The sequence below is a fragment of the Candidatus Ichthyocystis hellenicum genome (genome assembly GCF_001460935.1).
GTDB classification, from domain to species: domain Bacteria; phylum Pseudomonadota; class Gammaproteobacteria; order Burkholderiales; family 2013Ark19i; genus Ichthyocystis; species Ichthyocystis hellenicum.
Window position 1 is genome coordinate 1,371,168 of sequence record NZ_LN906597.1, and the last position, 172,575, is coordinate 1,543,742.

Sequence of the window (172,575 nt, forward strand, 5' to 3'; positions counted from 1 at the left end):
ATTCTTTAACTGAACTCGAGCACGCCTTTCGTTTTAATGATGCAATCTTGCGTTACCTTATTGTGCGTCGTTATGAAGCTGTATCGTCTCCTTCTCCCATGATGAAAGAGGATAAGTCTCGCTCTTTGCTTAAGGAGGAGAAAGCATCCGTTGATACTAACACCCAGTCTGAAGACAGTGGGAGCGCGATCGATAATAATACAGAAGTTACTGATGAGGTTATTGTTACAGAGTAGCTTTATTCTTGAAGGGCCTTGTCTGTGTTAGCACCTAACCTTTCCCACGTCAATAGTGTTCACTTGTCTGGCGTTTTGCGGGAGTTGTCCTCTCCTCGTTATACTCCGTCAGGTTTGCCGGTGGTTGAAGGTGTTGTGTGTCATTTTTCTCATAGAGCGGGTGGTAATGTTCCTATGAGAGTTGATGTAGAAGTAAGATTTGTTTCTGTGGGTAGTGATTCTACTAGACTTGTGTCCTCGTTTATTGGCAGGACGATTTTTCTTGAGGGATTTTGGGGACCACACGGTATTTATCGTTTACCTGTGCTTCATGTAAATTCATTTTGTTTTTTTTGTGATAGGGAAAGTGGTGATTTATGAGTACTCAACAGGTATCTTCTTCTTCCAAGTGGGGAGCAAAAAAATCTTCTTCTTCTAAGTCCAAGCGTCGTGACGTTTCAAGGGGTGTTACATTCAGGAGACATAAGTTTTGCCGATTTACTTCTGAAGGTATAAAGGAGATTGACTACAAGGATATTGATCTATTATCTGCTTTTGTAACTGAGACAGGAAAGATCATTCCCGCTCGTCTGACTGGTACCAGTGCTTTTTATCAGCGCCAACTAACAACGGCCATAAAAAGGGCAAGATTTTTGGCTCTTCTGCCGTACACGGATGCTCACAAATAGATACTGCTATAATGCGGTTGCTGAATTTAAGGAGAATGATGTGACTAAGTCGGTCATGGAAGTAATATTGATTGAAAATATTCCACCTCTTGGGAAATTAGGAGATATAGTTTCTGTAAAGATGGGATATGCGAGGAATTTCTTGTTGCCCAGTGGTAAAGTAAAGCGTGCTACAGAACAAAACAAGAAAGAATTCGATGTTCGGCGTGAGGAGCTGGAGAAGGCACAGAAAGCTAAATTGTCATCGGCACAAGAGTTGTCAGAAAAGATGAGTGGCCTGACTGTACAGATTGTTCAAAAAGCAGGAGTAGATGGAAGGTTGTTTGGTTCTGTTAGCGTTGCTGATATTCTTTTCCATGTGAACCAAAATGGATTTTCTATAGACAAGCGGTCTATTGTTCTTTCTCAACCAATAAAAACTGTTGGTGATTACGAGGTCGTTGTTTCTTTGCACCCAGAGGTTTCTGTTTCTATAACTGTCTCCGTTTTGGGTGAGAATTAATCTTGATGTAGCTTGTGTTTTTGCTAGTGGCGTGTATATGGCGGTTTGTCGCAGTTCTTTCTTTGGTCACTTAGGTCGTTACCAATCTCAGGTTTCGTCGTTGCTGTGTGTCGGTATTGATCCTGATCCTGATGTAATTGGTAACCCAGCTGAAGTTTATGCCTTTTGCGAAAATTTGGTTAAACAAACGGCTCCTTTTGTTTGCGCCTTCAAGATTCAAGTTGCTTGCTTCGCTGCTAATGCCCTTGAGAATGATCTTAGGCGCATTATTGATTTTATCCATCTTAATTATCCCAATGTAAGTGTTATTTTAGACTCCAAACGCGGTGATATTCCTTCTACCGCTTGCTGGTATGCACGGGAATGCTTTGGGCGCTATTGTGCTGATGCTACAACGGTTCAACCATATTTGGGAGCAGATGCTATATTGCCTTTTTCTTCATATGATCAAAATGGACAGAGGGGTGTTTTTGTGCTTTGCAAAACATCTAATTTGGGTTCGTCCGATTTGCAGGAACTCAGGCTAGAGGATGATTTGCCTGTGTATATGAGTGTTGCCAGGATGGTATCTAAGTTTTGTTCCTCATATGATAATTGTGGCTTGGTTGTTGGTGCTACATATCCAGATGCTATTGCTCATATCCGTCTTCATTTCCCTGATGTTTGGTTATTGATCCCAGGTGTTGGTGCTCAGGGGGGATCATTGGAAAGGGTTATGGATATTACCGGTGGTTATCGTGTTTTGATTACTGTTTCTCGTTCTGTTATCTATCCTTCTCGTTTTTTTACCGATAAAAATATGACTTCTGCTGATGCGGCATTGGCTATACGTGATCAAATAAATCTCGGGAAGTTAATGGCTTCTGATGAAAAATGAAACTATTGAACTAAAAATCCCCCCTCACTCTGTTGATGCTGAGCAAGCTGTACTCGGTGGTCTTATGCTTGACAGTTCTGTTTGGGACAAAGTGGTGGATGTTCTTTCTGAGTCTGATTTTTATAGAGACGACCATCGTTTGATTTTTTCTCACATCATGAAAATGATTGACCTTTCACGTCCCATAGATTTAGTTACAGTTTCTGAATCACTGGAGCGCAGCGATCATTTAGAACACGTAGGAGGTGTGGCTTACTTAGCTGCTGTTACAAAAAATACACCATCTGCAGCTAATATTCGACATTATGCTGAGATTGTCCGTGATCGCGCAATTTTAAGGCGCCTCATTACATTATCTAGTGAGATTGCAGAGTTGGCTTTTCACCCTAGAGGACGTGTTGCTAGTGATATCCTCGATGAATCTGAACGCAAAATTTTTGAAATTGCCGAGCGAGGAGGGAAGGGTTTTACTGGATTTACTGACATCCAAGTTGTTCTTGATGAAGTTATGGAGAGACTTCAGGAGATTCAGGAATCAGGTCCATCTAATATTACTGGTGTCCCTGCTGGTTATGCTGATCTGGATGAAATGACTTCCGGATTTCAGCCTGGTGATCTCATAATAATTGCAGGCAGACCTTCTATGGGAAAGACGGCTTTTTCCCTGAATATTGCAGAATATGTTGCCGTGCAACAGATGCTCCCTGTTGGAATTTTCAGTATGGAGATGTCTAATACACAATTGGCCATGAGGATGATTTCCTCCATGAGTAGATTGAATCAGCGTAAAGTGCGTAATGCACAACTAACTAACGATGAGTGGGAGCGTTTAGTTACATCTTTTGGTCTTCTGAAAGATGCCCCAATTTACATAGATGAATCTGCTGCTCTTAACTCTTATGAAGTCAGAGCTCGTGTTAGGAGATTGCATAGACATTACGGTGGGAAATTAGGCTTAGTCATAGTAGATTATTTGCAGTTGATGTCTTCCACAGGTAGCCAATCAGATACTCGCGCTACTGCTGTTTCCGAGATTTCTCGTTCTTTAAAAGCTTTGGCTAAAGAGGTAAATTGTCCTGTTATTGCTTTGTCTCAGCTTTCTAGACGTGTTGAGGAACGAGGTGATAAAAGACCCCAAATGAATGACCTTAGGGAGTCTGGTGCAATTGAACAAGATGCTGATCTCATACTAATGTTATATCGTGACGAATACTATAATCGTGATTCAAGAGAAAAAGGGGTTTGTGAGGTTATAATAGGTAAGCAAAGAAATGGACCAGTTGGAACGGTGAGGCTTCATTTTTCTGGAGATATTACTCGCTTTGAAAATTTGGCTCCTGTGCATGCATATTGATTTATACTCCTGTGTGTTATGTTGTTTCTGTGTTGTACTGTGCGTTTTGATATAATTTTCGTGTTCTTGTAGAGAGACTTTATAGAGAAAGTTTGTATGAAATTCTTACTGGATGTTCGCAGATTGCTAAGTGTGATTTTTAATCAGCAAACTCCTCCTGATTTGGAGCAGGTCTGGCGGGATTTTACAGATAGAGTTAAATCTTTATTTGGTATGAAGTCTTCACAGAAGAAGCCATCTAGTATGGGATCTTCGTCGAAGCCTTCTCCAGATGGAAAAGGATTTATTTTTAGTTTTGCCCTTTTTTTAACTATTGCTCTTACTATATGGTTTTTAAGTGGTTTTTATGTAGTTGGTGCTAATCAGCAGGCTGTTGAGCTTCTTTTTGGTAGGTACGTTAGAACTCTTGATCCGGGTTTGCATTGGCACTGGCCATTTCCTATTGAGAGTAGGGAAATTTATGGCATTACCAATGTTCGTACTGTCCAGCTGGGTTACCGAGATAATCCTGAGGACATTGACAAAGACGAAGCTACCATGCTCACTGACGATGAGAATATTATAAATATCCAATTCTCTGTTCAGTATTCGGTTAGAGATGTTAAAAAGTTTGCTTTTAACAATAGTTCTACTCCTGATGATTGGGTTAGGAAAGCTTCAGAGTCAGCCATGCGTGAAGTAGTTGGTAGGCATGTAATGGATTATGTTCTCTACGGTGGGCGGGCAGATATTTCAGAGCGTTGTCGGACCCTGATACAGGATATTTTGGATAGGTATGAAACCGGTATCCAGGTTATAAAGGTGAATTTGCAAAATGCTCAACCACCAGAGCAAGTTCAGGATGCCTTTAGTGATGCAGTCAAGGCTGTTCAGGATCGCGAAAGGCAGAAAAATGAAGGCCAAACTTATGCTAATTCTATTATTCCTAGAGCTAAAGGTGATGCCTCTCGTATTCTTTTAACCGCTGAAGGATATAAACAACGGGTGGTTGATGTTGCTAAAGGTGACTCCCGTAGGTTTGAGGAAGTTTTAGAGGCTTATAAAAGGAATCCTAAGATAACCGAGGATAGACTCTACTTAGATGCTATGTCTAACGTTCTCAAGCGATCGTCTAAGGTTTATGTTAGTTCTCATGCCAGTCAAAATTTGCTTTACTTACCTCTTGATAAAATTATACCTGTTGGTGATAAAAAGTCTGTTTCTTCCAGTGCTAGTGATAATTATTCTCCTCCTGCTACAGATCACACTGATAACTTTGAGGCAAAATCTAGTAATGTTTCTCGGGAACCACAATCTTCTCATAGGGATGATGTGGCTATAATTTTGAAAAGTCGTGAGCGAGGAGAACGTTTATGAATTATAGATTGGTAGGCTTCTTTCTTGCTCTGTTTATTTTTCTTTTTGGTCTTTCTGTTTTTAAAGTTGATGAAAGGGAGACTGCGGTTGTTTTGCAGTTTGGTAAGATAAAGAGGGTTGTTCTTGATTCAGGTCTTCACTTTAAGGCTCCATTCGTGGAGAATGCTAGGTTTTTTGATAACCGTATTCAGGTTTTGGATTCACAAAATCCAGAGCGTTTTATTACCTCAGAGAAAAAGAACATCAACATAGATTCTTTTTTAAAATGGCGTATTGTTGATCCAAAATTATTTTTGACCACTATGTCAGGAAATTTATCTTTTGCCGAGCTTCGTTTAACTCAAACAACTAATTCAGCTCTTCGCGAAGAGGTTGGTAAGTTCCCTGTTCATGACGTTATATCTGGACAGCGGGATGATATAATGAAACGAGTAAGCAAGCGTGCTGATGCTGATGCTCGTCAGTTTGGAGTTAAAATCGTTGATGTTCGTTTGCGTAGGGTTGGGTTTCCACCCGAGGTTAGTGATTCTGTTTTTAGGCGTATGCGTGCAGAGAGGGAACGTGTTGCTGCTCAGTTGCGGTCACAGGGATTCGGTGAAGCCGAGAGTATTCGTGCAGATGCTGACAAAAGGCGTGTTATAATTCTAGCAGATGCTTATAGAAAGGCAGCTGAAATGGAGGGGCAGGGTGATGCTGCGGCGTCTGATATTTATGCTAAGTCGTTTACTAAAGATCCTTCTTTTTTCCGTTTCTACAAGAGCATGGGAATTTATCAGGACTCTTTCCGCGATAAATCCAATATTTTGGTGTTGGACCCAACCGTTAGTTTGTTGAAGTACTTTTCTTCTCAGAAGTTTTCCAATCCAGAGAAATAGGTTTTTATATGTCTTGGAGTAATTTGATTCATGCTTTGGCGATTTTTTTTGTTCTTGAGGGGGTGTTTCCTTTTGCCTTTCCAAAGATGTGGGTTGAGAATTTTTCTAAACTTTTGTCAATGCCTATACAAAAAATAAGGATTTTGGGTTTTTCAATGATGTTGATTGGTGTCTTTTTATCGCTAGTCGCTCATAATACATAGTGTTCCAATAGAAGTGTTCCAATAGAATTTTTTCTGGGAGGTGTCCGTTTGTGCGTCAGCCATACGATCGTAAGCGACATGTTGTTGTTATAGGAGCACAATGGGGAGACGAGGGGAAGGGTAAGATAGTTGATTATCTTGCCTCGTCTGTTTCCAGTGTGGTTCGTTTTCAAGGTGGGCATAATGCTGGTCATACGTTGTGTTTGAATAATAAGAAATTTGTTTTACATCTTATACCCTCTGGTATTTTGAATCCGAACGTATTGTGTTACATAGGAAATGGTGTTGTTGTTTCTCCATCAGCACTTTTGGAGGAGATTGCAGCCCTTGAGTATTTAAATCTTGATGTTCGTTCCCGCATCAAAATTTCTATGAATTGTCCACTTATTTTTCCTTTTCATGCGCAGTTAGATATAGCTAGAGAGAGTGCCAGAGGACCTAATCGTATAGGTACTACAGGACGTGGTATTGGGCCTGCGTACGAAGATAAGGTTGCTCGACGTAGTGTTCGTATGCAGGACTTGTTATCTCTTGATCGGTTAAGTAAATCTTTGAAGGAATTAGTTGATTTTTACAATCAGTACTTTTCTTTTTTGAAAGTTTCTCCAATAGATTACAAGCAAAATTTGGACTCGTTGTGGGCTGCTTCACAGCAATTAAAGCCAATGATATGCGATGTTTCGACTGCTCTTTACAAGGAGGATCAGGATGGAAAAACTATTTTATTTGAAGGAGCTCAAGGGGCTCTTCTTGATGTTGATCACGGAACATATCCATTTGTAACCTCATCTAATTGTGTTTCTGCTCAGGCAGCTATTGGATCCGGAGTTAGCCCTTTTCTTTTGCACCATGTTCTCGGTGTTGCTAAAAGTTATTGCACTCGGGTGGGTTCTGGTCCTTTTCCAACTGAGCTTGATGGTAAATTTGCGGATTATTTTTTGGAAAAAGGACGTGAATTCGGTTCAACTACAGGTCGAGTTAGGCGTTGTGGTTGGTTTGATATTCCTATGTTGCGTCGTTCTAACCAGCTAAATGGGTTTTCCTCTCTCTGCATAACAAAGATGGATGTCCTGGATGATTTGGATGAAATTAAGGTATGTGTAGGTTATTCTTATCAAGGTTCTACCTATGATGTTGGATTTACAGACAGTTTGTCTTTGTCCAAGTGTGAGCCTATATATGAGACTCTACCTGGATGGAAATCATCTACTATTGGTGTTTCAGAATTTTCTGATCTGCCTGACAATGCACAGAAGTACGTAAATTACATAGAAGATCGTGTTGGTGTGCCGGTTAGTATTATTAGCACCGGTCCAGATAGAGAAGAAATAATTTCTATACAAAAGGGTTAGTATGCGTTCTATGCTTAATCTATTTCCCTTGTTGGTATTTGTGATTATGTACATTTGGAAGGGAATATACTGGGCTACTTCCTCTCTCGTTGTTTCTCAACTAATTCATATTGTAGCTTGTAGGCTTCTATCATATAAAATTGATATTTACTCCAAGGTAGCGTTTTTCTTGGCCGTTACATTGGGTGGTATGACACTTATACTTCATGATGCGCGTTTTATACAAACTAAACCTACTATCATATACTGGTTAGCCTCATTGGCTTTTTGTGTTGCTCACTATAAGAATAAAAATGTCCCGGAATTACTATTGAAAGATAAGATTGATTTCAGGGTTCATCCTACTGTTTGGAATAAAATCAGCATAGCATGGATTACGTCGTTTTTTGTATTAGGACTTATTAATATATATGTAGCTTTTTCTTTCAGCGTGAACGTATGGTTTTATTTCAAGTTTTATTTTGTTTCTGCATTTTTACTATTGTTTTCCATAATTCAAGTTACTTACCTTTGGAAAAGCAGGATAACAAAGGAAAAAAGTGATGACGCAAGATGAAAGTGGCAGTAAACTGTCCGAGGTGGTGCATAAGGTTGAAAATCGTTTGCAGGTGTTTTTTTCTCCTTCTTCCTTGTCAGTGAAGAAACGGTTGCACTCCCGCCACAATGATTATCGTGATTCCGATGCTGTGCATCTTGTTATTTCTATTGAATCTTCTGCCTTTAATGGCCTGACTTCTCTCCAGTCTCATCGTTTGGTATACAGTCTACTTGATGATATGATCCCGAGTGAGATACACTCTGTCATTATTAAGACAGTATCCGTTTCTGTTTGAGTCAAAAGAAGGATTTTCGAATGAAGAACAAATTTCTGGTTGCTGCTGTTTTAGGCAGTATGGTGTTTGGTGCGGTAGCTGCCTTACCTCCTGGTGCTGTTGCGGTGGTTAATGGTGAGCCGATTTCTAAGTCTGTCCTCGACTTTTTGATGTCTCAGGCTCCTTCGGGTTACTTGAAAAATAGTAAGAATGCCGAGGAAGTTCGATCTCATGTTAAGGAACAGCTTATTCGTGCTTCTGTTATTGTCCAGGAGGCAAGGAAGCATGGATTTCAAAATCGCTCTGATGTCAAAATTGCCCAAAACTTAGCCGAGCAGGATGTTATTGTTCGTGCATTTGTTAAGGATTACATGGACAGCCACAAGCCAACTGAATCTCAGTTGCGTGAGTCTTACGGAAAGATGAAGGCAAATATGAATGGTAAGGAGATTCACTTGCATCATATTTTGCTTTCCACAGAAAAAGAAGCTAAGATGGTTTCCGCTAAATTGGCTAAGGGTGCTAAGTTCGAGGATTTAGCCAAACGCTATAGTAAGGACACAGTCTCCAAACCTAAGGGTGGTGATTTGGGTTGGTCTTCCCCCGCAGTTTATGTTAAGCCATTTGCTGATTCAGCTGAATCTCTTAAGGATGGTATGACTTCTGTTCCTGTTAAAACCCAGTTTGGTTGGCATATCATTAGGCGTGACTCTTCTCGCGATGCTAAAGTTCCAGAATTTGATGCGGTTAAATCTCAACTTGAGCAAATGTTTATTCAGGAAGAACTCCAAAAGTATGTTGAATCTCTGCGTAAGTCAGCTAAAGTTGATGAATAATTGAGTTGTTTGTTATATCTTGTGGGGTGCCTTTTTGGTGCCCCTTTTTTGTTTGCGATAGTTTTATTTTCCACCAATTACCATATTGTTTAGTGGTTTGCTGTGGCTGTTACTGTTTGTCTTGCTTTGTTTGTGTTTTTAAGAGTATTTTTTCGATGCTGCTTTTATGTTAATGGATTGATTTCTATGTTTTTATTTACCAAAGCGAGCCAGTGTGAATGTAATGGTATTAGTGCGCTCCTTGTTGCTGTTTTGGCAAGCAGTGCTGATTCCGTGATTTCGATCATATAATTTGTGTTTATTGCAAATATTATTGATTGTGTTAAGTTTATCTAGTTGGTAACAAAAAGTTTTTATCTACTGCTGGTATGTATTTTACTGCACGTAATCGTGAACAACGTGTTGGTTTGAGATTATGTTTACTTGTAATAGTGGTGGATGTACATATTTATTAAGTATTTATATATCTAATGTTTGTCAATGATTTGTATCATGATTTGGTGCGTAAAATTATGGACTGAGAGCTAGTCTTGCCTTAGGGGTGGAGCTTCCAATTTAACAATTGAAATATTATAAATATCTTTATTTGTCTATTATGAATAATTTTTTTGTTTATTGAATTTTGATGATAGGATAACCTTATTTTGCTGTAGGACAGTGCTAGTGTTTCATAGGTATGAAGCTAGCACAGTAATCTTGATCAGATATTTACCAATGAGTAAGAGGTGTATGATTTGTTTCTTAGAAAACAAATGCTTTGGCTTTTTACGATGCTGTCCATCCCCCATCTATGCTGAATGATGATCCCCTTATTTCTTGTGCTTCATGGCTGGCTATGAAGAGGCACATTTCGCTTACTTGTTCTATAGATACGAACTTCCCAGATGGTTGTTTCTCCAAAAGCAGCTTTTGTTCGGCACTGTTCGTGTCTATACCTTCATTTTTAGCTATAAGATCTACCTGTTTTTTTACCAAGTCAGTTAGTACCCACCCAGGGGAAACGGCATTGCATGTAACTCCAGTCTTTGCGGTTTCAAGGGCCACTGCTTTTGTTAATCCCAGAAGCCCATGTTTGGCAGCAACATATGCACTTTTATTTACTGATCCGACTAGAGCATGTGCAGAACAAATGTTAATTATCCTTCCGTAATTTAATGATTTCATTCCAGGTAGTGCTAATCTTATAGTGTGAAAACAAGCAGTCAAGTTTACCGCTATGATTTGGTTCCATTTATCTACAGGGAAACTTTCTATTGGTGAAATGTGTTGAATACCGGCGTTGTTAACAAGTATGTCAATGTTTCCCACTGATGACCTAATATTACTAAACAAGGACTCGATTTCATCGATATTAGAAAGATCGGCCTGAAAGTAAAATGTATTTTTTTGAGTGGATTTGTCAATATTGGACATAAGTTCTTCTTCTGAACTATTTATTCCATTAATGACAACTTTTGCTCCATTAATGAGAAATTTTTTTGCTATACCCAGTCCTAATCCAGATGTTGATCCAGTTACTAGTACGACTTTGTCTGTAAAGTACGAGTTATCCAATTAATTTCCTTTCTTATTTTTGTGCTATATACTTGCGCAAGTTTTGGAAGCGTATTTAGCTGGAATAGATGTGCTGCATGAAAATGAAATTCCTACTTTAGATGAGAATCCTAACCTAATAATTAGTATTTTTTTTCTGAACTCGCCTGGAAGTTTAGAGTCGTTTCTGTACGTCAGGGTGGATGTGCAAGTGTCTCCGGTTTTTGCGAAAACTACTTGGCTGAAATAGCTTGATTCATCGGTTGTGAACGATTTTGTACCTGTCTTACATTTTGATGATAAAAGTAGTTTACTTTTGGTTTTGGATGTAGATATAGCCCGTGCTTCTTGTAAGGAGTCAATGAATTTTGCCTTTTTGGATGAATTCATAAAATTAGGTAAAGCGATAAAGATTACTACGGCAAATACCAAAGTTGCTGTAATAATTTCAATGACCGAGAATCCTATTTGATGATTGTTGATCATCAAATCCCCCTTGATACGTACACTATAGGGGTCTATTATAAGGCTTATGAGGTTATTTTATCTATATTGACGATATTTTGTAGGGTTTTTTTAATTATAGGTTGCTAAAGCTATCTGCCGAGTCCTATGTGGGGAACTTATGTTTTCTGTTGAAACTTTTTTTGATGAAGTAACAAATTCTTTTACCTATGTTTTGTCCGATCCCGATACCTCCGAGGCTGTTGTTATAGATCCAGTATTGCTTTACGACAATAATCGTAGCCAGATTAGTGCGGGAGTCTTAGAGAAGGTCATAGATTATATTACTACTAATAAGTTGGTTATTAATTGGATACTGGAAACTCACATTCATGCCGATCATCTTACCGGTTCTTTTTTCTTAAGAAAGATGTTAGGGGGGAAGGTTGCGATTTCTAATCAAATATATAAAGTGGTTACTTCTTGGGCTCCTAAGTTTGGTTGGAATGTTGACAGCAAGTTTTTAGATGGAGGATTTGATATTTTTTTGAAAGATGGAGATGAACTAAGTTTTGGAAAGCACAAAATAAAGGTTTTGTCCACGTCAGGTCATACCCCTGCGTCCTCTAGCTACTTGATAGATGATGCTATTTTTGTAGGTGACGTTTTGATGATGCCGGACTTGGGGACTGCTAGAGCAGATTTTATAGGTGGTAGTGCTTCTGATCTGTATCATTCGGTACAGAAGATATTTTCACTTCCAAAGAATTGTAGAGTTTTTGTTGGTCATGATTATCCTTTAGGGCGTGACGTAGCTTGTTTTGCTACAGTTGAGGAGCATCTAAGATCTAATGCAATGATTCGTAAAGAAACTTTAGAGAATGATTTTGTTAATTTGCGTAATAAAAGTGATTCTGGAAAAAGTTATCCCAGGCTGATTTTTCAAGCGGTCCAATTCAACCTTAAGTTAGGTTTTTCTGAGCCATTGCTACGAGGAGATAGCATATTTTTTCTAACTATACCTGTCGATAATCATCTAGTTGCCATAAAATGATTGAATTCTGGTGATGATATTTGTTGTTCAACTCCATGGTTCTTGATTGTAATGTCGTGATTATTTTCTTCAGCAATTATTCCGATTATTTTGAGGGTATATCCGAATCTTTTTTTAAATTCTGTGCAAATTTCTTCAACTGCACGGTTTTCTGTGCAGAACATGAGGCTGTAGTCTTCTCCTCCTATTAACTGTGTTGTTTCTGGATTGCACTCAACCATCTTACAAGCTTCGATAAAAGATAACGGTGGCTGAAACCAGGATTGTTCTATGCATGCACTTTTTTGTGATTTTTTAAGCATTCGGCGTAAATTTACCAGTATCCCATCTGATGTATCAGTCATGGAGTGTACAGATTTTTGTTGTGCTATCCATTTTCCTTCATCTGTCCTTATTTTGGGGTTTTTTAGAGCTTCCCTATAAATTCCTAGCGAGCTGTCAGAAATCCCATTTTCGTACGATAGAAGACCTATATGAGCGTGTCCAGGATTACCACACAGTAGTATTAAATCTCCACATTGTGCTCCTGCCATTCTTTTTATGTATTTTTCATCGATTACCCCAATCAACGTAATGCTGATGTAGATATCATTTGGTGATTCGGTGATATCGCCCCCCATAATGGATATATTTTCTCTGAGGCAAAATTCGCAAAATTCTCGGCTCCATTCGTTCATATAAGATATTCTGTGTTTAGGGAAGGATATGCTGTTCCACAAATAAAGTGGTGATCCTCCCATAGCAGATATATCGCTTATATTTACAGCAATGGCTTTGTGTGCAAGATCTATAGGAGCATAATAACTTGTTCTAAAGTGGATATTTTCCACCAGGGAGTCTTGGGTTGTGATGTAGTGCCTATTATTTTGGTATGGAATAACTGCGGAGTCGTCTCCTATTCCGTTGAATAAAGGAAATTTTCCTCTAAAAATATCTATTATTTCTTCCTCAGTAGTCATGGTATTTTATTGTCGTAATGTGCGGTCAGATTAAGATATCGTTAGCTCGGTATTATACTATCCTACTTTCGAGATAGGTTTAAATATTAAGCAATGATAGTATGAAACTACTGCCATTGTGTATTATGCTTTTAAGGGGGAGATTATGGTGAGAGAGAGAAATGTCCTTGGCGGTCCTTTGGAATCTTGTTGTTTTTGCCCTGTAGATGGATGCCACAAAAATTGTTTCTGTAGATCTTACGATCGTCTTAGCGGTGATTTATCATTTGTGTGTGCCATGATTAGTGATGATTTTTTATCTTTTGCCAGTTCTTTGGAAAAAGATTTATTCGTTCCAGATTTTGAAGGATTAAATATTGGTGATTGGTGCTGCATTCCAGCCTCGCTTTGGAAGAGAGCATTTGATGCTGAAGTTGCTCCCCTAGTTAATTTGGGAGCTACAAGTGAGCGTGTACTCCAATCTTTATCTTTTAGTGAATTATCCAGTAAGCGTTATGCTATATGGAATGATAAGTTTGCTGATAAAAATAATAAACCTAAAGACGAATCAGTCGCTGAAAGTAGTACAAAATCTTCCTAGTCCTAGATAAAACTAATCCGATGCTCTCATTATTAATAACATCTATTCTACGATAATTTTAAGTGCGGAGGTGAGTTTCCGTAATGGTCATTACTAATAATTAGTAATTGCGTGCTCGATAGTTATCCTAATTGATAGCCAGGTTTTTTTGATACAAAATCCTTCATGCTGTTTTTAGAACTTCTTGTTTTTAAAAGCATTAATAAAGATTAAAAGATTAATTTAAATGGTGAGGAAGAAAAAAAATCGTCGTTATTCGGATAATAATAATAATACATAATAATAATAATAAGTTCTTATAGCGTATGGATTTTTTTCTTCTTACCCCCATATTTCCCCTATGTTGTGGAGTGTTGTACATGGAAATTAGAGAAGGCTATGGGCATGGTCAAGAGTGTTTAAGTACTACTGCTGTTTCAGCTCCTATAAATATTCCTGGTCGTAGGAATGTTCATGATTTTGGTAGTCCTGGTGGATATCTAGGTAATGGTCATGCCGATGTCCAGCCTACTCCTACCCTTCCTAGTGTTTTTATGTATAATTTCGGATGTGATGGTTGCGATTGTCTTAGATGTCGTAATCCTCTTCCTCCTCCTCCTTCTTCTTCTTCTTCTGATGCTTCTGATGCTTCTGATGTTTCTGCTTCTATTAGTTCTTTTGATCGTTTTCCTATCAATTCTTCTCCTTCCCTTTGTCTTTCTTCTTATCTCTCGGGATCCTCTTGTTTCTCTGGAGATGAAGCTGACGATGAAGATTTTATTTTTCCAGGTGATTGCTCGGCTGAAATTTTTGACCACAGCAATGCCATGTCTTATACCAGATTTCCGGACTTATTTGACGAATGTCCTACTTCTGTATTTCCAGAAGCAGTAGACGGAGGAAATGTTACAAACCAACCTATTAATCACTCTCATGATTATGGTTCAGGGATTTGTTCTAGATTTTTTAGTTTGTTGCCTTGCTGTGGTGCCAATAGCAGGGCGGATACATTGAGTAGTATTAGTAGCAGTATGAGTGGTTATAGTAATGCGGTACATTTTTTATTAGATAGTGATTATACATGCTTACGTGAACATCGAGATCATGTTTTTACTGTCAATAGGAGGCCGGGTGGCAATGTTGATGCGGTACGTTTTTTGTTAGGTGATAGTGGTATGCAAAATTGTGGAGGTAATGATTTAACTCATGGTCATTGTGATCCGACAGATCATACGGTTGTTCAAGTAGCTCAATCCTCTAATCAGGCTCAAGCCTCTAATCATGTAGCTCAACCTCCTGTTAAAGTAACTAGACCTCATGTTGTTCGAAGTTACAATGGCATTGCTGCTTCTAGTAATTGTAATGAAAGTTTACTTTTAGAATTGCTGTTTTCAAAAGAGCTTTTATTATTAGGGATATTGGCTATAATAATGGTTATTCTTATGTTGTTGGGTCACTTCATTGGTGATCAATAGTTTTTGTGGCGTGTTTTTCCCGACTTGAGGATTTTCGGTGATAATGACTACGTGGTAATTTTTGCATAAAATGATATTATTACTCGTGATTTTTATCATTTTTTGAGGCAAAAATGGCTCGTTATGGCGTAACCTACGATGAGGTACATCGTGCTATTGAAATAATTCAGGAAGCAGGTATGTGCCCTACCATTGATCGGGTACGGGAAATGCTGGGCACTGGTAGCAAAACCACTATTTCGGCATTAGTTAATAAGTGGAAAAAAAATAATAATTCTCGACTTAATAGCTCGTGTATTTCATTGCCAGATGAGCTTAGTGTTTCTGTCAAAAAAATTTACGAGTCTATACAAGCATCCGCAGATGCTAAAATATCCCAATATAGTGATGAATGCAAAATAAAAATAGATGAGATTTGTTCTTCTTTGGATGCTATGAAAGTTGCTAATGATGATTTAGCTGCGGAATTGTCTGCATTGAGAGAAAAGGAAAAAATTTTTACTTCTGAAAATAAAATGCTTATTGACAAACTCTACGATAACGAAAAAATTATTTTACAAATTAAAACAAAATTAGATGAATCACATAAAATAATTGATGACTATAGAATTAGATTTGATGAGAAAACACAAGAAAATAGAATGATTAGGGATAATTTTGAACACTATTGTCAAAAAATGTCCGAGTATAGACAAAGAGATATAGAAGAAAGTCATGCTATGAAGGAGCAGCTTCGCAATGAAGCTGCTATCTTTAAGAACAGATCCTTAGAGCTGAAGAATGACGTAGAAAAAAAGGTCTTGGAGTTAATTGAAATAAGGAATAGCTTAGAATGCGTTCTTAAAGAAAATAACGAATTATTGTTAGGTAAGGAGAGAATTTTGTCAGAAAATAATATCCTTAATAATCAAATAAATTTTCTTAATATTAAGATAGACGAAAAAGACTCAATAATAAGAAATTTAGAAAAAGAGGTTGTTGAATTAATGTGTTGTGTTGATAAACATAGTAACGAATTAAAAGATAATGTTGGCACCATTAATAAAGCAAAAGATAAAGTTGCTTCTATAGAAATAGAGCATGAGAAATTATCTAATGAGTACCATTACTTGCAAGGTAGACTAAATCAGCTGGAAAGCATATTGTCGATAATCATTCATAAGGATTGATTTTAGGTGCTTGCAAAATTAATATTTTCGAATACTGACCTTACTAGCTGTGTTTTTACAAGATATTAAAAAATAACATTAGGTCCAGAGGATGTAAGCCGAATGAATTAAGTATTGTCCATGTGATATGTTATATGATGTTTTTTAACTACATTAACTAAGGCGATTTTCTGCCCCTAATAGTTCCATTTTTATCAAGCCCATTCGCATCAAATCCTTCATCATCATATTTAGATCCATTCATATGTACTTTCATTCTATTAAATCCATGCTTATCATACCCATTCTTATCATATCTATGCCTATATTCAGGGCCGTATCTACCATATTTATATCCGGCATGACTATATCCTTCTTTATCATATCTTGATCCATCAATATAAAGTCTATTGCTATCAAACCCATTTATATCAAATCCATTTTTGTTAAATCCACGACTGTTATATCCATTTTCATCATATAAGCTGCCATTTCTATGTAACCCACTTCTATTAAATCCATCTTTATCAAACCCATTTTCATCAAAGTAGGATCCGCTTTTATGAAACCCATTTATATTAAATCCATTTTTGTCATATCCGGACGTATCATATTTATTTCTGATATTATTTCCATGTCTATCGTTACCATGTTTATCATATCCATATTTATTGTATAGGAATCCATTTCGATAGAATCCTCTCTTATCGAATCCATTTACATCATGTCCACTTTTATCGTATCCCTCCTCATCATATTCTGTGGGTGTTAAGGAGATCTTTTCTATAGAGATAATATCAATACTATTAGGCAAAGGTTCACTTTCTTCACAAGATATTTTTTTAGTCTTTTTACTGGGAGTAGAAAAAATATTGGAATTTTCTTCATAGCTGTGGGAACATTCACCTTCATACGTTCTTTTTTGAGCTTTACTCTTAGGGTTAAAATCTCCTAGATAAACATCTAGATTATCTTTAGAGTTGTAGGAACATTCACTTTTACAAGTTCTTTTTTTAGATTTAGCGGTCGAATCATCATCAGAATCGGACGATGATTCATCGTCGTAATTCCTTTTTTTAGTCCTATATGTGAAAAATGTATTACTACATTCCCCAGAGTTAATAGGTGTAAATTTAAGTTGATTTGTAGCTTGTTGCGATAATACTCCTAATTCATTTGTTATACAGTGATCATCCGTGACAGTCATATTGTTTTTAGATTCAGGTGATTCTGGAATACATTTAGGAAAAGAAGGCAAGCTATTATCCATTTTAACACCTAATATTTTACATCTGACGAACATGAACTTTCGACTATTGATTCCAATGTAGAGCATCTAATTTTTATAAAGTATTGTAAGGTATTGTTTAATAGTAATTAATAATCAACTGCGGCTTATTATTACATCTAAAAAAAAATAGTCATGCCAATTATTTGCTATTTGCTTTTTAATTTGGAGTTAGATAAAAATACCATTTTTATAAAAAATAATTCACTAACTGCTATTGTTATAGTAGCTTGAAGATTAATAGAAAATGGCAATAAAAGATCAGAATTGATAAAACTACAATTTATTGTAAGTCATTGTTAGTGTAACATAAGTTTAGTTTTTGTTCTCCCTATATTAGTTTTGAATAGTATGTCTTTGAGGCGTCAGTGAAATTTGGTGTTTATTTTATATAATGACTTGAGTGATATTTTTTATATTGCAATGTTGTGAAGCAGCACAGAGTATTCAGATAGCCAACTATCTGAATATAAAATTAAAATTTTTGTATGCAGTGTTTTAGCTGTAGTAATAGGTTTTATATGATTTTTTATATCAAATATCAGGATATTATAAAAAATTTTAATTCTATGATGAGTGCAAAATAAAATTGATTAATTTTATTAATCTTTAATATTATGAAAGTTACTAATGAATGTTTGCTATATAATTTATTGCCTGGATGGGTGGAATAAATTGAAAAATTGAAGGAATCACGTAAAATAATTGATGACTATAGGACTATTTTTGATGATCAAAAATAATAATTAGGTATAAAGGTTAATTTTTAACACTGTTGTCAAAAAATTTTGAGTCATAAAAAAGACGTAGGATAAAATAATGTTATTAAGTAGCAGTTTAGTAGTTATTATTTCAGATATTATGAATGTGGTATTGCATCTAAGTAATGAGGCAGAAAAAAATCTTAGAGTTTTGTTTGAGTTGATAGATAGTTTGGGATTATTTTTTAAGTAAAATAACTAATCATAGTTAGATAAGGAGCTGATTTTGTCAGGAAATAATGTTCTTGGCAATCAAATAAATTTTCCTAATGTTAATATGGATAAAAAATACTCGATTTAGCAAGTTTGTAAAAGTATGTCTCCTAGTCAATGTACTGTACTAATAACACCTGACTTCATTTTATTGAAAGATATTAAAAAAGTTTTTTCTATTAAATTTAGATCACTTCACGACATCATTAATTATAATTTATTCCATTATTTTATATACTCTATTAAGATAAATAATTTAACTATTTCATTACTTTGGGATTACTAAATCCATCTTTATCAACTCCGTGAGCATCAAATCCTTCATCGTCGTATTTAGTTCCATTCATATGAACTTTCATTCTATTAAATCCATATTTATCATACCCTTGTTCATTATAGCTATACCTATAGCTATAACCATATTTATAGCCAGCATAATTATATCCTTCATCATCATATATTGATCCATCCTTATAAAGTCTATTCCTATCAAATCCATTTATATTAAGTCCATCTTTATCAAATCCACTTTTATCAAATCCATTGCCATCATATATTGATCCATTTCTATGTAATCCTTTTACATTAAATCCATCTCTATCAAATCCACTTTCATCAAAGTAGATGCCTCTTCTATGAATTCCATCTATATTAAATCCATTTTTATCATATCCGTCTTCATCGTACTTGTTTTTAACGTTATTGCCATATTTATCATTTCCATGGACATCATAACCGTACCTATTATATATTGATCCATCTTTACAAAATCCTCTTCTATCAAATCCGTTTTTATTATGTCCACTTTTATCGTATCCATCTTTATCGCATTCTATAGAAAGATCACTAATGATTTTAGATAAAAGAAGATTTTCCCTACAAGATCTTTTTTTATCTTTATTAGTAGAAGAAGAAGCGTTGTAATAATCTTCTGAATCAGAAGATGATCCACCTTCATAAATTCTTTTTTTGGTCCTACTATTGACTTTAGGAGCAGAAGAACAAGCTTCACCTATGCAAGATCTTTTTTTAGATTTGGACTTGTAATCATCCTCAGATTCTGATGACGATTCATCTTTGTAATTCCTTTTTTTGGTCCTATATGTTCCATATTTATTACTAGATTCCACACTATCAATAGGTGAAAAATCAAGTTGATCCGTGGATTGTTGAGATAATGCTGCTATGGGACTAATTTCTGAAGCCACTTTATCCTCTTCGGATTCAGATGGCTCAGGCATACACACAGAAACCGAAGGCAATCGATCAGTCATTTTTATTTCCTAATATTTGACATCCGACAAATATGCACTTCTGAGTATCAATTCTGACAAGGAGTTAATTATCATTATAAGTTATTGCTTAATATTAATAAGTCAATAATAGTCCATTCTTACATCGAATAACAAATAATTATGCCAATTATTTGTTATTTGCTTTTAATTTTGGTTAAAAATGCCACTATTATCAACAAATAATTCATTAATTTCGATTGTAATTATTCTAGTAGGATAAATGGTAATTTATAGAAAATAGCAATGAAAACCGAAATAGTAATTGTTAAAACTGTAATTTATCATGAGTTATTGTTCCAATAATGTGATTTTAATTTTTGTTACGCCCCGTATTAGTATTTGTATGCAGTGTTTTGTCTGGAGGGGTATGTTATATTTTTACGAATTGTCGTATGCTTTTTTGATGAACTTATTTTATCAGTAAATGTGAAAGTTGCTGGTTAATATTTAGCCATATAATTTATTTCATTGAGAAAAAATTTTTACTTCATGATGCTCATTAACAAGCTGTATGTTAGTGTAAATACTACTTTAAAAATAAATCTAGATAGGGGTAATGTCTACCAAATTTATACCATTATTTTGTATACTAGAATTGTTCTAGTTCCTTACCTGCAATGGTTGTCACGTAATCTTCGGAAGCCAATTAGCCAACATTTAAACTTGAATCAGAGCATTTCTTAGATCTGACTAAGAATCATGTTATATCCATTTTTATCGATTCCGTCTGCATCAAATCCTTTATCATCGTATTTAGATCCATTAATATGGACTTTAGCTAGATTAAATCCATATTTATCGTAACCGTTCTTGTCATATTTATACCTATACTCAAAACCAAATCCATTTTTGTCATATCCAAGTTTACTAAATCCATAGTCATTATACATGGATCCGTTTCTATGTAATCCTTCTCTATTAAATCCATCTTTATCAAATCCACTTTCATCATGTGGAGAGCCACTTCTATGTAACCCATTTATAGCAAATCCATTTTTGTCATATCCAGATTCATCGTACTTATTTTTTATATTATTTCCATCTATATCATTGCCATATTTATCAAATCCATACTTACTATATATGAGCCCGTTTCTACAGAATCCTCTGCTATCAAATCCTTTTCTATCATGTCCAGTTTTATCGTAGCCATCTACATTAAATCCATCTATATCAAATCCATTTTTATCATATCCGTAGTCATCAAATATAGATCCATTTCTATGTAATCCATTTTCATTAAAGCCATCTTTATTAAATCCGCTTTTATCAAAGTATAATCCGCTTCTATGAATTCCACTCAGATTAAATCCATTTTTGTCATATCCAGATTCATCGTACTTATCTTTAATATTATTTCCATATTTATCATGTCCAAATACATCGTTCCCAGATTTATCATATGATGATCCATTTATATATAATCCTTTTCTATCAAATCCACTTATATCATATCCATTTTTATCGTAGCCATCATCATCATATCCATTCTTATTGTATCCTTTATCTATAAGGAGATTATCAATGGCATCATACAAAGGTTCTTCTTCCCCAGGTGATTTTTTTGGCGCTCTCTCTCTATACTTATGGTAAAAATTGAGATCGATATCAGAATCGTAACAATCATACGTACATTTATCTTCATAAGTTGTTTTTTTATCTATACTACTAACGTTAGAATCAGAATAATGAATACCAGAATTATTATATTCATATTTATACGAGCATCCGGCTTTACAGGTTCTTTTTTTATACTTGGACGTGTAATCATCATCAGAATCGGATGATGATTCATTGTTGTAATTCCTTTTTTTAGTCCTACTATCAACGCCAGAGGAGGAAGAATAAATATCATATTTATACAAACATTCACTTTTACGAGATCTTTTTCTAGGTTTGGCCGTATAGTCACCTTCAGATTCAGAAGATGATTCAGATTTGTAATTCCTTTTTTTAGTACTATGTGTTACACATGAATTAATAGATGACACATAATCAATAGGTGGGAACTTAAGTTCATTCGCTGGTTGTTGAGACAACTCTGCGAAGCTAGTTGCTCCATAACAACTGGCTGAGACAGCTATATTGACTTCATATCCATGGTGGGGATGGATACATCCAGAGACGGAAATCAAGCGATCAGTCATCTTTATACCTAATAACAGACAAATACACACTTCCTATTATACATTACAACGCAGAGTTGGTTGCATTAAGAACTTATTGTACGATAATCAGATACTGCTCATTGTTACATCGGGAAAAAAATAATTATGTCAATTAGTTGTTATTTACTTTTTAATTTTAGTTGAATGCCATTGTTATAAATTAACAAATTACTCTATTGGAATGAATGGTAAGAAATAATAGTTTTTGTAGAATCTGATAATAGAAATGATTATAGATAAAGAGCTAGAAAAATTTGGTGTTTATTGTCTGATTATTTGAGTGATTTTTTGTGTGTGGGAATTTTTTGAAATAGCACGGGAAGATCTGTTAATTGTGGAATCGTTTTCAGATAGTTAAATGCCTAATAATTTGGATCTAAAGTACGTGGTGTTTTAAATTTTTGGAGGTGTTATCTTTATATGAATGTTCATATTTTTTTGATGAATATGAACTTTATGAGTTTGGTGTCTGTGTAAAAAATAATTTATAAATCCACACAAGTATTTGCAAAGTCTAAATGGGAAATTTAAATAATAATAATCACACAAAACAATTTATTACTATGAATATATATTTAATTAGAAAAAATAGTGATTAGATATAATTTTTAACGCTACTATAGAAGAGTGTATGATTCTGGACAAAATAAATATAAGAAAGTCATGTTATGAAGAAGTGTAGCGTCGTAATTAGCAGGTTTATATCTAAGAATATAGCTAAATAATAGTGAAAGACAAGGGGTAGATAATGAGATAATTTTGTTGGTAAAATAATATTACTAGTAATAAAATAAGTTTTCTTCTTAATGTTAGTATAGATGAAAAATACTCAATCATAAGAATAGTAATGAATAAAAAGATAATATCGCTGCTATTAATAAAGCAAAAGATGGAGTTACACTGATAGAAAGTGATTATGAAAAACTGTCATTATCTAATAAGTACCTGTCAAGATGCAATTAAAACTAATTGAAAAGTATATTGTCGATAGCTATTTACATAAATTTATTTTGTCTGTTAATGAAGCTGCTATCTGTATTTACCTCAGTTCTATTGAGGTATTTTAATAAAATTTCTTCTATTAACTAGATCATGATATTTTTTAATAACTCATTTTATTATTTTATCAATTTTTTCAAACTCTTAAGATTATACTTGCTGAGAGGATTTCATGTAAGACTCAGAAATAATCATATTTTGATTCACGTCTATAAAGTCTATTTACATCCTGTCTGTTTTTATGGCACCCAGCTATATCATTCCTATCTTCATTGTCTCCTATATGGATCCTAGCCATGCTATCAAACAAAAGTTTATTTTCCCTACAAACTCTTTTTTTAGCTTTATTAGTTGGAGAGGAAGAAACATTGTATTCATCTTCAGAATTAGAAGAATATTCGTCTTCATAAGTTCTCTTTTTAGTCTTGCTGTTAAGTCTACAAGCATCTAAATTGCTTTCAGATTCACGTGAATACTTACCTTTGCAAATTCTTTTTTTAGATCTGGTAGAATTATCATCATCAGAATCAGATGATGATTCAGTTTTGTAATTTCTTCTTTTAGTCCTATATGTTCCATCCATATAGCTATGTTCACCAGAGTTAATAAGTTGTAAATCAAGTTTATTCGTTGATTGTTGAGAAAACTCTTCTAATTTATTTGTTCCATAATCATTATCTGATTCTATTCCATGACCTTCAGATTCTGATGATTCAGGAATACACATAGAAACGGAAAGCAAGCGATTGTCCATTTTACACCTAATATTTTATTCCTGACAAAAGGAACTTTTGAGAATTAATTCCAATGTATAGCAGAGTTTCTGATAGTTATAAGCTATTGTTTAATAATCATTTTTTCTTATTATTGCATCTAAGAAAAAATAGCTATGCCAATTATTTGTTATTTGCTTTTTATATTGTAGAATGGTGCAGTTGTAAGTAGAGGCATGAAAGATGCTGAAATTATTCTTTTATTATCTTATGAGTTGAGTCCTATTTTTTATAGGGTAGGGGGGTGAAGCAGTACAGAAGATCGTGTGATTATAGAATTGTTTTTGCTGCATGATTTGGATCTAAGGTATGTAGTGTTTTAAATTTTGGGGGCTTATATTTATATGAATGCTTGTGTTTTTTTGATGAAGACTAACTAATAATGCTTACATTAGCAAACTCTAAACATTACTATTATTGTAATAGCTCGAAAGCATCTACTATTAACTGTACCTTAGTAATTCCAATAGTTTTCTTTGTGTAAGATTAAGAAAGTTGAGTAAATCATGTTCAATTTTTAAACTACCTGAACCAACGCATTTCTTGAACCTTACTAAATCCATCTTTGTTGAGATTGTCTTTATTAAATCCATAAGCATCAAATCCGTTATCATCGTATTTAGACCCGTTCATATGGATTTTCATTCTATTAAATCCATGTTTATCATATCCCTTTTTATCATATCTATACCTATACTCAGGATCATAGTCATCATATCTATATCCAGCACAATTATATCCGTTTTCATCTTCTATCGATCCATCTTTATGACGACCAAGTATATCAAATCCATCTATATCAAATCCATCTATATCAAATCCACGTTTATCATACCCATTGTCATCATATGTTGACCCGTTTCTATGTAATCCGTTTAGATTAAATCCATCTTTATCAAATCCACTTTCATCAAAGTAGAAGCCGCTTATATGAATCCCGTCCATACTAAATCCATTTGTATCATATCCATAATCGTCATAATTCTTTTTGATTCTATTACCATGCATGTCATTCCCATATTGATCATATAGTAAGCCATTTCTATGAAATCCTCTCCTATCAAACCCTTTTTTATTGTGTCCACTTCTATCGTATCCCTCTATATCATAACCATGTTTATCATATTCTATGAATAGCCTACTAAGTCCATCAGATAAAATTCCATCATCCTCAGATGATATTTTTTTAGGTTTTTTGCTAGAGCCAGAACAAATATCGGGATCAATTTTAGAGTCAGACGTGCATTCAACTTCATAAACTCTTTTTTTAGGCCTACTGTTAACGTCAGTATAACCAATATCGTAATCATCCTTATAATCTAACGAACATTCGTCTTTGCAAGAATATTTTTTTTTAGATTTGGAGGTATAATCCTCCTCAGAATCGGATGATAATTCAGTTTCATGATACCTTTTTTTACTTCTGTATGTCCCATATGTATGACTAGATTCTACCGAGTTAATAGGTGGAAAATTAAGTTTATTTGTGGATTGACGTGACAATATTGAGAATTCATTTTCTTCCGGATAATTATCTGAAACGACCTCATCAGCTTCGGACGGTTCGGTAATTAATTTAGGAACATAAAGCAAGAGATTATCCATTTTCACACCTAATTTATTTGACGCTCTACAAATATACACTTTTGATTATTAATTCAAACGGATGGTTATAAGTAGTTGTTGGGTATGAATCAATAACTATCTTCTATTGTCACATCAAATAAAAAATAGGCACACCAATTATTTGTTATTTGATTTTTAATTTTAAATTAGATAAAAATACCATTATTATTAATTAGCTAATATTATTAATTAATAACTAGCTAATTGTTTTAGTATGGTAAAGCGTAAAAAATAATAACGTTTATATCTGGTGGGGATAAATTATGAAACAGGAATTGTTAAAAATTGTACAATCTATTAGAAGAAAGAAGAAAAATTTTTACCTCTGAAAAATAAACTTCTTATTATTGATAGGATACACTATAACGTAATAATTATATTTGATGAGAGCTATTAATGATTAAGCATAACTTCAAAAATTATCTACATACAAAGATACGTAGAAAAATGTAAATCATACTGCCTATTATTATTCATAAAGTAAGGGTCACACACAAATATAATACAACTCACTTTCTTGTTATAATGTGTTATTCAGACGTTAGTATTTATCATGGACGTCAATTCAACTTCTTTAATCAAGATCTTCCATACACTTGACTAAAAATCCATTCTTATCATGACCATTTTTATCAAGTCCTTCCGCATCAAATCCTTCATTATCGTATCTAGATCCATTCATATGTACTTTAATTCTATTAAATCCATATTTATTATACCCTTCTGCATCATATGTATACCTATATTCACCGCAGCCAAATTCATCATATTTATATCCAGTGTCATCGTATCCATCATTGTCATATCTTGATCCATCTCTATATAATCCATTTATATTAAATCCATTTATATTAAATCCATCTACATCAAATCCACGTTTATCATATCCATTATCATCATATATAGATCCATTTTTATGTAATCCATTTCTATCAAATTCGTCTACATCAAATCCATTTTCATCAAAGTAGAAGCCACTACTATGAAATCCATCTATACTGAATCCATTTTTATCATATCCAGATTCATCGTATTTATCTCTGACATTGTTTCCATGTTTGTCATTACCATATTTATCATATCCATATTTATTATATATTGATCCGTTTCTACAGAATCCCCGTTTATCAAATCCGTTTCTGTCATGTCCACTTCTATCATATCCTTCTATATCATAACCATGTTTATCATACTCTATAAATAGGTTACTAATGGCATTAGACAAAGGATCATCACCTCCTGATACTACTTTTTTAGCTTTCTTGCTGGAACTAGAAGGGACATCGGAATCATATGCAAGCTCTGATGAACATTCATCTTCATAAGTTCTTTTTTTAGACATACTACTGACGTTAGAAGCAGAAGAATAAACCCCAGCAGGAGAACATTTACCGGTATAAGATCTTTTTTTAGGTCTGGAAGTACAATCATCCTCAGAATCGGATGATAATTCAGGTCTGTGATTTCTTTTTTTACTCCTATATGTTCCATAATTGTGACTGTATCTGTCAGAGTTAAATTTCGGAAAATTAAGTTTGTTTTCGGATTGTTGCGATAACACCGTGAATCCATTTGTTATAGAAGATTCATCTGAAGCAATTATATTGTTTTCAGATTCAGTATCACATGCAGAAACAGAAAGCAATCGATCGACCATTATCTACCCAATTTATAACCGACAAAGATACACTTTTTAGTATTAATTAAATAAAATACACTTGTACTATCGTAGATAGAACTGTTAAATAATCAATTAATAATATTTACTTATTGTTACATTGAAAAAAAAATAGTTATACCAATTATTTGTTATTTGATTATTAACCTGAATATAGATAAGAATAAGATGATATTATTACCAATAGATACACTAATTGATCTCATGTCGTGCATTCTAAAAATAACAACCTAAATGCCAATAACACCAAAATAGTAATTATTAAAAACTCTATTAATATATCCACTAAAAATATTAGTAAATAGCAAGTAAATTTTATAACTTTGAATAGTTTTTGCATATGCATAAGTAATTATTTAAATAAAGCTATTTTTTACGTGAGGTTATATAAATAACTATTTTTATAGGTAATCTTTCCCTTCCAATTGTAGTCAGTTGTAAGTTTGTCATCAAACATGATAAGTTTAATGACATTTATAGATTATTATTAATCAATGTTAAACTAGAAAATATAACTAATTACATTGACAATATTTTTATTAAATTGCAGATATTTTTGTATACTAATCATTGCTAGCATAACTAACCTTAATTTGACTGCAAAATAATTTGCATGATACTCAATATATAGATACACATTGGTTGTTTTGTAAAACAATAGTTGCTTATCATTGCGTCTGTTACTTGCATGTATTAATGGATCTATTTCTGTCTAATTACAAATTTTTTTTGAATTTGGTGCTGAAATTGTACTTTTTCTTTAGACATATCTTGTATTGAGTTATTATTTCAGTAATCTGATTTTAAATTTTTTATAAATCTTCATGTTTAATAGTATCTGCTATTAATAATTATAAGGAATGATTCATAAAAAATATTATAGTTGGTTGAGGTAAGCGTAAATTTAGAATGTTTTCTTAAGCAAATAAAATAATTATTAGATAAGGGGATAATTTTATCGGAAAATTTCATTCATCATTCATAAGAAATAAATGTTGATAGCGTGAGAAGCTACCTAGTAAGTATTTTTAAGGATCTAGTTCAAACCAATTGGAAAAAAGCATATTGTCGATAATTATTCATAAAGATACTTATTTTGTCCGCTCGTGAAGTTACTAAACTAATACTAGTTGTAGTTATTTTATTACAAAACATTAAAAAAGTTTCTTACTAAAAATACTAGAATGTTTCTCCCTTAATACTTATAAGATAAGTAACTCACTTGCAGTTTTTAAACTATCTGAAGCAATGCCTTTTTATCTGGCTAAAAATCCATGTTTGTTATATCCTTGTTTATTAATTCTATCCGCATCAAATCCTTCATCATCGTATTTAGACCCGTTAATATGGACTTTCATTCTATTGAATCCATGTTTATCATACCCATCTTTATTATATTTGTATCTATAATCAAAACCAAGTCCATTTTCATCAAGTCCATATTTATTAAATCCATATTCATCATATAGAGAACCATTTTTATGTAATCCTTTTTTATCAAATCCGCCTTTATCAAATCCTTTTCCATCATATATAGAGCCGTTTATATGGATTCCATCTATACTGAATCCATTTTTGTCATATCCAGATTTATCGTGCGCATGTTTAATATTATTGTTTTTTCTGTCGTGCCCATATTTATCATATCCATATTTATTATATATTGATCCGTTTCTACAGAATCCCCTCTTATCAAATCCTTTTCTATCATGATCACTTACATCGTATCCATCTACATTAAATCCATCTTTATCAAATCCATTTTTATCATATCCATAATCATCATATATTGACCCGTTTCTATGTAATCCTTTAATATTAAATCCATTTTTATCATATCCACCTTCATCAAAGTAGAAGCCGCTTCTATGAAGTCCATCCACAGTAAATCCATTTTTGTCATATTCTATAGAGAGGCTATTAAATGCATCAGACAAAATTTCATTCCACCCGCAACGGGATCTTTTTTTATCTTTCCTACTGGAGCCAGAAGAAAGATTTGAATTATCTTCAGAGTCTGACGATGATTTGACTTCATAAGTTCTTTTTTTCCTCCCAGGATTAATGTTATAACTATAGGTATTATAATCTTTAGGTTGGTACGAGCCTTCATATTTACATATTCTTTTTTTAGATCTGGGTGTATTATCATCTTCAGAGTCGGACGATAGTTCGGTTTGGCAATTCCTTTTCTTGGTCCTGTAGGTTCCAGATGTATGACTATAGATACAAGTGGTAATAGCTGTTGAATTAGGTTTATTCGTGGATTGTTGTGACAATACTGAAAGTTTATTTGTTGCATAATAATTGGCTGAAGCTAATCCATCCTCTTCAGATGGGGGTGATTCAGGAATACATACAGAAACAGAAAGCAAGCGATCAGTCATTTTTATACCTAATATTTGATAACCGACAAATATACTTCTGAGTATTAATTTATTTATGCAGAGCTGCCTAATGATATAAATCGTTGATATATAATAAATAATTATTGATTATATATCGAAAAGAAATAGTTACGCCAATTATTTGTTATTTAATTTTTAATTTTTAGTTGATAATTCACAAATTGCTCTGGGAGATTAAATAGAAAAAAACAATAACTTTTATAGAAAATAACAATAAATACCAAAATCGTATTAAAAACTGTATTCCCATATGTATACTAAAAATGCAATAAAATTTATTTCAATAAAATGTTTTTACTTATGACCGGAAAAACGTTGTTCTTTATAGAAGGTATTTTTTATCTATGATCTATTTGAAATATAAAATGAGAATATGGTTTGGATAAGTACTATTTTATTCCTGTCTCAACTACATTTTTGTGCCTGATTGAGGTTGCGCAATTGCATACTACGACTACGAAAATTATTAAGGTATTTTTGCTTTTTTGAATTGTATTGTTAGTATTTATTTAATAATAGATTTATTTTTTTATTTAATTATTATTTCAATAATAACAAATAATTATCATAAATGTTTTATTTTTTAATGCGACAATCAGCGTCAGATTGATTGTTTATTATAGTTTGCTAATTATTATATGTCGAGGGTGCTGCTATAGCCGATCGTTTGTATTTCGTGAATGGTTCTGGATCTACTGGTGGATTAGAAGGTTAAGTTGTTGCCTCTTCCTAAGGATTAGGTCGATCTAATTCTGTTCTTTAATTGTCTCAAGATCAGTATAAACATGGATTTGATAGGAATGGGTTTACTAAAGATAGTAAATGATCCTGGTATCTTTGTTATTATGGGGATGTGGATTCTATAGTAGGGTGATTGTTTGTTTTGCGTAAGTTTTTGAAAGTCCTAGTTCCTTTGGTTTTTGTTTTGACTCTGTCATCAGGGGTAGTTATGGCTGTTGGTAGAAGGTTAATTGAAGTAAATTTATCCTATCTTTCTATCGATGAAAGTAATAAGAATAAAGTTAATTTCTTCCGTGATTTTGCTTATAAATCTAGGAAATTATGTAGTTGAAAGCGTTTTTATGAGTTCTATATGAATGGATTGTATGTGAGTGGCTCTAGCAAAAACGCCACATTTGATGACAAATATGGTTATGGTAAGAACGTTTGTTGGTGTTAGAGCATTAAATACACGTGGACTTCGAGTTATAAAGATAAATGTATGGGGGTTATAATATGGCTGATGGTAATTTTCCCTTGAGGGTTTCTGAGGGGCGTGAAGTAGATATGGATTTTGTTTCTGAGGGTCCTGTTGATGTATTGCACCAAGACCTTGGTTCTGATCTTTCCTCTTTGTGTTTGTGTGATAGCTCTGAAGAAAAAACTGGTGGAGCTGAGGGTTCATCATTAAGTTCGGGGGAATTTCGCGAACAATATGATGATATTAAGTTTGGTTCCGCGAGTGTTGGTGCAGAAGGTAATTCTTCTAAAGAAGAATTATGTCTTGGACTATCTGGTGAAGATTATTCGAGCGATTTTTCTGTTATAACGTCGTCGGTAGGATTTGGAGAAGATGACTATTGTTGGATGTCTTTAGGTGATGACTCTAGATGTGATAATAGGGGATTTGATAAAAATGGAGTTCATGCTGAGACTGGACTCCTATATGACGGAAATGGTCTTGATAAAGATGGTCTGGATGTAGAAGGGTTTGATTCACGCGGGTTTGATAAGAATGGATTTAATAGAAATGGATTTGATAGTAGTGGTTATGACAGAAGGGGATTTGATATAAATGGTATTCATAAAAATGGATCTCCATACAATGAACATAATCGTGATAGAGATGGTTATGTTAAATGTGATTATTTACTTATGTTTAAAGATCGCTCTTATAATAATTAAACTGATCAAAATGAAAGTTAGAAATTGTTGCTTTACATGATTATGTGTGTTAGTTAATTTATAAGTAGCATGTTGAAAATAATATCTTATTTATTGATTTATGTTTTTTGTCATGCTACTGTGCACATTTTGAATTTAATGCAATCTTTAATAATAAATATTAACTAAATTTTCTTCCTATACAAAATGCCTTTAGGGCTATGGAAATTTTTTTTCTAGATGTCAGATTTGTTCAATAATTAATAATACTTGTTACATGTAATTAATATTGAAATTGCCTAATGATAAATTATTTTTCTTTTAATTGATCAGTTATTATTGATAGTGATGACTGGTTTTTGTTACACGTGCTTGTATAGCAACGTTACTTATATATTATTATATTTCTAGTATATATTATTATATTTCTGGTAATTATGTAATCATGGATATGATAATGGATATTAATTATTTAAATAATAATAATATGCTTTACGAGCCTAACGAGCCTAACGAGCCTAACGAGCCTAACGAGCCTAACGAGCCTAACGAGCCTAACGAGCCTAACGAGCCTAACGAGCCTAACGAGCCTAACGAGCTTGACGAGCCTGAACTTCAAGGATTGTTTGGTGAAGATGTATTTGATGGTGATGGGTTTGATGCACATGGATTTAATAGATATGGATTTGATAGAGCTGGATTTAATAGATATGGATTTAATAGATATGGATTTGATAGAGCTGGATTTGATGTAGATAGATTTAATGTAGATGGTATCAATATTAATGGGTTTGATAGAAGTGGTAATTATTGGTTTGATTTTAATAAGTATAAAGGTGGGTAAACTGTATATTTTTTCTACAATAAAGCGTTTGGGCTTGGGTTAGGAGATTTGTGTTTGTAAGTATGGTAGATCTACTAGTGTTTAGCGATTGTTGTATGAATTTGTTATTTTGCTGTTGATTAATAATATTTGGCTAGGAAAATTAAATTTAATAATCTCTTTTTCATAATATTGAGTTAAATTGAATCTGTCATTTGACAATTTTCACATAGTGTTGATTGGAAATGGATGTTTGATTTTGATAGTTTTATTGGTTTATTATATTCCCCAAGTTGTTTAGATCTGAAGGTGGAGTAATATGGCAGTTGGTTCGGTATGCTTACAATCTGATGATGAAGCTGAAGTGGTAACTAATTCGGACGTTTTTTCTTCTGGTACTGAGAAACCGCAGCAAGCTGAATATAGCCAGGGTAGTAATATATATTATTATGATGGTTACGATTGCTGTGGATATGACCAAAATGGGTATGATTGTGATGGTTACGATATGAATGGATTTAATAAACGGGGATTTGACAGAGATGGATTTTATATAGATGGTTGTTGTTTTGATGGAGAAGGTTATGATAAAAATGGGTTCAATGAGGATGGCTTTAACAGGGAAGGTGAGAGCTTATCTGACATCTTGCTTAAGTTTTTTGATCTTAATGTAGTAGATTAATTTGCGTGTAGCAAATTGGTTGTCTCTGCCGGTTATTTTATTTTTTAATTTCTTATTATTTTTGCCCCAATGACCTTTTTGTCAATAAAAACAAGTATCTTGCACTTACGAATTAAGCACTAACAACAAAGCCATAGCGATCTTGGTAATTTGTTACGAAATGAAGAGATTATTATACCCATACCCACAAGGTCTAGAGCTAAAAAACGTCCCAGCATAGTTAGTGTTTTTACTGATTATTGCTGTGATAATTTATCTTATGACTTGGATAAACTGTTTATAGAATAATATTGTGAAAAAATATGAGGCAGCAATAGTATCTTAGTTAATGTTATGTCTTTCTGAAACCAGCAGTCCTAGTTATGGGGAGCGATCAATATTATAAAAAATGCATATAAATGCATATGGTAAGTACTGGTATTATTTAATATATGTTTGTTTCATAGAATAAAGGTGATTATCCCAATTGTAATTTATTGTAATCATATTTTTTGTGTTGCGATTGCTTATTTATCTACGCGTATTTGCGATATGCAATTCTAAATTTGATTTAATAACAAATTATTATTACTGAAATAATGATTTTATTTTAGTGTTACAATGCTGCATTATATTTAAAATAATTATGTGTAAATATGGCCTATTATCTTCCAGTACATTTGTCTGAATTTGAATCAGCAGCAGAACCAGATAGTGATAAAGCAACTTCAGGTGCTTCTTCTGATTGCGCTGCGTCATCGTCGTTATTGAGCCAATCTGAACTTAAACCAGAAAGCTTTTTGGGTTATAGATCTAAAAAAAGGACTTACGATGGTGGATGCTCATCCGATTCTGACGGTGATGATTGTTATGATTATAAGTCTAGAGCTAAAAAAATGGCTCATGAAGGTAATTGTTTGTCTGGATTAAAATGTGATTTGAGAGATTCTTGTAAATCTAGAGCTAAAAAAAGATTTTATGACAGAGAAGATTTATCTGATTTGGATTCTGATTGTGACTCTAAGTCCTCGAAAAGAGTTTGTGGAGAAGTAAATTTATTATCCAATTTTGATTCGGAATCTAAATCTGAAAAACCATCCAATGAAGATAGTGAAAGTTTATCCGACATTTTATCCAAGCTTTTTGTAGAAGGTGATGATTGTTATCCTATATCTTATTCTGCACTTATGGCGCTATCTCCTGAAGAAGAATATGATGAAAGAGGATTCAATAGTGAGGGAGTACATAGAAATAGATCTATGTATGATGATGCTGGTTATAGCATATATGGATATAACAGAAATGGATATAATAGAGATGGATTTGATAGAGATGGATATGATGAAAAAGGATACAATAAAGATGGATTTGATAGGGCTGGATTTTATACAACTGGTTCTATATATGATGCTGAAGGTTATGATAGCCATGGGTTCCATAAAAGTGGATTGCACAGAAACGGGTCTAGGTATGATGATGATGGATATAATATATATGGTTTTAATGAATACGGGTCAAACCAATTTGGTGATTATTCATAATTATTGTTTTTCAGGTATTTGTATCACCGTATTATAGCCAATAACAAAACCGCGAATTTAAGTCTACAGCTTTTATTTGTATAGCTCCAAATAAACAGTTCATTGCTCACTAATATCCGTTTATTTTATATTAATTTTTAATCATGTTGCTCATACTTATTTACGATTTTTTCATTAACTAACTAATTACAGTTAGGGCTACATATCCGGTTCTGGGTTTTGTAGTTAATCGGATAGTAGATTATATAATTGCCATTTATATACAGTTAAATTAAGCATATAAAATTTTCTTGTCTTTATTTTATTAAATCAATATAGTCCACGTTCATTATATAATTTGACTCCATGTTTTTACAGAATACAGCATAATAACCTTTATAATTAATAGACATTTGTCCAAAATAGAAAGAAGATCACAGACATCAACTTCACTATCTTGTACGTTGGACTACCTATGTCACTGCGAAACAGTACTATTAGGGGGAAAAAACATCAAAATTGAGATTGTATTAAGGAAGAAGAACTTTAATATTATAGTCATACAGAGTTATATTAATACATAATATAAATTAAGATAAATAATTTTGCATTACAAAAAAGCAAAGCACCGCGCAGTGCCTTGCTTAGATATCAATAAGAATAAAGATACTAATATCCTTATAAACCTATACCTCCGTTAACTCTAAATTTGAACCTGAACCTGGTGGTCTCTTGAAGTAAATAAAACTACGCGCCACAGCTGTACCATCACCTCTTCGTTTTCTACCACAAAGTCTACGTATTCCCTTTCTAGTTACGGCAACCAGCACAGCAATAATACCAATTAAAAACAAAAAACTCATAATAATTACAATCATATTATTATCGGATCGATCTATATCATAAAAACTTGTAGTCAAATGCATATTATCAGTAGTAGATACTAATGATGATGATGTTGTTGTATCCGCCGTTGTTACATCATCAGTAAATGGCATCGACGTTGCATCACCCGTTGTTACATCATCAGTAAATGGCATCGACGTTGCATCACCCGTTGTTACATCATCAGTAAATGAAAACGACGTTGTTGCACCACCCGTTGTTACATCATCAGCAAATGGCAGCGACGTTGCATCAGCCGTTGTTACATTATCAGTAAATGGCAGCGACGTTGCATCACCCGTTGTTACATCATCAGTAAATGGCAGCAACGTTGCATCACCCGTTGTTACATCATCAGTAAATGGCATCGACGTTGCATCAGCCGTTGTTACATTATCAGTAAATGGCAGCGACGTTTCATCACCCGCTGTTACATCATCAGTAAATGGCAGCAATGTTGTGCCACTTGTTGTTACATCAGTGGTAGTAGTTGTTGTTGTTGTTTGATGTTTTTGGTGATTATAGCTGACATAATTCTTAATTCTTTTGCAAAATTTTTCTCCACTATTGCACATATCGATCTTATCTCCTGAAGGAGTTTTCAATGCAGCTGCAGATAAGACTTCATACATATCAGAGTATGATTTTCTATAACCATTTTTACTTGCCTCATTGGCCAAAAGTGAAGTCTCTGTACTTAAAGAGTTAACTAACTCTTTAACCTTATCTTTATTATCACTATCGCAAATGAGTTGCCCTAGATCAACACCAGATGACGTTTCATTTAAGTACATACCTACTAAATCACCTCCCTCAGCTATTCCCCTTTCGCTCATACCATCAACAATTCTGATTAGTGCACATAATCTACTACACAACTGCCTACATAAATTGCTATAAAGACGGGCACAATCACCATAACCAACCATATGCATAAAGATTGAAGATCTTAACATAAAACGTGCACTAAGTAGAGACATTCGTTTAAGCAAACTGTTACCAGTTATACTATGATTTACTTCATGATCACTCCTACAAACGGTACTTTGTCTAACTGTACCAATAGGTGAAGAGCAACTAGGACCATCAGCATTATTTGTAGATTCTCCGTCACTACAGCAATTTACTTCTGGAAAAATTACACTGTCTGTGTTCATTATTCTGCCTTCTACGTGATTTTAAAATTACACTACTAATAACCATAAACATAAACATAAACATAAACATAAATATAATATAAAATAAAAATATTGAATATAATGATAATTTTTGCAGTTATAAAAAATTAATATTACCTGCCAATTAATTTTTATGCAGATTCATGAATAGAATTTATTATCATTAATACTATTCACTGTTTTATCTTTTGGAAAAAAATTTTTCAAAATTAAATTTTGATTTAGCAAGAATTATATAATCATACTATGTACCATAATTTCTCATATATATACAAAATTAGTATCACTTCCATGATTAACTACAGCAAGCTTCATATACAACTCGGTCTATTTATAGTCCTTACTACTACACTAAAATACTAAACACGACTGCAGTCCGATAAAATTTATTTTTCATCAACCCTGTGAACTTGGGCTTCCACAATTATACCTCTATCGGAAGATTCAATTACCACCTCATCCCCATCAACAAATACCTCAGCAACATCAATATTTCTCGATAAAAGTGAACACTCACTCTGTGAAATATCTCTATCATCTATCACCTCCATAAATTTTACATCTACATCATCACTATTACGAGACCTCACAGGCAATTCATCATCCATAAATAATCTTCTAACCTTATAAAATAATGATGATATTGAATTTAAACTTCTCCCCTTACTTAGATATAAGATAGGAATTAAAAGTAAAAAAAATGCAAAAAATAGAGGTATTAAATAAAATTTGTTCATGGAGTCCATGGATGAACCAATTTTGGTTGTTTTAAATATGTTCCCATAAATAACTTTTGTTTCTTCAGGAATAGAGGCAGGATTAGCAATTGTTCCCAGTGCATCTAAGCATTCATGCATCTGAGGACAAAGATCTATATCAACACTGGAATTTATTAACATTGAGTTAATTTGATTAAAGTACGGTAGTGATATATTTTTTAGATCATCCATTTTTTTATTTAAAAAATCTTTTAAAATCTCAGTTCTATTTACACTTTCATTATCACCGATAAAAATATCTAATATAGAATAACAAATTTTACTATCGTAACCTATACAGCTAGCGAACACTCGATCAATAGCAAGAAGAGCGCAGATATCAGTTCCATGGCTCTCTATGTAACCACTTATATCACTACGAGCCAGCGCCAGTAGATAAAAAAACATCAAAATTGAAACAATCTTCCTACGAGGAAGACGAATATTAAGAAAATTTTCCAAAAATGATAATACTGACACTTCTCTAGCACTTAGCCTTACACCAATTTCCATTGAATCACTGACATCTAGTCCATCTGAAACGATATCTGACTCATTATCATTATCTAAACGCAAATTTGAGCACGAACATGACCTAATATTATTCATTAATTACCCTAAAATTCATTCTAATTGGGGGGAAAAATAAAATAACCAGTCCAAATTGATTTTAACTAACACTACAACTATATATATAAACTAGGCTAATAACTTTTTTAAAAAAAGCAAAGCGCACACTGTACCTTGCTTGCATACCAAAGATTATAGCAAGAAACCACAATAATAATATACTTCCTACAACTCCGTTACAGGCAACTCGGCACACAAAGGTAAGTCTGAACTTGCAGGTAACTCTGAACTTGCAGGTACGTCTGAACTTGCAGACACCTCTGGAACTACAGATAACTCTGGACCCATTGGATACGCTATATAAACAATATCATCAGCAATATCACTAGCCCCCACTGTAGCTGAACTATAACCTCTTTGTCTTCTACGAACCCTTTTAATTACAGTAACAACCGCAAAAGCAATACCCATCATTAAAAACAAAGCACTTAGCAGAATAACCATAAGTATAGAACTATCCTCTCCAGATTGATCTATATCATAAAACGAAGTAGAAAATACTTCACGAGGTGTAGATGTAACTGTAGATGTGTCATTATAATCATAATCGGTAGTAAATGGCAGCAACGTCGTAGCACTTGTTGTCAAATTAGTAGTAGAATTGGTAGTAGAATTGGTAGTAGAATTATGCATTGAGAGATCAAGTCTAACATAATTTCCAATACTTTTGCAATATTCTTCTCCATTATTGCACATATCTTCCCTTTCTACTGTAGAATCACTTCTCGATACGGCAAAAAATACTTTTTTCATATCACTTAATGATTCGTTATAACCAGAACCCCTGGCTTCAGCCGCTAAACTTTTAGCCTTTCTTTTAAAAGATTTAGCTAATTTCTTGATCTCTTCTTTATTATTATCACTGCATATGAGTTGCTCTAGATCAAAACCAGATGCAGTTTCATTTAAGTATTTACCTACTACAAAATCACTTCTATTACCAATCCCCCTTTCATGCATGCCATCAGCAACTTCGATTAATGCACATAAATTACCACACAACTTCATACATAAATTTCTATAAAAACGCACACCATCGCCAGAACCAAGCAGGGTCATCAAAATCGAAGACCTTAATAGAAAACGTACACCTAATCTAGAGATGACTTTAAGCAAACTATTTCCCGAGATGCCAAGATTTAATCCAGCACGATACCCAGCAACAGTACTTTGTGTAACTGAAGCAATAACTGAAGAGCATCTATGATCACCATCACTAGCTGAATATTCTTCATCACTACAATCAGTTACCTCTGAAAAAATTATACCATCTGTGTTCATTGTTTCGCCTTCTGCGTGATCTCAAAATTACATTACGTATGCCCCTAATTCCCAAAGTAATATAAAACTAAAATACTTAAAGTAGTGATAATTTTTTGCCGTTATCGTTATAAAAAATAAAAATCAATAATTAAAATTAATATTACCTATACATTAATTTTTAATGAAACTTAATATCCAATCGGTTATATTTAACCAAATTATTCTAATTTTTTACAAATATAATGTATATTTATTTCAAAATTTTTTCTTATTTATTTTTAAAAAAAACTTAAATTTTATTATAAACTTTGGGCTTATTTGCTATAAATCTCTCAATTTTAAATCAACATCAAATATGCCCAATCCAGATTAAGCAGATCAATAACCATTACTAAACTTTGACCACATAAATCATTACAAAAATTACATTTTGCATATACTTTTTATGTTTCTGATTAATAATACGCAAAATTATTCTTCATAGTTAATTCTTAGAAAATGATGATTTAATTCACACCTTAAATGTAGGTTATATTGGAAATTATTGGACATATTAAGAAAAAAATACTATATTGACACTTGAATTATTATCTAAATTTTAGATTGATTAATTACATATTTAATGAGCCACATAAACAGCATGTCACGTTAACAAATTAGCACTTCCATTAATAAATGATAGCCTTTAATTAAATAATAATTTACAGTTAAAATTGTTAATAATCATCAAAAGAATTGTATGTTTTTAAACATTTTAAAAAAAATAAAAATTTTATTCATCTCTAGCATGAATTTGGACCTTCACAAAAATCTTGCCATCACAATTTCTAACAAAATACTCTTCATCTTGGTCATCATCTCTATGCGAACATTCAACACCTGCAGATTCAGTAATAACCGACATTTCCATGGACTCATTATTGCCATCACAGTCACTAGAGTGATTACTCAATATTTTTGTAATACTACATAATCTATCAAATTTGTTGTTTATTAACCTTCTGACTTTGACAATCTTTGTATTATTACTTATCAAAAAAACATTTAGTAGAACCAAAAAAGATATCAACGAACAGAACAGAGATGCTAAAAGTACATAATTTGGAGAAAAACGAAGACTACGACCTAAACTACTAAAAACACCACGGGAAACATCATATACTTCAACCAATGATTCAACAGTAGTTGTTGCCGTAGTCGTTACAGGAGATACCGGCTTAGCGGTAATCCAAACTATGTTATTACCAACACCTGGGTAAACAAAATCTAAATAGTTATGCAAATTTGGGCAAATATGTAGCTGCACAGCACCGACATCAAACTCTTTTTTAGCTATCATAAAAGGCGCAAGCAGCTCTTTCTTTAAAGTATCAAACCAATAATAAAATAACATGTCAAAATCTTTATACCAACTTAAGAAAACATCTTTTTCAATCATATTGTTACTTATACTTTTATTACCAGTAATATGAATTATTTCATTTTCTAAAGAAAGCATATCTTTGGTCAAAGTTACAGGAAGAGGAGTACCTATAAGCATAGCATGCCTAAATTGTCTTTCTATATATATTAGAAGACATACCCTAAGAGAAAATGCCTCTAAAAGCTCATTGTCATCATTAAAACTACAAGTTACACCTATTAAATGAAAAAAGATCAAGAAGAGCATAAACTTTTTAGCATATTTAGCTAATCCCTGGTAATTTGAGAAAAATGTAACGCTGTGACCTTCATATAATAACGCACCATGCTCATCGCAATTATTGTTATCAATCTCATCATTAAATGATCTATCTTCCACGCATAAATCCGAGTATAAACCACCAACAACGCTACACATGAAATCACCCTTTAAACGATCACAACCTATATAATACTTCAATAAAACAAGCAATTATTGCTATAACACAAATAATTGATATAAGAAAAATTTAAGATAATCATTGTACGCAAATCACGTTAAATACAGCAGCAAAAACTATACTCCACAAGTAGAAATTTTTTTATATGGATACATTCACAGTTTTATATAGACAGATACATTCACAGATATATCAATTTGATATTTATGGAGCACAACACAAAACATAAGTAAACGAATAACAAGTATATAAATTTCATCAATTTTTTAGTGACTATTAAAATAAGAAAACAAAACATACATAACCTACGTAATTTACAATATCATCCAATATGGTAGCAACATACTGTATATTGTGTAGGCAGTTAATTTATTAAAATTTGTTTTAAATATTATTTGTCACAACAATATTCATAGGCAACATATAAATTAAGTGTTTAATTTTATTATTAAACTAACACTATAGAAAAATACACCTGTAATAATACATTAAAGATTTAGTAGTAAGTTACAAATAAAATAAAAATACCTGATACCCCATATTTGCTACCATAAAATAACAGTGAAAGTAAAAAACAGTTCATCTCAAAATATTTATCTTGGTAGTATTATAGTACGCACAAATTATTATTTTCATAGGATTGAAATGATTAGGACAAAATTCGGAAGTCCAAACCGTTGTCTAGATAGTACATTGGATCACCAATGCAGAGAAAAAAATTTAGATCGTTTGTCTCATTGCCAATGCGAAACTATACTGCTAGAAAAACGAGAAAAAAATTATCCTTTATACAAAAACAGTAAAATGTTTTTAGGATTAAACACAACCTCGATCCTTAAATTAGCATCCATATTTAGTTTACTAGGGTATGCAAATGGAATATTAGATTATGATGAAGACATTTATATATCATCAAGCTGGCTTACTATGAAAACAAGCCTCTGTATGCTAATATACATTAAAGAACATTTTGATAGGGCTATCTTAAATGGCGAGTCCGTCCCCAGCGTAGACATTAACACGATATTAAGCAATATTTTGGAAAAAATAAACTCCACATTACCTATAAAAATTACAGATCAAGACATTAACCACAAGCTTTATTATGTAGGAGATTACTTATACTCCGTATCTCGTAAATTTATTCTTAATAAAACTGACTACTTATTAGATTTTTTAGATCACGGATCTTTTGAACAATATGATAAGTTACATCTTGCTAATTTAACCCCTCCAGCTATAGGAAACATTGAAAATGATGAGTATAGCAACGCAGCTATTGTATCAAATATAAGCAGAAAAATAGTCAAAAAGATTCACTATAGAGGTGATCAGGAGGTAGTCAAGGAAAATACCATTTATTGTAAAAGCATTGTTGAATATATCTCCACATTAACTAATTCAGACAATGATCCAGAACCAGAAACTATAGGAAAAAACATAAAAGTTATAGTATTAACTCTTGCAGCGTTTTCATTTTTGCTTGTTGCTTACTTTATAGTTGCTTTCGTTAAAAATAAGTTCTCTAATAATTGTATTCTTCGCAGATCAGAAAATGATGATAACGTTGAAATAATAATGCTAAGCGATATTGAAGAAGAAGAGGAAGTAGCATAAAGTATTAATAGGATAAAATGAAAACATCAACCAACCAATCTAAAACTAACCATACCAATTCGATAAAAAAATAATAGGCATCATTCATCAAAGAAAAAACAATGCCTATAACACTGAACTTTAAATGCAATAACGCACAACTTGTGTACCTTAAAAGCACATAACCTAGGAAATCTATTAAAAATAATACAATTTACAAAATAATAACAAAAACAATAGCCGTCTCCAGCTACCAAAACACAGCAACTTGCCCCCCCTTACTTACTTCTATTTTTCATGCTGCTTTTCATGCCGCATTAATTAATTCAATAAATAATTGAACTTCTAGTGAATGAAATACATAATACTTACATACCACTAAAAGGAATACTGTTTATATGCAATCAATTACCACAACTCACTACCATAAAAATCCATACGTTTCGCTTACCTACAACTCTGTTACAGGAATATTTGAATATTTCCTCCTTGAATGATTATCTCTAGTTGATAAAGCGTAATCTAGATCTTGCCTAGACATATCAGAATTTTTATGTCTTACTACTTTAATAATAGCAATGATAGAAACAAGAAAAATACCAATTGAAAATACTACCCCTAAAGCAATACCAAAATTTCTAACATCAAACGCACTACCTACTTCTAATTGATCATCAATTGTGGTAGCTACTGATGGTAATGTAGTACTTTCGTTGATGCTCTGGGGTAATGACGATGAAACATCTGCACTATCACTTGTAATAAAAGACAATGTTGTCGATGTTACGTTTTTTGCCACATCTCTAATAATAGACAACAACGATGTTTTATTACCAGTTACGTTTCCAGAAAAAGGTACTAATTGAGTATTAACCGTGGTAACTACTGATGATAGTGTAGTACTTTCATCGACGACCAGGGGTGATGCCGCCGAGACAGTTACGCTATCACTTTTAATAAAAGACACCGTAGATGTTATCCTACTTGCTACATCTTCAATAAGTGACAACAACGATGTCGTACTACCCTCATCATCACTAAAAAAAGGTACTAACTGAGTAGTACCCGCTTCATAACCAGCAACTAAATTATTCGTATCCACTATTACATCTCCTACATTATTCCAAAGACAAATTCCATAACTGCTGTAAGTGTATATAAATCAAAACATTTAATGTAATGATTTTTTTACATTTATTACGGAATAATAAAACATAGGCATTGACATTATGTTATTCATTAATACAGCATTTAATACCTACAGTATTACCTTGAACACCATTATCTTTTGTATAGCAAGCAATATAATATTCGCTCTTAAGCTTTACTTGTTTTTAAAAAATTTAACTTATATATTGCCATATATCATTTTGCAATATATCATTTAATAAATAAAATTATTCGATACAGATACTATAAACATGTAAATCAGATTGCGGTGCTGCTTGTATACAATAAACAAATCATATGTTTTTATAATTAATTTATTGCTCTTATGTACACATAATTTAGTTAAAAACTGATCCTAATAAATTGATATTAAATTATTACTTGAATAATTAGTGCAAATAGACATTGATAGTGCTTAAAAATACATTTTAAAACATATCTTATATATAAAATATAAATTTACATTTTACTAATAAAATAATTCAACAGCATTAAAAATATAGGACCCCTTATAAATACCTACATATTGGCACAATATAAATTTTATAAAGCACCACTTTTCTTAAAAACAAAAAATCTTAAAAAATCTTTATCACAGAATAAATAATTATAAATAGTATAAATGCAGACTCATTATTAAGGAGAAGTAAAAAATTAAGAGCTATGTCCTTTAAAAACTCATCATAATCTTTGTTTACTTGTAACTTAAATATAAATTCAAATACAAACGTTGATATGAGTTTAAAATTTCTACCCACCCCCTACCGGGATAATTTTAAGTACAGAAATAAAGATCGCCACTACCACAAAAAACAACACCTAACAAATGCTTCAATACAAATAGTGATAAGGGCAAAATCACCTAATATAAAAACATTAGTACTATAAAATAATCCCTGAATCACTACTCTACAACATCTCATATAAGCTCAATATACATACCACCTGTAATACTATCCCTAAAAAAACATAAATTAGTGAATAATAAATTATTGAATGCATTATTTTACTATTACTAATAGAAAGGAGACATACATGATTATAGACAGGCAATTAATGTCTTCAGAGTAAATAAAGGGTATATTCTTACTACAACAATACTTACCAGTCTAAATCAAACTTATGCAATTATACTATTTACATAAATGTTATGCTTACAGAACGCGTTCGACTATTTTAAATATTATATATATATTGAAAATTAGCTTATAAACCTTACTTCATCACATAAAAAACAAATGCTTAGGAATATCAATCATATTGCTGCTTGCCATTAATAATATTGGAATAGAACATGAGATACTGGTAGGAATTAAATACCAATTAAATCAATAGAACAAGTAAGTAATGTAAAAAGTTTACATATTAGTTTTTTATATTCCATACGAAATATCTTTTAACTTACCTAAAAACTAATCAACTTGAATGTCGTATTAAGATGGCTTTATATATGGCAAATCACAACATAAAACAACTTACTTATATTTCTATTTTCATGGAGCCACTATGACAGTGTTATATCAAAAAAATTTTTACCTTCTTTGTAATCAAAACATGAATAAACATAAGCCATTTTTAACGCGATACAACCGCACCCACAGTAGAACCCCTTCCTCAACAAAATATCATCTACATCTGAAGCTAGAGGTTTATACCCAAACCTCACACATAAAGCATCCCGTTTTTTCATGGAAGCAAAAATTACAATTCCAATTGATGTTTCTTCGTGTACTGCCTATGAAAATCCTATGCTATGGGTAACGGAAGTATAATTTTTTTCAGATAAAACACATCTCCTATCTTTAAATTATATATAAATAAGCTACAAATTAAACAAGCTACAAATTTAAATTAACCTGTAACAACAACTAAACTAAATATTTAATCAACACACCTCTAGCCGAAAAAACCATGCGGGCCATTTCACTAGCTTTACAGAAAACACATTTTTAATTAATTATTTTTATCAATTTTAATATTATGTCTAAATATGTTAGCCTGATACATAAAAACAAAGCATTAATATCTATTATCCGGTAATACTTTCAAGCGACTCATCATCATAACCTACATCATAATCATCTTCATCTTCATAATCCTCATCTCCATCATCTTCATCATCTCCATCGTCATCTTCATCTTCATCTTCATCATCTTCATCATCGTAATCATCATCCTCATAATCACCATAATCCTCATCATCCTCACCATCCTCACCATCCTCACCATACTCATTATTAGGTATTTGCATTTTTATTTCTTTTATTGGAAATTGAAGTCCTTCCAAACTAAATTTAAATACACCTTCTTCAGCATTGATACCATCTAGCAGAGAAAAATCCATCTCATTATCTACCAGTTCATGTTTAACACTCGTACTCCAGCCATTAGCGTATTTAGAGTGTCCTTGCATGTACTGCTGAGATTCGTATTTTCCACTCCACATACACATAGTTAAACACGTGTCTTTTCCCAATCCTAGATAATTAAACGTATGATCACAATATGATAGAGGTTCAAACAAGTGCACATATTGCAAAAACCTAGATAGAAATACAGCCGCTAAATCATCTAGGGCAGATATACACTTGGCTACACCATTCCTACAAATACCACAAACCACATCTGCAATAGAAACACGATCCAACGCCCCCGAATACAACGATGGCCTATTACACAAACTATGATCTGTATTGGAAAAACAAAAACTGGAAAATGTCCTCACGAAACCGGAACTACATACCTCTGCCTCAAATCTTTCCATTAAGCGACCAAATATACTAAGATTCATGTTTTACATCCCCTAAATTAACGTATCTATACACAAAGTTATAATAAAATACAAACACAGTGATACAGATGGTACTACAAGTACTACAAATTTGTGTAGCATGTGAAAAACATATGATATCTAACTTTTGATAATATTAAAATGCATTATATGAAAATAGCTATGCATTAGTAGATACACAGATATATACGAAATAAATATAACTTAATAATGTAAATATTTAATAAATAATGATTAGTGGTTATTTGTATCTTTTTACTAAAAACAAGATAACAGACTACTTCGTCATAATAAAAATAACAGTAGGCGCTATGATCACGGTATAAATCACTAGAGAAAAATTTGGAAAGTCTTAGGTGCCTTATAACTATGATATTATCCTAGGAGTTAGTTATCTTTCTGCCTATAAAATTTATGAATCCCATTACTCGATGTCACTCACCCATCAAGTACCATAACTTTTCTATATTTAAGCTTTCGATACTAATTATTTATAATGCAAATATTATCTATGCTGCAACTATAATAAACCCATATTATTTAAATCAACATTATATTAGATCGGTGATAATTTTAGCAGCAGAAATTAAAACCGCTCACCTGTAATGAAAAGTTGTATCTACATTCAATAATAAAATTACTACGAATTAAAATTTATCATGAAGTAACCTATCATGAAGTAACAAGAAATATCAGATTCAAATACAGAACTAGAACTAACAAATACAAAACCAATGATACAGCACTAACATCGTGCTCATTTTTATACTCATTAATTGGTATAGTACAATATATTTGATTAACTTAAAATAAATCAAAAGTCATAATTTTTTGTCAAAGAAAAATTAGTACTTCCTTTATCAAAAAGCAACGATCACAGAAATGATATTGAGCAACATTACATAAAAGGGAAAAAGGGCAAAGAATGAAATTTATCTATTGTAAACATAATTAATTATTTAGTCATGATAAATGCATAGTAAAATCCCCATTACTCACAACATCCTGTCAGTAATAATAAACCTATACCTATTCCAAATTAATTCTAGTTAACTACTATAAACATTTAAGTTCTATCCTATAAATAATACTGTCTTCTAGCTAACAACAGCCAAAAATATTTTCATTATCAAAATGTAATTACTAGTTCTCCTGAGTAATAAATAGCATAGAAAAAACCACCGCTTCACAACCATATAATCAATAAATAAATACTATCACATTGATTTTATTTATATGCTTACAGTTATAAACTGATAATGTTATATTGGGTGTCTTCATAAGTGTCACTTTCCTATCGGTGTTTACAAAGTGAAAAATACTGGCACTAGCTCTTTAAATAAAGAGGGTAAATTAGCTGATGGGGACATGACCTCCATACCATGTCAACCTTCTTGCTCTGGTGCTGGTGCTGGTGCTGGTGCTGGTGGTTCACAAAATTCACCTGAGTATGCATCTATCCATTCATTATCCACTCTTATGCAAATAGATTGTAGCTTCATCGATGTAACTTCTGACGATGTTTATAATCTTATATCTAGCATACGTAGTAGAAATTTATCTCAGTATAGATCTTCCATGCATGTATTCCTAGAATCATGTATGTCTAAATCTCTTCAACACCTTCGTCTGTTTAAAGTTGAACCACTTATCTCTTATGAAAAAATAAATTCTGATCCAAATCCTAATGAAGACGAATATATCGTTCACAATAAAGAAGAATACAATTCCCTGCAATATATGTGTGACTATCTTAAATATTATATGTTGGAAGAAAATTACGTAGAAGTTTTACCTCCAATGGATGAATTTATCGCTAATTATATCGAAGAAAATGAATGCAATAGAATAATTAATGCAGTAAAAAGGGAAACAAATGTAGAAAAATGTTCACGGTTTAGAGCAAGATATGGACCAACAGTTGACATTCCACCCACGGGAGTCGATAAAAGAGTATTATATACCAGAAGTGGACACTCATTTAAATCATCAATTGAAAAATTGGAACATGATGAATCCGATTCTTGTGGTAAAAGTACTATTAATCGAGATCTTATATCAAAATTTATATCTCCAGGATCAGGAAAAAAAATAATCAGTAAGGATAGCACGATTAGAGCAATGAAATTATCTAGTAATAATTACACTTCCTCTTACAACTGGTATGCTCAAAGTTTCGTAAAATTCCACATATTACTTAGCGATAAATTTGAAAAGGCAGCTAATGATAAAAAATCGCTTATTGGTAGAAGCACGTACTTACGAAACATTGCTAAAGATAGGGAGAGACTTAGGAATGCCGAGCTCAAAACTAGAGATATTATCATCAAAATTTTTATGCAGTATTACTTATCGCTCAAAAATCAATTTAAATTTATCTTCAAACATATATTTAAAGATAAATTAGACCTTCTAAATGGAGAATTTGAACTGCCGCCAGCACCGGAAAAATGTTCACTATTGAAGCAAACAACAATGTCAGATAATCATCGCTGTAAAATAATTTCTGATATGGAAATTGTTAGACATCGCATGGGTAATTATTTATCAAAAATTGAACATAAACATGAAGAAAGTGAAAAACTTTACACAGAAAACGCAATACTTATTAGAAATAAATGTGAAGGCTATATTATAAGTCTTGAAAGTAAAGAAGACTACGACAGCACACACACACCACTTTTCCCTAGTACTAGTCTAGGTACAAATCATGAAATAAGAGAAGATAAAAGTGATACTGGTACTAATGCTCAATCATCTCATCTTGGAGCTATGAGCAAACCATCTTCGAAATCATTTAATACCATATCTGGGCTCAACGCATCATCCGGAATCAAATGGGTAGACCCTGGATTAGTGGATCCTGGATCTATTGCAGATATTGTTTGCAGCCTTGATAACAAAGATGTACGTAAGTACTTATCTGCAATGAGCATTTTCACAGCAAAATTCATGCATAAATCTTTGAAATATACTCGAGCACTTAAAATAGCCCTACCTAATTATACAGATACTTACCTAAATGATACAAGAGCAGATGGATATATTGCTAATAACAATGGCAATTATGGTCGCCTGCAATACATGTGTGATCACTTTAAATATTATGTATTAAGGAGTCAATTAGACCCCCTAGCATATGAGGAAATGACTGTTAAAGCATCAATTTCTCCACTACTAAAAACAATTAATGATGAAGAGAAAAATTTTGAATTGAATGTTGGCACTAAACTTAGGGCAGAAAAAGTTGTATCGCTGGTTAATTATGAACATGACGAATACAATCTACTAATTAAATCTATAGAAAAAGAGTACTTGAATTTATCTAAAACTAGAAAAATAATAATTGACGACATTAATCATAATAAAACTAAAATTTGGTCATTAATTAGGCCACTAGACCTCTCATGCAGAGACCACTTAATTGAATGTTTAATGAAGTATTACTTATCAATCACAGATAGATTAGAATCTATTGCCAATTTGGAGTTTAAAAACATAGGCAGACAAGATCTAAATGACAGATTTGTACTGCCAGTATCAGCAGAAATTGGAGAATTAGTACATGAAGAAATAATTACTGAATTACCAACTTTTTATTATATAAAAAGAAAAAATTTATTTTGTAGCGAAAATGTTTGTATGTGTAACTATTACGAAGGCACTTGCATGCCAGCAATACGAGTCCGTACTATGGAAAAAATTGTAGATCGCATGAAAGAATACATATTGTCCTTACACATCAAAGATAATGGAGAAGTTACACATAACAGCATACGGCTCTTCCGGCAATAGATGCAGATAAAAATTAGAAATATAAAAATTATCACATTACTTTAGCATTAAACAAAAAAATTACACCTGATATATCACCTAATATGTTGAGGCCGTATTGATCAACAAAAAACAAGAGATATAAGTAAAGAGATATAAGTAAATAATTTAAGATAGTAATCAAGATTAAGCAAAGAAGATGGTTATTCACCTGAATATATTACCCCTAGTATGGTTATATATAAATGTTAAAAGAGATGAAGAAGGAAAATGTGAATTACACATATTGGAATTAAATTTACCGCAAAATAAATTGTCTTCTGAATTTATTATATTGATATTGATCAATATGGGCATCAATAAATATCCCTAAAAATATGATTATTATTAGTAGAAAATAAGCAGGAGAAACTAGCCGATAACACTATCTGGTGCTTAAATAATAAGGCTTATATCATTAGATCTATAAATTAGATAAATTTTAACTAGTTAACTAGGTGTTTATGTAATATTAATTAAATATATATTTCGATCTATGATCTATGAATAATTTATAAAATCATCGATGATTATGGATTACAAGCCACCAGCAATAAGAGAAATTTCTAAAGCTTTACTCAATCAAACTAGCAATAAAAAATCTATTTTTTTTATACCAGCAATAGCCTATGTACTGATTACAGTTAACCTGATATCATTGTTGTGCTTACACTTCGGATAACAGATAAAAAAGTGGGAGATGTTCTAAAAAAATTGCTCCCACGATGGGCTATAAATAAATATTATTATCGTTATTTTGATTATATACTCGATGATACAAAGCAGAATATGCATTATTACTACTGACCCGCGGCTTACACTAGTTTCGTTTATACATTTATCAATAAAAGGAAAAATATTAATTTGGATCTGAAATTGATATTAACTGACTGTGATGAGGATCATCTATCGGATCGTTCTTATGATTTTAGAAATGACAGCTCAATAAACTCACCCGAATCTTCACCTTCCAGTAAAGTATCAGAGCTTGTGCAAATAGATTGTAGTTTTGTAGATGTAAATCCTATCGTTATTTCCGAAATTATATCCAGCATCCACAGTAAAAATTCATCCCAGTATAAATCTGCCATGAATTTTTTATTAGAATCATGTATGTCTAAATCTTTGGAATACCTGAGTTTGCTTAAAGTAGAACCCCTCACCTCTAGCGAAAAAATAAATTTTGATCCTAATCCAGATAGAGATGAATATATTATCAAAAATAAAAATGAATATGGAAGATTACAATATATGTGTGATTATTTTAAATATTACATGACGGGAAATTGCTTAGAAGTTGTATCGCCAACAGACGAATTTATTGTTAACTGTATTGAGGAAAAAAGATGCGCTGAGAGAATTAATGTAATCAAAAGAAAAACCAATGCTGATAAATGTCATAGATATGAAGCAAAATATGGGCCCACAGTAAATGTTCCACCTATAGGTACTGATTACAGAATACTGTACACCAGAACTGGGTATTCACTTAAATTATTGCTTGAAAAATTTATGCAAAGTGAAATTTATGCTGATCGTAAAAAATTTACAAATCCAGGATTAATATCCAAGTTCATAGTTCCAGGATCAGGATCAGCAAAAAAATTAATTATCAATAATGGGATGATTAAAAAAATAAGGGCATCTAGTAACAATTGCATTTCAGCTAGCGATTGGTATGCAAGCAGTTTTATGAAATATCACTTATTTCTTGGTGAAAAATTTCAGCAAATATCATGCGCTAAAAAATCAATTGTTAATGAAAGTTCAAACTTGAATAACATTATTAATGCCAAAAAATCACTAAGAGATGCCGACCTTAAAACTAGAGACATGATCATTAATAGTCTCATGAAATATTATCTGTCACTCAAAGATAAATTCGAATACATTTATAGGTGTAGGTTTAATAGTGAATCAGAATTTACTAAAGAATTTGACCTTCCAGTACCAAAAGAATTATCATTATTGGAACAAAAATTATCGTCTGAAGAATATCATCACAAAATAGATTCCGATATGAAAATTGTCAGAAGTCGTATGAATAACTATCTATCAAAAATTGATTACAAGGATAGAGAAAGCAGAGAATTTTATAAAGAAAAAAATATGATACTTATCAAGAATAAGTACAAAACCTATACTATAAAGTATGAGGACACAGAAAACACTTCTACTGTTAGATTACATAAAAAATACGAATCTGAAACAGTTAAAGATGAAGGGATAAATATTTTTACGAGAAAAATATCCCGTAGCATTGTAATTACTGGTTCCTGCTTAATACCTCTAAAATCATCTAATTTCATATCTGGAATTAATATATCGTCTATCACAAAACAAATAGACCCAGGATTAGTAGATCATAGATCTATTGCAGATATTATTTGTAGCATCGATAATAATGATATACATAGGTATAAATCAGCCATTAATATTTTTACGGCAAGATTCATGTCCAGATCTCTGCAGTATGTTCGAGCACTTAACGTAGATTTACCATATTGCAATGACAGTTACTACAATGATTACCACAGCGATCCAGACCTGGATGAATATATTGTTCAGAGTGAGGGCGAATACAAACGCTTACAGTACATGTGTGATTATTTTAAGTATTACATATTGGAAAGTCAATTAGAATCTCTAGCATATGAAGAGACAAGTATTAGAGAAGATTTACCTCTACTAAGCACCATTAATACTGAGGAGGAAAAACATGGACCACATACCGGAATTGAATTTTCCGCAGAAGAATATGACCTATTAATAAAATCTATAAAAATAGAATGCTTACAACTTATGGAAAATAGAAAAAAATTAATTTTTGATATTGATAAACATAAAACCAAAATTAAATTACTACTTAGACCATTAGATTGCCCAGTTAGGGATGAATTAATTAAATGTTTAATGGAGTATTACCTATTAATTATAGATAAATTTGAATCTATAGCTGATTTAGAGTTTAAAAACATAAATAGACCTTTAACTGAAAAATTTATACTACCGGTACCAAAAGTAGCTGCAGAAATAGTACATAGAGAAATACACACCAGACAAACAGTTTATGGGTATAATGTTGCATTCAGAGAAAACTTTTTTTGTGATGAAAACAATTGTCTATGTACTGATAATCATGGATACAGTCCCTTTACAGCAATACGTAGACTAATTATGGAAACTGTTGCAGATCGGATGAAGAACTACCTATTATCACTAAACAATGAATAATCCGTACACAATAAGGAACTTCCTCTATCTCTATTATAGAGATACCATAAAAATTGCTAAATTTTCAACAACACTTTACTTTATATAATGAAACGTAATTACAAAATTGTTTTACCTACACATTAAAAATTATCTTATAAAATGAGAGCATGATCTTACGTTAAATCAATCTAAGGTTGAGTATATCAATAAAAAATTATCTCTTTCATTTATCTATAAAAATCACACCTTGTTATAAAAAACTTACAATGATTATTGCACAAACATATAGTATCATGGGAAATATATTGCGTATATTCTCTACTTGATATTCAAAATTATCTACTGAGACTATTAATTTATCCCAACCATGTATATTTTAGTGTAACTTATTGATCGGTTCTTAATATAAAATGAAACATATTAGCAATAACACTTTGAGTGAGGAATCGATATTAGATTATGACAACTCAAACTATCCAACAGAACTTACTACCGATGTTTCCCAAGATTATTCTGAATGCCAGCTACTTCATAGCATGTCTGATCTTATGCAAATAAATTACAAATTTCTGGATATAGGACATGAAACTATTTCTGATCTTGTTTCTAGCATCCATAGCAATAATTTACCCCAATATAGATATTCCATGCATATCTTCCTAAAATCATGCATGTCTAAATCCCTGCAATACCTACGTTTGTTTAAAGTTGAGCCTCTTACATCTAGCGAAAAAATAAAATTTGACCCAACTCCAGATAAAGATGAATATATTGTACGCAATAAAGGAGAATATGGTTCTCTGCAATATATGTGTGACTATTTTAAATATTATATGCTGGAAAATTTCACGGAAATTGTATCACCAATTAACGAATTTATTGTTAATTGTATTGAAGAAAATGATTGTGTTGAAAAAATAAATATAATAAAAAAGAAAACAAACTTAGATAAATGCCTACGATTCGAAGCAGAATACGGACCTACAGTCTATGTCCCGCCAATAAGAAATGACTGCAGAATAATGTATACCAAAAATGGATATTCACTTAAGTTATTACTTGATAAATTGATGCAAAACACTATTACCAGTGGGAATAAAGAACTTACGAATCCTGATCTTATATCCAAATTTATATTTCCAATATCATTAAAAAAACTAATTAGTAGTAATAACATGATCAAAAGAATGAAATTCTCTAATAACAATGCTACTAATAATTGGTATGCTGAAAGTTTTATGAAATATCACCTATTACTTACTGATAAATTTAAACAAACATCCAATAATAAAAAATCAATGATCAGAAACAACACAAACATGGACAGTATTATTAAAGATAAGGAGAAAATGAGGAACGCTGACCTCAAAGCTAGAGACATGATCATTAGAAGCTTTATGATCTATTACTTATCACTTAAAAACAAATTTAAGCACATGTATGAGAATAGGTTTAAATATGAATCGGCATTTATAACTGAAGATTTTAAACTTCCTATACCTAAAGAGTGGAACTTATTGGCTCCAAAATTGTTACCGGATGATCAGCGTTATAAGATAAATTTCGATACAGAAATTGTTAGGCATCGTATGAACAACTATCTATCAAAACTTAAAATTTATAAGGAAAAAATTACCCTGCCCATCATTATAAATAAAAAAGTCATTGCTACTTTTAGTCCTGTTTTTCTTAGCACTAGCTTAGATAAAATCGATAACATAGTTAAAGATATTTCCATACAGAAATCTAGCAACGATATTGGAACCAATAGTACTAACAAAAAACCTCAGAGGTCATTTGATTTAATATCTGGCATCAATATATCATCAAGTATCACACGAATAGACCCTGAATTAGTAGATCCTGGAGCAATTGCTGATATTATTTTCAGCCTTGAAAATAAAAACGTGTCCGGATATCTAGCAGCCCTAAGTAATTTTACCGCAAGATTTATGTGTAAATCTTTGAAATATGTTCGTGCATTTAAAGTAGATATCATTGATTACAATACTATTTATCTAATTAGTAGAAATATAGATGATGACCCAGACATGGACGAATACATTGTTCAGAGCAACGGCAGGTATACACGACTGCAATACATGTGTGACTATTTTAAGTACCATGTCCTAAAGAGTCAGTTGGAAACCTTAGCATATGAGGAAATAAATAATAAAGAAGAAACTTTACCTCTATTAAGTACCATAGATTCTGAACTCACAAAATATGAACCACAGGTTGAAACTACCGCAGAAAAAATTTCATCGGTATCAGTAGTTGATGATGAATATGATCTTCTTATAAGATCTGTCAAAAGAGAATGCCTATATCTAACAGAAACTAGGAAGAAATTAATTTCCGATATTAATGCAAATAAAAACAAAATCATATCATTACTTAGACCTCTAGACTGTTCAACTAGGGATGAGTTAATTAAGTGTTTAATGGAATATTACCTATTAGTTATAGATAAATTTGAATTTATGGCTAATTTAGAATTTAAAAATATAAGCAGACCATTAAATAAAAGATTAGTGCTCCCGGTACCAAAATTAATTGCAGAGATAATTCATAGAGAGATATACACTGATAGGACATTGCATGATTATTATGTAATATTCAGGGAAAATTTTTTTTGCGACGACAGCAATTGCCTATGCACTAACAGTCTTGAGTATAACTCTCTCACGATAATACGTAGGATAATCATGGAAAAAGCTACTAGTCGCATGAAGGAATACCTATTGTCCTTAGACATAGAAGATAATGGATAAGTTACACTAAACAGCGTGTGATTATTCTAGTAATAAAAAATATGAGTAATAATCATAATTGCCTTATTTCAACTTTTTTATTGATGCTATAATTTATAATTATTAGCTAGATATTAATTTATTAAATGTTTAATAGATAATTGCTTATTAATTAAGGATATTTAAATCCGTTGCTGATACAAATTCTATAAAAATATAACTAGAAACCTAACTGAAAAATTGTCAATTCCGACACCAAAATTAATACATAGGTAGCACGTAGTAAATAATCTAAAAATTTCACATTAATAAATATCATATTCAATTACGCATAACATAAAAAATTAGCACTTTACTTTAAAAAGCAACTATTTTATAGTTTAACATTGTATTAATTAACAGTTAACTAGTTATATAATAAAAAACAATCACTTTTAATGATAATAATAAATATTATTATCATTAAATTATCTGTAAATTAACACCGCCTATACATCTATAAAAAAGTATAATATACATCCACAAATAATTTATAACTGTACTGTTACTAAATATGAGTTTTAGAAAATGAGAAATATTTGCGATAAAAATTTATATGAAGAATTAGATGAGGAGGAGAAAAATGCATATTTTCAATCGGAACAACCTTCTTGCTCTAGCACTGACATTTCAAAATTAATGTGTCCAGGCAGCACGTTAGAATTTATGCAAATAGATTGTAGTTTTGTCGATGTAGACGGCCGTACTATTCATAATCTTCTTTCTGGTATTCGCAGTAGAAATTTATCTCAATACGGATCAGCCATGCATGTATTCCTGGAATCGTGCATGGAAAAATCTTTACAATACCTACGCTTATTTAAAGTTGAACCTCTCACCTCTATCGAAAAAATAGATTTTGACCCAAGACCAGATAGAGACGACTACATTATTCACAAAAATGGAGAATACGGCCCTCTGGAGTATATGTGTGACTATTTTAAATATTATATGTTGGGAAATTGTACAGAAGTTGTATGTCCAATTAATGAACTCATTAATAACTGCATTGAAGAAAGAGATTACGCCAAAAAGGCTAATATAATTAAAGAAAAAACTAATGATAACAAATGCTTCAAATTCGTAGCAGAATACGGACCCACAACTAACGTTCCTGCTATAGGAACAGATCGCAGAATATTGTATTCTAGAAATGGATATTCACTAAGATTATTACTTGAAGAATTAACGCAAAGTAACAGTAATAATGATACACAAAAATTCACAGACCGATATCTTGTATCTAAATTTATGGTTGCTAAATCAGAAAAAAAACCAACTGACGGTAGCATACTTAAAAAGATAAAAAAATCTGGCAATACTTACGTTGCTGCCAATAATTGGTATGCTAGAAGTTTCACGAAGTACCAATTATTTCTTCATGATAAATTTAAAAAAACAAATAGTGACAAAGAGTCAATCATCAATAGCACTACAGAAATTGATGTTATTATTAAAAGCAAGGAAGAACTAAGAAAGAATGATCTTAAAACTAGAGATGTGCTCATTAGAAGATTTGCGAAATATTACTTGTCACTTAAGAATAAATTGGAATTCATATGTAAATCTATATTTAAAGATGAATCAGATCTTCTAACTAAAGAATTCGAACTTCCAGTACCAGAAGAATGTTCGTTATTAGCAGCAAAAATAGCATCATATAATCATCGTTATAAGATAGATGCTGATATGGAAGTCGTCAAAAACCGCATGAGTAGCCATTTATCAAATCATAAATATAAAGAAATTGGTGGATTTAGTACAGAAGAAAAAACAATTATTATTAGAAATTTCCGCAAAGGTTACATTATAAAAATTGAAGACATGGACTATGTCCCTATTACTGAAACCATTTCTATAAGTGACAACATAGATGAAGATATTTTAGTTGAAGATATTAGTACAAGTAGGACATCTCTGAGACCAGTTAATTTAATATCCGGCATTAAAATATCATCTGGTACAACACTGGTAGACCCTGAATTAGTAGATCCTGGATCCATTGCCGATATTATCATCAGCCTTGATAGAAAAGATATATCTGGCTACCTATCTGCCGTAAATGCTTTCACAGCAAAATTTATGTATAAATCTTTGCAATATGTTCGGGCACTTAACTTAGCAAGTCCTGATTATAATGCTATCTACCAAACCAACCCAGACACAGATGAACATATTATTTGTGGCAATGGTATGTACGGACATTTGCAATACATATCCGACTATTTTAAATATTATGTCTTAGGAAGTCATTTAGAATCTTTAGCACATGGAGAAGTAGATCTTGAGGAAGAAATTTTACCCCTACTAAATGCCGTTAATACTTACGAAAATAAAGAAAAACCTGAGATGATTAGTAGTATTATTGAATCTTGTACAAAAAAAACGGAATTACCGATTGGAGAATCTGAGTTACTAATAGGATCTGTCAGAATAGAATGTATGAATTTGATGGAAAATAGAAAAGAATTAATTGCCGACATTAACGAAAATAGAAACAAAATTAAATCATTATTTATGCCATTAGACTGCTCAGTTAGAAATGAGTTAATTAGATGTTTAATGGAATATTACATATCAATTATGGATGAATTCGAATCTATGGCTAATTTAAAATTTAAAAATACAAATAGATCTCTAACTGAAAGATTAGTATTACCTGTACCTAGAGCAGTTGCAGAGATAGTACATGAAGAAATAGAAACCCAACAACAGCCAGGAACTCAAAGATCTCCTAGTTATTATTATGTTAGAAAGAGAGAAAATTTCTTTTGTGACATCAATGCTTGTCTGTGTACAAATTCTATGGTGTATGATACCTCCTTGGCGATACGCATACGTATCATGGAAAAAGTTATAGAGCGAATGAAAGAATACCTATTATCCTTAAATATAGGAGATAATGGAGAAGTTGAACTTAACAGCGTACGGTTATTCGAGTAATGCCGTAATAGAAAAAATAGGTGAAAATTATAATTTTCTTGCTTTAACTTTATGGCACCGAAACAATTAGACTATTTGGTAATACTGATTATTAGTTATAGACAATTTAGGGTTTATAAAAATTTATACCTAATATTATATTAGCACAAAGAAAATTTCTTATGTGATGCCATATCTCGTCTATGCACTAAAATTGTGATCTAACGACAGTACGCACGTGCATAATAAAAAAGTTATAGATCGTATGAAAGGATATCTATTGTATCCTTGGAATCAGGAACAATGTAGAAGTTACTCATAATATATGATTAGTAGATATTAAATGAATATAGGAATTGAACTTGTAGCAATATCAATATGTGACATATTTCAGTATGGCAGAAAATATTATAAATTAGTTAATTGTCGCACAATTATATAAAAAATTACTTCCCTGATATGATAAAAACAACTACAATCGCGACGATTTGATTTTCATTTATAAAGTACTGGTAAATGATACATGTAATTTTTACTGTCACATAAAATGCACTTGCTATTTGTAGTTTAGTTGGAGCATGAAAAATGAGAAATGTAAGCAACAGCAATTTTAGTGATGAACCAGTCTTAGCTGAAGAAGATATAAATTACCAACCAGAACAACCTTGTTGCTCCGGTGAGCATAGCTTGCAAAATTTACATAAATCTGAATCTACTGATAGCATATCCAGCATATCCGATCTTATGCAATCTTCATCTCTGGATAGTGGAATATCTGGTTTTATGCAAATAGACTGTAGCTTTGTTGATGTAGATTCCAACATTATTTCTAATCTTATTTATAGTATCCATAGTAGAAATTTACCTCTGTATATGTCTTCGGTACATCTCTTCCTAGAATCATGTATGAATAAATCTTTAAGATACCTGCGTTTGTTTAAGGTCGAGCCTCTAACTTCTAGTGAAAAAATAGATTTTGATCCCGGCCCGGATAGAGATGAGTATATTGTTCGAAATGCAGAAGAATACGGATCTCTGCAATACATGTGCGACTACTTTAAATATTATATATTGGGAAATTGCACAGAAGTTGTTTCGCCAATGGATGAATTTGATGTTAATTGTATAAAGGAAAATGATTGCGTTAAAATAATTAATACAATCAAAAATAAAACGGATGTTAGAAAATGTTGTCAACTCACAGCAAAATACGGCCCCTCTGTCGAGGTTCCAAGTATAGGAACTGATTACAGAATATTGTATACAAGAAATGGACATTCACTTAAGTTATCTATTGAAAAATTAATACAGAATGAAGTTACAGATTCCAATAAAAAAATTGTAAATAAAAATTTTGTATTAAAATATATATCTCCAGAATCAGGAAAAATATTAACTAATAATCGTATAGCTAGAAAAATTAAATCATCTACTAATAATTATGTTTCCACTAATGATTGGTACGCTAGTAGTTTTATTAAATATCACTTATTTATTAATAATAAATTTGAAGAAATCTCCAATGCTAAAAACCCAATTATTAATGACAGCACAAACATGAAGAGCATTATCGAAAACAAGGAAGAACTCAGGAATTACGATCTTAAAATTAGGGATATACTCATTAGAAGTTTTATGAGGTATTACCTATCAATTAAAGGTAAATTCAAATATATCTGTAAATCTAGATTTAAAGGTGAATCTGAGATTATAACTAAAGAGTTTGAACTTCCTGTGCCTGAAGAATATTCATTAGCAGCACAAAAAACATTATCTGATAATCATCGCTGTAAAATAAATGCTAATATGGAAGTTGTTAGAAAACGTATGAGCAACTATTTATCAGAATATAGACATAAAGAAAGCGTAGAATTTTATAGAGAAGGAAGTGGAATAATTATTAGGGATAGATATAAAAGCTATGCGATAAAATTTAGAAACATGGGAAATATGACCGCTTCAGACTTTATTTTTCGTAATATTAGCTCAGATAAAAAAGCAGAAATAGGCAAGGATATTCTTACACATAAATCGGAGGACATTAGAATTAACAGTACTTATAAAACACCTCCGAAATCATTTAATTTCATATCTGGTATCAATATATCATCAGGTATAACACTCGTAGACCCTGAATTAGTAAATCATGGAGACGTTGCTGACATTATTTGTAGCCTTGACAACAAAGATGTACCTAGGTACCTGGATGCAATGAGTAATTTCACAGCAAAATTTATGTATAAATCTTTGCAATATATTAGAGCACTTAAAGTAGAACTACCAAACTACGATACCACTTATTTAATTAATCCAAATATGGATGAATATATTTCTCAAAATAACGGCACATATACAAGATTGCAATACATGTGCGACTACTTTAAATATTATATTTTGAGAAGCCATTTGGAATCTCTAGCATATAAAAGAATAAATATTGAGGAAGAAATTTTACCCCTGCTAACTACAACTAATGATGAAGAAGGAAAATTTAAGCTACAAATTGGAATTGATGCAGAAGAAATTACAACAGCAGTTGATGATGAATATGAACTACTAATGGAATCTATAAAAGTAGAATGTTTAGATTTAATAGAAAACAGAAAAAAATTAATTGATGAAATTAATGAAAATAAAAACAAAATTAGATCATCACTTAGGTCACTAGAATGCTCAATCAGAGACGAATTAATTAAATGTTTAATGGAATATTACTTATTAATTGTAGATAAATTTGAATCAATAGCTACTTTAGAATTTAAAAAAATTAACAGACCTCTAAATGAAAGACTAGTGTTGCCTGTTCCCCAAGCAGTTGCAGAGGCAGCACATAAAGAAATACATACCGGAGAAGTATTACATAACTATTATGTTAGACGTAGAAATAATTTCTTTTGTGATGAAAATACTTGTCTATGTACCAAATCTAGAGTGTGTAACACTCATATGGTAATAAAAATTCACATCCTAGAAAAAGTCATAGATCGCATGAAAGAGTACATGCTATCCATAACAATCAAAGACAATGGTGACATTGTGCATAACAGCGTACAACTTTTTGAGTAAAATGACAAGGAAGGGAAAAATTTTAATTATCTTGCTTTAATTTCATAAAACATGCTACCGATAGTTAATTTTACAATTATCACAATGATTTTTATCAAAAATTATCAATATAACAAAGTAGGATAAAACAGCAAATATATGGAAATATGTAATCGATACATGTAGACTAAAAATTGAAGTTTTAGAGATAGTCACAAATATTATAAAACTGCAGCTATAACAATGGCCAGCAGATTAAAAATTTAAGAATTATTAATAGCACTTTGCATATAAAAATTGATGTAGGTCATATTTTTTATTTATTAAATTCATTACTATAAATTAAATATTAATAATTAGTTAATTGTCGCACAATTATATAAAAAATTACTTCCCTGATATGATAAAAACAACTACAATCGCGACGATTTGATTTTCATTTATAAAGTACTGGTAAATGATACATGTAATTTTTACTGTCACATAAAATGCACTTGCTATTTGTAGTTTAGTTGGAGCATGAAAAATGAGAAATGTAAGCAACAGCAATTTTAGTGATGAACCAGTCTTAGCTGAAGAAGATATAAATTACCAACCAGAACAACCTTGTTGCTCCGGTGAGCATAGCTTGCAAAATTTACATAAATCTGAATCTACTGATAGCATATCCAGCATATCCGATCTTATGCAATCTTCATCTCTGGATAGTGGAATATCTAGTTTTATGCAAATAGACTGTAGCTTTGTTGACGTAGATTCCAACATTATTTCTAATCTTATTCATAGTATCCATAGTAGAAATTTACCTCTGTATATGTCTTCGGTACATCTTTTCCTAGAATCATGTATCCATAAATCTTTACGATACCTACGTTTGTTTAAAGTTGAGCCTCTAACTTCTAGTGAAAAAATAGACCTTGATCCAAGCCCTAATAGAGATAAATATATTGTTAGCAACGAAGAAGAATATGGTCAGCTGCAATATATGTGTGACTATCTCAAATATTATATGTTAGAAAATTGTACAGAAGTTTTTCCTCCGATGAACGAATTTACCATTAATTGTATAGAGGAAAATAATTTAGTTGAAATAATTAATTCAATCAAAGATAAAACAAATGCTAATAAATGCCATGGGCACGCAGCAAAATACGGGCCTACAGTTGAAGTTCCAACTCTAGGAACAGATTATAGGATATTATATACCAGGAATGGACATTCACTTAGATTATCAATTGAAGAATTAATTCAGAGCAACATTAACGATCCGAATAAAAAACTTACGGATAAAAATCTTATATCTAAATTTATATTTCCAAGATCAAATCCAGAATCAGAAAAAAAATCAACCAGAGCCAATAATAGCATCACGCCTAAAAAAATGAAAGCATCTGCTAACAGCTATATTGCCACTAATGACTGGTATGTTAACAGTTTTATTGAATATCACTTAGTTCTTAATGAAAGATTTGAACAAATATCAAACTGTAAAAAATTAATTGCTAATTCCACTGCAGACATGGAAAGTATTATTAAAAATAAGGAAGAACTGAGAAAACATGATCTTAAAGCCAGGGATAACCTCATTAGAAATTTTATGCAGTATTACCTATCGGTTAGAAACAAATTTAAGTACATCTGTCAATCTAGGTTTAAAACAGAACCAGAACTTATAACTAAAGAATTTGAACTTCCTCTTCCAAAAGAATATTCGTTGTTAGAAATAAAATCAATATCAAACAATCATCGTCGTAAGATAACCGCCGATATGGAAGTTATTAGAAACCGTATGAGCAAATATCTATCTAAACGTAGGCACAAAGAAAGCGTAGGGTTTTATAGAGAAGAAACTGGAATACTTATTAGGGACAGCTATAAAATCTATACAGTAAGATTTAGAAACATGGAAAATGTGTCCGTTTCAGACTTTATTTTTAGTAAAATTAAATCAGATAAAAAAGCAAAAATAGGGAAAGGCTTTCTTACACGAAAATATGATGGTATTACTAATAGTACTGATAAAACACCGCATAGATCATTTAATTTCATATCTGGCATAAATATATCACCAGGAATCACAAACGTAGACCCTGAATTAATAAGTCATGAAGATGTTATTAATATCATTTTAAGCCTAGAAAATAAAAATGTATCTAAATATCTAAATGCGATGAATAATTTCACAGCAAAATTTATGTGTAAATCGTTGCAATATGTTCGTGCACTTAAAGTAGATTTATATGACTACGATGACACTTACTTAATTGATACAAGCAGGGATGAATATATTGTTCAAAGCGAAGGCATATATACAAAATTGCAATACATGTGTGACTATTTTAAATATTATGTCTTGAAAAGTCAGTTGGAATCTTTTGCATATAAAAGAATGAATATTGAAGAAGAAACTTTTCCTTTGCTAACAACAACTAATGATGAGGAAGAAAAGCCTAAATTACGGATTGGAATTAAGGTAGAAGAAGTTACATCACCGATTGATGATGAATATGAAATACTAGTGAAATCTATAAAAGAAGAATATTTAGATTTAAAAGAAAATAGGAAAAAATTAATTGCTGAAATTAATGAACATAAAACCAAAATTAGATTAGTGCTTAGGTCACTAGACCACTCAATTAGAGATGAATTAATTATGTGCCTAATGGGATACTACCTATCAATTGCAGATAAATTTGAATCTATGGCTAACTCAGAATTTAAAAACATAAGTAGACCTCTAAATGAAAGAGTAGTATTGCCAATTCCCAAATCAATTGCAGAGGTTGTACATGAAGAAATACACACTGGGCAAGAATTACGTAATTATTACATGACTCATAGAAGTAATTTATTTTGTGAGGGAGATACTTGTTTATGTACTAAATTCAGGATACACGACATCTCTACGACAATAAGGATGCACATCCTAGAAAAAGTCATAGATAGAATGAAAGAATACCTATTATCCCTAACCATCAAAGACAATGGAGAAATTATACATAACAGCATACAATTATTGTTTTAGTAAAAAGGAAACGAAGGGGGAAATTTTGATTGTATTACTTTACTCTAATAATTTCAGAGTAGAATGAAAAATAAAACACATGATAAAATATACGTAATCGATAAATAGGGACTCACAGTTGAAATTTTAGCAATAGTGACAAGTATTACAGCACTGCTCGGCAGATAAAAAATTCAAACATTGTTATTATAATAACCGATCAATTGTATAAAAAATTACTTCCCTGGTATCATAAAAACAACTACCATCGTGGCGATTTGATTTTCATTTATAAACCGCCGATAAATGATGAATATAATTTTTACTTTCACACAAATTTCACTTGCTATTTGTAGTTTAGTTGGATCATGAAAAATGAGAAATGTCAGCAACAGCAATTTTAGTGATGAAATAGTATCAGATGAAGAAGATATAAATTACCAACCAGAACAACCTTATTGCTCTAGTAATTATAGCTTGCAAAGTTTACATAAATCTGAATCTATTGATAGCATGTCAAGCATGTCCGATTTCATGCAATCTTCATCTATGGATAGTAGCATATCTGATCTTACGCAACCAGAACAACCTTGTTGCTCCGGTGATTACAGCTCGCAAAATTTACATAAATCTGAATTTATTGATAGCAATAGCACGTCCAGCATGTCCGATTTTGTGCAATCTTCATCTCTAAGTAGTAGAATATCTTATCTTAAGCAAATAGACTGTAGCTTTGTTGATGTAGATCCCAACATTATTTATAATCTTATTTATAGTATCCATAGTAAAAATTTACCTCTGTATATGTCTTCGGTACATCTCTTCCTAGAATCATGTATCCATAAATCTTTACGATACCTACGTTTGTTTAAAGTTGAGCCTCTAACTTCTAGTGAAAAAATAGACCTTGATCCAAGCCCTAATAGAGATAAATATATTGTTAGCAACGAAGGAGAATATGGTCTGCTACAATATATGTGTGACTATTTTAAATATTATATGTTAGAAAATTGTATAGAAGTTGTGTCACCAACGAACGAATTTACTTTTAGTTGTATAGAGGAAAATGATTACGTTAAAATAATTAATTCAATCAAAGATAAAACAAATGTTAACAAATGTTATGGACATGCAGCAAAATACGGACCTACAGTTGAAGTTCCAACTTTAGGAACAGATTATAGGATATTATATACTAGGAATGGACATTCACTTAAATTATCAATTGTTATTAGAAACCGTATGAGCAACTATCTATCGAAACGTAGGCACAAAAAAAGCGTAGGGATTTATAGAGAAGAAACTGGAATACTTATTAGGGACAGCTACAAAATATACACAGTAAGATTTAAAAACATGGGAAACGTATCCGCCTCAGACTCTATTTTACGCAATATTAGCTCAGATGAAAAAGAAAAAATAGGCAAGGATATTATTACACATAAATCTGACGGTAATAGTACTTATAAAATACCGCATAGATCGTTTAATTTCATATCTGGCATCAATATATCCCCAGGAATCACAAACGTAGACCCTGAATTAGTAAGTCATGGAGATGTTGCTGATATTATTTTAAGCCTAGAAAACAAAGATGTATCTAAGTATTTGGCTGCAATGAATAGTTTCACAGCAAAATTTATGTGTAAATCATTGCAATACATTCGTGCACTTAAAGTAGATTTACATAACTACGATGACAGTTACCTAATTAACCCAAACACAGATGAATATATTGCTCAAAGCAGAGGTATATATACGAAATTGCATTATATATGTGACTATTTTAAATATTATGTCTTAGGAAGTCATTTAGAGTTTTTCGCATATGATGATGTAAATGTTGAAGAAAAAATCTCACCTCTACTAACTTCCATTGATACTAAAAAAGTAAAACTTGAGCTACAAACTGGAATTAAGGCCGAAGAAGTTTCAGTAGCAATTGATGATGAATATGAGATACTAATTGAGTCTGTAAGAAAAGAATGTTTAGATTTAAAAGAAAATAGGAAAAAATTAATTACTGAAATTAATGACCATAAAACCAAAATTAGATCATTAATTAGGCCACTAGATTTATCAATCAGAGACGAATTAATTAAATGCTTAATGGAATACTACCTATCAATTGTAGATAAATTTGAATCTATGGCTGAAGAAGAATTTAAAAATATAAGTAGACCTATAAATGAAAGACTAGTATTACCAGTCCCCCAAGCCATTGCAGAAGTCGCACATAGAGAAATACACACCGGGCAAACGTTGTATAATTATTATGTTAGGTGTAGGAGTAATTTCTTTTGTGAGGGAAACACTTGCTTATGTACTAGATCTCGGCTTTGCGATACCTCTACAGTAATAAGGATACACATACTGGAAAAAGTCATATATCGAATGAAAGAGTATCTATTATCCCTAACCATCAAAGAAAATGGGGAAATTATACATAACAGCACGCAACTATTTTGGTAAAACAGAAGGAAGATAAAACTTTTAATTATCTTGCTTTAATTTCATAAAATATGTTACTGATAGTTAATTTTACAATTATCAAAAATCATCACGACGACAAAGTATTATAAAACGGAAAATATATAATGAAACATATGAGATCGATACATGGAAACTAAAAGTTGAAGTTTTATCGGTAGTCACAAATATTATAAAATAAATCTGTCCCAGTAAATACATAGTAGTGTAAACAAGCTTAACTATGATTTAATTATGTTATCAGAATTGAGGAAGTTAGCTCTCTACATGCAATTACTTGCCGGAAAGTAAAAATGAAAAATATAAGTAATAGAATTTTAAATGACTCACTTGAACCATCTGGATCTAGTGCCGGTGGTTCACAAAATTCACCTAAATTTACATCGCCCCATCACATATCAAATCTTATGCAAATAGACTGTAGTTTTGCAGACATAGATGCTTCTCTTGCTTTTACCATCATTTCTAGCATTAGTAATAGAAATGAATCTCAGTACAAACATGCTATGCATATATTTCTAGAAAATTGCATGCATAAATCTTTGCAATATCTACGTTTGTTTAAAGTAGACCCCCTAACATCTAGTGAAAAAATAGATCTTGACCCTAGTCCAAATGAAGATGCGTACATTATTAATAATAAAGGTGAGTACGATCGTTTGCAATATATGTGCGATTATTGTAAATATTTCATGCTAGGAAATTGTGAAAAAGTTGTATCACCAATGGATGAATTCACTGTTGCTTATGTAGATGAAAATAATTTCGCCGAAAAATTTAACATAATAAAAAAAAGGACTGATGCCACTAAGTGTAATAAGACCTCAGCAGAATACGTACCAATCAATGTTTCCTCTGGAATAACTGATCATAGGATATTGTATTCCAGAAAGGGATATCACCTTAAATTATTGATTGAAGAAATGATGAGCAACTGCATAAATTATGATAAAAAGCAACTTACAAATGCAACTCTTGTTGCTAAATTTACAACATCAGAATCAGAAAAAAAATTGATTAATAGCAATAAAATAATTAAAAAGATAAAAATGTCCAGTAATACTTATATTTTCAATAATGATTTTTATACAAATAGTTTTATGAAATACCATCTATTACTCAATGATAAATTTGAGCAAACGGCTGATGCCAAAAAATCAATTATCACCAATAACGCAAGCATGAATCGTATTATTAAAAATAAGGAAGAACTCAGGAATAATGCACTTAAAATTAGAGATACACTCATTATGAATTTTATGAGATATTACCTTTCGCTTAAAGACAAATTTGATCACATATATAAGTCTAGATTTAAATCTGAATCAGAAATTATATCTGAAGAATTGGAACTTCCAGTACCCAAGGAGTTTCCATCACTAGCACAAAAAGTACTATCTGATAATCATCGCCGTAAGATAAATGCCGATATAGAAATTGTTAAAAACCGTATGAGTAATTATCTATCAAAACCCAAACACATAAACAATGTACCACTCTACAAAGAAAACAGATTATTCATCAAGAACGGCGGCAAAGGATATGTTGTAGACCTAGGAAACAAAAAAAACATCACTACTTCAGATGTAACTATACGTAGCACTACGTTAAATAAAATATATAACACAGGCGGAGATGCAAGTAGTAGTTCTTTACAAGAACCCTATGCTAGCACTTCAGTTACCAGTAACATACTGCCAAGGTCATTTCACTTTATATCTGGTCTAAGTATATCCTCCGGTATAACACAAATAAACCCTGAATTGGTGGATAGCGAATCCATTGCCAACATTATCTGCAGTCTCAATAACAAGAATGTATCTAAGTACCTGGATGCTATTAGTGCTTTTACAGCAAAATTTATGCATAAATCTTTGCAATACGTCCGTGCACTTAAAGTAGCTCTACCCAGTTACGGTACAGTTTACCGTATTACTCCAACCACAGATGAGTATATTATTCAAAACAATAGCATATATACACGCTTGCAGTACATGTGCGACTATTTTAAGTATTATATCTTGGAAAGTCAGTTGGAATACTTGGCATATAAATACAAGGAAGATGATATTGAAAAAGAATTTTTACCACTCCTAAACGCCATTAATGCCGAAAAAGGAAAAGCTGAACTACAAATTAGTGCCGATTTTACTGAAGAAGAATTTTCATCATTACCTATTGGTGAATATGAAGAATTAATAAGCTCTATTAAAAAAGAGTGCTTAAATTTAATAGAAAATCGGAAAGCACTAATTGCGGAAATTGAAAAAAACAAGACCGAAATAAGATTATTGATTAGGCCACTAGATTATTCAAATAGAGATATGTTAATTAAACACTTAATGGAATATTATTTATTAATAATAGATGAGTTTGAGTCATTAGCCGATCTGGAGTTCAAAAATCAAACCAGATCTCTAACGGATAGGTTTGTACTGCCAGTACCAAGAGCAGTTGCAGAGTCAGTACGTAAAGAAATTAATATGGATGAAAGAATTATTGATTATTTTACCAGGCATAGATCTGACTTTTTTTGCGATAGGAATACCTGCATATGTAGGAATGAATGTATACGCAATAGTGGTCATGTCTATAATATCCATATGATAATACGCGTGAAAATTATGGAGACAGTTATAGATCGCATGAAAGATTACATATTGTCACTAGACATTAAAAACGACGGTACACATAACAACGTAACGAGAAGACAACACCATTTTGAGGAAATGGCTACTTCTAGTAGATGAAAATGACTATAGTAGTAGTCATTTATTGACATATATGAATGCTTAAAGCGCAATCACACTTACTAACAATAGGGACACCATCTAAACCTCGCAGCAACTAATTGTATCTTAAAGATCCAGAGACCACCAAGATATTAAAAAATTTTCTAGTAAAGCTATATTACGATAAGTTTCTCCACAATCACCTACGCATCCCTTTAACCTGACTAAATTAGTGTTTGTTATAACCATCTTTATCAATTCCATGTGCGTTAAATCCGTTATCATCATATTTGGTCCCATTCATATGAACTTTACTTTTATTAAATCCATTTTTGTTATATCCCTCCTCATCATATGCATACCTAGGTTCAAGGCGGCCAAATTCGTCTGATCTATATCCGTTATGGTCATATCCATCTTCATCATATCTTGATCCATCTCTATAATATCCAAATGCATTAAATCCATATTCATTAAATCCATCTCTACCAAATCCATGGTGATCAAATCCATGATAATCGTACATGGACCCGTTTCTATGTAATCCGTTTCTATCAAATCCACCTTTATCAAATCCATTTTCATCAAGATGAAAGCCGGTTCTATGAATTCCATCTATATTGAATCCACTTTCATCATATCCAGATTCATCATACTTATCTTTTATATTATTTCCATATTTATCATTTCCGTATTTATCATATCCATATTTATTATAAATCAACCCATTTTTATGGAATCCCCTACCATCAAATCCGTTTTTATCGTGACCACTTCTATCGTATCCATCTATATCATACCCATCCTCATCGTATTCTATGAAGATCCTACTAAAGGCCGCTGATAAAATTCCTCCCCCGCTGCAAGCCCTTTTCCCGCCCTTATTAGCAGTAGTAGAAAAAACATCGGAATCATCTTCAGAATTAGACGAACACTCACCTTCATAGGTTCTTTTTTTAGCCCGAGTTGTAACATCAATAGTAGCAGCAGAAAAAACTTCAGCGTCAGGGATACAAACACCTTTACAAGCTCTTTTTTTAAGACTTAACGTGCAATCATCATCAGAATCAGAAGATGATAATAATTCATTTTTTTGGTAGACCCTTTTTTTACTCCTTTTACTCCTATGTGTCCCATAAAAAGGAATAGATTCCCCAGATGGAGGAAAAACAAATTTATTTGCAGATTGATTAGACAAAGACATAAACGAGGTCATTCCAGGAGATGCATCCAAAATTGCTCCAGATTCACTAGATCTAGGAACAATCGCAGAGTCAGAAGATTCATCCAAAATCACCCCAGCGAGTACCCCGGCGTCTTCAGATTCGCTAGATCCAGGAGCACTCGCGGAAACAAAAATCGATCTCTCATTTACAGACATATATCAATTAGAATGAATGCAAAGATTAAAAAGATGGAATTGGCAAACCTTAAGGTTAGAGATCCTCCAATTAGGCATGGCATGAAGAATTATTTGCCGCTGAAATATAATTTTCAACATTTGATTATTAGAATTTAGAGAAAAATCTAAGATTATGGCCAAAGAATTAGAACTTCCAATACCTGAATCAACAAAAAGACACATTCAGAGTAATTACAATTGCAAAAACCATACCACCATTAATATGTTATGTATATACCATCTGGAATGAAGGAAGTAAATACTGAATTAGTATATAGCACTTTCTTTTTCCATGTTATTCGTAGTATTGAAAATAACAATTTATCTAAGCATTTGTCTTCTATCGATACATTAAAAGAAAAATCAATGTCTAAGTATCTGCAGTAGCACGAATAATTTTCAAATCAGTACTAACACTTAGATTTGATAATCATATCATTATATTCATTGAACTGATATGTCCCCTTCTCCAAATAAAAGTAGGTAGATTAATCATGAACAACATATGAGATCAAGATATGCACATAAACCTGTGTGTGGACCATATAATTATATACCGATCGTTATCGTTACTGGATACAAATCATGTTGTACCCTATGAACCGAAAGGTGGTATTTCATATCAACGCTTTTAGTATACAGTTGTAATTACTTTAAATACTATATGCATTACGAAAAATATTCACCACTTCTGGACACCGTTTAGATATGCTATCGGGAATTAAAATTTTTCTACATCCACACAACCACACAAAATTTAGGGTTCATTGGATGCACTAACAAATGAACTTGCATGACTCTTTCTAAACCGTATTTAATGACAAAATATAAATCTTCATACGATTTACAACATCATTCATAACGTGCATGCGTATCATACGTACTCGTCTAAAGATAAAAAAATCCATATCACTGCCAATTACAGGAAAGTTATTGCTTCTGCTTCTAATACTAGAAGGACACAGACAACGATTGCCATCACAAAAAAAATGGTCCACCTTACTATAATGATAGTTAGAAGTCCTTATTCCTGTTTCTATTTCTTCATGCACCACTTCAGCAACTTCTCTAGGAACTGGGAGTACAATTTTTTCAGCTAGAATATCATCTCTGTATTTAAACTTTAATTCAGCCATAGATTCAAATTTATCCACAATTGATAAGTAATATTCCATCAAAGATTTAATTAATGCATCCCTAGTTGAATTATCCAAATATTCTATTTTTAATGACTTTATATTGGCAACACGAAGTGATCCCCTCTTTTCTTTTATTAAGTTCAAACATTCCTCTTTAATCGAGATGACTAGTTCATTATAGTCACTATTACCTTGTGCCGACAATACAACTTCTTTTGCTGTAAATTCACTAACAACTGGTAGCTCATTTTTCTTTTCTTTGTCTATAGCATTAAGCAGAAGAAGAGATGGACATTTTTCCTCATATCTCGTACTACTTATACTACACAACAAGCATTCTAATTGCCCCTCCAATACATAGTATTTAAAGTAATCACACATGTATTGCAATCTTCCATATGTTAGCTCATAAACTTCATCAGTTGGTCCAGAAAGCACCTGATCACCATCAATATGCAAATCAGCATTGTAATCAGAAGGTCCAACTACAAATTCACGAACATACCGTGAACGCAGATGATGGCCGTAATCAATATACGAATCTTCATTCGGAGAAGTAGGAACACCACTGGGGTGATGATCAAATCTAAGTGCGCGCACATACTGCAAAGATCTAGACATAAAACTTGCCGTAAACCTATCCATAGAAGATAGATACTCGGATAAACTATTATATTCAATACTATGAATGATATCAGCAACGGAAGAACTATCTACTAAGTCGGGATCTATCTGCGTCAAACCAGACGATATATTGATACCACATACGCAGTGAAATGACCTGCAAGGTATAACTGGATTACTAATAACACTATCTTCAGAACATAGTTGACCAATACTGCCTATAGATTCATCTGTCACTTCATGTTCATTGCTTAACGGGACACTATTAACTAATACCATAGTTCTAAATTCCATAGAGTTTTCATCTAGCCGATACTGCATTATTTTAGAATGAGCGCTAACACCTTCTTCTCTCATTTTAAGCTAAGGTAATTTTCCGCATCGGCATTCAATAAAGGAAAAGGAAATATAAAAAATACATTATATGTATAAATTCCGAGACAACTATGATCAAATACGCAAAAAATTATTACAGCTGGTATTACTCATAGTCATACACAAAGCCACACCTAATGAACATCACGATCACCCAGATACATCCAGCACTATTCAATAAAAAAATAAAAATAAGTTATACAAAACACATAAATTATACAAAACACATCTCATAGAATGATAAACCATAGCATAATAAATAGTTTAGTAATTTGCAGTACACTACAATGTGTGGCGTAAAATATTATTTAACAACTACTAATAATTTATTTACTTGTCAAATAAAAAAAGAAGCCACATATTGTCATATATTTTTATCAAATTTAGGATATAAGGTGTATTGCCAAAAGTTAATATAATATTATCATTAGGTAGGGATTGTATTGTTAGCCGTAAATTGAATTGTATGAATGTTTGTAAAATGGGGCAATGAAGATGATTAGCAATATTCGCGGTAGTAATAACTATACATCAGGCAGAGATGCTGTCGATTCTGAACCTGGACCTTCTTGCTCCAGAACTTCGGATTCGTGCAAATCGCCTAGGAGTGTGTCTTTAAATAGTGTATCCAATCTAATGCAGATAGATTGTAGCTTTGTGGATGTAGATTCTTCTGTGATTTCTAATATTCTCTCCAGTATCCATGCTAAGGATGCAATCCTGTATAAGTCTACTGTACATATTTTCCTAGAAGAGTGCATGTCTAAATCTCTGAAGTATTTACGTATGCTTAAGGTTGAACCTCTAACTTCTAAAGAAAAAATAGATCTCGATCCAACTCCAGAAAAAGACGGATATATTGTTAGCTCTACAGGAAAGTATGAGAGATTGCAATATATGTGCGACTATTTTAAATATTACGTATTGGGAAATGATGCGGAAGTAGCAGATTCATTGGAGGAGAATGTCAGCAGTTGTATTGAAGAAAAAGATTGCGCCGAAAGAATAGAGCTAATTAATAAACTGTTGTACAGGGATGAAAGGGTGTGTCCTAATAGGGACCATGTGTCTTTGTATGGTCCTGAGGTAGACGTTCCAATTATGGGTACTGACAAGAGAATATTGTATGCTAGAAATGGGTATTCGCGTAGATTGACGCTTAAAAGATTAATGGAAAGTAATGATTCTGGGAGCCCCAGACCCCTTACAGATGCTAGCCTCATATCTAAGTTTACTCCTGTTGTATTACCTAAAAAACCAATAAAGAATGATAGTAATATTAAGAAGATGAAAGCGTCTAATAATATTTTAATTGCAAATAGTACTAGCTACGCTGCAGATTTTATGGATCATCACTTCTCTCTTATGGATAAATTTAAAGAAACAGATGAAGCCAAAAAGATAATTAGGATGAATGCAAAAATTAAAGAGATGGAATTAGCAAGAAGTGCTGATCTTAAGGCTAGGGATTCGTTAATTAACCATTTTATGGAATATTATTTGTCGCTAAGAGATAAGTTTGAACGCATAGCCAGAGTTGCATTTAGAGAAAAAGCTACGATTATAGCCGATGAATTCGAGCTTCCGATACCTATAGCACAAAGAGAAGTTCAGGCTAGCTCTAGTTGCAAAACTGATAAAGATATGGAAGTTGTGAGAACTCGCATGGTAAGCTACTTATCAAAAATTAAATATATTAAAAACAACATTATTATCAGTTGCCGCGGAAAATCATTCCTTGTACCCTTGAAGGATGCAGGGAAAGACAAGGATTCTGCTGAATAAGAACATATATGTAACTAAATGTAAAAAACATATGCGGGATCACAAGACATGGCATCGGTTGATAGTAGCCCCTTAAATGAAACACATGAAGTAGCAGATAGACTCACAGGGTGCATTGAGCAGGTGTATACAGGAAATAGCACTGTTGGTGATACATATAAACCTTGCAGGTCATTTAACTGTGCATCTGGCATCAATATATCATCAGACATAACACAAATAGATCCTGAATTGGTAGATAGTGATTCCATTGCAGATATTGTTCTCAGCCTTGAGAATAATAATTTATCTAAGTATTTGTCTTCTATAGATTCTTTCACGGCAAGATTTATGTCTAAATCTTTACGGTATGTACGCGCACTTAGATTTGAGCCTCATTACCCTGTTATGCATTGGCCTGCTATGTATACCACTCCTAATGAAGATGGATATATTGACTATGGGAGAAATATTCGCTCAAGATATGTGGATGAGCTTGTAACTGGACCATCAGATTATAATGCCGATTACGGTCATGATATTACGGGATCAAATCGTTTGATCTATGAACCAACCGATGATATCCGTAAACTATATGGACGGTTGCAATATATGTGCGATTACTTTAAATATTATATATTAGAAGGCCAATTTGACTGCCTATTATGTAATATAGATTATGATGAAAAACATTCACCTCTACTGGATAAAGTTAATGAAAAAATAAATAATGATTCACCAATTGGTGTTGAATTTGAAGTAGAAGAAGTTGCGCTACCAGCACAAGCTAATACTGGCTATGAAAAATTGGTCGTGTCCATTAGAAATGAGTGTTTGGAACTAATGAAAGAAAAGAGAAAATTAATCCATGACCAAGTCACAAACTTAAAGTTATTAAAAATAAGATATTTGGATAATTCAACCAGGGATATGTTAATTATGTATTTAATGGAGTATTACTTATTAATTACGGATAAATTTGAGTCAATGGCTGAATCAAACTTTAAGTACAGAGATGAAATTCTATCTGAAAAAATTATACTGCCAATTCCAAGGGAAATTGCAGAGCTAATACATGAAGAAATAGAAACAGGGAGACCGACTTCCGATTATAGTGATAAGGAAGATGACTTTTTTTGTGATGGACATAGGTGTCTATGTATTTCTAGTTTTAAAAACAAACACACCCCAGGAATTAACCGGGAAGCTAGTATTTTTAGCCTTAAAATATTAAGACACAGCGTTATAGAAAGGGTTGCAGATCGCATGAAGTGTTACCTTTTATCCTTAAATGAAGAAAATATAATCTAAGCCTACATATACTGGGTTACAAAGAAAAATAAAAAGAAAACTAATAATTATATCCTACAGAAATATCAAATAAGCAGATACACCCGTTGGAGTAAAATAGTAAGCACGCATACAAAAACAAAAGTTGTAAATTATTCAGCTGTAGATGCAACTTTATCATTAAGTTAAAATTAATGTTCCATAAAAAATATATAACAATAATACCTAGTTGCAATATAAACTCAATTTAATGCTTTAATAATCTAATCATTATAATTACAATCCCCCCATAGAAAAATTCCTTGTAACCACCAATGATGAAGAAGAAAATACAAGAGATGGAAAGTTTTATGAAATACAACTGCAACTGAATGAAAAATATCTATCTACAGGATCAATGCACATGGATTCAGCTAGGAGTATCACCTTAAACGAAAAGTACCAAGTAAAAGATAAAACTTACGAAGACATTGTACAAGTAAGTTCTGAAGGCAGTAACATAATTGGAAGTGATATAACTTGCAGATCGACCCACTACGTATCTGGCATCAGCATATCTTCAGGTATAACACAAATAGACCCAGAATTAGTGGATAGTGATTCTGTTGCTGATATCGTTCATAGCATTGAAAACAGTAGATTATCTAAGTACTTGTGCTCAATGGACAAGTTCACAGCAAACTTTATGACGAAATCTTTGCAATATGTACGTTCATTTAGATTAGATCCTTATTATAGCTTTAGCACAAACCCAACTGGCGATGCATATCTGGACTATGGACAACATCAACGCTCGAGTTATGTACGTGAATTCGTGGTTAATCCATCTGACTACAATGCTGATATAAATGTAGTAAGAAATCATGTGCTTTCTGAACCAATTGATGAAATTTATGAAAAGTATGGAAGACTGCAGTACATTTGTGATTACTTTAAGTACTACATATTAGAGAATCAATTCGAATGCCTACCTCATTCTAAAAAATATGAGGCAAAATCACTGCCGATATTAAGTGCCATAAAGGCAGAAACAAAAAAAGATATACGGGTCAATTTTGAATTCGCAACAGAAGAGGTTGTAATCGATAATGTATATGAAAGTAACTATGACAGCTTTATCGCATCCATAGAAAGTGAATCTCAGGATTTCATGAGAAAAAACATATCATCTGCTCACGTAAATAATATAAAATTATTAAAAATAAGGTATTTGGATAGTTTAAATAGAGACACATTGATTAAATGTTTAATGGAATATTACTTACTAATTATGGATAAATTTGAATCGATGGCTGACTTGAAGTTTAAATACAGAGATGATATTACTGGAGAAAAAGTTGTACTTCCAGTACCAAGGGAAGTTGCAGAACTAGTAAATGAAGAAATAGGAACAGGAAGAACAACTTACAATTATAATATTAACAAGCCAGAAAACTTTTTTTGTGATGGTAATCGCTGCCTGTGTCCTTCTAATTTTAGAAATAAGCATGCTCCAGAAATTGACCCTAATGTAGCTATTTCTAGCTTGAAAAGTATACGTAGTCACGTTATGGATGAAGTTGTAAATCGCATGAAGCTTTACATCCTGTCCCTGAACAGATAAAAATTGAAATAATTACAGGTGTACCACAAATGTGCAGATGTCTAAAAACTAGATATCACATATTTATCTGGTTTATGATGATATTTTGCCGTTGAAAATAATAAATACTTGATTTAGAAATTTTTGTATTTTATTTGTATAAATTTTAATAAACACAAATTTTTTCATAAAATTATTAACTAGTTACATATCTACATGCCTATTACAATTTGGTCCTTTGGTTAAGAACATCTGGGGCAATAATACTTAATTGCAATATAGCCTCTATTCATGATATTTATACAATTAATTTCCTATGAATAAAATTCCTTGTAACAGATGAAGAAGGAGGAGGAAGTAAAAATAATAAAAATTTTTATGAAATACAAACGCAAATAAGTGACTAATATTTATCTATAGGATTACTAAACATGAAACCAACTTGTAGTATAACCTCAAATGAAAAATATCTAGTAGAAGCTAATAATTGTGCAGATATCACACAAATAGTCAACAATGATAGTAGCGTTATTGACCGTGGAATGGCTTGTAGGTCATTTCACTGCATATCTGGTATTAATATATCGTCAAGCATGACTCAGATAGACCCTGAATTAGTAGATAGCGCCTCTGTTGCTGATATTGCTCATAGCATAGAGAACAGTGATTTATCCAAATATTTATCTTCTATAGATAAATTTACGGCTAAGTTTATGTCTAAATCCTTGCAGTATGTACGCGCATTTAGATTTGATCCTCATTCTAGTGGCATTGGATCCTCTCCTGCTGAAGATTCATATATTAACTATGGTCAACATTTGCGCTCAAGATATGTGCGTGAATTTGTAGTTAACTCAGACGATTACAATGCCGACATACATGTTGTAAGAAATAATATGCTTTCTGAAGCAAACGATGGTGTTTATGAACAATATGGGAGATTACAGTACATGTGTGATTACTTTAAATACTATATATTAGAGAGTCAATTCGAGTGCTTACCATATAGTAAGGATAGATATGAGGAAAAATTTCCACCTCTACTCAGTGCCATTGACAAAAAAATGAAAAACACAATACAGGTTAATACTGAATTTTCAGCAAAAAAAGTTGCAATATCAGTACAAAGTAATAGTGACTATGAAAACCTAGTCATGTCGATTAAAAATGAATGTTTGGGCTTAGTAAAAGAAAAGGGGACATTACTTCAAATTGCCAACATAAAGTCATTAAAAATAAGATATTTAGATAATTCAACTAGAGATAAGATAATCAAATCTTTGATGGAGTATTACTTACTAATTACAGATAGATTTGAATCGATGGCTGACCTAAAATTTAAATACAGAGAAGCACTAGCTGAAAAAATTGTACTCCCAGTTCCCAGAGAAGTTGCAGAGGTAGTGCATGAAGAAATAGAAACAGAAAGACCAACTTCCAGTTATCACGATAGCAAGGAAGAACATTTTTTTTGTGATGGTAATCGATGCCTATGTGTTTCTAATTTTGGCAGCAAATACTCTCCATGGATTACTAAGAATATAGAATTTTTTAGACTAGAACTAATACGCAAACACGTTATGGAGGATGTTGTAAATCGTATGAAAAGATACATCCTATCATTAAACCAATAAAATAGGATATAAACTGAACCTACCATAATAGAAAAATAACCGCTATCATATTTAAAGTTGATATACGTTTGTCAGACGAAGAATACTAAATATAAATACTTGACTTGTATTGTCATAATATAAATATAACACTTTTCTCGGTATAAACGCCCAATGAACTAACCTATATATTAGATTCCACAAGATAAAATTACTTGCAAGTAATGAGGAAGAGACAATAAGTATTAAGCTATAATGACACTATGATTAAATGCAAAGTGTGTATCTCTATATAGGATTGAAAAGATATGGAATCAGTTCACGGTATCACCTCAAATAAAAAACATGAAGCAGCGGATGAACATTCCTACGGTATTACACAAATCATCACTGACAGTAAAGTCATTGGTGAAAGTGATATGCCTTGTAGAACATTTCACTGTATATCTGGCATTAATATATCATCTGGCATTACGCAGATAGACCCTATGTTAGTAGACAGTGCTTCTGTTGCTGACATAGTTCATAGCATTGAAAACAATAGTTTATCTGGATATATTGCTTCGATGGATAATTTTACAGCAAAATTTATGTCTAAATCGTTACAGTATGTGCGCGCATTTAGGTTTGAGCCTAATCCCATTGGAGTTGGTCCTCTTCCTTCTGCTGATGCGTATATTGGCCACGGTAGGAATTGGCGTTCAAGACATGCACATGAGTTTGTGCTGGGTCCGTCTAATCACAATGCTAATATAAGAATGGATCTTCCTAATACACCTTCCGAATCAACTGATGACATTGATATCAATATACTATACGGAAGATTACAATACATGTGTGATTACTTTAAATACTATGTATTGGAGGACCAATTCGAATGTCTACCCTATGTCACAAAGCGTGAAAAAAAATCTCCATCTCTACTTAGTAACATTGATAAAGAAATAGAAAATAAACAACCGATTAGTGTTAAATTTCCTTCAGAAGAAGTCTCACTGGCAATACAAGATGGAAGTGACTATGAAAAATTTATCACATCCATTAGAAAGGAATGTTGTGATCTAATTATAAGAAAAGAACCTGCCATTGAAGCAAAAAACATAAAATCGTTAAAAATTAGCTATTTGGATAATTCAACTAAGGACACACTAATTAAATCTTTAATGGAATATTACTTGTTAATCACGGAAAAATTTGAATCTATGGCTGACCTAAAGTTTAAATACGGAGATAAACATTTAGATGGTAGAATCGTACTTCCAGTTCCTAGAGAAGTTGCTGAGGTAGTACATGAAGAAATAGAAACAAGAAGAACAACTTCTAATTATCATGATAGCAAGGTAGAACATTTTTTCTGTGATGGCAACAGGTGCTTGTGTATTTCTAGTTCTGGCACTAATAATAATCCAAAAACTGATAGGCGCACTGGTTTCGCGTTGAGACTAATACGTAGGTTCATCCTGGAGGATATTGTAAATCGCATGAAACGCTACATCTCGTCCTTAAACACATAAAAATATCATGTAAACTGAGCATGCATTATCTAGTTAATAGAAGAAAGAGAAGTAGCAATTTCCATACAAATAAACTGTATGTCATAAAAAAGTCATTCACCATGAATAACTATATTGTTTTAATGAAGACATCTCATTCATTACGTTGTAAGCGTTCTGATATCATTCTTTTATACTTAGGTACCGAGAGGGAAAATTACTTGTAAGTAATGGATAAATGATAAAGATGACGATATCATTAAATATATGGTGTTTGTATCTATAGGATTGAGGAAACATGAACTCACTTAGTACGATAAAATCAAATGAAAAACATGAAGTAGTGCATAACCAGCACAAAAGCATTGCACAAATAATCACTGATGACATTATAATTAACGATAGTAGTATGCCTTGCAGGTCATTTCATTGCGTGTCTGGCATCAATATATCATCCGGTATTATGCAGATAGACCCTGAATTAGTAGACAGTGCTTCCATTGCCGATATCGTTCATAGCATTGAGAGCAATAATTTGTCTAAGTATTTATCTTCGATGGATAATTTCACAGCAAAATTTATGTCTAAATCTTTACAGTATGTGCGCGCGTTTAGATTTGAGCCTCATTATAATTGTATGGGCCCTTCTCCAGCAGAGGATTCATATATTGACTATGGTGAACATATGCGCTCAAGGTATGTGCATGAGTTTGTAGAGGGGCCGTCTGATTACAACGCTGATGAACAAATATTGTCTTATGACATACTTTCCGAGACAACCGACGATATCAATAAATTATATGGAAGATTACAGTACATGTGTGATTACTTTAAATACTATGTACTGGAGAGTCAATTCGAGTGCTTACCTCATATTACAAAGTATCAGGAAAAATCATCACTGCTACTGAAAACCATAGAAAAAGAAAAAAAAAGCAAACAACATATTAGTATTGAATTTCCCCTGGAAGTGGTTTGTTTACCTGTACAAAAAGATAGAGATGAATATAAAAACTTGATCACATCCATTAAAAATGAATGTTTGGATTTAATGAGGACAAGAGGGACATCTACTCATGTAAAAAACATAAAGTTATTAAAAGTAAGATACTTAGATAATTCAACTAGGGACGCATTAATTAAATCTTTAATGGAATATTACTTGTTGATCATAGATAAATTTGAATCAATGGCTGACTTGAATTTTAAGTACAGAGATGAGCATCTAGCGGAAAAAGTTATACTTCCAGTTCCTAGAGAAGTTGCGGAAGTGGTACATGAAGAAATAGAAACAGGAATAACAACTTCAAATTATAATGATGTCAAAACAAAACATTTTTTTTGTGATTTAAATCGATGCCTATGTCTTTCTAGTTTTGGAGGCAGCTATGACCCCAAAACTGATCATAACATGGGTATTTTTACGTTGGGTCTAATACGCAAGTATGTTATGGAGAGTGTTGTGAGTCGTATGAAACGGCACATCTTATCATTAAACATGTAATACACAATCACAGATGCTTTGCCATAAAAAAATCTGTGCCATCCATGTATAGAAAGAGAACGCAGCAAAAAATTACGCAGTAGCAAATTATTTTAATTGACTGTTATCTATTAATTTAAGCTACTGTAGTTTTATCTGCGTTATTCAAGCGCTGGAAATTAAAATTTTTTCTAAATCTATCATAAAATGTAAATATTGTTTTTGCTCATACTAGTAAATAGTTTACGATTAATTATCTGCATCTAAGGACAAGATATAACGTTTCATACGATTTACAACCTCTTCCATGACGTACTTGCGTATTAAACTCAAAGTAAAAATACTCATATTATGGTCGATTCCAATAACGGATCGGCTTTCTGAATTAGAAAGACATACGCATCGATTTAAATCACAAAAAAAATGATCTACCTTGCTATCATGATAACTAGAGGTTGGCCTTCCTGTTTCTATTTCTTCATGTACCACTTCCGCAACTTCCCTGGGAACTGGGAGCACATTTTTCTCAGACAGGAATTCATCTCTGTATTTAAAATTCAAGTCAGCCATTGATTCAAATTTATCAGTAATTAATAAGTAATACTCCATTAAAGATTTAATTAAAACATCTCTAGCTGAGCTATCTAAATAGCTAATTTTCAATGATTTTATTTTTTTTACTCTAACCAAGGGCCACTTTTTTTTCATTAAAACCCGACACTCATTTCTAATTGATGTGATCAACTCGTCGTAGTTACTTCTACATCGTGCTTCTGGCACAACTTCTTCTGAGACAAATCCAATATCGATTGGCAGCTCACCTTTCATCCCTTCATTAATGGTACTAAACACCGGCATGTAAGTTTCTTCACACTTTGTAGTCCCCGAAGGTAGGAATCCAAATTGACTTTCTAATATGTAGTACTTAAAGTAATCACACATATATTGCAATCTTCCGTATAACCCATAAACTTCATCAGTTGACTCATAAAGTATACCCTGAGGGTCAATATGCTCATCAGCATTGTAATCAGACGGTCCCACCACAAACTCATCCACATATCTTCGCAAATGTTGACCGTAATCAATATACGCATCTCCAGGTGGAAGAGGTCCAATACCATTAGGATAAGGATCAAATCTAAATGCGCGCACATATTGTAAAGATTTAGACATAAATTTTGCTGTAAAATTATCCATTGAAGACAAATAGTTAGACAAATTGTTCTCCTCAATGCTACAAATAATATCAGCAATAGAAACACTATCTACTAATTCAGGGTCTATTTGCACTGCACTGGATAATATACTGATACCGCGCACGCAGTAAAATGATCTACAGGAGGCAGTACTATCACTAATTGTGCTGCTATCAGTAACTACTTGCGAAATACCGTTAGGACGTTCATCCTCTAATTCATGTTTTTCATTTGGGGTACTATTATTAACCGAATCCATTTTTCCCACATCCTATAGATATAAACACTTGGCATATAATCGCAACTACTCACTAGGATAGCCATTATGCCCTTCTTTATTTATGGCAACAAGAAATTTTTCCTCGCAACACCTAGGCTAATTACGTAGACAATTAAGCAAACATCATAACTGAAATGATAAAATCATTGAAAATTTAATAATTTTAAATTACAAATACTAAAAAGGCACTACCACCAAGAAATACCAAGTTAATGCTAATAAAAAAACATTTCATGATAGACGCATCACCTTATCAGCGCATAATCATCTAAGCAAATAGTTTTTATCATGGCATTCATGACATGATAATTGAATTCTTAAGCTGCAACTACAACCTTATATTTTTAAACAAAAAGTGATGTTACATAAATATCTGGAACAATAACATCTACATTCAATACAAGCACTATTCAATGCTTTTATCGTCCTAATCATAATGTTTGTGCATATCATTAGATATCACGCCGAAAAATTCCTTGTAACCTTAAATGATGAAGAAGATGATTATAGTATTCTGCGGCGCAGATGTGAATAAATACATGGCACCTATCTCTACAGGATTGAGAAAAATGGATTCGATTCGTAATAGCACATCAAATGAAAAACGCGAAGTAGATGATAATAATCAAGACGTTGTCATACAAATTAATACTGATGTAGGAATTATTGGTGGAAGTAAAGACCCTTGTAGAGCATTTCACTGCGTGCGCGGTATCAATGTATCATTGGGTACAACACAAGTAGATCCCGAACTAGCAGATAGTGCTTCTATTGCCGATATTGTTCATAGCATTGAAGATAATAATTTGTCCAAATATTTGTCTTCAATGAATGATTTTACAGCGAAATTTATGTATAAATCTTTACAGTACGTTCGTGCACTTAGATTTTATCCTCACCATGATGGTATTGGCCCTCTTCCAGCCGGAGATGCGTATATTGATTACGGTCAATATTTGCGATCGAGATATGTTAATGAGTTTGTTGCGGGACCATCCGATCACAATGCTTATGAACATATTGCTCATCACTCACTTTCTGAGCCAACAGATGATATTCGTAAGTTATATGGAAGATTGCAGTACATGTGCGACTACTTTAAATACTACGTATTAGAGAGTCAATTCGAATGCCTGCCCTTTATTACTAAAAAGCATGAAGAAGAATACACACCTCTACTGAATGCCATTAGTGAAGAAAGAAAAAATGAACAACCAATTAATGTTGGGTTTGATGTAGAAGAAGTTTCCTTAACAGCAAAAAATATAAGTAACTATGAAAAATTGATTATATACGTTGGCAATGAGTGTTTAGATATTGTGAAAAGAAAGATACCTTCGCTTCGCGTAAAAGATGTAAAGTCATTAAAAATAGAGTATTTAGAGAGCTCAAATAGGGATACATTAATTAAATCATTAATGGAATATTACTTATTAATTACAGATAAATTTGAATCAATTGCTGACTTGAATTTTGAATACAGAGATAAATTCCTATCTGAGAAAAATGTGCTCCCAGTTCCTAGGGAAGTTGCGGAAGTGGTACATGAAGAAATAGAAACAGGAAGGCCAACCTCTAATTATCACGCTAGCAAGGTAGATCATTTTTTCTGTGATGACAAGCGATGCATGTGTCTTTCTACTAATTCAGAAAGCCGATATGTTACCGGAATTGACCATAATATGAGTACTTTTACCTTAAGTTTAATACGCAAACACGTCATGGAAGAGGTTGTAAATCGTATGAAACGTTACATCATGTCCTTAAACACGGAAAGCATAACGTAGTAAAGCAGGTTATTTAAATTAATTATGCATTCGTTAATTTAATCTACTAGAAAGCAAACACTGCCTATCATCACAAAAAACACCCCGACTTTATGTCATGAATACTAATTTATAAAAATATATCATTCAGAATGCTCTGCCTCCTTTTTATTTCTTATGTTTACTATGTAAGACTTAGACTGCACTTGAACAAGAACATTATCTTCAACGTATTTAGAATTTAGCAAATAATCCTTCATTCTGTTTGCAACAATAGGCATAACATTTTCCCGCACATGATCAATTCTACTTTTTATTGGGTCTGACATACTTAAACTGGAGGAGCTAAGTTTTCCATTGCAAAAAAACTTATCACCTTTTTCAGAAGCATACCTACGTACACCAAATTCATCTGATATTTTTTCTCGCACTAACTCTGAAATATCACCAGGCACTGGTAGATCAAACTCCTCATTTATAAGATCAGTTTTTCCTACAAATCTAGAATCAGATATAAATCTAAGTTGATCTTTAACCAATAAATAATACTCCATAAAATTTTTAATCAACATATCCCGGGTAAAAATTTCAGTATTTCTTATCCCCACTTCCCTCTCAAGTAATGAATTTTTCATAATTGATTCTTTAGTAGATACAAGATTTAAACTTTCTCTCGCTATAGAAGAGATCAGATCCAACTCATCGCTGCTACTAGCAAGATTTTCCTTATCAAGGCATGATAAATTATCACCTGTATGAAATCGATCCCCTCTTTCTTCTTCTACTACCAATGCAACACCTTCTGAAGTAACTCTGATAATTTTAGTGCTATTGTCTGTATTATCTAGAAGGGCTGGCAATGGCTCAATTACTTCTACTTCCATGTCATCTGTTGCTTCTTCACTTTCTTCAAATCCTTCTAATTGAGACTCTAAAAAATAATATTTAAAATAATCACACATATACTGCAAACATTCATATGCTGCCTCTGGTTCAGCACCCTCTCTATAATCACAAAACCCCACATCAATAAACAGGTATCTATCTTTATTTGGTAATGGATCATAGTTAATACCATCATTAAGACGACAAGGAGGGATAGTAATTGAACGCACATAACGCAGAGATTCAGCCATACACCTTCCCAGGAACACACCTACAGAAGATCTATACTTAGGCGCATCATTATTATCAATGCTATGCTTAATATCAGAAACGAGATCCCAATCCAACCCTACCAGACTGAAATCAATTTTCATAAAATCAAATTCAGATTCCGGTGCATCTTCAAGTAGGCAAGCATTGCCACCCAAAAGATCACCACTAGTTCCTGCCTCTTCATCATTTGATGCACTTCCTGAAGCACTGCAATGAATACCAGAACAATCCATGTTTTATTCCCCTACCCCTATGAAATGAAGACAACAACTCCCCATCCTATTTTGCACTGAACAGTACTTAGTACTTACTATAAATTATCTAACAAACCGTATACCAATATTCTTAAATATTTTCAAGACAACACAAATGTGCACAGTTGCCTGTCTAGGGCACCCGTAGCGTCAATCCACCCAAGATGACAAGTATATTTAGCATAACACCGATTAATAAAGCAACTGCAAACATATAGCAGCAGGTAATTTTTTGCTTTGACAAACATTTTATTTGTCATGTGTGTTCAAATTTATTCAATAAAATAGTTAGTACATCCTTAAATTAAAGTTAACATGTTAACAAACAATAATATTTGTAGTTTTTGCTATACAACGATCCCTGCCAATTAAATTACCAGGTTTAGCACGACTATATACAGGTATTTACATTTATCATGTATGCTTTGTAACTTATATGTGTAACTAAATCCTTCAAATATCGCACTGAACCCTAGACTTATATAATTTGTTGCTGTTAAAGTGATATCTGTATATTTGGAAACATACTGACTGCTGCCACAAAATAATAGTAATAGGTAAAATAGTAATAGGTAAGATACTAAGAAACACAAAGATATATCATTGTAAATTAACACAAAATTAATCATGATTTTAATCAAGTATGCCAAAAGAAATTTCCTATAATTCTATAATTACTTAGTATTACTGATAACATCTTAAAATCAATATCCACACTGGAGCTCAATGCAAATAATATAGACAGAAGTAGTGATAGAAAAATAAAAATGAATGGTAATAAACATTATTATTCTAGTTAAGTTTTGCAGCACATGCACTAAGGTTCGTGGTTTATAATCTTAGGTTATAGACAAACAAACCTCCTTATGCTGAGTAATTAAACATGGAATCATCTTACATTGACGGATGCAATATTAGTTGCCCAAATGTATCACTAACAAACAATGACAGCACTGATTACACAACTACTGATTCACCAATATCAAATTTATTACAAATAGATTGCAGATTTATTAACCCACCTACTGCCATTATTTCCGATCTTGTTTCTAGCATTAATAACGATGATATATCAGGGTATATAAATGCCGCTCGTGCCTTATTGGAATTGTGTATGCACAGATGTTTGTCGTATGTGCGATCGATTAAAATTCATTCTCCTATCTGTACTAACCTTAACTATATGGATCCAGAATGTAGTTTGGATGCAGTAACACCTGATAAGGATAGTTGCATTAAATCCAGTGATGATAACTATGATTCATTACAATATATGTATGACTATTTTAAATACTGTATGCTAGGAAATGACGAAACAATTGAAGAAAAACATGAGGAAGAAAAATTACTGAAATCAGAAGTAAGAACTTTATTAAAACAAAGGAATCAACTTTTATTGGAACATCAAAATAAGGTGATATCCTCACAGGACAAAATACCATCATCAGTATTTGAACTTGCTGCAGACGTAGAAGTACTTGGAACTAATACAGGATGTCATGGTAATTACACCGCTCTAGTAACAAGAATAAGAAAAGCAATTGAAAGAAGATTAGTTGATAAATCAAAATTTTCTACTATTCCCAAATACGATAGATCACTTGACGGTGACAATATTGATATAGACACGGGAATAAGAATTGAATGGAGATTAATTGATAGATCAAAATTTACTAACCTTATTAAGGAAAGGAGATTACTTAGAAACGCCGATATTAATGCCAGGGATAATTGCATCGCTTATTTTATGAAGTATTACCTATCTCTTAGAAGTAAGTTAGAATTAGTAGCTAGAGCTAAATTTAAGGGTGGAGATAAACTTATAATCGATGGATTTAGGCTTCCTATACCGAAAAAAGAAGAATTGAAATCATATGAAGTATACTTATCACCTCCTTACTCAAGGTCTTGTCCGTACTATGCAAGGCCGTACTATGCCAACTCTGGTTTTCAGATATGTGGAGATATGAAACAAGTTAGGGAACGCATGGAAAATTACTTAGCCAGCACTACCATGCCTAAATCAATTTACACAGAATCGAAACCAGGTTCTAATACATCATGAAATGGGCAATCATTACCCCAAAATACCGTCAATCCATACAAAATAAGAAGCGCATTCATCACAGCACCGGTTAATAAAGCAAATGCAAAAATATAACAGTGGATAACTTTTTGCTTTGACAAACATTTCAACAGTTAGTACCCCTTTAATATGTTGCGGTTGAAGTGATATCGTTATATCCGTAAACATAATGATTGCTGCCAAAATAATAGTAAAGATACCGAACAATATAACGATGTACCATGATGCATTAATACAAAAATAATCATGATTCTAATTTAACAAAAACTTCCTATAATTCATTAATATTTCAGATAACAGTGCTAAAACAACATACACACCAGAAGCATTATTAGTTAAGTTTGCACTATATGTAGTAAGGTTCGTGGGTTATACTCATAGGCAACAGGGAAGCGAACCGTTATCATTATTTTATGACGAGTAATCAAATATGGAATCATCTTCTTGTATTGACCGATGTGATATTGGTTGCTTAAGTATATCAGCAACAAATGACGGTGACACTAGTTTATCAAGTACTGATTTACCAATGTCGGATTTATTACAGATAGATTGCAGATTTATTAACCCATCTACTACAACTATTTCCAATCTTGTTTCTAGCATTAATAGCAACGATGCGTCTGGGTATCTAAGCACTGCTCATGTGTTATTAGAAGAATGTATGTCAAAATCTTTTATGTACATACGTTCGATTAAAATTCACCCCCCACTTTGTTGTAGCAATTTTAGCCATAGAGACCCAGAATACGGTTATGGGGATCCGGTACCTCAGAGAGATACTTACATTAAAAATGATGGCAAATATGGTCTACTACAGTATATGTGTGACTATTTTAAGTATTGCATGCTAGGGAATGATGAAACAAATGAAGAAAGAGAGGAGGAAGAACAGACACTAAACTCAGAAAGAAGAAAGTTGTATGAGCACAGAGACCTACTACTATTGGAACACCAAAGTAAGTCAATTAAATCACGAAATAAATTACCATCGTCAATGTCAATATATGAACTTGCCGTAGACTCAGAAATTGAACCTGAGATGGAATGCGCTGATAAATATGCTGCCCTGGTATCTGGAGTAAGAAACGCACTTGAATGGAGATTAGTTAATAAATCAGATTTTACTGGTATTTATACAGAGAAGAAACCAACTGGAAATACTGAAATTGTTGTTAATAATTGCGACGTAAGTATGGAGATTCCATGGAAATTAATTGATAAATTGAAATTTACTAATGTTTCTAAAAAGAAGAGATCACTTAGAAATGCCGATATTGAAGCTAGGGACAATTGTATTTTTTATTGTATGAAATATTACTTATCTCTTAGGAATAAGTTAGAACTAGTTGCTAGGACTAAATTTAAGGATAAGGATGAACTTATAAAAGAATGCTTTAATAAAATCCCTATGCCTGAAAAAGCGGATCTGAAGGCATATTCAGTATATTCTGCTCCTCCCTTCTCAAGGTCTTGCCCTTACTATGCAAGGCCTTACTACGCAAACTCTGGTAGCAAAATATCTGCAGACATGGATATAGTTGAGGAGCGTATGAATAATTACTGCTCCCGTTCTAAAATAGCTTTGATTCCAATATAAATAATTAATGCCAGGGATAATTGCATCGCTCATTTTATGAAGTATTACCTATCTCTTATAAGCAAGTTAGAATTAGTAGATAGAACTAAGTTTAAGGATACAGATGAACTTATAACCAAGGAATTTAACCTTCCTGCACCGAGGAAAGAAGACTTGAAATCATACGAAGTATGTAAATCTCATCCTTTCTCAAGATCTCCAGTTCTAACAAAATAACTTGACGATGACATAAATATAAACATGAGATGTGGGTTACAATACATGGGGTCCATGGTTTATACAAAATATGGTACTGTGATTAGTAAAAGCTGACCATCGTCATTAGACGTTGTTAATGAAATAGGTGTTATGGTACGTAAATAATATCATACTAAAGGTCGGCACAACAAATGTCGGAAAAAATGGTGATAGTAACAGAAAAATAAATGGTAATAAGATCTCATTATCTTTATAGTAAAAATCATGTCTATAGTATATAAAATAAGGTTTGGGACGCCCTCACTAACTATCGACGGTTAAAAATGGAATCATGTTGTATTGACTTATGTAATAATAGTTGCTCAGATAGTATTTCTTTAGTAACTAACAATGATTGTTGCACTCCCTCAAACAGTGGCTCGTCCGTGTCAGACTTATTACAGATAAACTGCAGTTTTATTAACCCATCTTCTGCAATTATTTACGATATTGTTTCTAGCATTAATAACGGTAATAAATCTGAGTATCTAATTGCTGCTAGTGCATTATTGGAATCATGTATGTCAACATCTTTGATGTATTTACGCTCTATTAAAATTCATCCTCCTGTATCTACTAACCTTAGTTATAGGAGCCCAGAATGTATTTATGGGGATCCGAGGCCTAGGAGTGATAGCTACATTAAAAATGACGACCAATACGGTACTCTACAATATATGTGTGACTATGTTAAATACTGTATGCTAGGAAATGACGAAACAATTGAAGAAAAACATGAAGAAGAAAAATTTCTGGAATCAGAAGCAAGATTTTTATTAGGAGAAAGGGATCAAATGATATCAGAAGTAAGATTTTTATTAGGAAAAAGGAATACAATAATACCTAATCACCAAAATAAGGATATAGCATCAATATCTGAACTCACCGCAAGCATAGAACCTGAACTTACCTCAGACATAAAATTTGAAACGGCTGCGGGATGTAATAGTAGTTATAGAACTCTAGCAATTGGCATAAGAAAAGCAATTGAAAGAAGGGCAATTAGTAGATCAGCATTTATTACTATCCCTAAAGATAAAAGCTCAATTGAACATACTGATACGGGAATTATATGGAGATTAGCTGATAGATTTAACCATTCTAATCTTATTAAAGAGAGGAAATTACTTAGAAATGCCGGTATTAATGCCAGGGATAATTGCATCGCTCATTTTATGAAGTATTACCTATCTCTTAGAAGAAAGTTAGAATTAGTAGCTAGAACTAAGTTTAAGGATACAGATGAACTTATAACCAAGGAATTTAAACTTCCTGTACCAGGGAAAGAAGACTTGAAATCATCAGAAGTACTTAGATCTCATCCTTTCTCAAGATCTTGCCCTTACTATGCAAGACCTTACTACGCAAACTTTGAAGACAAGATATGTGACGACATGAATATAGTTAAGAAGCGCATGAATAATTACTGCTCCAGTTCTAAACTGCTCCAGTTCTAACAAAATAACTTGACGACAACATAAATATAAACATTAAATGTAGGCTAAACACCTAGTATCCATGATTTATACAAAAAAATAGACGTTATGGTACGTAAACAATCTACAACAACAAATGTCGGAAAAAATAGTGATAACAACAGAAAAATAAATGGCAATAAGCTCCCACTATTCTATAGCAAAAATCATGGCAATGGTGTAAAAACTAAGTTCATTACGTCCTTAATATCGGCGGTTAAGCATGGAATCATATTGTATCAACGCATGTAATAATGATTGCTCAGATAATATTTCTTATTGTCACAATCCCACAAGTAGTGACTCATCCATATCAAATTTATTACAGATAGATTGCAGTTTTATTAGCCCACCCTCTGAAATTATTTCCAATATTGTTTCTAGCATTAATAACGGCAATAAATCTGAGTATCTAACTGCTGCTAGTACATTATTGGAATTATGTATGTCAAGATCTTTGATGTACTTACGATCTATTAAAATTAAGTATCCTGTATGTACTAACCTTGATTATAGAAGCCCCGAATGCAGTTTTGGAGATCCGAATCCTAGGAGTGATAGCTACATTAAAAATAACGAACAATACGGTACTTTACAATATATGTGTGACTATATTAAATACTGCATGCTAGGAAATGACGAAACAATTGAAGAAAAACATGAAGAAGATAAATTCCTAGAATCAGAAGTAAGATTTTTATTAGAAAAAAGGGATCAAATGATTTCAGAAGTAAAAATTTTATCAAAAAGCAATAAACCGGTACCTAATCACCAAAATAAAGAGATGGCATCAATATCTGAACTCACCGCAAGCATAGAACATGAACTTACTGCAGACATAGAAGTTGAAACGGCTGCGGGATGTAATGGTAATTACAAAACTCTAGCAACTGGCATAATAAAAGCAATTGAAAGAAGGTTAGTTAGTAAATCAGCATTTGTTACTATTCCTAAAGATAATAGCTTGCTTGAACATACTGATACAGAAATTATATGGAGATTAGCTGATAGATTTAAATTTTCTAATCTTATTAAAGAGAGGAAATTACTTAGAAATGCCGATATTAATGCCAGGGACAATTGTATCGCCCATTTTATGAAGTATTACCTATCCCTTAGAAGTAAGTTAGAATTAGTAGCTAGAACTAAATTTAAGGACGCAGATGAACTTATAATCAAGGAATTTAACCTTCCTCTACCGGGTAAAAAAGACTTGAAATCGTACGAGGTATATAGATATCATCCTTTCTCAAGGTATTGTCCTTACTACGCGAGGCCTTACTACGCAAACCTTGGTAACAAGATATGTGCAGATATGGATGTAGTTAAGGCACGTATGAAAAATTACTGCTCTAGTTCTAATAAAATAACTTGACGACAACATAAAAATAAACGCTAATAAGCTCTCATTATTTTAGTAAAAGTTGCAGTGCGTATAGTAAAAATCATGGCCATGGTGTATAAAATGAAGTTTGGGGAAATTTTATATTCTGTTGGCGGTTAATCATGGAATTACATTGTATAAACTCATGTGGTGATAGTAGCTCGGATAATATTTCTTTAGTAACTAACAACTATTACACTCCCACAAATAGTGACTCATCAGTATCTGGTTTATTACAAATAGATTGCAGTTTTATTAAACCACCTTCCGTAATTATTTCCAGTATTGTTTCTAGCATCAATAACGGTAGTAAATCTGAGTATCTAAATGCTGCCGGTGTATTGTTGGAATCATGTATTTCAAGATCTTTGATGTACTTACGCTCGATTAAAATTCAGTCTCCTATATGTACTAACCTTAATTACATGAACCCAGAGTGTAGTTTTGAAGATCCAACACCTGAAGATGATACTTACATTAAAAATAATGGCAAGTATGATAATCTGCAATATATGTGTGACTATATTAAATACTGTATGCTAGGAAATGATGAGACAATTGAAGAAAAAAATGAAGAAGAAAAATTGATGGAATCAGAAGTAAAATTTTTGTTAAAAAAAAGAAATAAAATGATGTCAGAAATAAAAATTTTATTAAAAAGCAATCGGATGATACCTAATAACAAAAACAAGGAGACAGCGTCAATATCTGAACTTACAACAAACATGGAGGTTGGACAAAATACACAGTGTCATGGCAATTACACTGCTTTAGTAACAGGCATAAGAAAAGCAATTGAAAGAAGGTTAGTTAGTAAATCAACATTTGTTACTATGACTAAAGATAAGAGCTCACCTGATGAGGTTAATGTTGATCTTTTTATTGGAACAGAAGTTAGGTGGGGGTTAATTGATAGATTTAAATTTTCTAATCTTATTAAAGAAAGGAAATTACTCAGAAATACCGATATTAATGCCAGGGATAATTGCATCGTTTATTTTATGAAGTATTACCTATCTCTTAGAAGTAAGTTAGAATTAGTAGCTAGAACTAAATTTAAGGATACAAATGAACTTATAATCAATGAACTTAACCTTCCTGTACCGGATAGAAAGGCCTTGAAGTCATACGATTTATATGAAGCTCATCCTTTCTCGGGTTGTTGTCCTTACTATGCAAGGCCTTACTATGCTAACTCTAACTTTAAGATATCTGATGATATGGAACTAGTTAAGGAGCGTATGGATAGCTACTTAGCCAATAGTAAATGTTTCTCCGCGTTCCCAAACAGGTGAAAAATCGTGATACCGCAACAATATTGCTAATTTAAGAGGTAAGTTATTACGCAGTAAAAGATGGTAATACTTGAAAAATAACAATAAAGGCCTCTCTATTCTAAAAATGCAGAGAGATAAATATCAGAGTATGTGTTACGGTTTAGCGATTTGCTGCCACGAAGACAAAAAATGTAATGGCTTGTTGTTAATGAATAGATTCCAAAAAGCACGTGCATGAACCCCCTTGTAACAGGCACATTATCAACTTAACAAATTTTTATTAAAAATTATCTTAAAAATTAAAATTATCATTTCTTTCAGTAATTCTTTTAAAAAAATTTAATATTAAATTCAATGCGTTACATTCCAGTATCTCCGTAAATTCGTACTATTACGTAATATGTATTATTATGTAATAGTACGATTGTTACATACAAAAAATAGTAAACATTATAGGTCTCGATAAGTTCAGTTATAGAGAGTTATAAGCCCCCAAAAAAATCACCACTAATAAAAATAAGAATAAATAGAGATAGATCTATACAAGCAAAAAATTAGATAAGGAAAAAAATAAAATTAGCCATCAAACAGTAAATTTCATGTCAAAAATATTTATAGTTACTTTGAAAAATTACTTAGGTGAAATTAAAAAATTGACCATAGAGACAAAAAATGAACATGAGAACATAAATACAAACAGGAAAAATTACACACAGAAAACACACACAAAAACATAAAAAAATAATAAAATTTGTCTTAAAAATATTTATATCAATAATAGATAATAACTTGGAATACACTTAAAAAAACAAAACTAACTGCGGAATAAATTCACCTTCATGGTAAAAACAAACTTGAATAATTAAATTCTAGAGAGAAAAGACGGATTCACAGAAACCCATATAGCAAATATCAGCAATGCCATCAAATATAAAAACATAATAGCAATACCAATCAAACAAAAATACCTAGAATACCTCGCACCTCTAGCTGATTCATCATCAACAGGAACAAGTTCATAATTTGATTCCATTCCACTAACAAGATCAGAAGAGGAAAAATCATCAGCAACATCAATAGTAACTGGAAATAAGCTATCAGCATCAACAGAAGATCTATCAATTCCTAATTTAAGAGACATATCCAAGACACAATCCTTACAAGATATAAATTTGGACCCACTACTTCGCTCACAACATAATAAAACATCACCTTTGTTAAGGGAATCGCACTTAGTCATCCCCTCACTAAAAAAACTAGCACTAAAAGATGGAATAAAAACAGATTTACCAGAGGAACAAGAAATCATAAAAATACTACCACTTCCTATATCCACGAAACTTCCAATAAATTTATATCTATCAAAAGAATCTAAACAACACGTAGAACAAGAAGCATTAATTTTAATATTTTCTGTAGATATAGAATAAGGGATTGTAGGGCAGATAAAACTTTTATACATTTTTGAGTTACAATCCCAGCAATGTATAAAAGACTCCTCCAACTTGATAGCGCTACAGTGAGACCATTCCGGTGGTTTAATATACAAAGACACGACACCGTTATCAGGATTACAATGGCGAGAGCCCATGGTTCTGTTATCAGAAATAACTTTTTCTGCATTTCCCAAAATAATGCTTTGCAAAACTCTACGGCTCAGTGTACTGTCACCTGTATCAAAAAAGTTGCCCTTAAACTTTTTGAAAGAAAAACCACGATCAGAGATTGAAATAATTTTATAATCGTAAATACAAGAAACTTCTCCTAAAACCTTATCAAGCTTACATCTAGGAGATGGTATACAGCAAAGTCTACAAAAAAAATTCCCATTAATCATTTAACTAAGTACCATATGAAAAATAAAAATCATTATTTTTTCCTCGTTATTGATACGAAAAAACAAAGTCAAAATTTTATTTTTATTTTTATGCAACTGATACTAAATACTATCCTTCCTTATTTACTAGGATTAGCAAAATAATTATTGGTAACAAGAAACCACAATACGAGAGACCGTAAAAACTCACAGAAAAACAGATTGGAAAATTTCAATAATGCAAAACACAACGAAGACCAGAGGAGTCATACCCACACGCTCCTCCCCCAAAATTCGTAAATCACTAACCTCAACTAACAAATCTATATCTATTTATATTTATACACAAATAGCAATATCCCCCACAAGTAATTCTAAATCAAGCACAAAAATAAAAAATAATTAACACAATAATGAGAAAAAATGCACAATAACATCATCTGTTTAATTTAATTAAACAATTTGCCTATAATTTGCGCTTGAAAACAAGCTAGGTCCACAAAGCAACAAAAGACATTATTAAAAAACCAGCTATTACAAACAGAAAATTTCTCAAGTTGCAGCAGCTTTTTACCAGTATACCCTGCTCCAACCCATGCAGAGTACCCATATATAGAAACGTTCCAGCAGCTAAAGATGAAAAAGCAGGGGTCACAAGTGGATAAGGAGAGGTAAATCGTTGCATAGTGCTACCAAATATTATCCCCAGAGGAGCCATTATAGAGAATATGCCGAATAACAAAATTCTCGATTTTAAGGACAAAGAGGTTTTATTAATTTGTACCGACAAAGCAAAACTAGCAGCCCATTTATGCGCTGTAATAGCCAGAAACACCAGCCACATAACAGAAGATGACCTACTAAGCCCCAGAGCTGATCCTGCCAAAAGACTGTGAAAAGAAAGCATAGAAACGGCCAAAACTGCCAATGATCGGCTAGAACTGCCTTCTTGCTCATAAATCTCTCTACCAACATGCTCCAACAATAGTAACAATAAAAAAACTGAAGATGCCATAAAAAAAGGTATGGGATAGCTATAATTTAGCTCATAAAAACTTCTAGAGGCATCAGAAAGCATATGCATTAAACTTGATCCTAAAAAAACACCAACAGCTAACGATTCAGCTCTAGAGAAATCAAAAGATCTGGGACATCCGCAAATGTCACGCCTTCTAACAATAAATGGATAGGCTCCTGATAAAATGGTAACTACAAATATAATTATGAGAAAAATCAATCTGATACTCATGAAACACTTCTCCACACTTTTAATTGGGAACAGGCGATACCAGATCATACTAATATGCACCATTATGCATCATATCAACCAATTAATTCAAGTAATTAATTAATTAACTTTACAAACATAATTATGATATTGACATCACAGATCCTATAAATCTAAGCAGATTAATTACCGAATATTAAAGAAATGAAAATAATTAATAATTAACTCATTAGAATAACTACCATCCAATTCCGATTACAAAAATGTGATCAACAAGAAACACTCAATCAGAGAAAACAAAATATAAAGGAATGATCAGATTCAGGAAAAGAAACTCAATACAAATTATGTTTATTACAAATATGATTAGATAATTAGTAAATTTTATCAATTAAATAAAATCTAAAAACAAAATGTGGCACCACTAGCAAATTACAAAAAAGATTAACCTCTGTTGAGATATTTATGCAATACGCACAAATATTATCCGCATTAATTTATAAATAACATCATCTTATTTAAAATATTAGTGCAGTACCAACCGACAACATTTATTATGAATTAGAATCATCAGCGCTATTTAAATTTTAAAATACAACATGATAATAATGCCAAAAGCAAATTATGTGTATTTAATCGCAAAGCTATGAAAAAATAATATCATACACGAAGCATAATTTTTCCAACAAACCTCAGTAACGAATAATGTTATCAGAAGTAAATGCAAAGATTTTACATACTTTCCTCGTAATGAGGAATTTTATATATTCATATAGTATGGATATTACTTACAGTGAATATAAGGACCTATCATTACCTAGTAATAATGAAGACATTTGAATCAATGTTATGAGACAATGTGATTTTAAATTACAGTACCCATGATAACTATGATAGAGAAAAATAAGTTACTTACCTCATTGGGAAACATTGTTGAGTGGTTTGATTTTTCCCTGTATGGGTTCTTTGGTATAATTTTTTCCGAGGTTTTCTTCCCAAAAGATAACTCTCATATTAGATCATTACTGATGACTTATGGTATTTTTGCTGCAGGATTTGCCTCACGCCCTCTGGGAGGGCTTATGTTGGGAGTTTGCGGTGACAAATATGGACGACTATTTGCCTTACGTATGACTCCAATCATGATGACAATTTCAACAGCCGCCATAGCTTTTCTTCCTACATATGAGCAAGCTGGATACCTTTCTACACTATTATTAATTATCCTAAGAATTGCACAAGGAATATTAGTAAGTGGTGAATTTTCCGGTAACATTGCTTACCTATACGAAATTTCAAAAAAATGGAAATACTTTTGGGCCAGCGCTGCTAGCTTAACTGCAACTTTAGGCACTTTTTTGGCATCAATAGTTGCTTGGGTTTCTTATGAGTTCTTACCAGAAAAATTTTTGCATACTTATGGCTGGAGAATTGCTTTTTTATTGACGATACCTTTTGGAATAGCGGCTCATATTGCTCGAATACATATGGAAGAATCGCCAGAGTTTAAATTTTGCGGAGGAACAAGTAATCCTATAAAGTTGCTAATTAGCAAACACCGACATAATTTTTTCAGGTGTCTTTTTATTTCATGCTTAACCGCCACTATATTCTATTTCACATTTTTATTTTTACCTGTTTTTCTAATAAGATATAGAAATTTTGCTGAGGAAAATTCTCTGCTTAGAAATTCCATTTTTCTGTTACTTCATATAATTACAATCCCCATCTTTGCCATTTTAGTTAATAAGATTGGTATATACAAAGCAAACATCATAGCCATTTTGTCAGCTATGATCCTTTCAATTCCTTGTTTTTATTGGATATGTTATGGAAATCAATGGAAGATTTTTACCAGTTTTACTTGTCTGGCACTGTTAAATTCATTTTTGGCATCAGTAACTCCAGGATTAATTACCAAAATGACCCCAGTGGAAGTAAGATGCATTACCCTGTCCATGGTTATTAATTTCGTATACGGTATATTTGCAGGATTAATGCCAGTATGGGGACTATTCTTAGTTAAGTCTACTAATAACCTCATGGCACCAGGCATTTACTTATTTTTTATTTCTGCTATTTCTCTAACAGCAAGTGTTTTCAGCACAAAAAATTTAGGCAGTATATGATTAAAGATAACAAAGAATCGATGCTACATTATGATTCCTATCAAAGTGATAGTTTATCAGAAACGGAGCGCTCAAAACAAATAAGGGAATATATATGTGCATCTACAGCAGAAAATACCAGAAAAACATATCGCTCAGCTATAATTCAATTTGAACGTTGGGGAGGACGATTACCTGCAACTAAAGATATGTTAATTAAGTATATTTTAGGCAAAGCAAATCATCTTTGTCCATCAACGCTAAGCCTACACATGACTGCCATTTCTCAGTGGCATTGCTATCAAAATATACCTGACCCCTGCTCTGACCCCACAATCAAGAAGATAATGATAGGAATTCGCAGAAAACATGGTCGACCATCCATTAAAGCAAAACCCTTGACCGTAACCAATATGATGTCATTTATTAATAACCTCTTATCCAAAGAAAAAAACATTAAAACAATACGTGATATGGCTTTACTTCAGGTGGCTTTTTTCGGTGCTTTTCGTAGATCAGAATTGGTAAATATACAATTTGAAGACATTAGTTGGACAGAAAAAGGAGTAACAATAAACATAACACGATCCAAAACAGATCAAGAAGGTCATGGCAGTGCACGTGCAATTCCGTTTGGCAATCCTCCCATTTGCCCTGTAACTGCCCTACGTGAATGGATTATGGCTAGTAATTTAAATGAAGGTCCTGTCTTCAGGGCTATAAACCGCTGGAATCACTTAGAATCAGCCCCACTTCACCCATCATCCATCAATATCTTTATTAAAAATATTGCCAAAGAATGTGGAATTAACCCCAAGCAAATAAGTAGCCACAGCTTTAGAAGGGGATTCTCTACTGCAGCTGCTAGCGAGAATATTAAATTTAGCTTAATAAAGAAACAAGGAGGATGGAAAAATGACTCAACGGTTCATGGGTACATAGAAGAGGGATGTCAGTTTTCGGAAAATGCTGCCGGAGAATTGATGAAAATAATAAATACCAATTACTAATTAGTATATTTTTGTATTAGTAAACTCCTGGATTATTAATGCATCACCTCATATAAATAAATTCCACTCATAGATAATTGTCATCAACATACCACATTATTTGTTGGTGCAATTGCTATTTTTATTTAAAAATTATTTTATGTACAATATCCGTCAGTACTAACTTAGTTAGTGCGTTTATAGGAAAGCACACAGTGTACTTTATTTTTTAACTATTTATGCATTTCAGCCACATCAGAAATTAGTAATAAATATACCTACTGTACATAATAACCAAGGTTATTTATGGAAAATTATTCCACCATTAATGGAGTTCAAAATACAGAAGAACATAGTTCAGATCAAGAATCTGAACCCTCTTGCAAAAAATCAGAATCAATTTGTGATAATTCACTATCATCACTAGACATTGATAATAGTATTTTCCCTAGAGATAGACCCCCATTGAGAAAAATGAGATCTTTCCTATGGAGCCAAAATCGGTCAGAAAGCATAGTAAGTAACTATATATCTCTCCCTATTGGAAGGTCATCATTAAATATTGAATCAGAATCATCGTTTTACGAAGATTGTAGCAATGAAGATACGGTTTTTGGAACATCAAAAATAAAACGAGGGTTTATGTCAATTAGTATGGAATCCCTCAATACTAAAGATATTACTGAATCAGCAAAAAAAACTACATTTAAAGATAATTTTGAAAAAAGAAGAAGATCATCATCTTTATCACATATTGATAAATCGATATTATTTGAAGAAAAAAAACCTAATCTCTATAAATACAGCATTTCAGAAGTTGATTTAAAAGACATTACGAAAAGGACAAAGAAATATCTGGCTGTTGCACTTGCTGAGGCAGAATTTCTATCCACACCCAAAACTATTTACAACAAAGAAGTCGCAAAAAAAGATAACACAATAGAAAATGGTATGGATGAAGTTGATTTTCGATTAACTGGTATGGATGAAGTTGATTTTATAGCTCCAGATCATAAAAAAATAAATTTAATTTACACTAAAACAAAATTGGGAGATTACGATAAAATCGATGTAAGGGATTGGAGAGAAGAAAGCAAAGAATGCAACCAAAGAAGAGGAACTAGATATACTGATGATTACTTAAGAAATGAATTACTGGAGAAAACATTACTAAGAAACCCAGATGCAGAAACAGGAAAAGGAATAAATAAAATTTCTCCGTTAGCATTAGGTGGAGCTCACAGCAAATTTTCTGGAAAAACCATTTTTATTCACAAAAGCAATAAAGGTAATTCTGTTTCTACGAATCTAGGAAATATCATAATTCCTGGTAACACCGATCTAAAAGAATCATTAAAATCACAATACTTAGGTCTAATATATCTAATATTCAATGATTTAAAAGAACTAGAAAAATCAATTCCTGAAATTTTAGAAACTACTAAATCTAAAGATCAAACTTGTTTTGTTTTAGATAACTTTGTGATTAAATCAAAAAAAGTACTGCTAATGTTTTTTAATTTAATATGTGACTTACCGGAAACAATATTATCTAACCCTAGAATCATTACATCAAAAGAAGAATATGAGAGTGCATTTACGAGTGCTTTAAATACAAAGCTTGCTGAAAAAATAAAAGAATACGAAAAAACCCCAGAGTATTCCAGCATATTGAAAGGAATGAAAATTGGCGGTAACACTGATATATATAGTTATTTATTCAAAAATATTCAAAGCAAAGAAATTATATTTTCTATTCTACATGAGTCTAGGTTATTTCTTGAAAGAAACTCCAATTACAAGCCAAAATCAGTTCCAGAAGATGCACTAAATATTAGGCATTATCTTTATGAATCGTTATTTAGCAGTATATTTAATGACCTTGTATCAATTTTAGAAAAAAGAATAAATAAAATAAAGATCGATAATAACCTGCAAAACCATATAAATAACAATATAGTAAGCAAAGAAGAATTAAGTGATTATTTGTATATTGGAAAATTTTATATATCACAAAAACTAGTACTAGGAATGGAATCATGTGTTGATAGACTTTTGGAATTAAATAAAGACAAATTATCAAAATTTGAAATAAAACTTACCAAAGGAATTGCCCTTGGATATTTATCTAAAAAAGATATAGAAATTCATGTTGATAATTTTTTCGAAAAAGAAATATTTAAAAAAGATGAAGAAAACTACAATCAATTATTTTGTTTTATGAGAGAATTTATATCTAGGGTGACAATAGTAACTTTAGAAGGGAAAAAAATCCCCGCCTCAATTGAAAAAAAGGAAGAAATTATATCATACTTTAAATTCTTTTTAAGCAAAAAATTAAATTCCAAGATTTTACTAGGAAATATGGTAGAAAGAATATCAGAAACAACTCCAATTATTTTTAATGGACCAAGAAGTCTTTCATTAGAACTAGCAAATAGCATTAATAAAGTTTGCAAAACAGTTTCTGTAGAAATGGATAAATTAGTATCATTATCCATAGATTCTGTTACTGACCTTTACCTAAATGGTAGTACAGTTAGTATTGATGAAGTTATAGAAGCAGAGACTTCTAATTTACATGAGCAATTTTATTATATTTCCAAATCAGTATGCCATGGAGAAGATAATTTAAAATCCCAAAAAATTATTGGAGAAATATACAAGATTGTGGATTATAAAATGAGTGATCTATTAAAATGCTATGGAAACATATTGGAAAAAAGGCTGGAAAATATTTATACAAACAAAATAGCTTACTTAAATAAGGAAGCCAGAACAAAAATACCGGATCAATGGAAGCCAATTATTTTTCATGTATCACAGGAAACATCAGAATCGGTTATTAAATGCATTGATGATGTTTGTAAAGAAATTTTATTAAAATTTAAAATTGTTACAAAAACTTTAGAGGAACGTGTGTGTAATTTATACATACATTCTGAAGAAGAAAATATAGCCAACATTCTAGAAAAAGAAGCGAGTAACTGCAAACAATTATTTATTGATATTTCTAAACAGAGCTGTAGAGGTGAATCTAATTTACGTGCAAAAAAAATACTCTGTGAAATATCAAAAGCAAAAAGATCGAGTGAAAAAGAAATACTCAGGTGTTACGGCAATCTACTGGAGAGAAGATTAAATAATGTCTACAAGTTTGAATTAATTAATCTAGAACATAAAATTAAACACAGAGCACCCATACTGTATCATCGCAAATACTCATCCACCAATAAGTGAGAAACACTCCATTTTTCCTATGAACATTATGAACTTTACAAGAACTGTTAATAACATTTGTAATCAGTAAATACCCCTATTAACATTTACTAGTAATTTCTATATTGAAGGAATCTCCAATTACACTCAAATATCTAAAATATTATAATCGCATCAACGTATTAGTTCATAAGATACTTCAAGCATTTTACACTAGATAATATGTAATCTACAGCTTAATTATGTAATTGAAACTTCCTATTGTGTTGTTACTGTAAAAATGAACTAATAAAGTAAAACATTAACAAAACTACAAGCAACTGGGATAAATCATGGACAGAAGCAGATTGAATTCTAATAATAGCACCTTTCAACTTGGATCTGTTGACGAAACAGAACCTGAAGGCACAGGAAATTCTAGTGCTGCAACAACTCATCCTCTTGCCGGGGAGGAAAGCACAATAACTGAAACAGAATCATTAACAAGCACAGACGATACAAGTTATTCATTATCTATCTGCAGTACTAGTACTGATACTAGCACTAGTGCCAGTACCAGTACCAGTAATAGTATTTATTCTACTACTAGCTGCCCAGACCTTAGTGCCCTCAACTACCAAGATATCAGCCATATCGGTCATAAAAATGTTACTTTTAGTTGTCCTAATCTTGGATCCATTTATGAACAGAGAACAAGAAGTAGAGCAGAAACTATTGACATTGGCGCTCCTTTCTTTATGGGAAAAATTGTTGATATTCCACTTTCTCAGCATAGTAAAGTACCATACGATAAACACATGGTATTGCCGGTTCCAGAAGGACTTGTAGAAAAACCATCCTATAAATTTAATCAGAGGTTTACAGCTGGCAGTAGAATTGTACCTCACACTGTAACTAGTAGAAGAAAAGAAGTTATTTACGAACATGTAAATGTAAGAATCGCTCCTACTCTCAGAGAGGCATCGCTTCTTAACAGTAAAAAAAATAAGAAAAAATCTATAAGGGAAAGGGTATTAAAATTCTTTAATAAGCAATCTGTTAATAAAGATAAAAACCAATGCAGCAGCAGTAAAGAAATTGCACCAAAACCTGACAGGCATAAAAATTTCACTCCTCCTCCTAGAGTACACTATTATGAGAAAATAGATGATTATGCAATTGCACCAAAACCTGATAGGCATAGTAAAATAAATCCTACATCAGGAAGTGCTAATTACGAGGAAATGGTAAACACAAAATCACAGGAAAGTTATTCAACTCAAGAAAGTGCTAATTACGAGGCAATGGTAGACACAAAATCACAGGAAAGTTATTCAACTCAAGAAAGTGCTAATTACGAGGCAATGGTAGACACAAAATCACAGGAAAGTTCTTCACCCCAAGGAAGAAGTGCTTATGAACCTGTTGCTTATAAACCTGTTAGCGATACAACTGACTCGGTAAAACTTCGCAGTACTGGAGCAAGACCTAAAGAGTATAAACAAGGACATTCGCAAAATCCCGCTAGTAAAAAAGATAGATACTTATCATTAACTCCCCTGGGAGATATTGGACCGGACGAAGTAGATAGTTACAGATCTTTACGTACTCCTAAGAAAAGTAGTAGCCCAGAGGAGCAGTCTGCTGGTGCAGAAAAAAGAAATAGTGTATTTTATGGATCTTTACGTGCTCCTAAGAAAAGTAGTAGCCCAGAGGGACAGTCTGCTGGTGCAGAAAAAAGAAATAGTGCATTTTATGGATCTTTAAGAACTTCTAAGACAAGTGGTAGCTCACACAAACACTCTGAAGATACTACTAGTACTAGAAGAAAAAAAGATAATAAATATTACGTAGATCAAAGAACTTCATCACCAGAACAAGAATATGAACAAAGCAGAAACAGAACTGATTCTGCCGGTTCAAGAAGAAGTGGAAATGAAACCTATTATTATAGTGGCTCAGATAAACCATACCTGTTACCCGAAAATACTTTAAGAAGAAAGGATTCTAAACACTCGGATCGCGCAAGAACCTCCCCAGAACAATATTATGAACCACTTAAAGTCGTAGGTAAGATAGATAATTGGATGATTGTAGGAGAGTCTATACGAATCAGAGGCCATAATGAGTTTATTATTAATACTAGAAGATCTAGTAATGATAATAAGTATTCTGCCCTTTCAAATCAAGTATCATCACATGCATCACCATTTTTGACAAAAATAGAAGCAGTTATGAGAAAGAGTTCGGGATTATCTACTTTAGGAAAATATTCGGATGACTTGTTAATTCCAGCTGTTCTTTTCATTGTTAGATCAGCTTTAGAAGAAATGAAATCCGATGTTAATAATTTTGTAAAATCCATTTACTCGAAGTTGCTTACATTAGATCCTGATGCAATTAAGAAATTAATTGAAGAAAACAAACTTGTTTCTCACATAGAAGGTAAATTTTTGTCTGAGTTAAGATCAAAGTTTAAAACCGAAAGAGATAGGTTACTTAAATTACATTATGAAAAAAATAAAATCAGTCTTACTGATATTATTAAACAGGCCGTTGAACGTACTAGTTACGGTATGGAGCCAGAAGAGCTTAGGGAAAGAATAGAAGTTATGACTGGACTAGTAGCTAATGTGGTATCAGCATCCATTGGCACATCAGACCTTGCTAAACTGGTAATTCGCAATGCTGCAGAAAAATTAAAGGATTTCTTAGAAAGTAATTAGCCTTGGAATAAATTTAAAATGTTCCAATTTTAGTAATAAACATGTGGGCCATATAAAGATAAGAAAGTTTACATGGCCCCTAGGAAAGTTGATATGTCAAATTCTAAGTTACATAAATCGGTGAGATTTCCTAGTGATGAATCTCTATTAGTAAAAGTAAAAGAATTTAGGAAAACAGACCCCATTACCCTAGAAGAAATAAATGTAGCTGATATGACCGCTACTTCCATTCTTGAAAAACCTACTAGTAATACCCTAGAAGAAATAAATGTATCTGATACGCCCACTATTTCCATTCTTAAAAAACCTACTAGTAATCCTACTAGTAGTATTAGGAGATGCTACAACTACAAACACCACGTATCGGATAAAATACATCCAATGAGTAGAGAACACAAAAACAATACTAAGACTCTTTCATCTTTTTTCGTTAATTTTAATGAAAACTATACCCAGCCTAGATATATGCGTACTAAACATGTACGCCCTAGATGCCAAAATCTTAAATACTATTTACCCCAAAATCTGGTTGCATCGCAGTCTAGCGACGCAGAGAATAGTTGCAAAAAATTGTCACAAACAACATCTCAATTTAGTGACGAAGAGACTAATTGCAAATTATTTTTACAAACAGCATCGCAGATTAACTACAAAGAGATTAATTGCAAATCATTTTTACAAGGATGTGACAATGATCTCAGGAATAAAGAATTTTTACAAGCTTGTAATAAAGAATTTTTACAATCTTGTAATAAAATTGATACATGGATGATGGAAGCAGAATCTCTAAGTATCGGGGGAAATAATGAATTCATGATTAATACTAGAGCAACTGGAGGCAATATTAAACAACCACTTACTTTTTCAAAATCAATATCACCACACTTTCGTCCTATTCTGGAAAAATTAGAAAAAAACATGATGAAAAATGATGAATTATCATCACTAGGTAGTTATCGATCATTAGTAATTCCGACTATTCTATTTATTACTCGGTTAACATTAGAAAAAGTGGAACTAGAAATGGATGTACTAGCAAAATATATCTACTCTAAATTACTTGCACTAGATATAGACACTATTAAATCATTAATCAGTGAAAAAAAACTTGGGATTTATATAGAGGAAAACTTTTTATCAGATTTAAAGGCAGATATTAAATCTAAGTTAAAGGAAGCATTTGAGGATAATATTGAAAAACACAGAACTAGCATAAATGACATTGTTAAACAAGCAATTGAACGCACTGATAATATCAGCGATCTAGAAGCTAAAGACAGAGAAAAAATGGAAAAAGCAGAAAAAATAGAAGAAAAAAAAGAAAGAGAAGAAAGAGAAGAAAGAGAATTTATGGAAAAATTTCATTGTATCATTAGTGCCGTATTTTATCTAATGTCATCTTCTGTCAGAACATCAGAACTTTCTAGAATTGTAATTAGTATGGCAGAAAAAAAATCAACAGATTTTTTAAGGGATCATTAAATTTATAATTAGGTTATCAATTTAACGTTGTAATTACCAAGGCATAAATATCTCTTGTTCATTGTACATCTATAGGTACTACAATTTATTGGTCATAATTTTCTGGGATTAACTGTTATCGTATACAAATAAATAAGAGTCACATCCATCGTTGTCTCAGGAGTAATAAACAAAACACAAAAGTAACAGTGGGTAATTTAGCTTTTTAAAAAATCACACATGATAATATGTCCATCTTTATGTAGATATTATTTATTAAATAGTCCGCGTAGAGCTGTATCCAAATCAGTAAGTGACCTAGCAATTGGAGAAGATGATCCTAAGTACCTATCTAAATTAGTTTCAGCAAATATTGAAAATCTTGATTCAAATATCGAAAATGCATCCTGGGACACCTTAGAAGTAACAGCTTCCATAATATCGGAATTACTTAGTAATTCATCACTGAGCATCTCTCTAGCGGAAGAATATTCAGAAATAACAGAACAAATAAACATATCGTAGAGTCTGGATTTATTTTCAGGTGATAAAATATCTTCCTTGGTAGCAGATCCTGACTCAACAGCATGTCTCGCCCTAATTCCTTCTGCATGTAAAATATCTCCAACGGCCGACCTGCAATAATTAACAATTCTTCTCTCAAGGGTACGTATTGGATCAGATGTGCCCTCTAATTCACTGTCAGAAGAACTGGATGAAACGACATCAGCAGAACTAGATTGGGATAAAGATAAAAGAGTACTAGAAGAGTTAGAATCAGAATCATCACCAACAGCACCAACATCACCAACAGCACCTGATACGCTCGCTGCACCACCTACGGCACCTTTGCCTCCATTGATAGCCATAAACTTATCCTTATTATTTATATAATCATTTTTTGTTTTCCACTATCTCAATATCATTCAATCACTATCAAATAGACGATAAATGAAAACGGAGTAAGAAATATTAACATAAACTACTGCATAAAAAGCATACACAATTACACCTACGGTGCGTATTGTTATTTTGCAATAACAATAAAGTACAATTTATCAATCATGGATGGACTTAAAGCTAACATAATTAGAAGCTTGAGTTTGAATATCCACTACATCTATATGAAATATTAAAAATGAAGCATCTATAAAATTGCAGGTAACCATTCATAGTTTTTATGCAAATTAAATAATTAATATCTATTAGCATTGGCTGTGATATCATCTGACCTGTAGAATGTACGGCATGAGACGACGTTGATGAAAGTTGTACCTATACCTGTCATTGATAAACTGGAGTTCATGACTGATCCGAATCCTCTTTCAGATATTTACTTATTAGAGGATTATGTATCGGTTATTAATTTCCTAAGGCAATATGGGGGCAATATATCAACTTTCGAGTCATATCGGAGGGAAGTTGAAAAAATTATTCAGTGGGCTTGGAGAGTAAAAAAGATCTCCTTGCTAAAGATTTCTAGAAGTGACATAGAGGAGTACATAAAGTTCTGCATCAATCCCCCCATATCATGGATAGCAACCAAGCGTCACCCGAGATTTATTGATAAAAGTGGCACCCGATGCCCCAATAAAGATTGGCGTCCATTTGTATCTTGTATCAGCAAACTAGACTACAAAGAAGGCAAAATACCGGATAGAAATGACTATTCAATTTCTCAGAAGACTATACGGGAAATTTTTTCTGTATTGAGCAGTATGTTTAACTTTTTTTGTATAGAAGGAAAAGTTGAGCGCAATCCTGTTGCCCTAATAAAGCAAAAAAACAAGTACCTACAAAAGGTCCAAAAAAAATCTTGTTCATTGCGCCTTACAGAAAAACAATGGGATGCATGCGTCAAAGTAGCATCCTCCATGGCAACCAAGGACTCCCGTCATGAAAGAACGCTCTTTATTATATCTTCCCTATATTTGCTCTATCTAAGGATTTCTGAGCTTACAGCAACAGAACGGTGGGTCCCAGAGATGAATAATTTTTATCAGGATGCTAATGGGTGTTGGTGGTTCAAAGTTGTAGGAAAGGGCAATAAAATGCGTGAAATTGCCGTTAGTGATGCCATGTTAAATGCTCTAAAGAGATATCGTAAAAGTCTAGGACTGACGGATATACCTTCCCCAGATGATGACTTCCCGTTGATTCCCAAAGAAAGAGGAAAAGGACCAACAACAAGCACTAGGCGCATACGTCAAATCGTTCAGTTATGTTTTGATGAAGCAATTCACATACTAAAAAAACAAGGACAAACTCAAGAATCACAAATGCTAGAATCAGCAACCGTCCATTGGCTGCGCCACACAGGAATATCTGATGACATAAACAAACGCGGCCGCCCAATAGCTCACGTCAGAGATGATGCTGGACACAGTAGCAGCGCAATTACAGATCAATATAATGACATAGATCTTATGGAAAGATATAAATCTGCAAAAAGCAAGTCCGTTTAATTATTAAACAAATTTTTTGATTTACAGAACCATAAAAATAAATCATATATCACATATTAAGACGAGTACTACGTGATAACATCGCCCTGATGTGCTTATTTTTCATTTTTTTGCGTGCATAATGTATTTTATGCCTCCCAAAGTATAGAAAGATCAAACTAATACTTTCTAAACAACTACTATAATTAAATGCTACGCGAGTTGAGATATGGCATATAACGATTCATTTAAGATTACCGGAAATTTATCTTTAGGCTCACTGTACGATTCCGAGGCTACAACGTCCTCTGCTGCAAATAATAGCGGAGATAACATTTATGAAGACATAGTTCATTTTCACCATTATGAAGGGGCATCACAAACTTCTTTTACTTATAAAAAACTACCTTCCGTAGGTGAGAATACGTTTTCAGAAACAGAAAATTCCTGTATTCTGTCGTCATCTATGACAAGTACAAGTAGTGAAGCAAGCGTAAGCAGTGAAGACAATGTATACCAATGCATGAGGGGTCATGAAGTCCGGACCACCTTGGGTGCTGCTTCAAAGATTTTTTGCGATGATGGGTATTTCTGTGACACGAAAAATCACCCTCTCAATGATCTGAGGTATTGTATTTCAGAAGGTGGAGGCCGGCATCCTGCTTTAGAAGAATCTGATCACCAAGATACCGATAGTGAAGATGATGTGTACCAGCTAATGGCCGACTTGGATATCGGTGCTACCTCGGTTGCTGATACTTACAAAGATTTTTACGATAGCGATTGCATTAGTAAAAACTATCATTTCAACGATCTAACGCAATATATTTCAGAAATAGAAAGCATCTACCCTGACTCACTTGAGTTAGATCAACCAGACACAAATTTTTCTTCAAAAAGTAGCGAAAAATCTAATAATCAAGAATCTAGCAGTTACACGTTGGACATTAATTGTCACCTGTTGCTCAAAAGCAGCTCTCCTATTGAAATACCTAACAAAAATAGATCTTCGAAAATAATTATAGAGGGCGATCAAAATTATTGTGAATCAGATTTTATAAAAATAATTCAGGAAAACGAAAAAAATACCACATCCAATACACATACAATTGATTTTGATACAAAACTTACTCAAATTATAAAACCTATGAAATTTATAAAGTCGATGTCTTCTCCATTTAAGAAGACATCTAGAGACAAAGAATCTTCTCCTCTTTCTCCTAAATCAAATATAGACATGCCATTGGCATCATCGTTTTCATCGTTGTACACTTCTGTATCTTGTGAAAATGCATCTGAAAGTATGCTATCAAGTTATAATTTGTCAGAAACAGATTTTTACAGCAGAACAAAGAGAAAGAATAAACTTCTATCAAGAGGAATAACTGAATTCATAATAGATAGCAATATTAAAAGATTTACTTGCTTTTCAAAAGCTACCCCTTGTCCTATTATTTCTAAAAATTTGTCTATTGTAGAATCACGTGTGAGAAAGTTGTTTCCTGACTGCGATAAAAATGTTTTGGATGAGATTGTCGCACTTACTAGATTTATACTTAGAAAAGGATTTGAGGAATCAGAAAAATTTCTAAAAAAATGCCGAAAAAAGTATGTGGATAAATTTGATAAAAATAAATTTTTACTGCATAGTACAGATAAAGAAAACGAATTAGAAATGAGTCAAAGAATTCTCGATACTTTATTCACTGAAGATGACATGAATTATATTTCGTGCTACGCCAAGGCCTTCGTTTCCCTTAGTTATAATAAATACAAGAATGATATATTCATACTACTAAACATGATAACTTCAAGTAACTACCATATGGAAGCAAACATTATTGATGTAGAAATAGATAAAAGCAATAATGAAAACACTATAGGAACTCTAGAGAGGAAGTTAAATCACAACTTGCTTTTAAAGATGGATGTAGTATTTAACATAGTACTTGGTTACAAATACAGAAAAGACGAATCGTTCAAGAAGGCAATTATTAATATATTCGAAATGAACTTAGAGTACGTATAGCGATTCAAAAATTATATATTACCAAAAAAATATCTGGGATCTTAGGTAAAACCGTTATTACCATATTGAAATATAACACCTATCTTATATGATAGAATTGGGTCGGTTAAGTTACATTTTTAGAGCTCACACATGGATAACATTCGTTCAGTTATTGTCAGTTCTGAAGATCATGGGTGTCGTATTGACAAATTTTTGGCAATACACATCGACTCTTTTTCAAGATCACAATGGAAAGCGTGTATTAATACAGGAGATGTCTACGTTAACTCTAAGTGTGCAAATCCAGACTACAGGGTAAACGCTAACGATGTTATTTATATTTACTCCCTTCCACCTTCTCCATCATCGGTCATTATTCCCCAAAACATAGACCTCAATATTGTACATGAATCTGATAGCTACCTTGTAGTAGACAAACAGAGTGGCATTACTGTTCATCCTGGATCTGGATGTGTGGACGGAACACTTATTAACGGCTTACTATTCCGTTATCCTGAGTTGAGAGAATTACCACGGGCGGGGTTACTGCACAGATTAGACAAGAACACTAGTGGACTTCTAATTGTTGCCAAAAACCAGCATGCTTACCAGCACTTGTTTAAACAAATGATGGAAAGAAAGATTGAAAAGAGATATTGGGCATTAGTTTGGGGGGAAACAGTAAGCCACTTCACAATTGAAAAAAACGTAGGTCGAGACTGCTTCAACAGAACTAAGATGGCTATTTGCAACAAAGACAGCGGTCGCTACGCCAAAACAATATGCATACCCCACAAAATAAGCCCTTGTCGTAAAGTAAGCTTAGTCGAGTGTATCTTGGAGACTGGAAGAACACACCAAATAAGGGTCCACCTAAGCAGCTGCAATTTACCCATCATCGGTGACGAAAAATATTCTCCCGGCAATCTTTTTCTTATCAGTCCAGTAAAACGCCAGTGCCTCCATGCAAAATCAATAAAATTTATCTGTCCTGAGAGAAAATGCCAAGTTTCTTATTACTCAAAGATACCAACAGACATCGAAAGTGCCATAAAACACTTCAGCATCGACCAGTAAAAAAACAACGCCCGTAATCATTCATGGTCGGGATGAGAGGATTTGAACCTCCGACCCCCTGCACCCCATGCAGGTGCGCTACCAGGCTGCGCCACACCCCGACCCTAAACTCAACCATATCAGCCACAGTGACTAATAAGACCCTTCAATTTATTACTAGGATGAAACGTTACAACACGCCTAGCAGATATAGGAACTTCTTTTCCTGTTTTTGGGTTCCTACCAGGACGCTGCGGCTTATCTCGGAGTTGGAAGTTACCGAATCCAAATAGACGAACTTCCTCACCTCTAACTAGGCTAAGACGAATCTCATCAAAGAATATGTTAACAAACTCTAGAGCATCATGCCTGCTGATATTAAATCGCTGCAACATCAAAGAAACTAGATAGGCTTTCGTTACTGTCATAAATCTCTCTCTTCTCTCAAAACAACAGAAGGCAAACTTTCCGCCAGACAAATCATAGATGCAACAATTTCGCTGACGTCCCTATCAAGAAGTGTCCTTGTCTTTGATCGCATTTCCAATCTAAAAGCCAAACTACGACGTTTATTACACTTTTGGTCAAAATAAACATCAAATAACCTAATCGACAAAACTATATCATCGGGCACTGGCGTCATAGACAATTGATCAAAAATATCCTGGAAAGGCAAATCAGCAGGAACCCAAAAGCAAATATCCCTTACAACTTTTGGGTTAACAGAAAATTCTTGGTAGGTCAAACGATCTGCCATACAGAAATTGTCATGATAAAACTCAAACAACACAGGTAAGTATAACAAATTGAGAGTTTTTTTAAAGCGAGGATGTAAAACACCAACTATTCCAATTGCTTTTCCATTCTGTACTAAAGAACTAACAGCAGCGGGATGAAAAAAATCATTGTCTTCTTTATAATAAGCAAAAGAAGCAGAAACAGCTCTTTCTATATCACCTTTAACATCAAATAAATCCACCTCTCGATAAGAATCATGACCCCACTGCTCTGGCAAGAAAGATCCATAACAAAGACCAGCAACCTTGTTTATCTCCCGCACGTCATCTTCACGATAGAAACAAACTGCCGATTCAAATATTTTTAAATGTGTAACTCCATGACGAGCATTGTGCTCCAAAACATCTATAAGACCAGGTAAAAGCTCGGAGCGCATAACACTCATACTCTTACTCATTGGGTTGGATATGCTAACAAAATTCTTTTTTAAATCCCAACGTTGTTTTTTAGGGTCAGAAAAAGCATATGTAAAAACCTCCTGGTATCCAGATGAAACTAGGGAAGATTTAATTTTATCCAATGACTGCCTATCGGTAAAAAAATTATCATGCACAAATGATGGGTATTGATTAGGTATATTCTCATAGCCGTAGATACGAGCAACTTCCTCAACCAAATCCTCTTGTGACGAAATATCAAAACGCCAGCTAGGAACGGAAACTACCAACTGTCCTGTTCGTTGTTTATGATTGGGCAACCCAGCACGAAACAACAAATCCGAGATAGTTTCTTTATCCAAAGAAACTCCAATAAGAGAATTAATTTTATCATCATCTACAACTAAAAGTGATTCACTTGATGCATCTAAAATATGATGACATACTTTTTCTTTCAATGTTCCACCGCATATCTTTTTTACAAGATGAAGAACATGCTTAAGTATTGTTAAGGTAGATCGTGGATCTACCCCACGTTCAAAACGAAATCCAGAGTCAGTTATAACATTAGACAAACGAGCCTGTACTGCACATACACTGGGATTAAAACATGCTGCCTCTATAAACACAGATTTAGTTTGAGCAGAAATAGCAGACTCTGCGCCACCAATTAACCCAGCAATTGCTTGAGGTTTGTTGCTGTCGGCAACAACAACAAAACGATCATCTAATTTTTGTTCATTAAGAGCAATTGTGGTAATGGTCTCAAGTGAAGATGCTCTGCGAATAAATATTTTATTGCCAAATAATTTATCTGCATCAAAAGCATGAAAAGGCTGTCCCCACGTCAAAAGTGCATAATTAAGAATATCCACTAAAGAATTTACCGATTTCAACCCACTTGCCAAAATTCTATGAGTAATAAAGAATGGGAGTGGATTATCTAGATTTATACCTTCTATAGCTGCGCCGTAATAAACCGGACAATCATCTGCTGAATCAATACTTAACCTACAACGAGACACATCAGGAGCCTGATCCCAATCCCTGTAATCAGATGGAACCCAAACATCGAAATTTCTCGACCACGCACCTATCTCTCTAGAAATTCCCCAAACACTCAAACAATCGGGACGATTAGATAAAACTGAAACATCAAACCAAACATCTGGTGGGCAAATAACATCAAAATTATTTCCAATAAAACTATGATCTAATGACAAGTCCAAAATACCAGATGATGAATATGGCAACCCAATTTCATCAGCCGAACACAACATACCACTTGATACAACCCCCCTTATTTCTCGCTTCTCTATCATCATTCCATTAGGAAGCACGGCTCCTACAAGCGCACAAACCACCATCATCCCAGATTGAACATTAGCAGCACCACAAATAATGGAAACTGGTAATTTAGCACCCACATCAACCTGACAAAGCTTAAGACGATCAGAATTTGGATGGGGTAAGCATTCTAAAACGTAACCGACTACGACTTTATCTCCAAGTGAAGAACAAACACAGACTGATTCGTCCTCAAAACCAGCCATCGTAAGACGATCAGATAATTCTTCAGGGACAATATCTAGCTTTGGCAAGAACTCTTTTAACCAAGAATAAGAAAACTTCATTCGAACCCACGACAATTAAACTGAGAAAGAAAACGAAGATCATTTTGATAGAAGACACGCAAATCAGCAATACCATAAAAAAGCATAGCAAGACGCTCTATCCCCAAACCAAAAGCAAATCCACGGTATTTGTCACAATCGATATTACACATTGAAAGAACATTGGTATTAATAAGCCCACAACCACCAATCTCCAACCACTTGGGTTCTGTCATCTGTGGAGTCTGGAAAAAAACATCTATCTCTGCTGACGGTTCTGTAAAAGGAAAAAAAGACGGTCTAAAACGTACTTTTATGGACTTATCATCAAAAAATTGGCAAACAAAAAGCTTCAGTAAACACTTGAGTTGAGAAAAATTAGTGCTTTCATCAACACAAATACCTTCTATTTGATGGAACATAGGAGAGTGGGTAGTATCATGATCAACACGGTACACGCGACCCATACCAATAACCCTAACTGGAGGAGTATTAACGGAAAGATGCCTAATTTGAATAGGAGAAGTATGGGTTCTCAGCAAAAGCCCGTCATGTAGATAGAAAGTATCTTGCATAGAACGGGCGGGATGGGTATCAGGAGTATTAAGAGCCGTGAAATTGTGCCAATCGTCCTCCACCTCTGGCCCATAAACCTGGGAAAACCCAGCGGAGTGCCAAAAAGAACGAAGGCGGCGCATAACCAGAGAAAGAGGATGGTATCCACCCTCGCAGTGACCTCGAGCTGGGAGAGTACAATCAACGGAATCAGATAAGAGCTGCTTTTTAACTAACTCATCATCGATAAAACTACGACGCTGGCGAACCGCATCCTCAAGCTTGGTACGGAGAACATTCAAGGAACGAGCCACATCCCTACGCTCTGAGGGAGGTAGATCCTTTATCGAACCAAGAGGACCAGTAACCAACCCACCTTTGCCGATATAAACTGCCTTTACTCTGTCAAGAGCAGCCACTGTATCAGCTGCTTCAATTTCAGAAAGAGCTCTCTCCTCCAGCAATGAGAGATCTTCGTGCATAAATAACCTACTTGTACATAAGAGTGGAGAAGGAGAAAACTATAACCTAAGCAGCAGCCAAAGTCCTTACTCGCTCGACAAGAGCAGCAAAAGAAGATTTATCGTTGAAAGCCATATCTGCCAAAACTTTACGATCAATCTCCACTCCAGACTTCTTCAGATCATTCATGAACACACTGTACCCAAGGCCGAGCTCGCGAACAGCAGCATTGATACGAATAATCCATAACGACCTGAACTGACGCTTACGCTGTCTTCTATCACGATAGGCATACTGAGCTGCCTTCATAACTGCTTCTTTAGCTACTCGATATACACTTTTGCGCCGACCACGGAAGCCCTTAGCCAGCTTCAGAACTTTTTTGTGACGACAACGAGAAACAACACCTCTCTTGACTCTAGGCATAACAATTCCCTAAGTTTTTGTTACGAATAAGGCAACATCGCACGTACAGCACCCACATCTGATCTACAGACGTAACTTATTGAACGAAGCGACCGCTTAATCTTAGTTGTCTTTTTGGTCAATATATGCCTCTTAAAGGCTTGAGACCGCTTTATCTTACCACTCGGGAGGACAGAAAACCTCTTTGCCGCCCCACGATTAGTCTTCATCTTAGGCATATTACCTACTCCAGTAACAACATTACTTCTTACGAACAGGGGCCAAAACCATGACCATCTGCCTACCATCAACCTTAGGTGTCTGCTCCACAATCACCAAATCACCCAAATCCTGCTTAATGCGACCAACTAAGTGCAATCCTCTGTCTTGTCTTGCCATCTCACGCCCCCTAAATCTCACGGTAACCTTAACCTTATCTCCATCAGCAAGGAATCGGGATATGCTTCTAAGCTTGACCTGATAATCAGCTTCGTCAGTTACCGGACGAAACTTAACTTCCTTTATCTGAACAACCTTCTGCTTAACTTTAGCCTCATGTGCCTTCTTTGCTTCCTGGTACTTAAGCTTACCATAATCAACCAACCTACAAACTGGAGGAGTTGCTTGAGGAACAATTTCTACCAAATCAACACCCTCATCCTCAGCAGCACCCAAAGCCTCAGACAAGGTCATCACACCTAACTGACCATTATCGACACCGATAACACGCACCGGATCCGAAGTTATTTCACGATTAATACGCACCCGTTTACCCTGTATGATGGAACACCCCCCCTCCAAAATTTTAACTTTATTAATCAGCGGCGACTAACAACATCGCTCTTAATGCGCTCAAGCAGACCATTCACGCTCATGCGGCCTAAATCTTCACCCAAACGCGACCTAACGGACACCAAACCTTCCAACTGCTCTCTATCACCTACGATCACCAGGTACGGTACCTTCAGCATAGCATGTTCGCGAATTTTATAACCAATAGTTTCATTGCGCAAATCCTTTTCAACCCTAAAGCCGTCTTTATCTATCAACGTAGCAACTTCATTGGCATAGTCATCACATTTATGTGTAACAGTTAATACACAAACCTGAACAGGAGAAAGCCAAAGCGGAAGCGCCCCTGAGTAATGCTCAATTATGATACCAATAAACCTCTCTATTGATCCCAATATAGCCCGGTGTATCATAACAGGACAAACTCTTTGATTTCCTTCTGAAACATACTCAGCACCTAATCTACCAGGCAAAGAAAAATCGAGCTGAAGAGTTCCACACTGCCACGACCTGCCGATAGCATCCTTGATGTGAAACTCTATTTTAGGACCATAAAACGCACCTTCACCAGGCAATTCTTCCCAAGAAAGAGAACCAAGCCTAAGAGCATCTCTTAAAGAATTCTCTGCATGATCCCAAATAGAGTCACTACCGATCCTTTTTTCTGGCCTCAAAGATAATTTGACAACAACATCATTAAATCCAAAATCTAGGTAAACACCCAAAAGCAAACGATTAAAAGCAACAACTTCGCCAATAATTTGATCTTCTGTGCAAAAAATATGTGCATCATCCTGCACAAATGCGCGAACTCTCATCAGGCCATGCAAAGCACCTGATGGTTCATTACGGTGACACGAACCAAATTCAGATAGCCGCAATGGTAAGTCACGGTAAGAACGCAGAACAGTATTAAAAATCTGAACGTGACCGGGACAATTCATAGGCTTTATAGCGTAATCATGTTTTTCTGATTCGGTAACAAACATGTGCTCCGAGTAATTGTCCCAATGACCGGAACGTACCCACAATGACCTACTCATTAACTGCGGAGTTTTAACTTCCTGGTAACCATTATTAGACAAAACATTGCGCAAGTAACTCTCAATTATTTGCCAAACGATCCAGCCACGGGGATGCCAAAAAACCATACCTGGAGCTTCGTCTTGCCAATGAAAAAAATTAAGCCTCTTACCGATGCGCCTATGATCTCTCTTCTCTGCTTCCTCAATTAAGCTCAAGTGACGATCGAGCTCCTGAGACTTAAAAAACGCAGTACCATATACACGCTGCAACATCTCATTTTTAGGGTCCCCTCGCCAATAAGCACCAGCAACCCTCATTAATCGAAAAACTTTAAGAAAACTGGTATTAGGAACATGTGGACCTCGGCAGAGATCAACAAATTCACCTTGCCTATAGAGAGACAAGTCTTCCCCCTCTGGGATGGAAGAAATTAGCTCCACCTTATACTTTTCACCTAAATGAACAAAAAAATCTATGGCTTCCTGCCGGGACAAGACAAAACGCTCTATGTCTAATTTCCTAGCAGCAATTTCTCGCATTCTATTCTCAATTACCGGTAAATCATCGTCACTCAAAGGACGCGGCAATGAAAAATCATAGTAAAACCCATTTTCAACAATAGGACCTATAGCAACCTGAGCTTCAGGAAAAATCTCCTTGACTGCATGCGCTAACAAATGAGCACAAGAGTGCCTAATTACATCTAGAGCTTCTGGATCACAATCCCTAACAATACGTAATTGAGCATCTTCTCGTATAAGATGGTTAATATCTACCAGCAGACCATTAACAAAGGCAGCAACAGAGCACTTAGCCAATCTAGGACTGATATCAGAAGCTACAGAAAAGGCAGTCACCGCTTCTTCATATCCACGGACACTGCCATCAGGAAAAGTAATATGAACCATGCTTTGGTGTAATACCCAGTAAACAGAAACGCGTGGTAGGCACGATTGGACTCGAACCAACGACCCCCACCATGTCAAGGTGGTACTCTAACCAGCTGAGCTACGTGCCTATCCAAAAGAGACTGCATTGTAGATAAACCTTGGTTCTATGTCAAAGCAAGAAACTTATTTTTCTAAAAAAATGAAACTATTTTCATCAACATCAAAGAATGTAAATCCCATATTTCAACAGGATAGATTGCCGTTACTAAAGTGATGAAATAACTTTTTTAGCAAAAATCATATCCTCCCATACTTTGCGCTTTTCAAGCGGGCTACGAAGCAAATAAGCTGGGTGATACGTTACAATCAATGGGATCCCTTGATAAAAATAAGTATTTCCCCTCATACTACCTAGCTTGGTATCAACATGACCAAGAAGGGCTTGTGTTGCTGGTCTACCTAAAGCAACAATTATTTTAGGATTTATAAGAGAAATTTGCTTTTGTAAATAAGGCAAACAAGTATTGATCTCTGCTAAAACAGGGGTTCTATTTTCAGGTGGGCGACACTTTATAGCATTGGCTATGTACACACCTTCGTCACGTGACAACCCTAGAGAAAAAAGAATACAATCCAAAAGTTGTCCCGCCTGACCTACAAATGGTTCGCCTATATTGTCTTCATGCTCTCCCGGGGCTTCCCCAACGAACATCCAGGTAGCCTTCACATCACCTACCCCCAATACAGCTTGTTTACGCTTCTCACATAGTCGGCATTTTTTGCACCGGGAAACATCTTTAGACAAATCAGACCATTGCTTACGTTCATCTACTTCAAAATCAAAATTTTTAATGTCATATGGAGGTGAATCAAAATCAACAATACTATCAACATCCTCAGTTACATCGGGTTCAAAATGCCTTTTTCGAGATTTCCATATGTAATTTATCCCCATATAGTACAAACGTTCCCTTCTATTCATGATTTCCTTTGCATAAAATTAATCTGCTCCTCTAATGTCAGTGCTGACGGCAAAGTGGCATAATCTACACAAATTTCTCTTGCACGATAGCAATTTTCTGAAGCAGAATTATAAAACCTAATCTTAGCCACTGAGTAAATATCTAATGCTGTATGATTTTCTGTATGAAAGCAAATATCATCGTAATCATCACAAATTAATAAAAACCCAGATCCATAAAGCAGGCTCCCTGGAGAATAATTTTCTTCGAACCAAAGGCGGAACCCATCCTTACTCATTATTCTCTTGGACAAAATTTCTTTTATGCTAGAAAAATCGACCTCATACGATGAAACTAAAACCAAATCAGGCTTGAGAAGAAGAGAAATAAGAACAGACGAGGATTTTTTCTCATCAAGCGCTTTAACTGCTAAGGCTTCCATAGAAAGAACCGGAATAACTGGAACATTAAACGAAGAGGCAACACCAACAGCCAGAGAAAACGCCAAGCGCGTCGAAGTAAATCCTCCTGGTCCAACATCTATAGCTACACAATCCAAAGTGCAGTGGCACATAAACTTACGCGACTCTTCCATAATTCTAAGTAATCCAGATGATGGATGATCGGTAGTCGATCTATAGAAACGTTTACCGTTACCACATGAAAGATACAAAGAGGAAGGAGAAAAAGAAGAAGATAAAGAAAGAACTCTAAACTCATCCATAACAATCAATCTACTGGTACATCCTCATTTTTACTAAAATTTTCTGAATAATTCCTATCGAGCAAATCAGCAATATCTTGAGAAACTATTTGAAAAACCTCTACCACATTTTTAACACCAGGAATACCACGAACACGTGAATAAACCATTTTCGCCTCTTCCTTAGTCACAATACCAATAAGATAAACGACTCCATTTTCAGTAACAACACTAATTATTGAAGAAAATCGTTTTTGTAGTTGGCAAATATCAGCCTTAACCACGGAAGTAAGAGCAGAGTCGTCAGCACGCTGCATTATCGTAGTTTCAGGAGCAACAATCAATCCAGAAACCATCCTGCGTACGTTTTTACCACGCGACAAAGCACGCTCAACCCGAATTTTATCTTCATGAGACGGAATTTGCCCCGTCAATAGTACCAGGCCATTGTAAACTGTAACCTCTACGTGCCCACGAGAATGCAAAATACTATTAGCAATTGACTTAGAATTTAGTTGAATCAAACGATCCAACACAACAGCACTAGCAACGCGACGATCTGCTGTAGTAGCAGAGTGAACCCCCCTAACTGCAGCTAGACCACAGCCCTCCATAAGGGGAGCAAGAGAAATAGCAAATACCAGCGACAAAATACAAGCCCACAAACGGAAGAAATTATTTTTCACACATCCTCCAATCCGAGCAACAGGCAATCCAATGCGTCACAAATGCAATTCAAAATTATCAGGTGAACTTCTTCAGCACGAATACTAGACTCGGAAGGTATATCAATACAAACATCAGATGCCTGCAAAAAAGGAGACAAAATATTATTCGCCGTTATTGCTACGACAGACACCTCTCGTTCTCTAGCCATCGCCAGCAGATCGGGGAATGATTCAACAGAACCACCTGGATTAACCACCAATAATACATCATCTGGCTGCCCAAATACACCCAGCTGCCTGGATAGCAATGAAGCATACCCGTGGTCTCGTGCTATAGGAAAAACAGATGAAAAATTAGGAATCAATTCCATAGCTGTAAATCCAGGGCGACTAACTTCCAACCCCACCAACATCTTAGAAACAAAGTATCCCGAGAACGCAGCACAAGAGGGATCAGAAAAAACAATAACCTTATGGTTATTGATGATAGCGCAACTCATCAATTCTGCTGCTCTAGCAATATCTGGGGCAATCGAGTCGATAACTTGCAATGTTATACGAGAACTTTCACTAAAATTTTTACCTATTCGCCGTATTATATCCACTGATAGCCTGCACAGAAAGGAGAACCACAGGATCTTACAGAAAGAACCTCTAGGTTTCAATCAAGAGACTACTAGACTCAAAAACAATGCTTCCAGATGCAGATGGCAATAAACACATAAATAAATCCAAAAATAGCGGCAACCAAATAATAAGGAAAATCTATCTGCAAATACCGCATCTACACAAGGTAAGTACCAGCCCAACTAGCGTACATACAGTCACTTGAATAATTAAAAACTGACGAATCCACATCGGTAATACACTGCAAAGACGCATGAGAAGATCCCGGCGCATAAAGGGCGTGAATACGAACAACCTTGCCATCAAACTTCGCAAAACCACCATCAGCTGCAGATCTGAAGAACCCAACAAGAATACAACCTGAAGAATAATCTCCCCCATCCCCCCTAGATCTAACAATTTTGTACCGACTTAAAATCTTATCATTAGGCAATGCAACATCACCATTTGTCCCGGGAGTAAAGCAACTACCGTTTTCAGAAAGATTTGCAAGCGCTGCTCGGGTTAGGTTATTCAGGGTAGCATAACCGCCGACAAAAATTGACTTCGCTGTATATTTTTGATACGCCGGTATAGCTACAGCTGCAAGAATACCAATAATAGCAACAACGATTAGTAACTCTATTAAGGTAAATCCATTATTAACATATTTATAGTTGTAACTCACATTTACTCCTAAAAAATATGAAACAAAAGCTACTAAAAATATAAATATTCAGTAACAGCCAAGTCCTAAACATGCCTGTAAATGTCAAATCTACAGCAAGTAACCAACATCCCAATCCGCATAACCACAAACTTGATCTCGCAAATCAAAATCAACTCCTACCTTAGGTAAGAGATTTAGCAAAAACACCATCCACATCAAAATTTTTCAAAACTACCATCAGAATAAAACTTGAAGCACCCAACAAAATTACACCCGCGCAGTCATCCCTAGGGATATTCATCCTAACGGCGCTATGAATTTTAGCATTAATTAACAGGGTATTAATACTAAACCATACGAGTAAAATAACCAGGACACTGAAGTGGGTTACAACAAAAAAACTGACATAGCAAAAATCACCACAGTGATTAATAATCATCGGCAAATACTGATAACATTATTTGCATAAAAATTTAAATCTCTGCCGTCCGTAAATTATTAAGGAATGAATGTACCATCCCAACTATACTCAACCACACGGTCAAGAAAGGTTATAAGTACCAGCCCAGCTATAGTATTGGCAACCTAAATCCTCAAGATCAAGAAATGACGGATCTATATCCGTAACGCATGATTTAGTTATAGGATCATCCGTGTACACATCACGAAGAGCCTGGATACGAACAGCTTTTCCATCAAACTTTGCAAAACCACCATCGGCTGATGGTTTGAAGAAACCAACAAGAATGCAGCCCTCGATCTTCAAAGCATAATCCGAACTAGCAGACAAAGTAGGAGTTATTATATATTTACCTAAAACAGAACTTCCACCCAACGTAACATATCCTGTGGTGACAGAAGTACGGCAACTACCCTTTGCAACAAGATTTAAAAGTGCCTCATCAGCAAATCTACTAAGCTCAGCGTATCCACGAACAAAAATTGACTTAGCAGTGTACTTTTGATACGCAGGAACAGCAATAGCAGCCAAAATTCCTATAATGGCAACAGCAACAATCAACTCAACAAGGGTAAAGGCCTTAAAATTATTATTTTTCACATCAACACCACTCTGATTGTTATAACTGCGGCTAATTCCGTTTATCTACAATATCAACGACAGTGGCAAGCTGATCACAATCAACGCTCACGAAAACAGACATAACGAACATAAGAGACTATAATACGTGAACATCATGAAAGTAAATAAGTACCAGCCCAACTGTAATATGGACAACCCAAATCATCGGCATCAAAAACCGATGAATCTATGTCCGTAACACACGACTTAAGTATGGGATCCTTTGTTCCTGCATTTTTAAGAGCATGGATACGAATAGCCTTACCATCAAACTTTGCAAAACCACCATCAGCTGCAGATTTGAAAAAACCAACAACAATGCACCCCTCAAGGGAATGAGGATCAGTAGATAAAGTAGGTGTAATTATATATTTACTTAGAACACTACTACTATCCAGCACAATATACCCAGTAGTGGAAGGGGTCCTGCAGCTTCCATCCACAGCAAGACTAAGGAGTGCCTTATCAGTAAAATGACTAACGAGAGTGTAACCGCTTACAAAAATCGCCTTCGCAGTGTACCTTTGATAGGCAGGTATCGCAATAGCTGCTAAAATTCCTATGATAGCAACAACCACTATCAATTCTATAAGTGTAAAGGCTAGCATTTTTTTATTATTCATATAACCACCATCTGCGAAAACTGCCACCCATAATTATTATTATTATAACCACCGTCCACTAAAATAATATCACTCAAATCAATCTTCTCAGAGGCAAAAACAAACAAAACTAGCAAACCAGGCAAATTTACACCAAAATACCGGCACTGTGAACATAAACCATTTTCGGTGTGCGACATTTTAACTTCACAGCACACAAATTAACAAAAATGGAAAACAAGATCAAAAATGATGCCTCATAAAGACATATTGTCGCTTTTACTGGTCTTATTCGAGTAACGGCCATCCAAGAGATCAGCCGTCTCCTGAGATACTATCTGAAAAACCTCTACAACTTTCTCAACTCCTGGTATCACACGAACACGAGAGGAAACTGCCTTGGCTTCCTCACGTGTAACAATACCCATGAGGTAGACTACACTATTTTCGGTTACAACCCTGACAAGAGAGGAAGACGGATTCTTAATCTGAGAAATATCGGCCTTAATCCTTGCTGTAAGAGCAGAATCTTTAGCACGCTGCATAACCCCTACATCAGGACCAACCGTCAATTCAGAAACTAATTTGTTGACATTCTTAACGTGAGATACAACTCGTTCAACTCTCAATTTATTAGCATACGACGGAACTTGCCCGGTCAAGAGAACTATACCATTGTAAACGGTAACCTCAACATGCCCCTTGGTAGTACGATTAGCGATAGACTTGGAGTTCAGCTGGGTTGATCTGTCCAACAGAATAACCTCAGCTTGACGACGATCAGAAACAACCAAAGCAGCTGCAATCCCGGTAACAGCAACCACCCCACAACCCTCCAAAACAGGGAGAGCAAAAAGCAAAGACGACACCCCCAAAACCAACCAAAGGGAAAATTTCCTTTTCATGTAAACTCCGACAACACCCAGTAAAACATCAACATACGCACAAAATCGGAGCAATACTCCGGGCTACAAGGAGAAATTGCTCCGCCATCCAACACAACTAAGACTGAGACGAGGAAGAACGATGAGAAGAATCGTCAACTACGGCTCTCAGCTCCTTTCCTGGTTTAAAATGCGGAATACAGCGCGCCGGAATAGATACTGATTCACCATTCCTAGGATTGCGACCAATTCTAGGAGCACGATAATTCAAACCGAACGAACCAAATCCACGAATCTCAACACGACCACCATCAGCAAGCGACTCAGAAAGTGCATTCAATATAACGCGCACAATAGAATCACACTCCTTGAGTGAGAGTCCACCCCCACAGCGCTCAGCCACACGCGCTATAATATCAGAACGATTTACCCCATATTTACTCATGATCACCACTACCATTTAGATTGCTATCTAGTTTCGCCTTTAACAAAGCACCCAAGTTTGTTGTACCAGAAGATACATTACTATCAACAGAAGGCTGACGATCCGAATCCGCCGACTGTTTAGCAGATTTCACGGTCAATTGAACAAAACGGTCCTTACGATCAATATTAAGTATGGTAAGACTAACTTTCTCCCCAACACTAAACAATGCAGTAAGGTCATCAACCGCAGCATCAGATGCACTCAGCCTACCTTCAACGTCATCCGCTAAAGTTACAACGACAAGCTGTTTATCTACACTTGCCACTATACCAGAAACAACCGAACCTTTATCGTTTATTGATGCATAAATACCCAAAGAACCATCATCAACCTGCTTAATTCCGAGAGAAATACGCTCCCTCTCAACATCAATTGAAAGCACTAAAGCAGTAACCTCTTGCCCTTTTTTATAATTACGAACAGCAACTTCAGGAGGAAGAGTCCAAGACAAATCTGATAGATGAACCAGACCATCGATTCCATAACTCAACCCAACAAAAACACCAAAGTCAGTTATAGATTTTATCTGTCCAGTTACACAGTCACCTTTGCTAAAGTTTTTTGCAAAATCCTCCCAAGGATTAGCACTGCACTGCTTCATACCCAACGATATTCTACGGCGTTGCTCATCGATCTCTAGGATCATAACTTCGATTTCATCACCTAGATGAACAACTTTGCTAGGATGAATATTACGATTAGTCCAGTCCATTTCTGAGACGTGAACCAGACCCTCTATTCCAGGTTCTATCTCTACGAATGCACCATAATCAGTAATATTAGCAACCTTACCTTTACGCTTAGTTCTAGGTGGATAGCGAGAGGCTAGACCTACCCAAGGATCTTTACCTAGCTGCTTTACACCCAAAGAAACACGGTTACGCTCTCGATCAAACTTGAGAACTTTAGCAGTAATTTCATCCCCAACTGAAAGAATTTCACTAGGATGTCTAACCCTACGCCAAGCAAGATCCGTTATATGTAAGAGACCATCTATGCCACCAAGATCAACAAAAGCACCGTAGTCAGTTATGTTTTTAACTAATCCTTTTACTACCGAACCTTCGGTAAGGGACGATATGAGAGCTTCTCTTTCTTCTCCCATAACTTCCTCTAAAACAGCACGGCGCGAAAGTACGACATTATTTCTTTTTCTATCAAGTTTAATAACTTTAAACTCAAATGTTTTGTTCTCGTAAGGAGTAGTATCTTTCGTAGGTCTTATATCCAACAATGAACCCGGCAAAAAAGCTCGGATTCCGTTGACCATAACGGTCAAACCACCTTTAACTTTACCTGACACGCACCCAGTTACAACTGCGCCTTCCGCCATCGCTTTTTCTAGTTCATTCCAAGCGGATATACGCCTTGCCTTATCTCGTGATAGACGAGTTTCTCCGTAACCATCCTCAATGGCCTCAATGGCTACACTAACAAAATCACCCACTGAAACTTCAAGCTCACCCTGATCATTGCGAAACTCATCAGCATTGATATATGACTCTGATTTTAAACCTGAGCTAACAACAACCAAATTGTTAGTGATTCGTATAACCTCGGCAGTAACAACCTCACCGACGCGCATCTCTTGCTTACTTAGGCTTTCTTCAAAAAGCTCCTCAAAGCTTTCTTCAACATCATCAACTTCATGATAATTAGACATTAAACAAAATCCTTAGCCAAAGCTAATTAGAAAGGGAAGAAAAAAATTTCCCTGCAAAAAAGTTATAAAATACGCTGAGATACATACCGCAAAACCTCATCCACCACCCTATTAACCGACATATTCGTAGAATCGATAACAATAGCATCCTCAGCAACCCTTAAAGAGGAGACCTTTCGTGTCGAATCGTAAGAATCACGAAGCAAAATCTCCTCCAAAACCTCGCTCATTTTTACACAGCCCCCCCTCTCTTTCAACTGAAGAAATCTTCTTTTTGCCCTAACTTCAGGTATTGCCGTTAAAAAAATCTTCAACCTTGCATCAGGAAAGACTACAGTCCCCATATCCCTGCCTTCAGCTACCAATCCTGGATTCTGTCTGCAATCTTGCTGCAATTTAAGAAGTATGTCCCTTATTAATCCTATTTTAGCTACACGAGACGCCGCTAGCGAAACCTCAGGATCATACAAGCCAGAAAATAAACACCCATTGACAAGGGGATAACCATTGTTATCCCAGGAGATTTTTTGATCGGAAATAAACCCATGAATAAGCTTATCTTCCCATTTCAATTTATTTTTTAGAACAATTGCTCCTACTACTCGGTACAACAGCCCACTTTCAAGATAGTTAAATCCGAGACTTCTAGAGACTAGAACAGAAACCGCACCTTTACCAGACGCAGACGGTCCATCAATAGCAACAACAGGAGGAATACCACTATAGTCATTCATTACACTAATAATTCTGGTATATAATCTTCACAATTCTCAAGGCAACAGGAGAAAAATCCTCCTTACCAGTTGAATAATTAGCAATCAACAACCTCGTTCCTTTATATTTAGAATCTGATACCAACTTCACCACATATGTATGTGGGCTCACATCGACTTGACGCGAGGTGGTAGATCCAGCCCCAAGAAAACGAGAAATCTTTGAAAATACACTCCCCACCTCTGGAACTAACGAGGGATCGAGATACTTGATCAAAAAACTAGCACCTTTAAAATCTTCTCGATACAACTCAATACCGCTACTAACTATAGCTTTCCTTGTCATCTCCCACGATTTACGCACCGGGTGATTTATAATCATTGTAAATGGTCGCATTAATTCCGGAAAAGAAGCGTTTATTTTTGTTGTAGAGCTACGAGAAAGCAACATAAGGAGATTAATTCCTGAAGAATTAGCTCCCCAGAAAGAAAGATAACGCGGAACAACGTAGCTGAGTGGGTACCTACCACAGCCAACACAAGAGTGCCACAAAGGCAATGCTTTAAACCCTCTGCTAAACCTTGAACCTAGGACAATTGATATAGTAGACGATTCCTCTTGATGAGAAAACGACACGGAAGTACCTGCCTCAGGCAAAGCAGAATGAAAAGTAATACGATACCTATCACGAGAACACCAACGGTAACCATCAAATGATCTGTAAAGATATTCATTGTAATAGCATGAAGTATTCCACCCAGTTTCAATAACCGCACGACCGTGACCAAATGAATAATCAAAACCATTGTCTGACATAAAATGAGACGTCTTATCCGCTACTTGACCCATTCCCTGAGGAACAAAAACCGTCAAACCTGAAACATCCTCAGACAACCTAATTCCAGAAGTTACTATAAGACTTACAGATGAGTCTCTCAGTTTTTCTTCTGATGGTACTTTGTCAATGGCCAAGCCCTTATTCTGTACAACTTCATCTAAATTATAGGTAGAGTTATAATTTGGCTGAGTCAACGTAGGAGGAACCACCAACCTTGACGTTTCGTTTTTATATGGAGCCGTAGAGTAACGCAAGGAAGAAAACAAGGAGCCACATCCAGTTAGAAAAACCAACAAGGGCAAGAAAAAAACTCTTTTTAATGGATACATAAAACTTCCAGTTGACAGTAAGAGCGATAGCGACAAAATTTGCAAAACACTAAAAAGATTGTCGTTTGAAAATACCCGCCTGCTTCATAGCTGACCTAAGGTTATCATGATGTTCAGTTCTGAGCCAAGTTAGCGGAAGTCTAATACCCGGCTCAATAAGCCCCATTTCGCTCAAAACCCACTTGACGGGAATTGGACTTGATTCGGAAAACAAAAAACGATGTAGTCCCCACATAAGACTATTGATTTCCCTAGCCTCATTGAGTTGACCAGAAAAAGCATATCTACACATGTCGTGCATAAGACGGGGAACAACATTGCCTGTGACAGAGACACACCCATAAGCACCCATTAGCAAGCTTGGAAGGGAGACTGCATCATCGCCGGCATAAAATAAAAAATTTTCGGGCAAATGCTGCATCCAATCAATTGCCCTCTCCACATTGCTAGTTCCCTCCTTCATCCCTACTATATTAGGCAATTCTGAGAGTTTTATTAGTGTCTGCAAGGAAATATCTGTACCCACCCTTCCAGGAACATTATAAATAAAAATAGGCACCGAAACTGCATCTGCAAGCGAGGCAAAGTGCTCAAAAATACCTTGAGGAGTAGGCTTAACGTAGTAAGGAACAACGCACAAACAAGCATTAATTCCCCATCTTTCCATATCCTTTATCTTGATAATACTTTCCCTTGTAGAACTAGTTCCTACCCCACCCCATATAGGGATCTTTCCGTCGACACGACCAACAACTCGCGTAACTATCTCTTTTTTTTCATCATAAGTAAGAAGAGCTGGTTCCCCGGTACTACCCATGAGCAAAAGCCCATCACTCTCTTCTGCAAGATGGTAATCGACTAGACGATCCAGGCTATTGAAATCAATTTGCCCGCCGTGCTTCATAGGGGTAACTAACGCGGACACACAACCCTTAATCATTCAGCAAATCCTTCCGGGAATAAATCAGATTAGGAAGCAGGTAATTATAAACTAAAGAGTTTATGGTGTGAGAAATAAAAATTATTTCATTATTTTTTACTATAAATTTTAGTTTTTTCATGTTTAGGGTGATTACTGGTAGATGGTTTATGTTTAATCTTAACAGAAAATTCTTTAAATCTTTTTTTACCATGCCGCCCATTAACATTAGTGTTAGTTGTTTTCAGTAACTTTTTTGATGAAGAACTCTTATGTGACAAATAACTATGATCATCTTTTTTAAGAATAGTCTGTGACTCTTTATCTTTTCGTGACTTAGTATCATTATGTACCCCTCTTAAAGCCAAACGAAGAGGCAAAATATGCCCATGGAAGCGCACACTAAAATCAAAAGAGCAGTCAACAACATCTTTTTTAATACACAACGGTGTCCCTATAGGTTGTCCCACTTGTACTAAATCCCCATTTTTGACAAGAGTACTACCCAAGTGGCTATAGACAGACGCATAATCGTATCCGTGACGAATAACTATCAAATTACCGTATTTTTTCAACGAAGAGGACGACACAACAACCTGTCCAGCTGCAGAAGCTAAAACTTTATCCTTGCTATCGGTATCAACAACAACACCACCGTACGCACACTTTCTCAATGAAAGGGGCTTGTATAAAGTTGGACAAACTAAGGCCATAGCCTTTCTGGAGTAACGGTTAGGGCTAATCCAAACACTACAATAATTGTTACGGAGTATTATCGGAGAAGTAGAACTCGATTCTGAAGCCTCATCGGTAATCGCTGCTGTCACAGGACTAATAGCCAAACCAGGGGACTGCCTGACTCTGCACGCATCGGGCAAATGAATAACCTCCCCATTGTGTATGACGGTATACAATGAGTAATTGGGATTTGCATAAATCATTTCTGCATCTGGACAGTTAAGATGTTTACTGAAAGTTTTTAGGTCACTAATATCACTAAATGTAACATAGCAATTTTGGCAGTAGTAAACAGTGGAGACAAACTTTTGTCGTTGGGGAATGATAGCAGTCGATCCGGATTGATACATGGTCGTCATAGCACACCCTGAAAGCAGCAATGAAAAGGCGGCAATTACAATCATCTGTGAGCGGAACATGGTTAACTTTTCATTTTCAAAACAAAATAAACTACAGCTTTATCATCCAACTAGGATCATAGAATGATCTGGGATCATTATAAAAAAATTTCAATGGGGTAACTGACGCATAGTTGTTACCTATTGCCCAAAAATCATGTTCATTAGAAACGTTAATTGGCCCACTTAAACCACCTAAAGAGCAAGAATAGATACCATCAGCTACCTCTGAACAAGATACAGGATGAGAAATACCACGTTGTCCCAAATTAGTATAAGCAAACCCCTTCCAACTAGGTACCGGTACGGATGGTATATTAATACTCATAGCAAATGGAGAAGATTTTGAAAAAGTATTAAAATAATTTTTTAAAAAAGTGGTAACTACGTGATCTGCAGTAGCAAAATTAGCTGTAGTCTGGCTGCAAAATGAGAAGGCTATCCCCGTTATACCATGCCAAAATGCCTGCATTGCAACTGATACAGTACCAGAGTAAATGACGTCTGAACCCAAATTAGCTCCCAAATTAATACCCGACAAAACCAAATCAGGACGCCAATCAAAAAACCCCTCCAGTGCTATAATCATACAGTCTGATGGGGTACCAGAAACCTTGTAAACAGCTGGCTCTACCTCTTCTACCGCTATACTTCCTTTGGTGAGACCAAAACTAGAAGCACTTCTATTCGAGTCTGGGGCAAATACAACAACATCGGAAGAATACTTACGAACAACCTTAGATAGGACAATTATACCTTCCGCATCGTACCCATCATCATTACTGATCAAAATTTTCATAAATCTCCTAGAAAAGGTTGCGACACGAAACATCATCCAATCTTTTGGTTATCCAGGAAAGAGCTGCATCAAAGAACGAAGAAACCCCCCCTGGGAAAGACGCACTAGATTGGACAAAATTAGCTCTACCGCCCCCCTTACCAGATACAAGGCTAGACAAATCTTTAAGCAAAGAACGAGCATCAATATTAAGTAAAACGGAATCAAAGATTGAACAAATGAGGTTAAAAGATGGTGCCTTCCCAGTGACAAAAATTATAATGCTATTGTTGCAATCATTAAAAAGACTATCTACACAAAAACGGGCATCTGACTTATCAACATCCTCATCATGAATCATAAATAAAGAAACTCCGTTGTATACACGACAATCATTCTTATAGCCTCTAATACGTTGAAGCAGCATTTCTCTATTAAGTTTAGTTACAACTTTCTGTGCAGCTAACAATTGCTCGGAAACACGCAACACACCCTCGCAAACACTTACTGGATTGCAATTTACAATCTTTGATATTTTCTTTAGTTGTTGTGTAGCATCCTGAAAAATCTTGATACTAGAAAAACCAGCCACAGCCTCTATCCGTCTCACACCAGATGCAATTGCAGATTCAGAGGTAATAGCAAACAGCCCTATACTACCGGTATTATGCACATGTATACCACCACACAGCTCTCTAGAGCTCCCAATTTGGAGAACTCGCACTGTATCATTGTATTTATCAGAAAATAACCCTATTGCTCCCGAGTCTATTGCCTCTTGATACTTCATGAATGAAATTTTAGTTTCGGTACTTGACAAAACTTCACTATTAACAAAATCACTAATTTTAACAAGTTGAAAATCAGATATCGAATCATGGTGAGAGAAATCGAAACGCAATCTATATTCATCAACATGAGATCCTCTTTGTTGTATATGTGTTCCCAAAATTTGACGAAGTGCAAAATGCAGTAGATGCGTCGCAGAATGATGCCTGGCTATTTGTAATCTACGCTTATTATCTACTTCACCCTTCAACGTATCACCTACCCTACAAGTTCCCCTAGAAACAATTCCATAGTGAGCAATTGCAAGAGAAGATACTTTACGCGTATCACTAACTGTAAAAACTACGGACATATCTTCAGAAACCCACTGACCACAATCTCCAACCTGCCCTCCCCCTTCAGGATAAAATGGGGTTCTATCAAAAATTACAAAACCTTCCTGATTTTCAGAAATAGCTGAACTCAATTTATTATCAATATAGATAGCAACAATATTTGCTGATACTTCTATATGTTCATAACCGCAAAAATCAGAACTTATCTCATCACCAATCGACATCGATAAGTTTCCATGAAAGGAGGAATGTGCCCTAGAAGTTTCCCGTTGAACAGACATGGCTCTATCAAATCCCTCCGTATCAACGGAAACATTCCTGGATCGACAAATATCTTCAGTCAAATCTAGTGGAAATCCGAACGTATCGTACAGCTTAAAAGCCAATTCCCCCGATATAACTTGTATATTTTGTGATAGCTCATGCTCAAGAACATTCATGCCATGTTCAAGCGTTTCAAAAAACTTCTCTTCCTCTGCCTTAATTGCAAAGGATATATTACTTTCCTGCTGCTTCAAATTAATATAAGCATCACCCATTACCATTACTAAACAAGAAACAAGCTTGTAAAAAAAAGGAACATATTGACCTAGTTGATACCCATGCCTGACCGCACGGCGAATTATTCTCCTCAAAACATAAGATCTACCTTCATTCCCAGGAAGAACTCCATCAGCTATTAAAAAAGAAGCAGATCGTATATGATCTGCAATAACCCTTACTGAAACATTGTCATAAAGATTATCTTTGCCTATAATTAACTGAACTGCCGAGGATAGTTCACGGAATATGTCAGTATCGTAGTTACTTGTTACACCTTGCATAACGGCAGATATTCTCTCCAACCCCATCCCTGTATCTACACAAAAACGAGGAAGAGGCTCTAGAATACCATCGATGGTACGATTAAATTCCATAAAAACTAAGTTCCAAATTTCTACAAACCTATCTCCATCTGCCTCAGGAGAACCAGGCGGACCACCGGCCACACACGATCCATGATCGTAAAAAATCTCCGTACATGGACCACAAGGACCAGTAGATCCCATTTGCCAAAAATTATCAGAACAGTAAGGATCACCATCTTTACCTCCTATACGAACTAGCCGCTCCTCAGGTACACCAATTTTATGCAGCCAAACATCATAAGCAACATCATCAGTATAGTAGACCGTTATCCATAGCCGGGAAGTATCTAGATTGAGAACTGAAGTTAGAAAATTCCAAGCATAAAAAATAGCATCTTCTTTGAAATAGGAACCAAAACTGAAATTTCCTAGCATTTCAAAAAAAGTATGGTGACGAAAAGTATAGCCAACATTTTCAAGATCATTATGCTTTCCTCCTGCACGCAAACAGCGCTGTACAGAAACTGCAGCATCATAGGAAAGACGTTCCTTACCAATAAAAACATTCTTAAACGGAACCATCCCCGCATTAGTAAAAAGCAAGGTGGCATCACCATCGGGAACGAGAGAGCTTGAAGGAACTACAGTGTGCCCATTCCTCTTAAAAAAGTCGATAAATGCGGAGCGAATATCACACGACTTCATTGAGAACATCTCCAGAGCAATAAGCAAGCCCTTTCAAAAGAAGGGCTTGCACAAACACAGAACTAAGCAGATGCCTTATTTTTTCTCAACCGCAACAAACGCCCTATCATAGGCGCGCTGAATTAAAAAGGATGCAGACTTCGAAGGGGAATTGATCATATCATCAAATTGTTTAAGTTGAGTAAGCGGCTTACCATTCATAGCAATCAGAACATCACCAGACCTTATACCAACCTGATAAGCAGTTCCTGTTTGCAGAATATGCCCCACAAACAAACCATTCTTGGTACGAGCAAGTTTAAGCTCATCTGGAGACATTTCACGCAACGAAATGCCCATAGGGGCGTAAAAACGAAAAGACTTATCATCATTAGCAATAGAATTGGATGCAGAATTTGACCACTTTACCGTAAACTTTTGCAAATCACTACCGCGCCATAGTGAAACAGAAGCTGGATTAAGAGCATCATGAGAAGCAACAAGAGAATAAAATTCATCTACATTTGTTACTGCATGATTTTCAAACTGAGAAATACAATCACCAGACTTGATACCCGCCAACAAAGCAGGAGATCCAGCCATAACCTGAGAAACCAGTACACATGAATTTAATTTTAACTTGAATGAATTAGCCAAATCAGGGGTTAAATTTTGCGCCACAACACCTAAATATGTAGGTCTAACAAACCCGTTACGCTTAAGCTCTGTAGAAACTCTAAGGGCATAATCGGAAGGAATAACAAAAGAAAAATTATTGGAAAAGTCTACATGAGGAGTATTAATACCTACTAAGTCACCGTCCATATTAACCAAAACACCACCAACACCCTTAGCTGTAAGCAAAGCATCAGTCAATATAAAATGATGGGGCATGTAGGAACGAATAACACCATGAGAAACGGTATCATCATATCCAATAGAAATAACCCACTGATTGACGGAAATATTTTTCATATTTGCTAACTTCACCGGAGTTAGTGGTTTATCATTAGCGATCTTAATCAATGCCAAACCACTATTACGGTCAAGACCAATAACCTGAGCATCAAACAATTTATTGGTAGAAGCTACAACCTGAACTCTCTCTGCCCCATAAAGCAAATAGGCTGATGTCAAAATATAGCCATCAGATGAAATCACTACCCCTGATACGTCATAGAATGAGTGAATTCCCTGCGTTTGGCGTTTATGCACGCGCAGAGACTCGTCTAACTGCCCAAACCAAGAGTCTAGGTCCCTCAGTATATTATCTATTCCCCATTCAAAAAAATCCGGACGGTGAGTAACACGAACATGAACAACGGAAGGACGAGCAACACTCAAAATACTGGAAAAAGAATGCAACGTATCAGCAGCGTGATTTGAAGGTACTACACTAGCAGATTTTATTGGCAAAACTTCATTAGCATTGAAAATAAGCGCCTTTTTTGTCAAGTACATCTGGTAGGCACCGGAACCCACAACTGCTCCCAAAACCCCAACAAGCAGATAGGAAAAGAAACGCTTAACAATCTTTGCCATAGACATAGCCAAAACCCCCCTTAGCAAAATTACAATGAATCAAAAACCTACCAAATTACTATACAGTACAACCAGAGTCAGAATCATCTTCAGGTGAAGACAAATTCTTTTTCCGCAGGAGTCTATTAAAAACAGCGCGGAAACACCCCCAAAAAAGATAAGATAGGGAGAGAAAAAACAGCATGTCGAAAAGGTCAATCAAAGACTGTGACAAAGCAACTATTGCCAATACTACCCAAACAACACGAGAAAACGGAATACTTTTCCTGAAATTAATATTTTTACCACTATAAAAAGGAATACTAGAAATCATCATTAGACCGGCAAAAACTGTAAGTATCCAAGAAGTTATATCTAGTAAAAAAGGAGAAACATGGGGGGTATGACTCCTAACAACAGTCACATAACTAACCAGCAATATGGCAGCTACTGGACTAGGAAGTCCTAAAAAATGAGGTTTTGTGCCTTCCTCTTCATCCAAAGAAACGTTAAAACGGGCCAAACGCAATGCGGCAGTTACACAATATATGAAGGCAGCTGCCCATCCAGACCTTCCCATTGCCTTAAGTGACCACTCATACATAATGAGTGCTGGTGCTGCACCAAAACAAATCATATCAGAGAGACTATCATACTCAGCACCAAATGCACTTTGAGTATGCGTTAAACGTGCAACACGACCGTCAAGATTATCAAAAATGGTAGAAAAAAAAATGGCGAAGGCAGCACTTCGAAAATCGCCGTTCATAGACCTGACAATAGCAAAAAATCCACAAAACAATGCAGATGTTGTAAGCAAATTCGGCAACAGGTAAATCGTTTTCTTTTTTAAATCACGACGAGCAGAGCGCAACCCAAAAGTCTTTTTATGCATAAAGATAGTCTCGAACCTAAAAAATAATCAAGGAAAGCGCTTATTATGGCAGCTCGCATAAAGCCGTCAGGGAGGCCTTTACCCGATCACCAATGGAAACCAACAGGCGAGACTCTATGGGTAAATACATATCAAGCCTAGACCCAAAACGAATAAAACCGTAACTTTGCCCAACCTGCACCACTTGAGATGTACTAACATAGCAAAGTATCCTGCGGGCGACGAGCCCAGCAACCTGGACACAGACCACATCAAACCCCTCATCTGTCTTAAGCCACAAAGCACATCTTTCATTACTATCCGAGGATTTATCGAGGGAAGCATTAATAAATTTACCAGGAGTATACCACTTATTGCACACACGACCAGAAACCGGGGCACGATTTCTATGAACATTAAAAATATTCATAAAAACACTTACTTTGATAGATGGTCTCCTAAGATAGGGATCCTCGGTCTGCGTAATACAAACAACCCTGCCATCAGCAGCAGACATAACCAAACCAGGATCTGAACAAACAACAGTACGCACTGGATCACGGAAAAATTGAGCAACAAACAGTGCCAAAACTATAAAAAACCACGAAAAGCAAAATCCTAAAACAACATGGACAGCAACCGCCACAAAAATTGATCCCAAAACGAACGGCAAACCTTCGGGCGCAATCCAAGGAACGAATCCAAATCTGCGCATAAACCCACCCAAAAATATAATGTCAAAATAAACAGCCAGCTAATAATGATCCTTTATCGCCTTATAACCGATATCTGAACGATACTGCATTCCAGAGAAGTAAACACCGGAAATCATATCATAAGCATTCTTCTGTGCCATACGCACTGTCTCCCCAAGAGCCGTAACACAAAAAACTCGCCCCCCTGAAGTCAATATCTCATCTTTTTCATATCTTGTTCCTGAATGAAAAATCTTAAACGATGGCATATCTTTAGGTATAGATAAAACCGGACGCCCTATAATAGGATTTGATGGGTATCCCTCCGATGCCAAAATAACAACAACAGCATGTCTTGTATCCCACTCAATGCGGGAAATAGATCCCATTTTTTGATGCACAGCAGAAAAAAATATTTCATTAAGATCTGATACCAATCTCATAAGCAAAACCTGAGTTTCGGGATCACCAAGCCTACAGTTGTACTCTAATAAAAAAGGATCACCATTGTCGCTAACCATAATACCAAAGTACAGAAAACCACTGTAGGACATTCCATAGTCATGTACAATGCCACTCATAGTAGGATCAACAATTTCTCGCATAATCCTTGCATAAAGCTCAGGAGTCATCAGTGAAGAGGGAGAATTTGCCCCCATGCCTCCAGTATTTGGACCCAAATCTCCTGTTTGGAGGCGTTTGTAGTCCTGGCTAGTCGCCAAAGTTTCTATATTCTCACCATCAGTCAAAATTATGAAGCTAATCTCATCCCCGCTGATACGCTCCTCAATGACAACGGAAGATCCTGAGTCACCAAGAACAAGTTCAGTAATCAGATCATCTACGATCTTATGAGACTCTTCTTTAGAGTCTGGCAAAAAAACACCCTTACCTGCTGCTAAACCATCAGACTTTATAACAAAATCAAATGTTAATTGATCTATGTAAGCATGAGCATCAACTGCATTGTCAAAACACTTATAAGGTGCGGTCGGAATTGAATGACGAGACATAAAATCTTTAGCAAAAACCTTTGAAGTTTCCAGCCGAGCCAAACTCTTAACTGGACCCAAGATAAAAAGGCCTTCTTCTAAAAATAAATCCACAATCCCTTTCTCTAGAGGTGATTCAGAACCAACTACCGTGTAATCTATCCCATTAGACTTTGCAAAATCTGCCAAAGACCTGATGTCATCCGATTGTATGTGTACGTTTTCAATGGATTTCTCCGCAAAAGTACCAGCATTACCAGGGGCAACATAAACTTTACTTACTCTATCTCCCAAAGAAATACGCCATGCTAATGCATGCTCCCTACCCCCGGATCCAACAACCAAAACCTTCATGATAAATATTCCCTTACATGCCTTGCCGAAAATAAAAAACAATCAATGGCGAAAATGACGAACACCCGTAAAAACCATCACCAAGTTGTGTCTATTGGCCTCATCAATTACCTTCTGGTCTCTAACCGAACCCCCAGGTTGAATAATAGAAACGGCCCCGGTTTTAGCAATACGCTCAATACTGTCCGGAAATGGGAAAAACGCATCAGAAGCAACAACAGAATTACTCAAATTCAAATTGCGATCAGATGCCTTAAAAATGGCAAGATCTACTGCATCAACTCGGCTCATTTGACCGGCACCAATCCCCAAAGACATACCATCTGAACAAAAAATAACGGCATTAGATTTAACATACTTAACAGCTTTCCAAGCAAACATGAGATCTCTTTGCTGTAACTTAGTTGGTTGCCTATCACTGACTACACGACAATCGTCAAACGAAATTTTGCGGCAATCAATATCTTGAATCAAAACACCACCACCACTAATGTGCTTAAATTCACACTCATTCTGACCATAAGAATTCGAGGGGACCAGAACACGAACATTTGGTTTACGAGAAAACACCTGCTTTGCTCCATCAGTAAAGCTAGGGGCAATAACAACCTCTACAAAAATTTTTAAAATATCAAGTGCAGTTTCTTCATCAACCTCAACATTAAACGCTACAATGCCCCCAAAAGAAGAAAGTTCATCACAACGAAGCGCTTTTCTATATGCATCAATAGATGTTTCAGCAACAGCCAAACCACATGGGTTAGCATGTTTCACTATTACACAAGCAAGTTCCCCAAATGAAGAAGCACATGCCCAAGCAGTATCAGCATCAACCAAATTGTTGTATGACAAGGATTTTCCCTGCAACAAAGTGGCATGGGAAACACCACCCTCCCTAGAGGAAGAAGATACATAAAGAACTGCCCTTTGGTGCGCATTTTCACCATAACGCAAATCTTGCTTCTTCTTCAAACAAAGAAGTAAGTGAGGCTCAAAGCTAAAAGGAAGAGAAGTTTTACTATCAGAAAAGTTTTTCCGAATATAACCTGAAAAATATGCAGAAATAGCGTGATCATAATTCGCTATTACCTCAAAAGCTTTTGCTGCCATTTCAAGTCTAAAAGAGCAATCAACACCGCCATCTTTACTGAGTTGATCTAAAACACGCTCATAATCACTAGGATCAACTACTACCAAAACGTTCTTATAGTTCTTAGCTGCAGAACGGAGCAAAGTAGCACCACCTATATCAATATTCTCAATAAGAGCTTCATGACTTGATGACAACTCTAGCAACACCTTTTCAAACGGGTAAAGATTAACCACCACCACACTGATAGGCAATATGTTACGGTCAGCCAAGTCTTGTAAATGAGACTTTTTGCTGGAATCAGCCAAAATTCCAGCATGAATCACCGGATGTAGAGTTTTAACCCTACCATCCAAAATCTCCGGAAAGCCAGTCCAATCTTCCACGGTATCTGTTTCTATGCCATTCTGATTAAAAACAACTGCTGTACCCGCGGATGACACCAACTTAGCACCTATCCTATCATTCAGAGATTTTGCAAAAGAAACAATTCCGGACTTATCCGAAACGCTTATCAGCACAACAGGAGAAACACTATTTTCCATAAAACACACTAGAAATTAATAAACCCAGGAACAAAACAGCAAAAAGACACCACAGTAACAAAACATTAGCAACTCAGCTATTTGCCGTTATTTTGTAGAGATTTATTTTTTTCCGTAGTGTATTACGGTCTATACCCAAAATAGACGCAGCTTGCGTTTGATTGCCTTGTGTTTTATCGAGAATAATTTCAATCAACGGACGTTCGACAGCGTGAATTACCATACTGTAAACCTGATGTGGTTTAGCTCCATCAAGATCATCAAAATATCTATAAATCCTCTTGCGTAGGCATTCTACCAAATCATCGCTATCCTGAGTCATACCCCCCCCTCCGAAAAATAAAAACACAATCACAACACCACATTTAAATTATTTATCATATAAAAACATACTAAAAACATTCACACAATTCAGAAAAAATCAATAACATGAATAAACGACGCCCCGCAAAAGAGACTTGAGAAACTTGCTTCCATTAAAAACGAACAACCCACAATCACCAAAATCCGAAGACAACACCCTACGGTGCACTAAGTAGTATGAAAGTGAGTTAGTGGCTCGCCACAAAAAACGACGCTTGGAAAAACAACTCTTCTCATAAGAAGAAAATGCCAACGAAACACACTCAGAGCCACAACGGACAAATTGCATCATGTAATTAGCTAGGGAACGAACATTGGACAACGAAAAGTTAATGCCACGGGCACCAACAGGATGCAAAACTTGCGCTGCACTGCCCATCAACAAAACACGCTCACTAGGCCTAATCTCTGGGCGAAAAAAAATCGGTATTTCCATAGAAGCCACATAATCAAGGTCCCTAGGATAACCTAAACGGTCGGTAACTGACAAACGCAACCTATCAAAAAAGGAAGGAGCAGACAAAAACGACTCATCTAGCCCAAAAGGGTCGGTAAACATTTCAATGAAGCTCCAACGGGACCCTTGCTGTGGGAATAAGGTTATAACAGAAGAATCACAAAACACCTCGTAGGCACACTGAGGTAGACCACGAGAAAAAGAGACCGACCCGAGTATAGCATAATGGCGAATGCTAGATAATTCTCTAAACCCAGATGGTAAGGAACAGGCCATAATCAAATGTGAAGCTCGGCAGTTATAAACTGACCCATCGCTAGTTTCAAACGAAATGCTAACACAGTCACCACATACAGTATGTTCTACATATCGCATTCCAGAAAACATCGATGAAGCATATTTCGAAGAGTATGCATTTTTACGCATACTAGACAAAAGATCAGTATAGTTTATGCAGTAGGCAAGATGATCACAACCATAGTCTGAAGCATGCAAAGTAAGCTTAGTAAAGCTTTTAGCACGAAATACCTCCGTTCTATCTATGGTAAGAAGATCCGAAAGAGACAACAAACCCTGAGAAACCAAGTAATCCACGTTGTCAGGCAACAAAACGATGCTTCTTCCATCCTTACGTGAAGAATCGGCGCATTCATGATGCTCAAACAACACTGCCTCACAACCAATCCGGTGCAATGCACTCATAAGCGCTAAGCCAACAGGACCACCACCCACTATAACCGTAGAGTAAAAATCAGTCATGATCTCATTACTGCCTCAACATCCCTACAAGATTTGGGAATACCAGAACTCATAACCAAACAACCGGAATCAGTCACAAGCAAATCATCCTCTATTCTAATGCCAATCCCCCAAAAGGAGCTAGGTATATCATCTGAGGCACCAAAATATAGACCTGGCTCCACGGTTATAACAACTCCAGGCTGCATAAGATTAGAACGTCTCCCCATATCATAAAACCCTGTGTCATGAACATCTGCACCCATTGTATGGCTCGTTCGGTGCATATAGTACTTCTTGTACAACTTTTTAGAAATAACTTCATCAAAACTTTGAGATAGAATACCCAAATCAATTAATCCTTGTGAGAGCACCATAACAGCTGCCAGGTGCACATCGTCAACATCTTTGCCAGGAGAAACATTCTTTATAGCCTCTTCCTGTGCTGACAACACCAATTCATATATCTCTTTCTTAACCCCCTCGTACTTTCCAGAGGAAGGATAGGTACGTGTTATATCCGAAGCATATCCATTGTATTCGCAACCAGCATCGATGAGAACAAAATCATCGTGCTGTATTTTTTTGTTATTATCGGTGTAATGGAGAATACATGCTCTGTCCCCACTGGCAACAATACTATCATAGGCAGTACGTCGAGAACCCTCACGGTAGAATACACCCATGAGCTCAGCCTCTACTTCATACTCCCAGCGACCAGGAGCGATAGTTCTGGCTGCCTGACAATGAGCCTTTCCTGTTATGTCAATAGCCCTCTGTATGGTCTCAATTTCATAATTGTCCTTGATTAAGCGCAAATCACCTATGTAGTGAAGCACACTCTCTAAGGTTACATGTCCGTCATCATGCGGCCTCATGAAACTTTGTTTTTTGTATTCAAAAAGCAACTGATCCATCTCTTGGTTCTGTCCAAAATTAGCGTATATTTGTGTAAAATCGGGTATGGTTTTGTTCAAATACTCAAGAAAGTAATCATATTGAAAAACTTTATCGAATCTAAATATCCGCTTTACCTCATCAACACCCAATCTTTCCCCTGTCCAAAGCTCTTCATCCCTGTTTTTAGGTAAACAAAAAAATATGGACTCAACAATCACCCCCTGGAGAATTTTTAAGCAAAGAGCCGAGGAAGGCTCAGAAAATCCAGTTAAATAGTAGAAATTACTGTCATGTCTATACGGGTAAGTTATGTGAGAATTTCTGTACTTTTCCGAAGCGTTTGGAATTACAACTAAACCATCATTCAACAAGCGAGAAAGATTAATTAAGCGCTTCTCACAAACATCATTGTCAACCATTGAGAGTGATCCTCAGCAAAATAAAAACAAACCTCAACAAAGATAAAATCAAGCATAGTAGAATTACATATCCAACAATTGTTTGTTAGTAGATACTATGTTTCTTTAATATACATGCATGCTTGCAGTAGGCTCAAAAAGCAAATAACAGAAGTACCCAATCATTTTATTCTTGAAATTTGAAAATTTCTACTAATACTTTTTTGTGTTTCGGGGTCTATTAAATTAAAAATAATAACATTACTTAAATCTATATTAGTTTAAAGCAATTAAATTTGTAATCATAATTGATAGTGTTTATGGATACCAGTACAACATCATTTAATTTAATAATAATTGTAATTACAATCATTATATATGCTTATAGGATCTTAATATCATTATTATTTTCTCTTGCACATCATACCTGTATCATGCTCGAAATAGCGCGCCAATTAATGTGAGTAACATAATATTAACCTTCCCATAATTTTACTTAATGAAGGCGATAATTAAGATTAATTACATAAGTGCCAAAATTTCAAGGAGCTTTTTTGTCTATGAGATTACTATGTCATCATGTAGTACTTATTTGGGGCATACAACATTGAATATTGCGTTTGTCCGTTTAAAGGAAAACCACTCATCATAGTTGCGTGTTCAAGTTGCATTTATTCCAACTGAGTTTAGTTTTGAATAAATGTTGTGTATTCAAAACTTAAAAATTAAGGAAAAAGTTATGAGAAACAATACAAGCAAAAAGAGAGTCAATCCTAGAGAAATTAGAAAAAAATTGGGCATGAACCAACAACAATTTTGGGAAAGAGTAGGAGTAACTCAAAGTGGCGGTTCTCGTTATGAGAGTGGTCGATCTATGCCAAAACCAGTATTAATGCTACTGCAACTTGTCCATATGGAAAACATAGACATCAAGAAACTGTGCAAAGAAGATGTTGATGTCATAAAATATCTGAAAGATAGCGATTCCAGTAGCTATAAAGAACTAAAAAAATTGGCCAGGTATTATATGAAAGAAAATACCGACAGGATTTAGGCTATATAGACAAAGCGGCTACAAAAAAGAAGATCTCAAAAAATTGACCGGAAGTGTATTACATGAAATTAAATGTTGGCATATTTCAGTCAATTTTGGTTTCATGCGTTTGAGGTTTTTATATAAATTGGATTATTATATCCTCTTGTTGGAGTTTAATTAGGTCAATAAAGTGAGAGTATTTCCTGATAGCATTTGCGTTTCGCAGTCTGCGTGGGTTGCTCCTAACGCATGTTTGATTGGTAATGTCTGCCTGTCTGACGATGTTGGCATTTGGTTTGGTAGTATTTTACGAGCCGATAATGAACCTATAGTAATAGCCGATTCGTCAAACATCCAAGACGGGTGTATCATCCATAATGATAGCGGCTACCCAGTTAATATAGGCAGACTTGTTACTGTGGGCCATGGAACTATACTGCACGGATGTAGTGTTAAGGACAAATCTCTCATTGGGATGGGATGCGTCCTCTTAAACGGATGCCAAGTATCTTCCTTTTGCTTAATAGGAGCAGGATCTTTGCTTCTGGAAAACACTTTTATTCCTGAAGGAAGCTTGGTAGTTGGACGTCCGGCTAAGGTAGTACGCTCACTTACCAAGAGTGAAATTTGCCAGATAGAGGAAAACGCATTGGCGTATGTAAAGAAAAAGGATAACTACAGGCAACAAGAGTGAAACTAACACCTCACATAGTAAAAAGATATACTTTGTGTATTTGCTATCACATCTCCTAGTTTGATAGTATAATCCTTCATGTGCATGCTGTCACGGGGGGATGATGTCTTTATTGGCAAGTAAAAAAATTCTGATAACGGGAATACTATCAAGGAAGTCCATCGCGTATGGGATTGCCAAAAAATGCCGGGATATGGGAGCTGATTTAATTCTGACCTACCAAAGCGATAGATTTGAGGAGCGATTGCGGGAGATTGCCCACGATCTTGGCGGAGCCCAAACATTCCCTTGCGATGTAACAGACGAGGAACAAGTTTCCGCTTTATCAAATAGAATATCTAGAGACAACCCACATGTTGATGGGTTGGTACATTCCATTGCTTACGCACCACGTGAATCTATTTCTGGATCATTTTTAGAAGGATGTACTAGAGAGTCTTTCCGAGTCGCTCATGATGTTTCTTCATATAGCTTGATTGCCTTAACTAATGCCCTACTACCCCTTATGAACAAATGTGACGGAAGTTCGGTTGTCGCACTAACATACTTAGGATCTAATCGAGCAGTTCCAAACTACAATACCATGGGACTAGCAAAAGCATCATTGGAGGCTGCCATCCGTTATATTGCTTCGGAGGTAGGCCGTATAAACATTCGCGTTAACGGAATATCTGCTGGACCAATTAAGACCGTAGCTGCTTCTGGAATAGAGGGATTTTCTAACATATTGAAATCGTTTTCAGAGCAATCCCCGCTGAGACGCAATGTTACCTTAGAAGATGTAGGAGGAGCAGCAGGGTTCCTTCTTTCTCAGCTGTCATCTGGAATAACTGGGGAAATGATATACGTAGACTGCGGATATAGAAATATTGTATCAATATAACTGCAAAAGCATTGCTCGTCTTTCCTCAAGAGAGGATAGTTCTAGCTCTTTTAAGTGGGTAGCATGTAGGATGCGGTGTCTGCCTACCATTGTCCTGGTTAGCTGACCTAAATAGGCGCAGCATCCAAGACTACTTCCTATGTCTTCGGCAAGAGTCCTTATGTAGGTACCTTTTCCGCAGTAGACTATGATATCAATCACTGGGTAGCTATACCTGGACAATATTATGCCGTTTATATCCACTTGACGCCGTGGCCTCTCTACTGGTATGCCTCTGCGCACCCAACCATAAAGGGGCAAGCCATTGCGCTTAACAGCAGAGTAAGAAGGAACGACCTGCTCTACTGGACCCAAAAAGGAATACACCGCACGCCTAACATCAACCAAATCAGGCTGATGATACGAGACTTGGCTAACCTCACCTTCTCTGTCACCAGTGTCTCTCTTCTCCCCCAATATTATCTGCGCTACATATGACTTTTGTTTAGAAACCAACTCATTAAAAAACTTTGTAGCTCTACCAAAACAAATAATCATCAAACCTGAGGCGAGGGGATCTAATGTCCCAGTATGTCCTACTTTTTTAGCACAAAACAAATGCTTAATCTTTTGGACAGCATCATTTGAGGTAAAGCCTACAGGCTTATTAAACAAAAGCACACCATCAACAGAATCTCTATTATTTTTCAATGAAGATAAAGCATTCACGTTCATGAGGAAGCAATAGCTTTATCTATAAGAGATGATATATGGGAAGCACGATCAAACAAATCGTCATAAAAAAAAGTCAAAGCTGGGACGTTCTTTATCCGCAACACTTGATACAAATGAGACCTTATGAAACCAGAAGCAGAATTAAGAGCAGCAGAAATCTCACTGCGGCGCTCAACATCGATAGAGCAGGCAAACGGAACAAAAAACACCTTAGCTGACAAAAAATCTGGAACTAGACGCACATCGGTTATCGTCAAAGGCGGAACCCTCGGATCATTCAAATGAAGCCGTACAACCCTAGAAATTTCCTCCCTAATCTGATCACCAACCTGCAAGCATCTACGCCCCTTATCAACAAGTTTGCCTTTCTTTCTCATAACTCAGTCCTGATAACTTCCTCAAAGTCGTACACCTCAACAAAATCCTTTTCTTGAAGATCATTAAAATCCTTTATGGATAGACCACATTCGAATCCAGAACGAACTTCTTTAACATCTTCTTTAAATCTCTTCAGTGAAACCAATTCCCCGTCATGAATAATTTCATCTTGACGAAAAACACGTACACGAGAGTGACGCTTCACTAGTCCATCAACAACAAAGACACCAGCAATAACATGCTTACCGATAGAAAATATCTGACGAACTTCAAAATGACCCAAAATTTTCTCTTTTTTCTCTGGGGAAAGAAGACCCGTCATGATAGAACGAACATCATCAATAACAGAGTAAATAACACTGTGAGATCTTACTAAAACACCCTGACTTTCTGCCAATCTCCTGGATAAAACATCAAAACGAGTATTAAACGCTACAAGAACAGCCTTAGAAGCCGCAGCCAAATTAACATCAGACTCCGTAACGATACCAGCTGCAGCATGAATTATACTTACCCGAACTTCATCGGTAGAAAGCTTCTGCAAGGATTGAGACAAAACCTCCTGAGAACCCTGAACATCAGCTTTTATAACCACACGCAAAGTCTTTATAGAAGAAGCAGAATCACTCTGAGAGAACACAAACTCAGAATCCGTTTTAACAGCATCAGCTTTACGTGCTAGCTTGACTTCACGGAATCTTCCTTTCCTGAAAAGAGCAATCTCCCTAGCCTTTTTCTCACTCTCAAGTACAACCGCTTCAACTCCGACCGCTGGCAGATCAGATAAACCTTGAACTTCAACCGGAACTGACGGACCAGCTGACTTAACAACAGCTCCTCTATGATCAATCATGCTTCTAACACGACCAAAAGATTCACCTGCAAGAATAATATCGCCTTGAGACAAAAATCCTGATTGAACCAATATAGTTGCTACAACACCCTTACCTTTGTCAAGACGAGCCTCAATAACCACACCACTGGCAAAACCACCATGAGGAGCACGCAAGTTCAAGACCTCAGCTTGTAGAAGAATAGACTCCAACAACTGATCCACACCCTCTCCAGTCTTAGCTGAGACATTAACAAACATAACATCACCACCAAATTCTTCCGCAACAAGCTCATATTGCAAAAGATCCTGTCTAATCTTATCTGGTTGAGCATCAGGCTTATCAATTTTATTAACTGCGACTATGATAGGAACACCAGCTGCGCGAGCATGATTTATAGCTTCAATAGTCTGGGGCATAGGACCATCATCAGCGGCAACCACAATAATCACAATATCAGTAGCCTTTACTCCACGAGCACGCATTGCAGTAAATGCTTCATGCCCTGGAGTATCTAGAAACGTCACCAAACCTAGGTTTGTCTCTACGTAGTAGGCGCCTATATGCTGAGTAATACCGCCAGATTCACCAAAAACAACCTTGGAGGAGCGTATGTAATCCAAAAGAGAGGTTTTTCCGTGATCAACGTGCCCCATAACTGTTACCACAGGAGGACGAGGTAATTTTTCCAAAGATGAAGAGGAAGTGATATCAGCAAGATAAGCACCAGGGTCATCCAATTTTGCAGCAATTGCGCGATGACCTAGTTCCTCAACAACTATCATGGCGGTCTCTTGATCAAGAATCTGATTGATCGTCACCATCATCCCACTCTTCATCAATGATTTAATGACATCTATAGCTTTCACAGCCATTTTCTTTGCCAAATCAGAAACCGAAATCGTCTCGGGAACACTAACGTCACGAACAACAGGCTCAGTTGGAACTTGAAAAGCTCCATGTCCCTTATGCGCCAATTTCTTACGCAAATGTGAGCGCTTTACATGCCAACTCTCACCATCAGGATCAGAATCCAAAATACCACGCACTTTTATACTAGAACGACGAGAAGGAGAGGAATCATCTCGATCACGGGAAGACTTTTTACCCTTCTTGGAAGTTTGAGGCGAATCACGGGAAGGAGAACGTGCATCCTGCTGTGCTTTCGCAGTACGTTGCTTCTCTTTTTTGGGAGGAACAACATTGGCAACAACCTTAGCAGTTTCTTCTCGCACCGCCGGCCCTGAAACCACAGCCGCCAAATCAACAGGAACAGCATCAACAACACTAGCAGAATCAGAAACAACTTCCTTAACATCAGCTTCGCTATCAACATCAGAAGTAGGAAGAGCAGAATTTTCAGAAAAGGGCAAGGCTGACTTATCTCCTTCCATCTCAACTACGGAACTTACACTCTCAACTTTGTCGCCACGACAATCAGAACTAGAATGATTATCTTCAGAAACAGGACCATCATCAGATGACAAACCCACTTCAGAAGACGCATCACAAATAGCATCGCGCTTAACAAAAACCCTTCGTCTCCTGACCTCCACCGGGATAGTTCGTTCCCTACCCATGGAGTAAGATTTTTGGATGCTCTTAGTCTCACGTCTGGTCAACGTAATCCTAGACAAAGATCCACCATGTGATTTTTGCAAGTAAGAAAGCAAAACGCCCTTATCTTCAGCACTAACAATATCATCTGGAGAGTTCTTAACTACGCCAGCTGCCTTGAACTGATCCAGCAAAACACTAACCGGAACATTCAACTCAGTAGCAAAGTCACCGACACTCAAACTCGACATGCTCAAAACCTTAACCTTAGACTATAACTCTAATTAAACCAATGCGCACGCGCCTTCATAATGAGGTCACTTGCGCGTTTCTCATCCATGTCTATCATCCCTACTAATTCATCAACTGACAATTCGGCAAGGGCTTCCCTGTCAACAATGTCATTTGATGCTAAAAGAGACAACAACTCGCCATCAACACCCTCGAGCGATAATAGATCCTCAGAAACGCTACCCACCTTTTGTTCAACAGCAATGGCACGTGTAAGAAGATAATTTCGCGCTCTCGACCTAATATCCTCAATAATTTGCTCATCAAATTCTGGTATTTCCAATAGTTCCTGCACAGGAACATAGGCAATTTCTTCCACGGTAATAAAACCGTTACGAATAAAAACATCTGCAACCTCATCATCAATCCCCAAACTTTTGACGAACAGTTCACGAAGACGGACAACCTCCTCCTCACCTTTCTTTTCCTTCTCTTCAAGGGTCATAAGATTAATATCCCATCCAGTTAACTCTGAGGCAAGACGAACATTCTGACCTCTGGCTCCAATAGCAACAGCCAAATTATCTTCATCAACAACAACATCCATAGAACAACGTTCTTCATCAACAACAATACTAGTAACCTCAGCTGGAGCTAAAGCATTAATCACGAACTGAGCTGGTTCTGGTGACCAAACAATAATATCAATCCTCTCCCCAACTAGTTCCTGAGTAACAGACTGAACACGGGAACCACGTATTCCGACACAAGTACCTATGGGATCAATGCGCTGATCATAGCTTTTAACCGCAATTTTTGCGCGCAACCCAGGATCACGAACAGAAGCCTTAATCTCAATCGCACCTTCCTCGATTTCAGGAACACACAAAGAAAAAAGCTTAACAACCAACTCCGGAGCAGTACGAGACAACTCTATTTGTGGGCCTCTTGACGAATAATCAACACGATAAAGATAGGCACGAACTCTATCACCAACACGAAGATTATCTTTTGGAATCATGTGATCACGCTTAAGCACAGCTTCTATTCGCCCACAATCAACAATAGCCTGCACCCTATCAATACGCTTTATCACTCCCGAAACCAGTTTATCAGTTCTCTGAAGAAAGTCATTCAGAATTTGCTCTCTCTCTGCATCACGTATCCTCTGAACAATAACCTGACGAGCAGCCTGGGCACCAACACGACCCAAGTCTACTGAATCAATTTCTTCTTCAACATAACTACCCAAGGTAGAATCAGGATTCCTAAGCAATGCTTGTGATAATTGAATCTGATAAGAGGGATCATCAAAATTATCATCTGGAACTATTTCCCAACGACGAAAAGTAGTGTACTCGCCGGTTTCGCGATCAACAGAAACTCTAATATTAACCTCGCTGCGAAAATTCCTCTTCGTCGCCGAAGCCAAGGCTGACTCTACAGCAACAAACACGACATCCTTTTCAACATTCTTTTCACGAGCAAGAACATCAACAATCAGCAATAAATCTCGACTCATCTAGCCCCCTACTATAGGCCAGTGCTAAATTTCTAAAAATTAGGCACCAAGCGAACCCTCTTCGTTTTCTCCAAAGAGAAAGCAACCACACAATCATCCACCAAAAGCGTTATCTCATTTTGACCCGAGTCAAAACCCAACAGCCTGCCAACAACAGTTTTTGGAAGAACATGATCGCCAACAACAATCGGCTGAGAAGCCGTAACTTTAACGTCATAATTTATAAATCGATTAAAATCAGCTGCTTTCTTCAGTATGCGATCAGCACCAGGAGATGAAACTTCTAGGTGCTCATAGTCAATTCCTTTTACGGTAAAAGCTCTACAAAAGTGGCGACTAACACGCGCACAATCGTCAACAGTAACACCATTTGGATGGTCAATGAAAACACGGATAAGGCCTTTAGAAAGAACCTCAAAATCTACCAAATCATACCCCAAACCGGCCAGAGTCTTTTCCAGCCAAGGCAAAAAATCATCCATAATCAACACAGAAAAAAGGAAAAAACCAGCCAAAGCCCGCTGACGATTGTAACACAAGAGAACTCAATACTAAAGACAGATAACGATATGAAAACAAACATGGTTTTTACCATGTACATAAAATAAATGGCAGCTTCAGACCAATCACCTCTGAAAAATCATGCTTTCAACGAAAGCCGAGGCCTACCGCGATCATCCAATCCTATGACCTTAACTGAAATAATCTGCCCCTCAGAATAAGTCTCACTAACCCTATGTCCCTTATCTTTACCCATTTGACTTACATGAAGTAATCCATCTCTGCCTGGAAGAATATCTACAATTACTCCAAAATCAAGAACTCGCGACACCTTGCCTTCATAAACTTGACCAACGATAATCTCAGCCGTTAGCATTTGAATACGCCTAACTGCCTCCTCAACACAAGCAAGATCCGGAGATGCAACACTAACGGTCCCATCATCTTTTATATCAATAGAAGTTTTAGTTTCCTCAGTTAAGGTCTTAATAGTCGATCCACCCTTTCCGATCAACAAGTGTATCTTCTCAGGATTAATACTTATGCAGGAAATACGAGGAGCAAAAGAAGACAAACTACCCCGAGCTGACGACAACGCAGACTTCATAGCATCCAGAATATGCATCCTACCCTCTTTTGCCTGTAAAAGCGCTATACGCATTATTTCCTCTGTAATTCCTTCTATTTTTATGTCCATTTGAAGAGCAGTAATACCAAACTCAGTACCAGCTACCTTGAAATCCATATCACCCAAATGATCCTCATCTGCCAAAATATCAGTAAGCACGGCAAAACGCTGACCATCTTTTATTAATCCCATAGCAACACCAGCAACGTGGGCAGCTAACGGAACACCTGCATCCATGAGTGACAAACAACCCGCACACACAGAAGCCATGGAAGAAGAACCATTAGATTCAGTTATTTCAGACACCAAACGTATCGTGTAAGGAAAATCTTGCTTATTAGGAAGAACTGCAACCAAAGCACGCTTCGCCAATCTACCATGGCCAATCTCACGACGTTTAGGAGCCCCTAAACGTCCAACCTCACCAGTAGCATAACCAGGCATGTTGTAATGAAGCATAAAACTTTCTCTGCTATCACCAACAAGTCCATCAACTACCTGAGCATCGCTCTCAGTACCGAGAGTAGTTACAGCCAAAGCCTGTGTTTCACCCCGAGTAAAGAGTGAAGAACCATGAGCACGAGGCAAAAGACCAGTTTGTATATCCAATGGACGAATAGTACGAGTATCCCGGCCATCAATACGTGGTTCACCTGAAAGAATACTATCCCTTACAATAGATGACTCTAATTGAAAAAAAACAGACTTCAAAGTTGACTCATGATGCCCTTCTGGGAGTAACTTATCCAAAACACGAGAATAGACTTGGGATATGGAAGCAGCTCGCTCCTTTTTTTCACGAACTTTGTAGGCAGAAACAAGATCAGCTGCTGCAATTTCCCTCACAGTATTACTAAGAGATAGGTCGTCTCCTGCTGGAGCAAAATCCCAAACAGGCTTACCAACTTCATTGGCCAATTCACAAATTGCATTAATTACAACTTGCTGCTGATGATGACCAAACATCACAGCCTCTAACATAAGATCTTCACTAAGCTGATCCGATTCAGACTCCACCATAAGTACAGCGGCAGCAGTTCCAGATACAACTAGATCCAGCCTTGAATCTTTCCTACGAGAAATCGAAGGATTAAGAACAAATTTACCATCAACATAACCAACCCTAGCTGCTGAAACAGGACCGGCAAAGGGAATACCAGACAAAGTAACGGCAGCGGAAGCCGCAATTATAGACGGTATGTCAGGATCGACCTCGGGATTAACTGATAAAACAGTAACTACAACCTGAACTTCATTGAGAAAAGATTTTGGGAACAAAGGCCTCAAAGGACGATCAATCAAACGCGCCACCAAAGTCTCACGCTCAGCAGAACGACCCTCTCGTTTAAAAAACCCTCCGGGAATTTTACCAGCTGCATAAGACTTCTCTATGTAATCCACTGTCAGCGGAAAAAAATCCTGACCAGGAGAAACTTCTTTTTTGGCCACCACTGTCGCTAGAACAACAGTATCATCCATATCAACAATGAGGGCCCCATCTGCTTGTCGAGCAATCGTGCCTGTATCCAAGCAAACCCTAGAATCACCGTACTGAAAATCTTTTTTAACTTTTTTGAACACGAACATCTCCACACGAACCAGCATGATAATCAAGAAACAACACAAAATTTACAGGGAAAACTGACCCCACAAAAGAAGCCGCACAGAACGCCACGGAGACAGGAGTAGAATTACACGCCATCATTAAAACTACTTACGCAGCCCGAGTCGTCCGATGAGAGATCTATAGCAATCAAAATTAGTTCTCTTCAGGTAATCTAGCAATCTTCTTCGCTGCGAGACCAATTTCAACAACCCGCGTCGAGAATGCAAATCTTTCCCATGAACCTTAAAATGAGACATAAGATTAACTATGCGAGTCGTCAAAATCGCGACCTGCACCTCAGCAGAACCAGTATCCCCATCTCTACGGGAAAAATTCTTAATAACCTCCAATTTTTCATCAGCCGATATAGACATATCACTCCACTCTCGTACTCACATAACTGGTATAAAAAACACGCCCATGAACCACTGCATTGTAGCACAAAATGGAAAGTAGTTATCACCTACTTCTGCGTTCTTGGGGCTGATAGTGGAAAGAGTCTAAAAAAATTAGCAGTTGTAGCATCATGAACATCCTCTACAGGAATGTCTTTCAATTTCGCTATTTTATCTGCAACATGCAAAACATAGGCAGGTTGATTAGTAGATCCACGAAAAGGAACTGGAGACAAGTAAGGAGAGTCAGTCTCTACCAACAACCTAGACATGGGAACCATTTTAGCAACTGATTGAACATCTTGGGCATTCTTAAAGGTCACAATCCCAGAATAAGAAATATAAAAGGAGATATCCATAGCCTTCTCAACGAAGGATAGGGACTCAGTACAACAATGCATAACTCCTCCTACCCTATCTGCGCCCTCTTCTACTAATATACGAATAACATCATCACCAGCCTGACGACAGTGAATTATAAGGGGTTTACCTAATTGCTTTGCAACTCTAATATGTCTTCTGAACAATTCTTGCTGAAACTTGACCTGCTCATCATTTTGTACGCGACAGTAATCTAATCCTGTTTCTCCTATGGCAACTACACGATCTGACATCTGCGCACGCAGGAACAACTCCTCCTCTGATAGCATCTCGCCATCAAAATTTCCATCATGATTGGGATGAATACCAAAAGACGCAGAAAGAGAAGGAAAAGGATCTATGGTCTCTAGTAAAACTGAGTAATCTTCCAAATCTACAGAAACACACAAGGCATGGATAACGCCACTGGAGAGCATGTTACCAACTATTTCGGAAACTTTTCCAAAAAATTGAGAAAAATGAATGTGGCAATGAGAGTCAACCAACATATTCTAATACACATTTCACAGATGGTGCCGAAGGAGAGAATCGAACTCTCACGCCCTCACGGGCACTGGATTTTGAGTCCAGCGCGTCTACCTATTCCACCACTTCGGCAATAAGGAAGAACATTATCATAAAAACAACACGATAATTCAAGTGCTTTATAACAAATTATTCAACACATTAATCCTAGCACCCACAAAACTATATCTGTCAAGACTGACAACAAAACTAAATTTAGACTCAGATTAATAAAAAAATAAAATCGTACTTTTTACCATTTCCGATACAAATCAACTTCAGAGAATAAGAAAAATATATATTTAAGCAAATTATACAGACCCAAACAATTTTTTTGTTTTTTATATTACAATTAGGGCAGTGGGCATCTTTTCGGTACATGAATCATTTAGCTTTTTATCATTGAATAATATAAATCCCCTAGCAGGACACTACTAGGGGGGTTGCTATTTTTAGTTTAGTAATTATTTTTTCCAAGTCTGTCTATAAATAAACGAACACGAATTCATTTAAACTAAGGCGCAAAGTATGGATCTCACCACATCTGACTTTGATTTTGAAATGGACCATAGCTACATTGCTCAACATCCTGAAGAAAATAGGGAATTTGCCAAATTGATGAATGTTTCCGATGGAGAAAGAATAAGACATCAATTCATTTATGACCTAGAAGAAATTATAACTGACGAGTACATAATAGTAAGAAATAATACAAAAGTGGTCTGTGCCCGCCTAAGGTGCACAAAAGCAACTGGCGGCAAAATAGAAGTTTTCCTTGAAAGATTGGTTGACAATAATACTGCTATTGTTCAGATAAGATCACACAAAAAAGTAAAGCTCCCACTGTCTGTTTTCATCAACACAGATAATAAGATTACAATAAGAGAAAGATTTGATGATTCATTTTTCATAGCAGAATCTAGCAACATAATGGAACTTTTTAACCAATATGGCGAAGTTCCAATTCCTCATTACCTAAGAAGAGACCCTTCAAATCGTGATAAACATGACTATCAAACTGTTTTCGCTAGTATTCCTGGGGCTGTAGCAGCGCCAACTGCTGGACTGCATTTCAGTGAAAATTTGATTGAAAAACTCATAAACAAAGGAGTTGAATTTTACGATATTACGCTCCACGTTGGAGCCGGAACTTTCAACCCAATTAGAACCGATAATATAATGGAACACGAAATGCACGAGGAATACTACAGAGTTCCAAACGAAACGAGAGAAGCAATAGAGTCAGGAAAAAGAAATGGAAAAAAGACACTAGCAATAGGAACGACCGTAGTACGTGCCCTAGAGAGTTTCTTCATACAAGAACAAAAAGACGATCAATGGAAACCAACCCGTCTGTTCATAACACCAGGGTTCAAATTCAACGCCGTAGACATGCTGCTCACAAACTTTCATTTACCAAAATCATCACTCATAATACTCGTATCCAGCTTTGCAGGAAAAGATCTAATAAAAAAATGCTACCTAGATGCAATGAAGAACAACTACCGCTTTTTTAGCTACGGAGATGCAATGTTGCTCAAAAGAGAATAGTACCCTGTATGATCAACAAAACCGCGAAAACAACAACTATGCCTTGATATACTCTATGAATAATCTTATAAGGACGTGCATCATCATCTGAGTTTCCTTCAGCCGCAGGAAGCAAATTAGGTAAATCACTACTAAATAAAGACAGAGAAGAAAGCAAGAATTTTTTACTGTCATTAGAAACAGAAGGAGAAAGCCCCCAGGTCACGCGAGTAAAAAAATAAGAAAAGTTAGTCAACAAACACATCATGAATATCAAAAATCTAGATGGTATCCAATCAAGCCACTCAAAATAAACATCAAATAACGACGAACCTAGCCCCTGGGAATCAGCAAAAATCTTAGTCCTGTAAGAAAAGAAATACAAAATACCTCCCAATGGACCGAGAATTATAGACCACACCAATGGAGCTACTACCAATCGCTCAAAAATAATACCAACAGCTAGCATAGAATTAGAACCGCCTTCACCAGCATCCACCAAAGATGAACCACAAAGCTCTACCCAAGGGGAAAACTTATCTAGAACTTTACTGGACAAAGAATATAGGCAACAATCGCAGTCTGAAATAAAGGCGTGAAATGGAATTAGTAGAAGATAAAGCAATACCAACAGAGCCAAGCACAAAACTATGTTGGCGTAGTAAGCGACAAAAAAGACTACCCACACTGAAATAGAGGACAAAAAAGAGACCGACAAGAGGCGCAACCCTAGGGGGAGAGGCGCCTCCAACAGTCTGTACAGAGAGGCTACCACAAAAGATGAAGCACTAGATGAGTAAAAAATCCAGCGCAAACACAAAAATCGGTCACAAAAAAACGAAATTAGCGCAGCCAAAACCAGCATAGAATGCATATATATTCCTCCGGCAACAACTAAACTATAGCACCAGCATTAGCATCATTACGATCCACTACCTTCTTTACTACAAACTGATCCTTTGATACACCAAACCACATTAACAAAGGTGACGAAACTAAAACAGATGAATAAATACCAAAGCAAATTCCTATCGTAAGAGCTAAAGCAAAATTATGTATGGCCCCACCTCCAAAAAAAAGCATAGAGGTAACCATCATCTGAGTACAGAGATGAGTAATAACCGTTCTAGAGAGAGTACTAGTAATCGCATGATCTATAACCCTGGAAGTAGTAAGATGTCTATAATTTATGAAAGTCTCACGAACACGATCAAAAATAACAACGGACTCATTTACAGAGTACCCTAAAACAGCCAATACAGCAGCTAACACAGATAAAGAGAACTCCCACTGAAAAAATGAGAAAAATCCAAGTATGATGACCACATCATGAAGATTTGCAATAATTGCGGACAAAGCAAAACGCCACTCAAATCTAAACGCAAGGTAAGAAACTATGCCCACACACACCAGAACAATAGCCATCATGCCATCACGTGCAAGATCAGAACCAACCTGAGGACCAACAAACTCAGCCCGTTTTATAACTGGATTACTCCCAGCAGAAGAAAGAATGTTATTGCTAAATTTATCAACATCCAATCGAGCACCACTAAAAATTCCTAAAGTACTAACATCCTTACCAGAAAGACGAATTAACACATCACGGCTAGATCCATAATTTTGCACGAACGTCTCTTTAAGTCCTTCTTTTATCAATGAATTTCTTATAGAAGAAATATCTACCGAAGAAGAATATCTAACTTCTATGATAGTACCACCAGTAAATTCAGTAGATAAATTTAGGCCTTTAGTCCAAAGAAAATATACAGAAATAGCGAATACAAAAACTGAAAACACGTTAAAAAAAACAGAGAATCGCATAAATGGAATTGTCATCCTTAAGCGAAAAAACTCCATTTACACTCTCCCAAAATTAAAATACATCAATCATTAGCAGAAAAATTAGATTTCCAAATTTGCCCTATAGAGACTGATTGTGGTGAACGACGCAGATAAACCAAGTCAACTATAGTTCTAGAAATAACTACAGAAGAAAATAAAGAAGTACCTATTCCTATACAGTGAACAACAGCAAAACCACGTATAGGACCAGAACCAAATATAAGCAATGCAACACCAGCAATAAGAGTTGTAACGTTAGAGTCTATAATGGTAGAAAAAGCACGAGAATACCCTTCCCTAATAGCAAAAACGGGCAAAGCACCGGAGCGCAACTCCTCGCGTATCCGTTCATTTATGAGAACATTCGCATCAATAGCCATACCTAAGGTTAAAGCAATAGCAGCGATACCGGGTAAAGTTAAAGTTGCCTGAAGAATAGACAAAATAGCAACCAAAAACAACAAATTAATCACCAATGAAATAACTGAGATAAACCCAAAAAATCTGTAATAAAGCACCATAAACAAAGCGATAGCAAACAGACCAGATAAAGTAGCACGAACTCCCTTCTTAATATTCTCTGCCCCTAACCTAGGACCAATCGTTCTCTCTTCCACAATATCCATAGGAGCAGCTAAAGATCCAGCACGCAAGAGGAGCGCGGTCTCACCTGCTTCTTCAAAGGTAAAACTACCAGTTATCTGAACGCGACCATTTGGAATCTCTTCATTAATTCGTGGGGCAGTTACAACATTTGCCAACCCATCCTCCAAAAGCACTATAGCAAGACGTTTTCCAACATTTTCACGAGTTAATTCACGAAAAATCTCCGCACCTGATGAATCCAACTGCAAGGAAACAGCTGGTTGATTATTACGATCAAAATCAGCATCAGCACGAATAATATGATCTCCAGTAAGAAGAATAGCCTTATTAACCACCACCCTTACCTTGCTATCTCCATCTGAAGATTTAAGAGGAAACGATTCCTCGTAAGAAGGAAGAGAGTCAACAGGTAACAGTTGATCACCCTCCGAAGACAGCATATGCATTTCCAAAGTAGCAGTCTTACCAAGAATCTTTTTAGCTTGAGCAACATCCTGAACCCCAGGTAACTCCACAACTATCCTGTCCTTACCCTGCTGCTGAATTAATGGCTCAGAAACTCCAAGTTCATTCACTCTTCTATGTAGCGTTGTAACATTATGCTGTATAGCATCAGAAATTATCTTTTCCCTTTCTTTGGGCTTAATACGAGCAGTAACCAAAAACTTCCCAGAGCCAACACGTTCTTGGAAGTATAAATCTGGATAATACCTTCTAAGAAAATCTATCCCCAACCTCATATCAGACGGCGACCAAAAAAGTATCTCAATAGAATCATCACGTGAAAGTACAGCAGCATGGGAAATATGCTTACGTCGCAATAAATTGCGTAACGAAAAAGCCGAGCTTTCCCGGTACTTCTTTATGGCACCAGAAACATCAACCTGAAACAAAAAATGAACCCCACCACGTAGATCAAGACCCAGGTACATAGGAACAGCATGGATTTTAGATAACCATCCAGGCGATGACGACAAAAGATCCACTGCAATAGTATAATCCTTCCTGAGGACAGAATCTCCGTTTATTTCCTTATCCAACAAGTCACGAGCCTTAAGCTGATCATCGGTAGAAAAAAGACGGAGCCTCAAGGACGACTTAATCAGGCTCAAATCGTCGTAAGGAATTTTTGCCAAATTAAGGGCAGAGGCAACCCTATCTTTGACCGATTCGTCAATCTTAACCCCAGAATGAGCTGGTATCATCTGAACGGCAGGGCTGTCACCAAAAAAATTAGGAAGTGCGTACAACAACATCAACACAACAGCAATAAAAACAAAGCCGCCCCTAAGGAAAAGAAAGCGCCCAACCTTCATAGGTAACTCCCGATCAAAATTCCAAAGTACCCTTAGGCAGGAGAGAACTTACAGCAGCTTTTTGAATACAAACCTGAACGTTATCAGCTATTTTGACATCCAAAAATGTCTCTGACTTTTTAACAATTATGCCAGAAATACCACCAACAGTAACAATCTCGTCACCAACATCTAAACTTTCTATCATCTCCTTCAGTGCTTTTTGCTTCTTAGATTGAGGCCTAATAACAAAAAAGTACATAACAGCAAAGATAGCAGCAATAAAGGCAACATTTAACCACGGATCTGGTTGTTGTGGAGCAGCAGCAGAAGAAGAAACAGTTGTTGCAGCAAAAACATCATTAAAAAAACCCACAAAAACCTCCTTGCAAGTAAACCATAACTCAGATAGATAGTTGTTGAAAACCAAATCCGAGGGATTATACCACACTGGGAAAATTTTTCTCTCTCAAGCAATAAACCCCATGATCAAGCTTAGTGGGACTAGGATAATCGGGCCAGAACCAGTAGGAAAAATACTATTGCTACAGTAGCAGGCGCATTTGCAAAGCACCGTTAGCAAATCATTTTCAAAAAATGCGAAACAAAATACCATTAACCCAAAAAATTACTCATTGCGGAAATTTAATTTTTTCGTGTATCCACTCCCTCAAATCATCAATCTCCTCTTTAGCCAAATTATGCCCAATATCATACTTATTATAAGTCAAACGATCAGGAAAAAGACTAGCCAAAACATTTTCCGTAACTCTACGAACATCTTCAGGAATAATTTCGTCCCTAAGTCCTTCTGCAAAAAAAATAGGAGTGTCAATATTTTTCTGTACAATATCATCCGAAGGCAAGTCAATATCTCTCAGCATTGAAGATAGAGAGAATATCCCTCCTATTTGCCTCTTCATCATAATACTTAACATAAGACAAACAATTCCACCTTGAGAAAAGCCGCCAAGGAATATATTACGCTCAGAAAAGTTGTCTTTTTTTATGGCATCTTCGATTACATCAAGTACCCGCTGACAAGAAGCTGCTAACCCATCAGCATCACCTATACCAATATCCCAAGACAAACTAAGATTAAACCACGAACGCATTACTTCTCCTGAAAAGTAAGGAATTGATTTATATGGAGCATTCAAGGCAATAACCTTACTTCCATATCGAGCAGAATAAAGCGCTTCCCCTAAAAACATCAAATTCTCTGCATTGTCACCCAAGCCATGCAGCAAAATAATAAGAATTAAAGGATTATCCCCCCAAGACCTGATAACACAATCTCCCAAAACACGTTCATCAGTCATAAAAAACACCAAACAAAAAATAAAAGATTACCGACATTCTAAGCTATGTAAATCGATATTAACCTAGAACATAATCACTCCATGGAAATGATTCAGATAAGACACATCTAGTTTCTGATACAATCTAAATTTTACAGAAACACCCAAAACAAAACGCAACCGGATCGTGGAACATGACCATGATTATAATAGACCGTTTCAGAAAAATTTTCGCTAGCTTTGTCACCAGTAGGGGCATAACCCGCCACTTCAGGCGTTTTTTACTCTTGGATAACATAAAAAAATCAAATGTCATACACGACACAGCCCTACATAATTTCTTTTTGTCCATGTCTAAGCAAACTGTTTCTGAGTTAGTTGACGAACTTGACAGTCACCCTGAAGGATTAACAACTGATCAAGTACACGCAAAGCAAGAACAGTTTGGATTGAATCAAATTGACTCAGAACGCCAGACAAGCCCCATACTTCATATTTGGCAGTGTTACCGTAATCCGTTCAACTTGTTACTTTCCATCCTAGCTGTAATTTCTTACATAACAAGAGATTACAACTCTTCCTCTATAATTACCGTAATGGTTTTTCTCTCTACAATGTTACGTTTTTTTCAGGAAAGCAGGTCTAACCGTGCGGCAGATCGCCTCCAAGAAATGGTTAGCAACACGGCCACTGTTTTGCGAAGAGATACCCCATCTAATTCATCATCAACATCCTCTTCACCCCAAACAGCTCTTCACAGAAGTAGTGACCTCCCCATTCATGAGCTAGTTCCAGGAGACATAATTCGACTAACTGCTGGGGACATGATCCCTGCTGATGTTAGAGTTTTGCAAGCAAAAGATCTATTTATCAATCAATCAGCAATGACCGGCGAATCAATGCCAATAGAAAAATTTGCTATCTCCAGATCGAACAACCCGGAAACTTTCCTAGACCTGGACAATATTTGCTTCATGGGTACTAATGTTGTAAGCGGATCAGCGATTGCAATTATCCTTACAACGGGAAAAAATACATACTTTGGAACTCTAGCACAGCGCGCAAGTGTTCCCTACACAGATGTAGGAAGCGTTTTTCAAAAAAACATAAACAAAATAAGTTGGTTATTAATATTATTCATGCTAGTTATGGTTCCATGTATTTTTGCCATTAATTTTTTTACAAAAGGCAGCTTAGTAGAGTCAATATTCTTTGCTTTGTCTATAGCGGTTGGATTAACTCCTGAAATGCTTCCAATGATATCAACAGCAACGCTAGCAAAAGGAGCGGTTGCCCTTTCGAAAAAAAAAGTCATTGTAAAACGCCTGGACGCTATACAAAATTTTGGATCAATGACAATATTGTGCACAGATAAAACTGGCACTTTAACTCAAGATAAGATAGTGCTGGAGTGCTACACCGACGTTTTTGGCCATCCATCAGATCGAGTTTTAGAACATGCATACCTAAACAGCTACTACCAAACTGGGCTCAAGAATTTGCTCGACATTGCCGTACTAGAACATGCAGAGCTGCAGCGAGAACTAAATCTAGCAGCAAACTTTCGCAAAGTTGACGAAATTCCATTTGATTTCCACCGAAGAAGAATGTCTGTTGTAGTTAACGAACAGGAAGACCATCATCTACTGATTTGCAAAGGTGCAGTAGAAGAAATTGTGACTATATGTACTAGCATTTACTACAACGACCAAAAGGTAGAATTAACTAATGAAGCACTTGACACTATATACAATGTAACATCGGGGTTAAATGAACAAGGACTTCGTGTGGTTGGAGTTGCTGTAAAAGAACTACCTCCTGATCGTGAAACTTATTCTGTTGGAGATGAGAGTGAAATGACCCTCGTTGGATACGTCGCTTTTTTGGACCCTCCAAAAGAATCAACAGCACCAGCGATTAAGGCACTCTTGGAGCACGGAGTGTCTATAAAGATCCTTACTGGTGACAATGAGCTCGTAACTAGAAAAATTTGTCACGAAGTTGACTTACCTATCACAGGAATAGCCTTAGGACAAGATATTGATAAAGCATCTAACGATGAACTAAAAGAAATAGTTGAAAAATGCAATATTTTTGCGAAACTATCACCAACTCACAAGGAAAAAATTATTTGTCAACTAAGGGAATTAGGACATGTTATTGGTTATGTTGGTGATGGAATAAATGACGCAGCAGCTTTACGGGCAGCAGACGTAGGAATATCGGTTGATTCAGCTGTAGATATCTCTAAAGAGGCTGCAGATGTTATTTTGCTGGAAAAAAGCCTTATGGTCCTAGAAGAGGGAGTAATACAGGGCAGAAAAACTTTTGCCAACATGACTAAATACATAAGAATGACAATAAGCGGAAATTTCGGCAATGTCCTGTCGATAGTGATAGCAAGCATTTTTTTACCATTCTTACCCCTTCTACCACTGCAGATCTTGACCCAAAATTTAATATACGACCTATCTCAAACGGTTATTCCTTTAGACAACGTTGACAGGGAAACAATAGAATCTCCATGCCTTTGGAATTTTAACAATCTGACATCGTTTATGCTGTTCTTTGGTCCTCTGAGCTCGGTTTTTGACGTTATCACATTCTTAATAATGTGGTACGTATTTGGAGCTCGCACCACCGGAGATCAATCCCTATTTCAAGCCGGATGGTTTGTTGAGAGTCTTATTTCTCAGACGCTAGTAGTCCACATAATCAGAACAGGAAAAATACCATTTCTAGAATCCGTTGCCTCCTGGCCAGTGATTGTTACCTCTTTGGTAACTACTGTCATAGGAATAGTTATCCCACAAATCAGTATTGGTTCCTACTTTAAATTTTCACCTCTTCCTTGGCTTTATTACCCATTTCTTGTAATAATTATATTTGGGTATGTGTTATTTACACATATCGTTAAATATTTGTATTTAAAGCGTTATAAAATTTGGCACTGATCATATTTTTTCGGAGAAACAAACCTGATGATCGAGATTTGTTCTGAAGAGTTTCCTTTGGGAACGGTAATTGCTTTAGAGGAATTGTCAGTTCCGTACAAAATTGTCAAGCGTGTGACCAATGAGAAGTCGCTACCCCCCATTAATTACAAGCAGTGCTACATAGTTGACACTGCACCATCTGGAAGCACTGATCATATATACGTACACGGCTCTTGCGCGATACTGGAATACTTATCGGATAAATATCGCATGCTTATTCCTGATAATTATCTTGACTTATTGGACACGAAGCAATGGCTATACTGGTATTGCTCTTACCTAGAGCCTTTTATGCCCGGGATAATGGGGCTATCTCCACTTTCAATAGATAAAAGCTCCCTGCTAGATAGATTTTCAAAAATCAACCGACAGCTTGAAAGGAAGAAATTTTTAGCTCGCCTGTACTCCATAGCAGACATAGTGTTCTACACTGCATACAAGCGCTTCCGCCAAGCCTATTCTGACCACTCACATTACTACAGCAACCTGGAAGAATGGATGAGCACCATTGAAAAGAGGCCTGCTGCAGTAAGAGCCATCGAAAAAGCGGCGGCATCATCCCACTGATGCTCTAGTTATAGATTAATAACATCAATCTATAGTTGATGCCATAAGTTGGTTAATAGTTTTTACAAACGTTGCTGGATCATCCAGCTTACCACCTTCTGCCAAAAGGGCTTGGTCGAAAAGAACATTAGCCCAATCACCAAACAATGGATCATCTGGATCCAGACGCTTTAACAGCTGGTGCTGTAAATTAATCTCTAGAATAGGCTTAGAAGCAGTAACACTCTGCCCCATCGATTTAAGAAACCTCTCCATATGACCACCCATATCATGTTGATCAGCAACAAGACACGATGGAGACAATGTCAAACGCTTCGACTGACGAACATCCTTAACCTTATCGGCTAATATCATCTTCATTTTCTCTAGGATGGGAGAAGAAACATTATCTTCCTCAGAAGAATCTTCTTTCACCACATCCTCCAAATCCTCATCATCTTTAGCAATAGACTGCAGCTGAAATTCTTTAAATTCCGGAAGAAAATGAACAACGTACTCATCTACACGATCATGCAATAAAAGAACCTCTATTCCCTTATCACGGAAAATTTCAAGATGAGGACTATGTTTAGCAGAAAGGTACGAATCTGCTGTCAAGTAGTAAATCTTCTTCTGATCCTCCTTCATTCGACTTATGTAATCCCCTAGACTAGTATTATTGAGGCAATTTTCATCATAGGTACTAGAAAATCTTAGAAGCTCAGCCACTCTGTCGCGGTTAACAATATCTTCTGCAATACCTTCCTTAAATGTTGGTCCAAATTGCTCCCAGAAATATTTGTAATCACTTGGCGAATTACGAGACAAATCAGCAAGAAGGGCCAATATTTTCTTAGTGCAACCTTCCCGAATAGAGCGAACATCTCTCGATTCTTGCAAAATTTCACGAGATACATTTAGCGGCAAACCAGAAGCATCTATAACCCCCCTAACAAAACGCAGGTAACTAGGAAGCAATTTACTGGCCTTATCCATTATAAATACGTGCTGCACATAAAGCTTTATACCTGAAACCTGATTGTAATCATAAAGATCAAACGGAGCCTGCTTAGGAATATAAAGTAACTGTGTATACTCAACTTTTCCCTCAACTCGGTTATGTGTATAGGATAAAAAATCACCCATTCCACCTATAGATTGATAAAATTCCTTATATTCTTCCGGCGTAATATTAGATTTATTACGAGTCCAAAACGTTTCCGCGCGATTCACGACCTCCCAGCCATCTTTTCTTTCCATTGATTTCTTTTTGTCGTCCCACTCAAACACGGGAAATTCTATAGGCCAAGCAATATGATCAGCATATTTTTTTATTAGTTGCTTTAACTCCCAGTCACTCAACCACCTAGTCTCATCATCTCTGAGCAATAGTTTAACAGTAGTACCGTGATTTTTCTTTTCAATTTTCTTAATTTCATACTCTCCAGTACCATCAGACGACCAATAAACTCCATCCGCTTCCGGCAAGCCTGCCCGCCTAGTCTCTAAAAAAACCTCTTTCGCAACAACAAAGGCAGAATAAAATCCAACCCCAAACTGTCCTATTAATTCGCTATCACGAGATTTATCTCCTGTCATATGAGACATAAATTCCTTTGTCCCTGAACGAGCAATTGTCCCAATATGATCAACAACTTCGTCGAAAGACATACCAATGCCGTTATCTTCTATGGTGATAGTTTTTTCATCTGAATTATAGTCGACACGAATAACAAACCTGTTATCAGTAGGTAACAAGGATGGATCTTGAATAGAAATATAGCGTAATTTATCACAAGCATCAGCAGCATTAGAAAGAAGCTCTCTGAGAAAAATTTCCTTATTTGAATACAAAGAATTAATAACTAAGTGCAATAACTGCTTAACCTCTGCTTGAAATTCTTTTCTTCCCATAGATGACGATTGACCACTCATTGAAAATCTCCCGAGAAACAGTAACCAGAAAAAAATCCCTATTCAACCTGCACACAACACAGTAAAGGATATGGGATCAATATGGAAAATGACAATAGTAAAAAATATATATCATTGTTTTTAAATAAAATTTCATAAAATTATGGTGATACTTTTACCGGACGAATTAACGAAACGTAAAACATCCGCTTACCCATGGGTAAAAAGGGCCATTGTAAAATTTTTCGTGATCATTTACAAATATAAGCAGCATTAATACTTATTTTCCACAAATTAACAGTAAAAAGCATCACAGATCACATAAAGAATTTTGTTAACAAGACTGACGAGACCATCAATCCTAAACTGGCTCCATCACGCAAGATCATTGCACATAACCAGCACAGCATGCATGTTAAGCAGCGTAATAAAAATTTAATGACACAATCAACGCGTAATAGCATCACCCCGATATAACACTATTGATTTTCATATAATTGATTATTATCACGATTATCATCAAAAAAAGCCCCTTACAACTAACAACCCTCAGAGGATCACACTAAAATCATCTCATATCGGTACAAAATATTGTATATATTGGGCACAAAATAAACACAACATGCTCAAAATGCAAAACACTAACACTAAAATATTTTATCAATAAACACAGCCAATAATAGCTATAAAATTTATACCATAATATTATTATTAGTAGCGACGTTTTTAGGTATGAATTTTACTAACTGCTTCTTTATGATACGGAAAAAAAATGAGCATCAACAACAATCGAATTTTTGATCAAAGTCAAGATGTAAATTGCACTAACACATGTTCAGAACCTGGTAATTCGTTACATGTGAACAGCAATAGCACTGACGATGACAAAAGAGAACCAGATAGTGACATCGTATCATTGATGAGTAGATTGACGATCCATGATAATGAAGAAGGTGCTTGCGCATCCCGAACTAGTAGCAATGACAACGAATCGAACAAAGGACTCGCGTCATTGATGAGTAGTTTGATGCTCCGGGATAATGAAAAAAGTAGCTACGCACCTAAAACTAGTACCGCTAACAACGAATAGGATAATGGCATCAAATCGTCAATGAGCAGATTAATGTTACGAAATAAAATGGTGGAGCCAACACAAAATCTGTACAAATATATGATAGCAATATGGCAAACCGCAATAAACCAAAAAATGTTCAGAACATTTAACTGCCGTTGCTGTAGTTACTGCTGCTGTAATCGTAATATATTTAATAAACGTATCGTTGATATTACTAAATGAATCACAATAAAATTTATATAAAAATATATTATTGGTAAAAACATTTATCATGATGCGTTTTGCTGATAATCTTTTTTGTTCGTTTTATTTGACCAAAGCTGCCCCAAATTTACACGAATTATCATCAAGAGAAGATATTTTAGATGGCAACCCCCCCCATAAGATCTATTACTAAACATTCTACTAGCTGTCAGCAATCTTATTGCACCTAAACTCATGTAGCAACGTGGAAAAATAATCAGGGAAAATCACAGACAGTACCTACCAGGAAGGCAACAAAATTTACTGAAAACAAAATCAAGAAATACATATCCCCGGTATAGACACCTGAGTACTGTGACCTGAGTATTGTGCAGACAGGAAAATAATGCAAATTATAGTCGTAATTAAATTATATTACTACCGTCAATCATTTACGTACATAAAATACGCAGTCAAAACTAAGAACTAAGCGATGGTGGCAATATCAGCCATCAAACGAGTAAATATGATGCGGAATCAAATTTATAAAGCATCCAATATCGTTGTTACTACATATTAAGTTAAGTGTTGATGTTGTCTTATTTTTAACAAAGGTATTGTGAATATCACTAAATAAATAACAATAAAATTACGTGATGACACACAAAAAGATCTCAACAGAAAATTTTATCAGTAAACATAAAACATAATAGCTATAATTTTTTTATAAAAATATTATATTAGTAAAGATGTTTTTTGAAATGACCTTTTTATTAATAACCTTTCTGATATGGAAAAACATGAGTATTAACAATAACCGGACGGTTGCTCAAAACCAATGTGGTAGCAGCGATATAGATTCAGATGATGATTTA

General features: G+C 34.8%; 133 protein-coding genes, 3 tRNA genes and 2 pseudogenes (1 of these 138 cut by a window edge). 61 read left to right on the forward strand and 77 right to left on the reverse strand.

From position 1 onward, the window contains the following. From rpsF to Arg41_RS05315, 13 genes are all read left to right on the forward strand, one after another. Positions 1–236, forward strand: partial view of a 30S ribosomal protein S6 gene (rpsF, locus tag Arg41_RS05255; RefSeq protein WP_092343860.1) — the 3' portion only. 205 nt of this gene lie to the left of the window's left edge; 236 of the gene's 441 nt are visible here — the last part of the coding sequence; the start codon falls outside the window, past its left edge; its stop codon occupies positions 234–236. 24 nt (positions 237–260) lie between these two features. Further along, positions 261–596: a single stranded DNA-binding domain-containing protein gene (locus Arg41_RS05260; protein ID WP_092343859.1), complete on the forward strand. Its 336-nt coding sequence runs from the start codon at positions 261–263 to the stop codon at positions 594–596. After that, positions 593–904, forward strand: a complete 312-nt coding sequence (gene rpsR, locus Arg41_RS05265) for a 30S ribosomal protein S18 (protein ID WP_092343858.1) — start codon at positions 593–595, stop codon at positions 902–904. The genes Arg41_RS05260 and rpsR overlap by 4 nt, the downstream gene beginning before the upstream one ends. Positions 905–959: 55 nt before the next feature. Beyond that, positions 960–1,406, forward strand: a complete 447-nt coding sequence (gene rplI, locus Arg41_RS05270; RefSeq protein ID WP_092343882.1) for a 50S ribosomal protein L9 — start codon at positions 960–962, stop codon at positions 1,404–1,406. Next, entirely contained in the window at positions 1,396–2,283 is an 888-nt protein-coding gene (pyrF, locus tag Arg41_RS05275; RefSeq protein WP_242641408.1) for an orotidine-5'-phosphate decarboxylase, read from the forward strand. Before rplI ends, pyrF begins: the two co-directional genes overlap by 11 nt. Next, positions 2,273–3,637 carry a replicative DNA helicase gene (gene dnaB / locus Arg41_RS05280; RefSeq protein ID WP_092343857.1) on the forward strand — a complete coding sequence of 455 codons (1,365 nt, stop codon included), beginning with the start codon at positions 2,273–2,275 and terminating at the stop codon, positions 3,635–3,637. Before pyrF ends, dnaB begins: the two co-directional genes overlap by 11 nt. A gap of 96 nt (positions 3,638–3,733) precedes the next feature. After that, a complete protein-coding gene (gene hflK / locus Arg41_RS05285; RefSeq protein WP_092343856.1) occupies positions 3,734–4,993 on the forward strand; it encodes an FtsH protease activity modulator HflK in 1,260 nt (419 codons plus the stop codon). Continuing rightward, the gene (gene hflC / locus Arg41_RS05290) at positions 4,990–5,868 is read left to right on the forward strand and encodes a protease modulator HflC (RefSeq protein ID WP_092343855.1); all 879 of its coding nucleotides are present in this window, start codon (positions 4,990–4,992) and stop codon (positions 5,866–5,868) included. The genes hflK and hflC overlap by 4 nt, the downstream gene beginning before the upstream one ends. A gap of 8 nt (positions 5,869–5,876) precedes the next feature. Beyond that, positions 5,877–6,071: a DUF2065 domain-containing protein gene (locus Arg41_RS05295; protein WP_092343854.1), complete on the forward strand. Its 195-nt coding sequence runs from the start codon at positions 5,877–5,879 to the stop codon at positions 6,069–6,071. Positions 6,072–6,121: 50 nt separating this feature from the next. Beyond that, the gene (locus Arg41_RS05300; protein ID WP_092343853.1) at positions 6,122–7,423 is read left to right on the forward strand and encodes an adenylosuccinate synthase; all 1,302 of its coding nucleotides are present in this window, start codon (positions 6,122–6,124) and stop codon (positions 7,421–7,423) included. A 1-nt stretch (position 7,424) separates the two neighbouring features. Further along, positions 7,425–7,979, forward strand: a complete 555-nt coding sequence (locus Arg41_RS05305) for an inner membrane-spanning protein YciB (RefSeq protein ID WP_092343852.1) — start codon at positions 7,425–7,427, stop codon at positions 7,977–7,979. Further along, positions 7,966–8,256 (forward strand): BolA/IbaG family iron-sulfur metabolism protein, encoded by a 291-nt coding sequence (locus tag Arg41_RS05310; RefSeq protein WP_092343851.1) that lies wholly within the window; start codon positions 7,966–7,968, stop codon positions 8,254–8,256. Before Arg41_RS05305 ends, Arg41_RS05310 begins: the two co-directional genes overlap by 14 nt. 20 nt (positions 8,257–8,276) lie before the next feature. Then, positions 8,277–9,071 carry a peptidylprolyl isomerase gene (locus Arg41_RS05315; RefSeq protein ID WP_092343850.1) on the forward strand — a complete coding sequence of 265 codons (795 nt, stop codon included), beginning with the start codon at positions 8,277–8,279 and terminating at the stop codon, positions 9,069–9,071. Between the two features lie 765 nt (positions 9,072–9,836). On the opposite strand, the gene Arg41_RS05325 is transcribed toward Arg41_RS05315, so the two are convergent. Together Arg41_RS05325 and Arg41_RS05330 are read right to left on the reverse strand one after the other, a co-directional pair. Further along, positions 9,837–10,625 carry a 3-hydroxybutyrate dehydrogenase gene (locus Arg41_RS05325; RefSeq protein ID WP_092343848.1) on the reverse strand — a complete coding sequence of 263 codons (789 nt, stop codon included), beginning with the start codon at positions 10,623–10,625 and terminating at the stop codon, positions 9,837–9,839. Between the two features lie 24 nt (positions 10,626–10,649). Then, positions 10,650–11,090, reverse strand: coding sequence for a type II secretion system protein (locus Arg41_RS05330; RefSeq protein ID WP_092343847.1), 441 nt, complete (start codon positions 11,088–11,090; stop codon positions 10,650–10,652). 139 nt (positions 11,091–11,229) lie between these two features. On the opposite strand from Arg41_RS05330, the gene Arg41_RS05335 reads away from it, so the two are divergent. Next, positions 11,230–12,102 carry an MBL fold metallo-hydrolase gene (locus Arg41_RS05335; protein ID WP_092343846.1) on the forward strand — a complete coding sequence of 291 codons (873 nt, stop codon included), beginning with the start codon at positions 11,230–11,232 and terminating at the stop codon, positions 12,100–12,102. Here Arg41_RS05335 and thiL read toward each other — a convergent pair. After that, complete coding sequence (thiL, locus tag Arg41_RS05340) at positions 12,081–13,061, reverse strand: thiamine-phosphate kinase (protein WP_092343845.1); 981 nt, start codon at positions 13,059–13,061, stop codon at positions 12,081–12,083. The two genes, Arg41_RS05335 and thiL, sit on opposite strands and share 22 nt — an antisense overlap. Positions 13,062–13,206: 145 nt before the next feature. Here thiL and Arg41_RS05345 point away from each other — a divergent pair, with 145 nt between their 5' ends. The 3 genes from Arg41_RS05345 (at position 13,207) to Arg41_RS05360 (ending at position 16,264) form a co-directional block, all read left to right on the forward strand. Further along, positions 13,207–13,641: a DUF2237 family protein gene (locus Arg41_RS05345; protein WP_092343844.1), complete on the forward strand. Its 435-nt coding sequence runs from the start codon at positions 13,207–13,209 to the stop codon at positions 13,639–13,641. A gap of 359 nt (positions 13,642–14,000) precedes the next feature. Then, a complete protein-coding gene (locus Arg41_RS07935; RefSeq protein ID WP_157722287.1) occupies positions 14,001–15,095 on the forward strand; it encodes a hypothetical protein in 1,095 nt (364 codons plus the stop codon). A 113-nt stretch (positions 15,096–15,208) separates the two neighbouring features. Further along, positions 15,209–16,264 carry a DNA-binding protein gene (locus Arg41_RS05360; RefSeq protein ID WP_092343841.1) on the forward strand — a complete coding sequence of 352 codons (1,056 nt, stop codon included), beginning with the start codon at positions 15,209–15,211 and terminating at the stop codon, positions 16,262–16,264. Between the two features lie 157 nt (positions 16,265–16,421). Here the strand turns inward: Arg41_RS05360 and Arg41_RS08350 are convergent, their stop codons facing one another. After that, the gene (locus Arg41_RS08350) at positions 16,422–17,513 is read right to left on the reverse strand and encodes a hypothetical protein (protein ID WP_176695838.1); all 1,092 of its coding nucleotides are present in this window, start codon (positions 17,511–17,513) and stop codon (positions 16,422–16,424) included. 837 nt (positions 17,514–18,350) lie between these two features. Between Arg41_RS08350 and Arg41_RS08440 the strand changes: the two genes are divergently transcribed. Then, positions 18,351–18,485, forward strand: coding sequence for a hypothetical protein (locus tag Arg41_RS08440; protein WP_278183672.1), 135 nt, complete (start codon positions 18,351–18,353; stop codon positions 18,483–18,485). Positions 18,486–18,765: 280 nt separating this feature from the next. On the opposite strand, the gene Arg41_RS07940 is transcribed toward Arg41_RS08440, so the two are convergent. The 6 genes from Arg41_RS07940 to Arg41_RS05395 form a co-directional block, all read right to left on the reverse strand. Next, positions 18,766–19,779 carry a hypothetical protein gene (locus tag Arg41_RS07940; protein WP_157722288.1) on the reverse strand — a complete coding sequence of 338 codons (1,014 nt, stop codon included), beginning with the start codon at positions 19,777–19,779 and terminating at the stop codon, positions 18,766–18,768. A 701-nt stretch (positions 19,780–20,480) separates the two neighbouring features. Beyond that, positions 20,481–21,947, reverse strand: a complete 1,467-nt coding sequence (locus tag Arg41_RS08355; RefSeq protein WP_242641409.1) for a hypothetical protein — start codon at positions 21,945–21,947, stop codon at positions 20,481–20,483. Between the two features lie 1,201 nt (positions 21,948–23,148). Continuing rightward, on the reverse strand, positions 23,149–23,721 hold the full coding sequence (locus Arg41_RS05380; RefSeq protein WP_092343759.1) for a hypothetical protein: 573 nt from the start codon (positions 23,719–23,721) through the stop codon (positions 23,149–23,151). A gap of 541 nt (positions 23,722–24,262) precedes the next feature. Beyond that, positions 24,263–25,345: a hypothetical protein gene (locus Arg41_RS05385; protein ID WP_092490554.1), complete on the reverse strand. Its 1,083-nt coding sequence runs from the start codon at positions 25,343–25,345 to the stop codon at positions 24,263–24,265. A 595-nt stretch (positions 25,346–25,940) separates the two neighbouring features. Beyond that, positions 25,941–27,023 carry a hypothetical protein gene (locus Arg41_RS05390; RefSeq protein WP_092343757.1) on the reverse strand — a complete coding sequence of 361 codons (1,083 nt, stop codon included), beginning with the start codon at positions 27,021–27,023 and terminating at the stop codon, positions 25,941–25,943. Between the two features lie 1,277 nt (positions 27,024–28,300). After that, positions 28,301–29,431, reverse strand: a complete 1,131-nt coding sequence (locus Arg41_RS05395; protein ID WP_092490555.1) for a hypothetical protein — start codon at positions 29,429–29,431, stop codon at positions 28,301–28,303. A gap of 904 nt (positions 29,432–30,335) precedes the next feature. On the opposite strand from Arg41_RS05395, the gene Arg41_RS05400 reads away from it, so the two are divergent. From Arg41_RS05400 to Arg41_RS08360, 5 genes are all read left to right on the forward strand, one after another. After that, complete coding sequence (locus Arg41_RS05400) at positions 30,336–30,524, forward strand: hypothetical protein (RefSeq protein WP_141663263.1); 189 nt, start codon at positions 30,336–30,338, stop codon at positions 30,522–30,524. A 164-nt stretch (positions 30,525–30,688) separates the two neighbouring features. Beyond that, on the forward strand, positions 30,689–31,357 hold the full coding sequence (locus tag Arg41_RS05405) for a hypothetical protein (RefSeq protein ID WP_092343831.1): 669 nt from the start codon (positions 30,689–30,691) through the stop codon (positions 31,355–31,357). A gap of 436 nt (positions 31,358–31,793) precedes the next feature. Next, entirely contained in the window at positions 31,794–32,180 is a 387-nt protein-coding gene (locus Arg41_RS05410) for a hypothetical protein (protein ID WP_092490556.1), read from the forward strand. A gap of 298 nt (positions 32,181–32,478) precedes the next feature. Then, positions 32,479–32,841, forward strand: a complete 363-nt coding sequence (locus Arg41_RS05415) for a hypothetical protein (protein ID WP_092490557.1) — start codon at positions 32,479–32,481, stop codon at positions 32,839–32,841. 635 nt (positions 32,842–33,476) lie between these two features. Next, positions 33,477–34,361 (forward strand): hypothetical protein, encoded by an 885-nt coding sequence (locus Arg41_RS08360; RefSeq protein WP_176695813.1) that lies wholly within the window; start codon positions 33,477–33,479, stop codon positions 34,359–34,361. A gap of 665 nt (positions 34,362–35,026) precedes the next feature. Here the strand turns inward: Arg41_RS08360 and Arg41_RS05425 are convergent. From Arg41_RS05425 to Arg41_RS05440, 4 genes are all read right to left on the reverse strand, one after another. Continuing rightward, entirely contained in the window at positions 35,027–36,382 is a 1,356-nt protein-coding gene (locus Arg41_RS05425; RefSeq protein ID WP_092490558.1) for a hypothetical protein, read from the reverse strand. Positions 36,383–36,789: 407 nt separating this feature from the next. Beyond that, entirely contained in the window at positions 36,790–37,770 is a 981-nt protein-coding gene (locus tag Arg41_RS05430) for a hypothetical protein (protein ID WP_092490559.1), read from the reverse strand. Positions 37,771–37,956: 186 nt separating this feature from the next. Continuing rightward, positions 37,957–39,072 (reverse strand): hypothetical protein, encoded by a 1,116-nt coding sequence (locus Arg41_RS05435; protein ID WP_092490560.1) that lies wholly within the window; start codon positions 39,070–39,072, stop codon positions 37,957–37,959. Positions 39,073–39,826: 754 nt separating this feature from the next. Beyond that, positions 39,827–40,894, reverse strand: a complete 1,068-nt coding sequence (locus Arg41_RS05440) for a hypothetical protein (RefSeq protein ID WP_092490561.1) — start codon at positions 40,892–40,894, stop codon at positions 39,827–39,829. Positions 40,895–41,561: 667 nt separating this feature from the next. Here Arg41_RS05440 and Arg41_RS05445 point away from each other — a divergent pair. Continuing rightward, a complete protein-coding gene (locus tag Arg41_RS05445; protein WP_092343496.1) occupies positions 41,562–42,533 on the forward strand; it encodes a hypothetical protein in 972 nt (323 codons plus the stop codon). Between the two features lie 430 nt (positions 42,534–42,963). Here the strand turns inward: Arg41_RS05445 and Arg41_RS05450 are convergent, their stop codons facing one another. The 3 genes from Arg41_RS05450 to Arg41_RS05465 all read right to left on the reverse strand — a co-directional run bounded on the left by Arg41_RS05450 (position 42,964) and on the right by Arg41_RS05465 (position 46,473). Next, positions 42,964–43,614, reverse strand: a complete 651-nt coding sequence (locus Arg41_RS05450) for a hypothetical protein (RefSeq protein ID WP_092490562.1) — start codon at positions 43,612–43,614, stop codon at positions 42,964–42,966. A 1,572-nt stretch (positions 43,615–45,186) separates the two neighbouring features. Continuing rightward, the gene (locus Arg41_RS05460; protein ID WP_157722289.1) at positions 45,187–45,348 is read right to left on the reverse strand and encodes a hypothetical protein; all 162 of its coding nucleotides are present in this window, start codon (positions 45,346–45,348) and stop codon (positions 45,187–45,189) included. Between the two features lie 363 nt (positions 45,349–45,711). Next, a complete protein-coding gene (locus tag Arg41_RS05465) occupies positions 45,712–46,473 on the reverse strand; it encodes a hypothetical protein (RefSeq protein ID WP_092490565.1) in 762 nt (253 codons plus the stop codon). Positions 46,474–47,784: 1,311 nt separating this feature from the next. Here Arg41_RS05465 and Arg41_RS05470 point away from each other — a divergent pair. The 8 genes from Arg41_RS05470 to Arg41_RS05505 all read left to right on the forward strand — a co-directional run bounded on the left by Arg41_RS05470 (position 47,785) and on the right by Arg41_RS05505 (position 70,505). Then, on the forward strand, positions 47,785–50,268 hold the full coding sequence (locus Arg41_RS05470) for a hypothetical protein (RefSeq protein ID WP_092490566.1): 2,484 nt from the start codon (positions 47,785–47,787) through the stop codon (positions 50,266–50,268). A gap of 882 nt (positions 50,269–51,150) precedes the next feature. Then, positions 51,151–53,520: a hypothetical protein gene (locus Arg41_RS05475; RefSeq protein WP_092490567.1), complete on the forward strand. Its 2,370-nt coding sequence runs from the start codon at positions 51,151–51,153 to the stop codon at positions 53,518–53,520. 392 nt (positions 53,521–53,912) lie between these two features. Then, on the forward strand, positions 53,913–56,276 hold the full coding sequence (locus Arg41_RS05480; protein ID WP_092490568.1) for a hypothetical protein: 2,364 nt from the start codon (positions 53,913–53,915) through the stop codon (positions 56,274–56,276). Between the two features lie 546 nt (positions 56,277–56,822). After that, positions 56,823–59,237 carry a hypothetical protein gene (locus tag Arg41_RS05485; RefSeq protein ID WP_092490569.1) on the forward strand — a complete coding sequence of 805 codons (2,415 nt, stop codon included), beginning with the start codon at positions 56,823–56,825 and terminating at the stop codon, positions 59,235–59,237. 564 nt (positions 59,238–59,801) lie between these two features. Continuing rightward, a complete protein-coding gene (locus tag Arg41_RS05490) occupies positions 59,802–62,282 on the forward strand; it encodes a hypothetical protein (protein WP_092490570.1) in 2,481 nt (826 codons plus the stop codon). 505 nt (positions 62,283–62,787) lie between these two features. Next, entirely contained in the window at positions 62,788–65,286 is a 2,499-nt protein-coding gene (locus Arg41_RS05495; RefSeq protein ID WP_092343488.1) for a hypothetical protein, read from the forward strand. Positions 65,287–65,640: 354 nt separating this feature from the next. Then, positions 65,641–67,737: a hypothetical protein gene (locus Arg41_RS05500; RefSeq protein WP_092490571.1), complete on the forward strand. Its 2,097-nt coding sequence runs from the start codon at positions 65,641–65,643 to the stop codon at positions 67,735–67,737. A 311-nt stretch (positions 67,738–68,048) separates the two neighbouring features. After that, positions 68,049–70,505, forward strand: coding sequence for a hypothetical protein (locus Arg41_RS05505; RefSeq protein ID WP_092343486.1), 2,457 nt, complete (start codon positions 68,049–68,051; stop codon positions 70,503–70,505). Positions 70,506–70,716: 211 nt separating this feature from the next. Here the strand turns inward: Arg41_RS05505 and Arg41_RS05510 are convergent, their stop codons facing one another. Continuing rightward, positions 70,717–71,868 (reverse strand): hypothetical protein, encoded by a 1,152-nt coding sequence (locus Arg41_RS05510; RefSeq protein ID WP_092490572.1) that lies wholly within the window; start codon positions 71,866–71,868, stop codon positions 70,717–70,719. Positions 71,869–72,117: 249 nt separating this feature from the next. On the opposite strand from Arg41_RS05510, the gene Arg41_RS07945 reads away from it, so the two are divergent. After that, positions 72,118–72,276 (forward strand): hypothetical protein, encoded by a 159-nt coding sequence (locus tag Arg41_RS07945; protein WP_157722290.1) that lies wholly within the window; start codon positions 72,118–72,120, stop codon positions 72,274–72,276. Positions 72,277–72,692: 416 nt separating this feature from the next. Here the strand turns inward: Arg41_RS07945 and Arg41_RS05520 are convergent, their stop codons facing one another. Continuing rightward, on the reverse strand, positions 72,693–74,009 hold the full coding sequence (locus Arg41_RS05520; protein ID WP_092343483.1) for a hypothetical protein: 1,317 nt from the start codon (positions 74,007–74,009) through the stop codon (positions 72,693–72,695). A gap of 513 nt (positions 74,010–74,522) precedes the next feature. Between Arg41_RS05520 and Arg41_RS05525 the strand changes: the two genes are divergently transcribed. From Arg41_RS05525 to Arg41_RS05550, 6 genes are all read left to right on the forward strand, one after another. Beyond that, on the forward strand, positions 74,523–75,812 hold the full coding sequence (locus tag Arg41_RS05525) for a hypothetical protein (protein WP_092343482.1): 1,290 nt from the start codon (positions 74,523–74,525) through the stop codon (positions 75,810–75,812). A 48-nt stretch (positions 75,813–75,860) separates the two neighbouring features. Beyond that, a complete protein-coding gene (locus tag Arg41_RS05530) occupies positions 75,861–77,102 on the forward strand; it encodes a hypothetical protein (protein ID WP_092343481.1) in 1,242 nt (413 codons plus the stop codon). Between the two features lie 382 nt (positions 77,103–77,484). Beyond that, the gene (locus Arg41_RS05535; protein WP_092343480.1) at positions 77,485–78,684 is read left to right on the forward strand and encodes a hypothetical protein; all 1,200 of its coding nucleotides are present in this window, start codon (positions 77,485–77,487) and stop codon (positions 78,682–78,684) included. 410 nt (positions 78,685–79,094) lie between these two features. Beyond that, on the forward strand, positions 79,095–80,297 hold the full coding sequence (locus Arg41_RS05540) for a hypothetical protein (RefSeq protein ID WP_092343479.1): 1,203 nt from the start codon (positions 79,095–79,097) through the stop codon (positions 80,295–80,297). 287 nt (positions 80,298–80,584) lie between these two features. Next, entirely contained in the window at positions 80,585–81,790 is a 1,206-nt protein-coding gene (locus Arg41_RS05545) for a hypothetical protein (RefSeq protein ID WP_092343478.1), read from the forward strand. Between the two features lie 277 nt (positions 81,791–82,067). Beyond that, the gene (locus Arg41_RS05550; protein ID WP_092490574.1) at positions 82,068–83,273 is read left to right on the forward strand and encodes a hypothetical protein; all 1,206 of its coding nucleotides are present in this window, start codon (positions 82,068–82,070) and stop codon (positions 83,271–83,273) included. Positions 83,274–83,501: 228 nt separating this feature from the next. Here Arg41_RS05550 and Arg41_RS05555 read toward each other — a convergent pair whose 3' ends face one another. Further along, positions 83,502–84,710 (reverse strand): hypothetical protein, encoded by a 1,209-nt coding sequence (locus tag Arg41_RS05555; RefSeq protein ID WP_092343476.1) that lies wholly within the window; start codon positions 84,708–84,710, stop codon positions 83,502–83,504. A gap of 590 nt (positions 84,711–85,300) precedes the next feature. Here Arg41_RS05555 and Arg41_RS05560 point away from each other — a divergent pair. Continuing rightward, on the forward strand, positions 85,301–86,518 hold the full coding sequence (locus tag Arg41_RS05560; RefSeq protein ID WP_092343475.1) for a hypothetical protein: 1,218 nt from the start codon (positions 85,301–85,303) through the stop codon (positions 86,516–86,518). Between the two features lie 122 nt (positions 86,519–86,640). Here the strand turns inward: Arg41_RS05560 and Arg41_RS05565 are convergent, their stop codons facing one another. Continuing rightward, complete coding sequence (locus Arg41_RS05565) at positions 86,641–87,888, reverse strand: hypothetical protein (protein ID WP_092343474.1); 1,248 nt, start codon at positions 87,886–87,888, stop codon at positions 86,641–86,643. A 904-nt stretch (positions 87,889–88,792) separates the two neighbouring features. Here Arg41_RS05565 and Arg41_RS05570 point away from each other — a divergent pair. The 6 genes from Arg41_RS05570 (at position 88,793) to Arg41_RS05595 (ending at position 95,986) form a co-directional block, all read left to right on the forward strand. Continuing rightward, positions 88,793–89,974 carry a hypothetical protein gene (locus Arg41_RS05570; RefSeq protein ID WP_092343473.1) on the forward strand — a complete coding sequence of 394 codons (1,182 nt, stop codon included), beginning with the start codon at positions 88,793–88,795 and terminating at the stop codon, positions 89,972–89,974. A gap of 451 nt (positions 89,975–90,425) precedes the next feature. Next, on the forward strand, positions 90,426–91,595 hold the full coding sequence (locus tag Arg41_RS05575) for a hypothetical protein (RefSeq protein WP_092343472.1): 1,170 nt from the start codon (positions 90,426–90,428) through the stop codon (positions 91,593–91,595). Between the two features lie 36 nt (positions 91,596–91,631). After that, positions 91,632–91,811: a hypothetical protein gene (locus tag Arg41_RS05580; protein ID WP_092343471.1), complete on the forward strand. Its 180-nt coding sequence runs from the start codon at positions 91,632–91,634 to the stop codon at positions 91,809–91,811. A 305-nt stretch (positions 91,812–92,116) separates the two neighbouring features. Beyond that, a complete protein-coding gene (locus tag Arg41_RS05585; protein ID WP_092343470.1) occupies positions 92,117–93,289 on the forward strand; it encodes a hypothetical protein in 1,173 nt (390 codons plus the stop codon). A gap of 241 nt (positions 93,290–93,530) precedes the next feature. Continuing rightward, a complete protein-coding gene (locus Arg41_RS05590) occupies positions 93,531–94,682 on the forward strand; it encodes a hypothetical protein (RefSeq protein ID WP_092343469.1) in 1,152 nt (383 codons plus the stop codon). Positions 94,683–94,813: 131 nt separating this feature from the next. After that, a complete protein-coding gene (locus Arg41_RS05595; RefSeq protein WP_092343468.1) occupies positions 94,814–95,986 on the forward strand; it encodes a hypothetical protein in 1,173 nt (390 codons plus the stop codon). Positions 95,987–96,830: 844 nt separating this feature from the next. Here the strand turns inward: Arg41_RS05595 and Arg41_RS05600 are convergent. Both Arg41_RS05600 and Arg41_RS05605 read right to left on the reverse strand, forming a co-directional pair. Continuing rightward, complete coding sequence (locus tag Arg41_RS05600) at positions 96,831–97,805, reverse strand: hypothetical protein (RefSeq protein ID WP_092343467.1); 975 nt, start codon at positions 97,803–97,805, stop codon at positions 96,831–96,833. A 469-nt stretch (positions 97,806–98,274) separates the two neighbouring features. Next, positions 98,275–99,033 carry a ZIP family metal transporter gene (locus Arg41_RS05605; RefSeq protein ID WP_092343466.1) on the reverse strand — a complete coding sequence of 253 codons (759 nt, stop codon included), beginning with the start codon at positions 99,031–99,033 and terminating at the stop codon, positions 98,275–98,277. 869 nt (positions 99,034–99,902) lie between these two features. Here Arg41_RS05605 and Arg41_RS05610 point away from each other — a divergent pair. From Arg41_RS05610 to Arg41_RS05630, 5 genes are all read left to right on the forward strand, one after another. After that, a complete protein-coding gene (locus Arg41_RS05610; protein ID WP_157722291.1) occupies positions 99,903–101,141 on the forward strand; it encodes an MFS transporter in 1,239 nt (412 codons plus the stop codon). Beyond that, a complete protein-coding gene (locus tag Arg41_RS05615; protein WP_092343464.1) occupies positions 101,138–102,130 on the forward strand; it encodes a site-specific integrase in 993 nt (330 codons plus the stop codon). The genes Arg41_RS05610 and Arg41_RS05615 overlap by 4 nt, the downstream gene beginning before the upstream one ends. 285 nt (positions 102,131–102,415) lie before the next feature. Then, entirely contained in the window at positions 102,416–105,349 is a 2,934-nt protein-coding gene (locus tag Arg41_RS05620; RefSeq protein WP_092343463.1) for a hypothetical protein, read from the forward strand. 311 nt (positions 105,350–105,660) lie between these two features. Next, a complete protein-coding gene (locus tag Arg41_RS05625; protein ID WP_092490575.1) occupies positions 105,661–108,033 on the forward strand; it encodes a hypothetical protein in 2,373 nt (790 codons plus the stop codon). Between the two features lie 93 nt (positions 108,034–108,126). Next, positions 108,127–109,515: a hypothetical protein gene (locus Arg41_RS05630; RefSeq protein ID WP_157722292.1), complete on the forward strand. Its 1,389-nt coding sequence runs from the start codon at positions 108,127–108,129 to the stop codon at positions 109,513–109,515. Positions 109,516–109,763: 248 nt separating this feature from the next. On the opposite strand, the gene Arg41_RS05635 is transcribed toward Arg41_RS05630, so the two are convergent. Next, on the reverse strand, positions 109,764–110,363 hold the full coding sequence (locus Arg41_RS05635; protein WP_092490576.1) for a hypothetical protein: 600 nt from the start codon (positions 110,361–110,363) through the stop codon (positions 109,764–109,766). Positions 110,364–110,756: 393 nt separating this feature from the next. Here Arg41_RS05635 and Arg41_RS05640 point away from each other — a divergent pair, with 393 nt between their 5' ends. The 3 genes from Arg41_RS05640 (at position 110,757) to Arg41_RS05650 (ending at position 115,026) form a co-directional block, all read left to right on the forward strand. Beyond that, the gene (locus Arg41_RS05640) at positions 110,757–111,959 is read left to right on the forward strand and encodes a tyrosine-type recombinase/integrase (RefSeq protein ID WP_092343459.1); all 1,203 of its coding nucleotides are present in this window, start codon (positions 110,757–110,759) and stop codon (positions 111,957–111,959) included. A 208-nt stretch (positions 111,960–112,167) separates the two neighbouring features. After that, positions 112,168–113,967 carry a hypothetical protein gene (locus tag Arg41_RS05645; RefSeq protein WP_092490577.1) on the forward strand — a complete coding sequence of 600 codons (1,800 nt, stop codon included), beginning with the start codon at positions 112,168–112,170 and terminating at the stop codon, positions 113,965–113,967. Positions 113,968–114,099: 132 nt separating this feature from the next. Continuing rightward, positions 114,100–115,026 (forward strand): RluA family pseudouridine synthase, encoded by a 927-nt coding sequence (locus Arg41_RS05650; protein WP_092343457.1) that lies wholly within the window; start codon positions 114,100–114,102, stop codon positions 115,024–115,026. Positions 115,027–115,050: 24 nt separating this feature from the next. Here Arg41_RS05650 and Arg41_RS05655 read toward each other — a convergent pair. The 35 genes from Arg41_RS05655 to Arg41_RS05820 form a co-directional block, all read right to left on the reverse strand. Beyond that, a tRNA-Pro gene (locus Arg41_RS05655) sits at positions 115,051–115,127 on the reverse strand. An 18-nt stretch (positions 115,128–115,145) separates the two neighbouring features. Beyond that, complete coding sequence (locus tag Arg41_RS05660) at positions 115,146–115,433, reverse strand: integration host factor subunit alpha (RefSeq protein WP_092343456.1); 288 nt, start codon at positions 115,431–115,433, stop codon at positions 115,146–115,148. After that, positions 115,430–117,814, reverse strand: a complete 2,385-nt coding sequence (gene pheT / locus Arg41_RS05665; RefSeq protein WP_092343455.1) for a phenylalanine--tRNA ligase subunit beta — start codon at positions 117,812–117,814, stop codon at positions 115,430–115,432. Before pheT ends, Arg41_RS05660 begins: the two co-directional genes overlap by 4 nt. Then, on the reverse strand, positions 117,811–118,830 hold the full coding sequence (gene pheS, locus Arg41_RS05670) for a phenylalanine--tRNA ligase subunit alpha (RefSeq protein ID WP_092343454.1): 1,020 nt from the start codon (positions 118,828–118,830) through the stop codon (positions 117,811–117,813). The genes pheT and pheS overlap by 4 nt, the downstream gene beginning before the upstream one ends. A gap of 46 nt (positions 118,831–118,876) precedes the next feature. After that, complete coding sequence (rplT, locus tag Arg41_RS05675; RefSeq protein ID WP_092343453.1) at positions 118,877–119,236, reverse strand: 50S ribosomal protein L20; 360 nt, start codon at positions 119,234–119,236, stop codon at positions 118,877–118,879. Positions 119,237–119,256: 20 nt separating this feature from the next. Then, complete coding sequence (gene rpmI / locus Arg41_RS05680) at positions 119,257–119,454, reverse strand: 50S ribosomal protein L35 (protein ID WP_092343452.1); 198 nt, start codon at positions 119,452–119,454, stop codon at positions 119,257–119,259. Between the two features lie 22 nt (positions 119,455–119,476). Then, positions 119,477–119,980 (reverse strand): translation initiation factor IF-3, encoded by a 504-nt coding sequence (gene infC, locus Arg41_RS05685; protein WP_242641410.1) that lies wholly within the window; start codon positions 119,978–119,980, stop codon positions 119,477–119,479. A 53-nt stretch (positions 119,981–120,033) separates the two neighbouring features. Further along, entirely contained in the window at positions 120,034–121,941 is a 1,908-nt protein-coding gene (thrS, locus tag Arg41_RS05690; RefSeq protein ID WP_092343451.1) for a threonine--tRNA ligase, read from the reverse strand. Between the two features lie 33 nt (positions 121,942–121,974). Further along, a tRNA-Val gene (locus Arg41_RS05695) sits at positions 121,975–122,051 on the reverse strand. Positions 122,052–122,188: 137 nt separating this feature from the next. Next, the gene (locus tag Arg41_RS05700; protein ID WP_092343450.1) at positions 122,189–122,905 is read right to left on the reverse strand and encodes a uracil-DNA glycosylase; all 717 of its coding nucleotides are present in this window, start codon (positions 122,903–122,905) and stop codon (positions 122,189–122,191) included. Further along, positions 122,902–123,609 (reverse strand): hypothetical protein, encoded by a 708-nt coding sequence (locus tag Arg41_RS05705; RefSeq protein ID WP_139057359.1) that lies wholly within the window; start codon positions 123,607–123,609, stop codon positions 122,902–122,904. Before Arg41_RS05705 ends, Arg41_RS05700 begins: the two co-directional genes overlap by 4 nt. 5 nt (positions 123,610–123,614) lie before the next feature. After that, complete coding sequence (locus tag Arg41_RS05710) at positions 123,615–124,274, reverse strand: BON domain-containing protein (RefSeq protein WP_092343448.1); 660 nt, start codon at positions 124,272–124,274, stop codon at positions 123,615–123,617. Further along, on the reverse strand, positions 124,271–124,861 hold the full coding sequence (locus tag Arg41_RS05715; protein ID WP_157722293.1) for an SIS domain-containing protein: 591 nt from the start codon (positions 124,859–124,861) through the stop codon (positions 124,271–124,273). Before Arg41_RS05715 ends, Arg41_RS05710 begins: the two co-directional genes overlap by 4 nt. A 179-nt stretch (positions 124,862–125,040) precedes the next feature. Continuing rightward, positions 125,041–125,550 carry a pilin gene (locus tag Arg41_RS08445; protein ID WP_278183673.1) on the reverse strand — a complete coding sequence of 170 codons (510 nt, stop codon included), beginning with the start codon at positions 125,548–125,550 and terminating at the stop codon, positions 125,041–125,043. A 163-nt stretch (positions 125,551–125,713) separates the two neighbouring features. After that, positions 125,714–125,971 (reverse strand): hypothetical protein, encoded by a 258-nt coding sequence (locus Arg41_RS05725; RefSeq protein WP_092343446.1) that lies wholly within the window; start codon positions 125,969–125,971, stop codon positions 125,714–125,716. A gap of 102 nt (positions 125,972–126,073) precedes the next feature. After that, on the reverse strand, positions 126,074–126,592 hold the full coding sequence (locus Arg41_RS08450; protein ID WP_092343445.1) for a prepilin-type N-terminal cleavage/methylation domain-containing protein: 519 nt from the start codon (positions 126,590–126,592) through the stop codon (positions 126,074–126,076). A 134-nt stretch (positions 126,593–126,726) separates the two neighbouring features. Further along, on the reverse strand, positions 126,727–127,236 hold the full coding sequence (locus tag Arg41_RS08455) for a prepilin-type N-terminal cleavage/methylation domain-containing protein (protein ID WP_278183674.1): 510 nt from the start codon (positions 127,234–127,236) through the stop codon (positions 126,727–126,729). Beyond that, complete coding sequence (locus tag Arg41_RS07950; protein WP_092343444.1) at positions 127,233–127,415, reverse strand: hypothetical protein; 183 nt, start codon at positions 127,413–127,415, stop codon at positions 127,233–127,235. Before Arg41_RS07950 ends, Arg41_RS08455 begins: the two co-directional genes overlap by 4 nt. 57 nt (positions 127,416–127,472) lie before the next feature. Then, positions 127,473–128,174, reverse strand: coding sequence for a BON domain-containing protein (locus tag Arg41_RS05740; protein ID WP_242641411.1), 702 nt, complete (start codon positions 128,172–128,174; stop codon positions 127,473–127,475). 43 nt (positions 128,175–128,217) lie between these two features. Beyond that, positions 128,218–128,544, reverse strand: coding sequence for an HU family DNA-binding protein (locus Arg41_RS05745; RefSeq protein ID WP_092343442.1), 327 nt, complete (start codon positions 128,542–128,544; stop codon positions 128,218–128,220). After that, positions 128,537–130,249, reverse strand: coding sequence for a 30S ribosomal protein S1 (rpsA, locus tag Arg41_RS05750; RefSeq protein ID WP_092343441.1), 1,713 nt, complete (start codon positions 130,247–130,249; stop codon positions 128,537–128,539). Before rpsA ends, Arg41_RS05745 begins: the two co-directional genes overlap by 8 nt. 62 nt (positions 130,250–130,311) lie before the next feature. Then, entirely contained in the window at positions 130,312–130,983 is a 672-nt protein-coding gene (cmk, locus tag Arg41_RS05755) for a (d)CMP kinase (RefSeq protein ID WP_092343440.1), read from the reverse strand. 4 nt (positions 130,984–130,987) lie between these two features. After that, positions 130,988–132,130 carry an outer membrane protein assembly factor BamC gene (locus Arg41_RS05760; protein WP_092343439.1) on the reverse strand — a complete coding sequence of 381 codons (1,143 nt, stop codon included), beginning with the start codon at positions 132,128–132,130 and terminating at the stop codon, positions 130,988–130,990. A gap of 49 nt (positions 132,131–132,179) precedes the next feature. Then, a complete protein-coding gene (dapA, locus tag Arg41_RS05765) occupies positions 132,180–133,070 on the reverse strand; it encodes a 4-hydroxy-tetrahydrodipicolinate synthase (protein WP_092486583.1) in 891 nt (296 codons plus the stop codon). 89 nt (positions 133,071–133,159) lie between these two features. After that, the gene (locus tag Arg41_RS05770) at positions 133,160–134,206 is read right to left on the reverse strand and encodes a M23 family metallopeptidase (protein ID WP_092343437.1); all 1,047 of its coding nucleotides are present in this window, start codon (positions 134,204–134,206) and stop codon (positions 133,160–133,162) included. Positions 134,207–134,237: 31 nt separating this feature from the next. After that, the gene (surE, locus tag Arg41_RS05775) at positions 134,238–134,984 is read right to left on the reverse strand and encodes a 5'/3'-nucleotidase SurE (RefSeq protein WP_157722294.1); all 747 of its coding nucleotides are present in this window, start codon (positions 134,982–134,984) and stop codon (positions 134,238–134,240) included. Between the two features lie 7 nt (positions 134,985–134,991). Continuing rightward, complete coding sequence (alaS, locus tag Arg41_RS05780; RefSeq protein ID WP_157722295.1) at positions 134,992–137,640, reverse strand: alanine--tRNA ligase; 2,649 nt, start codon at positions 137,638–137,640, stop codon at positions 134,992–134,994. Positions 137,641–137,715: 75 nt separating this feature from the next. Continuing rightward, positions 137,716–139,167, reverse strand: coding sequence for a trypsin-like peptidase domain-containing protein (locus Arg41_RS05785; RefSeq protein WP_092343434.1), 1,452 nt, complete (start codon positions 139,165–139,167; stop codon positions 137,716–137,718). 52 nt (positions 139,168–139,219) lie between these two features. Continuing rightward, positions 139,220–140,035, reverse strand: coding sequence for a CDP-diacylglycerol--serine O-phosphatidyltransferase (pssA, locus tag Arg41_RS05790; RefSeq protein ID WP_092343433.1), 816 nt, complete (start codon positions 140,033–140,035; stop codon positions 139,220–139,222). A 43-nt stretch (positions 140,036–140,078) separates the two neighbouring features. Then, positions 140,079–140,729, reverse strand: coding sequence for a phosphatidylserine decarboxylase (locus Arg41_RS05795; protein ID WP_092343432.1), 651 nt, complete (start codon positions 140,727–140,729; stop codon positions 140,079–140,081). A 39-nt stretch (positions 140,730–140,768) separates the two neighbouring features. Further along, positions 140,769–142,055: a phosphoribosylamine--glycine ligase gene (gene purD / locus Arg41_RS05800; protein ID WP_092486573.1), complete on the reverse strand. Its 1,287-nt coding sequence runs from the start codon at positions 142,053–142,055 to the stop codon at positions 140,769–140,771. Between the two features lie 42 nt (positions 142,056–142,097). After that, a complete protein-coding gene (gene purH, locus Arg41_RS05805; RefSeq protein WP_092343430.1) occupies positions 142,098–143,690 on the reverse strand; it encodes a bifunctional phosphoribosylaminoimidazolecarboxamide formyltransferase/IMP cyclohydrolase in 1,593 nt (530 codons plus the stop codon). A gap of 73 nt (positions 143,691–143,763) precedes the next feature. Then, positions 143,764–144,012 (reverse strand): helix-turn-helix domain-containing protein, encoded by a 249-nt coding sequence (locus tag Arg41_RS05810; RefSeq protein ID WP_092343429.1) that lies wholly within the window; start codon positions 144,010–144,012, stop codon positions 143,764–143,766. A gap of 99 nt (positions 144,013–144,111) precedes the next feature. Then, entirely contained in the window at positions 144,112–145,269 is a 1,158-nt protein-coding gene (locus Arg41_RS05815; protein WP_092343428.1) for a Rossmann-fold NAD(P)-binding domain-containing protein, read from the reverse strand. Then, positions 145,266–146,567, reverse strand: a complete 1,302-nt coding sequence (locus tag Arg41_RS05820) for an aminopeptidase P N-terminal domain-containing protein (protein ID WP_092343427.1) — start codon at positions 146,565–146,567, stop codon at positions 145,266–145,268. Before Arg41_RS05820 ends, Arg41_RS05815 begins: the two co-directional genes overlap by 4 nt. Positions 146,568–147,285: 718 nt before the next feature. Here Arg41_RS05820 and Arg41_RS05825 point away from each other — a divergent pair. The 3 genes from Arg41_RS05825 to Arg41_RS05835 all read left to right on the forward strand — a co-directional run bounded on the left by Arg41_RS05825 (position 147,286) and on the right by Arg41_RS05835 (position 149,159). Next, complete coding sequence (locus Arg41_RS05825) at positions 147,286–147,600, forward strand: helix-turn-helix domain-containing protein (protein ID WP_092343426.1); 315 nt, start codon at positions 147,286–147,288, stop codon at positions 147,598–147,600. Positions 147,601–147,772: 172 nt separating this feature from the next. Continuing rightward, positions 147,773–148,276, forward strand: a complete 504-nt coding sequence (locus Arg41_RS05830) for a gamma carbonic anhydrase family protein (RefSeq protein WP_092343425.1) — start codon at positions 147,773–147,775, stop codon at positions 148,274–148,276. 100 nt (positions 148,277–148,376) lie between these two features. After that, positions 148,377–149,159, forward strand: coding sequence for an enoyl-ACP reductase FabI (locus tag Arg41_RS05835; protein ID WP_320408855.1), 783 nt, complete (start codon positions 148,377–148,379; stop codon positions 149,157–149,159). Here Arg41_RS05835 and truB read toward each other — a convergent pair. The 12 genes and pseudogenes from truB to Arg41_RS05880 form a co-directional block, all read right to left on the reverse strand. After that, on the reverse strand, positions 149,151–149,873 hold the full coding sequence (gene truB, locus Arg41_RS05840; protein WP_092343423.1) for a tRNA pseudouridine(55) synthase TruB: 723 nt from the start codon (positions 149,871–149,873) through the stop codon (positions 149,151–149,153). The genes Arg41_RS05835 and truB overlap by 9 nt on opposite strands. Next, entirely contained in the window at positions 149,870–150,250 is a 381-nt protein-coding gene (rbfA, locus tag Arg41_RS05845; RefSeq protein WP_092343422.1) for a 30S ribosome-binding factor RbfA, read from the reverse strand. The genes truB and rbfA overlap by 4 nt, the downstream gene beginning before the upstream one ends. Continuing rightward, the gene (gene infB, locus Arg41_RS05850; protein WP_092486569.1) at positions 150,247–152,892 is read right to left on the reverse strand and encodes a translation initiation factor IF-2; all 2,646 of its coding nucleotides are present in this window, start codon (positions 152,890–152,892) and stop codon (positions 150,247–150,249) included. Before infB ends, rbfA begins: the two co-directional genes overlap by 4 nt. Positions 152,893–152,921: 29 nt before the next feature. After that, positions 152,922–154,394, reverse strand: coding sequence for a transcription termination factor NusA (gene nusA, locus Arg41_RS05855; protein WP_092343330.1), 1,473 nt, complete (start codon positions 154,392–154,394; stop codon positions 152,922–152,924). A gap of 32 nt (positions 154,395–154,426) precedes the next feature. Further along, a complete protein-coding gene (locus Arg41_RS08525) occupies positions 154,427–154,618 on the reverse strand; it encodes an LSm family protein (protein WP_420885864.1) in 192 nt (63 codons plus the stop codon). After that, positions 154,618–154,708 (reverse strand): annotated as a pseudogene (locus tag Arg41_RS08530) (ribosome maturation factor RimP); the annotation flags it as partial. The gene Arg41_RS08525 and the pseudogene Arg41_RS08530, both read right to left, overlap by 1 nt. A gap of 6 nt (positions 154,709–154,714) precedes the next feature. Continuing rightward, positions 154,715–154,876: pseudogene (gene rimP / locus Arg41_RS08535) on the reverse strand (ribosome maturation factor RimP); the annotation flags it as partial. Positions 154,877–155,034: 158 nt separating this feature from the next. Further along, positions 155,035–157,110, reverse strand: a complete 2,076-nt coding sequence (gene pnp / locus Arg41_RS05865; protein WP_092343331.1) for a polyribonucleotide nucleotidyltransferase — start codon at positions 157,108–157,110, stop codon at positions 155,035–155,037. Continuing rightward, entirely contained in the window at positions 157,088–157,228 is a 141-nt protein-coding gene (locus Arg41_RS07955) for a hypothetical protein (RefSeq protein ID WP_157722296.1), read from the reverse strand. The genes pnp and Arg41_RS07955 overlap by 23 nt, the downstream gene beginning before the upstream one ends. Positions 157,229–157,233: 5 nt before the next feature. Further along, positions 157,234–157,503 (reverse strand): 30S ribosomal protein S15, encoded by a 270-nt coding sequence (gene rpsO / locus Arg41_RS05870; RefSeq protein WP_092343332.1) that lies wholly within the window; start codon positions 157,501–157,503, stop codon positions 157,234–157,236. A gap of 89 nt (positions 157,504–157,592) precedes the next feature. After that, entirely contained in the window at positions 157,593–158,393 is an 801-nt protein-coding gene (locus Arg41_RS05875) for a TatD family hydrolase (protein ID WP_092343333.1), read from the reverse strand. Between the two features lie 22 nt (positions 158,394–158,415). Beyond that, a tRNA-Leu gene (locus Arg41_RS05880) sits at positions 158,416–158,502 on the reverse strand. 435 nt (positions 158,503–158,937) lie between these two features. Here Arg41_RS05880 and queA point away from each other — a divergent pair. After that, a complete protein-coding gene (gene queA / locus Arg41_RS05885) occupies positions 158,938–159,960 on the forward strand; it encodes a tRNA preQ1(34) S-adenosylmethionine ribosyltransferase-isomerase QueA (RefSeq protein WP_092343334.1) in 1,023 nt (340 codons plus the stop codon). Here the strand turns inward: queA and Arg41_RS05890 are convergent. The 5 genes from Arg41_RS05890 to Arg41_RS05910 form a co-directional block, all read right to left on the reverse strand. Continuing rightward, positions 159,947–160,813: a hypothetical protein gene (locus Arg41_RS05890; RefSeq protein WP_092486566.1), complete on the reverse strand. Its 867-nt coding sequence runs from the start codon at positions 160,811–160,813 to the stop codon at positions 159,947–159,949. The genes queA and Arg41_RS05890 overlap by 14 nt on opposite strands. 20 nt (positions 160,814–160,833) lie before the next feature. Beyond that, positions 160,834–161,799 carry a protein translocase subunit SecF gene (gene secF, locus Arg41_RS05895; protein WP_092343336.1) on the reverse strand — a complete coding sequence of 322 codons (966 nt, stop codon included), beginning with the start codon at positions 161,797–161,799 and terminating at the stop codon, positions 160,834–160,836. 26 nt (positions 161,800–161,825) lie between these two features. Beyond that, positions 161,826–163,706 (reverse strand): protein translocase subunit SecD, encoded by a 1,881-nt coding sequence (gene secD / locus Arg41_RS05900; RefSeq protein ID WP_092343337.1) that lies wholly within the window; start codon positions 163,704–163,706, stop codon positions 161,826–161,828. Between the two features lie 13 nt (positions 163,707–163,719). Then, positions 163,720–164,061, reverse strand: coding sequence for a preprotein translocase subunit YajC (gene yajC, locus Arg41_RS05905; protein WP_139057358.1), 342 nt, complete (start codon positions 164,059–164,061; stop codon positions 163,720–163,722). A gap of 256 nt (positions 164,062–164,317) precedes the next feature. Further along, positions 164,318–165,007 carry an alpha/beta hydrolase gene (locus Arg41_RS05910; RefSeq protein WP_092343339.1) on the reverse strand — a complete coding sequence of 230 codons (690 nt, stop codon included), beginning with the start codon at positions 165,005–165,007 and terminating at the stop codon, positions 164,318–164,320. A gap of 179 nt (positions 165,008–165,186) precedes the next feature. On the opposite strand from Arg41_RS05910, the gene mgtA reads away from it, so the two are divergent. Next, on the forward strand, positions 165,187–167,940 hold the full coding sequence (mgtA, locus tag Arg41_RS05915; protein ID WP_242641413.1) for a magnesium-translocating P-type ATPase: 2,754 nt from the start codon (positions 165,187–165,189) through the stop codon (positions 167,938–167,940). 27 nt (positions 167,941–167,967) lie between these two features. Beyond that, positions 167,968–168,549 (forward strand): glutathione S-transferase family protein, encoded by a 582-nt coding sequence (locus Arg41_RS05920; RefSeq protein ID WP_092343341.1) that lies wholly within the window; start codon positions 167,968–167,970, stop codon positions 168,547–168,549. Between the two features lie 24 nt (positions 168,550–168,573). Here the strand turns inward: Arg41_RS05920 and htpG are convergent, their stop codons facing one another. After that, positions 168,574–170,463, reverse strand: coding sequence for a molecular chaperone HtpG (gene htpG / locus Arg41_RS05925; protein WP_092490578.1), 1,890 nt, complete (start codon positions 170,461–170,463; stop codon positions 168,574–168,576). A gap of 751 nt (positions 170,464–171,214) precedes the next feature. On the opposite strand from htpG, the gene Arg41_RS05930 reads away from it, so the two are divergent. Next, the gene (locus Arg41_RS05930) at positions 171,215–171,532 is read left to right on the forward strand and encodes a hypothetical protein (RefSeq protein WP_092490579.1); all 318 of its coding nucleotides are present in this window, start codon (positions 171,215–171,217) and stop codon (positions 171,530–171,532) included. Positions 171,533–172,575 lie beyond the last annotated feature (1,043 nt).

Bases quoted from the DNA above. Each gene is read 5' to 3' on its own strand.
- Arg41_RS08355 (WP_242641409.1), bottom strand. From the start codon at position 21,947: ATGACTGATCGCTTGATTTCCGTCTCTGGATGTATCCATCCCCACCAT.
- Arg41_RS05385 (WP_092490554.1), bottom strand. From the start codon at position 25,345: ATGGATAATCTCTTGCTTTATGTTCCTAAATTAATTACCGAACCGTCC.
- Arg41_RS07950 (WP_092343444.1), bottom strand. From the start codon at position 127,415: ATGTCGCACACCGAAAATGGTTTATGTTCACAGTGCCGGTATTTTGGT.
- Arg41_RS05555 (WP_092343476.1), bottom strand. From the start codon at position 84,710: ATGGATTCGGTTAATAATAGTACCCCAAATGAAAAACATGAATTAGAG.
- rbfA (WP_092343422.1), bottom strand. From the start codon at position 150,250: ATGAGAAAGAAAGGCAAACTTGTTGATAAGGGGCGTAGATGCTTGCAG.
- rplT (WP_092343453.1), bottom strand. From the start codon at position 119,236: ATGCCTAGAGTCAAGAGAGGTGTTGTTTCTCGTTGTCGTCACAAAAAA.
- Arg41_RS05330 (WP_092343847.1), bottom strand. From the start codon at position 11,090: ATGATCAACAATCATCAAATAGGATTCTCGGTCATTGAAATTATTACA.
- Arg41_RS05650 (WP_092343457.1), top strand. From the start codon at position 114,100: ATGGATAACATTCGTTCAGTTATTGTCAGTTCTGAAGATCATGGGTGT.
- Arg41_RS05425 (WP_092490558.1), bottom strand. From the start codon at position 36,382: ATGAACACAGACAGTGTAATTTTTCCAGAAGTAAATTGCTGTAGTGAC.
- Arg41_RS05825 (WP_092343426.1), top strand. From the start codon at position 147,286: ATGAGAAACAATACAAGCAAAAAGAGAGTCAATCCTAGAGAAATTAGA.
- Arg41_RS05380 (WP_092343759.1), bottom strand. From the start codon at position 23,721: ATGGACAATCGCTTGCTTTCCGTTTCTATGTGTATTCCTGAATCATCA.
- Arg41_RS05630 (WP_157722292.1), top strand. From the start codon at position 108,127: ATGTCAAATTCTAAGTTACATAAATCGGTGAGATTTCCTAGTGATGAA.
- alaS (WP_157722295.1), bottom strand. From the start codon at position 137,640: ATGAAGTCGTGTGATATTCGCTCCGCATTTATCGACTTTTTTAAGAGG.
- Arg41_RS05440 (WP_092490561.1), bottom strand. From the start codon at position 40,894: ATGTGTAGCGTTGTTGGTGGTTTATACTCGGATTTATGCGTGGAAGAT.
- secF (WP_092343336.1), bottom strand. From the start codon at position 161,799: ATGGAGTTTTTTCGCTTAAGGATGACAATTCCATTTATGCGATTCTCT.
- Arg41_RS05550 (WP_092490574.1), top strand. From the start codon at position 82,068: ATGAACTCACTTAGTACGATAAAATCAAATGAAAAACATGAAGTAGTG.
- Arg41_RS05745 (WP_092343442.1), bottom strand. From the start codon at position 128,544: ATGAGTAAATATGGGGTAAATCGTTCTGATATTATAGCGCGTGTGGCT.
- mgtA (WP_242641413.1), top strand. From the start codon at position 165,187: ATGATTATAATAGACCGTTTCAGAAAAATTTTCGCTAGCTTTGTCACC.
- Arg41_RS05430 (WP_092490559.1), bottom strand. From the start codon at position 37,770: ATGAATAATATTAGGTCATGTTCGTGCTCAAATTTGCGTTTAGATAAT.
- Arg41_RS05465 (WP_092490565.1), bottom strand. From the start codon at position 46,473: ATGAATCTTAGTATATTTGGTCGCTTAATGGAAAGATTTGAGGCAGAG.
- Arg41_RS05605 (WP_092343466.1), bottom strand. From the start codon at position 99,033: ATGAGTATCAGATTGATTTTTCTCATAATTATATTTGTAGTTACCATT.
- Arg41_RS05625 (WP_092490575.1), top strand. From the start codon at position 105,661: ATGGACAGAAGCAGATTGAATTCTAATAATAGCACCTTTCAACTTGGA.
- Arg41_RS08350 (WP_176695838.1), bottom strand. From the start codon at position 17,513: ATGGATAATAGCTTGCCTTCTTTTCCTAAATGTATTCCAGAATCACCT.
- Arg41_RS05535 (WP_092343480.1), top strand. From the start codon at position 77,485: ATGGATTCAGCTAGGAGTATCACCTTAAACGAAAAGTACCAAGTAAAA.
- thrS (WP_092343451.1), bottom strand. From the start codon at position 121,941: ATGGTTCATATTACTTTTCCTGATGGCAGTGTCCGTGGATATGAAGAA.
- Arg41_RS05345 (WP_092343844.1), top strand. From the start codon at position 13,207: ATGGTGAGAGAGAGAAATGTCCTTGGCGGTCCTTTGGAATCTTGTTGT.
- dnaB (WP_092343857.1), top strand. From the start codon at position 2,273: ATGAAAAATGAAACTATTGAACTAAAAATCCCCCCTCACTCTGTTGAT.
- Arg41_RS05435 (WP_092490560.1), bottom strand. From the start codon at position 39,072: ATGAACACAGATGGTATAATTTTTTCAGAGGTAACTGATTGTAGTGAT.
- cmk (WP_092343440.1), bottom strand. From the start codon at position 130,983: ATGAATGACTATAGTGGTATTCCTCCTGTTGTTGCTATTGATGGACCG.
- Arg41_RS05395 (WP_092490555.1), bottom strand. From the start codon at position 29,431: ATGACTGATCGCTTGCTTTCTGTTTCTGTATGTATTCCTGAATCACCC.
- Arg41_RS05510 (WP_092490572.1), bottom strand. From the start codon at position 71,868: ATGTCTGTAAATGAGAGATCGATTTTTGTTTCCGCGAGTGCTCCTGGA.
- surE (WP_157722294.1), bottom strand. From the start codon at position 134,984: ATGAAAATTTTGATCAGTAATGATGATGGGTACGATGCGGAAGGTATA.
- rpsR (WP_092343858.1), top strand. From the start codon at position 593: ATGAGTACTCAACAGGTATCTTCTTCTTCCAAGTGGGGAGCAAAAAAA.
- Arg41_RS05590 (WP_092343469.1), top strand. From the start codon at position 93,531: ATGGAATCATATTGTATCAACGCATGTAATAATGATTGCTCAGATAAT.
- Arg41_RS05305 (WP_092343852.1), top strand. From the start codon at position 7,425: ATGCGTTCTATGCTTAATCTATTTCCCTTGTTGGTATTTGTGATTATG.
- Arg41_RS05485 (WP_092490569.1), top strand. From the start codon at position 56,823: ATGAGAAATATTTGCGATAAAAATTTATATGAAGAATTAGATGAGGAG.
- rplI (WP_092343882.1), top strand. From the start codon at position 960: ATGGAAGTAATATTGATTGAAAATATTCCACCTCTTGGGAAATTAGGA.
- Arg41_RS05360 (WP_092343841.1), top strand. From the start codon at position 15,209: ATGGCTCGTTATGGCGTAACCTACGATGAGGTACATCGTGCTATTGAA.
- Arg41_RS07945 (WP_157722290.1), top strand. From the start codon at position 72,118: ATGTATATACCATCTGGAATGAAGGAAGTAAATACTGAATTAGTATAT.
- Arg41_RS05520 (WP_092343483.1), bottom strand. From the start codon at position 74,009: ATGAGAGAAGAAGGTGTTAGCGCTCATTCTAAAATAATGCAGTATCGG.
- Arg41_RS05660 (WP_092343456.1), bottom strand. From the start codon at position 115,433: ATGACAGTAACGAAAGCCTATCTAGTTTCTTTGATGTTGCAGCGATTT.
- Arg41_RS05415 (WP_092490557.1), top strand. From the start codon at position 32,479: ATGGCAGTTGGTTCGGTATGCTTACAATCTGATGATGAAGCTGAAGTG.
- infB (WP_092486569.1), bottom strand. From the start codon at position 152,892: ATGTCGAGTTTGAGTGTCGGTGACTTTGCTACTGAGTTGAATGTTCCG.
- Arg41_RS05560 (WP_092343475.1), top strand. From the start codon at position 85,301: ATGGATTCGATTCGTAATAGCACATCAAATGAAAAACGCGAAGTAGAT.
- Arg41_RS05595 (WP_092343468.1), top strand. From the start codon at position 94,814: ATGGAATTACATTGTATAAACTCATGTGGTGATAGTAGCTCGGATAAT.
- Arg41_RS05295 (WP_092343854.1), top strand. From the start codon at position 5,877: ATGTCTTGGAGTAATTTGATTCATGCTTTGGCGATTTTTTTTGTTCTT.
- Arg41_RS05315 (WP_092343850.1), top strand. From the start codon at position 8,277: ATGAAGAACAAATTTCTGGTTGCTGCTGTTTTAGGCAGTATGGTGTTT.
- Arg41_RS05875 (WP_092343333.1), bottom strand. From the start codon at position 158,393: ATGTTGGTTGACTCTCATTGCCACATTCATTTTTCTCAATTTTTTGGA.
- Arg41_RS05810 (WP_092343429.1), bottom strand. From the start codon at position 144,012: ATGACTCAGGATAGCGATGATTTGGTAGAATGCCTACGCAAGAGGATT.
- Arg41_RS05600 (WP_092343467.1), bottom strand. From the start codon at position 97,805: ATGATTAATGGGAATTTTTTTTGTAGACTTTGCTGTATACCATCTCCT.
- Arg41_RS05785 (WP_092343434.1), bottom strand. From the start codon at position 139,167: ATGTCTATGGCAAAGATTGTTAAGCGTTTCTTTTCCTATCTGCTTGTT.
- pheT (WP_092343455.1), bottom strand. From the start codon at position 117,814: ATGAAGTTTTCTTATTCTTGGTTAAAAGAGTTCTTGCCAAAGCTAGAT.
- Arg41_RS05525 (WP_092343482.1), top strand. From the start codon at position 74,523: ATGATTAGCAATATTCGCGGTAGTAATAACTATACATCAGGCAGAGAT.
- hflK (WP_092343856.1), top strand. From the start codon at position 3,734: ATGAAATTCTTACTGGATGTTCGCAGATTGCTAAGTGTGATTTTTAAT.
- Arg41_RS08455 (WP_278183674.1), bottom strand. From the start codon at position 127,236: ATGAATAATAAAAAAATGCTAGCCTTTACACTTATAGAATTGATAGTG.
- Arg41_RS05500 (WP_092490571.1), top strand. From the start codon at position 65,641: ATGAGAAATGTCAGCAACAGCAATTTTAGTGATGAAATAGTATCAGAT.
- Arg41_RS05770 (WP_092343437.1), bottom strand. From the start codon at position 134,206: ATGTTCCGCTCACAGATGATTGTAATTGCCGCCTTTTCATTGCTGCTT.
- nusA (WP_092343330.1), bottom strand. From the start codon at position 154,394: ATGAGTCGAGATTTATTGCTGATTGTTGATGTTCTTGCTCGTGAAAAG.
- Arg41_RS07955 (WP_157722296.1), bottom strand. From the start codon at position 157,228: ATGATGGCGTGTAATTCTACTCCTGTCTCCGTGGCGTTCTGTGCGGCT.
- Arg41_RS05910 (WP_092343339.1), bottom strand. From the start codon at position 165,007: ATGACTGATGAACGTGTTTTGGGAGATTGTGTTATCAGGTCTTGGGGG.
- Arg41_RS08360 (WP_176695813.1), top strand. From the start codon at position 33,477: ATGGCCTATTATCTTCCAGTACATTTGTCTGAATTTGAATCAGCAGCA.
- Arg41_RS05890 (WP_092486566.1), bottom strand. From the start codon at position 160,813: ATGCATTCTATGCTGGTTTTGGCTGCGCTAATTTCGTTTTTTTGTGAC.
- Arg41_RS05410 (WP_092490556.1), top strand. From the start codon at position 31,794: ATGGATATTAATTATTTAAATAATAATAATATGCTTTACGAGCCTAAC.
- dapA (WP_092486583.1), bottom strand. From the start codon at position 133,070: ATGATTAAGGGTTGTGTGTCCGCGTTAGTTACCCCTATGAAGCACGGC.
- Arg41_RS05610 (WP_157722291.1), top strand. From the start codon at position 99,903: ATGATAGAGAAAAATAAGTTACTTACCTCATTGGGAAACATTGTTGAG.
- Arg41_RS05820 (WP_092343427.1), bottom strand. From the start codon at position 146,567: ATGGTTGACAATGATGTTTGTGAGAAGCGCTTAATTAATCTTTCTCGC.
- Arg41_RS05390 (WP_092343757.1), bottom strand. From the start codon at position 27,023: ATGGTCGATCGATTGCTTTCTGTTTCTGCATGTGATACTGAATCTGAA.
- Arg41_RS05580 (WP_092343471.1), top strand. From the start codon at position 91,632: ATGAAGTATTACCTATCTCTTATAAGCAAGTTAGAATTAGTAGATAGA.
- pssA (WP_092343433.1), bottom strand. From the start codon at position 140,035: ATGCATAAAAAGACTTTTGGGTTGCGCTCTGCTCGTCGTGATTTAAAA.
- Arg41_RS05310 (WP_092343851.1), top strand. From the start codon at position 7,966: ATGACGCAAGATGAAAGTGGCAGTAAACTGTCCGAGGTGGTGCATAAG.
- thiL (WP_092343845.1), bottom strand. From the start codon at position 13,061: ATGACTACTGAGGAAGAAATAATAGATATTTTTAGAGGAAAATTTCCT.
- rpmI (WP_092343452.1), bottom strand. From the start codon at position 119,454: ATGCCTAAGATGAAGACTAATCGTGGGGCGGCAAAGAGGTTTTCTGTC.
- Arg41_RS05570 (WP_092343473.1), top strand. From the start codon at position 88,793: ATGGAATCATCTTACATTGACGGATGCAATATTAGTTGCCCAAATGTA.
- Arg41_RS05490 (WP_092490570.1), top strand. From the start codon at position 59,802: ATGAGAAATGTAAGCAACAGCAATTTTAGTGATGAACCAGTCTTAGCT.
- pheS (WP_092343454.1), bottom strand. From the start codon at position 118,830: ATGCACGAAGATCTCTCATTGCTGGAGGAGAGAGCTCTTTCTGAAATT.
- Arg41_RS05930 (WP_092490579.1), top strand. From the start codon at position 171,215: ATGAGCATCAACAACAATCGAATTTTTGATCAAAGTCAAGATGTAAAT.
- queA (WP_092343334.1), top strand. From the start codon at position 158,938: ATGGATCTCACCACATCTGACTTTGATTTTGAAATGGACCATAGCTAC.
- Arg41_RS05495 (WP_092343488.1), top strand. From the start codon at position 62,788: ATGAGAAATGTAAGCAACAGCAATTTTAGTGATGAACCAGTCTTAGCT.
- Arg41_RS05795 (WP_092343432.1), bottom strand. From the start codon at position 140,729: ATGCGCAGATTTGGATTCGTTCCTTGGATTGCGCCCGAAGGTTTGCCG.
- Arg41_RS05575 (WP_092343472.1), top strand. From the start codon at position 90,426: ATGGAATCATCTTCTTGTATTGACCGATGTGATATTGGTTGCTTAAGT.
- Arg41_RS05760 (WP_092343439.1), bottom strand. From the start codon at position 132,130: ATGTATCCATTAAAAAGAGTTTTTTTCTTGCCCTTGTTGGTTTTTCTA.
- Arg41_RS05585 (WP_092343470.1), top strand. From the start codon at position 92,117: ATGGAATCATGTTGTATTGACTTATGTAATAATAGTTGCTCAGATAGT.
- Arg41_RS05815 (WP_092343428.1), bottom strand. From the start codon at position 145,269: ATGACTGATTTTTACTCTACGGTTATAGTGGGTGGTGGTCCTGTTGGC.
- Arg41_RS07935 (WP_157722287.1), top strand. From the start codon at position 14,001: ATGGAAATTAGAGAAGGCTATGGGCATGGTCAAGAGTGTTTAAGTACT.
- Arg41_RS05445 (WP_092343496.1), top strand. From the start codon at position 41,562: ATGATTAGGACAAAATTCGGAAGTCCAAACCGTTGTCTAGATAGTACA.
- Arg41_RS05505 (WP_092343486.1), top strand. From the start codon at position 68,049: ATGAAAAATATAAGTAATAGAATTTTAAATGACTCACTTGAACCATCT.
- Arg41_RS08440 (WP_278183672.1), top strand. From the start codon at position 18,351: ATGTTATTAAGTAGCAGTTTAGTAGTTATTATTTCAGATATTATGAAT.
- Arg41_RS05700 (WP_092343450.1), bottom strand. From the start codon at position 122,905: ATGAATAGAAGGGAACGTTTGTACTATATGGGGATAAATTACATATGG.
- truB (WP_092343423.1), bottom strand. From the start codon at position 149,873: ATGAACGTGAATGCTTTATCTTCATTGAAAAATAATAGAGATTCTGTT.
- Arg41_RS05335 (WP_092343846.1), top strand. From the start codon at position 11,230: ATGTTTTCTGTTGAAACTTTTTTTGATGAAGTAACAAATTCTTTTACC.
- rpsO (WP_092343332.1), bottom strand. From the start codon at position 157,503: ATGTCTATATCGGCTGATGAAAAATTGGAGGTTATTAAGAATTTTTCC.
- Arg41_RS05620 (WP_092343463.1), top strand. From the start codon at position 102,416: ATGGAAAATTATTCCACCATTAATGGAGTTCAAAATACAGAAGAACAT.
- Arg41_RS07940 (WP_157722288.1), bottom strand. From the start codon at position 19,779: ATGACTGATCGATTGCCTTCGGTTTCTGTGTGTATGCCTGAGCCATCT.
- Arg41_RS05480 (WP_092490568.1), top strand. From the start codon at position 53,913: ATGAAACATATTAGCAATAACACTTTGAGTGAGGAATCGATATTAGAT.
- Arg41_RS05565 (WP_092343474.1), bottom strand. From the start codon at position 87,888: ATGGATTGTTCTGGTATTCATTGCAGTGCTTCAGGAAGTGCATCAAAT.
- Arg41_RS05705 (WP_139057359.1), bottom strand. From the start codon at position 123,609: ATGGATGAGTTTAGAGTTCTTTCTTTATCTTCTTCTTTTTCTCCTTCC.
- Arg41_RS05920 (WP_092343341.1), top strand. From the start codon at position 167,968: ATGATCGAGATTTGTTCTGAAGAGTTTCCTTTGGGAACGGTAATTGCT.
- purH (WP_092343430.1), bottom strand. From the start codon at position 143,690: ATGGAAAATAGTGTTTCTCCTGTTGTGCTGATAAGCGTTTCGGATAAG.
- Arg41_RS05645 (WP_092490577.1), top strand. From the start codon at position 112,168: ATGGCATATAACGATTCATTTAAGATTACCGGAAATTTATCTTTAGGC.
- rpsA (WP_092343441.1), bottom strand. From the start codon at position 130,249: ATGTCTAATTATCATGAAGTTGATGATGTTGAAGAAAGCTTTGAGGAG.
- Arg41_RS05635 (WP_092490576.1), bottom strand. From the start codon at position 110,363: ATGGCTATCAATGGAGGCAAAGGTGCCGTAGGTGGTGCAGCGAGCGTA.
- Arg41_RS05405 (WP_092343831.1), top strand. From the start codon at position 30,689: ATGGCTGATGGTAATTTTCCCTTGAGGGTTTCTGAGGGGCGTGAAGTA.
- Arg41_RS05615 (WP_092343464.1), top strand. From the start codon at position 101,138: ATGATTAAAGATAACAAAGAATCGATGCTACATTATGATTCCTATCAA.
- Arg41_RS05725 (WP_092343446.1), bottom strand. From the start codon at position 125,971: ATGATTATTAATCACTGTGGTGATTTTTGCTATGTCAGTTTTTTTGTT.
- Arg41_RS05640 (WP_092343459.1), top strand. From the start codon at position 110,757: ATGAAAGTTGTACCTATACCTGTCATTGATAAACTGGAGTTCATGACT.
- Arg41_RS05545 (WP_092343478.1), top strand. From the start codon at position 80,585: ATGGAATCAGTTCACGGTATCACCTCAAATAAAAAACATGAAGCAGCG.
- Arg41_RS05835 (WP_320408855.1), top strand. From the start codon at position 148,377: ATGATGTCTTTATTGGCAAGTAAAAAAATTCTGATAACGGGAATACTA.
- hflC (WP_092343855.1), top strand. From the start codon at position 4,990: ATGAATTATAGATTGGTAGGCTTCTTTCTTGCTCTGTTTATTTTTCTT.
- secD (WP_092343337.1), bottom strand. From the start codon at position 163,706: ATGAAGGTTGGGCGCTTTCTTTTCCTTAGGGGCGGCTTTGTTTTTATT.
- Arg41_RS05540 (WP_092343479.1), top strand. From the start codon at position 79,095: ATGAAACCAACTTGTAGTATAACCTCAAATGAAAAATATCTAGTAGAA.
- pnp (WP_092343331.1), bottom strand. From the start codon at position 157,110: ATGTTCGTGTTCAAAAAAGTTAAAAAAGATTTTCAGTACGGTGATTCT.
- htpG (WP_092490578.1), bottom strand. From the start codon at position 170,463: ATGAGTGGTCAATCGTCATCTATGGGAAGAAAAGAATTTCAAGCAGAG.
- purD (WP_092486573.1), bottom strand. From the start codon at position 142,055: ATGAAGGTTTTGGTTGTTGGATCCGGGGGTAGGGAGCATGCATTAGCA.
- Arg41_RS05530 (WP_092343481.1), top strand. From the start codon at position 75,861: ATGGCATCGGTTGATAGTAGCCCCTTAAATGAAACACATGAAGTAGCA.